Consider the following 230,686-nt stretch of genomic DNA (forward strand, 5'->3'; position numbering starts at 1 on the left):
CATGATCTTTATCTATTTCTCTTTGTTTTTTGCTTGCGGCTTCAGCGCTATATATATCATAACTATTAAAAAGGTTGCTTTTGCGATATTTCGCTCCTTCCATTAACACAGAGGTTAAAACTGTATCTATAATCTTTCCATTAATAACAAAGTTCATTCTTGGAAGATCGAAATACATTGTTTCACCAGAGTGTGCTGATTTATTGCTCTCGCCAGCCTTTAATTTACTAAAGCTAAATTCTTTAATTTTAACCTTCAACGTAACTATTGGATTTGCTTCTGTCATAGTCCGTACTTATTAAAGCCCCTAAACTTGATTATAACATAAGAACCATTAATAGATTATTAACAACACCTAAACGCAACAAAGGCCTTACACCATCTGTACAACAAATACGCAAAGACAATAGAACTTTATTATATTCTATCTATAATGATTCAAAATAGCAAGCCTCAAACTAGAAGCCTGCTACCACTTACTGGTTACTTTACATCAATCTTCTTGATGTGTTTCTCTGACTTAGGTATGGTTACATGTAATACTCCATCTGAAAAACTAGCAGATACTTTATCTCGCTCCACATTTACTGGAAGCTGAATAGACCTATAGAAAGAGCCATAGTACCTTTCTCGATGATAAAACTGCTTATCTTTTGACTCGTTATCACATGTCTTTTCACCCTTCACTATTAAGCTATCGCCAGATATACTAATATCTATGCTTTCTTTGGAAATACCTGGTAACTCTAATGAGAGGCAATAGCTTTCCTTTGTTTCATAAAAGTCACAAGCTGGTAATAGACTGTTGCTTCTTCTGGAAAGCTCTGGATTCCATCCTGTAAAGAAGCTATCAAATATGTCATCAACGGCCCTTTGTAACCCTCTTACACTAAAGTTATCACGGTTATTGTTTTTATTTGAATGAACTATATTACTCATGTTGTACCTCCTTTCACTAATATGTGCATTATGTAATCATTCCACTTGTTAGTTTCAATACCTTATACCAAATATCATAAATAAGTAGGCAAATAACTCACAGAACAAATAGTTTTGATCGAACTTTCCGTAATATTACGAATGAATGCACATATAGTATCCTCCAATAAACTAATACCAATTCCTAAAAATAAATAGACAAATAAAGAAAAATTTCTAAAATAGAACAATTTAAGAATTAGTGAGGAGTTATGGCAGGAAAAAGTAAAGCAATAGGAGAAGAATGATATAATAAGTGTAACCTGGAATTAAAGAAGCACGGAATAAGAGGAGAGATAGGAAGAAGATTACAGGCAATAATATCTGGAAAAGAATATGGAATAACAAAAGTTGCTCAAATATACCGAATTACTAGAACTACATTGATGAAGTGGATTACAAGATTTAAGGAAGGAGGAGTCGATGCGTTTAAAATACAACCAGGACGTGGAGTAAAGCCGAAGTTGAGCTACAAGCAGCAAGAAGAAATTAAAAATGTCATAGCAGAAGAAGGAGCCAACCTAACGGCTAAGAAATTAAAAATCATAATTGAGAAAATGTTTTCTATTGAGGTAAGTAAGTCTACAGCACATGGACTGATGCAAAAGTTAGGTTTTTCGTATATTACTCCAAGGCCTGTGCACAATAAACAGGATAAAAATAAACAAGAAAAGTTTAAAAAAAAATCTTAATGAAACTATTGTCACGTATCCCGAAAAAGAGCTATTTTTCTTCGATGAATCGCGGTTTGGCACACATTCAAAGATTGGACACGGGTGGTTTAAAAACTTACTATTACCCACAAATATAAATGTTTGTTGCATAGCTCTTAATGGCATAACTTTTGCTTGAAATAACTGTTTATATGGTGCAATTTACAGCTTTTAGTTGCTAAAATTATAACTCTTAGTTTAATAATTTTAATCTAATAAGCTTTCAGGTTAATAAAATTAAATTATTTGAGTAAATACAATACTATGTTTTTATTTGTGGGTAATAGTAAGGTTTAAAAAAGGCATTAGGACACAGGTTAAGGTGAAATTAGGTAGGCAAAACTTTTATCTCTATAGTGCAGTTAATCCTAGAAATGGAGAGACTTCTAGTTTATTCGCACCAAACGTCAATACTGATTGTATGAATATATTCCTTGAGCAGATGTCACAATATTTAGGAACAAGGGAGGCATTTCTTATTGTGGATTGTGCAGGATGGCATAGATCCAAAGGTTTAAAAATACCACAAAATATTACCTTAATCTACTTACCTCCATATTCACCAGAGTTAAATCCAGTAGAGCATTTATGGCAATATTTGAAAGACAATCTCATTAAAAATAGAATATATGACTCTGTTAGTTTATTGGAGGATACTATATGTGCATTCATTCGTAATATTACGGAAAGTTCGATCAAAACTATTTGTTCTGTGAGTTATTTGCCTACTTATTTATGATATTTGGTATTATACCTAAATTTTGGATTAGTGATAAAAAAGCTAGAGGAAGAATGGACTATGGATTTGTCGAATTGGACTTTGAATACTTGATATCTTCTTTCCAGATAGATTGAAAACGAAGTTGTATAAAAAATGCTGCTTTGAATGGTTATTTTTGAAATATTTGAGCCTGATTTTTAAATTCCCCTTTCATTTACTAACTGATTGCAATAAGCTTCTTTCATAAAGCTAGATGGAACATATGATTTTTCTATTGTACAATCTGACTGTTTCATAGTTTTAGCTAACTCTTCAGAAACGTCACTGTTTATTTCAAAATAACCATCTTCTATGCCTATAGAAACATTTTTTCCTCCTAAAAGACAGCTCCCCCCTAAACTTGATTTATCCTCCAACTTACTAAAACGTGCTATGCTTTCTTCGTTGGCGAGCTTTACTTCTATTTTATTATTATCTCTATCACTAGGAGATAAATAAACACTGACCTTCCCAAAGTAAGTAGTAAAAGACATTTCAATTCTACCCTCCGAAATGTCGGTGTAATTCCTAACTCCTTCTTCATTTTCAACTCTAACTATACTTTCTCCAACTTGAAGCATACCAATTTCCAGACCTAAATTTTTAGCTTTTTTATTGTTGAATATTCTTGCAACTTCGACAACACTATCTTTTGGATATTTTATACAAAAGTGTCCATTGTCCATCTCTAACTCAAAATCATGATCATCAGTTTTTACACTTACGTCTACGATACTTTTGTACACCAAGTCCTTAAGTTCTAAAAGTATTTTTTCTCGTTGATCTAGAGCGTATCTATCTGAGCAAATTATGTTCACGAAATCGCCATGTTCTTCATCGCTAAATCTATTTAAAGACGCACCTCTTGATACTATTTGCAATATCTTTTTCTCATCTAAAAATCCATAAATTCGGGTAGTATCGTAAGAAAAATATAGCTTTTGCAATGTATCAATTATGCGATCCACTAAAGATATATTAGCTTTATACGGAAGAGTGAACATTACTCTTTGTTTCAGCGCCTCGCTTACAATTTTATCAAGTCTTTTATTGCACTCTTCATAATCCTCTTCATTACCATAGTTACCCAAAGCATCCAATTCATCATGAATATTATCTATTTTTTGCCAAATACTTTCATATTTTTCTCTTTCTCTTTCTCTTAATTTTACTTTTGCTAAGGAAAAAGAATCTTTTTTACGTATTATGTTTGCATTGTAGACTAGTTGACCGTAGGTCCTACCAACAATTTCATCATAATCAAAGCAATAGCTAACATTATAGTCACTTTCACTAGTTGATTCCTGATCATTGCTACTTTCATCGTCATCTTTATTCCATACTTCAATATCGTAATCAGTGTTTTCAAGGTTTTTGTCTTCACTTGTTCGATAATCTTGATTGTTTTCTACTTTTTCGTACAGCCAGGTTGATTTTTGATCATCGCTACTTTCATCGTCATCTTCATTCCATACTCCAATGTCGTAGTTAGTATTTTTAGGTTTTTTATCTTCACCTGTTTGATAATCTTCTGCTTCTCTATATAGCCATATTGATTCCTGGTCATCATTATCATTGATACGCCTCATTTCCACTTTTGTTGTAGACTGAGGTCTTACTATTTCTTTTCTTACGTTTTCTTTGTTTAATTCATCTTCAAGAGACACTTCATTACTAATATAGAAGTTTTTCTGTTTTAAACTCTCATTTTCATTCTGCAATGAACTAAATTCTGCAAACAGTTCTTCACGCTCTGATAAATAAACATAGAGCTGGCCTATTACATCATTAAGTTCCTTATCTTTTTCTAATATCTGGTTTTCATAATTACTCTTCAAATCCTCTATACTGTCTACCAGCACTACACTTTCTTTTCTTAGTCTACTTGAGTTAGATTCAACCAAATTTAACCTTTGCTGTAACTCTTCATTTTTTTTGTCTATCATCTGTATTTCACTCTTCATATCTTCTAATTTGCTGTCCAAGTTCCCTATTATGTCATTTTTATTCTTCACGTCCAATAATACTTTTTCTATTTCTTGTTTTAGCTGTTCAATTTCTTGGCCATTTTTAGTTAATTCTCTTGTTTTTCTTTGTAATTGAGCTTCAAGCTCTTTAATTTTCTTTTCTAGGATCTGATTTTTCTTGCTGAGCTCACTCACTTCTTGATCATACTCTTCCGCTATACCTTTATAGCATTCCAAGAGCTTTTCATTTTTCTTGAGATCAAAGTTTTCTTGTTGCAGCCTTTCTATTTCACCATCTGAATTATCTATTACTTGGTTACCCTCACTACCAATCTCAAATATCTCTTCAGAAGCTTACTATTACCCACAAATAAAAACATAATATTGTATTTACTCAAATAATTTAATTTTATTAACCTGAAAGCTTATTAGATTAAAATTATTAAACTAAGAGTTATAATTTTAGCAACTAAAAGCTGTAAATTGCACCATATAAACAGTTATTTCAAGCAAAAGTTATGCCATTAAGAGCTATGCAACAAACATTTATATTTGTGGGTAATAGTAAGCTTCAGAAGTAATCGTAAAATCTTTAAATACGCAAGGCAAAGTAGTGTCTTCAAGGTTATTACTATCAAATGAGTTATATTGTACTACCTGCCTTGAACCTTACTATTACCCACAAATAAAAACATAGTATTGTATTTACTCAAATAATTTAATTTTATTAACCTGAAAGCTTATTAGATTAAAATTATTAAACTAAGAGTTATAATTTTAGCAACTAAAAGCTGTAAATTGCACCATATAAACAGTTATTTCAAGCAAAAGTTATGCCATTAAGAGCTATGCAACAAACATTTATATTTGTGGGTAATAGTAAGGCCTTGAACTAGGCATACTTATACCTTTCTATTAACAAAGGCACACAATGCATTATATTTACTATATACGCAACTGATTTAAACATAATTTATTTACTAATTCATATTGTGAATTTTTATAAAATAGGTTTATATGCAAAATATTATAATAACGTTAAAGCACGTAGCTAATACCATTATTAGTACAGTATAAAGGGCCTTTTTGCCTATAATTGAAGAGTTTAAGCAAATTCATAATATACCTCATTTATCTTCTAATAACGAAAATTTGTATCGAAACAGATAAGACCATAAGTATGAAATTCAAAGAGGAATGAATCAGTTAAATCAAGAATAGATGTTGTGTTATAGTAGTGATTATGCTAATTATTGGGTCGTTTGGTTAAAAGGTAATTGTGAAAAGGGGTAAGAATTTGACTGAAGATAAAAAATTAGCATCTGACATTCTAAAAGAGGTTGCAGGTACTGGTACTGCTGATAGTGATAAAGTGACATTGTTTGACATTAAAACAGCTTTACAAGAACGTGGTTTTGGTATTTTAATAATCATCTTCTCCTTGCCGCTATCGGTGCCTATACCGGTTCCACCTGGTTATACAACTATTCTTTCTATACCTTTAATCTTGTTTTCATTACAACTTCTGCTTGGGTTTCATTCTCCCTGGATGCCACGTTGGTTGGAAAGGAAATCCTTTAAACGTTCAACATTAGCCCTTGTGGTTAAAAAAACTTTACCTGCATTAAAAAAAATAGAAAAGTTCATGAAACCGAGAATGTCTTTTATCTTCTGTGGGCCAGGTGAAAAGATTTTGGCATTTATAATGCTGGTTTGCGTATTGGTGATAGCCAATCCGCTTCCGTTGACTCACTTCATTCCAGCAATCGGTACGACTCTTATTTCACTTGGTATTATGAATAAAGACGGGCTTGTCTCGATACTTGGAGTGTTGGTATCCTTGTGTGGAATATTATTTGCTCTTATTGTAATAGTAAAAGGTCCACAGCTTATAATTAGTGCGTTTTCTTTTCTCAAGAGTTTTGCATACGGTTAATCTTGAGCTATTAGCAAATTAGATATTCTATAGAAATACCATGGCAACCAGTGTGGAAGCAAATTCTTTTGTTTACTGTTTGTGTCTCAAAAGCATAAAAAAGTACGTACTGTTGTGAGAACAATTTAAACAAAAGCGGCGTTTTAAAAGTAAAAGCTTGGAATTTTTACAACAAAGTTAGGCAAAACAGTTCATATGTAGATTTAGCGAAAGTAAGCCAATATAGGTGATTTCAGCGTATAATAAAATCACCATATAAAAAAGTTCGTATGTATCGTTTGGAAGACCATGCCATCCCAAAGAAAAGTGTTCTCACGGCCCTTGGTTTTTAATGCTGGAAATGGTTATATCACTTAATTTCTTAGCAAAATACAATACTAAATTAATAGCAATTCATTTGAGAGTAAAAACTAAGGCGAATTTATAATATGTCCTATTTGTCTTTTCAGTAACGAAGGTTGGTATAATTTTTTTCTTTAATAAATAGAAAATCATGATATATTAAGCATTTTAGTGAGGCAAATAATGAATTACACTTTAACGCCATCGCTTGAGCATATAACTCTAGTTAAGATAGCTATCACATTGTGGAACCAGGACGACATTAGGGCCTTGACGGCAAGGTTCTATTTTCGATCGTTAATTCTCAGTGAAAGACGGAAAGAGTGGCAAGTAGTAGAAGATAAGGTAATAGAAAAAATACCAGAGCTCCTGTTACCAGAACCCCTAAAAAAGAAAGTATTGAACTTTATCAAACCAATAGGCCTGGAGATATTAAAGTGGAGGGAGTATCATGATCAAAACTCCTATCTTGGTATAGATCTGCCAAATGAGCTTTGTTGGACACCACAAGGGACAGTAGATAAAAAGGAAACAGCAGTGGTGTTAATTAAAGATGAGAATTTAGATATTACCAGACGCTATAGACTGGCATGTATTTACTGTTTAGAGGATGATATTCGGGAACTATGGAGCAAGATGCCTGAAAATCGCAGAAAGTCTTTTTATAGCGAAGAAGATCCAAGAAAAGTTAGGCAGCAGGAATTAGTGGTTCTTTGGACATATTATACAAAAGGAGAAGTGAATAAGCTGGATAATATGATTGAAAGAAGATGGCAAAGTAAGTGTTCTCCTTATCAATATGCATTTGAATATGCAGCAGTTGGTGGTAATAAAGCGGCAACTGAGTATTTTTTGCAAAAACTAACTTCCAAGGAAAAAGAAGAGTCGTTAGTAAGATCTGCAGGATATGTAGCAGATAGACGTTGTGACTCTGCTCGCAATCGTACTGACCTTCCTAAAGAACACTATGCTGATGTTTTATGTTTTTTACTCTCACAAATGAATGAAGAGCAACAAACAGAAGTATTTAAAAGCTACCCTTATGAAGTGTTAAAATGCTTGTTAGATTGGCCTTGGCAAAGTTTCTTTATGAAAACGGTGAGTCGTATGTGGGATTTTCTTTCTGGAAAGGATTGTAATTATTTTTTGAGGGAAATGGTCGATAAAGTGATAGAGGGCCACAAAGATTATGACTATCAAAAGCTTTTTGGGAAATTTTGGCAGCAAAGCCCAGATGCTCATAAAAGGTATGTTATAGATGAATGTTCTAGTGGGTCTCTATTGTCAAAGTTACTTAAGATTGAAGATAAAGAGAATGTTAAGCTAATTTTAAAAGATGCAACTCTTATTGAAAAAGAAAAAATCATTTTTTACCGTGAAGGTAAGGATATCTGTGAGAGTTTAATTTATAACAATAAATGGGATTTACTAAAATTCTTTATTCAGGAGTGTATATTGTCCAAAGAAGTAATAATTAAGTTTAAAGAAAAGTTCAAGGAACGTATCATATGCCGTCGCTCGGAAGAAAAGTTAGAGAAAGAAAAGGATATGTGGAATAAGGCTTTTCAGTTGCTGGATGACCTTATTCACAAAGGTAACAAAAAGAGAAGTATGGAAGAAAGTGATAGTAGTCCAGCTAAAAGGCTTCATAGTATAGAATTTAAAGAAGTAGCACGTAGTATGAAAAAATAGGTGGAAAAGTGCCAAAAGCAACAGCTAAAACAAAACACATTAAACATAAGCCTGAATTAATAGAATTGTTACTTACAGAACCAATTAACTTAGGTAACGATAAAGGTAATCCAATTCTTGCGGTGGATAAAGAAAAGCCCGTAGGGTTTGCTGAAAAGTTTAGTTTATTTCTTAGTGAGACTCCAGATATTGGCTCGACGTCTGATCCAGAGTTTTTTATTCATGGTATTTTAGGTTCAGTTTTAATACTTCCTGAAAGTGGGCTAGTAGAAAAGCTTGGTATCGATAAGGTATATGTTAAGCATACTGAGGTTGGTGTACAAGATAGTAGAAAAAAAGGTAAAGCTAATGTTGTAAAGCTATGTTTTTCTCTTAAAAAAGATGGAAAGAAGCAAGTAGCCCTTAGAGTTTTTACGAATGATGGAATTACAGGTGGTAGAAATCCAGAAGATAAGTATCGTTATAGTGACGATGAACTTAAGGAAATAGCGGGAAAATTGGGTATTTCTGATATAGATAACGTAGATGAACATGTGTTCCGTATTTGTACTGAAGGAGAACCAGGCAATAAATCATTCAGACTACATAAATGGCAGATAGGTAGAGTAAAAGAAAAATTTAAGATAGCAGCATCTTCTCAATCTCAGGTTAATAACGAATTTAAAGAGATTAGTGTAGCTCAGTCTATAAACTTAGAAGATTCATTTAAAGAGCTTTCTAATGGAGATATAAAGGAAGTAATAGGTAGTACGGAAAAAATTTTCAAAGAATTTGCTAGCGTATATCGAGATAATCAAGAAAAATTTTCGCTAAGCAATTCAGAAGCAGCGTATCATGGGTTTCACTATGGAGCTTTAGCATTAAACTTTAAATATCGCTATGATCTTAACTGTTACGCTGAACGTACCGCAGGTAATGGACGTGCAGATCTGATATTTATGTCACGTACGAGAAAAGGTACAAATGACAGGATGAACCCAAAACCTATTCCAGTAGTTGTTGAGTTTAAAGGAGAAGGTCATACTGCTGATGAAGCCATAGCACAGATCAAGAACAAAGGCTACCTATATAACCTAAGCGTTAGAACTAAAGCAGAAGAGGCGGTTATATTAGGGATGAGTTGTGCTGAAGTAAAGACAGAACAAGCTAAGATTTTTCAATCGCAAGGCTTCCTGCAGCGATTATTAGAAGAGATGAAAAGGTTCAATCAGAATCGTATAAGTGAAATTAAAAATGTTTTAAAGGGTGAATTGAAGAATTTATATCATTCAATTCAGAGCCATAATCGCCATTATTTGAGTAAATTAGTATTTGGGCAGGTTTTAGCTGTAGACGATGATGAATTAGATAAATATATTTTTACTTATACGAATCAAGATGAAAGTATAGGAAGAGAAGCTACCACACTTGTGCTATCAAACCAGGCCAAGAGTGAGGCAGTAATATTAAATATTATAGAACGTAGTGGTGAGCAGAGAGCACTTAGGGGGAAAAAGGAATCTGATAGTAAAAGGACTCCCCCAATTGATGGGCTGAGAATCAATTCTGCAGTTAAAATTGATGTAACAATAAACACGGGAGTACAGCATAAACCAGATGGATTTGAAGTAGAAGGGGAAGAAGATAAATCTTATTATCAGGGTATAAATATAGAAAAAGTCTCTGGTAGTTCTCAAGGTAAGTTTCAGGGTCAATTCGAAAAGATAGAGAATGTTAAGGTTGGTAATTTAGTTAAAGGTCTACGGAAAAGTATTGACATAGAAAGAACAAGTGGTGACAAAAAAAGAAGTGATAGGAAACTAGGAGAATCATTGTCTCCTTTAGCGGAAGTCTTGTTTCCTTTCAAGGGATTAATCAAAAAAGAAATAGACTTTCAAGCAATAATACAAGGCTTATTTATAAATGAAGAAACTGAAGATGGTAAAGAGATTAGAGTGTATATGGAATCTAATGCATCTCCACAAGGGAGGATAGACCTAGCGTTATCTTTTACACAACTATCAGAAAATGATGACTCTTTCATAGAAGATGATCCAATTATCATAGAGTTAAAACTTGCTAATAGTGATAACGATGCAAATAGTAAACTAAAGCAAGCAAAAGAACAGCTGAGTGAGAAATATAAAGTTCTCAGGTCCTTCACTGATAAAAAGACAGCTAAGCATGTAGCTATGGTTTTCAATATTAGAGCCAGAGACAAGAATAATGTAATCAAGGTAAGCGCGCAGGATGTTAAAGTTGACCATACTTCCAGTAGCTCTCCTGAAAAGAAAAGACCAGGATCTCCACTTGCTGGATGCCCCAAGAGAAGGAGAGTGAGAAATGTGGATGTATTATGCATAGACTCGAATGATGAAGAGAGCATTGAAGAGAAAGAGAGAAAAGAAGAGTTTATGAAAGAACTATTCAATACTGATAAGATGAGGGAAAGAGCAAAAAGCATTGAGTTTTATGATCAACTTTTTAAGGTATCTGATCAGATGTTCAAAGAAGGAACTATAGATCCAAGTATCAAAGAAGCTCTTATAGTAAAGCTCAAAAATATAGATCTAAATTCAATAGATCCAGAGATTAGAGATATTGTGAAGGAAATGAAGAACAATGTAGAAAATAAAGAAGAAATAGAAAATATCCTGAGAAGATATGGAGTAGCAGAAAAAATAGGAAAAGTAGCAGAAGGTGCAGGTTTTGCCTTTACAATGTTTTTAGTTGGTAAACATATAGTAAATGGAGACATAGAAGGATTAGGCTATGATGCATTAAATCTCTGGGTAATGCCAAAGATTGGCGAAAAAATCTCTGGAAAGATATTAGAGTTAGGAACAAAGCTTGATTCTCAGATGCTAAAGGGGTTTGCGCCAGTTATGGGACGTGCTATAGGTAATTTTGCAGCATTTTTAGGGTTAGCGGAGTCAATAAAGGCTCATCAGAGTGCAACAGATCCAGTAGATATAAAGATTGCTGACCTAAACATTGCAACTAATTCCATTTTTATAGCTGCAGATGTACCTGCGGTTGTTACTGAGACAATGTCAGCTATAGGTATGGAAGCTGGAATAATAGGAGAATTTGCTGGTCCAGTTGGTGCCGCTGTTTCAGTTGCTGTAATCATTATAGCACAGTTTGTAGAAGCAGGACTTGAAGTAGAAAAATTAACAGAACAAATGAATCTTACAGATCAGGAGAGACATGATCTTTATTGGGATTTCTTTCTTGGTAAAAAAGTACCAGATTATATAAAAGATGACATAGAAGCAGAAAGTATATATAAACAATATGTATCAAAGCTTATAAGCCAATATAAAAATAATTATGATAAAATAGTTATGTCATTGCCTTATATATTGGCTACAAAGGAGGAGCGTGGTGATGCGGAAATACAACTCTTCAGAGTTTACTGTCGTACTAACACAAAAATAGTTGATACTAAGTTTGGTTTTGGATTCAATACAAATGTTACACATCCATTTCATATCAGTGATATTAATTCTAGGGTGGTTCCTACAAACATTGAGAGTTATAGTGTCGTTTGCGGACCACGTGATAGTGATGTTAAAGTACAAGTTGATAATCCTTCATGTACTGACTGTGTTGTAAATGGAATTGGTTCAGGATGTGATAGTTTATATGATCATAGCAACGTATTATTGAATAGAACATTTGAAAAGTGGTTTTTACAAGAGTATCCTAGCGACTGTTATAATGCGGTTATATATAGAAATACAAATTCCCGTGGGTATGGGAGCATGTATCATATACTATCTCAAGATGCTAATATTAATGTTGTTTTTCAAGAAAAGGATATTTTAAATGGTGATCGAGATAGGAGAGATAAGATAGAAAATAGGTACTATTTTGAAAAGTCGCTGGATAGCTGTAAGGTACATAATCCAGGTAGAAATTTCTTTTACATAGCAGGAAAGTTTTCTTGTGATTTAGGGGCAGATGGGCAAAAGAACATAGTCATAACACAAGGTAATCTTACTACAGATTCAATAAACATACATTCTATTGTTGGCAGCAACAAAGCTAATCATATAAAAGTTTCTTATGCAGATTATACAGACGGTAAAGGTGGCAATGATGTAATAACAGCAAAGAACTTTACTACAATAAAGGGTTATTTTGGTGATTCTATTTATGGAAAGGGTTTAGTATTATTACCAATAAATCTTAGTGATATAGGTAATATCACTCATACTAATAATATAACAACCATCTATAATAAAAGTGGAGCTTTTATAAGTATAGATAAACAGATATTGGTAAAAACAGCAGATGGTTCGTTTGTAACTCCGACAAAAGTAGACAATAAAACTGGTGTAGTAACAAACTTACATGTAACAAAAAGCGTAGGTAATGACGTTGTGTTAGATGATGAATTGGATAATTTAAGAAAAATAGACAATTCAAACTTTAGTATTACAAAGCAATTATCAAGCGCCAATTATCATAGCACTATAGGTGGCTCTAGCAATCATATTTTTTATCCTGATAAAGAGCATCATAATTTTTACTGGGAAGCTCCAAGTAATATAAGTCATCTTTATCTCTTCGATAACAGAAACGCTAATATTACGATTGCTCAAGCAAATGGTATACTAGATTTTAGCCAATTAAATTGTACATTAAGCGATATACAATTTATAGGAAATGATAAAGGAGAAATAAAGGTTAACAAAAATGATTTACATGTAACTTTGCTACCAGATTATAAAGATGTTACAGTTACATTTGACGGAAAAGAATATTACAAATTTCAAAATGGGGAACTAGAGCGTGATTATTGTTCTCATAGCTTTAAAGTAGATGGAAGATTCAGTGTTAATGGTACTGACCTGTTAAATCATCATAATTGTTTCACGTTTGATTCAGATAAAGTGCTTTTTTTGAAGCTAAATAATGATTTGCTATTGTTATCAGATAGAGGGGCATTATCAATATCGAATTATTATTCTTTTGTTCATAAAAATTGGGATTTATCCATAAGGCTAAATAATAGAATTGTGGAACCAGGAGAATTTGGAGAAAGAGCTGATAAATTTAGTTCTTTCAGATATTATAAACCAGATGAGCAAGGGTTACAGATTTATCATAACCAACCTGTTAACAAAAATGATATTGGTTTAGTTGATTTAAAAGATAAGTCTATATTAAATTTCGATATGAAAGTTATGAATGATATCTTATTGCTATCACATAAAAATAACACTCTTGTAAAAGTAGAAAATTGGAATACTTATCAGCCAGCAAAAGAAATAATGTTTGCTTTTAATGATGCAGTGGTTTCTAACTCAAAATGTATAACTTCTATTTGTAATCCAGAAGATGTTATAGTGGAGTTTAATAAGGAAAAAGTAATTTTATTAAAAAAACTGGTGCTCAATGTTATAGCGAAAGATAATTTTAATAAAGCTAAACATTTAATTAAAAGTACTAATTTTGAAGGTGGGGATGAATTAAGGTATTTATACTTAACTATCATTGCTATTCAAATGTGTAGACTGCACTCAGTCATAACTCTTTTTAATAGAGGGTATTTTAGCATCAGAGATAAAGACATTCATGTTCTGCGCTGGGCTATTCAGGAGGGTAAATTAGACATAGCTAAGTTTCTTATTGATCAAGGCGCTGATATTGAGTCTCGAAACGCATACAATGAAAGACCCTTGCATCTTGCTGTTAAAGCAGGCAGTTTGGATATAATAAAGCTTCTTTTTAATAAAGGTGCTAATGTCAACGCTACAGATATGTATGGCCAAACGCCTTTAAGCTTGGCTATTCGAAGGAATTGTAGAGACATAGTAGAGTTTTTAAGACAAGCACAATTGGATTTAGATAGAGAATTGTCAAATGCGACACAAGATAGCTGTTCTGGTAAAATTAAAAGTCTTGTAAGTCGAGGTGCTAATATTAACATCAGAAATAATGATCGTAATACTCCTCTGCACCTAGCAGCTAAAAAGGGTTACTTGTGTATGGTAAAAGAGCTCATAGAGAACGGTGCTAGAGTTGATGTTAAGAACCGCTTTGATGAAACTCCTCTACACTGCGCTGCTGGAGAAGGTTTTTCAGATGTAGTAAAAGAGCTCATAAGGAGAGGGGCTAATATTGCTGCCCGAGATGGCAATTTTTATCGTACTCCTCTGCATTTGGCTGCTAAAGAAGGTCGCTTAGATGTAGTAGGGAAGCTCATAGAGAACAATGCTGATATTAATATTCGGAATGACTATGGTAGCACCCCTCTATATAAGGCTGCTGAGGAAGGCTACTTGAGTACAGTAAAAAAGTTCATGGAGAATGGAGCACACATTAGTATTAAGAATAGATATGGCAGAACACCACTAGATATTGCTAGAGATAAAGGACATGATAGTGTTGTGCAATATTTAGAAGGGATCGAAAGAGAAAGAGGAAAACCTGTACAACGTAAACGCCGTCATCATCATGGGGATCACGATCGTCATCATAGTCACTTATCACATAAACCTCTTGCTATAGATTTAAGTAATCAACCTGAGATAGTAGCTAGGCAAGATGTGTCAAAGAATTCATTGCAGGGTGATGATACAGGCTATAACAAGGAAAAAGCTACAAGTGTAGGGAATAAGCCATCTTCATGGATAAATGATTTATTTGGTTGGGTAAAGAGCTCTATAGGTGGGTTATTAGGTTCTAGAGCTGCTTTACCTGAGAAAACATTCACTCAAAGTTCAATCTCACAAATTAGTGCACCAATTGATGTAAATGGTACAATAATGTTACTTGATTTATTAATTAGAAAAGTTACAGGTCAAAAGTATATTTCTACAGTAGGTCAGTCTATATCCCCACTAGAGGCACAGGGATATACACTCAATATTACAAAGGAATTTGAGAAAGTAGTAGAGCAAGCTGGATTAAAAAGTGGTGTATCAATGCATCGATTGAATATTGATTTTGTGGAAATACAGAAAGAAGTTACAGGGAAAATCATGAGTGGTAAATTTGATGAGATCTCAGGAGTTTTAAGTTCGTATTTAGAGAAAGCATGTCCTGGTAGAGAAGCAGGATGTCCTGGTAAGTTAAGTTCGAAGAAGCTTGACAAGTTTATGGTAGAGTTTAATAGCAGGCTAAATGTTGTACTAAATCAATCAATACAGCAGATATTACACAATGGAGATGGTACATTAGAAGTTGATGGTGCAAAGCAAATGAGTTTAGAGCCTCAAAGTTATTTAAGTAATGCTTCAGTTCACAGCCATTCAAAAGTATCAACTTGTCTTTCTGAGATAGGAGTAACTAAGCTTGGAGGTAATATCAATAGGTAGGTTATAATATAAGAGGTGCAGCTATAAAATGCCAAGTAGTGGAAAATTTAAAGTGAAGGTAGCCAAAATAATTAGGGATACCAGACCAAGTTTGATGGTCCTAATACTAAAATGGATGAAGTAGACATTAAATGCTAAGTGGTTAATGTGTTTTCCATATTGAACTTATAGCACATAGCTTTGATATAGAAGTTTGGGTAACGTTATGATAGTAATTTATATAATTCTATGTGCAATCTTTATAGCTGTTTTAGACAGTTCATTAGACTCTTAATTATAGGATATGTTTAACTGAGGAAAGATTTTCATAAATGTTGAAGTGAATAAGTTGTAGTATTTATGTTTTTTCCCTGAGTTGTAAAATTTCAGAATGAGAGAGACCGGTAATTTGAGCTATAACATCTATAGGGACACTGGCCTTGAGTGAGTTTTTGGCTACTTCAATATCCCTTTCTTTGCGACCTTCCACTCTGCCTTTTTCATGGCCGATTTGGATGCCTTCTTGTCTACCTTTGTGAGTAGCATCATCGAGTTTTTGTTCCAAGATAGCAGCTTCTTTCTGTAAATCCATTACCCTTTCTTCATAAGCTAGGAGATCCTTCTCATTCCAATGAAACTTATCTAACTCATCATATGCTAATTTTATTATTGGTGATTTTTCTGCTATTCTTCTCAAATCTTCATCAGTTGTTTCTTCTGCATATTTAAAGAAAAATAGCCAACGGTCTATTACATTTTCTAGCTGCTCTTCCCTGCTTTTAGGAAACTTTGGCAGCTCAATGAAGATAAATTGAAAATCTTTTAAGTCATGCTCGTTAGTTTTTTCATCTCTTATGGTATGGCTAGATATATAATCAAGCTTATCAGGAAATAAATTACAATTAGAAATAGCAATAAAGAAAACCTTCTTTAAATCAATATACTTACCACCTTTATCAGCTTGCCTCGAGTAAGCCTTAGCAGCATAAAGTTGAGCGCGTTTTTCAAAGCCTCTATCACGAGCGAGTTGCATCTCAATCACGTATCTGGCCCCAGTGGAATCTCTGCACAGGACATCAACAATACTCTGCTTATCAGAGGCAATTTCATGATCCATAATGGTGCTAAGGAATTCGACATCTTGTATAGTATTTATTTCAGTAAATCCCAAAATATCATTCAAAAAATGGATAAGGATATTCTTATTTTTTTCAGTACCAAAAATTTTCTTAAAGGTCAGGTCCAGCTTTGGATCGAGAAACTTAGAAAGAGCCATGAGAAAGTAAGATAAAAAGCATTAATAATTATACACAATTGTGAAGAAATATTCAACTAAAATGCAAACATAGAAGTTTTTGTATATCTTTGTTTGGTAGTATTAACATGTATAATATTTATGGCAAACATCTCAATAAGGTATCAGATAGCACAAAAAGTAAGGAACTGGAGGTTAAAGCGAGGATATACTCAAAAAGATTTAGCGAAGAAAGTCAGTGTAACGTATCAAGTAGTACTACAATATGAAAAAGGAACACGTAAAATTTCGATTGAAAAGTTGTATGCTATAGCAGAGATATTGTCGATTGGTATTGTAGACCTAATTCCTGTATCAAATGAAAAAATCTGTCTTGAAGATGAGGGAGAAGAAATACTAAATCTAGTAAGAGAATATAAAAAGATTAATGATCAAGAGTTACGTAAGATATTTTGTTTACTAACCAAGTTTGTTCAAATTAGTGAGAAAAGTAGTAAAAAAGCAGAGAAAATAAAAATTGCAAAGGGTCTGGTTAAAGGAGGAGTTTCTGTTGATATTGTTGCAAAAACAATTGGTCTCTCTGCTGATGAATGTGTTGAAGAAAAAGGAGGTTCTATTTACTGCCAAATAGGAAAGAAGATAAAAGAATGGAAGAGAGTATACTCAAAAGGATTTGGCTGAGAAAATGGATACAACACGTGACGAAATAAGCAACTATGAGCAAGGACGTGTGGCCATTCCACTGGAAAAATTATATGCAATAGCAGAAACATTATCAATTAGCATTACAGATCTGCTCATAGAGGAAGATTGTAAGTTAAAAACATGATATAAATGAAGTAAGAGGGAAGATAACTCTACTCACTATAGGAATAGAGTTATCACGGGCGTGTGCGACCGAAAACCAATTGGTATTACAACCGTTTGTATCAAGGTACACTAGCCCTATCTCTCGATACGTTTGAATAGTTGTTTGGGAAATATATATACGCCCGTTTACAATCTTAAATTAACTAAAACTATCGAGGTTTATTATGGTTACATCTTATCAAAATTTTATTGGCATTGACATCGGAAAATTTAAAAATGTTGCTGCAGTTTACAACCAAAATAACATTATCAAGTTCGACAATAATGCTGATGGTTGGCAACTGTTGTTTAAAAAGTTTTCAGATATCTTACCTAATTCTTTGGTAACTTTAGAAAATACGGGCAAATATGAGCTTGGTTTATCACATTTTCTTGTTGGCAAGAATATTGCAGTACATCAAGCAAATACTCGAAAAGTAAAAAGTTTTATCTTGTCTCACGGAACTTTAGCAAAGTCTGATAAATCAGATGCGATGGCTCTTGCTCAATACGGATGTGAACGCCATAAAACTCTCTCTCTATTTGTACCTACTTCAAAAGAACAATCAACTCTAGCTGCACTGTGTCAACGTCGTGATGACATTACGCAAATGAGAACTCAGGAAAAGTGTAGACTGGAAGCTCCTGAAAATGACCATATAAAGGAAAGTTGCCAGAAGACCATTGAATTTTTCAATAATCAAATAAACGAACTCAATGACACTATACAAAAAATTATTGATGAAAGCCATGAGCTACAACAACGTCAAAAAATCCTTAAAACAGTTCCTGGAATAGGCAAAAAGTTATCACAAGATTTTTTGTGTTTAATGCCAGAGCTTGGCTACTTAAGTAGAAAAGAAGTAGCAAGTCTTGCCGGAGTAGCACCTCATCCTAAGGAAAGTGGTAAAGCTGTTGGTTACCGAAGGATTATGGGCGGTAGAAGTAATGTTCGTTCAAAGCTCTTCATATCAGCCATAGCTGTTACAAAGTCAAAATCTGTACTTGGTGCCTTTTATTCTAAGCTTGTTGAAAGTGGTAAGAAGAAGATGGTGGCTATAACAGCTCTTATGCGTAAAATTATAGTAATTGCTAATGCAAGACTTAAAGCAGCAATTACTTCACACAGTAGCAACTGACAATGAATATTGTGAATAAGTACGTCCACACAAACTTAAAGTACTTATTCACATATTCATTGGCTTAAGCAGGCAATAGCTGTTTGACATAAAATTCTATTCCTATGACGAATGGATTTTTATTACCTACATGATTGGATCAAGTTGCAAAATTACACAATAAAAAATTTTTTAAAAAACATAGTTGATGAGATAGTAGAAGATGAGCTACCTGATTTAATAAAAGAATACAAAAAAATTGGGAGTCAAGAATTACGCTATGCGCTAATAAAATCTCTGTTTGAAAGCATACAAATTTGCGAAGAGAAAGTGAAAAGAGCAGAAAAGATGAAAATTGCAAAAGATTTAGTGAAAGGAGTAATTCCAATCAACATTATTTTGCAAACTGTAGGAATCTCTTTAGACGAAATTCAACAAGTTTAAAATAAAAAAATCATCATATATTAATATATTCACTTCTTAATGAAAAAATAAGCAAAAAAGATTGAAAAATTGATTTGACTTCACTCGAAAGCTATGGCTTTATGCCAATGCTGATAAAAAGACAGCAGTAAATATCTAAAAAAAGTTTGTTGTTAGTGAAGGGTAAATTATATGAATAATAATAAGAATAAAGAAGAAATAGAATTCAGAATATTAGAAAGCAAAGGCAAAGCACTACTTGATCGTGAAATAATGGAAACATTTTTAAGTGCAGTACATGAAAGGCCGCAAGCTCAAGAAATTGCTAAAAATCTGGTGAATACTTATGCAGGAGTAGGAAGGATTTTAGGTAGAGAAATGGATGACCTGAAAGTTATAGAAGGAGTAACTGATTCTGCAGTAGCAATGATTATGTGTGTTAAGGAAACACTAGAAAGGGTACTGAGAGAAAAGCTCAAAAGTGAGCCAATAATGGACTTACAAGGGCTAGTAGAGTACTTAAACGTAAGTATAGGCCACTCAGAAAGGGAATGTGTAAAAATACTGTACTTGAATAAAAGGCGTCAACTAATTGGAGAAGAATCCTATATTGGTGAAATGGAAAAAGCACCAGTATACATAAAGGAAATTACAAGAAAAGCATTAATAAAGAATGCAACATTAGTAATAATGTCACACAACCACCCTGGGGGAAGTTTAGAACCTTCAGAAGAAGATCAAGAAGTAACAAAGAGCTTAGCAGCAGCATGTAGTACTGTAAGCGTTAGATTATTTGATCATATTATCATTACAAGTGGGGGTTATTTTAGCTTTAGAGAAAACGGATTGTTATAGCAGAAAGTATTTGCAAATCTACTCATATTAATTTATAATGAGTAATATAATGTATAATAACAAAGTTTATTGTACACTTAAAAAGTATTTTTAATATGAGGTTTATATGACTAGTAAAGATCAGAATAAAAAGACTAATGTTAATCACAAGAAAATATTTGGTGCTCTTGAAAGCGTTGATATAGAGCAGTCTAAATTTGTGAGTAAAATTAATAGCCAGAAGGAGATAAAACTGGAAGATACAATGCCTTTCCCTAGCAGAAACGTTCGCGAAAACAAAATCAACTATGGAAAAGGACTTGATTATATATGGCACAAAACCTGTAAGTGATCAAGAAGATAAAAATCTATTTGCCTCAGCTTTGCAAAAAATAAAGCCAAATACAGAGAAGCTGAGCTGGTTTAAGAGTTCTATAGTAGAGGCAAAAAACGTAAATGAATTGCACAAAGTTATAGACAAAGTACTAGCTTCTGGAGCAAGGCTAAATGCATGTAATGATGGAGAATGGAGCTTCGCGGAATATGTGATACTGGGCACACATTTTCATAAATTTGATAAGGCTGATCGTAAAAAGCTAATACGTAAATTAATGCTAAGTGGTGCAGAGTTTCATGATACTCTACTGCAGAATAAACTGATAGGTGAAATCTATAATGAGCTACAGCCAGAAGTTCAGCCACAGATAGATAAGCAACTAGAAGAGCTAGAGGAAGCTGGCGAAAATGCTGTGCAAGAAGGAGAATTAATAGATGTTGAGATAGATAATACAACATCGTATATAGAATTTTCTGGGAATAGTAAGGTAGAGGTAGCCAAAATACTGGAAGCAAACAGAAAGTTAGGAAGTAATATTTTAAAAATTGGCAATGATGCAGTTGAGGTTAGAAGCTTACTATTACCCACAAATAAAAACATAATATTGTATTTACTCAAATAATTTAATTTTATTAACCTGAAAGCTTATTAGATTAAAATTATTAAACTAAGAGTTATAATTTTAGCAACTAAAAGCTGTAAATTGCACCATATAAACAGTTATTTCAAGCAAAAGTTATGCCATTAAGAGCTATGCAACAAACATTTATATTTGTGGGTAATAGTAAGGGTTAGAAGGGAGCAAGGAGGTGCAAGAAATTACGTTGATGTATCAGATGGTAGCTCTGTTGTGTTAGAATTTCCTACAAGCATTGGTAAGCTAAATGTTATATTGTACCACGATGTAAAAAAATATGATCAAGTACAAGTCAGAGTAGAAAACAAGGAAATGTGGGCTGAATTACAACAAATAGGGGAAGAAATTGGAAAAAATTGCCTTTTCGGGGGAGTAAAACTTAAAGAAGCAGTAGAGAAAGGTAGTTTCACTAGATGTGGCATATGGAGTGAAAAGCAGAAGGAAGTAAGTGAAAAATTGTTTTCATGGGCAGACAAAGTACGTGAAAATAGTAAAGAAACTTGTAGGGCACTTTAATTCATCAATTTAAAGGTTCCAGAGTCTAGCTATTATATCTGGAGCCTTTGAGCTATAATAGAAAATATTATATGCAAGGTTCTTTTTGTGGAAAGAAGTTTAGACTATGAAGTAGGGCAAAAAGTAAAAAATTGGAGGTTAGAGCGAGGGTACACTCAGAAAGATTTAGCAGAGAAACTTGGTGTAAAGTACTGGGTAATACTTCAATATGAAAAAGGGAACCGTAGAATTTCAATCGAAAGGTTGTACGCTATAGCAGGTGCATTGTCAGTAAGTATTACCGATCTCATTACTGCATCAAAGGAGAAAATCGGCTTTAAAAATGAGGAAGGAGAAATATTAAATCTAGTAAGAGAATATAAAAAGATTAATGATCAGGAGTTACGTAAGATGTTTTGTTTATTAACTAAATTTGTCAAAGTTAGTGAAAAAAGTAGTAAAAAATCAGAAAAAATAAAAATTGCAAAGGGTTTGGTTAAAGCAGGAGTTTCTGTTGATATTGTTGCAAAAACAATTGGTCTGCCTGCTGATGAATGTATTGAAGAAAAAGTTGGTTCTATATACTGCCAAATAGGAAAAAAGATAAAAGAATGGAGGCTCGTGAGAGAGTATACTCAAAAGGATTTAGCAGAGAAAATGAATACAACACGTGACGAAATAAGCAACTATGAACAAGGAAGGACTGCTGTTCCACTTGATAAATTATATGAAATGGCAGAAGCGTTATCGATTAATATTACAGATCTACTAATAGAGAAAGATGAAGGTAGTACAGTGGAAAATGAGCTACCGAATTTGATTAAAGAATACAAAGAAATTGAGAGCCAAGAACTACGTCATGCACTAATAAAATCTTTGTTTGAAGGGATACGTATTTGTGAGGAGAAAGTGAGAGAGATAGAAAGGATTAAAGTTGCAAAGGATCTAGTAAAAGGGGGAATTTCTATTGATACTATTTTGCAAGCGGTAGGTTTATCTATTGATATGGTTTTAGATGGATAGCTCGTAAAAAAATTATAGCAATAAAGTTTTTTTCTTAAATGGAGGATAAATGTTTGTTTCTGCAAGCAATGTTAGTTACGGAATAGGGCAAAGAATAGAAAATTGTAGGTTAATGCGAGGGCATACTCAAATAGGATTAGCAAGTCAAATAGGTTTAACATACCAAGAAGTAAACAGCTATGAAGATGGGTATATTCCTATTCCAATTGAAGTACTATATATAATAGCAAGAGTATTATCAGTTGACGTTGTAGATTTATTACCTGAACCAGTAATAGTAAGGGAAGACAGCTATGAAGACGAGGAAATACTCTATCTAACGAAAATATACGAGAATCAAAAGTTAGGCAAAATAGTACCTTCATTAGTCAGGTTTGTTCATATTAGCGAAAAAATTAATCAAGAAGAGGCAAGGTTGGAAATAGCAAAAAATCTAGTGAAAGAAGGGGTTTCAGTTGACATAATTTCCCAAGCAACCGGCTTATCTATTTACGAGTATGATAATACAGAGAAAGAAGTCTGCACTGATTCTATATACTACAGAATAGGGCAAAGAATAAGAGAATGGAGATTGATAAAAAGGTATACTCAGAAAGATTTGGCGAATAAAGTTGATTTAACGCTCAAGGAAATACACGAGTATGAAATAGGATACACTGCCATATCATTTGACAAATTATATCAAATAGCAGAACAATTATCAGTGAATATTAAAGTTCTGCTACCTAAAACAAATGAAGATAGTGAACTACTCACTTTACTAAGAAAAACTGAAGAGCAGGAATTAGTGAATGGATTAGTAAAATTTTTATCTAGGAGTATGAAGGATAGTAAAGAAAAGGTTAAAAAAATAGAAAAAATCAAAGTTGCGAAAAATCTAGCAAAGGCAGGTGTTTCTACTGATGTTATTTTGCGAGCAAGTGGCCTAACTGCTGATGAGTGTGAAAATTGAATTGTGTTAAAGACGGTACTGAGAAATATTATATTAAGATATAAGTAAAGATAGTTATATATTTAACACTTCTATGCAGAATTTCTCTATCACTTTTTGATTGTCCCATACGCGTCAAGTTAAGAGATTGTGAGCAAATTTAGAGAGGTTAAAGTGGATACTCTAGCCCTTCTACGTTTGTCTTTTAATGAAAATCGCGACCAAGTTATAGTGAGTTTTTTAAGAAATGCTTTTAAACTATTAATTTTGGTTAATACTAAAAATAACTCTCTAACCCGCCTTTTTAGCTCAATAAATGCCTTTGTTAAGCTAAGTTCTGTATTCTTTTTCACTTCTGTGCAACCAACTATGCCGTGAAATATAAGAATTGCGCACAATTTAGCATATAGTTCACATAATACTCTGCATGGCTTTCCTTTTAGCTTATCAAGCCTGATATGGCTTTTATACAATTTAAATAATAACTCAATTTGCCACCTTACTCTGTAAATCGTTAATACTTGCTCAGCACTAATTTTATTTTCTGGAACATTAGTTATAAATATTGACCAGTTCAACAATTTTTGATTTCTTTTAGAGGATGTATATCCCTGCGATCTTGCTAATCTATTAGCTTTCCTTCTTCTGGCCATAGACTGTTCTTCAGTTAGTTTCTGACATATAATTCTTACTCTAATTTTTGCTTCTTTTCCTAACAATACCTCGTTTTCTAAAAATAACTTATCCTCTAAACATTCTAATAACTCCATTTTTTGATTTGTTTCTACATCATATATGTTGGTATCGGATTTATAACGACTTATGAAATAAGCTCCTATTTCATTGATTTGTTTAAAAGAATTTGGCACAAAATAACCGAGATCAGATATTAGCAAATCATTGCTTAATATATTACTTAAATGTTTCCTATATCCCTGGTCTGATCTTACCCCCTCCGTTAAATTAAGTTGGTCTATTATCTGATTCATGTAGTCGAAAACTAATTGTAACTTTATTCCAGACTTAGTATTGCTTTCATAGCCACTGTAGCTAGTACCATAACCTTTATACATCTCTTCCATACTGTTAGGTAGAGTAATATAGCTACTGTCCAATAATTTAACACTATTAAATTGCTGTAAGATTTTGCAATCAACTTGCAAGATATTTTTAAAGAGAATCACAGATTCATTATACATCCTTTTCATAAATTCCACTGCTTCTTCAGTAAATCTAAAATCCAAACCTTGTTTTGTTATATCTATCGAGTCCTCGTTTAGTAATTGACACATTGTTTCTACGCTACAATTATCAACTCCTATATTACCCAAGACCATGGCTTTTACGAATGATGAACCTTTTAGCTTTCTCTTTCTTTTTATAAACCTTGTTGTAATTGAGATTTTCTCTGCTTTTTCATTAAAAAATTCTTTGAGCTTTTTTGATAAGCAAGTTATTTTATTCATTGGTTCTCTCACTAAAAGTATATCTGGGAGAACTTATACCTTATTATTCTATCTCTTTCATACCTTTATTTCCTTAACTTGACGCGTATGATTTGGCGAAGAGCCTGTGAACTGGATTTTGTTGACAAATATAAATATTAATAATTTTGAAGAAGCAGTAGAAAAAATACAATGGTATTGCTTAAGATGGAGAATAGAGGTTTTTCATAAAATTTTGAAATCTGGTCTTAAAGTTGAAGAATGTAGGCTCCAAGCAGCAGATAGATTAATCCGCTTTCTTACAATAATGAGTATAATTGCATGGAGAATATTTTTTATCACACTAGTAGCTAGAACAAATCCAAATCTTTCTTGCACTTTCATACTGACTGACGACGAATGGAAGGTTTTATATACCAAAATGCTTAAGACAAAAAACTATCCTGAGACACCACCACCTATAAGAGAAATTGTGAGGTGGGTGGCCAAGTTAGGAGGGTTTTTAGCTCGCAAAAATGACTTAGAACCAGGCCCTATAGCTTTGTGGAAGGGATGGAAACGTCTCTTTGATTTAGCAGAAGGATGGAAACTTGCTCATGAATTTTATACTTGTGGGTAATAGTAAGGTTTTGAAGCTTACTATTACCCACAAATAAAAACATAATATTGTATTTACTCAAATAATTTAATTTTATTAACCTGAAAGCTTATTAGATTAAAATTATTAAACTAAGAGTTATAATTTTAGCAACTAAAAGCTGTAAATTGCACCATATAAACAGTTATTTCAAGCAAAAGTTATGCCATTAAGAGCTATGCAACAAACATTTATATTTGTGGGTAATAGTAAGGTGTTAGCGGGATCTAGAGATACCGCGAATGAATCGCGGTATGACGTAGGGCTGCACTAGCTATATCATGCATTTTATTAACCGACACTATAAACAATATCCTTACAATTATGAGATTGAACCACAACTTGCTCAAGCGTTAAGCTGCTGCGTTTAGCGTCTTTACTGTGATTTTCCCCAAGAACATTTGTTCTTTCTCGTTTTATTTCCTCAATGAATTTCCCATTAACATCTTTAGGATCAATCTCTTCTTCAGAATATATAAGGTTAGTGCAATTTGTTTTTCTATAATAATGCACGCCAAGACATATAATTGATAATGCAAGTATACCAGAACCTATAAGTAATGATAATCCTATGTTATTAGTCAAAGGGTTTTGGTAAAATTTTTGTACACCATTAACACCATGTGTTGCAAGTAGCCCTAGAGGAAACGCTATATTTGCAGCAACTACACCAGTAAATAATGCAGTAAATATTGGTCTGTCGTTAATTACTGATTTTATTTTATTAGTTCTAGTAATTACTTTTTCGTCAATGTTAGTGAAGCCTTGTTTAGCTTCCCAAGCATTAAGTACAAAATTTGAATGAGTGCCATTGCTATATTCCAGTCTTACAGATTTTATAGCTTTATCTTTTGGCTGGTGCTCCAACACCTCAGCTAAAATTTTATCCGCATCTTTTTTTTGAATGGAATGTTCTTCAGTATCTATAAATTGCCTTGTTGCAAAAAATATTGGACCAATTGCAAGCAATGCAGCAAGTGCGATAACTGGTATAGTGATATATTTTGGGCTGTTTGTAAAAAATGCAATAAATTTTGCTTTATCTTGTAAATATAATAAAGCTGCAGATATACTGAGTATAATAGCACTTGCACCAAAAATTATAAAACCCTTCTGCTGCATGGCATACTTTGCTCTTGGCAAGAATCTGTTTGTTTTTTTATTTTTTAAAATTGCATCGTCATTTATGTTAAATTTACTATTTGTAAGCAAAGACTTTTTAGAGCCATCTGCTGCGCTTGTGTATGATGGTAGTGAGCCAGTTGGAGGTATACTTGAGCTGTTAGTTCTTTGTAAATCTTCTAATATTTCACTATTCCAAGGTGGACTAAATACTGTCTCTTGAGAAGGTGATCTGCTTAGAGTTGAATTTTGTGGCACGTCAACATGAGTTTCTTCACCTTTTGTTTCTTCTAGGGAAGGAGGTGATACTTGAGTCTCAAGAGTTAACGGATCTCTTGAATTAGCATTGCTGTTTTTTTTCTCTTTAAATTCTTCCTCTAACAAAGCTTCTAAAGCTGTATTTTCATCATTTTTTTTCGGAGTACTTGTCCTAAGTGCTGGTATTGGTAAAATTCCTGGTGTTATCTCGCCATCTTCACTTATTGATGTGGAAGAAATTAATGTTACTGTTTGTTCTTCATTTACTGGTCCAGGCATATTCACTCCAAAATTAATTACTATGCTGCATTGATTACGCTATAGTTATTAAGATATAGTAAATACCAATTTACGGATAATTATTAGTATAGAAATTGTCTATCAAAGATTCTTTCATTCAGAGGGTAATCTTTGTCAAAAAGCAAAGTGATTGTGTTCTCATGGTCTTTTTGTATTTTTATCTGTGATATATCATGAAATTCTTTGTAATCTGATACTACAAGTGCTGGACGGTTTTTTGTGTCGTTAATGTCAATTTGTACGATTGTATCGTTTGATATTAACGCTCCATTCCAATGCCTTGGGTAATAGCTATTGATAGAGGTTAATGCAAGTAAATTTGAATTTAGCGGCAAGATTGGGCCACCGGCAGAGAAGTTATATGCAGTGCTACCTGTGGGAGTAGATAATATTACTCCGTCCCCTCTAAATTTTTCTACTTTTAGCTTATCATTAATAGTGATATTCATTTCTACTATTTGGTTTGCTTTTCTAAAAACATATACTTCGTTTACTGCTATGTAATGATATCTCTTGCCACTTGTGTCTGTTGCTTCCATTTTTAGCAAAGTTAACTGAGTTGAAGTTGCATGCTCTATATGATCAATTAAATCTTCACTGCAGCTAAAGCATTTATTCATCAAAAACCCAACATTGCCAGTGTTTATCCCATACACATGCATGTTTTTATTTTCTATGACGTAATTGTGCAAAGTGCGTAGCATAAAGCCATCACCGCCAACAACTATCAATAGATCGATTTCGGACTTATTTTCTTCTGTTATATTGATAAAATTAAGTTTCTTTAATAGTTTAGATACTTCCTGCGATTTTGGTGATGGAGAAGCAACATAGCCTATATTTTTGTATTTATGCATGCTTCAGTAAACTCTCTAAAACTTAAAGAGGAGGAGAATTAGAAAATGCTTCCATATTTATCGTTAAACTTAGCTAATTTGCTAGTTTTACTTGCTAACCCGCTTGTCAAACTTCCAGTCCATGCAGGGTGAGTAAGAGGATCTCTATCAAGTTTTACCCTATCTCCCTCCTTTCCATAAGTGGAACGAGTTTCAAACTCTTGACCGTCTGTCATAACTATAATAATTTTATGATAATTCATTGTTGTTTATAAACTTTTAGTCAGTTAACATTCTAGTGAACTTAATTCACTAAGTCAATCATTATTCTAAAATATTGACAAAAAATAAATAAAATCTTATACTTAATAAGGAATAAGTAATAATTATCATGATTTTCGCTTTCCCTGGTCAGGGCTCTCAGTTTGTAGGAATGGGAAAGAGCTTATATAGTGAGTTTTCCGTTGCAAGACAAGTATTTAATGAAGTAGATAGCATATTGGATAGAAAGCTGTCTCATTTAATCTTCAACGGTCCTATTGAAGAATTAACCATTACAGAAAACGCTCAGCCAGCTATAATGGCAGTATCAATTGCAATGCTACGTGTTATGGAGCATGTGTTTGGCAAATCTCTTTTCACTGATCACAATGTTAAATATGTTTGTGGGCATTCAGTTGGCGAATATACAGCGCTGTGTGCTGCAGGAGCGTTAACGCTTGAGTCTGCAATCAAGCTGCTGAAAGTTCGCAGCGAAGCAATGCATGAAGCTTCACTGAAATGTAAAGGCGGAATGGTTGCGTTGCTTGGAGCAGAGATAAATGAAGTGGAAGATATATTGAAATCAGTTCAAATTGACGGAATTTGTGAAATTGCAAACGATAACGGTGGCGGACAAGTGGTTATAAGTGGCACTAGAGAAGCTCTTGAAATGTTACCCGATTTATTCAAAAACTCGAGTGTGAGGAAACTAATTAAATTACAGGTTAGTGGGCCTTTTCATTCATCTCTTATGAAACCTGCTGATGAAAAAGTTTTGGAGTTTTTGAAGGGTATTAAAATAACCCGTCCTATAGTTCCTTTGATATCAAATGTTACAGCTAAAGAGGAGAGTGATCCCAAAGTTATAAAAACTTTACTCGCCAAGCAAGTTGTAAGCAGAGTGAAATGGAGAGAAATGGTTTTGTATATGTCAAGCCGTGGCATTAACAAATTTGTTGAAATTGGCCCTAATAAAGTTTTATCTAATTTGGTCAAAAGAATTGACCAATCTATCAGTACAAAAAATATAGATAGTATTGGTGATATTGACAGCTTCTTTAATGAATCATTAGTACTAACAGCGAAAAATTTAAAAGTTGGATTAAGTTAAAACACATCTATTTGATGTCATTCCGGTGCATAACGCTGCCTAGCTGGAATGACAGAGGGTAATGCAAGAAATCAACGAACTGCCTGTCATTTCGTTTGGTTTTTTAATTCCAAGTAGCTGTAAAATAGTAGGGGCAATGTCAGATAACCTTCCGTCTCTTAGTTTTAGATTATTGCAAGACACAATAAATGGCACTTTATTTAGAGTGTGTGCTGTATGAGGTGTATTATTTTCTTCATCGAACATACATTCCACATTACCATGGTCTGCAGTGACAATTAACGCGGTGTTGCTTGACTTTTTAACAGCACTCAGCACTTTTGCAAGACAATCATCTACAGCTAGCACAGCTTTCTCGGCTGCTTTTATATTACCTGTATGTCCTACCATATCAGGATTAGCGTAATTTACAACTATCAGTGCGAATTCTTGGGAGTGAATTTTTTCTACAAGCTTTTCTGTGAGCTCGAAGGCTGACATTTCGGGCTGCAAATCGTAAGTTTGAACTTTTGGTGAGGGAATGAGTATTCTTTCTTCACCAGAGAAAGGTTCTTCTTTTCCACAATTGAAAAAGAAAGTCACATGAGCGTATTTCTCGGTTTCGGCGATACGTAATTGTCGTAATTTATTGTCTTCTATTGTTTGTCCTAGAGTATCAGCGAAAGAAGTAGGAGGAAAAATATAAGGAATTTTGAGATCTTCTTTATACTTCATCATACTTAAAATTGAAGAGAATTTTGCTACCTTAGCGTAATCTGTTTTGCCAAGCAAAATACTTGCTAATTGTATCATTCGATCAGCACGAAAGTTAGCCAACAGCACTCCATCTTCTGGTTTTATACCTTGATAATCACCTATTACTGCGGGCCTGATAAACTCATCAGTTATGTTATTTTGATAGTTATTCTCAATCAACGATACTGCATTATCATGACAAGGTGCCTTTGCAAATGCGATAGCCTCATAAGCTTCGATTGTTCTCTTCCACCTGTTGTCACGGTCCATAGCATAGTAACGCCCAGAAACAGTAGCAATTCTTGTGTCATTTCCCTTTATACTCTTTGTAAATTCTTGAATGCATTTTTTTCCTGAATTTGGCAATGTGTCTCTGCCATCTAAAAATGCATGTATCACCACTTTTATTCCATGCTGTGATATTTTATTTGCTAAAGTTGAAATATGCTTTTGATGCGAATGAACACCGCCATCTGACACTAATCCCATTATATGGCATACTCCGTTCTTACTTTTTAGATTACTAATAAAACTTTGTAGATTTGCATTGTTTTCTATTGTTCCAATTTCTTGATTAATGCGCTGAAGGCTTTGCATTACTACTCTACCACTGCCAATATTCATGTGGCCAACTTCTGAATTACCTATTTGACCACCAGGTAACCCCACATCAGCTCCACAGGCGGATAAACTGCATTTTGGATAATTAGAGCTAATATATTGCCAACAGGGTGGATTTGCGTTGCTAATAGCATTGTATTTACTGCTTTCTACTCCATTTCCCCAGCCATCTAGTATACATAAAACGACTGATTTAATGTTCATACAAAATCAATACTAGAATTTCACAGAGAAGAGCTCCCCGAGCCGGATTCGAACCAGCGACCAATTGGTTAACAGCCAACTGCTCTACCACTGAGCTACCGAGGAATAAACTGGTTTCAATTTATCATATTGAGCGCTGATTGTAAATGGTTTTTGTATACAATTATGATCAAAACAATGTTAAATGCGCGAAAAAGTGTACATTGACATGAGATACAAGCCTAATGAAAAAAGCTACGAATGCCGGTGAAAAACATAGCAATTTTATTTTCATTTGCAGCTTTTATCACATCTTGATCTTTCAGCGAGCCACCGGGCTGAATTATAGCTGTAATTCCATGTTTTGCGCTTTCTACTATGCTATCTGGGAATGGAAAAAATGCATCTGAAGCAAGCACTGCACCTTTACATTTTTCACCTGCTTTTTTCACTGCAATGTTCACACTATCTATTCTGCTTGTTTGCCCTGCACCGATGCCAATAGCACAACCATCTTTTGCTATAACTATTGCGTTGGATTTCACATGCTTACATATTTTCCAGGCAAAAATAAGATCTTTTTTTTCTTTGTCTGTTGCAGTGCATTCTGTTACTTGTTCTGCTTTTATTGTGTGGTCATTATTTTCTTGCACCAAAAACCCACCAACAACATTTTTAGTTTGGTATTTCACATTTTGTTGAAAAGATTTATGAATAATCACTCTTAAATTTTTCTTTCTTTGTAAAATTTTTAGTGCCTCATTGTTTACCGATGGTGCTATCACTACTTCCAAAAATATCTCGTTTAATTTTTCTGCTAGCTTTAAATCTATCTCCCGGTTTAAGGCAACTATACCACCAAAACTGCTTACTTCATCGCACGATAGAGCTTTTTCATATGCCTCCAAAGCATTATTACCAATAGCAGCGCCACATGGGTTATTATGCTTGATTATCACTGCTGCAGGTTCTTCGAATTCAGAAGTTATGTTAAGTGCGGACTCTATATCTACTATATTATTATAACTCAACTCTTTTCCATGTATTTTTTCCAGCGGATATTTGGTGAATTGATTGCTATAAAATGCAGCTTTTTGATGAGGGTTTTCACCATACCTTAATTCTTGTGCTTTATGCCCATATAGTGCGAAAAACTCTGGTAACTCATTATTTTTACTCTGGGATAAAAACCAACTGTGAATATTAGAATCGTAGTGTGCAGTGAGAGCAAATGCTTTGGTTGCTAAGTGTTTTCTATATTCCAATGTTGTTTCATTGTTATTTTTTATCATCTCAGCTTTTAGTGCTTCGTAGTCTTGAATGCTAGAAATAACTGAAGTAAAACGAAAGTTTTTTGCTGCAGCTCTAATTAACGCCACTCCGCCGATATCAATTTGTTCTATAATTTGCTCTTCATTTGAGCCGCTACTTACTGTCTCCCAAAATGGGTATAGGTTAGTTATAAGCAGGTCTATTGGCTCAATACCTAGATCTTGCACTTCCTTTTTATGCTTTTCTCGATCATAAAGTATTCCTCCATGAATTTTAGGGTGTAAAGTTTTCACTCTACCACCCAGTATCTCTGGAAATTGTGTGTAATCTGAGACCTCTTGTGTTTTTATTCCTGCACTAGATAGCACTTTATAAGTATTGCCCGTTGAAAGAATTTCTATTTGTTGCTGCGTTAAAAACGATGCAAGATCAATTATATTCGTTTTATCGTATACTGATATTAAAGCTCTTTTTATTTTCATTTTTATATGGAAAGTTTTTTAAGATTATATCTAAGAAAAGGAAATTTAGCTATTACATTTCTACACTAATTTAAAGCAGTCTATTCTATAAATTTTTTTACCATGCTTGATTTCAAGCCACGAATAAAATCTTCAATACTGCAAGGATTTCTTCCTTCCATTTGTACAACTTTAGGAATTAAAGTGCCACCTTTTAAACTTATGTGCATATTATCGTTAACAATCTTACCTTGTTCTGAAGCGAGAGCTTCAAAGTCAGCATCAAGTATCCTGATACGTTTACTTTCTATCTTAATGAATGCTTTTGGGTAAAACGCTTTAACCTTTCTATAAGCAACTTCACAGGCATCACTTGCATAAATTTTATAGTCTTCCACTTTGTCAGCGTAACATGCATTGTTATCGTTCTGTTTTAAGGGAAGCTGTTTTTCAATTTCGTTTAGCACTTTCAGCAGTAAATCACTGCCTAGCTTAGATAATTTATCATGCAATGTCTTGTAATTATCGTTCTTTTCGATAAGAAATTTTTCCTGTTTTAAAATAGGGCCGGAATCTAATCCTTCATCCAATTGCATAATGCTAACCCCGGTTTCTTGATCTCCTGCTAAAATTGTGTGCTGTATCGGGGCTGCACCACGCCACCTTGGTAGTAATGAAGGATGAATATTAATACAACCATATTTTGGAATATTCAAAATTTCTCTTGGAAGTATCAACCCATACGCGGCTACAACTGCAACGTCTGGTTTGAAATTTCTAAATTTTTCTTGCTCTGCCGAAAACTTTAGAGAGATAGGAGTACATACCTCTATGTTACTTTCTTCAGCGATAACATGTACTGGAGATTTCGTTGGCTTCTGTCCACGCCCCGAAGGTTTTGGAGCCTTGGTGTATACTGCCACCACTTCGCTCTTTGATTTCAGTAACAAGCTCAGAGAATTAACAGCAAATCCTGGTGACCCCATGAAAATAATTCTCATGGTGTCTTTGCTTTAAGAATTCTCTGCTAATTTACCACTTACAGCTTCTACTAATTTGGCAAAATCATCCTTATAATTAACGGCCATCTCAGCAAGAATTTTTCTATTTAAATCAATGCCGGCAAGTGTAAGACCATGCATAAACCTACCATAAGTAAGCCCATGCTCTCTTGCTGCTGCATTAATACGTATTATCCATAAGCTACGGAAATCACGTTTACGGGTTCTTCTGTCTCTATAAGCATATTGCAGTGCTTTTTCAACTCTTTGTAATGCAATTCTATAACAACTTTTTGCGCGCCCTCTATAACCCTTTGCCAGTTTCAATATTTTTTTATGACGAGCGTGAGTAGTGACTCCACGTTTTACCCGAGCCATTTTATTTTACCCCCATTTTGTTAAATACCGTAAGGCATATGAAGCTTAACTATACGCGAGTCAGATTTACCAAGAATCGTTGTACCGCGCTGATTACGAATATTAGATTTACTTCTCTTTACCATGCCATGCCTTTTGCCTGACTGAGTAGAAATAACTTTACCCTTAGCTGTAAGGTGAAAGCGCTTTTTCACAGAAGATTTGGTTTTTAATTTTATTTTCTTCATATTCCAAATAAATTTACAAGCACTACTATTGAGTTCTTTAATAGTAATTAAGCATTAGTATAAATAATTTTATTAAAGAATCAAATTAAAATTGTATATTAAAGGAGTTTAAAAGTAATTACGCCCAATATGTGTGTTATACCTTCTTTATTCCCAAGTGGCAACAATACTTGCCTCATTTTAACACTTTCACTTTCTTCCTCTTCATTGATCGGGCATTTACTCTCTATTACAGTATCAAGTTTATCAATAACTGCATCTATTTTATATAGTCGCAAAAATGGTGCATCAATTGCATACTTATTATCAATGCGCGTCTTTTTCTCAAAACCATAGAATTCAACAGCCTTTTCTCCTGCATTTTCACAAATATAACCTTGATCCTTGACTTCAATGACAAAACAATGCTGCCATGATTCCATTATTTCTGCAGTGTCTATTTCATGCCTTTCTGGCCAATCTCTGTCTGATCCTTTTATGTCATTCCAGTGTTGAGTCACCACATTTGCTATTCTTTTTTCTTTGCCTACATAAATTTCCATTCCAATTTCCACATATAAAACACAGATATGAGGTAAATTTATCGTGAATATATTGATTTTTTCTTACCACAAGGTGCATGTCACTAGAAGTTCTGAGATCTAGAGAGTGGTATTGATTTTATTTCCATTACAACTTATTATTTATAGATAACCTCAATAAAAACGATGAAGCTAAACGAAATCAGAGAAAGATTTATAAAATTTTTTGTAAATAATGACCACGAGCAGGTTTCTTCTTCTCCTTTGATTCCAGAACATGACCCAACGCTCATGTTCACAAATGCTGGTATGGTGCAGTTTAAAAATATTTTTACTGGTGCTCAAAAAACTGAAATGAAACGTGCTGTCTCAAGTCAAAAGTGCCTAAGAGCAGGCGGTAAACACAATGATCTGGAAAATGTTGGCTATACAACTCGGCATCACACATTTTTTGAAATGCTCGGAAATTTTAGCTTCGGTGATTACTTTAAGGAAACTGCGATAGAATTTGCGTGGGAATTTATCACTAAAGAGTTATCTCTTGATAAAAACAGACTATCCATAACCGTCTACCATACTGATGATGAGGCGTACGAGATTTGGCGTAAGATAAGTGGCTTTTCAAGTGATAAAATCATAAGAATTACAACGGATGATAACTTTTGGAGTATGGGAAGCACTGGTCCGTGCGGTCCATGTTCTGAAATTTTTTATGACCATGGGAGTCCTAATTTACAAGAGGGCGATAGAATTGTTGAAATCTGGAATCTGGTATTCATGGAGTTTAACAAAGATGAAGAAGGTAATTTACACAAATTGCCAAAAAAATGCATCGATACTGGAATGGGCCTTGAAAGAATAGCGGCTGTTATGCAAAACGTCCATGATAACTATGATATTGATCTATTTTCTGCTCTGATAAGTAAATCACAAGAGTACTGTGGAAGAACGGAAAATAAAATAGCGCATAAGATCATAGCAGATCATCTTCGCGCGGCTGCATTTCTCATCGCAGAAGGAGTGCTTCCTGGAAATGAGGGCAGGAATTACGTATTACGCAGATTAATTAGGAGAGCCACACGTTATATTCACCTGCTTGGATATAATGATTCCCTACTCCATCGTATTTTTCCAGTGTTGATAGATAGCACGAGTTCGGCTTATATGGGAGCTGAATTAGTCAGAGCTAAAAGCTTAATAGAAACGACGTTAAAATCAGAGGAAGAAAACTTTAAAGACACTTTGATGAAAGGTATCAATCTCCTGGAGAAATTCACTACAGATTTAAAATCGGGCGATACTTTGCCTGGAGAATCAGCGTTTAAGCTATATGACACCTACGGATTTCCTTTGGATATTACACTTGATATTTTAAAAGAGAAAAAAATAAATTTTGACCAGAAGGGTTTTGATGATGCAATGGGAGAACAAAAAGAGAGAGCACGTGCTAAATGGGCTGGATCTGGTGAAAAATCTGTTGAGCAAGTATGGTTTGATTTGATCAATAAATTTGGCAAAACAAAATTTGTTGGTTATGAGTTCAATGAAGTAAGTGATGCGAAAATACTAGCTATAGTTTCCTCTAAAAATGAAGTAATTGATTCTGCAAAGGAGGGAGAAAAGATAACCATTATACTTGATAAAACACCTTTTTATGGCGAGTCAGGTGGACAAGTGGGAGATACTGGCAGTCTGATCAAATCTGATAGAAGTATTATTATAGTCGAGAATACCAATAAGGTTAATGACCTATATTTGCACAGATGCATAGTTAAGTTCGGTTCAATTTGTAAAGGTAACACAGTTGCAGCAAGCATTGACAAGGAAAGAAGGCAAACCTTAAGAAGAAATCATTCAGCTACACATCTTCTGCACTTTACACTCAGAAAAATTCTAGGTGATCATGTCACTCAAAAAGGTTCCCTAGTTGCACCAGATAGACTGAGATTCGACTTCAGCCATAACACTCAAATGACTCAAGATCAGTTGTTTTGGGTAGAGGATATGGTAAACTCTCTAATCAGAGAAAATCTTTCCGCATCTACAAAAATTCAAAGCATGAATCAGGCAATAGACGAAGGAGCTATGGCGTTATTCGGCGAAAAATATAGCGATCAAGTAAGAGTAGTGAAGATTGGAGATTCAAGGGAACTGTGTGGTGGCACGCACGTTGAACATACTGGAGAAATCGGTTTATTTAAGATAGTAACAGAGAGTTCTGTTGCTTTTGGAGTGAGGAGAATTGAAGCTTTAACTGGTCAGGAAGCAATCAATTATGTACGTGATAATGAAATTAACTTAAAAAAAGTTGCAGAATTCGTAAAAGCGCCAGTGAGTGAAATAACAAGCAGATTAAGTATTTTAAGTCAAGAACACAAAAAATCCGAAACCAAAATAAAAAACCTATATAAAAAGCTTGTGAGTGCAGAGAATATAAAAAGCACCGAAATAAATGGAATAAATTTTATAAGCCACACTTTCACTGATATTCCAGCAAATGTAATAAGAGAGTTTGTTTTGCAGCAACAAAAACCAAAAACGATAATAGCTTTCACGGCAACAGAAAAAGATAAAACAGTCTTGATTATTAAAGTAAGTAAAGACTTAATCAATAAGATTAGCGCAAAAGAACTAATATCCATAGCAGTTGAAAAGAACTGTGGTGGGAATGCTGAATTTGCACAAACAGGCTGTGATAGCAATAAAATAGATGATGCCATTACAGCCATTTATAGCAAAATAGCAGCTTCTAAGCACTCTACGTCATACCACCACGAACCGTCATACCGCCGCGGCGCTAACAAGCAGCGGGATACTTAACCATCGTCTACACCGTCATACCGCGATTCATTCGCGGTATCTCTTAGCCGCTAACAAGAGATCCCGCTAACAAGCAGCGGGATGACGAATTACTATGCCGCCGCGAACCGTCATACCGTTGCAAACCGTCATACCGCGATTCATTCGCGGTATCTCTTAGCGTAGATCCCGCTAACAGGTAGCGGGATGACGGTTGTCAGGCTAGCTGTCATCCAAGTAGCTCGACTACTTGGATCCAGGAAAAAGAATGGTGTCATGAAAGTAGCTGACACTGATTCCTTTATGATGGTGTCATCCCAGTGCCCAGACACTGGGATCCAGGAAACTTAATTGCAAGTAATGCATTGGATTTGGTGAGTATGGGTTTTGCGTTATAGAATGAAGCACTTTTGGTGAATTTATAAAGAAAGCTGGATCCCAGTGTCAAGCACTGGGATGACAAGGTATAAACCTTATCGTCATGCCGCCGCGAACCGTCATACCGCGATTCATTCGCGGTATCTCAGCCGCTAACAAGAGATCCCGCTAACACGTAGCGGGATGACGGTTGTCGTTCAGCCACAAACATTAAGAAATTTACCAAATGAAAAAAAAGGCAAAAGAAGCCCCGTGGTTATTATCCGCTTTAAAATATTGGCGTTTTTTATGTTTTAAACGCTTGACAAGCGAAATTCAGCTGCTTTTAATTGCAACTAACTTACGCTGCAAATGTTTAAGAAATTTACTAAGCAGAAAAAAAGACAAAGAATCCCCGAGTTAGCTAGTCTTTTACTATCTCTGTCGAGTATTGGCATTTTTTGATGTCTTGTAACGCTTTATAAGCGCGTTCAGCTTATTTAGATAAAAATCTAGATGTAGATGAAGTTTTGTAAAGACATACAGTATCTATATACTGCAAAAAATTGAACATAAGACGCCGATACATTAAGTAATCCTTACCTTTTAATCTGCAGATTGGCGAAAGCAAATACAATAGCTTCAGTTTCATGATAAGGGGGCTAGCGGAGTTTGTCAAGGAATTCTTATTAAAACTAAAGAGCTCAAATGAAAGGAGGTAAACTCTAAAGTATACATTTAGTAGCGCTTTCTATGAGAGAAATCGTATTACCTATTCCGTAAAGCTTTATGAAAGATCCCATTCTTGGACCGGTTTTTTGGCCAAGTAACGTTTCATATAATAGCTGAAACCAGTCACGTAAGTTGGTGTAATCATATTTTTTTCCAATAGAAAATACCTGAGATTGAATTTCTTCAGCAGTAGCAGTTGTAGATAGAGAATGTAAAGTGTCCTTCAAATCTAGTAACGCTGCTTTTTCTTTTTCATTTGGAGTTTTATATGATTTTGTTGGCTTGATAAAATCGTGATAATACTTTACTGCAAAGTCTGAAAGTCTATCAAGCATTTTATTATTTTCTGGTGTAACGTTTGGTGCATAAGAGGATATAAAACCCCATAGGATCTCTTTGTTTTCAGCATTACAAGCTGCTGCTAGGTTTAAAAGTAGTGAGAAATTTATGCCTGAAGTTTCTATACTGGGAACATTGCCCTGGTGAATGTGCCAAGCAGGATTATTTATATCCTTTTCTTTGTTCTCATGATAACGCTTTACAAATTCTAAATATTCATCAGTTGATTTTGGTATCACATCAAAATATAAACGTTTAGCTTTTTTAGGACTCTGAAAAATGTACAATGCTAAGCTCTCTGTTGGTGCGTAAGTTAGCCACTCTTCAATTGAAATGCCATTTCCTTTTGATTTTGATATTTTCTTTCCTTCTTTATCAAGAAAAAGCTCGTAGCAAAACAGAAGTGGTGGCTTTTCTCCAAGTATTTCACATATTTGACTTGAAAGCACAGCAGATGGAGTTAAATCTTTTCCGTGAGCTTCGTAATTTACTCCAAATGCGGCCCACCTCATTCCCCAATCAGGTTTCCATTGCAGTTTACATTTTCCTTTTGTCACTGGAACTTCTATTTTTTCCCCGTTTGGGTCTTCATATGTGATTGTTCCTTTCTCTGTATTTGTTTCAATTACTGGAACTTGTAAAACTTGAGAAGTTTTTGGGCATATTGGCAAGAATGGACTATAAGTCTGCTGCCTTTCTTCCCGAAATGATGGAAGCATTACGTCCATCACTTTATCATAATTTTTCAGCAGTAGTAAAAGTTTTTCATCGTAAACGCCAGATTTATAACACTCTGTTGCACTCCTGAACTCGTATTCAAATTCAAACAAATCAAGAAATTTACACAACAATGAATTCATGTGATGACCATAACTCTGATGAGTGCCAAATGGATCAGGTATCATAGTCAATGGTTTATTTAAGTGCTCTCTTAGCATCTCTTGATTTGGCACATTATCTGGTATTTTTCGCAAACCATCCATATCATCTGAAATTGCAATGATTTTGGTTTTTATACCAGGAGCTATTTTTTTTAATGCATTTACAACAACTGTAGTGCGGAAAACCTCTCCAAAGGTTCCTATGTGGGGTAAACCAGAGGGTCCATAACCAGTTTCAAATATTATTTCTTTTTTATTAGGAAACTCTTGCAATACTTTTTCTGCTTCTTGAAATGGCCAATTTGTCATTATCGAGATTAAATAATGTATCTTAACTTAAAGTGCTACTAGTTTCAATGGATTTTTAATATAATGATATAGTATTAGTGTTAGAGCTATTATTAGAAGGTTAAAGATATGTCCACAGGTAGTATACAAACAGATCAATTATTTAAAGGTCTTACAAGACCTGCAATGCTCTTTGGTGTGAGTTATATGTTTGCAATATTAAACGTCCTGATTTGCATGCTAATTTTCATTAATTCAAATGATTTAAGAGTGATTCTCTTAATGTTACCAGGTATACATGGACTTGGTTATATAGCTTCTGCAAAAGAACCGTTGTTTATTGAATTATTTATGGTAAAATTGGGAAAGTGCTCGAAATGTTTAAATCGTTTTTACCATGGAGCCAATTCTTATGATATTGCTTAACGTTGTGTGATGCTGAGGTTTAGGGCTATTCAATCAAAGAATAAATCTACTCTGAACAGGGAAGTTCACGCTGCTGAATTTATTCCTTATTCTTGCTATTGGAATAGCACAACCTTGATGACAAAAGAAAATTGGTTGGTTAAGGTTATAAAATTAAGTGGTTTTGCATTTGAAACTGCCGATGACGAGGATTTAGTCATACAGAACAACATCAGGAATCAGATGCTAAGAAGCATTTCATCTCCGGCATTTAGTTTGTATTTTCATACTATCAGACGTAAGAAAAATATTTTTTCTGATGAATTTGCAAGTCAAGGTTTGCCGAATTTTTTCGCTAATCACGTAAATCTAAAATGGAGAGAAAAACACGCAACAAGGCAATCATTTATTAATGACCTATACATTACGATTATCCGTAGAGCGGACACAAAAGGAGTAGAATTTTTGTCACATCTACTAAAAAAATTCGGACATGTAACTTCAAAACATGCTTGGGAAAGTGATATACGTGCCACGTATGAAGATTTAGAGGAAACGACAAATCGTGTAGTGACAAGCCTTAGAAATTATTCGCCTAAAATTCTTGGAGTAAAAGAAACTCCAGATGGTTTGTTCTGCGAAATAATGGAGTTTCTATCTAGAATCGTAAATTGTGGCTTCGTTACAAATACGCTTTTTCCGCTAAGAACTGAAATATCAAGATACTTACCAGTACATAGGTTATTCTTTGGCCGTAAGATGATACAGGTTGTGACTCATAATGAGAGTAAATATGCTGGAATAATTAGTATCAAAGAATATGGAAATCATACTTCTGCAGGAATGCTTGATTCGTTTTTACAACTTCCTTACGAGTTTATAATTACGCAATCTTTTCAATTTATAAACAGGCAAATGGCGATTGGAAAAATGCAGATACAGCAAAATCGAATGATACAGTCTGCAGATAAAGCTATTTCTCAAATAGCAGAAATTTCTCAAGCGCTTGATGACGCAATGAGTGGTAAGATTGCGTTTGGTCAACATCACCTGACTATTTTATGTATAGAAAAAAATCCTAAATCATTGGATAACGCTCTGTCGTTGGTAGAATCAGAGCTTTCTAATTGCGGTGTTTACCCTATACGTGAGAGAGTTAACCTTGAACCAGCATTTTGGGCGCAAATTCCTGGTAATTTCGATTATATAGTGAGAAAAGCTACAATAAGTAGTCTTAATTTGGCTGGATTTGCATCTCAACATAATTATCCTACTGGTAATAAATTCAATAACCACTGGGGAGATGCCGTTACAGTTTTTGACACGACATCTGGTACTCCATTTTTTTTCAACTTTCATATAAGGGATGTTGGACACACTATGATAATTGGCCCAACTGGTGCTGGTAAAACTGTTTTAATGAATTTCCTGTGTGCCCAAGCGATGAAGTTTTCTCCAAGGATATTCTTTTTTGATAAAGATCGCGGTGCAGAGATTTTCTTAAGAGCACTTAGTGGTATCTATACTGTAATAGAACCAAGAACTAAAACAAATTTTAATCCTTTACAACTTGATGATACCTCTGATAATAGAACATTTTTAATGGAGTGGATAAAGTCTTTAATTTCGGTATATAATGATAAATTTACTTCAGAAGATATTGCACGAATTAATGATGCAATTGAAGGAAATTTTAAATTAAGAAAAGAAGACAGATTCTTGAGAAACCTCGTACCGTTTTTAGGGCTTGCAGGTCCTGATACTCTAGCTGGGGCAATATCTATGTGGCATGATAATGGTTCTCATGCTGCAATATTTGACAATAAAGAAGATTTGCTAGATTTTTCACGAGCAAGAGTATTTGGTTTTGAGATGGCTAGCTTGCTCAAAGATCCTGTTGCTCTTGGACCGGTCTTGATTTATTTATTTCATAGGATTAGTATATCTCTTGATGGCACTCCATCTATTATCGTTCTTGATGAGGCATGGGCGTTAATAGATAATCCAGTTTTTGCACCCAAGATAAAAGACTGGTTGAAGGTACTGAGAAAACTAAATGCTTTTGTGATTTTTGCTACTCAGAGTGTTGAGGATGCAAGTAAAAGTACTATTAGCGATACGCTTGTACAACAAACAGCGACACAGATTTTTTTGCCAAATCTGAAAGCTACTAGTGTCTATCGGGATGTTTTTATGTTAACTGAACGTGAATATATATTAATTAAGCACACAGATCCGAGTACTAGATTCTTTTTGGTGAAACAAGGAGTCAATGCTGTAGTAGCTAGAATAGACTTAAAAGGCCTGGATGATATAATCAACGTATTATCCGGACGTGCAGAAAGTGTTCTATTGTTACACGATATATTAAATGAAGTTGGGGACAACCCAAAAGTATGGTTGCCTATATTTTATCAGAAGGTAAAAAATGTTTAAGACTAAGCTGTCATTGCTATTAATTGCGATATTTTTACTAAATATAGACTTTTTACTCTCATATCCAGTGCTTGCAGATGGAGTAAATGGTACTGACAAGACAGAATTTGTTAGCAGATTTAATTCCACTGGCAGTTTTAGTCGTGCCTCTAATCCTGATTGTGGAGCGTTTAAAACAGCTGCAGCACTTGCTGGAATAGCGATTGCTGTTGGCGCAATATTTACTGGCATTGTTTTGATCGTTTCTTCTGCTGGTTTGTTTACCGCTCTTGTTATTGTTGGAATGATAGCTGCAATTGTTGGAGTCTGGAAAGCGATAGGAGGGCTTGTTGTTTGTGAACATAGTTTTGTTAAACACCCAGTTGCACGTGATCATGATGGAAAATACAAAAATTTTAAATTAGAAGACACAGGTTATAGTGGCTGCACCAATGAAAATTACCAAACAGAAGAGGAATATTTTTCTTGTTTGCAAAATAAAGCTCGGGAAGACGTGAACAAAAAAGATTATGACGGGAAAAGAGCAGAAAAAGAAGCCTTAAATTCTAACGTTCAGGAGAGTACAGAGAGTTATTACTGGCCAAAAAATGGTGTGCAATACAGTGAATATATAGAAGTATGTCATCGAAACCCTTTAACTTTTGGTAATCTTTTTAATAAGGTAGACTTTAATTCCAGAGGAAAACCTGGATACATAGACTTTGATGTCAGGGAGAAAGACACTGGATACGTAGATGGGTCATGGTCCTCGAAGGTTGATGGTGGTCTGGAATGTAGAGTTCTCAAAGCAGGACAGAGCGAACCCATACATGGAGCTACATTCAAAGCAGTGAGAAAAACGGGCAGATTATGTGTGGAGTTAGCCAATGTTAGCATGCTTGGTATCGAAATGACTCCTTGGCCGCAAGGGGTTGATATGGGGTGCACGGAATTGCCACCTGACCCACTTGCTCCTATGTGTGAAAAATCTGTGATGATATTCAAAAATAAAGATGGTACAGGAGAGGAAAAAGTTCCTATTGGTAATAATGATGACTATAAAACTATTATCAGATCTAAAGAAAAAAGACTCAACGGACAAGGGGGGAAAATTTTTGTAGGTTATGATAATGCTGGCTGTTTTAGCTCGTATGTTTCTGAAGCTTGTTATAACCAGGCAGGGAGTAAATCATTAGCTCCTATTCCCGTAACTTCTATGATAGTGCAATGCATTAAGGAATCGTTAGATAATTTAGTTGCAGGTAAAGGTGCACCAAATGGTGAGAGTTTTATATCTGTAGCACAGAAAAGGCTGAAAAACACTGTAACTGCTGTTTTAGTTTTAGCTTTAATACTGTTCTCTATAAAAGCCATGTCTGGTGGAGTTCAGAGGCCTCAAGAAATGTATATGTTGATCATAAAATTCGCTTTAGTGATTTACTTCACAACAGGCAGTACCATGTCTCATTATTATGGAGAATTAACTCGTCTCTCAAATGGTTTGTCAGAGATAGTGCTAAAAGCATCATCTGAAAGTAAAGGCATATGTAATTATAAAGCAGGTACAGATTATGAATATACTCGTGCAGGAAAGAGGGTATCTTACAGTTATCTTGCACCTTGGGATAGGCTTGATTGTAGAATTTTATTTTATTTAGGTGCCCCTTTAGATGGAATTGGTGGCAAAATTGGTACTGGAGGTGTTGCAACGTTAGCAGTCTTGCTTGGTGCTGCTCCTGTCTTATTAGTTGCAGGTTCGGTAATCGGTATTATTTTTGCTGGTGGACAAATTTTAGTAGCTCTTGTCTGTATATTTATGGCCGTTCTGATGATGATGGTTATTTTGTGGCTGTGCTATGTATTTATTTTATCTCTAGTTGCTTTAAGTGTAATCATCATTTTATCACCTTTGTTCATTCCTATGGTTTTATTCCAACACACCAAAGGATATTTTGAAGGCTGGGTGAAAGAGTTGATTACCTATAGCTTATACCCGGTTATCCTTTTTGCGTTTTTGTCCTTTATGTTCATAGCATGTGATAAAATCTATTTTAAAAATTTAAATTTTGAACTGGACGAGTCATATAAAAATGAACAACCGGACAAGTCATATGAAAAGAAACAAGCAGAAATCTCATATAGTAAGAAAAAACAGTGGTTTAAATTGAAAGATGGGGAATGTGATAAAAATGAAACTACTCTTGCATGTATGATGCAAAATTATAGCTTTAAAAAGAGCAGCATACTTGGTCTATTCGACTTTACATACATGGAGTTTGGCAGCTCTCTCATCGGAGAATTATTAAAATTGTGTTTAGTATTATTCCTCTTTTACCACTTTTTAAACATTCTTCCTGGCATGGCTGCTGAACTTGCTGGTAACCATAGAGCAGCACTTGGCTCAGGTCAGACACCTGGACAAATGGTGGGCAAAGCTTTATCTGCTGCCAAAGCTGCTGCTGGGGGTGTTGCTGGAGTTGCTGGTGCTGCTGCTAAGAAGTTGAGTGGTGGAGACAAGAGTAAATCTCGAGGTTCTGGTTCTAGTAGCTCCGAGAGTGTTAACAAAAGCACTGAATGAGTTGGATTTATGCTAAAATTTTTGCTGATAATACCGTTTTTTTTTCTGTCAGGCTGCGGGGAACATCACTGTATTAAGCCAGAAAATTTATCAGGTTTGCGTGAAAAACTAGATATAGTGTCAACAGAGCAGAAATGGGTTGATTCTGGTGTTAATATCTCAGATAGAATAAGAGTAACAGAGATTGATATAGTGCCTAGTAAGGTTAATTTTTGTCCTAAGCAGTATGCAGATTTTGCAATTGGGCCTGGGAGAAATGACGTTGCATTACCATTTGCACTTAAAAAAGGCGATACGATAAGCTTTAGTGTGATTGGAAGTAAAGTGTGTAAAGATAAAGAGAGTGAGACAAAAATCAGGTATTTGAAAATCGACGAAAAGTGTAGCGAGCAAGAAACGGAACATTTTGCACATGTTTTAAATCAAGAGAAATGCCAAGGTGGCAAGGATGGGATATGTCCTAATAAATATATAATAGGCGATGCGCAATGGTTGAGTGGAAGAGAGTACTGGTTTTCGAAGTTAGATCAAGATGAAAGAAAAAAGGAAATTGAAAATATTATTAACTCTATAAAACAAGGAGAGAATATAGATTGCAGCAAGCTTTCAGAGAGCAGTGCAAGTAAGATAGATACGCACATTTTAAATTCACTCTGTAGACGTATATGTAAATTTTCTTCTGGTCGTAGAGGCGAGGATTGCGTTTATATTGAATATAATAATATAGAAATTGAGCTATTCAATGCTTTAAATTCTAGTGGTGAATCTGTTGTTGCTGAAATTATTAGTAACGTATTAAAGGGAAAACAGGTAAAAACTGACATTACATTTCTAAAAGTTGGTATGGATAATGAAACTCTTGAACACATTCCAGGTGGTGGTTTATGTACTAGTTGTGATCATAAGATGGAGAATGACCATCAAATACCAAGTTTAACTTTTAGTCTATGTAGCAGAAATGACAAGAGCTGCTACAATACAAATGACAAAGGCGGGTTCAACATAAGAGTAACGAAGAACCATAGTCTGGAAAATAGCTTGTATATAAGTGTTTCCGATAAATTCCCTGAGCATAAGCCTGGTGAAAATCAAGCGGATATATCTGTAGATATCAGCAAAGTTCATGACATGGAAAACTTGAAAGGAAAATTAAAAGACAAAACAGGCACCATATATTACGGAATAAGAGACCATGGCTGCGATTACAAAAATGAAGGTCAGTTTAGCATTAACCTAACAACTCAAGAGCCACCTACAAAAACTTTTAGTGCAATATATAATTTCTTTGATGAAAAAGTGAAAACTGCATTTTTCGGCTCTAATTATAAAGACCCTAACGCAATTCACTCTGATACTAGTCCTGTAAAGTCTCTTTACGAAAGTTTTATAAAATCAAGCAGAACAAATACCATTAGATCTACTATAATATCACTATTAGTACTATATATAATCTTATATACTCTTTATTACTTTTTTGGATTAACTCATATTTCTATATATGAGTTTTTAATTATATGCGTAAAGATAGGAATCATCGCCCAGCTATTGCAGGATAATAGCTGGGACTTTTTTTATAACAACGCATTCTCTATATTTATTAACACTCCAAAACAACTAATAGAAATAGCAAATTTTAGAGGCACTACTTCAAATGTTTTTGAGTTTCTTGATTTGCCGCTCAATAGGTTCTTGTCATCGCATTCAGTATTGTTAATAGTATCTCTTATATTTTCTGGCCCTTTGGGCATTGTATCTTTTTGCTTGGTGATTTGGGGTTTAATCACAGTGAGCTTATCTATTTTTAATGCCTTATTTTCTTTTATTACATCTATAGCAATAGTTGCGTTATTACTTTCTTTAGCACCTATTTTTATTATTTGTCTTTTATTTGCGTATACTAGGCAGATGTTTCAAAACTGGGTTAAAAATTTAGCAAGATTTGCAATTCATCCAGTGGTCCTTTTAATTTTTATATCACTGATAAGTCAGGTTATGGATTATATTGTGTATTCAGTATTTGATTTTGAGGTCTGCTCTACATGTATACTTAATATTAACCTAAAGATTTTTAACCCTTGTATTTTTTATGGTTATGCTTCCAAATATACACCTAATATTACCGCTATGATGGCTTTTGTTATTTTGGGACACGCTATGAAAGCTTTAGTTGAAGCTTCTTCGGCAATATCTGACTCGTTGTTTGGTGCTTATGTAGCAAGCGAACCTGGAAGACAGTATCAACAAAGCTTAATGGGAACAGTAGGGTTAGATGAACAAAGCGTTCAAAGAAGAGAAAGAGGAGATGCCTCTCAACAATCAGGTACGTCAAGACCTCAAATACCACAAGGGACTCAAAGGTCAACGCCTCAGATACCACAACCAGGAAGACAGCAATGATAAGTAAAAGATCACTATTATTGATACTGTGTCTTGCAATCACTGGTTGTAATATGGATTGTGTCGAGCCTGGGTTGCAGAGCAAAAACACCAGCGTTAATGTGGATGTTCCAGTTCGTAAAGCCGATAAAATTCATTGGGTTGATTCTGGTCAGGTAATTAGTCAGGGTGAGAAAATCAAATTCACCCTCGATGGATCAGTAAATTTTTGCCCTTTTAAAGAAGACAAAAATCCAAGGAAAGTACTTGTGCCAGCTAGCTTTTGTGCTGATGGCTCAGAACCAAATTATAGTAAGGCTGCGGATATTAATAGTGTACCTAACAATTATGGTGTTAATGAAAGTAAAAACGAACTATGTGGTGGCAAAGGATTTGGCAGCAATAGACGTTATGTGGACACTGGAATTAAAGTAAATCCTGGTGACAAGTTAAGCTTCAGCTTAGTTCCCAGAAAAATAACAATTGATTACGACAATCCAGAAGGGAAAGGCATCAATTTTGATGACAATTGTTATAAAGCTGTAGAAAATGATCGTAAGGAAACTGTATATAAGAAAGCTACAGTGAGTGAAGTACATCAGGGGGGAGAGTTTTTTTGTGATGGTAAAGATGGTACAAAAAATAAAATACAATTTTTACCTCTTGATAAAACAAAAGCAAAGGAAAGCAAAGTGCTAGTTGGCAATTGGTATACCCCATATGATAATAAGGTGCATTTTAATAAAGGTTATATTCAAGACAACGAACCATGGGTATATGGTTCACTACTTGATTTACGCCGCGCTAAAATAGGATTGAACGAGTTATGTGATGGAAAAAACTGTAGTCTTGATGAGAGAAAAAAGTACTCCTCCTATGAGCTTAACTGTTACCATCAAAATATATGCTATACTGAGAAGGGTATATGGAACTATGGTTTAGGTCAAGCAGGAGAACGGAACTGTGTCTCCTCTATAAGGTATAAGAAGTACGATAAAGGAAATAAATGTGATATGTATTCTTATCTAGAAAAAATGGAAGGGAATGTTAAAGTAGGTAGTTTTACTGGAGATGATAAATCTTGGGCTGAGGCTCTTGTTGCAAAAATTGGTGATCCTGATGATAAAAATACCGCTAAAGGTATTCAATGTCTTCCAAAGAAAGAGGGTGCAAAAGGGGATAATATGTGTTCGCAAATTGGCGATAACAATAAATTCGAGGATTTTTCTCTGGAATTGAACAATGATTATCCAGTAAATGACGAGGTAACGCCCGGTAGCAGTGTGATGCTTGCCATTGCAGATTATGGTCACTATGGAGCTAATAGAGGTGGGTACCATGTTAAAGTGACTAGATCGTGTGAATATATCAATGGCAAAAAACTGTATGTGTATTTGGGTGATAACCCGCCAGGGGATCCATCTGCTCCAAAGACTAATGATTTCAAAAAAGTAGAGAACTTAGATAAAACAAAGGATAAGGTATATTATATAATAGATGGAGGTCTTTTAACAGATGAATGCAAAGACAAAAAACCTATAACAGATGAATGCAAACCTAAGAAGATATATTTCGGCATCAATGTAAGCAACGTAGAGAAAGATGACATTACGGACAAAAATGGCAAATATTACGAAAACAATAAGTATAGTGTAACTTTATTTGTCAAAAGAAAAATTAATGATTTTATTTCATCGAATATAAACAAGATATTTGATTTTATGAAAAAAGAAGTAATTGGTGACAGCGTTAAAGATTCATACAAAGGATATATAAAAGGTCTTCTTCAGGGAGTAAGAGCTTTGCTTACTCTATACGTTATATTTACTGTCATTGGCTATATGCTTGGAACAATACAGCTAAGTAAATTTGATTTCATTGTAAGGATGTTCAAGATAGCATTTATAGCTTTTGCCTTTAGCGATAGAAGCTGGGAACTCTTTGGTACAACTTTATCCAGACTTTTTGTAGATGGTAGCATTTATTTAGTTGATAGTTTTTCTGGCTATGTAGGAGAAGGGGAGAGAAAATTTGCATTCTTAGACTTGACAGCAGGAGTATTATTCACAGCAGAAACTTGGTTAAAGTTTTTATCATTGATGCTCTCTGGTCCTTTTGGCTTTATTGCATTTTGGGTAATATTCTGCGCTACTTATGCGTTTTTAAAATGCATTATTAGCGCTACGTTTAAATATGTAATATCTACTGTTCTAGTGGCGTTTTTACTGTCATTAACACCTTTATTTATCGTATTTATTCTATTTCAAAAGACTAAACCCTTGTTTGATAATTGGATAAAAACGTTGGCTCATGTTTCATTAGAACCAGTCATTTTATTTTCATTTTTATCTCTTTTAAATCAGTTGATGTATTCAGTTTTATATAACCTCACAAATTTTTCTGCATGCTATCAATGTTTAATTAGCGTAAATTTCTTATCGTATGATCTGTGCTTGATGAAATCAATACTGCCTCTTGGATACAGTCCTGGCACTAGCGTTGATGTTGCACTCAGTACCGGAGAAAGGGCTGGTGGACACTTTGCAGCATTACCTATAGACCTAATCCAGGCGTTTATATACCTCATTATTGCCGGTGCAATGGAAGCTTTTGTTTCTATATCGGAAACTATGGTACAAACACTATTTAGCTCTGGTTATGGAGTTACTGGCGGTGTTGGTACAGTTGCTAAGAGCGCATCGCAAGCTATGCTGTCAACCGTTGGCCTTGATGATAAGACCCAAAGTATGATACAGAGTATCAAGCAGAAAATGAGTAAAGATCGGGGAAAAATTGAGGCTAAATTACCTAACACACCAAAGCAACCAGACAAAAAAGAAGATTCTAAAGGAAGTTCTGATAAAACAACGAGTGATAGACCTAAAACATTAAAACAATCAGATCAGCAAAAAAATTATGATGAAACAATAAGAAGTGATCCTAGTGCTAAAGCTAAAAACAAGGAAGAAAATGGAGAGGAGTAAGATATGAATGATGTTATGGAGTAACTAATTAAAAAGATATTTTAAGTAAAGTTTTAGAAATTTATTCTGTATTTGGAAAAAGTTTAGATATGCAATCACGTTTAGGCAAATGTTGGTTTAGGGTATTACTTCTTGCAGCTTATGTGCTGATCACAGGTTGTAGTAAGAACGATATGCCTTTTCCAAGGTGCATATCTGCTGACTATTTTGGTCCTGAACCTATTGCAGTAAGCGCTCATTTTTCAAGCGATCATGATGCTTTTATTCCAGAAGGTGAAGATGAAAGCGTTATTGATCCTGACACTGGTGAAATTAATTCTGGTTTTCACCATAACCAAGTGGTGAAGTGGAAAGATACTGGATTAGAAACCAATGGAGATAGCTTAATAGTGCGAGTAAATGGTGCATGGACATCTTGGAGTAATAATAACAAGAAGGAATCTAAAAAAGGCAGTTATACCTTACAAAGCTTGGAGCAGTTAAAATATGCAACTAAATTTGAAGGTAAACAAAGTGATAATAGTTTACCTAATTTTCACTTAGTTTGTAATGATTATAAACCTAGCATACAAAAATTTTCAAGTAAGTCTGATACAAGTTGCACTGTAAATTGCAAGTGCATTAATGAAGATGATAGCGCAAATACAGTATCACGTGGTGCTCCATGTTGGTTTACCAATGGTCATGGTGCTTATCTTTTGTTTCAAACGGGGAAAGATGATCCTAACGAAAATCTAAAGTTAATGCGCGATCCTCAATATCCTACTGTACATCTAGGTTACAACTCCGTGGCAGAAAATGGGAGCGGTCTTTTTACTTTAGACAGAGATAGCACTAAATTAAAAGACAGAAATTGTAACCCGGTGAAATTAAAAAAGGGATGGAAAATATATGTAAAAATATTAGATAGATATTACTTAGATAATGTAGGTGGCTACTCTTTTGAGTTCTTAAGTGGAGTGCAGCAGCCAAGTAGCTTTGGGTTTTTTGATTACATTTATAACTATCTAAAATGTGTATTATTGATTAACGAAAATTGCAAAGAACATTTTAATAGCAATGATCCTGCAGTTGCACAAGCTATGTTCGAAAATATAGCTGAAAAAAGTACGAGCTTTCACAATTTTGTTCTTTCCTTGCTTGTTCTATTTGTAATGATTTCATCGCTTCTTTATCTTTTTGGCATGATACGAGAAACTAAGCATGATATGCTCATCAGAATGATGAAAATCACTCTAGTAATAGTGCTTATATCTCCTGGAAGTTTTAGATTTTTCTATGATCATTTTCTTGTTTTATTCGTTAAAGGTCTTGAACAATTAATAAGTGTAATTACTAACTTTGCTCCCAACATGAACACCGGAAGTATTGCTCAAGGAGATGAAGCTAAGTTGTTTAGCTTCATGGAGGACATGTTCAATAAATTTTTTGCTTATTCTGTTTGGAAAAAGTTTGCAGCGTTTTTACATTACCAAATGTGGGCAAGCCTTCTTATGATACCGGCAATTTTCATAGGGATTGTGCTATACTTCTTGCTGTGCTTATATGCTTACATAATATTTCTCTCTGGTTTTATGGGTATAGCTTTTCTTATAGCCATTATGCCACTGTTTCTAATTTCTATTTTATTTTCACCGCTGAAAAGTCTATTTGAAGGTTGGATAAAATTCTGCATCAGCTTTTGTTTACAGTCGATTATGATATTTGCTCTCTTGTCATTACTGGCTTCCATTATAATGAATACCTTTTATAGGCAGTTAGGTTTTACTGTATGCTACGATAAATGGTTTGAGGTAAGGTTATGTGCTCCAAAATGGGTGTTTGGTGGTTTTTGTATCGTTGATAAGCAGTACTTTGGTTGGACCCCAGGGCAAATTTTTGTACCTTACACTCTTGGAGAAGCTTCTTCTCTTAACATAGATAAAAGTATAGAAGGTATAGAAAAGATAAGCAGAGAAGGTGGTACAATAAAATTTACTGGAGGCGCTGGATATATCCCGCTTCCACCGGATTACCCTAAAGATAAAAATGGTGAACATATAAAAGGGTTTCGTTATATAGATTATCCTTTCTTTAATCCAATGCCTGGAACTAAAGATAATCCAGCAGACCACTATATTGCAGAAAGTGATATGGTAGTTAGTAATGGCTGCAGTGCAAAAGATCTAGTACGCTTAACAAATAGTTTATCCCATGCATCAGAGAGGGCTGACATTATATTACTGATCAACAATATAGAGAAAAGGATAGGTGATGTTAGTGAAATAATAAAACGCTACTGTCAAGATATAAATAAATGCAATAGTTATAGGGAAATAATTAATGAAATAAGATCTTTAGTGCGGAGTGCGGTAGAAAAACAAGGTTGTAGAATACTGAAACTTCATGATTTATATAAGGATCCCAACAGTGAATACTGTCAGAAATGTAAAGATTGTGAGGATTGCAAAAATTATCAAGAAAATAGCGATTACCAAAGGGTGCAAGACATACAGAGAGGTTATTTAATCAATGCAGGGGAAATCTTTATACTATTCTTGCTTTCATTTTTAATGTTCTCCTTACGCACGTTCGTACAACAAATGGGCTCAAGTATCGCTGGTGGTGGATTCAGCGTTTACAATATATCTAGTATGTATCAGGCATCGCCTTTGACTGGCATAATGGAAGGATTCAAACAGCAGTGGCAAAATTTTGCTGGTAGAGGACTTGAGTCTTTAGGCAGTTGGGCTACTCATTTACCGGATAGATTAGCCGGAGGTGCAGCTAATCTGCTGGGGAGAGTACCAAGAGTTGGAGGAGTGCTGAAATACGCTATTGATGTGCCACGTAAATTTGTAGGTGCTACTATTGAAGCAACAAAATTTGCAACATCACCTAAAAATGACGTTGATAAACTTGAGGAAAAGATCTACAGGGCATTTGGAGTTGATAAAGAAGATATTGTGCATAGAAGAATTGATAGATATTTAGAATATTACAAAGGGTATGTAGGATCACATTTGGGCTATACAATAGAAGATGCTATGAAGTTTACTTGGGAGCATGGCCTTGATTCTATAGGAGTTAGCCGCCGTACAGGAGAAAAAGATGGTTATCCAAATAACTTACTTTTTAGAGCAAAATCGCATAGGCAAGATTTCTTGAATAAGCTTCATGATGACACCATAGGCCGTAAGAGAGAACCAGAAAAAGACAATCCTGATCAATCAAATAAGGTAGAACGAGAGTTAGGCACGGAACTAGTAAGAGATAACCATGATCAGCCACTAGAAGAAGGCGACCCTCTTCGACTACGAGGGGGAGGTCAGCCAGATAAGGTAGTACGAGAACTAAGCACAGAACAAGAAGACAAGCCTAATCAACTACAGCATGATCAGCCAACAGAAGAAGATAAGCCTGATCAATCAAATGAAGTGACACGAAATTTAGGCACGGAACCAAAAGGTTCAGATGAAATTGATGATTTTGGATCTGCTTTTGAAGGTATGGAAAAACGTGCTGAAAGAGAAGGCAGAAGAAATCAAGATAAAGTTTACAACCTCTCACCACTTTTTGAAATGAACACTCCAGAAGCTGTAGAAAAACGTGCTGAAAGAGCTAGAAGAAAAGAAGAAAGAGATCGAAAAGACGAAGTTTATAATCTTAAGCCTTTATTTAAAGAACCAAAAAATCCAGAAGAGTACGTTAAGGCACTTTTTGAAATGAATACCCAGGAAGCTATAAAAAAACGTGCTGAAAGAGAGGAAAAAAGAAATCGAGAAGACAGTAAAAGGAAATTACCGGAACCAATGAGGAAACCAGATGCAAAAGGAGATGAGAAGAGGATTGAAGATGAAGACTAATAAAAATTTCAAAGGCCTTGATTATTATAAATTGCAGCAAGACAAAGATGGCAACATAAAGTTAAATGACTACGACGACATTTTAAATGCGCGTAGGGCAAGGGTAGACTTGTTGCGGGATAACACATCACTTGACAAGGATGTCAATTTTGCTAAATTGAATAAAGCTTTGAGTGAGAAATTTGTAGATAATCATAGTTTATTGTCTGAATTTGATAAGGAAGACAAAGAGATTGTACAAGAAAGGATTAAGGTGTTTAGTATTTTAGAAAGTCTTGAAGACCTTAAAAGCGTGAAAAGTGAAGATCTGTTAGAGGTTAGCTTACTGCTGTCAGATCTTAGCTTCATAGAGAGAAATGTTGTACTAAATACCGATCAGAATTCTGATCTAGCAGGATTTAAAAACCTATTTATTGAAAAAAAAGCATCTGGTGAAGAGTATAGTGAAGAAGAATGTAGAGGCTTTCTTGATAATATAGATAAAATCAATACTATAATTAAGTTAGAGTTAGAAAGCAGAATTGAAGGGCTAAATCATGATAAAAAAAATGATCATGATGATTTACAAGATGAGATTGGTCAAGCAATTAATGCAGCAGGCAAATCAGAAAAAGATAACTGATGAGTCTTGTGTTTGTGTTTTTCTTACAAGCGACTCGATAGCTTCTCTCTATTAAACTGCTAAAGCCATATTGACATTAATCATATAGTATAAATAATTAATTATTTTGGAGCTTATTTAATATGCTACGCATCATTGCAGGCAAATATCGCGGAAGAAAAATAACTACAGGTAAGCATTTAGCTGCACGGCCAACTATGAGTATTGTCCGAGAAGCAATATTTAATATGCTTTCCTCAAGAAAACCTATTTATAACTTGAATGTACTTGATTTATTCTGTGGTAGTGGTTCTTTTTCATTTGAAGCGCTTTCTCGCGGCGCTAAACATGCATTTATGGTAGATTCAGATTATTACAATTTGCAATTGCCTAAAAAAACAGCAAAAGATTTTGGAATTACGGACAATGTTACGCTAATTTGCTGCAGTGCTAACTGCTTACCACAACCTATTTCAAAATGTGACATAGTTTTTATAGACCCACCTTACAATAGCAATCTAGTTGAATCAACGTTGAATGGACTAGCTCACTCAGGCTGGTTAAGTGATGATGCATTGATAATTCTAGAGATTAGGAAAAACGAAGATTTTGAGTGCAATAAAAACTTCAGTATAATCTTGGAACGCACCTACGGTATAGCGAGAATAATTTTTCTTTCTCTATTAACTTGAACTTGCATATACTTTTCATTGATGAGTTCCAGTTCTATTTTCGTCAAGTTTCCGGAGAAATTACTTATTCTGTACTGCCCTAGATCAAAATTTTTATTAAATTCAGAGTCTATTAAATATTCATGTGCTTCTTCAATAAATTTATTTTCTTTTTCTTCGTAACTGGTGTATTTTGTTGTACCATTATTATCCTCACGATAAACTAAATGTTCTTTATGATCAGCATGAATATTTTTATTTTCACAAACCTTTTCAGGATCGTGCTCAAGTACTTTTCTACCAACAATCAATAGCTTATAAGAAATTTCCTATGATTCCTTTTAAGCGAGTTTTGAATTTTTGAAATGTCATGACATTGTTGATACGGTTATCAAGAAACGATAAAGTATCCACAAAATCTTCTGAATAATCATTGATAAAAAAAAGTATCGTACTTAAGTACACTCCAGCTAATATTGCTCTTTTTGTATAGTAGTTAAAATCTGTTGATTGGTCATGAATGCCATACCAAATCGCACTAATAGTTCTGTATAAAAGTTTACTAGAAAAATATGTATTTTTTGGTGATACGGAGAATGATAAAACATTTTTTAAAAGTTCTCTATAATTCGGTAGCTTAGCATAGTTTGAAAGGTGTATTTGAATAGCTAACTTTACTCGCTCTCGCACTTTCATATCTTCTAAATTAGAATTTCTTAATTCAGCTTCCATTGAGCTATTTAAGTCCTCTGCTATGTGCTCCAAAGCGCTATATATTCCATTCTGAAATTTGCAAAAGCTATTAGCTAGATTAAGGTCAGTGCACACCTTTAATAGGGTTTCATCGCTTATCCCTTCAAATGGAATAACCCTAATTAGCTTATCTATTATTAACTTTTGTTCCACGCAACATCATACTAAACAGCATGTGTGATTGTACCTGAGATTTTCACACATTCTACAAAATGCTTCACCACGTTCCTCGAAATTTTTCCATTGATCAAAAGAAGCACACGCGGGAGAAAGTAATATTGTTACTTCTTCTGCGCTATTTAAGGCCTCTTCAAAAGCCAATCTGAATGCATCTTCTAGATTGCAACATTTAACATAATCTACTTTATTCTCCATAACATTTGCAAAAGCTTCGGTTGATTCTCCAATAAGAAAAGCTTTTCTAACCCTTGTAAAATGCTTGCTTAATGATTCTATTCCACCTTTTTTGCTTCTTCCACCAGCGATCCAATTTATGTTTTCATAAGATAAGATCGCCTTTTCGCTCGATTTTGCATTAGTTGCTTTGCTATCGTTCACGAAAAACACATTTCTTATTTTGCCAAGCAGTTCATTCCTATGCCTCAGTCCTGAAAAGGACTTGATTCCATTGATAATAGTGTTGCTATCTACTCCAAGTACCTTACATACGGCATATGTGGCTGCTATGTTTTCTGCGTTGGATATTAGGTTTATTTTCACGTCGCTTACTGATAAGCTATGATTCTCTAGTTTTAACGAGATCTTCTGGATCCCAGTACCCCTTTTGTCATCCAAGTAGCTGACACTGGGATCCAGATAATTTCGATCTATACCAGTAATCTGTTCACTATAATCAAGCAAATTGTTACCTGCCAATGATATTAGATCTCTTGCACCACCCTCTGTCATCTGAGTAGTTGGCAATGGTTTTTCTTTTCTGGATTCCAGCGTCACGCGCTGGAATGACATCGGGGAATATGTTACTGAGATTGGAATTTTGTCTCCAGTGAATTTGTTGAATATATCAGCAGTAATCTCATTGTCACATCCTATTACGGCAACCTCACTACCGTTTATCAGTTTTAATTTAGTTGCTATGTAGTTCTCCATACTTCCATGCCTATCTATGTGATCTGGTGTAATATTGAGCAGTGCTGAAATGTCCACGTTAATTTCATTCATCAACTCCAATTGAAAAGAGGAGAGTTCGATTACATAAATTTCTGCATCTCTTTCTAGATCCAAAACAGGAACGCCTAAATTTCCACCAATAGCTACTTTTTTCCCTGCAGATTTTAATATGTGCCCTATTAGTGATGTAGTGGTTGATTTACCATTTGTTCCTGTGACGCCTATTACCTTCTGGTTCGTAGTTTTAGCTTCAAGAAATAGCTCAATGTCTGATTTTATTTTGCAATCAAATCTCCTTGCAAGTTTTACTATCCAATGTGGCTCTGTTGGCACTCCAGGGCTTAAAACCAATGCACTGATCTCATGCCAATTGTATTCCTTGGGATGAATAAAATTACATTTTTTATACATCATTTTTGCATTTGCTATTTGCTCTTCATGATCATCCCATGCATATATTCTTGCACCACTCTTTGTTAGAGCGTTAATGGCGGATAAACCAGTTTTACCAAGACCAAAAACCGCGACGTTTTGATTTTTATATTTGTTTAGTTGCACTGCTAGATAACTTATGCGAACCATTTTATAAAGATATCGTACAAATTACAACAGACTTCTTTCGTAGGTTACAACTGTCATTCAATAGAAACAAAAAACTTCCTTGACAAACTCCGCCAGCCCCCTTATCATGAAACTGAAGCTATTTATTTATCTTCGCAATCTGTGCAGGTTAATGACAAAAAACTTAGGGTATTTGGCGTCTCATGTTTAATTTTTCGCACTACGTGCATCGCATGTCTTTAAAAATTTCTGGGTTTTTACCTATATAAGCCGAAACGCGCTTACAAAGCGTTTAAGACAGCAAAAAACGTCAAATTGACAAGGGAGAATTTGAATGCTAGCTACTACGGGGTTTCTTTGCCTTTTTTCCTGCTTAGTAAATTTCTTAAACACTTGCGGTGTAGGTTAGTTGCAAGTTAAAAGCAGCTAAATCGCTCTTAATCAAGCGTTTTAGAATAAAAAAACGCCGATATTTTAGTACATGGTAAATAGCCAACCACCACGGGGTTTCTTTTGCCTTTTTTTTCATTTGGTAAATTTCTTAATATTTATGGCTAAACGACAATCGTCATCCCGCTGCTTGTTAGCGGGATCTCTTGTTAGCGGCTGAGATACCGCGAATGAATCGCGGTATGACGGTTCGCGGCGGTATGACGGTTCGCGACGGCGTGACGATAAGCTCGTTATCCCGCTGCTTGTTAGCGGCTAAGAGATACCGCGGCAGTATGACGGTTAAGTGGGGTGTCATCCCAGTGTCAGCTACTCGGATGACAGGAGAAGGAGGCTACTTGCATGACACTATTCTTTTTTCTGGATCCAAGTAATCAGGGCACTGGGATGACAAGAAGAGGGCACTGCTGTCATAAAGGAACCAGTGTCAGCTACTCGGATGACAACAAAGAGCTACTTGGATAACAAGAAATATAGGCACTGGAATTGCAAAGAGTTTGCAAATATTAGTTATTACCTGTAGGATATAGAGAAATTAGTAAGGATTTTAATAGGAATAATATGCCATCTGTTACTTTTATTTTACCTGATGGGAGTAAGAAAAGCTATGAAGCTGCAGAGGGAGAAACTCTGCTCAATTTAGCCCACAGAAGTGATCCAGATCTGCTTGAAGGTGCATGTGAAGGTTCTCTTGCTTGCTCTACATGCCATGTAATTGTTGATCCAAAGTTTTATAATGCTGTAGAAATACATAACCCTATATCTGATGAGGAAAATGATATGTTAGACCTAGCTTTCGGCTTAACAGAGACGTCGAGGCTTGGATGCCAAATAAAAATCACAAAAGATATCGACGGCTTGTGTGTAACCATACCAAGGGGTACAAGAAACATATCATTAGATAAACAGGGGAATCATGCGTAAGATTTTTATCTATATTATCGTCTCTTTACTTTTGTTTATTCCTGTAGCGTATAGTGGTTTTTGGTATTTTTCTGCATATAAGGTAAAAAATCTTTTAGCTGAAACAATACTATACATTAACGACGAAAAATTTGATATTCCACATGATTTTAGTGGATTTCCTTCTAACCTAATTTTCCGTGTGACAAACCCAAAATTTTCCAATGAGCAATTAACCATCTCATCTGATGCTTTATTGATAAAAAATAGATTGTTTGATAAATCAGTATATATCTACATACCAAGCAATGAAGTCAATATTGCTGTTCATGGTGATGAGAAAAAGAATATAAAATGCCACACAAACGATAGCAGCCGCTTTGTTGTTAGACTAAACGATTTACCATCTTCATTGCGATTCAACAAAAATAGTACCGTGATAGACTATATAGATACACTTCGTTACGAAGATTATGGATTAAAATGTGATGTTTCAGAAAATCAGCAAAGTGTTATAACTGAAGTGAATGATAAAAGTAATTACATTCAATTTTACCTCGATAAAGAACTGAGTGGAAATGCTAAGCTAGGATTTGATTTGTATACTTATCGGTATAAAAATACTGCAAGTCCTGAAAGTTACCTTAGTATCGACACTAAATTTGATTATGAATTTGTAAACGACATCTCAGCTTCCAGAATTAATTTCAATATAGAGAAATTTTTGATTCAAAGTAATAATTTTTCTTTTGCTGCAGATGGTGGGGTAAACAATTACAACTTAGTTACATATTCATTTAAAGACAAAATCAACGTGGCTATATCAAATTATAAAGAATTAATCGCGTTTATGATTGGTGACTCAAAAACTTCAGATGCGTTCGAAAAATTAGTACCTTCCTTATCAGAAAAAACAACTGATAATGGCATTCAATTTTCAATAAAGTACGATGATGATGTAGGGTCAAGCTTTATTGGAAAGTTATCCATCACTGATTTTATGAACCAACTCAGTAAAATAATCCAATTAACCAAGAATGAGAATAGTAATTAGCTTACTTTTCATATTGATATTCCACTCAGGCGTAAACGCTTTTACTCTGGATAATAAACTCAGAGATAAAAGCATGGAAAAACGAGCAACCAGTTTATTTGAAATAATAAGGTGTCCAATATGTTCTGGCGAATCATTGTCTGAATCTGGATCTCAGATCGCGTATGATATGCGAGAAGCAATTCGTAAAAAAATCAATGATGGATACACAGATGAAGAGATAATCTCAGAGTTAAAAAATTCTTACGGCAATTCAATTATAATCGTACCACCTATAAAATCTAGCACTTACATTTTGTGGTTTATTCCACTTACAACTCTGCTTATTGGGTGTTTTTTAATACAAAGATACATCAATACAACCACTTAAACCTTTTATATATAGCTAAAGTGACTTAGGTTCTCTAATTGCACATAAGTCAACAATAATTTTCACACAAATCAAAACAGCATATCTTCTCCATAATCCTTGGTAATTTTACATAAGTTAAAAGTAGCATATGGTTCTCTCCGCGGTCTGAGATGACAATAAATTTGTCAAGCCGCATCATACTTGTTAGGCGGAAGTGGACGGCAACATGTTTACCACGAAGTCTAACTAAGTTCTTGCTTGTCCCTTCCATCGGCATTGCTATCTTTATTTTCAATAAAATTATTGTCCTATGCTCTTTTGATGTTTATTGATAATAAAATTCTGTTTTATCAACCAACATCCTATGCATAATTACAGCTAATTTTCTTGCTACTGCTACAATTGCTTTTTTCATTCCTTTTTTCTTCGCAACCCCAGTTTTTTAATTTAAATGTCCTCTTGGTAACTGTAAGCATTGTTTGTGCAGATTCATATAACATACTTCTACATTCCGCTGGTCCCATCTTTGATATGCTGCCATGCCGATCAACTTCTCCAGAAGAATATTGCCTTGGTGTCAACCCTATATACCCCAGTTGCGGATTAGCCAACGAAGTAAAGCTTAGAAATGCAGCGGCTGTATGGAATATGAAACAAGCGTAGAAAAAATGTGTACCAAAAAATTTATCGGTGATCTGTGGCGAGTATGCTCAATCTCAAATTTGTTTTTCAGAGAGCCAAAAACTGTCTCAATAATCGATCTTTTTCTTAACAAAATCTTCTCATTTAGCGCCATTAATGAGTTTTTCATACCCTTTTTTATACTGGTTACAAGCTTTAACCCTCTATCGAATAATTCGTGAAAAAGATCTTTTTTGATATATCCTTTATCTCCAAACAATAATCCAGTCAATTTCTTAGTTAAATTTGGCACAGGTATCAACGTTGCCTTTTATCACCGTAACCCCTTGAATTTCGCCAGTTTCATTGATTACTAGATGTACCGAAAAACCACCCATAAGTAGTCTTTCCAATCTTTGCCAACCCTTTGAAAACTTTGTTTCTCGAGGTCCTTTTTGGATGGCAAACAGCGATAGATGTTGCATCTATGTACGAAATCCCTGTCACTTTTGACTGTTCGCAAAACCATTGCATTAAGAGCGCTAAATACCATAAAACCCGCGATTTTAACCTGATAAACCTACTATAGGATGGCAATTTTGGAAACGCTGATTCGTATAATAATTTCAAATAATGCACATAGAAAATTTTAAAATTGTCGCACTTGATATAGCAATATTATGGTAAAAATCTCTGAATGCGTAATCTCTGGCGTCCTGGTTGGTTTTTTGCCACTTGGTAGAAGTTTTTCTGCAAAATTTTCATCGACTGTATTGCAAAAATCATCGACTATACAAAAGATTTCTGTTACTTTCTCTTTCATTGGTAACCTCCTATTTTAGGAATGAATATCAAATACCTTGGAGTTTACCCTATTTCCTTACCTTTTCTATTTTTTCTAATTTACAACTGGGGTTAGCAGTGCTGTGAGAATGGTTGAAAGCGCAAAAGAAAACCTCTCGGAAGTTAAAAATATACTGGTCGATGCAGGTTATACAGGAGAAAATTTTGCAACTCAAATAAAAACGATTATTGGAGCAACTGTAGAAGTAATAAAACGAAGTGAATTACATTCCTTTGCTGTATTGCCACAAAGATGGGTTGTGGAGCGATCTTTCGCTTGGTTAGAAAAATGCAGACGATTGTGGAAAAATTGCGAGCGAAAACTTAACACTAGCCTACAAATGGTCGTTCTTTCCTTCATTTCTCTTCTATTGAGAAGATTTTAAACAGGTTCTAAATCTTTATTTTAAAAATGTCATATTGACCACCGGTACCTGAAAATACTATTCCAATTGATCAGAGCTATCCATTTCCTTAATTTTTGTAACGTTGTCATAGGAGTACTATAACTTTAGTATCAACTATGTTTTATTGTTTTTGCATCTAAAAAAATTTAGCTTATTCAAGCAGCATTTTGCCTTTTTTTGGATGTAGGGATTTTTTAGGAATTGTCTTCTTGAATTCTATGGTATTTTGTTTAACATTGAAACAAGATTCCAGTGTCAGCTACTTGCATGACATTGTTGGTTAATGTTTTATGGCTTTACGATAGCTATACAACTTATCTTAAAAGCAATATAGTGTTTACTATACAATGAATCAAAGATAGTAAGTAAAGTCTATGGAATTTCAAATCGCTACACATTTTCAACCGGCTGGGGATCAACCACAGGCAATCGATAGCTTAATTGCAGGGCTAAATAGCAATAAAAGAGATCAGGTTTTGCTTGGAGTTACTGGTTCTGGGAAAACTTTTACTATGGCAAATGTTATTGCAAGGACAAACAGGCCTGCATTAATTATGGCACACAATAAAACTTTAGCAGCACAGCTTTATGAGGAAATGAAAGGATTGTTTCCCCATAATGCTGTTGAATACTTCATTTCTTATTATGATTATTATCAACCTGAAGCCTATTTACCACAAACTGATACTTATATCGAAAAAGATTCTGCAATTAACGAAAGAATTGAGATGCTGCGTTATTCCACCGTCTGCTCCCTTTTGGAGCGCAGGGATACGATCGTAGTTGCCAGTGTTTCCTGCATATACGGTCTTGGTTCGCCTGAGAGCTACCGCAGCATGATCATACCGCTTAGTGTTGGAAATAAAATTCGTATTAATGATTTCCTGAGCAACTTAACTGATCTTCAATACAAGCGCTCTGATGCCAGGTTTGAGAGAGGATATTTCAGAGTGCGCGGCGATATTATTGATATATTTCCTTCCCATTATGAAAATAAAGCTTGGCGTTTATCGTTATTTGGCGATGAAATAGAAGAAATTTCTGAAGTTGATGCTATAACGGGCAATGTTACCAAAGGCGTAAATAAAATCACCATTTTTCCAAATAGCTATTACATAACCCCGCGTGAGGCTTTGTTGCAGGCAATTGAACTAGTCAAAAAAGAGCTGCATGAACGCTTGGATTATTACTACTCGCAAAACAAGATTGTTGAAGCAAAGCGCCTCGAGCAACGCACTAATTTTGATATCGAAATGATGAGAACAACAGGAATATGTAAAGGTATTGAAAATTATTCGCGTTATCTCTATGGAATGGAAGCTGGGGATCCACCACCTACTTTGTTTGAATATTTACCCAAAGACGTAATTTTATTTGTTGATGAGAGTCATGTCACCGTTCCTCAGGTTGGTGCGATGTACAGTGGTAATGAGGCGCGTAAAAAGAAATTGATTGACTATGGCTTCAGGCTCCCTTCCGCTTTTGATAATCGTCCATTAAAATTTGAAGAGTGGGAGGGAGTTAGGCCGCAGACTGTTTACATTTCAGCCACTCCCGGAAAGTATGAGTTGGCAAAGACCAGTAATGTATTTATAGAGCAAGTTATCCGTCCAACAGGGCTTACGGACCCAATCTGCATTGTAAAACCAATAGAGAGTCAAATTGATGATGTAATTCATGAGGCACAAGTGACAATAGGGAAGGGATTTTGTGTTTTAATCACTACATTGACGAAAAAAATGGCTGAAAATTTAGCTGAATATATGAGTGAATTGAATATGAGAGTGAGTTATTTGCATTCTGATATTGCTGCGCTGGAGAGAATAGAAATTATATACAAATTGAGATCTAAAGAAATCGATGTTTTAGTAGGTGTTAACTTGCTGAGGGAAGGTCTTGATATTCCAGAGTGTGGGTTGGTTGCAATTTTGGATGCTGATAAAGAAGGATTTTTGCGATCGGAAACTTCATTAATTCAAACGATTGGTCGTGCTGCACGTAATGCTGAAGGTAGAGTAATTTTGTATGCAGATAAAATCACTGGTTCTTTAGATCGTGCATTGAGAGAGACCGAAAGAAGAAGAAAAAAACAAGAAGAACATAATATATTGCACAATATTATCCCGAAGACTATAATAAAACCTATATCAAACACCTTACAGGAGAGGGCAATAGCAGAACCGAAAGTAAATACTAATAAGGATGATTTGAGAAAGCAAATGATAGAGCATGCTAAAAATTTGGAGTTTGAAGAAGCAGCAAGAATAAAAAAATTATTGTAAGGTTAAGTAATATATGATGCTATGGGCATAGCATGAAAGTGTAAATAATTTTATTGATATCTTTATATTAATACTTTTTAAACATTTAGTACCATGCAATACTTACAATGGACAAGAAAAACCAACACCAGTGCTCTCAGGGTCAGCTAATAAAACACTTAGGTGGCTGAGAGCAGTGGATTAGGTACGACTGTTAACTTTTTTCTCCTGCAAGTATTGCTCGATCTTAGTAGCATCCATTTTAGTTCTAACAGTGGAAGTACTGGAGTTCGATGAGACTGACGACCTACCACTAGCTTCTAGTTCATCTTCATCACTTCCAGTATCACTAGTCGATTTTTGTGAAGACGATCCTGAATAACAACCACTATCTGCAAAACTTGTAGAAGCGTTACCACCAACTTTTTGTAAATCTGAGAGTAGTTGCTTCTCCTCTTTCTCAGGAGAAGAAAGGAGTAAGTCTAGCTTCTCTTTCCCACCAGGAGTATACAGCAAGTATTTTAACTGTGCATCCTCAAGAGAGTTGGAATCTAGTTTCTTCTGCAGCTTAGGACAAAGAAATGGGCGTAGTTCCTTCTTCTCGTCATTAGTAAGAGGTTTTTCTTGAGGAGAAGCCACTTTTGAGAGTGAAGAATTACGGTGAAGCCATTTTGCTAATTTGTCACGAAATGAACGGTGTGACATATTTTTAGGTTCTACACGAGAATAAATAAGTAAGGATATTATATTGCCTGCCTCAGGAGAGAAAGGTTTGGATATTCGCTCTCCCTCAGGAGACAAAAGTAAGGGTAGTTTCTCTTTCCCTTTAGGAGAAAGAACTAAAGGTATCAGCTTTTCCCCCTCAGGAGAAGGTGAAAACAGTAGCTCTTTTCCCTTAAGAGAAAAAAGTGAATGCAGTTGTTGTTTATTCTCAGAAGAAAAAAGCGAGCATAGTTGCTTACTCCTCTCAGTAGAAAAAAGAAAGTCTAGTAGGTTTTCCTGTTCACAAGGATCAGAAATCGAGGATAACTGCTTTCCCGCCTCAGAAGAAAGAAGTGAGGGTAGTTGCTTCTTCCCTTCAGAAGAAGAAAAATAATCTAGAAAACACAAAAAAGCTTTTACTGTTTCATTACTAGCACAAGTAGAAAAACCCGCAAGTGGCAGTGACTGTGGCCGCTTATTGTCTACGGGAGGATTTAGATCTTTCCTTGATTCAGATATCCCTGGAACAGTACTAGTAGTGATAGAAGAATTCGACTGTGGCCGCTCAAGCGACTCGAAACCACTATCTTTAGAAATTTTAGAATTACGGTCCCCGGGCACATTTGGCTTGCTTACGGCATCTTGTGGCAAGGGTTCTGGAATACCACCATTCGTTTTAGAACGTAATGCTCGTATTTTTGGTCTATTGAGAAATCCGCCATCATCTGGTTCAGTAACAGGAGAAGTCACTCCTGAGGGTGGATTACTTAAAGATGGTTTTTTACTTACAGAACCCTCAGGAGTACTTGCACTTGAATACACCGAATCACGTTCTTGCTTTTGTGGCTTCGCTTTAGAACACTCATCACTACTTTTTCGATCACTTTCATCAGTAACTTGCTGTTTTTCAGATTCCTCATTAGAAACCTCAAGATTTAAGAATGTTGAACTATCCCATGCTCTAAGAGAAGGAATCGATGATGATCCACAGGTCAAAGATAGCTGTAATTGACCACAAGTGGATTGACTTGGACCTATTTCTCCGGAAGATAGCTGTGATTGACCACAAGTGGATTGACTTGAATCTATTTCCTCCGGCACCAACTGAAACAGCCCCCTTTTTCCTCCCTCTCTTTCTGATCCTTGCCTGGGAGGCCTCTCTAACCCTTCATCACGACTTCGCTTGGGAAACTCCTGTGTCTGTGATGCTTCAGCTAATAGCGTTCGAGGAAGCTCAGGGTCAATGGCCAGTTCATGGTCTTTGTTGATTACAGAGTTTTTTATTATTTTGGTTATCACACAGTGAGAAATTTCTTTATTAGAAAAGTCTATACCGTATATTCCTCTACTACCAAATACTGGTAGGTGTTTTGGTGAAGTGTAACTTTCAATATTATTTAACACAACCATACCAAAGATACTATTAATAGTATCTACTTCTTCTTTGGTTAAAAATCTATAATAGTTATCATAACTTACAATAGGAACTAAAATTGAATCCTCATTATTTCCTGAATAAGAAGTATGAAAGACATAATAAAGAGGAGGGCATGCTTTACGAATGAAGCCAGTTATTAAATACTTAATCTTCTCAATAGCTGGATCATCTGAGCTAGAAGTTTGAAGATCACGTCCTATCAAACATGCTTGACTTTCTTCTATCTCATTAATGAACTTAGTTTTATCAAAGAGGCTTTTCTTTATATATACACAATTGTCCTTGACTTTCAAGAAATCATCAGTTCTTTTAGGACTATTTTTATAACCTTTTACTGTCGCTGAGAATGACTCTATAAAATACTCTTGTAACCTTTTATCATAGAAACGCATACAATATAGATAAGATTTCCTGTCAAAGCTTTCATCAGATGTATACTCTTCTACATGTTCTAAACCAAAATTTCTTCCCATAGCACCTGTGATGTCTCTCGCAAGCCCATTAGCTAGCAAACATTTTAGATTGAAAACTATACTTTGACCTATCGGCACTGAAAATCTATACTTTCCATTACTATCTACCAATTGGCTCCGATTGAAATTAAAAGGAAAAGATTTCATATCAAAAGATAAACTAGCAGTACTTTCATTTCCACAGAATGTTTCTACTATCCTTCCTTTCATATTGTCTAAATACTTCATGCATTGATCAGCATCCATACTTTTATCAAATGAGATAACAATATGATCCTTGTTACGTAAACCTCGATGTACATTTTGTACTTTTAGATTAGTATTAATAATATTGTTATAACAAACACTAATATTAAATGCCTTTACTAATGCTTGATTCATTTCACTCGCACTAAACATAATACCCTCCCTACTTTTAATATACCTTAAAATCTTGAACTGCCTTGACCACTACTTTTACTTTTATTGGATTCATCCCTTCTTTTCCTCTCTTCATCTTCACGCTTAAACCTTTCACCAAAATTCTCTAGCTTTTTCTGATCTAATTTAGTTATATCAACTCTCCCTCCTCCTGGTGCAGTATTATCAAATTGCCTTTTGCCTGAGCCATTATTACTATGCATATTAACCTCCAGTAAAAATATTATGTAACTAATATACTAAAAATAAAATTAAGTGCAAGCACTTTTTTATATTTTTTTTTAAAAAATTTTATTCACTCTTTTTCATAAAATTCAGTTTTCTAGATTCCAGCGTCACGCGCTGGAATGACACCTGTATTTCTCTTTGCCATCAATCCCTACTCTTTAATGTCATACCAGTACCTCTTTTTCTTGTCATCCCAGTGCCCAGACACTGGGATCCAGTCTTTTTTGTCATCTAAAGCTAACACTAGCTATCCCCTCGATGGTGCTTTTTCTGGTGCCTTTCCTATTGAATCCACATGATTATTAACTTTTACATCATCAATCAATCTTTTTGGTGGTTGAGCAGTACTAGCATTAGACTTTCCATTAGAAGCTTGTTCTTGCTGATTGTCAGATGGAATATTCCGTTGATTATTATTACTCAAATTTATCCTTCTTGACTGTGTACTATCGAGTTTAAACTTTCCACCTCTTTTTTGCTGATCTCTCTTCGGCGTCTGCCCTGTAGGTTCCGGTGGACACACCTCTTTCTTCGGTCCCTCCGGCTTCGCTTTTTTCTCTTCTTCCACTTTTGGTTTTGTTTCTTTTACCTCGCGGATCTCCTCCTTTATAACCTCTTTAGGTATTAGTTCTTTCATAGGTTTTGGTAAAAGATCAAGCTCTGGTTTGCTCAGAGGGACTGGCCTTACAAATCCGGGTGAAATTTCAAAAAGGAAAACTGGCACTTTAGGCTTTTCTCTTTCGTCTAACTTGATTTCTACGTTTTCGCAAACTTCTTTATTTTCTTCCTTTAATGATGTTTTTTCTGCTTTTTTATCTTCTTTTTCTGTAGATGCCTCTACCGCAGCCGCCAACTCAACTCCAAACATCTCTGCGAACATTGTAACAATCCATCCGACAACGGCCATTTGTAACCTGAGTTTCAGATCTTGCAATGCAGTTAATCTTTCTAACGCCCTTGCAAACTCTTCTTCTGATAACTCACCACTGCCTAATTTCTCCTGCAATTCTTTTATCTCTTTGTCCAACCTCTGATTGAAACTTAAATCGCGTGCAAAAATCTTCTTGATTAACTCCTTAAGCTTGTCACGCATAAATTTAATTATCGAAAGAAGCCAATTTTTTTCTTTCTTCTCCTTGAGCATTTGGTAGATTTTCGGATCATCTACATCTACTTCAAAAAGGGTAAAGAGAGATTCAAAGAAATTCCAGAAATCTCCGAGTACTCTTCCTTTTTCACCAGTGAAGTAATCCTCATCATCACCTTCTCCGATATGTAGCTCTGCTTGAGATGATATTTCATCGATACAACTAGAAGCCTGACGCTCACACTCGAGCCTCCTGAGCAAATCTTGTCTGGTGAGCTCCTCTATGGCTGCTTTTAGTTCATTTAGCTTCTGCTCTGCAGAGAAATCTTGCTCCCTGATTTTTCCTTGGAAGATCGAGCTACCGTTTCCGTTATTATCTGAAAAATTTTCCATTATTTTTGCCTCCTCAATAAAATTACTGCCTTTGTTGTTACCTGAAAAGCTTTCCACCATTTTTACTTCCTTCATAAAACTTAATAATTTAATTCTACAGTACTAAATATTTAAGAACTATTAATGTAAAGATGTCAATAAAATTATTTACATTTTTACATTATATATATATTATATCATGTGCTATTTAACCTTTCAATAATATTTTTTATTTTTACTGCTTCTTCAAACTCTAGCATGCACTTTTCTTAAATTATCCTTATCAATATTTGCTTTTGCCTCTATCCCACTTTTTCTTGTAAAGTATTTGATATAGATTTTATTATACTCTTTGGCATAACATTTGCAACATACTTTATCTATAAATGGAAATTATTATACTTGCAGCTAGACACAATTTGAAATAATTTACACTATAAAGTTAAGGAACGAGATCCCAGTGTCACGCACTGGGATGACAGCAGTCCTACGTCATACCGCGATTCATTCGCGGTATAGATTCCGCTAACAAGTAGCGGAATGACGAATTTTTGTTTTTCAAATTATCGTAAGTCACTTTAGCTATATCAGAGCAATAGAGGCAGTGCGTAGAGGAGCTCACCAGACAAGATTTGCTCAGGAGGCTCGAGTGTGAGCGTCAGGCTTCTAGTTGTATCGATGAAATATCATCTCAAGCAGAGCTACATATCGGAGAAGGTGATGATGAGGATTACTTCACTGGTGAAAAAGGAAGAGTACTCGGAGATTTCTGGAATTTCTTTGAATCTCTCTTTACCCTTTTTGAAGTAGATGTAGATGATCCGAAAATCTACCAAATGCTCAAGGAGAAGAAAGAAAAAAATTGGCTTCTTTCGATAATTAAATTTATGCGTGACAAGCTTAAGGAGTTAATCAAGAAGATTTTTGCACGCGATTTAAGTTTCAATCAGAGGTTGGACAAAGAGATAAAAGAATTGCAGGAGAAATTAGGCAGTGGTGAGTTATCAGAAGAAGAGTTTGCAAGGGCGTTAGAAAGATTAACTGCATTGCAAGATCTGAAACTCAGGTTACAAATGGCCGTTGTCGGATGGATTGTTACAATGTTCGCAGAGATGTTTGGAGTTGAGTTGGCGGCTGCGGTAGAGGCATCTACAGAAAAAGAAGATAAAAAAGCAGAAAAAACATCATTAAAGGAAGAAAATAAAGAAGTTTGCGAAAACGTAGAAATCAAGTTAGACGAAAGAGAAAAGCCTAAAGTGCCAGTTTTCCTTTTTGAAATTTCACCCGGATTTGTAAGGCCAGTCCCTCTGAGCAAACCAGAGCTTGATCTTTTACCAAAACCTATGAAAGAACTAATACCTAAAGAGGTTATAAAGGAGGAGATCCGCGAGGTAAAAGAAACAAAACCAAAAGTGGAAGAAGAGAAAAAAGCGAAGCCGGAGGGACCGAAGAAAGAGGTGTGTCCACCGGAACCTACAGGGCAGACGCCGAAGAGAGATCAGCAAAAAAGAGGTGGAAAGTTTAAACTCGATAGTACACAGTCAAGAAGGATAAATTTGAGTAATAATAATCAACGGAATATTCCATCTGACAATCAGCAAGAACAAGCTTCTAATGGAAAGTCTAATGCTAGTACTGCTCAACCACCAAAAAGATTGATTGATGATGTAAAAGTTAATAATCATGTGGATTCAATAGGAAAGGCACCAGAAAAAGCACCATCGAGGGGATAGCTAGTGTTAGCTTTAGATGACAAAAAAGACTGGATCCCAGTGTCTGGGCACTGGGATGACAAGAAAAAGAGGTACTGGTATGACATTAAAGAGTAGGGATTGATGGCAAAGAGAAATACAGGTGTCATTCCAGCGCGTGACGCTGGAATCTAGAAAACTGAATTTTATGAAAAAGAGTGAATAAAATTTTTTAAAAAAAAATATAAAAAAGTGCTTGCACTTAATTTTATTTTTAGTATATTAGTTACATAATATTTTTACTGGAGGTTAATATGCATAGTAATAATGGCTCAGGCAAAAGGCAATTTGATAATACTGCACCAGGAGGAGGGAGAGTTGATATAACTAAATTAGATCAGAAAAAGCTAGAGAATTTTGGTGAAAGGTTTAAGCGTGAAGATGAAGAGAGGAAAAGAAGGGATGAATCCAATAAAAGTAAAAGTAGTGGTCAAGGCAGTTCAAGATTTTAAGGTATATTAAAAGTAGGGAGGGTATTATGTTTAGTGCGAGTGAAATGAATCAAGCATTAGTAAAGGCATTTAATATTAGTGTTTGTTATAACAATATTATTAATACTAATCTAAAAGTACAAAATGTACATCGAGGTTTACGTAACAAGGATCATATTGTTATCTCATTTGATAAAAGTATGGATGCTGATCAATGCATGAAGTATTTAGACAATATGAAAGGAAGGATAGTAGAAACATTCTGTGGAAATGAAAGTACTGCTAGTTTATCTTTTGATATGAAATCTTTTCCTTTTAATTTCAATCGGAGCCAATTGGTAGATAGTAATGGAAAGTATAGATTTTCAGTGCCGATAGGTCAAAGTATAGTTTTCAATCTAAAATGTTTGCTAGCTAATGGGCTTGCGAGAGACATCACAGGTGCTATGGGAAGAAATTTTGGTTTAGAACATGTAGAAGAGTATACATCTGATGAAAGCTTTGACAGGAAATCTTATCTATATTGTATGCGTTTCTATGATAAAAGGTTACAAGAGTATTTTATAGAGTCATTCTCAGCGACAGTAAAAGGTTATAAAAATAGTCCTAAAAGAACTGATGATTTCTTGAAAGTCAAGGACAATTGTGTATATATAAAGAAAAGCCTCTTTGATAAAACTAAGTTCATTAATGAGATAGAAGAAAGTCAAGCATGTTTGATAGGACGTGATCTTCAAACTTCTAGCTCAGATGATCCAGCTATTGAGAAGATTAAGTATTTAATAACTGGCTTCATTCGTAAAGCATGCCCTCCTCTTTATTATGTCTTTCATACTTCTTATTCAGGAAATAATGAGGATTCAATTTTAGTTCCTATTGTAAGTTATGATAACTATTATAGATTTTTAACCAAAGAAGAAGTAGATACTATTAATAGTATCTTTGGTATGGTTGTGTTAAATAATATTGAAAGTTACACTTCACCAAAACACCTACCAGTATTTGGTAGTAGAGGAATATACGGTATAGACTTTTCTAATAAAGAAATTTCTCACTGTGTGATAACCAAAATAATAAAAAACTCTGTAATCAACAAAGACCATGAACTGGCCATTGACCCTGAGCTTCCTCGAACGCTATTAGCTGAAGCATCACAGACACAGGAGTTTCCCAAGCGAAGTCGTGATGAAGGGTTAGAGAGGCCTCCCAGGCAAGGATCAGAAAGAGAGGGAGGAAAAAGGGGGCTGTTTCAGTTGGTGCCGGAGGAAATAGATTCAAGTCAATCCACTTGTGGTCAATCACAGCTATCTTTGAGTAGATCATCATCGATTTCTTCTCCTAGAGCATGGAAGAATTCAATGTCCTTAAATTCTGGGGTTTCTAGTGATGAGTGTTCTGAAGCAAAGTCACAAGATAGTAAATCTCCGAAGAAACATGGGGGTGGTGTTCAAAAAATGAAAAAATGGCTCTCTTCAACTTTTAGTAAGCAATATGACGTAAACCTTAAGCGACATGATGAAGGGCGTGGTACAACGCGCAGTACTCCTGAAACTCCTGTAACTAAAAAATCATCTGTGTCTAGATTATTTTCTTCATTGTCAGATATAGTAAGAGCAGAAAATAATTCACCCTCAAAAGAGACTTCTCCTGTAAGTTCTCTAGATGGTGATCCAGGCCCGTCACAAGGCTTACTATTACCCACAAATATAAATGTTTGTTGCATAGCTCTTAATGGCATAACTTTTGCTTGAAATAACTGTTTATATGGTGCAATTTACAGCTTTTAGTTGCTAAAATTATAACTCTTAGTTTAATAATTTTAATCTAATAAGCTTTCAGGTTAATAAAATTAAATTATTTGAGTAAATACAATACTATGTTTTTATTTGTGGGTAATAGTAAGGTCACAAGGTACTATTTCGGGGAAAGGGGAGGTACTACCTGTAGAGTATAGATCTGATAACTCTAGTTCTAAAACAGCAGTTGATAGAGATAGTGGTTTTTGTTCTACGGGTTCTCCTGCTGCGCAACATAAGGGAAGTGTCCCTTCAAAGGAAAGTGTCCCTTCAGAGGTTAAAGAGTGTGAGGTAGAGCCTGTATCAGAGGCTTTGAGAAAATAAATTTAGGTTTTTAGATATCCACCCAAGTGTTTTATTAGGGTTGGAGCCAAAATCCCTGACCCTGAAAGCACTGGTGTTAGTTTTTCTCATCCATTGCAGATATTGCACCGTACTATCCACTTGATCATCGTGGCGAGTTTCTGGGAACATTAAAATTTCATATTCGAAATCGCTGAGCCATACCGCTTGCTGTGGCAGAAAAACCCTGCCAGACTCTATCACCGGAACAATTTGATAAAATCGAGTGAGTTTGTCATTGTGTGGAATTATTTCGATAATCGGTAGATCGCTATTTGCCTTTAGCTCTTGTGTTAATTGTTGACCACTCGTTTTTGCTTCGATCAAAATTGCGTGTGGCGTCCATCTTGCAGCTAGTGACAGAACTTGCTCTTTAAGCTTTGGGTACTCAAGCTTTGCTCGATATACATCAAGTAAATAGAATTTATTATCTATTTTTGCCCAGGTGGTGCAGACGTTAAAGTCGCTGGAATCGTTTGTTGAAACTGCAGTGTCCCAGCTTTGAGTTACATGTGAGAGATTATCAGGGAAATTTTTATAGCGCTTTAACCACTCTTGTTTTATTATACCACTTGAAAGCGGCAGGGGGTTTTGTTGATATTGAGCAGCAAAAGCGTAACTCCCGAGTTCAACTTTTATCATCTCAACTTCTTCTCTTCCTCCCTCCAGGGGATATAATAACTCATTCTCTTCTCTTGAATATAAACCTTTTTCTTGTGTCGTAATTGAGTCGATTATCTCCACTTTTTCAGAAATCATTGGCAAACAAATGTGATGCCATATGTTTTTTGGCTTAGATAAGAGGTGCCCAGTTAAGTCTTCCAGGTGGAGCCTATGCATCACAAGCACAATTACTCCTTTTTTTCTATCGTTGAGTCTCGTTACCAAAGTCTGATCGAACCAATTTGTGGCACGTTTTCTAAATGTTTCACTCAAAGCTTGAGCAGGGTTAAGCGGATCATCCACAATAATAAAGTCACCACCTTCACCGGTTAATGTTCCTCCAACTGATGTTGCGATTCTGTATCCTCTCTGCACTGTTTGGAATTTATATTTAGTGTTCTGGTCTTTGGATAGTTCTACCTCTGGAAATAGTTCTTTATACCAATCAGATTGCATTATGCACCTGGTATCGAGCGAATGTTTTTCACTAAGCAACTTAGAATAACTTGCAACTATTATTCTTGCAGTTGCCCAGTATCCATGCGGGCCACGCAACACTCATACATATGGACTTCATTGAACGCGGAGGCATATTGAATATTATGCGCCTTACTTCGCCAGCATTCGCTGCTTCCAGCCTGTCTGCTATGACTTTTATGTACTGATAATCATTATACTCACATCCCGGCACCACTGTTTGAAAGCACAGTTCAATGAATTTTAGAAAGTTCATGTTAGACCTCCTATAGTATCACCCAAGTAACCCCTATGGTGTTATCCAAGTGGCCGACACTGGTTCCTTTATGACGGCGTCATGCAAGTAGCTGACACTGGAATGACATCCTTTGATTTTTTATATGGTTATGCAAGAAATCTAGTGTAGATTTTTATTTATTTTATAAGATTGAAGTGTTACAGTAGCGAGCTTACAACACTACTGTTTTGTAAATTTAGTGAATAAAATTACTTCTTTAACTTTATTGAAGCGAAAAATTGATTTCCATTGCGGTAAATGAGCAACATTATTGAATCTTTACCGTTTTTCTTTACTGCTAAATCAACTTGTTTTTGAAAATCGTTAGTATTTTCTATATCAGTTCCATCCAATTGGATAATGATGTCCCCTTTTTTAATACCACGCAGCGTGGCATTACTGTTACTATCTACATTGGTAACTATCACACCTTTTGTAGGTACATTATTTTTACTTTCTTTTGATTCTTTTGGCAGATTTGAAACAGTTAAACCGGTTACATAATCAGATGTTGATTTATTTTCTTCTTGATTGTTATCTTGGCCATCATTTGTAGATTCTCCGATCACAACTTTAATATTAACCTCTTTGCTCTTTCTAAGTAACTTAACTTGCACTTTTTTCTCAGGTCCAGCTCTTGAAACCATTTGAGGTAATTGTGTCATTCTATCGATTTTTTTACCCTCAAATTCTAATAATATATCACCTACTTTAATCCCACCTTTTTCTGCAGGACTATCCTTTACTATACTTGCAACCAATGCGCCTTTTATATCTTTTAAACCCAAGGACTCAGCAAATTCTTTCGTTATAGGCTGAACTTGCACACCAAGCCAACCATGTTTTATTTTTTTGCCACTTTTTAATGTGTCAATAATTGACATAGCTAAATTAGATGGTATGGCAAAACCTATACCCACGTTGCCGCCAGACTCAGATGGAGAATAGATAGCAGTATTAATACCTATAACTTTTCCATTTAAATCAAATAACGGTCCTCCAGAGTTACCCCTATTAATTGCAGCATCAGTTTGAATAAATTCATTCATAGTGCCAATACTAATGTCCCTGGACCTTGCAGATATAATTCCTGTGCTTACAGAGCCACCCAAACCAAATGGGTTACCTATTGCCATAACCGTATCACCAACCCTTGCTTTATCAGAATCACCAAATGCAACAGAAGAAAGATCTTTATCAGAATTAATCTTAAGCACAGCAAGATCAGTTCTTGCATCATAGCCTAAAACTTCTGCTTTGAAATAAGTATTATCGTTCATAGTAACTGTGATATCTTTGGCGTTTTTAATAACGTGATAATTGGTTACTATAGTTCCACCTTTATCTATAATAAACCCAGAACCAAGCAACACCACCTCTTTGTTAACACTAGGGCCCCTATCCATAAAAAACTGATCAAAATGCTCAAAAAACTCTCTAAAATCATCAAAAAAATTATTTCCTGGCATAGATGGAACTCTAGTTCTGCTGTTATTTTCTTGTTTGATGATTTGTTCGCTTGAAATATTTACAACCGCAGGAATGAGTTCTTCCACTAAATCGGCAAGTCCTTGATTACAGTTGCATGCAGTAGTGCTAGCATCAACGACCTTTTTTGCATTCCAATCAAACATATTAGCATACGAAGAAAACGCAATTAGAAAATATGCAAATATAGATAAAATAAATGCCTTACTTTTCATAAATTATTTCCATCCTTTATTTAAAATATCTAAAAAGTTATTGTTTGGTGAAAGTACAAATTTAGTATTATTTTCGGCAAATGATTTACTGTAAGCGCTCATAGAGCGATAAAAGTTAAAGAACTCTTCATCAACCTTAAATGCCTCATTATAAATTCTAGTTGCTTCAGCATAACCACGGCCCCTTATTTCGTACGATTCTTTTACTGCACTGGAGATAATTTCCCTTTTTAATTTATCAGCTTTTGATCTAACTTCCTGCCCAGCTTGCTCTCCTTCTGCTCTAATTTCTTTTGCTTCTTTTTCCCTTTCAGTTTGCATACGGCGAAATATTGCAGAACTATTTTCTTCTGGTAAATCTGCTCTCTTAATTCTTACATCTATTATTTCTATGCCAAATTTTTCAGCTTCAGAATAAACTCCACGCTGAATCAATTGCATAACCTCTGATCTTTTTTCATTCAACAAACTAATCAACGAGAATCTGCCTATATTTTCTCTTATGTGTGCTTCTATAACCGGATATAATCTTCTAACCAGACCTGATTCATTCCTCACAGCCTGGTAAAAAGTAACAGGATTTGTTATTTTATATTTTGCATACGCATCTACTATAATACGTTTTTGATCCGCTGTTATCACTTCCCTTGGGATCTTATCAGGACTTAAATCTAAAACTCTTTTATCAAGAAACTCTACACTATTTATGAATGGTAACTTAAAATATAAGCCACTTTCCCTAACATCTCTTACAACTTTACCGAGTTGTATAACTATCGCTTGCTTTGTTTCTTGCACAACAAATATTGAATTAGATAAAGCAATCAATAAAACAACAAATACAGAAACAAAAACAATTTTAATATTACTACTCATGGTTATTTTCCTAAATTTGTAAGAGGTAAATAAGAAAACATACCTTTCAGATCATCAGTTACAACAACTTTGTCTACCTTACTGAAAATATTTTCCATAGTTTCAAGATAAATACGATTCTTAACGAGAGAAGGATTCTGTCTATATTCCTCATAAAGAGATAAAAAGCGATTTGCATTACCTTTTGCTTCATTTATTATTTCATTTTCATATGCTTGTGCATCTAATTTTATCTTTATCGCTTCACCCTTTGCTCGAGGTATAATATCATTATTATAAGCATATGCTTCGTTTATAGTACGCTCTTTGTCTGCACGAGCACTTTGTACATCTCTAAACGAACTGATTACTTTTTCTGGTGGATCAATTTTTTTCATTTGAACAGATAAAATCTCTATACCCATTTGGTATCCATCAAGAATCTGCTGCAATAGAATTCTAGTATCTCTAGAAATTTCTGGTCTGCCTTGACCAAGTGCAAAAGAGATCGTATTTTTACCTATTATTTCTCTCATGGCACTTTCAGCAGCATTTTTAACACTGAAACCGGGTTTGTAATCCCGCACTTTGAATAAATAGTCCTTAGCATCTCTAACGCGCCATTGAACCTCGAAGTTAACGTTGACTATATTTTCATCTCCAGTTAGCATCACGCCTTCACCGCGATCTGTATCTCGCCCATAAGAACTACTTACCCCAATTTCTTCACGATTTACTTCCTTAACGTTCACTTTAAAAACCTTGCCAATAGGGTAGGGGAAGTGATAACGCAAACCAGGTGTTTCTGTATTAGAATATTTACCAAAGGTAAGTTCTATACTTTCTTCACTAGGATGGACAATATAAAAGCCAGTGCAAGCATAGAACAGCAAAATAATGAAAATGATGAAATAAGGTTTTTTGCCCCTGTTTCTGGTTAATCCATTAAGAAAGAACCTTATATCAGATACAGCTTTACTTAAAATATCTTCATTATTAGGAGTTTTGTTCCCTACCGGTTTCTTTCCCAGATTCCAAGGATTATTATCATCAAACATAATGATTGATTCTATAATTAATACGCTAATATTACTTCTTTAATAAGAAAATGCAAACATAAATTGCTATTTTATTTACAAATTAATCATCAGAATGGAAAACATGATCGTACACTTCCTTTTCTCTATGTAATATGGTCGACTCTATGGAATTTTCTGGCTTTTTTTTGAATTCTTTGTTGTCACTCTTTAAGTGCACTACGTCTTTGTGAAAATGGGAATTATACCTAAATAGTAAAGCTATTATTATTAAAGTTATAACAGCCAAAAAGATGAGTGTTCTTTTTCTATACTTCATAAATGCTGCAGCTTCTTGACCTAATTTTCTATGTTACCACAAAACACGTCAAGCGAAATTATTTGAAGACAAATAAATACTGGCAATCAATTTAACACTAACTTAAGAATCAAGGAATACAATTATAATATATTTAATTAATAGTGAGGTTTAAAATGTTACATAATGAAAAAAATTCAAATTCTGTTGGAACTCAACAAAACCAACCAGAAGATAGTTTTGATTTGAATAAAACGATGCAAAATCTACCAAATTCAGATATTGCTAATGATCCCAAGAAGCTAAAAGAAAGAATTACTGACCTGTTAAAAGGGGATACAAAATTCTCTAAGATGAAACAAGGAGATAAGATTCTTGTAGTAAGTGCAGCAAGTGGATTATTTACGGCAGTACTACCACTTTTGGCAGTTGGTGCAACACTTGCTATACCAGGTGCTATAGTTGGTCTTGCTTTATATTTCGCTGTAAAAGTCGCTGTAAAAACAGTTCAATCTGGATATAAAGGGCTCAAGTGGTCAGCAGAAAAAACAGTTGATGGGGCGAAATATACTGCTGGGAAAGTTAAGGACGCATCAACATACGCTGCCGGAAAAGTTAGAGATGGTGCTGTGCATGTTAAAGATAAGGTGAAAGAAGGTTATGAACATTCAGTAGATTCACTGAAAAAAGGCGCTAGTTTTGTAGGCGAAGGAGTGGCAAATAAATTCCATAAGGCATCTGGTGAGACGGACTATTTAGATAAGGTAAAAAGGTTTACTCCAGATGCAATTAAGAAATCTGACGAAATAAGAAATGATATGAAAGCAATTTTTGCTGATAAAGGAAATAATTCTGGGTTAGTGAAAAATGTACTTTCTGGAATATCGTCAGAAATTGATTTAAAAATGGCAGAGAAGGCAAAATCAGGGGAGATTGAACATACTTCTGGATGGCAAGTACAGAAAGAATTCATTAATAATTTAAATGAAAAAAGCTTGCATAACTTGTTAACACAAAGGTCATTACCTAAAGGTAGTTATTTCATCGACAGTGTTTTCTCTGAACATTACGATGAAATTAAGAAGGTTATTAAAGAATGTAGAGAAAATCATTTGTACTCAAGCGTAAGCAATATGTTTGACAGAGCAGAGAAAAAAGCTAACAGGCCTTCTGTCAAAAGTTTAACTAGGTCTGTGTCATCATCATTCTCTTCACTGGGAAGAAAAGGCTCTGAACAATCTAACAGCTTGTCAAAAAGCAATTCACTAAATTCTATAGGAACTGAAAGTACTGCTACTGTCTCTGATTCAGATTCTCAGAACTTTGCAACAGTCCGTAGAAGCAATTCATCTAGTAGCTTAACTCCTAAGCTTACTCCAGTTGCTCCACCAGAACTACCTAGAAGCGCCTCATTGACTAACTTAAATGGACAAAGTTCTTTCAGTGAAGATGTTCTCAGTGATCCTATTGTGGAGCAAAACCTGGATAGTTTGAGTAACAGAACTCTCACTCACAGTAATTCTACTGATAGTGGAATGGGTTCTGGTTCTTCTACGCTAACAAGAAAACAAGTTCTTCCTTTAAAAGAAGAATTTGACAGAGAACTCGAAGAAAAGTTGGCAAAACGACGCGCATCTCTAGATCAACCTAGTGCAGAACCTGTCAACTCAAGAGCTACAGCAACTCCAGGAACAGTGTAATAAGTAAAACTTCTACCTTCTCCAAAAGGATGTTACTCAATGAGTAACGTCCTTTTTTTGTTTTTAAACTATAGAAAAATCCTAGATCCCAGCGGTATGCGTACAACCGTATGAACATTGTGATTTCTCTGCTAGGAAAGGTGTCATCCGAGTAGCTGACACTGGGATGGCTTTGTTGCATAGCAACTGAAAAAATCTGGTGGCTACTGACAAAATTCATTATAAAATAGCCATTTAACCTTGAAAGAAAAAATATGCCACAAAAAATGAGGGTCAGTAACCATAGCGAATATAACAAATTTCTAGAAAAAAGAGGAAATATTTTTCATTATATCAACGAAGCCATAGAAAAGTGGTACGAGAATGGTCCAAAAATACCAGGTGGCAACAATATTTATAGCGATAAAGTTGTAATTTTGGTGCACATAATAACTTGTTTATTTAGAATAGGCCTGAGGCAAACAGTTGGGTTTATAGCAGGATACCTTGAGCAAATTGGGAAAAATTTGCAAGTTATCAGCTATTCACAATCATCAAGAAGGTTTAAGAAACTCAATATTAAGAGCAATGATTGCAGAAAATAATATGGAAGATATCGAAATTGCTATAGACAGTACAGGAATTAGTATATACAACAACACTCCTGGTCATAGCAAAGAAAATAGCGAAGATAGAAAGTATCGCAGCTATGAACAGACAAGAAAATTGCATGTAATGTTGAATACAAACAGCAAAAAAGCCATAGCTGTAAAATACAGTAACGGCTGATCACTATGGAGCTTGTGATTTGCTAAAAGAAGTCGATTTTCAGTATGTCATAAAAGTACTATATGCAGATAGGGCATATGACAGAGAAAAGCTCTATAAGCTGTGTAATCAATATGGTATAAAAACGAAAATTCCTCCGAAAAACAACGCAGCAGAGCATCCAAAGTTAGACTATATGGCTGAGAGAAATGCTGCAATTAGACTAATAAAATCATGCAGCGAAGATGGAATGAAGAGGTGGAAAAGGCAAACAAACTACGGAAAAAGATCTTATATAGAAAGTTTTTTCTCGCGACTGAAACAAACATTCGGGTTTAGTTTTAGGAATAAATCTGAGACAAATAGAGAGAAGGAACTACTTGTTAAATGCTATTTGCTCAATAAGTTCACTGATATTGGTATGGCTAAATTTGAGATAGCTTCATAAATTTATTGTGCGTTACCTACTATCCGAAGAGCGATGCAACAAAGCCCACTGGGATCCAGGAAAGTTTGCTTGTTTACAAGCAAACTAGCATAGAAAGTGGTTACAACGTTTTCGATGAGATTATATGGAAAACTGGATTCCAGTGTCAAGCACTGGAATGACATCACAGGGGCACTGGGATGACACCTTTACGTTTGAGGCAAACTAGCTATAACACTTAACATACTACCTTTGCAAACAAATGTTCATACAGTACGCGCTGGCGTTATTTTCTCTTGATGAATAAATCTCGGTAGAGTATAGTAGCAATGCATTTATGTAGCTACTAATGAATAATTTAGTTTTGGTTTATACAACTTTTTCAAATTTTGAGGAGGCTAAAACTGTTTCTGAAGAATTGTTAAACGAGAAATTAATTGTATGTGTAAATATATTTCCCGAAGTGAATTCTCTGTATTTATGGGAAGGTAAAATTAGTAATAGTTGTGAAGTAGTGGCAATTATGAAGAGCAGGAATGATCAAGTTGATAAGATTGTAGAAAAAATCGAAGCAATGCATTCTTATGATCAGCCAGCTATTGCTGTGATGCCCATAGAAAAAGCAAATAAATCTTTTACTAATTGGGCTAATAGTGTTATTGATGTAAGTAGTATTGGGGTGTAGCCAAGTGGTAAGGCAGCGGTTTTTGATACCGCCACGCGAAGGTTCGAATCCTTCCACCCCAGCCATATTGAAGTGGGTGTGAAATGATATCACTTTTCTATAAATTAAGATTATTGAATTATATATTAGGTAGTCTAAAAGATATAATTGTGAAACTGTTTCTCTTCACAATGTATCTTTACACATTCAGCATTGTGCTCATGTTTCTCAGCAATGGTTTTTGGTATGCTGTAGAATTTTGCTCTTTCAAAAATGCGTTTTACCGTTTGTTTCAATATTGCAAGTGGTATTATGAAAATAGGGAAGATCTCGGTTACGGAATTTCTATTCGAATATTAGTGGCGTTTCTTACTCCGCATTTTCTCTATAAATTATTACTTGGCACAGGCTGGAAGTCCTTTTTAAAGGAAAAGATAATACAGATACTCAACACAAGAAGAAAAAAGGGTAGTGAGTTCAGTAACAGTAGCAAACCAAGTGGCAGTAGTTATAGTGATAAGAATAATTACAGCAATAACAGTGGTAACAATGAGCGTCAAGCTCAAGATGCAAAGCGAAAAGTAAACATGATAAAGCAGCTATTAATCAAAGATATAGAGGCAACTATAGATAGGAGATTGAATTATATTTTTTTCGGTAAAAGGAGTAAACCTCATTAAGTATATAAAAAGGCTTTATCTAGTAAGGCTTTTTAAGGTTGGCTGTATTTTATTTTTTACGTATACCGGATCACAATCAGCCAATATACATGTGTGCACAAAATCTTGACTAAAGTCTGACAACCAAGAAATTGCCTTACGTTTTTCTACCAAGCTTTCTGTTTTTTTACAGTTACTTGCTGCATCAATCATTGCCTGCGCTATTACTGATTTCCACAGCAAATAATACCTTTGTATATCATCTGACGTACTATTTGTTTCATAGTGGTTAAAAAATTCTTTAAAATTGAAGTTGTTTGACATAATGATACCTCTTTGGATTAAAATTTGAATGATTTGAGTTTATGTCGCCACAGCAGATTCCGCTAACAAGCAGCGGGATAACGAATTACTTAACCGTCATTACACCGTCATACCGCGATTCATTCGCGGTATCTCGCTAACAAGCAGCGGACCGTCATACCGCCGCGGCGCTAACAAGCAGCGGGATGACGGTTGTCAGGCCAGCGCCCCTATGATGTCATTCAAGTAGCTGACACTGCTTCCTTTATGACGGCAGTGCCCCTATGGTGTCATCCCAGTGTCCCTATGATGTCATCCCAGTGCCCAGACACTGGGATCCAGGAATTTTGATTGGACACTGGGTTGGTAAGCATAAAAGTGTTATGTAAAATACAACGTTCTTGATGGGATTATGTGAAATGCTGGATTCCAGACTGGAATGACATCACAGGAGCACTGACCTCTCTTGGGCTCTTTTAGCCATAAACATTAAGAAATTTACCAAATGAAAAAAAAGGCAAAAGAAGCCCCGTGGTTATTATCCGCTTTAAAATATTGGCGTTTTTTATGTTTTAAACGCTTGACAAGCGAAATTCAGCTGCTTTTAATTGCAACTAACTTACGCTGCAAATGTTTAAGAAATTTACTAAGCAGAAAAAAAGACAAAGAATCCCCGAGTTAGCTAGTCTTTTACTATCTCTGTCGAGTATTGGCATTTTTTGATGTCTTGTAACGCTTTATAAGCGCGTTCAGCTTACTTAGATAAAAATCTAGATGTAGATGAAGTTTTGTAAAGACATACAGTATCTATATACTGCAAAAAATTGAACATAAGACGCCGATACATTAAGTAATCCTTACCTTTTAATCTGCAGATTGGCGGAAGCAAATACAATAGCTTGAGTTTCATGATAAGGGGGCTGGCGAGGTTTGTCAAGGAAGTTTTTTCGTTTCTGCGGGCTACCTGGTTTTCCTACTGAAATTTTGAAAAATGTAATCTACTCCTATATTCAAATATATCAAGCAGTAATTCAAAATCAGCCATTGCGCCTTTTGCGTTATTATACGCGAGATTGAGCAGCTCTTTGTCCTGATATAAATCAGCAAATTTAAATTCCATACATCCTGATTGTTTTGTGCCTAAAATATCTCCACTGCCTCTTAGCATCATATCCCTTTCAGCAATGTAAAATCCATCTTGTGACTCACACATGATCTTTAACTTTGAAGATGAGCTTTTACTTAAATTATCGTATAATAATACACAAAAAGATGGCTTGTTTCCTCGCCCTACTCTGCCTCTTAACTGATGCAATTGTGATAACCCAAATTGCTCTGCATTTTCTATAATCATGATGGTTGCATTTGGCACATCTATACCAACTTCTATCACAGTGGTTGCAACAAGCAGAGAAAATTCATTCCTTTTGAAGGAAAACATAACTTGATCTTTCTGCTCCTGAGTCAATTTTCCGTGTATTATCCCGACTTTATCAAGAAATGTTTTTTGTAATTCCTGAAAACGCATCTCTGCTGCAGCAATATTGGTCTCTTCGTTTTCTTCTATATATGGACAAATCCAATATGCTTTTTCGCCCCTGTTTATAGCACCTTTTAGCTTTTCAATAACATCTGGCACCCTACTAATGTTCATAGTTACAGTTTTTATTGGCAATCTGGATTTTGGTTTTTCTTTCAAAATTGAACATTCAACGTCACCATACATAGCTTGCTGCAAAGTTCTTGGAATGGGAGTTGCAGTAACGAAAAGTATATCGGCATTTTCTCCTTTTCCTACCAAGCGATTTCTCTGCATCACTCCAAATCGCTGTTGCTCGTCTATGACTGCAAGCCCTAAATTTTTAAATGTAACGTTAGCTTGAAATAGTGCATGAGTGCCAATCACTATATTTAAAACACCACTTGCAAGTTCGTTCATGATAATCTTTCTTTCCTTGCGCGAAGTTTTACCAGTAAGCAGCGCAACTTTTATATCGGTACAGGATAAAACTTCCTCAATCCAATTATAATGTTGCTCCGCCAAGATAGTAGTCGGTGCCATTAGAGCTGCCTGCATGTTGTTTTCTACCACATTTATCATTGCAAAAAGTGCAACTACGGTTTTGCCACTACCAACATCACCTTGCAGCAAGCTTATCATGCGATACTTGGATTTTTGTCTCTCTGAGATCTCATCTATTGCACGAGTTTGATCATTTGTTAATTGAAACGACAATTCATTTAAAACTTGCTCTTTATATTTACTCAATATTATAAATTCTCTTCCCCTTTCTTTCACATGATTTTTTCTTGCAAGTTTCAGCGCTAGCTGATACGCAAACAATTCATCATAAGCAAGCCTTTTTCTACAAACCTCAGCTTCCACCAATGAGCTTGGTCTGTGCAACTTTATGATGCTTTCCCTCCAACTTAACCATTTTTTTTGCTTGATTAATGTATCATCTATCCACTCTGGTAAATCAGGCAATTCCTTTAGATTAGAGCTTATTATGTTCCCAATGCGCTTATTGGTAATGCCACGGCATAATTGGTAAACTGGCTCTATGCAAGCTATTTCTTTAAATTGGTTGATGTCAAGCGACACGTAATCTGGATGAGTAATTTGCCAATGTTCAGCAAATTTTTCGAGTTTGCCACTGATGATCACATTCGCTCCAATTGGAAATAGTTTATATAAATACTTAACTGAGTAATTAAAAAAGACTATGAATATATACTGACTCTCACTTTCAACGACTATTTTATATGGTCTACCTCTAAAAGTGGGCGACTGATGTTCATAAACTTTTGCAATGAAAGTTGTAAATTCTCCAACTCGGGCATCAGATAGTAACTTGCTTCTATCCACATAACTAAGTGGCTTATAAAACAGCAGATCCACCACCTTGTCCCCACCACAAAGTTTAGGTAATATTGCGGAATGAAACTTAGGTATATTCTCCAGCCTGCTATTTAGAAAAATCTGATTGCTCATTGAGATTCATACATGTGTAAAACTGTTATAGAGCCTTTTTAAAATCTTGTCACCTTATGGTCAGGTATGCACTATAGCTAGCACAGCTCTCTAACGTCATACCGCGATTCATTCGCGGTATCTCAGCCGCTAACACGTAACGGAATGACGAATTTGTTGTTTTTAAAATCGTCGGTAAGCCTAAGTTACCCCTAACTATATTTGCTATCATAGGGCTTATAGTAGGTATTTTATTAACTTATTAATCATTTTTATGTATTATTATACTATCAGCAGTCTATATCAAGGTATTCATAATGAGTAGCTCTATATCAGAAGAAAAGGAAAATCCAGTAGTTACATTAAGAACTCAAGCAGAAAAGTTTGGTTTTAGCAAGTTAAGAGCTGGTAAAGACAATGCTGAAGCGAATTCTGGTAATACAGCGTTCTTAGATTTTCAGAGAATGGATTTTGTTATTAACGGCAAAAGTATAAGTAGAGATTTGATTGCCGAGCTATACAAAGAACATGATAGTTTACTGCCAAAAAGTGAAGGTAAAAATGAAGACTACCGCCCATTTGCAAGAAAAGTTTTTAAGGAGATGTTCAAATACGCTAAGGCAGAAGTTCCAAGTGACTCTATCTTGGAAGAATTAGTTATCAATTGTAATCAAGCAGGATATGAAGCTGGTGTACATATAGAGTTTCAAGGTGCACTTAGCCAGCATTCATTCATAATAGAAAGCCCTGAAAAAGTAATAAGTATTGACTGTGTTAGCCAAAATAATGTGAGTGTTAAATCTGATATGACATTACCAATATTTTTCCAAAGGAGTGACGGTACATTCGGTGACAAGGTGTGTGATCTATCCAGCTCACTAGAATTCACGCTTAAGTCTCAAGATGATAAAAATGTAACATACACAAATGGTAACTTGTCACTTACTGTTCCTGAGAGACTGAAGGACTATAATATAGGTGATAAAAGCTTATTTGACATTATAAAAGAATACTTTCAGAAATTGTGCGAGAGGCTTGGATTTTTTAAAATAAAAATAGAGCATGGTTTAGGCGATCCACTAGAAGTAAGCGACCATCTGGAAAACATGGAACCCCCTATTCGTAGTAATGAGCACGGCCTGAATTAAAATATCTTGAGCTTGTTTGCACAATCAATCACTTCAGCATTTAGAAATTGTTTTTTAAACCAGGTATACTGACGTTTCGCGTAGTGTCTTGTGTTTGTTTGAGCAATTTGTATCGCTTCGTCTAAAGTAATCTCACCTTTCAAGTACTTTATAATTTCTGGCACTCCGTGTGCTTTCATAGCTGGCAAATGTGGGGCTAGGTTCATGCTAAGTAGCTTTTTTACTTCATCAATTGCTCCATTTTCAATCATTGTAATGAAACGAGAATTTATTTTTCGGTATACATCTTCACGTTTAGGCAGAATTGTATATATCTTAAAATTATTGAATAAAGGAGGCTGTCTATTCTCTTGCCATACAAAAATTGACTTGCCAGTTTCAGTGATAACTTCAAGTGCCCTTGAAAGGCGGTGCGAGTCATTCATGAACACTTTACCTTGAATCCTTGGATCTTTGCTTAGCGCTAATTTGTAAAACTCCTCTTTACTTAAATTTTTCCTTAATTCGCTTACATTTTTCCTCACTTCCTGACTTATTTGTGGCATTGATGATAAGCCTTTGATTAAACTGCTGATGTAAAGCCCGCTTCCTCCAGTGATGATAGGTATTTGAGCATTTTCTAATGCGTGATTAACTTCTTTTTCTAAATCTTCTAACCATAGACCCACGGAATAATTTTCTTTTGCTGAAACATAACCATATAGTTTATAAAATACTTCTTGCTTTGGTGGTTGAGCAGTAATTATGGGAATTTCTTCATATACCTGCTTTGAATCACAATTTATTATACTAATATTTCCATATTTTTCTATCAGGTTATCGCATAATTCTGATTTACCTGAGGCCGTAATTCCTGTAATAATTACTATATTATTTTTCATTTATATTAATTTAATTAACATATGATAAAGTGTAGTAAAAGTTTGGATTCTACAATCTAAAGTTTGGAGATTTTTATGGCAGAAAACAACGACAATAATTCATTTACTAAGCGTTTCACAAACAGGACTCCTGGCGGTACAGGGGAAGGTTTTTCCAGTAAGTATTCGTCTCAAAACACCAAAGAACGGGCATTAGGGGAAAAAGGAAAAATTTCTGAATTAGCAGGCAAAAAAACCGAATCCAAGGAAGCTTTTTCTGAAAGTGGCGGCATAAAAAGTAAAAGCAGAACTGTCAATGAAAGATCTTTTGCTGATGCAACAAAAAGAAGTAGGTCAGATCTTATATACTTAGTCCGTGGTAAAGATCGTGGAAAATCAGCGTGGCATTATGTATTAGTTGATAAAGAGAAAAGAGAAATGTTTCTAGCAAAAAGCAGAACTGGCTCTATAGATGTTGCAGACTATGGAGAGATTTTGTATTCAGGATGGGGAGAGGATCCACCACAGGCAATAGTTGATAAAGTCAATGAAGAGTTTGGGTTGTAGCAAGTCTGCATAACAAATGGTAAGCTGCGTTGTATTATATTCACAAAAACTAGCGTATCTGTTTAGAGGAGTGGCTAATGTGCAAATATTGAAGCAAAGTGCGTGACACACAGCTGTACGAACCATACGCGTCAAGTTAAGGAAATATCGTGAAATATAGCAACATTTGAGATGGGCATTTTATTTGTTACATTTATTTTTTTAGGGAGTTCTTATCTAGAAGAAGATAATTTTTTCAGAAGAATCTATAAATTAATAACTTTATTACTTAATATATAAAATAGTTTTTTCGTTTCCTTTCTTCCTTATACCACTTTTCCTTAACTTGACGCGTATGATGAATCCTACAGTCTGTACAACTATTGTTATTATTACCGCTATTGGGATTTTTTGCTTTTTCATGTGAAAATATTAACTTGTTATGGATAGTTTTGGAAATTTATATGCAGATTATAGAAAACTTACAGCTTTAGTGATTACTTTTTGTTGATTCGTATTGATCTTCTGCTTTAGCAAGTAGCTTTATGATTTCCTTGTAAGGTTTATCTTTATTGTGCCTTGACCTTAATACAGCTACATCTCTTGGATTTTTTCCATCTGTGTCTCTAATGGTAGGGTCTGCACCTTTGTCTAATAAAAATCTAATTATCTCCAATTTGCTTTCATATGTAGCTGCATGTAAAGGTGTCCATCTTTCATATTTTGTAGCATTTATATCAACTCCTTTTTCTACTAGGAATTTTACAACCTCTGCACATCCCTCTTCTGCAGCATAATGTAGTGCTGTTAATTTAGGGATCTGCACATTAATATCTAATAGATTTTCTACTAAGAATTTTACAGTCTCTAAGTTACAATTTTGAGAAGCAATGCGTAACATCGTTTTATAATTATCTGCAGCTCTTGCCTTCATGTAGGAATAGGTAGCAATAATACATACTATTACTGTTATAAGCCACCAAAAATGCAGCTTGTTTTTTGTATCTTGACCCAATTTATCCATATTCAACATCTTTTTAATATTAAATAGATCATTTACTCATTTTTTATTAACATTACTTACTCAAAGATGCTGACAACATAGTAAGGTAACCCGAGCTATTTAAAGTATGCTCCGCTCTGTTAACTATCCATTCACCATCTACCGCTTGATTAAAAGCTATAAGATTAAGTTTAGCTTCTGCAAATAACTCTGGATTACCAGGTATAGTGATATCCAATACTGCATTATTTCGCTTTAGTTGTTTTAACTTAGCATTTGCTGCACTTAGTGCTGATTCTGCATTTGAGTACATTTCTAGAATAATATAACTTGGCTCGCCGCTACCAACTGTTTCTTTAATAGTTTCACCCTTTTCATAGCTATGCCACTTTGCCACTACTGAATTATACTTATCACGTACGGTAAAATGCACTTTCCAGTTAATTGTATCTTGAGGTCTAATAGTCGTTGTTCCTAAAGCTTTTCCTGTGGCTGATTTTGCCATATTCTTTGAAATAAACAATATATACCCACCAGCTAATTTTGCCATTGCTTCACGCTCTGTTGCGATCTTTGTTAACAGACTTATATCACTTTCATCTGCCTGATTAATATGGGGTATCAATACATTCTTAAATTCCTCAGCAACTTTATGTCCATATCCATGTTTTTGAGCTATTTCTTTCACTAAGTTTTCTATGGTAATTTGATGCCATTCTTTTGATACTTTTGCCTTCAAAGATATTCTTAAATTTGTTGCATGAGCTTTTATTAGTAGAGTCTTAGGTGGACCCTGTATAGTCACTTCGTTGACTGTATATATACCCATTGGAAAGATTCCAATTTCCTTATAACCTAGTGCTATGTTCAATTCATTCGGAATATCTATGTCTTCATCCCTGTAATCAACACACACTTCAACTACATCATCTATTATTCCTGATTCATCTGTAAGGTGCAATGATATAACTCTATCTTTAATTGATTCACATTTATCTATTATAAAATCTGGCTGCATTTATTCCCAGACCTTTAATTTTGACTTTTGTACTATTTTCTTAATAGTAGGAAGCTTTATCTTTAATCCTGCGGGCAAAAAGCTTCCGTATTCTGCCAAACCCAAGTTCTCTGCTAGTACTAATTCCACTACTCCATCAGTAAATCCGTAATGTTTCCAGCAAATCAGATCTAACATCTCATTTTCTTTACTCACATAGTATATAGTCATCTATAGCTTTTTAAACTCAAACTAAATTCAATTTTTCTCGGTAGTCCATTAGGTAAAAAATACATCTGCTTTTCTTCTAACCTAGTAATTACGAATTGTCCTAAAATATTACCTAAACTATCTACTAAAATATGTGGTTTTTCAGTTTCTTTCACACTCTTTAATTGATTTAGCACGTTGAGATTATGCAGATAAATCATTCCTTCTAAATCTATATTTTCTACACCTTGACCGATATTTTGTAATAGTGGCATATTTTCAATACACTCAATCGTGCTCCAACGATTTTCTCTGCTATACTTTAAACTTGTGGGAGCAAACTTATACGGACCAAGAGATAGCATCAATAAAATGTCTCTACCGTATCAAATAAAACATCACGTGACTTTTCTCTTATCCTTTTTATTACTTCATCTGCAAGACTACGAACATCTTGGTTAGGTTCTGCTTTAATGCTGATAGTGTAATTATTAGTGATGTTCTGAGTTTTATTTTGTTCTTTATTTTCAAACTTACTCCTTGCAAATATCTTATCGCTCTCTGTAAACTTTTTCTCCTCAATAAGGCTTTTGACTCTGAAGCTATTTTTATTTCTCTTTGAAAATTCTTTAATTATACTGTTACCTAGCACAGGATTTCCACTGTTGAGAATATTACTTTTTAGGGGAGTGTGCACTGCTTTTACTTCAGTTTTTCTTTTTTCAAACTCTTTCAGTGGGCTATTTCCCAATACTTTTCCAAATATACTTTCACCTATCCATGAAAAAGCTTCTTCTATGGGTTTTATTATCGATTTCCAAAAGCTAGAGAAAAAGTCTTTTACCTTTTGCCAGTTAGTTATAACAAGTGCTGCGCCAGTGACAAGTCCAGTAATTAAAAGTCCTATAGGGTTACTCATTATAGCGAGTGTTACTGCTCTTAGTCCTGTTACTACTGCAGGAAAAACTGTAGCTGATAAAAATGAAAATACTCCAAGTAGGTTTGCTTTCAGACTAAAAATCGTACTTCCTAGCAATGTAAATCCGTATCCTAGTCCCACTGCTACAACTTTTAAACTTATCAAGGCTGCTACAGTACCCATGATTGCTTTGGTTAAAGTTGGATATTTTTCTGCAAATAACGCTATGCTTCTAGTTTTTTCTTGTAAAAATTCAGCTATAGATTTTAAAGTAGGCAGCATCACTGAACCCAGGTTCATACCAACTTCAGCTATTGCGTTGCGAAGAAGTCGTAATTTACTGGCTGTGGTGTCTACACGGTTTTGAAATTCTTTCTGCAACGAGCTCTTGTACTCTTCTGTGTCAGCTAGTAACCTTATAGCATCTTCGTATTTGTTAAAACTTCCAGCTAATAATGCAATATCATCTTGATATTCCTGACCGAAAAGTTTCATAAGGATTGTAGAACGTTCCTGGTTATCCATTTTCTTTAGAGCTTGAAAAAAGTAGAGTAATGCTTCTTCGCCGTTTTCGCTTATTCTTTGTACTATTTCTTCTGCAGTTATGCCCATTTGCTCTAATGCTGCTTTAAAATCCCCTCCTTGTTCTTCAGCAGTCTGAAGTTTACTAAGTAGAGCATTTATAGCAGTTGCAGCTTTTGCTGGTTGTTTACCTAAACTAACGAAGGCATTTACTAAACTACTTGTTTCCTTGATGTCAAGACCAAATTGTTTTGCAGTACCACCAACTATTGCTAGAGCTTCAACCATATCTTTTGCTTTGGCAGCAGTGTTATCTGATAAGTGATTGATTACATTACCAACGTATTCCATTTTACTAACATCAATTCCATAAACGTTAGAGAGTTTAGCTATAGAATCACCTGCTTGCTCTGCAGACATATCAAATGCTGTAGACATTTTTGCCACTGTTTCTGTAAACATAAAAAGATCTTCTTTCTTGATACCAAGTTGACCACCACTTGCAGCTATTTGTGCCAGTTCTGCGGCTGATAATGGTATAGTACGTGACATCTCTTTTAACTTCTTTGCAAATTTAGTTGCTTCATCCGTTCCTTTTTTAAAATCTACCACTTTTGTAACATCAGCCATAGCACTTTCAAAGTCAATTGCAACTTTAACTGGAGCTGCAAGCGTTAGCCCTAGCCCAATAGTCTCTATAATTTGTGACTTAAAATGTGCTTTGCTTGCTAAAAAACTTTGGTGACTACGTATTGCAGATCCAAGCTTACCATACTTACCTTTTAATACTTCAATAGAAGAGCCAAGTTTATGTTGGTCACTTACTAAGTACTTAATATTTCTTCCACTTTTTCTTACTTCTTCATTAAATGAATGCAAAGCATCTCTCTTTTTCAAATATGCTTCTTTTGCTTTTATTGCAGAGGTTTTGGCCTTGTCAAATTCTGCTTTTAAAGTTTTGCTCGGTTTCTCTATTGCCTTCATTTGTTTAGCTAAAGATTTTACTTGATCTTCAAAGCCTTTCCATGACCTCTTGCTAGTCAAAACATCATGACCTAACTGCTTAAACTTTGATACTGATTTTAAAGATGAGTCAAGCTTTCTTATATTCTCACCAAGATGAGTAAGTTGACTGCTACTTCCTTTTATTACAGTACTGAAACTGCCATCTAAAACTGCTCCGATTTTTATAGATAATGTTGACATTGTACCTTCCTCGCTGCTTTATGCCATAAGATAAATTCATTAATCTCCATATCAAGTATTTGTTCAACCCCGCCTCCTACAACAGAGCTGAACATTAATACTTCTAATCTCAAGTTTTTTGGATAATCGGTGAAAAAAAATCCTTTAATACCTCTTGAACTTTCACATAATCAGCAATATCTAACTCTTCAATCGCTTCTTTTGCAACTGATGTCAAATTGGCAGTCAAAGTTACTTCCTTACTCAGATCACTACCATTAAGGCGTTCTATTGCCAAATAGTCTCTAACTTTTGGACGTCTAACAGTAAGTTCTGAGACAGAAATACCATCAACTGTTATTGGGTTATTAAGTGTTATAGCTTGCATGTTCCTCCTTAAAAAGTTAATTAAATAAAAGTCTATATCGGCTTTTACATAACTAATTTCTTTGTATGGTGCTATAAATAGGATTAGCTTTGATAAGAATCTTTTCTGTGTTCAATTGAAGTAATAACTACTGTATGTTCTGGTACATCTATATAATAAAGTATACGATAGGTACTCACCCGTAGACTACGTTGTCCACTTAAGTTATGCTTTAATGGCTTTCCAAGTCCAATTGGATCAACTGTTAGACGCTCCATTATTGCCTTCTTAATCATTAACTTTACTTTTGCTGGAAGAGCCGGAATGTCTTTCTTTATAACAGATTCTGAATAGTCTATATTGTAAGGCTTAATCCCAGAAGGCATCTTGATGTTTAACCCTCTTTTCTTTATAGCGTTCGTCAGCAATCTTAGATAATTCCATATCTTCAATTTCTTCTTCCATTAATTCAGTTAATAACTTTAAAACGGACTTGTCTTGAGATTGTGCTACACTAACAAGTAAACCAGTTAGCTGCTCTATGGAATTTGTATGAGCTTTAGAATCCATATTAACTATATACCTACAACTTCTTATATTTTAACATTTTTATGTAATTTTGTCAACCATATTAGATCCCTAGAATCGTTTGTAGCAAGGCCATCTGATCAACACCATTTATCTTTCTAATCATATTTTCAGCATCGATCTCTATCAGCTCATTGCCACCTATCGTAAGTTTATAATAATGAGCAGCTACAGTACACTTTAGCGTTGCTTTTTCAGCAGGTTTCCAGCTACCAAAGTCAAATTCTTTGAATATTCCCCTGAGATTGATTACTACACCTTCAATATCGTTACTACCACTCCCTTGCATTCCACCACGGAGCGTCAAAGATACTGAGTTTCCATCTATCAAGCCAAAAAGTCTAAATAGTTCTGAATCATACTCAGCAAAAGTAAAGTCTGCTTCAAGCTTTTCCATGCCCATGTCAATATTTATTGGAATATCCATACCACCAGCTCTGTACTCTTCGGTTTTTATGGTAAGCTTCGGCAAGGTTATTTCATCTATTTTTCCTGCATAACCACGACCATCTACAAATACGTTAAAATTTCTCAGTATTTTCGGTAACACTTTGCTTTCTCCTAACTTATTACACTATTATTTACGAGATGAGATTTGAATGTTATTTGCTCAGCCGGATATGGTAGTGTAAATTCGAAATCAAAATATACTTTCCCGCTTGCAATATTTGTTGGTGTATTGAGCTCTGGAGTTGCATAACATTTTCCGCTAATAATCGCTCCTTGTACTTTTAAATTGGCCAAATAAGAATTCACCCCCTCAATCACATCATCTATATAAGTTTTGGTGATATTGCGATCAACTGCCCATAAATGAGCTCGAAGTAGACTATCATTGATTAAATCTGCAGTCCTTCTCACTGACAGAAAAGCCCATTTTGAGTCATTTGAACATGTTCTATTTCCCCAAAGCATATAGCCGTTTTGATGAATTATCGTTGTTACTTCATTTTCATTTAAGTGGTTTGCTCTGCAATTTGCATAACCTAAGCTAAAATCAATAGGCCTGCTTGTGCCAACAATACCATTTATCTCTTTATTTGAAGGTGAATGCCAGAAGCCTTGTTCGCTGTCTATTTTAGCTATTAAACCAGCTACAAATGGACTCGATGGCAAGATTTCTTCTTCAATAAATACCTTAACCCATGGATCAACTACGTAAATTCTTGAGCTGCCTACACTTTTTCTCCATTTTATTGCTTCTTCATCATTAGTATTTGGTCCATCTGCAACAATAATTGCTCTTAATTTTTCTGCTATGGAAATTAAAGCACTCACTACTGGATTTACTCCATCTATTTCAGGTAACTGATGAGTAAACTGAGGTGCAATTAATATTCTTGGAGCAATATGAACTATGCTTTCACTACTGAGGAATGCCTCTATCCCTTGATACTCTCCAGTCTCTTTATCAACACCGCCAATTATATTTTGGATAGTTTCACTTTCTTTGAGCTTTGAATCGCTGTTTTCACTTTCTTTAACTCGAATAACTACTACTGTTGCACCAATTTGGGAAAATATTCCATTTATTGCAGAAGGTAAACTGCCACTCTTTCCAAGCTTTGCTGCTTCTTTTAAGCTTCCTGCAATTAACACTGGTTTATTTAGCGGAAATTTTTGCTCATCAGCTTCAGGGGCAGTACCAATTACACCTATCACTGATGATTTAGCTGTGCGTACTGTTCTTGACCCTGAGGTTATCTCAATAACATTTACACCATGTAAAAATTCTTCAGCCATTTCTTTGTATTTTTTTCCTGAAATCATCGAGCAAAGTCTGTAGCTCATTTTCACTCTTGGCTTCTTCAATCTTTCTCTTGGCTAAATCTTCAAGCTCTTCACATTTCATTATTTCTTTTACTGCTTTTTTCACTTTTTCCTCAATTATTCTTGCCATTTCAATAACCGTAATACCACGTACTTTTGCTAAAGGTTCTATAATTTCTTTATCCTTTTTATCTATAGATTCTGGTGCTGCTAGAATGCTTTTTGCGGCTTTCGCTTGAATTTCATAAGATTTAGCTTTTTGGTGAGAATGACCTGCGTATTGGTGAGTATGATTATCATAATAAAAACGCATACTATCAAGTGCAGAAAGCTTCGCATTTTCAAGTAACTCCAACTCAATATCTTCTTGATTTCGCTGAGCAATTTCTCCTCCCTCTGTTAAACAATAACTTTTTTGCCAATCAAAATCTTTTGGCGCTTCATACCAATCATTTCCAGTTGGCTTGTTTTCAAGTGTTGTTGTTTCAATCTGCTTGTGGTTTTCAAAACGTATATAAATAGTCACAAATTCCTCCTCATTGCCATATTTGATCAGTTCGTTCTAATCCTGGACATTGCCAAGCTTTTAGCGTTCTCTCTACGTCCACTTCAAGCCCTGTAGTTAGAACATTGCTACGTATGTTATAAATCCCCCACTGAATAAATTGACCATAGTTGTGTACATAATTTGATGCAAGCATACCTTGACTAACTTGTGTTCTGGAATACAGATAAGATGATGTGTAAAGTAATATTGCAACTGTTTTTCCTGCTGGAATCTCCACATTACCAGATCCGGCTAACTTGCTATCAGAACTCGTGTATTGGTAAACATTTTTCCATACTATTTTTGAAATACTTGATTTATTAGAATTAGTGTTATCAGGAGTTCCCACAAATAATCCTGCTCCCCCATACTCCGTACTCGAATACGATGATCCAACAAATTCCATTGTCTTATTTATGTTCACATTGGTTATATTTTTTACAAATACTACTCCAAGTGCAGCATACGGGTAATAGTATATCTCATCATAACTACCAGAAAAACTTTTTGTGCATAACTCTCCGTAAATAAATGTTCCTTTACTTCCCTCTATAAAACTTAGTTGTCTTGGCCGATAAAAACTAACGTAATCTGTATCGTATGTATGGCTACCTGCTAGTAGTTGTAACATATAGTCAGTTTTTGTTATATCACTACTCCACTTTCCAAGCTCTGTCGTAAAAGTTCCGTGGCCAAAATAATTATTTTTTCTTCCAAGTACACCAAATAAGAAAGGTAATGACCCTGGTTCAACCATGTTGCGCTTTCTTATTTCATTTATAAGAGACACTTTTAACTGTTCATCCCGAGTTTTTACCTCATTAGAGATGTTTTCAATTCGAGTTTCTATTTCCCTAATAATTGATGAGCCACTTGGCACATCATTAACAGTACGGAAGTTATTCACTAAACCTTTAAGACCATCTTTATGACTGTTACTAATGCTATTTATTGCTGCAATATTGGCATTCTTTCTCGTATCAAGTAGCGATAAATTTGTTGTTCCTTTTTCATCAATTCTCTTTAATAACTGCTTCTCTGATTCAGAGATCACTGCTAAAGAACTAGCTTTTTTATTATCCAGATCAGTTAAGTGTTTTTTTGCACTATCAAGAAGTTCTTTTAGCTTACCATCTGTCATCTGTACAATTTCAGAAACTGCACTTTTGTCGATTATTGATTCCAATGCTTTAGCAAGATATGCTAATTGATCTGGTGTACTGTTTTCTGCTAAATCCTTAAGCCTCTTTTGTAGTGCATCAATTATTTCTTTTACTTTAGTCATTTGCGCAATATCAGAAATAGCTTTTTTATCTGCTATCAATTCCAGCGATTTTGCAAGATATGCCAGTTGATCAGGTGTGCTATTTGCTGCTAAATCCTTTATCCTTTGGTATATTGCTTCTTTCATTTCCAAAAATTTAAAAAAGTCTCAAAATTAAACCGCTCAAAATTACTCTTAAGTTGATTATGCTCATCTTCTCTTTCGGTAATATCTTCATCTATTTTCTTAATTGTGGTACGGATACGAACAACATCCTGCACAGCAATATTTTCTGGATGTGGTAGTGGATACCCTCTGCTTGTTTTATCATCTGACATTCTGCTAAGTGATAATGATTCGTAGATTTTTGACTTTAGGGCGATAAACAACCGTTCCACTCAAAGCTAATTTTACCCTTGTCTCATTACCATTAAAGTTTGTTAGCACATGAGTTCTCTCTACCCAGTTTTCCCCTATTGGTTTTCCTGATGTTAAATTTACTAATTGCCAATCCACGTTTTTTTGCACATACGCTTTAACATCTGCAGTGCCAGGTATCAGCGCATCATATGTTATGGTAATCTTAGTGTTAGCTCCTGCTGTAATGCTTCTAGTTACATAATCTGCACTCTTAGAAAGATTACCCATGACTAGCTGTAACCCAGGATATAGCACTGGACTTTTCTCTCGCCCTCCTTTTAGGCTTGCTTTTACCGTTAATTCCCCATTTATTCTTTCACGCAGTGCAAGCGGCAAATTATCAGACAAAAAGTTTTCTCTTCCCTCTTCATCTGTTAAGATAAATTCTACATTGGTATCAAATGCTACTTTTTCGACGTTTGTCAAAACAATTAAATCTGAAGTATTGGTTGCTGTAACTTTGCCAAGATCAATAACATGAGAATTTTCGCTAAATTTTGCAGCTAGTAGTCGAAACGTTAAATCTAAATTTTGATGTGGAGTCCAGGTACTTGCATTGCTAGATGAAAGTAATACTCCTACTTGATATGGCTGACTTGTTACCCAACGGCTATTTACTGCATCATATTTGCCAAGTTCTGCTATTTTGACTGCAGTACCCTGATCATCAGTAAGCAGTACTATTGCATACTCCTCTCCTGCATGGCAAAACACTGGTGGCCATTCTATACGTGTTGCTGTGCCATCTACTTTTATATCTTTCGGCTCAATATAACTTTCAGCAATGACAGTCTGCGAGGGCATTCCCACTGCTGTTTCTCTAATCTGCACAACAACACGTTTTTTGCTGCTATTTACGAACCATAGCTCCACGCCTCCTATGTGTCTGCTCTCATTTAGCGTAAATGTTTGGGCTAAAGGATCAACTCGTCTTGCTGCGATCACTCTTCTTCTTTCTTCTATGGTAATAGTTTTTTTACCAGTATAAGTTGCCTCTCCATAACTGCCTTTATCACCGAAGAACTGCACTAACTTAGTTCCAGCAGGAATGTTTCTTGGTACAGTAAATCTTCCTTTTATTTTTCCTCTGTTATCAGCAATAAATGTTGCGATCATGTTTTTCTTTCAAATATTTTCTATGCTTGAGGTTGAATGCTTATGCCATCAAATTTTACTTCCTTAAGCTTTTCACCAGTTGCAAAACCTTCAATCTCAAAATTTTGAGTTGCTTCTCGCATAAATTCAGTTTCGTATGAGGTACTTGACAGCAGCTCTGTTGTTTCTTTAACATTAAATACTCTGGTTACTGGACTTTTCCAATTCGTGGTAACCTCCGTCCAGTGATCTATATTTTTATTTAGAGTAATTTGTGCCGGTACTGGATCAAAAGCTTGATATGGATTGATCTTTTCTCCTTTAGTCTGTAAAAGCTGCTCCAGTACCGGTTCAAGTTCATATGGCAACAAATAAGTTTTTTCTCCTCCATCAATATCAGCAATCGTTACATCTATTGGTAAAATTAGTTCCTTATTTACTATTGCTGCAGACTGCAAAATTCCTTGATCGCGCATATCATCATCAAAGAATGAATCAACAAATACTCCTTTTTTGGTGGTAGGTTCTCTTGAATTTGCATCATTGCGTAGACGTTCCTCTGCAACCAGCGCATAAAGATCATTTATTCCTTTTTTCATTGCTTCAAGCTCATTCATCGGTACAGCATGAATAGCATTATTCACTATTTTTACCCCTTCGCCTTTTTTCCACGTCTGATGAATGTAGCAGAGCAAAAGTTGTCCACTAGGCGCTCTAGGCATTGATGGTCGCCAAGGGTGAGAAATTCCTTTTATTCTTCTTACCACTCCTTTGCTATCGATAGTAATTAAATCATAGCGGGGCATTTTCCAGGTGTAATCAATCAGAACCAAGCTGTTATCAACTGCTCCTTTTACTTTGCATCCCTGTTCACTTATATCTTCAGGGCTTACATGAGTACGACAGCGGTAGGTTATTTGATAACTACTTCCAGGAGCTGGTTCTTTACCTGGTAATGACCAATCAACGTTTCCTGCGTTTAATTTGTAATCTATACTATTTTCATAAATAACATTGCCTTGTTTAACTTGAATAATCTCAAGTACTGCAGAGTCAGGTATCGGATCAATAGCTCCAGAGTATGAACCATGAGTAACAGTAATGGTTTTCTGAACAGTTATATCTACTTTTTTAATTTCACTTATTGGAAAATCATTCACCTTCAGTTCCATTACTCTTTGGCTATTTGGCTGAAAAGTATGTGGTTCTGATTCAACTGATTTTATATCCGGATCTTCATCAAAAGAAACACGAATACTGTGAGGAAGTTCAATCTCATAGCCATCAACATGAGCTTTGCCCTCATTAATCACAAATATTTTTTTTCCTCCTTCTCCCTCTTCCTTTTGCAGGAACATTACTTCAAGACCATTTACGACGTAGGAACCATTTGCTTCTTTGTCATAACGAGCAAGAGCAGTAGTTACTATGTTTGCTTGTGGAGGTGGTGAATGTTCTATTAATACTCCATTTTCAATGTTATAGATTGGATAAAACTCTCCTTCAGAAAAACGTGGAGAAAGACCTTCTGCTTGATAACCCCAAATGGTGGAAACTTTAAGCCTTGCAGCTCCTACTTCCTGATAGTTTCTTGTACCAATAGCAGGATCACGAAGGTTTTCATCCTCAAGTTCTGTAATCGTAGATTCTACATAATAAACACCTATGCGAACTGTGGTACTCAGTGGAATAACAAATTCTTCTTTTTCAACTTTTCTAACTGCACCGCGCAGATAGATTTTTCCTCCCTCAAGTGTAGCTTTACCAGTTTTTGCATCTATAATACAATTGCTTCCCGTTATAACATCACCATCACGAAATATTGCATCACCTATGCCTTTAAGCTTAGAAAGAGCATACTCCTGAGTCTCATTTAATTCTGCAGACTGTAGACCTCTTCCTGCAAGGAACAAACTTTTTTCGTACTCTTTGTCAGGATTAAAGCGGTTATAATAGGCATTTAAAGTCATTTTATTATAATGCACCCATTTGTCTAGACCATTTTTTTCAAAGTGATCCGATTTTTAAAATGAATATGTTGATAAATACGTCGACACACATTTAAAGTATTTATCAATATATTCATTTACTGTTTATGATAATAAAGATCAGCAGGAACTTTATAATGTAGAGTCTGATGTCGCCTTCTATAGTTATACCAAGCAACAAAATCATTTATTATAAGATTTAAATCTCTGATACTATTTGGTCTATAATAATATATAGCTTCTTGCTTTAAAGTTCTCCATAAGCGCTCAACAAATATATTGTCGAAGCAACGTCCTTTATGGTCCATACTGATTTTAATATTAGCACGCTCTAATTCCATAATAAAGTTGTAGCTAGTAAACTGCACCCCCTGATCACTATTAAAAATCTCAGGTTTACCTTGTTTTAGAGCTTCTTTGAGAGTATAAAGGCAAAATCCAGCATCGAGATATGGTGATAATGAATGAGCAATAATATAGCGACTATACAAGTCCATTATTGCCACAAAATAGATAAACTTACCTTCTACCATAATATATGTTATATCAGTAGCCCATACCTGATTAACTCTACAAATAATCAAATCTTTGAGTAAATAAGGATATATTTTATGCTTTTTTTCTTTAATACTTGTATTACATCTTTTTCTACAATACAGCCCACTAATCTTCATTTTTTTCATAATTCTTAAGATTTTTTTGTGATTGACTACTACTCCACTCGCTATGATTTCAGCAGTAATTTTACGATATCCATAACGGCAATCAGAAGCCAAATATACTTCTTGAATCAAATTTGCTACTTCACTTTCGTTATTAATTATAGGCCTATAATATAGGCTAGATCTGCAAATCCCCAATAAATCAGCCTGTTTCCTAATTGACAGATCAGAATCTTTTTCTATAAACCTTACTCTATCTTTTTTGCTTATTTCAGTAATTTTTTTTTCAAATAGCTATTTTCCACTGTCAATTCTCCTATTACTTTATGTAAACTTTCTATTTCTTGCGCTAAGATTCTTTGTTTTCTCGCACTTTCACTTTCTTCAACAAATAGGTCTTTTAACCTTGCCAATACTCTATCACGCCAATCATATAGATTTGTTGATGGTATTTTATATTCACTACATATCTCAGCTGTGCTTTTTTGATTTTTTATTGCTTCCAAAGCTATCTTTGCTTTTAACTCTGGTTCATATTTTTTTGTTGCCATACTTTTACCCCTTTACCTTCCTACTCGGATCAACCATTTTTTTTTGGTCTAGTTTATGGGGTGCATTATAATGAACGAACCTCTGTACCATCATCTTTCTTGATTCCAACCATACTGATTACTTCGTCAACTATCCCAGGAATTTCACTTGCAGTTTTAGCTCCTTCACATTGAGGTAGCCAAGTTGAGCGATTGAAATCATCGAGGTATTGTCCAAGAGTTCCAACTGTAATGATGTCTTTATTTGGAATATGTTGAAACTGATTGAGCCAAGCCATCATCTCTTGAGCAAGTAACCCATAGGCAGCTCTCATATCCTGTTTTCCTGATCTTTCAGAAAAAGCTTCAGGTTGCATCCTTGCCCATAAAAGACATAAACGTGATGCAACAGTTATGCTATCAATAAAAATACATCGATATTTAGAAATCTCAGAAAGAAGATCTTTATATTTGCTACAGACATGCTCATAGTGTTTTTGACTATACGCCTGATCAGACCTTAATGCAGGATTAGGTTTACCAATAAGACAAGCAATGTCTCTGGCCTCATTCCAAGTGCGAATCTCAGTTGAATCTCCTTTCCAATCCTGAACAGCTAGAAGTCCTGCTTCAAAATCAAGACAAAGTGTTGTTGATTCATCGAGAGTTTTGAGTAAGCTAGTCTTGCCAATTCCGTAAGGTCCGAAGATTACCATTTTCACACCTGTTACTATTTTTGCTCTTTCTTTGTTGTTTATTATTTTCATGTTTTTCCCCCTTATAGTTAGAAATCTCGTTTTAGGTATGTTTTTAGGTGGGAAAACTCTTTGCGTAGTTTGTTGATTGTGTCGTAGAGAGTTGATTTTGGTATACTAGTCCTTCTGGAAATTTCACAAATGCTGTGATCTTCTGCCAATAGTTTACATATTTTTCTTAACTCTCTAGGTAACTTTGCAATTGCTTCATTTACGTCAATGCGTACTGCGGAGCTATATTCAAGACTTTCATCGCTCTCTTCGTATAAAGCTTCATCAATAAAATTAATGGTACGTTTTTTACATAGTTCTTTCTCTTTTAAATTAAGAGCACGGCATTTAACGTACTGTTTTATAAAATGTCCTTCAAGTTCATTATAACCCTCAAGGCCAGGCAAACAGTCAAGTAAAAGATCTTGCTCAACATCTTCAATGTCTTTATAAGCAAAAACTTTTCCTCTCTTCAGAAGCTTAGCATAGTGTCGTATGTGTTTAACAACTTTTGGGTTAATACCAATATAGGAATTTTTAGAATGCATATTTTCCCCCTCTAATTAAGAAATGATTAAAGTGTTAATTGTGATAAACCCAAGTATTTGGATTTTCTACAGGAATTACGCTGCCATAGTGTGGTGACTTGTAGTGTGTGGGTAGTAATCTGTGATAGACTGTAATCTTTTTGTTTTTCTCTGGATTAAATATTTTTTGCCCAAATTCCATACCTTCAACGCAAAGTACTCCGTATTTGTTTCTTGCAGCGTTTTTGCCTTCTTTGTTGAATTTAACGTAGCCTTTGGTAGCAAGAACATCGAGACGATCACGTATAGAATGTGTACTGCCAAGACCTTCTTTATTTTCAAATGCCTGACAAAACTGATTAATTGTATAAGCATGACCCTTACGTCCTTCTGCACATATTAAGTCCAAGATGATGTCATATCTACGAGAACGTTCGGCATCTAGTTTTTCACCATAGTCTTTATTTATTAACCTTTGTGACTCAGCGTCAACTTCGTACCAATGACCATTAATTTTATCAACAAATTTTGGCATAACAAAATTTCCATTACGTAACTCAAACATCAGTTGACGATAGCTGTTCTTCTCATCAGGCCTAAACATGATCATTCCAGTGGTATAGAATCCTCGTAAGCTGCTAGCGCCACTAAAACTTTGAAATGGATCTTCTTCTAATAGTTTCTTTTGCATTTTCTTTGTATGGTGCACAAGAATAACTCCAGCATCTGGATTGATTAGAGAACGCAGTTTTTCAACTCTCTCCTGGAGAAAGAAAATCATGGCATTATTATCATTTTCGTTACCGTATTCATCAGCATCAAAAACGTTACGCAATGGATCTACCGCTATGATATCAATGGTGTTTAGGTCAAAGTTTCTTTCTGCTTCAGTTACGATATCTTTAATGCCATTTTCATTTAAAAGCAGCTTAGTCTGTGGTGTAATAACTAAATTGTTTGCAGCAAGTTTAATAAGTTCTTCACTAAGTTTCATCTGTTGCAACCGTTCACGCATATAGTGGTAACCGATTTCAGTCTGAAGGTAGAAGATTCTTAAGGGCCTTTTTGGCACCATATCAAAAAATGGAGTTCCAGATGCCATATGAAAAAGCCAAGAAATAAGAAAGTCACTTTTTCCCACTTTAGGCGCGCCAGCAAAAACTAAAAGACCACTAGGAGTTAAAACTCTAGGAGCAATTATGTCTTCTGGCATTGGTGATTTGTCATTTAGGTACTGCAATACAGGAAATGAAGTAACGTTTTTTGTATATGGGAGAGAAACAGTTGAGGTTAAAAATCTTTTGACGTCTACTCCTTCTTTAATACAATCAGCAGCATCCCAAGCTTTTGGTTTATCTTGTGGAATTTTAAGAATAGAAAGCGATGCAACGCCTATATCTAAAAGCTTCTTTGCAACATTTTCAGCATATTTCTGACCTGAACTATCGTTGTCTGGCCATATGGTTATGTGTTTACCTTTTAGCGGAGCCCAATCTGTTTTATTTACAGGTGAATTTGCTCCAAACATCATTGTTGTGGCTGTTATGCCCTTACTGATTAAACTTTCAGCACATTTTTCACCTTCAACGAAAACAATTTTATCGGATTTAATTATACCTGGAACATTGTACAAAGGCCTTGGATCTGGAGCAGTACTACTTGAGTTTTTTACATCAAAACAGCTATATCGTTTTTTCCCTGAAGTGCTATCATAACGGTAAATTTTAGCTATTACTTGATTATTTTCATCATGATAGTCCCAACATGCTATTAAACGTTCTGAAAATTCTTCTTTATGGTTTGTTGAGTGACCAAGCCATTTTTCTATATCTTCTATGGTATCAAGAAACTTAGTCTGACTAGTAACATCCCACCAGAGATTAAGTATATCTCCGCCTTCACCAGTAGCAAAATCGTGCCATAATCCGGCTCTTTCTCCTCTTGTTTCTACTACTAAACTTTTCCCTTTATCTCCTCTAATATTACCAACATAGAACTTACTTCCGTGGAAAGTACCATTTGGTAATAAGTAGGATAAAGATGATTCTATTCTTGAGAGTAGTTCTGCTTTTACTTCTGCTGCTCTTTCAAATAAAGCTTGCTTGTCATGCATATTGTTTTCTCCTGTTAAAGTAAGCTATGTTTGTTGACAAAATGTCTTTTTTTCTGCTAATGATGATGTTCTTAAAGGCTGGTAATTTAAAATAAAGTCATAAATGGGTAGAGAGATGTCTCTGTACCTTTTACTATAGTAATACCGGATTTCTCATAGTTTTTTCCGGAAGAGTGGAGAAATTTTTTTCAAGCGTAAGTTGACACTGTCCATATTTACCCCAAATATTTACAATTCAGAAGACCAGGCTGCTAGGTCTTACTATAGTAAGTTCAACAAAATTACAAAAACTGGTCACTTTTTAGAAAATTTTGCACAACTCCGTTCTCTTATCTTTCATATGCCCCTGTAGTATATATATACGTTCAATTTCAAATTCGTCCGAAAAACTACAAAAATATATAGGCAACACTAAAAAAGTTCTCTTCTGTAGAGGTAAATGGTGATATTGAAAATTTAACTCTGCTCTCAACTTACACTCCTCAAAAAAATTACAAAATTTAATTTCATTTTAACTTTAAACAAAAAAGCCGCCTATAAGTTGCATCTGCATTATGTTGCAAAATATACTATACTTTGCTTATGAGAATAACCAAATAAGCCATCCTTTTTTCTCCTCCATAACAGATATATACTAGAAATGCAGTCCGAAATATGAATTGCTCTAAAATTTTTTTCATTACGATTTTTCTATTAAACTTTAATAGAGCTTAACACATTTACAATATACTCAGGGGAGAGATTTTCCGTCTATAAGAAGTAGCCACAAAATGCTATATTAGTAAAGTTATTCATAATAATTATTTGTGAATTAAGTGCTTTAGATTCGAGATTACATAGATTTTTGGCAGTTTAAGCCATTTTAGATTGAAAAATGAAATCTCCAAAAAGGAAAAAACCCGGCTATATTAAAGGGTTAAGAGTAATTTAAGTTTGAAATTCAAAAAAACTTCTTAATTGCTTTAAAAGCTAGGATTATAGAGGGTTTTTGAGTGTAGCCCAGTTTCAGGTAAAACCTTATATATTATATATATAATAAATAATAATATATAATAATAGAACATATAGGATATGTACCTTTCATAATACCTACCTAAATATTATTAACGCGCTTAAATGTTTAATTTGTTACTTTTTTAATAACAAGTTAAGCAAAAAAACATGAACTGTAATAAGTTTATTATAATATAAACCTTAAGAGAAGTTCCGCGGTGGCCATCTGCTCAACTGAAATGGTTTTCAAAAAGGCTAATATACCGTCCATTTAAATTTTTAACCGAAATATAAAAGTCATTTAAAAAATAAACTCAAGTGGCAATTAACCGGTTTTTTAAAGTCGCCTATAACCTACTCTAACTACTTATGCATACAGGTGGACCAGCTGCATTTCATGATATTAGTAGACATAAACCTAGTTATTGTAAGATAATTAAAGGCATCACTCAAAGGAAGATAAATGTGTGGCCTATTCTTCAAAGTAAGGTTTTAAGGAATAAGAAGCTGTTCTGAGTTTTGTGATTTCCAGTAAAATTGAAAAATTAGGAACAAAAACATACTATACTTAACTCACTGAATTTCTATGCTTTTAGCCACTTAGTGTATTACTTTTCCATTTTCAAAAGACTTAATGAATCAGATCGCCCTAAATAAAAATACAACACAGAGACAAAAATATGAAAAACCTGCTATTGCATTTTGGATAACCTAAAAAAAGATGAAAGATAAATGCTTACAAAAAACAAGATGGCTAATAATATCGTTTTAAAAAGATTCTACGACTCCAGGGTACAATTATACTACTAAGACCTAAGTTACTTATGTAAGGTAGCTTAAAACCCGATTATGAGGCACTTCTAAATTATCTTTTACCTTAAACTTTTACTTACTACAAAAAGCCTTGTTTCATTCTATCATGTTTTTTATTTGTTGTAAAATATTTTTTCAAAAAAGTGAACAGCTTTTGTAATTTAGGTAAATATATATAACAAGAGCTGGTTATTTTGGAGGTCTTATTGAAATATAACAACTTTTATCTAAAACTCTTAAGGAAATATTTTAAATAATCTCTATAAACAAATTGTAGGTAAGATAAAGAAAAAAGTTTGAAGTTGCTGCCATAAACATAAGCTACAAAACCCTCTCAATAGTTCAAGATGGAGACAAAGATCTAAATTTATTTACGTCTCCAATTTTATCGCGTACAATGGAGACAAAATTTCCACTATATTATTGGTAGATAGAGATATAGAGCTTTCTAAAGGGTGGGTCACCCCCCTTGAAATTAAAACAAAAGCAAGATGTCAAACACAGATAACTCAACTATAAGCTGGTCTTTGTTGTAGTTATTTTCTCACCTGCTTTAATTAATTCATCAAAATCGGATTCATACTCTGTATAGCCTTTCTTATAATAGTCCGAATGCGATAAGATATGTGTTAGAAGGCCAAATGTTGTTTTTTTACATTTTTAAGATAAGAAGTGGATAGCTGAACTTGTTTTTTATACAGCATTTCTTATATTGATCAAATCTTTCAATTGATTATTGCTAAATTCTGTAATCCAACTCTCGCCGCTACTTATAGTTAAGTTTGCTAACTCTTTCTTACTTTGAATCATCTCATCAATACGCTCTTCAAAAGTACCTGTTGAAAGTAGCCTGTACACCATAACATTACGTTCTTGCCCAATACGGTACGCTCTATCTGTTGCTTGTGCTTCCACCGCTGGATTCCACCATAAATCGTAATGTATTACATGGTTTGCTGCTGTTAAATTAAGCCCTGTTCCACCAGCTTTTAAAGATACTATGAGAATATTTGATTGAAATGAGCTTTCAAAATCATTAACCATTTTATCTCTTGCTTTACGGGATAGGCCTCCATGCAAAAATGGCACCATTGACTTAAATCTTTCTTCAAGCATTTTAGCCATAATTTCACCCATTTCTGTGTATTGGGTAAATATCAATGATTTTTCTGCAAATTCGCTAATTCCTACTAGTATCTCTTCTAGCATCTGCATCTTTCCTGACTGTTCAATACTTGCACGCTTTTTTCTTGCCAAAATGCGATGGATGGTTACAAACTTGCTTTAAAGCATTGATAAGCTTAAGAATTAGACCCTTACGTTCAATTCCTTCACTCCTTTCTATCTTTTTCATAGTTGTGTTAACTACTTCTTGATAAAGTGCTGTTTGCTCTGGAGTTAGAGAACAATAACGATTATTTTCAATTTTATCTGGTAGATCCTCTATAATGCTTTTATCACTTTTTACCCTACGTAGCATAAAGGGATGAGTAACTTTCATGAATCTCTCTAGACAAATTTTATCTCTCGCTTTTTCAATTGGTGTTGCAAAACGAGTTTTAAATTCCTTAGGAGTACCAAGGTAATATTTATTAGTAAAATCGAAAATACTCCAATATTCTAGTAGCCTATTTTCAACAGGTGTACCACTCATTGCTATTTTATTTTTTGCTGCAATAGCTTTTATAGCTTTACTCTGTTCACTATGGGGATTCTTTATATTTTGGGCTTCATCAATCACGAGCAAAAACCATCCTACTCTGTTAAGCTCTTTTTTATCACGACGTGCAAGACCATAGGATGTGAGAGCTACATCATAATCATTTGCCAATTCTCGATTTTGTCCATGATAGATGAAAAGCTTTAATTCTGATGCAAAACGCTCCATCTCTCGTTGCCAATTGCTTAATATGCTTGTTGGTGCTACTATCAAGACTTTATCTTCATCTAAAAATCCCACATTCTTACAGTATAAAATGGCTGCAATAACTTGTAGTGTTTTGCCAAGACCCATGTCATCAGCAATTATACTACCAAATCCCGTCTCTATGTTCTGCACAAGCCAACTAAATCCACGTTTTGATATGGACGTAACTGTGCTGTTAGGTTACTTGGTACATCAACAGGTACATAAGTGTTAAGCTTTTCAAATAGGCTTTTAATCTGCTGGTCAAGTCCTACCTTTGCTCCATCTAATTCACCTCCTAAAGCAGCTTGCATCAGCTCTGCTTGACTCAAGTGTTCAGGTAACTTATCAAATTTTTTCAGTAAAGCTTCTACCTCCTTATCATCCAAAAGCACATATTGGTCTATAATCTTTATAAGTCCACGAGAATCTTTCAGTAGCTTTTTAAATTCTGTAATGCTTATCTCTTTATCACCTATCGCTATTTTCCAATCAAACTTCAATAATTTTTCAAGCGTTAAGAAACTTTTCCGATCTTCTTCAATTTTGCCTTTAGCAGACAAATTAAGACTCAACTTTGGCTTTAAGATTTTTTCCAGTGATTTTGGTAAGATAACTATAACGCCAATTGCTCTTAACACCGGCAAGATATTTAAAAACAATGGTGCAAAATCATCTAAGCTAAACAGTAATCTACTATTGTCCTCAATCGATCTTTCTAGCTCAGGTATATATTCAGACAGCATTCCCATATCAGATAAAATGCTCAGTTTTGTGCTGCAGTTAGACAATGCTTTTCTCAGCTTTATTGTCGATTTTCCATCATCTAAAGATACCTGTATATCAAGCTCAAATCTTTCATAATAATCTTTTACCATTAAGTAAAGTTTGTATGGTTTATCTGTTAAATAAAGCCGTGATAACCAGAGATTAATTGATTGAGGTATTTCTCTGTTGCTAAACTCACTAAACTTGTATGCTGATCCAGTAAAAAATAATGCAAAGATGTGCTTGTCTCTATACTTGTCCATTGATGAAGGAAATGTATTCTTGTCTCTATACTTATCAAGTGCTGCAGGAAAATTATTTGCCATGTATTCCAAAAGGATTAAAGAAATTGCAATATTAACCTGTTCTTCAGGCTCTATAGAAGTTTTCCGATATTGAATTAGTAGAGGTGGACACATAGATGATATTTTTCTATGAATTTCTTTGACTGATTCATTAAACAACGCAGGGATCCACCTAATTATAAATTCTTCTCTTTTATTTTGTAGTATTTGTGGTACTAGTGCTGATTTTTCCATGAGCATACGTGCAAACTGTGAAATCATATGCATGAAGCGAAGCTCAAGATTAAGCTTATGAAGTAATGAAATAGGAATATCGTTTAAAAATTGTGCTATATTCCTCGAAACACTTTCGCTGAGTATAAATGAATTAGCTATACCATTGCTTACTTGAATAACTTGGTATTGGTCATTGATAAATAATTGAAATGTTTGCCAGTGTTCAATACTTCCCCATTTGCTAGTAAACAATTCTTCTTCCGATAGCTTTTTCTTGGAAGAGTAGAAAGAATAATCTGATTTCCCCGTAGGATATTTTTGCCAATGCTTGTAAGCTGTTCGCAGAATACTGTGAAAATTTTTTTCAAAAAAGAGTGGATTATTCGTCAAGATATTTTCGATACAGCTGGCAAGGTTAGGAATAGTCGATAGATCAATATCATTTAAGTTTACTTGTTCATATACTTTAACTTTAGAAGACGATTTAAATAGATCATTAATTTTTAGAATATTTTGAATGTTTTCTAATTTTCCATTTCCAAAATCATCAATCAGCGACAACAAGTCACAATTATGAATATTGAAAATTACGAAAGGGTTTTTATCAATTTCTGCAGCAATAAGATAAATTACAGCAGCAATATGTTTACAAGGCATAGCCCAATCAGGACAATTGCAACTTGCGTTCATTTCTTCCCAATTCGAAGGAAATAATTTAATACCTGAGTCGTTAAGCTTATCAAACAAAAGTGTTGGTAATTGTCTATTTATTAATTTAGGCAATATAGAGGGCGAATTTTCAATAATACAACGGATAGCTGATGAATTTAATTCATTGAGTGTTACTTTAACTTTATATGGATGAGGTCTTGAACCACTAACTTTGGCTGTAATTGTATTGCCGTTGATTTGAATACCAAAAGCTCGACCAGTATTAGCATAAGTTCTACCACGTGAAAGGCGGTTATCGTAATCAACTTCACTGAAAGATTGAAGCCATTTCTTACCCCACCATGTTCTCCCGTAAATAGACATTATATATATTTTAGCCTAAATAAACTCAAGTAATCTAACATAAATCACTACAAAATGCCAAGAAAACAACAGAAAAGGCAATATGAAAACCTTTTTTTCTACAGTCTCTTCATTTTTTGTGATTAAAAATTATTTTAACTTTTTTTTAGAAAATCTCGGAAAAAGTAGTAAGAAATCCGGTATATATATAATAAAGGGGCATTGTTTCAATGAGGTTAGTTTACCTCTACGCGCTTCAAACACAAAAGTTTCAAATAAATGTCAATCCTAACACTAGACCTCGGCAAACAAACAGGCTGGGCAATTCTAACAGATGGAGTAATTAAAAGTGGGAGCAAAAGTTTTCATGGTAGTCGTTTCAGTGGAGGTGTTCTTAAACTTTCGTAATTGGCTTAATTCTTTGAAACATGAGTTCACTGCAGTGTATTTTGAGGAAGTAAGAAGACATTTAGGAACTGATGCAGCGCATTGCTACGGTGGTTTTCTTGCCGTTCTATCTGCTTGGTGTGAAGAACATCATGTGCCATACCAAGGTGTTAATGTTAAAACTATCAAACGCTTTATAGCTGGTAATGGCAATGCAAGTAAAAGTGAAGTTATTGAAGCGATACGTGAAAAAGGTTTTTTGCCTCGAGATGATAATGAGGGGGATGCTTTGGTTCTACGTTATGAATTTAAGTAAAGATTTTAACATATCAAGAATGCCATAAAAATGGGTCCTTTCGGCCATATTGGCGGGTTTGGTGGGTCAGACCTCAGGCCTTTTCTAGTGTTAGACATATTTTGAATATTAACTTTTTAATTATTAAGATATGAATTTAGCAATCCACTACTATCCTGTTGAAAACCTTGTCGAATATAAGCGTAATCCTCGTAAAAATGATGACGTAGTAAATAGAATGTGTGCTTCTATTCGGGAATTCGGCTTTCGTATTCCAATAGTTGCAAAAAGCGATGGAACTGTGGTTGATGGTCATTTAAGACTTAAAGCAGCAAGAAAACTTGGTATGGAGAGCATTCCTGTTGTTTTAAGTGATAATCTAAATGAACCACAAACCAAAGCTTTTCGATTACTGGCAAATCAATCAGCTAATTGGGCAAAGTGGGATGATGAGCTTTTGAAAGTAGAAATTCAAGAGTTAGAAGATTTACAGTTTGATCTTAAAATGACTGGATTTGAATTAGAAAAAGTTCAACATTTCCTTGATGATTTAGATAGTGAAAAAGAAGATCTTTCTGACTTAGCTATTGATGACAAAAAAGTAACAAAACCAGGTGATTTATGGATTTTAGGTGATCATCGAATCTATTGTGGTGATAGCTCTGTAGTTGAATCATATAAAGCGCTATTAGATGATAAAATGGCAGATATTACCGTATGTGATCCTCCATATAACGTTGATTATGGTAGCAGCCAAGAGAGAGAAGACAAGAAGATATTAAACGATAATCAAGGTGAAAAGTACGAACTTTTTCTCTACGATATCTGTTCCAATATTTTAGCATATACGAAAGGTGCAATTTACATCTGCGTATCATCATCAGAGTTTTCAACGTTGCAAAAAGCATTTGAGGAGGCAGGAGGAAAATGGTCAACATTTATCATTTGGGCAAAGAGTCACTTTACGCTAGGAAGATCAGATTATCAAAGACAATACGAAGCAATGCTCTATGGATGGAAAAGCGGTAATAAACGTGAGTGGCATGGAGGAAGAAATCAAAGTGATCTGTGGTTTTATGATAAGCCAACACATAACTCATTACATCCAACAATGAAGCCAGTAGAGCTAATGGTGAGAGCAATAGTTAATAGCAGTAGACCTGGAGATATAGTATTTGATCCATTTAGTGGTTCTGGAAGTACACTGATTGCATGTGAGAGAACAGGAAGAATTTGTAGGACAATAGAGCTAGATTCAAAATTTGTAGATGTAACCATAAAACGTTGGCAAATATACACAGGTAGGGAGGCAATTCTTTCTGGTACTGGCAAAACCTTTTCAGAGATTCAAGAAGAAAATTCGTAGATAAAGAGACACAAAAGAGAGAAGAGAAAAAAAAGTGGAAAAGATAACACAAACAGAATGGGCAAGAGAGATAGGAGTATCAAAGCAATATGTCTGTTATTTGGTAAAAAAAGGAATAGTTGAGTTGGAGGATGGTTTGATCAATAGAGAACAGGCAAATGAAGCGGTGGCAGCAATAAGAGATCCAAGTCAGCCACTGAGGAGGAAAAATCCAGAAAACGAAAATACAAATAACCTTTCTACAATGTTGCTAAAAACGCGAATAAAAAATGAGATGGAGCGAGGAAGATTATTGGAGGCAAAAGCAAAAGCTGAGATAGGAGAACTTGTAGCAGTAGAGGAAGTAAAAACTGAAGCATTTAACGTAGCAAGGGTTGTCCGTAATAATTTGCTTAATATTCCAAATAGAGTTTCAGCGCTGCTTGCATCACTGAGTGACACTGAAAAGATTCATATGGCGCTAACTGAAGAGATTACAAACTCATTACAAGAATTATCTAATACTAAATTTCAAATATAAAAAAGATTTTGAATATAAAATGACTGATAACTTAAGTTTAGAGTTAATAAAGTGTCTCATCAATCAACCTGGATTAGATGTTAATGTTAGAGGATTAAATGGAAAGACACCACTACATTGCGCTATAGAGTTTGACGAGTTAAGCATGGTGGATTTATTACTCACGAAGAAGAACATTAATCCTTTTGTTGAGGACAATGAAGGCAAAACCTCCTTAGATTATGCCAAAGAAGGGAAAAAAGCAGAAATATTACAAGCGCTAATTAATAACAAATACGGATCAGAACAAGATAACTTACTTCATTTAGCTGCAATGATAGGTGAAGTTAATGCAGTTAGATATTTGATAAGAAAAGGTGTTGACGTTAATGTACGAAATGCTCTGCATCATACTCCATTACATCTAGCAGCAGGAATAGGACATGCAGAAGTTGTAAAGATTTTGATAAGAGAAGGAAATGCTGAAATTGAGGTTTTTGATGCACGAAATCAGACACCGATGCACTATGCAGTTAACAACAAAAAATTGGAGATAGTAAAGTTATTACTGGAGCTAGGAGCAGATGTAAATAGCGCCCGTGTAGGACAAAACTCGATGAAATTATCACCTATTCATATAGCTGTAAGTAATACTAATTACGATGAAAGAGACTTATGTCTTGATATTCTCAAATGCTTAATAAAGGAGCCTAATGCTCAAGTAAATTTGCAGGACTACGAAAATAAAACACCACTACATTATGCTGAAAGACTTAAAACAATAGAGGTTTTACTAACACGAGAAGATATAGATCCTCTGGTAAAAGACGATAGTGGCAAGACACCATTTGATTACGCTAAACCTGAGATAAAGAAGGCTTTGATGAGTAATAAATATGGTTCTGAAAAGAATAGTCTACTCCATTTAGCTGCACAAAGAGGAGAAATTGAGATTGTAGATGCAATTTTAAAAGAAGAAATCAATATTGATATTGTAAATAATAAAGGTCTATCACCAATTTATCTTGCTGCAGAAAAAAGGCATTTACATGTAGTAAAGTTATTGCTGACAAAAGGAGCAAATTATACACCTGTTCTGCACTTAGCAATCAAGTCAAATAATTTAGAATTGCTAAAAACTTTATTTAAAGAAAAGAGCATCAAATTACCAGACGAGATAGGCAAGTCTGTACCAGTTTATTATAGGTGTATAGAACATAGAGATGCAAAAGTAAGAAAATACAACAATGTGATCTGTGTTTTTACCTCAGTAGGTGCAGTAGCAATAGCGGTATGTATAGGGTTAACAGCAACAACAATAAGCAGTGCAATCATTTTTGCAACAATAACAGGGATATTTGCGCTTATTATAGCACTAATGATAAGTGAGATGAGCAAAAGATATATAGAAAACGAATTTCAGAAAAAGATGTTTATGGAATTGGAGGAGTGTGGAGGAATAAACTCTACTGTTAACAATATTGAGATAGAACCAATTACTAGTAGATGCAGACAATGATATACGCTAGAGTTTTTTCTGAAGGTTTAAGACCAGATCCAGAGCTTAAAGTATCAGAGTGGGCGAATGAGTATCGAGTTTTAGCCCCAACTGCAGCATCAGAGCCAGGTAAATGGAGAACAGAAAGAACTCCTTATTTAAAAGAAATCATGGATTCACTTTCTCCGTCCTCACCAGCAGAAAAAGTAGTATTCATGAAAGGAGCTCAGATTGGAGGAACAGAAGCAGGCAACAATTGGATTGGCTATATCATCGATCAAACACCAGGACCAATGCTAGTAGTACAGCCAACAGTTGAAATGGGAAAGCGTTGGTCAAAAGGAAGATTTGCGCCACTGATTGAAAGTACACCATGTTTAAAAAGTAAAGTAAAAGACCCAAGATCAAGAGATTCAGGCAATACTGTACAAAGTAAGGAGTTTCCAGGTGGAATTGTAGTAATAACCGGAGCAAACAGCAGTGTAGGACTTCGTTCTATGCCAGTAAAATATCTCTTTCTTGATGAGATAGATGCCTATCCAGGAGATTCAGGAGGAGAAGGAGATCCAGTACTGCTCAGCATAGCTCGTACCAATACATTTGCACGGCGAAAGATTTTTTTAGTATCAACACCAACGATTCATGGAATAAGCAGAATTGAGAAAGAATTTGAAGCAACAGATAAGAGATACTTTTTTGTACCATGTCCACATTGTAATTATTACCAAATATTAAAATGGCCACAAATTAAATGGGAAGATAAAAATCCAAATACAGCACACTATATGTGTATAGAATGTGGTAAAAAGATAGAAAATCATCAAAAGACAGAGATGCTTGAGCGTGGAGAATGGAGGCCTACTAATAGAGTAAAAGGTGAGAAAAAAGGATTTCATCTTTCAAGTCTTTATAGTCCAGTTGGCTGGTATAGTTGGCAACAAGCAGTAGAGGATTTTCTGCATGCAAAGGAAAGTGAACAATTACTGAAAGTTTGGATCAACACAACGCTTGGAGAAACCTGGGTAGATAAGGGAGAAGTACCAGACTGGAAGCAATTATTCAACAGAAGAGAATTTTTTCCCGTAGGCACAGTACCTAAGAGAGAAGTGGTACTTACTGCAGGTGTTGATGTTCAAAAAGATCGTTTAGAAGTAGAAGTTGTAGCATGGGGAAAAAGCCGTGAAAGTTGGTCAATAGACTACCGAGTATTTGAAGGAGATACAGGAGGAGGAGAAGTATGGGGAAAGCTTTCGGAGCTCCTCAATCATCATTTTATTGGTGAAAATGGTCTTGAATATATGATAAGTATGATGGCGGTTGATGCAGGGTATGCAACGCAGGAAGTGTATAATTGGGTAAGGAGTCATCAAGGCTCTGGAAGAGTAATGGCAGTAAAAGGTGTAAATAAAGCACTAGTGCCACTTAGCAGCCCAAGTAGAGTAGATATAACAGTTGGTGGTCAAAAGCTAAAGAGAGGAATAAAGCTATGGCCAGTAGGAGTATCGATATTAAAGTCAGAGCTTTTTCAATTACTTAATGTTTTAAAAGAAGGTGAAGAAGCTCCAGCAGGATATTGTCATTTTCCCGAATATGCACCTGAATATTTTAAGCAGCTAACGGCAGAGCAATTAGTCAGCAAGGTAGTAAAAGGATACACAAAACAGGAGTGGCAAAAGGTAAGAGAAAGAAATGAAGTATTAGACTGTAGGATTTATGCAAGAGCTGCATCTATTGCGCTTGGAATCGATCGTTGGCCAGAGAGTAAATGGAATAGTTTGAGTGGGAAAATGGAAAGTAAAAAACCTAAAAAAGTAAGACAGAGTAAGTGGTTGAAAAATGTATAACGAAGAGTATTTGTTTCAAGTTGAACAAGCAATAAAGAAGCTGCAAAGCGGAGAGCGAGTAGTATCAATTGCATATGGTGACCATGTTGTCAGATCATACGCGTCAAGTTAAGGAAATAAAGGTATGAAAGAGATAGAATAATAAGGTATAAGTTCTCCCAGATATACTTTTAGTGAGAGAACCAATGAATAAAATAACTTGCTTATCAAAAAAGCTCAAAGAATTTTTTAATGAAAAAGCAGAGAAAATCTCAATTACAACAAGGTTTATAAAAAGAAAGAGAAAGCTAAAAGGTTCATCATTCGTAAAAGCCATGGTCTTGGGTAATATAGGAGTTGATAATTGTAGCGTAGAAACAATGTGTCAATTACTAAACGAGGACTCGATAGATATAACAAAACAAGGTTTGGATTTTAGATTTACTGAAGAAGCAGTGGAATTTATGAAAAGGATGTATAATGAATCTGTGATTCTCTTTAAAAATATCTTGCAAGTTGATTGCAAAATCTTACAGCAATTTAATAGTGTTAAATTATTGGACAGTAGCTATATTACTCTACCTAACAGTATGGAAGAGATGTATAAAGGTTATGGTACTAGCTACAGTGGCTATGAAAGCAATACTAAGTCTGGAATAAAGTTACAATTAGTTTTCGACTACATGAATCAGATAATAGACCAACTTAATTTAACGGAGGGGGTAAGATCAGACCAGGGATATAGGAAACATTTAAGTAATATATTAAGCAATGATTTGCTAATATCTGATCTCGGTTATTTTGTGCCAAGTTCTTTTAAACAAATCAATGAAATAGGAGCTTATTTCATAAGTCGTTATAAATCCGATACCAACATATATGATGTAGAAACAAATCAAAAAATGGAGTTATTAGAATGTTTAGAGGATAAGTTATTTTTAGAAAACGAGGTATTGTTAGGAAAAGAAGCAAAAATTAGAGTAAGAATTATATGTCAGAAACTAACTGAAGAACAGTCTATGGCCAGAAGAAGGAAAGCTAATAGATTAGCAAGATCGCAGGGATATACATCCTCTAAAAGAAATCAAAAATTGTTGAACTGGTCAATATTTATAACTAATGTTCCAGAAAATAAAATTAGTGCTGAGCAAGTATTAACGATTTACAGAGTAAGGTGGCAAATTGAGTTATTATTTAAATTGTATAAAAGCCATATCAGGCTTGATAAGCTAAAAGGAAAGCCATGCAGAGTATTATGTGAACTATATGCTAAATTGTGCGCAATTCTTATATTTCACGGCATAGTTGGTTGCACAGAAGTGAAAAAGAATACAGAACTTAGCTTAACAAAGGCATTTATTGAGCTAAAAAGGCGGGTTAGAGAGTTATTTTTAGTATTAACCAAAATTAATAGTTTAAAAGCATTTCTTAAAAAACTCACTATAACTTGGTCGCGATTTTCATTAAAAGACAAACGTAGAAGGGCTAGAGTATCCACTTTAACCTCTCTAAATTTGCTCACAATCTCTTAACTTGACGCGTATGGTTGTCAGATATGCTGAAGTGCAAATAAACGATCTTTTAAACTTAAGACAAAGAATCAAGGCTGAGCTCAAGGTTGAAGGTCAAAAACCAAAAAGAAAGATTGTTATTTCAACGAATAAAGGAGTGGTATGAGAAGTTGCATGGTAGAAAATGGATACCCAGATTTTCTAGAGCACTTGAGGTATATGATAGCTACCGCTACACCAGGCATGCTTATAAATGCAGTAATAGATTTGTCGCACTGGAATCAGGAGATAGATTTTAGATTAACAAAAGAAGATGGCATAGTAGGCATAATTCACAAAGCCACCCAGGGGGTAAAGTACGTAGATCCTGAATATACAAAAAGGAAAAAAGCCGCTGAAAAAGAGGAATTGCTTTGGGGTGCATACCATTTTGGTGTCGGGGAAAAAAGCGGCAAAGACCAAGCTGAGCATTTTCTCGAAACAATTGGTGATAGTTCAGATATATTGTTAGCCCTTGACATTGAGGAAAACAAAGATGGAAAAAGCATAATGCCAAAACAAGCAGAGGACTTTGTAAATAGGGTCTATTTAGTAACCGGACGTTTGCCGTTAATTTATGGAAGCCCTAGTTTTCTCAAGGATTTTGCCACGCCAACTTTAACAGAATGTCCACTATGGTTAGCAAAATGGGGAACAAAACTGACATTACCAATAGGATGGAGGAACTGGACTCTATGGCAATATACCGACGGTCAAACAGGAGCAAAGCCGCATGAAGTAGAAGGAATCGGAAAATGTGACAGAAATAAATTTAACGGAACTTTGAAAGAATTAAGAGAATTTTGGTTATCAGGATGTTAAAAACCTTCAAACAATTATTTGGCAAGCCAAAAATCAAAAGTTCTGCATGGGATGCAGCAGGCTCAGGAAGAAGGGTAGTATATTGGCAACCTGATAAAAGCAGTATAAATAGCTTACTCTCTCAAAGCCTTGAGCACTTGCGTAGTCGATCACGTGATATGGTAAGAAAAAATCCATATGCAGCAAATATAATTGATACGATAGTAAGTAACTCTATTGGAACAGGAATAAAACCACAATCAAAAGCAAAAGATGGAGAATTTCGAAAGAAAGTTCAGGAATTATGGCTAAAATGGACAGACGAAGCAGATAGCTGTGGAATAAGTGATTTTTATGGTCTACAAGCTCTAGTATGCAGAAGTATGATAGAGGGTGGAGAATGTTTTGTACGTTTAAGAACGAGAAAGCTGGAAGATAGATTTTCTGTGCCATTACAACTGCAAGTACTTGAGTCTGAACATTTAGATAATAAAACAAATCAAACACTTACAAATGGCAATATTATTCGTAGTGGTATTGAATTTAACCGACTTGGACAAAGAGAAGCTTATTACCTATTTAGAGAGCATCCAGGTGAAGGTTCGTTTGGAGAATCAGTTAGAGTATCGGCAAATGATGTTTTACATATCTACAAACCTTTGAGGGCTGGTCAAATTAGAGGAGAACCCTTGCTTTCTAACGTACTTTTGAAGCTTTACGAACTTGATCAGTATGATGATGCAGAACTAGTACGAAAAAAGACTGCTGCAATGTTTGCTGGATTTATTACAAGACTTGATCCAGAAGCAAATATTTTAGGTGAAGGTGAGGCAAATGAGCATGGAGTAGCACTATCAGGCCTAGAACCTGGTACTATGCAACTACTTGATCCCGGTGAGGATATAAAATTTTCAGAGCCATCTGATGTTGGAGGAAGCTACGAAGCATTTATGAGACAGCAACTGAGAGCTATTGCAATAGGCACAGGAATAACATATGAGCAGCTAACAGGAGATTTAACAGGTGTTAATTATTCATCAATCAGAGCAGGACTGATAGAGTTTCGTCGTAGATGCGCTATGCTGCAACACAACATTATGGTATTTCAGTTTTGCAGACCAGTATGGAGTAGATGGCTAGAATTAGCAGTACTGTGTGGAGAACTCCGTATAGATGAAAAAGTGGCAAAAGCAGCGAAAGAAGAAGTAAAATGGATACCACAGGGATTTGATTGGGTGGATCCACTGAAAGACCAACAAGCACAACAGATGGCAGTAAGAAATGGCTTTAAGAGTCGCTCAGAAGTTGTTTCAGAATTGGGTTACGATATAGAAGAAATTGATCAAGAAATAGCAGAGGATCAAAGGCGAGCTGATTATCTCAACCTTTTCTTTGATTCTGATGTCAGGACACAAACAAAATAAATCTCGTTTACTTTATGGAAATTTTACAAACCAACTGGCTATGTAGGCCGATGATGATAGAGCAAAAAAGCTTTGATCTGTTGTCACTATATAACGGAAAACAACCTATCTTTAAAAATATAAAACATGCAGTAAATCAGAATATAGAAAAAACAGCAGTAATAGCAATACATGGAATTTTGACCAAAAAACCAGGAGCTTTTGATGATTTTCTAGGCATGACATCGTATGAGAAAATTCAAGAAGAAATAGAAGAAGCTTTAGAAAATAAGGAAGTAGAAACTATTATACTTGATATAGATAGTCCAGGAGGAGAAGTAAACGGTGTATTTGATTTAGCTGATTTTATTTACGAATCAAGAGCAAAAAAGAAAATATTAGCAATAGCAAATGATGATGCGTATTCTGCTGCATATGCTATAGCTTCTAGCGCTGAAAAGGTTTTTGTAAGTAGAACCTCTGGTGTTGGAAGCATTGGAGTAATAGCAAGTCATATTGACCAAAGCGGTTTTGATGAAAAGCAAGGGGTAAAATACACAACTATTTTCGCAGGCAAGAGAAAGAATGATTTAAACCCACATGAGCCGATAAGTTCAGAAAGTTTAAAAAGCTTAGAGGAGGAAGTAAATCGCTTATATGAAATGCTGACTGAACTTATAGCACGCAACAGAGGACTTTCTGTAGAAGTAATAAAAAATACTGAAGCGAGTCTTTATTTTGGCAATAATGCAATAGAAATAGGCCTTGCCGATGGAATAACAACATTTTGTGAATTTATTAATAAGGGAGAAAATACTATGAATAAACAAACTACAACTGACCTAGAAACTGATAATTTAACCAAGTATCGTACTGAAGTTGTTGAATTAATACGTTTATGTAACTTATCACGAATGCCAGAGAAAATAGGAGAATTTATTGAGCAAGGCGTAAGTATTGAGCAAGCCAGGGAAGTTTTAATGGAGTTACTTGCAGAGCAAACGAAGAAGACAGAAATACTAAGTGCAATACCACAGAATTCAGGAGAAGAGTTGATGATGCAGGTAGCGAAAAGTCGTGCGCAATCAAACATTTAAAGTATGTGTATAACCGCCGTGTATAACAACCACAAATATGGCGGTAAAAAAATAAAAAAAGGAGAAAAGGAAATATGACATGTATAACCGAACAAAATAATCTGGGTGACTTATTAAAGTATGAGGCATCAAGTCTATATTCAAGAGATCAGATAACAGTAGCCAAGGGGGAAAATCTGAAGCTAGGAACAGTTGTTAGTCGTGATAAAGACAACATGATTAGGATAATCAATCCAACTGCCACAGATGGGACACAAACGGCGATAGGAGTGATAGCAAGCGATGTAAACGCAAAGGAAAATAGTAAAGGAGTAATTGTTACTCGTGGTGCAATGCTAGCAGATCATGCAGTTGTGTGGCCAGCAAATATCACTGAAGAACAGAAAGCTGCAGCAATAAAGCAACTTGAAGGACGAGGGGTCATTATCCGCAAGGGAGCTTAAAAAAACTATTAAAAATACAAAAGGGGGAAAAGAAAGAATGCAAAATCCATTTACAAATACAGCATTTAGCATGACGGCACTAACAAATGCGATGAATATATTGCCGATAAATTATGGACGAGTTGAAAATTTAAATTTATTTCCAAGTAGGTCAGTAAGATTTAGACATATTACCATAGAAGAACATAACGGAGTTTTAAGTTTACTACCAACGCAAGTTCCAGGAGCACCAGCAACAGTAGGAAAAAGAGGAAAAAGAAAGGTAAGAACGTTTACGATTCCACATATTCCACATGATGATGTAGTGTTACCAGAGGAAGTACAGGGAATAAGGGCATTTGGATCAGAGAGTGAACTTAAAGCGCTGGCAGATGTAATAACTGACCATTTGCAGCTAATGAGAAATAAACATGCAATAACATTAGAGCATTTGCGAATGGGAGCGCTAAAGGGAATCATTCTTGATGCTGACGGGTCAGAATTATTAAATCTGTACAACGAATTTGAAATAACACCAAAAGTAGTAAATTTTGCCCTTGGAACAGCAACAACAGATGTCAAGCGTAAGTGTATGGAAGTACTCCGGCATATAGAAGATAATCTAAGTGGTGAATATATGACAGGAGTACATGCCTTGGTAAGCCCTGAATTTTTTGATGCATTAACTTCGCATAGTAAAGTGAAAGAAGCATATGAAAGATGGCAAGAAGGAGCAGCGCTAAGAAACGATATGAGATCAGGATTTACGTTCTGTGGCATAACATTTGAGGAGTATAGAGGGCAAGCAACTGACCCTGAAGGAACTGTGAGAAGATTTATTGAGAAAGATACAGGGCACTGTTTTCCACTAGGAACAGCGAGCACATTTACAACATATTTTGCACCAGCAGATTTTAATGAGACAGTAAATACTCTTGGACAGCCACTCTATGGAAAACAAGAACCAAGGAGATTTGATAGAGGAACTGATTTACATACGCAGTCAAACCCTCTGCCAATGTGTCACAGACCTGGGGTATTAATCAAAATTACTGCAAGTTAATGAGTATAGAGAGGTTGTTGGAGGATTGTTTTGAGCATCTAGGAGTGGAAGCCACATATTGTAATAAAAATAAGGAGGGTATTCATAAAATAAAAGTGCTAATGAAACGTCCTGAGACTACGTACTCTTTAGGTACAGATGGAGCATTAACTCAGCAAATTGCTTCTATAGAAATACGTGATCAGGACGTTACTTCCTTTAGCATAGGTGATTATATCAAGATTGAAAAAAGGTTCTACAAGATTTTTGAACCACCATTGAAAGATTCTTCAAGTAAAATATGGAAAATTCAAGCTGTAGGAGAAGGAAGTGTTTCATAATGTAAACCAGGTAATAAGTGATGTCAGAGGAAAAGAAGCTCAAATCAAATTAGTAGTAGCAAAAGCACTGAATAAAACAGCAATATGGTTAAAGGGACAAGCAGCTAAGGAAATCAGTGAGGAAAAGAAGATAAAATTAACGGTAATGAGAAAAAGGTTGCGAATCTTTAAAGCGAAAGCAGGTAGGTTAGAGGTTTTAATAAGAGCAAACTTGTATGATGTAAGGGCTTCATCTATTGGCAGTATGAGAGAAACAAAAAGAGGTACGAAAACAGGAAATCATGAGTTTATAGGAGCATTTACTGCAACAATGCCAAGAGGTTATAAAGGAGCTTTTAAACGTGAAGGAAGAGCAGCATTGCCAATAAAGGAAGTTAAATTGTCACTCGAACCTGAGGCTTCAAGGATAATAGGGAATCTTGTTAATTATGAGGTTGAGGAAGTGTTTGAAAAGTTCTTTGAACGTGATATTACAAGAAATATATGAATTTTAAAGATTTGCATAACGCAATCTGCACTACGCTGAAGAAAGAAATACCAGCAATTCAAACTTGTGAAATTTATCCATCGATAAGGAAAGAATTATTAGCGCCAGCGTTATTTGTAGAGCTTGTGAGTTTAGAATCGGGAAAAGATCCAGGAACAGAAGAATTAGCACTGAAAGCAAGATTTGAAGCACGAATTGTGATTGATAGCACAATAGAAAATGCAGCTATTATTGTCAGAACACTAGCTGCTGAGGTTGCGAGAGTAGTAAATAAAAATACTTGGAATGTGGAAAATGTTTCACCAGGAGAATTTATCTCTGCGGAAATTGACGGATTTAGGCCAGAATTAGATGCGTATCTTGTTTGGGTAGTTGATTGGGTTCATGAGATACATATTGGTAAATCAGTGTGGTCAGAAACTGGAATTAAGCCGCATATTATAGAGATAGGTAACGTACATGTTGGATCATAGTTTTGCAATTTCAGAGCTAAATAGAAAAGTAGCGAATATTATCCGTATTGGATTGGTGAAAGAAATAAATTATGAGAAAGCAAAAGTAAGAGTGAAAATAGGAGAATTTTTAACAGATTATTTACCGTGGATAACAAGTAAAGCAGGAAAAGATAGAGATTGGTGTCCGCCAGATATTGATGAGCAAGTAGTTATACTTTCCCCGCTGGGAGAATTATCTTTAGGAGTAGTACTTCCTGGAATATATCAACAAAAGTACTCTGCTCCAGAGAATAAAAAAGAAATAAATAGTGTGAAGTTTCAAGATGGAACAAAGTTGTCATACGATAAAGATAAACATCATTTAGAGATTGAAGTAGTAGATAAAATAACACTGAAAGCTGGAGAATCGAGTATAGAAATGACAAAAGAAAGAATAAAACTTAAGGGAAGGAGAATAGATCTAAACTAGCATATGGGTAAAGCAATCGTTTGTGTAGGGGATAATTGTACAGGAATACCGGTTCATGTTTGTATGAGTGGAAGTGAAGACGTATTTGTAAATAGTAGATCTGTGTGTCGTAGGGGTGATATCTTGACTATAGGGGAGACACTAACGCAAGGGTCAAACAGCGTATTTGTGAACGGTATGGGAGTAACAAGAACAGGAGACTTGGTATCGTGTAGTTTTAAAGTGATAGGTGTTAGCAAAAATGTATTTGCAGAATGAGAGGCATGAATGCTAGCACGGGAAAGGAATTGGAAGGAATAGAGCACTTAAAGCAATCTGTCGTAGATATTTTAACTACCCCTATTAATAGCAGAGTAATGAGGAGAGATTATGGGTCAAGATTATTTGAATTAGTAGATAAGCCAATAAATAGAGATTTAACTTTGGAAATCTATTCAGCAGTAGCAGAAGCTCTACAAAGGTGGGAGGAAAGATTTAAGCTAGAAAAAGTAAAAATGACAGAGGTGAAAGAAGGAAAAGTAACGCTTGATCTAGAAGGATTATACTTACCAAGCGGGAAAAACATTCATTTTGATGAAATTGTAGTTTAAAGATGAAGCAGCTAAATATTGTAGAAAAGCTGAGTTATGAAGAAATCTTTTCCAGAATGAAGGAGGAGTTAGTGTGTAGAGATGAAACCTTTTCAGCGTTAGTAGAATCCGATCCAGCAATAAAGATTCTGGAGGTAGCAGCATGGAGGGAATTGTTACTAAGACAAAGAATAAATGAATCAGTAAAGAGCAATTTACTAAAATTTGCAACGGGAGAAGATCTTGATAATTTAGCTGAGTTTTATGGAGTGGAGAGGCAGAAAGAAGAAGAGGACGAACGATTTAGAAAAAGAATAAAAGCAAAAATAAAAGGCTGGAGTACAGGAGGAAGTAAGGAGTATTATCGTTATCATGCACTGTCAGCAGATAGTAGAGTAAAAGATGCATTAGTAGAATCACCTATACCAGGGAAAGTACAAATTTCAATCTTATCAACACAATTATCCACAACTGGCATAGTGTCAGAAGAGCTACTAGAAATTGTAAAAAAGCAGGTTACTAGAGATGATATAAGGGTTTTAACCGATACAGTAACAGTAATTGGTTGCAATATTACGGAAATAGATATTCACAGCAGAATGAGCATAAGTCCTGTAATATCAGAGGAAGAAATCAAGAAGCAGTTTATTAAGAAGTTTGAATTAGCAAAAAGATTAGGGTGGAGTGTAACAAGATCATGGATAATAGCGAATCTATTTGTAGATGGTGTAGAAAATGTGGAATTGATCGAGCCAAGAGAGGATGTTGTGGTTCTGGGAAATGAATCTGCAAATTTGAAAAATTTAAAGATTGAGTTGAATTAATGTTATTACCCCCAAACGCAACAAAGCAAGAGCAAGCACTGGTTGATGCAACAGATTATAAGGTTGATCCGAGCTGTATCAGAGGATTTAAGTTTAGTCTTAAAGATGAAATACTGCCGTGGATAATAGAAGAATATGGTTTAGAAGAAATACTGCGCTGGGTAAAAGATAGAAGAAAAGCCGTAATAGAAGGAGTAAAATTTCAAAGACTGAGAGGAACTCCAGCATCACTAAAAATAGCACTAAAATGGGCAAATATAGAAGATATTACAATCATCGAAGAACCACCTGGTAAACACTTCTTTGAATTACAAATAGGAATAAAAGATGTTCCAAATGACTTTTTTGTAGATGCAGTAGTAGAACTTGCAAAACTATCATTACCAGCAAGATCAAGGCTAATGAGGATTTTTAATGACCACTACAACGTTGATAGGTTTATATTAGATGAAAGCTTTTTTGGAAGTTTGTTATCGGATTACTCAGGGATAAAAATTGAAAAAGATGGACCAGTATTATCGTTTGGAAGAATAAATTTTTTCAGGTTTAGTGGTACATCAATTAAGGTTATAGAGAGTTATCTACGCAACCATTATGAACAAGCATTTAGTAATGACATATATCGGTTAGATGTAGCAGTGCTTGGGGAAACAGAGCCTCACACAAAGGATTACAAAGGCATTTATGAAAGAAGTCATCAGTGGTATAACTTAAAAGCCCTGTATCCTCTAACTCAAAGCTTATTACCATCGATTAAATTTGCAAAAGCGCAAGTTATATTATCGGACAGTTGGAATTTGGGAGAAATAAATGCGTGCTTTCCGGTTGGTAGCATAGAAGAAAAAGGAAATAAATTTTTACTAGGGGATAGCAAATTATCTGAAGAACTGTGGAACTTAAAGTATAAGCCAATTTTAGAAAGGTTTAGCGTTACTCACCACTACAAGGTAGAAGATTTTACCAACCAGAAAGTTATAAGATTTGGTTTAGCAGAACATAATGTTCATTATGAAAGCGAATTAAATTCAGAGCAAAAAGACTCAATACACGAATTAGAAAATTACATTTTAGTATTTTACCCAGGAGTACTGAAGTGGCACGAACATCGACATTTGCACAGAAGTTGGAAAAATAGTCAAGCAATATGTGTAATAAGTTAAATACTTATATTTAGATCCTCATATATTATATTAATAATAGGTTAAAATATATGAAATAAAAAGAAAAGGACTTGCTTTCTCATGCTAAAAAGGACATGACTTGAATAGCAGCAGGTAAATATAAGAAATTTGTCTGGCGCTAGAAAAGCTAGTTTTGTGAGGTAAGTATGAAGTTTAGCAAAGAATCTTTTAGTAAGTTTTTTAAAGAAGTATCAAGTAACGATATTAATAAAAGAAATGAAGAAGGAGAGACGATATTGCACCAAGCAGTAGAAATCTCTGATTACAAAACAGTGAGATTATTAATAAAAAAAGGAGCAGAGGTAAATGCAAGAGATAAAAATGGTTATACACCTCTACACTGTGCAGTATTCGCAAAGAGTTTAGAAAATGTAAAAGTGCTGCTAAGGGAAGGAGCGGAAGTAAATGCCACTCAATATGTCAGTGGATGTACGCCACTGCACTCTGCGTGCAAAATAGGAGGAGTTGAAATAATAAAAGAGCTAGTAAAAGCGGGAGCTGAAGTTAATCAACTGAATAAATATGGTGCAACACCAATGTACTACATTTGGGAAAGTGAAAAGCATTGTCTATGTGATAGCAAAGAGAGTGAAAAGGCGAGCAAATTTCTGAGAGAAAAAGGTGGAGTAACAAAAAGTAGAGAACTGACGTGCTATGGAATAGAGAGGCTAGTGGGAGAAATAGCAGACATGTTGAATGGAAGCTACATGCCGGAGCTAAAAATAATAGAGATAGGAGAAATAAGGAAGAGAGACAAATCACTAATAAAGGAAGAATGTGAAAATTTAGCAAGCAAAATAATGAGCCAAGTAAGTGAAATGATAGATGAGGGGGTGAAAAGGAGGGCTTAAAGAAGGGGTTTAAATTCAGAGAAAAGGTGAGGTAGGTCATGAGTAAAAAAGGAAAAGAGGAGTCACTATTAGAGAACTCATTTAAAAATATTTATGCAAGAGACGAGAATGGAAGAACAGCTCTGCATTATGCGGTAGACGCAAAAACAGTGAAGTTATTAGTCGAAAAAGGAGCGAATGTGAATGCTAAAGATGTAGAAGGATACACAGCACTGCACCTAGCGGTAACGGAGAAACGTCTAGAAATCGTGAGGGAATTGATAAAATCAGGAGCAGACGTAAATGCTGAGGAATATGGAAATAAATGCATACCTCTACACCTTGCATGTATGGTGGAGAAAGTGGAAATAGTAAAAGAGTTAGTGGAAGCAGGAGCAGAAATAGAGCAAGAAGATAAGTTCGGAATGACAGCAATGGATTATGCGAAAACCAGTAAAGAAGTAACTGAAGTATTGAAGAAAGAAATAGACAGAATTGAAAAGTTATTTATGAAAGACTAAAAATATGGAGAAAGAAATAGAAAAGAAGGTAATGAATTTAGAGAGAAAACCTTTGGGTGAGCTGAGAAAAATATGGAAGAAGGTATATGGAGAAGAAGCGCCTAGATACTCAAAGAAATATCTGATACCGAGATTAGCTTATAGAATGCAGGAAAAAGCGTATGGAGAAATGTCAAGAAAGGGGACAAAAAGACTAGAGTATCTGGCAGATCGGCTAGAGAAGGGAAAAAGAATAAGTAGCGATAAATTACCAGTAGAGGGGACAGAATTAATATTAGAGAGAGGTGAAGAGACGCATGCGGTAATGGTAACAGATAAGGGTTTAATCTACCGAGAAGAATTTTTCACATCATTGTCAGCAGTAGCCGGAAAAATAATGGGAATGAGCTACAATGGGCCGCTTCTATTTGGAATGAGAGATAAGGAGAAAGAATGCTGAAAGAGGTAAGATGTGCGATATATACTAGGAAGTCAAATGAAGATGGTCTAGAACAAAAGTTTAATAGTCTTGATGCGCAGCGAGTAGCATGTGAGAAGTACATAAAGAGCAAAGAAGGCTGGGTAGCATTGGCAAAAAGGTACGATGATGGAGGTTTCTCAGGAAAGAATTTAGAAAGACCAGCAATAAAGGAATTATTTGAAGATGTTAAAGGAGGAGAAGTAGATTGTGTAGTAGTATATACGCTGGATAGGCTATCAAGGGAAACAAAAGATAGCATCGAAGTAACATCATTTTTTAGAAGACATAGAGTAAATTTTGTAGCAGTAACGCAGATATTTGACAATAATACCCCAATGGGAAAGTTTGTACAAACAGTATTGTCAGGAGCAGCACAACTAGAAAGAGAGATGATAGTAGAGAGAGTAAAAAATAAAATAGCAACATCAAAGGAGCAGGGATTGTGGATGGGGGGAACTTTGCCGTTTGGGTATGATGTAAAAGATAAAGAATTAATAATAAATGAAAAAGAAGCAAAGGTGGTAAGGTATATATTTGAGAGATATTTGAAGCTGAAGTCAATGGCAGAATTGGCAAGGGAGCTAAATAGTCAAGGTTACAGAACAAAATCAGATATCTTTAAAAAAGCGACGGTAAGGAGAATAATAACAAATCCAATATATATGGGAAAGATAAGACATTATGAGAAAGAGTATGAAGGAAAGCATGAAGCAATAATAGAAGAGGAAAAGTGGAAAAAAGCGCAGGAATTGATAAGGAATCAACCATATAGAAAAGCAAAATATGAGGAAGCGCTACTTAGGGGAATAATTAAGTGCAAGAGCTGTGATGTAAATATGACGCTAACGTATGCAAAAAAAGAGAATAAGAGATATCGATATTACGTATGCAACAATCATTTAAGAGGAAAAAATTGTGAATCAGTGAATCGAACAATAGTAGCAGGAGAAGTAGAAAAAGAAGTGATGAAAAAAGCTGAACAGCTATATGAAAAATGGGAAGAAAGGACCGAAGAAAAATGGAAAAATTTAAGTTTTGGAAAGCAAAAAGAAGTAGTGAAAAAGTTAATAAAAGGAGTAATGGTAAAAGAAGATGGAATAGAGGTGCATTCTGAGTCAGAGAAGATATTAATACCAATAAAAAAGAAAGGAAACAAATGCACAGTAGTAGAGCCAGAAGGTAAAACAAACAATGCACTACTGAAAGCAGTGGTAAGAGCCCATCTGTGGAAACGTCAACTAGAGGAAGGAAAATATGGAAGTGTGAAGGAGCTAAGTGCCAAAATTAATATAGGTACAAGACGAATACAGCAAATTTTAAGGTTAAATTATTTAGCACCAAAGATTAAAGAAGATGTAATAAATGGGAGACAGCCAAGGAATTTGAAGTTAGCTGACTTGAGGGAAATACCAATGCTGTGGAGTGAGCAGTTGGAGAAATTTTATGGATTAGGGACGTAATTACACCATTTATAAAAACAACAAAAGGAGAGAAACTATGAAAACACCAAAACTATTGAAAGGTGTTGCTGAGAAATAAGAAAGATAGCCAAATTGCTGCTACTGCAGTTGATATAGAGGAATCAAAGAACAAACTAATACTGAAAAAGTTACAGAAATCGACACTCAGTTGTGTAAAAATATCAACAAAAATAATGATGATCTTAATATGATTCAACCTACATGTGAAACCAGCAAAAAAAGCCCAGAACTTCTCAATAGAAACGCAAATGACAGCACCTCTTTAGCTGTATGTTTTGATAGCGATGCAACAGACAAAAAAAATCCATAAAAGACAAGCAATCTTAGCTGGTTTTGTTGGTACAGCGTTATTAGTGAGTAGTGTTGCGTTGTATAGCCCTTTTTAAAAATAACCCGAACAGATCATAATACTCTATTGGCCTATATATAGACATAAACACATATCTTATCTCATTCGGACTATTATAAGAAAGGGTATACTACAAAGTTAAAAAGAATAAGAAAAATTTGATAGAAAGTAGCACCTAAACTATATATCATAGTCAGGATATTGTGGAGGAGCTTCTCCTTGCTTTTTAGTGATTTTTGGATATCTTTTTCCAATTTCCGCTTCAATGACACCACAACATTCTACTAAGAAATCCCAATTATCACCATAGTCAAAAAGAAATAGCATTTTTTTGTTAAGTTGAAAAACTTTATATATGTAAGATTTTTTTACACTTTTTTCATTATCATTAACTGGATCACCAAAATCATAAAATAACGTATACGCCTCTGAGCTTTCGTGAATATCTTTAATGTTATCATAAAAACCAAACGCATGATCAAACTCAAAATCAAAAGCACCAACAATCTCTTTTGCAAAAGTATAGAGACTAGTTCTACCTTTCAATGCCATTTCACGATAGATCTTTTTATTTAGGGAGAGCTTAAATAGGTATACTTTTTCTTTATTATCCACTTAATTTACCTTTAACTTACATTAAATTAACCAATACCAAAAAATAACGCAAGTCAAATATAACCTTACTCACATATCTTACCCTGTTCGGATTATTACAAGAAATGTATACTTTAGAAAAAAGCTTAACTGAACTTTCTTACTGTGCTATGACACGTCTAGCTATTCATGCATAATTTACTTTAGTATCCATCTATACTCCTCACATGTTCACCTAGTATGTAATATTAGCAATTAAATAATAGTAAAATGAGTTTGCTGTTTGATTAAACTACTGGATAAAAATTGATTTCATCATTAGCTTGAAGGTCTATAGTCTATTGCTACTGTTTTTGCAACTTTATCATGAAAAAACTGCTTTCGTTTGTCAAATATTGCAGATACAAAAATTAGTATTATAGCTATAAAGGTTAAATCTGATAAAAGCTCATACCACCATTTAGAAGTATACTTATCAAAAAGCAATATATGCATAATGAATAAAGAACTCAATATGAAGCTAATAACTTCAAGAGAAACATACCTAATTGTTGCTTGCATTAGAGTAATATTGTTAAGTGTATTTGCATCTTTTATATGGATACAGCATAACAATTGCCCTAGAGTACCATTAAATCTTCTTGTTATGAATATTCCAAATATTATTGATAGCAAAAAAAATAAGCAAATGTATATGATTAATAGTTGAGATTTAGCAGGGTGAAAAATTATTTTTATAAAAGGAAAATAGACTAAAGAAATTCCCATGATAATAAGACGGTCAATAATATATGCTATAGCGCGCCTAGTTATCCCCACGCAGTTTACGTTTAAGTGGCATTTTTCAGATCTATAATCTATTACTACTGTTTTTGCAATTTTATCATAAAAAGTCTGCTTACGTTGATCAAATATTGCAAATATTAAAACTAAAATTGGTAGAATATAGAACCAGTGAGAAATATCGAGAGGTACAAATAAGAGCGCCTTGAGAGAGCTTCTCATCACTGCTTGCATTAAAGAAACGTTTTTAAGTGTATTTGCATCCTTTATGTATATACCAAATAGCAATTTTCCTGGGGTCCAACCAAGCCTTGTGATCATTAATGTTTCTAGTGCTATAAACAGAAATATTTCTAATACTTCTCCTTGAATTGAATTAGAGATTGTAGCGGTATCAGAAAAGATATAATTAAAAAATTCAGCAAAGAGTTTATCTGATAATATGAACAAAGTGAATAGATAAAAGGCTAGAAATATTATTGCATCGACTACAAATGCTGCAACGCGTTTAGTAATTCCCGCATAATTTACTTTAACATCCATTTTTATATCCAACACCCGTTATCTAATGTTATTATGTTAGTGCTTAAATAATAGTAAAATTGCTGCTGATTGAGAGCATGAGAAATATTTACATTCATGTAGAAAACATGGGTTCCTTTAGCATCACAAAAAATTTAATCATTTACTTTTTCCAAAATTGCAAAAAAGGTCGTATATTTGTGAGAACAAGCAGCGTAAAAATAAGGTTATAAAAATAGAAGATTTAAATTATTTCAATAAGCTTAGGCAAAACAGTTCGTATATAGATGTGGATGAAATGAGCTAGTATGGCTAGTTTTAGCGTATAATGAAATTATCATATAAAAAAGTTCGTATGGTACACGTGGTAGTCCAATCCATCCCAAAACAAACTCTTCTCACGACCCTTGGTTTTGAATGCTGGAAATGGTTGTGTTATTTGAGTTAGTGGTAATTAATGTTAAAGAGTGAAAATTAGTTTATTTGGAAATAAAAGGAAAATTCATTGCAATTCTATATTTAAAATAGAATAAAGCTCTTTTTGCATCATGTATTAATAAAAAAATATATTTTTTTGCGTATCCTTTCGTTTTAATTAATATGAAGTGATATGACACCTAATGTAGAGTTTAAAGATAATCACGGCACATCAATATCAAATTTGGAAAATGTTAAAGTTATAACCTTGAGTGATGAGAAAGGTAATAAGTATACTTTAGATGCAAGCAATGGTAGTCTGGAATTAAAATATAAACAAAATGGTCAAAATGAAATAAGCCATAAAGTAGAAGGTTTAGCGGCAGCTTTTAAAAGTCTACTTGATATGAAAAGTACTAACAATGATGAACATACAGTACTTGAAGAGAAGTTAGCAGAAAAGTCCATAGTGGAGGCGATATTTTATGCAAAAGATTTTGATAAGGGTGATAGAATCTCTAACTTGATACTAGATAGTACATTTCCTAGGCGAGATGTTCTGCCTGCTTACCTAAATAAAAAGGCTGATGTTGAAAATGTATATACTAAGGAAGAAGTAGATGAAGGATTAAATAAAAAGGTTGATGTTGAAAATGTATATACTAAGGAAGAAGTAGATGAAGGATTAAATAAAAAGGTTGATGTTGAAAATGTATATACTAAGGAAGAAGTAGATGAAGGATTAAATAAAAAGGTTGATGTTGAAAATGTATATACTAAGGAAGATACAGATAGAGGATTTATTTCTCGTGACAGTGACGGAATCAATAGATTAGCAAGTGAATTATTTTATAAACATGATCCCAATGCAACTTCAATTTTAGTTAATACATTAGGGAAGCTTCTTGATGAAAAATATGAAATATATGGTGATAATAAAACAGCAAAAGATTTTTTGGCAGAAAAGGGTAATTTTGCTAAAGCTGATGGCTCTAATATAAAAATTTTAGAATTCACGAAAAAAATACTTGATGCAACAGAGGATATAGGAGATGGGAAAAAGAAATCAATTTTAGTGGAGAAATTAGGCAGATTTCTTGATCAAACTGCTGATAACGAAAATGCTTATGATGGTAAGATAGCAAAAGCTTTTTTAGGAGACAAGGGGGTGCAGGGATCAAAAGGTGCAGATGGTCCTCAAGGTCCGGCAGGTAGAGATGGAAAAAGCCCATCAATTGAGGAAGTCGCTGTACAGCTACTTACTGATGAAAATAAAGATATATTGGGAAAAACAGTACTTGATATAACTGATAGCACTGGTCAAAATCTTGCTACTCATGTTGCTAATAAAATAAATCTTAATTCGCAGGATTTTATAAATAAAGCTGATCCAATAAAACTCGCTGAGTTGCTTTTTAATAAAAGTAACTTAGATCAACTTGCAGCCAAAAAGATTGCCGAAGATAAAGTTAGCTCGTATAAGATTTCTGAACTAGTATTTAACGATGCTAAGAATGCACTAGCAGAGAATTATCAGTGGGATCAAAAGAGCTTTATTGAAGATATAATAAAAAATGTCGGCACTTCTAGGTTAGCTGAGTTGTTATTTAATGCTGGCAGTGTATAGAAAGGTGAAGCAAAAAGAATTACTGAAGGGAAGGTTAGCCCTGAAAAATTAGCTGAATATTTGTTTAATGCAAGTGGCTTAGGCGATAATATAGATGAGTCGAAGACGTTAGTCAATAACGTAACTCAGCACCTTTTGAATACCAAGGTAGATGAAATAGGGAAAGCGGTTGTGAAGGATAATGAAAATAGAGAGATCTTAGCAGGTAGTCGTATTTTGCAGGAAGGAGTGGCAGAAAAATTAATTAGTAGCAACACAAATAAATTGGGACAAGCTATTCTGAATGTGAAAAACAAATTTGGTAATGACGCAAAACCTGTGCTGGAAACTCATCTTGCCAATAACAGCAGCTTTCAGGAAGCTGTGGCAGGAAATCAAGATTTAAGGACTGCAGTAACAGCTAATTTTGGGAGCAATAGAGATTTTTGCAATATTGTAACAAGAGATCTTAGTAGAGATGAAGAAAGTCTGTTAATTGATAGGCTGCCTTTTTATGAAATTCCAGATGATCCAAATGCTCCGCTTTCTTGGAATTAGTAATGTAATTTTTGCTAGACCAACCGATTCCAAGAAAAATTGTTCTCACGCTTGCTGGTTTTGGGTGCTGGAAATGGTTATATTGTTTAGGTTTTTAACAGTATATATTGCTAAATTAGTAGCAATATATTAAAGACTTTCATCAAAAATTATTCCATAAAAAATTTCTAAATAGGGGTTGATAAGTTTTAAAAATGGAGTATTGTACTGAGTAGGAAAATAGTTTTTTTTATATAGTTTATGAAAGATCAAACGAGCCTTACAACGGATTTTACGCATGCTATAGAAAATGACGACTTTAAACGGTTGGAGGAATATATTGATCAACATATTGATAAATATAATGTTAATCGTGAACTTTTAGATAAGTTGCCTTTGCTGTCCTGGGCTGCCTGTAAAAATAGTGTAAATGTAGCTCAACTTCTTCTTAGTATTGGTGCTGATATTGACATTAGATGTGACCAAAATTGGACACCTCTACACTATGCTGTTAGTGCAGGTCAATACGATATGGTTAGATTTCTTGTTGATCAAGGTGCCAGCATTTTAGCTAAGGATAATAATGTTAAGACACCTTTACGCATAGTAAATGAGCTTGGTAACACAGAAGTAGCAAACTTTTTGAGAGCAAAGCTAGATAAATATTTATTTTCTGCTATAGAAAGAAAAGATATTAGAAAGGTTAGTGATTTTCTTGATGGAGGTGCTAATATTGAGGCTAAAGGTATAAACAATCAAACGCCTTTGTGTGTAGCTTCTTGTAAGGGTAATTTGTATGTCCTTAAACTTCTTCTCAGTAGAAATGCTAAGGTTAACGTTCAAGATGATAGTAGAAAAACACCTTTACATTATGCTGCTAGGGAAGGTCATTCAGATGTAGCTGAACTTCTTCTTGGCCGTGGTACTATGATTGATGCTGAAGACTGTTTTGGTATGGCTCCTCTACACTATGCTGCTTACCACAATAGAAAAAATATGGTTAGCTTTCTTATAAAACAAGATGCCAAAATTGAGGCCGTGGATAAAGAAGCTAAAACACCTTTACATTATGCTGCTGGGAAAGGTCATTTAGATGTAGCTGAACTTCTTCTTGACCGTGGTGCTATAATTGATGCTGAAGACCGTTTTGGTATGACTCCTCTACACTATGCTGCTTGCTACAATAGAGAGGATGTGGTTAGCTTTCTTATAAGCCGAGATGCTAAAGTTGAGGCCATGGATGAAGAAGATAAAACACCTTTACATTATGCTGCTGGGGAAGGTCATTTAGATGCAGCTAAACTTCTTCTTGACCATGATTCTATAATTAATGCTAAAGACCGTTTGGGTATAGCTCCTCTACACTATGCTGCTTACTACAATAGAGAGGGTATGGTTAGCTTTCTTATAAGCCAAGGTGCTAAAGTTGAGGCCATGGATGAAAAAGCTAGAACACCTTTACATTATGCTGCTAGGGAAGGTCATTTAGATGTAGCTAAACTTCTTCTTGAATGTGATGCTATAATTGATGCTAAGGACTGTTATGATCGGGATCCTTTATATTATGCTGATTCGTATAAAAAATTAGATGTAGTTAGACTGCTTGAAGGTAGGAATGGTGTGAACACTTGTAACCCTCTTACTAATTTTTTAAGTGCATGTATCCATTCCCCTATTGCTCGTTACTTCGGAAGTGTTTGCGTAGAAGGAGCGCCAATTTTATACAGAAGGCAACGTGCCTCTGCAATTGATCACAATGCTTTGGAAGGTAGTTTACGACTCTTCAGTATCTGTAAAGGAGGAAGAGAAGGTATAGATAAAACACGTTTCAATAAAGAGATTAGTTATCTACATGAAAATGCTTATTTGTATGATGTTTTACTGTTACAAGATGAGGAAAATCAAAACACACTTTTGCATGTGGTTATTAAAGAAAATCAGGTTGATCTTGTAAAAGAACTTTTGTGTATTCTTAAGGAGCCATATCGTTCGAATAAGGTGTATGAGTGCAAGTATTTTGAAGGTAAGCAAGAAAATGAAAAGCCGCTTTCTAAAGTTATTAATTCTAAGGATAAAGACGGAAAAGATGCAATTACTCTGGCTATTGAAGGTAATGACCCAGAATGTATTTCGGCTCTTTTCAAGTATTTAACTTATGAAAATATTAACAGAAGGAAAGATGTTAAAAGCGATTACACACCTCTACATGAAGCTGTGCGTTCTAGAAGTAGTAACGCAATTAGTGCGCTTCTAAAATCAGAGCATGTAAACGTTGAGCTCATAGATGGAAGATCTTATAGAGCATGGAAATATGTTAATAATGAAGAAACAAAACAATTGTTTATTAGGTACTATAGTGATAAAATTGATGATTTGCGTAAAGAATTAGCACATTGCAATGAAAAATTAGCGCAAGTCGAGTATTTCCTGTGCAGAACAAAACTTGCTTTTGTATGCTCTGCAGCTTTTGGCTCTTGTCTTAATATGTATAAAAATTTTCATGATGCAAGAAGTGGAGATATGCCAGGTGTTACCATTCATCCTCTCTTGTTGTTATTTTCTAGTGCTACAGGTCTAATAGTGTTGTGTAATCATTTTATCGATTTAACACTTTCAAAGTATAAAGAAGAAAGTGTTAGCTTGCAAAAAAAATTGGACAGTTTTAGAGAAGCAAGAGATAAGTTGGAAAATAAATTACTTCATTTTCAAGAAGGTACATCTCAGGGTATTAGGACGAATTCAATTTCTACGCAACTATCTGATTATGATGACGTACCTGGAACATTAGAATCACCTACCTCTATAAAGAGCTTTGAAAGCTCAGCAAAGGTATCCGTTTATAACCTGCCTAAGGAATTTAAGTAGCCTAATTTAGTAAGTACATAGAAGTAATCATATTAAAGAAGATATTGGTTTTTGAAGTAAGAGGAGAAAGCTCACAATCTTTGCTCATGTGTCTAAATTGGAGAACCAAGAGAAAGTTTGTTCCACAATAGAGATGTTCAAAAAAGTGTGTCAAATCAAAAAGAAAGTAATAAATTGATATAAAAAGGTGAAATAGAAAACCACTTATTGGCTGAAAGTGAAGAAAATAATAGAAAAAATGGGAGAAATGCAAAGGCTTTACGTACAAGTGCAGATTCATTTGAACTTTTAACACCAAGAGATAGAGAAGGAACCCCAAATAGTCAAAAAAAGGCAAATAAATTTACATCCAGGGCTTGAAACGAAGATTTTAAGCACATTTGCAAGACCAATCGATTTCCAAAAAAATCTTCTCATGCTAGCTGGTTTTTATTGCTGAAAGTGGTTGTATTATTTAGGTTCTTAGTAATATTTAATATTAAATTAATAGTAATTCATTAAAAATTTTCATCAAAAATTATTTCAAAAAAATTTTAAATTAGGGGTTGACAAGTTTTAAAAGTGGAGTACTATTCCTGAAATACATTAGATTACTAATTTTTTATGGTATGTAAGTGTGTGATGGCTAAGGTAATTTTACTTTTGTGAGCGGGCTATGTTATGTGAGGGCATTCCAGAATTCTTGTTTGAGGGAAGATGGTCCTTTCTGTGTTGCTTGAGGAAAGAAAAAAGCTCAGGGTAAGAGTGGCTTGTTATAGTGTGATTGCTTAGTTAAGTTAGGTAAGTTTTTATAAATTTGGAGGGACAAATGACTTTAAACAATGATGATTTATTAGTTAGTGCTGCAGGAGCAGGACGCCTTAGTGACGTTAGAGAACTTCTTGAGAAAGGGGCTAATATTGAAGCTAGAGATAATGATGGTTACACATCTTTGCATAGGGCTGCTGAAGGAGGTCATTTAGAGATAATTAGATTTCTTATAGATAAGGGGGCTAACATTGGAGCTAAAAATAAGGATGGTGGAAAACCTTTAGATGTAGCAAATACCTCTCGTCAGTCAGAAGTAGTAAACTTTTTAGGACCAAAGCAAAGTGAGTATGATAGACTTTTATTTGCTGCTGTAGAAAGTGGGAATGTTAGTGAAGTTACAAATCTTCTCAATATTGGAGCTAGTATTGAAGTTAAAGGTGTAGAAAATGCGGAGTTTAGGTTAGCCCGTTATGTAAAAAGAATTATGGAGATGAGTAATTACCATAATGTTCATTCGGAAAAAAAATCTGAGCTTGAAAGGATAAAAGGAGAATTACCAGAGTCAGTAAAGAATGCAGTATTTTCATCGGAGGTATGTATTAAAAGTGTTTACTATAGTAATGAGTATTTATATCCTGCTAGTGATTATCTTAGCCATGATAGGGATAGAAGGAGAGTATTTACTTGGAGGCCAGGGGGCAAAGATAGTTCATGTCAATGGAAATTTGAACCTGAAGGTAACAACATATATATAAAAAGCACTTATTTTAATGAGTATTTATATCCTGCTAGTGATTATCTTAGCCATGATAGGGATAGAAGGAGAGTATTTACTTGGAGGCCAGGGGCAAAGATAGTCCATGTCAATGGAAAATTGAGGATTGTGGATCTACTCGCAAGAAGCGTGATGTACAATATAGTATTACAAAAGAAGCTAAGTGTGATCTATCTTATGATAATGCATCAGACAATTCATCGCAAAGTGACGAAATAGGCTATAACAAAATAGGAGCTACAAGCGGAGCAAGTAAGCCGTCTTCATGGATAGATGCTGTTAAAGGTGTTTTTCAGTTTATCTCTTCCCCTTTAAGGGCTGCGTTGCCTTCATTTTCAGAAAATAGCTCTAGCCGTTCTGGTACAGCAGGAAGTAGCTCCAATCATTCTGATACAGTAAGAAACCCAAATATCCAATATACTAGCCAATTTAGTCGTGAAGTTTGTGCGAGTAATAATGCTAGCTTGATGTTTTTCTTGTTACAAGCTTTTCTAGATAAAAAGTGTCCTCTTCCTAAGTTTTCTGATGTTAATCCTGTAAAGGCTCTTTTTTACACATCGGATATTATAAAGTCGTTCAAGGAAGTATTAGAGAAGCAAGCTGAATCGAAAGGTGGTATAAAAATGCACCGCTTAGATATTAATTTTGAGAAATTATTTGAGAAGATTAATGAAAAAATTAGGAGTGGTGAATTTAATGAAATTTCAGGGATTTTAAAATCATACGCAGAGGAAGCATTGCCTGGTAGAGAACCCGGAGATCCCGGTAGATTAAGTCCGAAAAAGTTTGATAAGTTTATGGCTGGATTTAATAGAAGAATAGACCCAGTAATAAATCAATTAATGCAACAAATGTTAAGCAGATTAGAAGTGAGTGACGTAAAAGAACAACAAATAAGCTTGGAGCCTAAAAGTTATCTAAATAATACTTCTGTTCAATGTCATTTAACTCAAGCTAGAGGTCAAGGTAAAGTATTAATTCCTTAATTTTTGAATTTCATCTATCGAAAGGCCGGTAATTTGAGCGATAACATCAATAGAGACACCGGCCTTAAGTGAGTTCTTTGCCACTTCGATTTTCTCTGCTTTTCTGCCTTTTTCATGTCCGATTTGGATGCCTTCTTCTTTACCTTCTTCTCTACCTTTTTCAGTAGCATCATCAAGTTTTTGAGCGAGGACAGCCTGTTCATCAAGAATACGTTTTATTTCCTGTTCATAGGCAATAAATTCTTTTTCTGACCAGTTGAATCTATTTAGCTCTTCATAGGCCTTTTTAATTATTACATCACTACCTATTATTTTTTCCAGCTCTTCTTCACTAGTCTCATCTGCATATCGAAAAAAATAAACCCATTTTTCAACTATATTTTCCAACTGATCTTCCTTATTCTTTGGAAATTTTGGCAACTCAATAAATATAAAATAGAAATCTTTTAGATCATGCTCATTAGTGTCTTCATCTCGAATAGTATGCTTTGATTTGTACTCAGATTTATTAGGAAACAGTACACAATCTGCTATAGCAATGAAGATAATTTCCTTAAGGTTATGATACTGGTCACCTTTATCAGCTTGCCTTGAGTAAGCTTTAGCAGCATAGTATTGGGCACGTTTTTCAAAGCCTTTAGTTTTAGCGACCTGCATTTCGCAAATGTATTGAGCACCTGTAGAATCTCTACAGAGAACATCAACAATACTTTGCTTTTTAGCGGCGATATCGGGGTCTTGAATAGTACTTAAAAACTCTATATCCTTTATTTCATTTTTACCAGTAAAGCCAAGAATATCATTGAGGAAGTGAATAAGAATATCTCTATTTTTTTCAGTACCGAAGATACGCTTAAACGATACATCATTTTTGGGATCAAGAAACTTAGAAAAAGTCATAAGAAAGAACCTTAAAAAGCATTAATAATTATACACAATTCTGAAGAAATGTTCAAGTTTTTTATTTTTTTAAGTTTTGAATGCGTTGATGAAAAAAATGTCTCCCATAGATGGCTTTAGAATGCTACTACGCACCTTAGACGTCCTTTTGTACATCTTTTATTAACCCTTCTATAAAGCGCCTTAAAAGGCTGGCAAATGGATGCTATGAGTTTGGAGCTGTAGGAGACATCAAAGATACCCTTTTTGGTGTATAAAAATACGAATCTACGACAACATCGTTTAAAGAAATTAGCAGCTATTAATATCTTCTACCTTTTCATAAAAAAATAAACAAAAAAAAATTGAAAATTTGATTTGACTTCACCCAAAAGCTATGGCTTTATGCCAATACTGCTAAGAAAATAACAGTAAACATTTAAAAATAATTTATTATTAGTGAAGGGTATATTATATGAACAATAAGAATAAAAGTAAAGATCGTAAAAAAGAAATAGAGTTCCGAATTGACCTTACCCAGAAAAAGTGGAGAGAAAGAAAAGAGTTTTTTTGGGTAAAATAAAATTTTGGAGGATTAGAAATGGTAAGAGAATATACAGCAGAATTCAAATTGGAAGCTGTTAAACTGGCAAATGAACAAAGAAAGGTAGGTCAACCAGTTGCAAAAGTAGCAAGAGATCTAGGAATAAGGGATAGTGTATTAGGAAAATGGATGAAGAAATATAACGAAAAAAAGTCAGCGGCAAATGCATTTCCAGATGTAGCACCTTATGACAAAGAGAGATTTGATTTACAGAAAGAGTTAGCAAAAGTAACAAGAGAAAGAGACATTTTAAAAAAAGCCCTGGCCAGTCAAAAAGAGTAAAATATTTTTTCATAAAAGAGCATAGTAAACACTATAAAGTGCAGGAATTATGTAGGGTTTTCTGCTAGTGGCTACTATAAGCTTACTATTACCCACAAATATAAATGTTTGTTGCATAGCTCTTAATGGCATAACTTTTGCTTGAAATAACTGTTTATATGGTGCAATTTACAGCTTTTAGTTGCTAAAATTATAACTCTTAGTTTAATAATTTTAATCTAATAAGCTTTCAGGTTAATAAAATTAAATTATTTGAGTAAATACAATACTATGTTTTTATTTGTGGGTAATAGTAAGTACTATAAGTGGACTACAAGGAAAATAAGCAGTAGAGAATCAGCAAATAAAGAGTTATTAGCAGATATTCAAAAAATATATCAAGCTTCTAAATGTAGATATGGAGCTCCTAAAATTCATGCTGAATTAAAGGCTTTGGGTAAAAGTTGCAACTTAAAAACAGTGCAAAGTATTATGCAGAAAAATGGTATTCAGGCTATATTGAGAAGAAAATTTAAAATTAAGAAACAACAAACGGACAGTAGCTCCCAATATATTAGACCAAAACTTTATTGTCGATCAACCAAATAAAGTATGGGATTACTTATATAAAAACCAAAGAAGGATGGCTATATTTGGCAACAATAATCGATCTATATTCACGCATGGTAGTTAATGAGCAGTTCAATAAATAAACAATTGGTTATGGACTCTTTATTAATGGCCGTTAACAAGCGTAAACCTGCCAAAAATCTACTATTACATAGTGATCAAGGTTCACAATATACTTCGCAAGGTTATCAATATCTCTTATCCATAAAAAACATAGATGAGTTATAAAGGTTGTTGTTACGACAATTCTGTTGTGGAAAGCTTCTTCAGTTCTCTAAAAAGGGAGTTACTAATAGACACCTCTCGGCACTCTAAACAGCATATCAAAACTGCTATATTTGAATATATAGAAATTTTTTATAACAAACAACGTCACTATTAACTATTGCATTCCAGAACAATTTGATGCATCATTCTTTTTGTAAAAAACATTCCAAACTTTCTCTCCACTTTTTCTGGGTAAGGTCATCATAGCATTAGTTAGATGCATTAGAATTGATCATGATGATGTACATATAATGTTTAGGTTTCAAGAACTTGCTCTGGAAATGCAAAAAAAAATGTTCAACATTATGTCGCGAGTCAAACTTAGGGTATTTGGCGTCTCATGTTTAATTTTTCGCACTACGTGCATCGCATGTCTTTAAAAATTTCTGGGTTTTTACCTATATAAGCCGAAACGCGCTTATAAAGCGTTACAAGACATCAAAAAATGCCAATACTCGACAGAGATAGTAAAAGACTAGCTAACTCGGGGATTCTTTGTCTTTTTTTCTGCTTAGTAAATTTCTTAAACATTTGCAGCGTAGGTTAGTTGCAATTAAAAGCAGCTGAATTTCGCTTGTCAAGCGTTTAAAACATAAAAAACGCCAATATTTTAAAGCGGATAATAACCCCAGGGCTTCTTTTGCCTTTTTTTTTATTTGGTAAATTTCTTAATGTTTATGGCTAAACGACAATCGTCATCCCGCTACGTGTTAGCGGGATCTATGCTTTGAGATACTGCGAATGAATCGCGGTATGATGGTTAAGTAAGGGATCTATGCTAAGAGATGCCAAAGACCTTCATGAAACTTTGCCCATTTGGCTTCTCTAAAGATTTCGTTTACAGAATCTAGTAACTCAGCTATGCAGAATAAAAAAAGTTTGTATGGTATACAAATAGTGTGTTTTTTTTATAATTATTTTCTATAATACATAAACCTTTGGTCCAAGCTGTAAATGCCACCATAGGCATTAAAAGTTAATTAACAAACTGCAATGTATAATGAAATAAAGAAACTTGTAAGACTTTGATCTTACAGATTATAAACTTGTCATAAGGTTTAATAGTGTCTGTTACTGCTTTTAGGTGTGAGGCTAGAGGGTTATTAGCAGTAACAGACACTATTAAACTTATTATAGAATTTACTTAAAGTAAATACTTAATTTAAAATATTATAATATTTTTACTTACAATAGATTTATGTAAATGCTTTTTTCCTCAATTAGTATTGTACTATTATACTTGTTGAATGCTAAAAAATTATTAACCATCACTAATCTCTATTTGCATAGTAAGTTTATATATACTATTATACAGTATATCACTTAGTTTTATAGCAAACAAACAAAAGATATGGTGAAGTTATTTGCACTATTGATAATATTTTACTCAAATATATCTGTTGCCTCTGCTCCTACTTCCTGGCAATTTGGATTTCCTGCTCCTGCAACTGAAGTAATGGAGGCTGTAGTTAGGTCACATTCGTTTGTGATGCTTGTGATGGTTACAATAATGCTTTTTGTGTGGGCGCTGCTTGCTTATATAGCGTTTCGCTTTCGTAAAAGCAAAGTAACAAACATAAGTAAAACTACCCATAGTGTTCCTTTAGAAATTATTTGGTTTGTTATACCAACTATCATTGTTGGAATATTAGCCTTTGAAAACGCTAAATTACTGAAGCTACAGGAAGAAATACCGAAAGCTGATATAACACTGAAAGTTATTGGCCATCAATGGTATTGGAGTTACCAATATCCAGAATATCAAGGTGTGTCATTTGATAGTTATATTAAGGGAAAAGAAGACTTTATCGAAGGAGATTTAAAGCTATTCTCTGTTGATAACAACATCGTTTTACCCATTAATACTAATGTTCGTTTACAAGTTACAGCAGGAGATGTGATACACAGCTGGGGAGTACCGGCTTTTGGTGTAAAAATTGATGCGATACCAGGTAGGCTGAATGAGGCGTGGTTTAATATCAAAAAGTCTGGTGTTTATTACGGGCAGTGCTATGAATTGTGTGGTCAAGGCCATGGATTTATGCCAATTGTTGTTGAAGCAGTAAGCAAAGAAGATTTTAATAAGTGGATTGAAAATAGAAAATTAGTGAGTTAAATTTGGAGTATAGATATGAGTGACGTACCAAGGGGCATAAAGCGTTGGTTGTTTTCCACTAATCATAAAGACATAGGGACACTGTACATTATTTTTTCCATATTAGCTGGAATTATTGGTGGATTATTATCGGTGATTATTCGCACTCAGCTAATGCACATTAATATACTTAACAATAACTATCAATTATATAACGTAATGGTTACAGGGCATGCGTTGATAATGGTGTTTTTTATGATAATGCCAGCCCTCATGGGAGGATTTGGTAACTGGTTTGTACCTCTCATGATTGGCGCACCAGATATGGCATTTCCTCGTATGAATAATTTAAGTTTTTGGTTATTAGTGTCATCTTTTATTTTGCTCATTCTCTCAGTGTTTATTGGTGAAGGTCCAGGTACAGGTTGGACTTTATATCCACCTTTATCACAGGTAATGTCCCATCCAAGTGCAGGAGTTGACATTGCTATACTTGCACTTCATGTTGCTGGTATGTCGTCAATTGTTGGGGCGATCAACTTTATAGTTACTATATTTAACATGCGTGCGAAAGGCATGTCGTTGACTAAGATGCCACTATTTGTTTGGTCTGTCTTGCTAACAGCATTTATGTTGATTGTTGCCTTACCGGTGCTTGCCGGTGCTATAACTATGCTTCTTACTGATCGCAATGTTGGTACTTCCTTTTTTGATCCTGCCGGTGGTGGTGACCCTGTGTTATTTCAACATTTATTTTGGTTTTTTGGTCATCCAGAAGTTTACGTAATTATTTTTCCTGCATTTGGCATCATAAGTCAGGTTGTATCAACTTTTTCTCACAGACCTGTATTTGGTTACATAGGGATGGTTTATGCAATGATAGGTATAGCAGTATTTGGCTTTATGGTTTGGGCTCATCATATGTTCACTGTTGGGCTTAGTGCTGACGCTGCTGCATTTTTTAGCACTACCACAATTTTTATCGGTGTTATAACTGGTGTAAAAGTCTTTAGCTGGATTGCAACTATGTGGGGCGGAGCAATTGAGTTTAAAACCCCTATGCTATTTGCACTAGGTTTTATTTTTATGTTTGTTGGCGGTGGCATAACGGGAATAATTCTTTCTCATGGTGGAATAGATAAGCTCCTGCACGACACCTATTATGTTGTTGCTCACTTCCATTATGTCATGTCACTTGCTGCATTATTTGGAGCTTTTGCTGGCTTTTATTATTGGATTGGTAAAATGTCGGGTAAACAATATAATGAGCGCTTAGGTCAAATCCACTTTTGGCTTACTTTTATTAGCACCAATATCACTTTTTTACCTCAACATTTCTTAGGATTAGCTGGTATGCCAAGGCGTATACCTGATTATCCTGATGCGTTTATCCCTTGGAATTATATATCCTCAATTGGTTCGTATATGTCCTTTGTTTCAGTTATGTTTTTTGTGTTTATAGTTATACATCTTTTTAAATGGGGCAAGAAAGCTGGAGATAATCCTTGGGGAGGTGACACCTTGGAATGGACGGTATCTTCACCACCGCCTTTTCATACTTTCGAAAAACCACCAGTGGTAAAATAGAATGTACACAAGTGTTTTGCTAAATGTTGAATCAACAATACTGGATTTTTGGCGTTTGCTGAAGCCAAGGATAATGTATCTTGTGGTATTTACTGCAGTTGCTGGTATGGTTACTGCACCAGGTAGTATGCACCCTTTTCTAGCACTAATATCTCTTATATGTGTTGCTCTTGGCTCAGGATCTGCAGGTGCTATAAATATGTGGTATGACAGAGACATAGATCTGCTCATGGAAAGGACAAAAAACCGCCCTATACCCTCAGGTAGAGTTTCTGCAGAAAGTGCGCTTGAATTTGGTATAACTCTTGGAATATTGTCAGTATTTATCATGGCAATAGCAGTAAACTATATTTCTGCTGCTTTGCTTGCTGTTAGCATATTATTTTACGTTTTCATATATACAATTTGGCTAAAAAGGCGTACTCCGCAGAATATCGTTATCGGTGGTGCAGCAGGTGCTTTCCCTCCAATGATTGGCTGGGCAGTTGTGACTAATTCTGTAAGTTGGGAAAGTTTCATTTTATTTTTAGTAATTTTTATGTGGACTCCACCACACTTTTGGGCCCTATCTTTAAATAAGTCTGAAGACTATGCAAAGGCATCAATTCCAATGTTCAATATTGTTTATGGTCCGGAAAAAACAAGAAAATATATATTAATTTATAGTGTTTTGCTGGTGCTAACTAGCTTGCTTCCGGCTCTATTTTTGAAAAAGGTTTTACTTTATCTAAGCATGGCAACCTTTGAAGGTTGCGTTTTTATTTGGTACGCTGTATCTGTTATGAAGTTCAAGAATCACAGCTCACAGAAAAAAATGTTTTCTTATTCAATTTCTTATCTATTTTCCCTATTCGCCAGTATTATTTTTTGTTCTATTGATTTATTTTAGTTATGAAAGAACGGCAGAAGCATAAAAACTATTTTTTACTTTTCCTTTTGGTAATGCTCGTTGTCACACTTTTTTTTGTTTCTATAATAAAATTTAAAGGTGCAGCTTAAACTACCTTTAGAAATTGTGCTTTCATAAAAGCAACTATATACTTTGTTAACCGATATAAACAAAGATGAGTAAAAAAGAAGTGACAATATATACGGATGGGGCGTGTTCTGGTAATCCTGGAGCGGGAGGATGGGCAGCTATCATATTATTTCAAGATTACAGAAAAGACATTTATGGTAGAGAAGAAAATACCACAAACAATAAAATGGAGTTAACAGCGGTGATCAATGGGCTGAAAGTATTGAAATTTTCTTGTAATATTAATTTATATACGGATAGTCTTTATGTTAAGCATGGCATAACAGAATGGATAAATAAGTGGAAAATGAATGGCTGGAAAACAAGTAATAAAAAATCAGTAAAAAATATGGAATTGTGGAAAGAGCTAGACAACGTTGCTTCACAACACGAAATTGATTGGAAGTGGGTTAAAGCACACAGTGGCGATAAGTATAATGAGGAGGCTGATAGTTTAGCAAGAAAAGCAATAATCGATGCTTAAAAAAATTACTATATTATTTTCCGTAGCTTTATTATTCATATTGTGCTTCTTTATTTTTTTTAAGCCTTTAGAAATCAATATTAATTATATTGATTTTTATGTTAAACATAAAATATCAAAAATATTTGTTGGCTCAAGCGTTAATATGGAGAATACCTCAGTTGTTTGGCAGAAAGATGGCAAAGATCCGTATTTAGTCATTACGGATTTGGCAATAGCAAACCCTAATTTTACTATAAAAGTTCCTGAGCTTTTTGTACATTTTAAGTTAACTTCCTTATTTAAAGCTAGCACAAATCTCTCTCAGGTTTCAGCTGATAATGTGCATGTATGTATCAAGAGAGAAGAAACTAATGTTAATCCGCAAAACTCATTAGACCTTTTGGATAATCATTATTTAAGTAGTAACCGCCTTCCTTCGGTGTCATTCCAGCGCGTGACGCTGGAATCTAGAAAAAAAGAAACAAGTAGTCAAGCTACTTGGATGACAAGGACGAGTGCTGGGATGACAGGAAAAAAAGATACTGGGATGACAGGGAAGAATTTCAAGATGACAGAAAGTAGTGCAAAAAATCTATTAAAAACAATAAGGGAATTTTTTTTTGACTTAAATGCGGATTCAAAAATTGAATTTACTAACATCGCTATTGATAAAAGCACAGAAGATGAATTTTTTATTGATAAATTATATATAGGGAAGGGGGAAGATTTTAATGTTTTAGATATTCATGTGAATACAAAAGATGGAAAGGGATTTTTGGATGATTTATCAATTACGATAAAAAATCGCAACAATTTGCTAAATGTGTACGGGACATTTTATGATCTAAAATTGGGACTATTGAGCAAGTTTTCTACATTAGTTAAAAGCTACAATTTGGACAAAAATATAGGATTCAAAGGAAGCTTCTCAGTGAAAATTAATAAAAAGGATGAAATTGTAGATGGAAATATATACGTATTAAATACAGAAAATTATTTGAACAAAAATTTGGCCTTAACTAATGTAAATATAAATTTAACATATAGTAGTGGAATTATTAGTGTAAAAAACTTCCATTTTAAGTTAAATGACACGTATCTCTCTTTAATAGGCAAAATGAACTTTGGTACAAGTCATGCTTTGCTTAGAATTAATATTAGTAAGTTTGCTGCAAAGGATTTATGTACTTATATACCAGATAGTGTAGTAAATAGTAAATTTAAAAGCTGGTATTGTGATAATATTGATGGGGATGTTTTAAATACCATTGTAAGTTTCAATGGCAAAATTAACAATTTGGTTGATGACGATCTGTCAGACATTGTAATTGTTGCTGATATAGAAAACGGTAGCGTAAAATTTGATGAAGATTTTGAGCAAGTAAAGGAATTAAAGGGTGATTTGATCATCAAGAATAACGATCTTGAAATTACTGTAAATAGCGCTAAGTTTCAGAATTTCACTGTTAATGGTGGTGATATTGAAATGAAATCTCTAAATAAGGAAGATTCAGTTCTAACCATTAATGGCAAAGCTGTAAGTGATGCGTATGGTTTATATGAGCCTATAAGATTTAAGCTGGATGATGTGGTGAAGGTTGAAAGGGATAAAGTAAGTGGAATGGCAAAATCCGTATTTAATTTTCGCATTTTTAATCTAAATGCTGATGACAAAAAAGTAGACTTCTCAGCAAATTTTCATTCTGAAATTGACAATTTGGCCGTCTATAATGCAAGTCTTGGTAAATATGATATTAAGCTTAGTTTTGGCAGTGACTTTATAGATTTAAATGGTAGTGGTATGGTGAATAACACACAGCTATTATTTGACCTGAAAAGTAGCAATAGGAATGAAAGTTTCGCCTGGAATTTGACCGGAGATTTACCCGCTCAAATATTTAATTTTGATAGTGGCTATGTCAGTGCAAATTTAGAGTCAGTGATAAATCAAGATAAGACGGGGTATGTTAATGGTGATATAGATTTATCAGAATTTGAATCACATTCAAGCTACTTAGGGTGGAAAAATCGCTTTGAAGATCACAATAAAATTTTGTTTTCTACAAGGTTAAAAGGAGCAGGTGAATTGTTAGTAGATAAATTAGACATTGTAGGAAATGACCTAGATATAAAATTCAGCGGAAGAGTAGAAAATGGAAATTTATATTTAAATTCTAGTAGCTTTAAATTGCCTGATAATGATTTTAGTATAGAAATTGAATCAGGTAAGGAGAAAAATGCCATAACTATTTATGGTGAGGAAATTAACTTAAGTGATATTTTAGGCTTGCTTGGCAAAAACAGTAATGGATTAAATAAAGATATAGAGATTAGTATGAATGTTGACAATGTAATTATGAAAGAAGGCATCGTTATCAAAAATGCTAAGCTGAATGTAACCTGTACTAAAGGTAATTGCAATGGAAGTCAATTTACAGGGCAGTTTCTGGAAGATAGCAGCAACATACTAGCAGAATACAGTGGAATAGGGCTCGAAATATATGCGGATAATTCAGGTATGCTTTTGCGTTCCTTAGGCATTAGTAAATCAATTAAAAACGGCAAATTGTCTTTTTATCTCTCTCCTCAGAGAGAAAGTGGAGAACATTATGGTACGTTATCCATTAGCAATTTCTACATCAAAGATGCTCCACTACTTACTACTTTATTGTCGATGTCTTCATTGCCTGGCATTGTAAATGCCATAAAAAATGAAGGTGTATACTTTTACAAATGTAATGCACCTTTTTCATACAAAGATGGCACTATTGAAATTGAAGAATCTTGGCTTGAAGGGGCGGAGTTAGGTATTAGCACTGGTGGTAAGCTCGATATTAGAAATTATAAATTCCAGGTTGCAGGACAAGTAATACCAGCATATTCAATTAATAAATCTTTGTTAAAAATTCCTATAATTGGAAAACTTCTTACTGGTGGGAAAAGTAGGGGAATCGTTTCAATAGACTATAAAGCAAGTGGTGATGACAAAAACAATAACGTATCTGTTGATCTTATCTCTTCGCTAACTCCAAACCTATTAAAGAGGTTATTGGGAGTGTTTGATCGCATTATGACAAAAACTAACGAAAGTGGCTTAAAAGGTGGTGTGAAAAAGAAATTTGGTTCGATATGACCAAAAGGGAAGTTATTTAACAAAATTATGGACAAAAATGCAAGAATTTCAGAATGATCTACCTGGTTTTTTATTTAGTTGTTTAAGTAATACCACTCCCTTTAACCTCTCTATATTTGCTGAACAACTAAAAAGGGTAGGGGGGTGGTTGTAAATTGTATCTGTTCAGCAGAGTGGCAAAATAAGGTAGACGAGAAAAGACAACTATAGGAACAAATGGGTGTCATGCCAGTGCGTGACACTGGTTTCCATCCAAAAGGGTGTCATTCCAGTGTCAGCTACTTTCATGACATCGTTTACTATGTGCCATATTGTAATGTTCGTACAGTTGTGGAATGAATCGCGGTATGACGTGTTGCTTGGGTCAGCTATAGTATAAATATACTAGGGGTTATAGTTTTCTTATGCTGCCTTTTTGTTATTAGACAACCACAATATAAAGGAGTGAAACGGATGCAAACAGTAGTGCATTTCTGCACCAAACGTATTACCTTTAACGAATAGTAAAATGTGAGATTTTTTGGAACTACCGTGGAGCAATTGCTCCACGGTTTCATTCTACTTAGAATCCACCCATGCCACTCATTTCTCCTGCACCCATAGGAGATGAAGCATTTTCTTTGCTTGGTACATCAACTATCATAGATTCAGTAGTTATCAGCACACTCGCAACAGATACCGCTGTTTCAAAAGCAATACGCACCACTTTTGCTGGATCAATCACACCAGCTGTAAATGCATTAGCGTAATTCATAGCCTCAACGTTGTATATAAGCTCTTTATCATTCTGCTTAATCAAATAGTCAATTATAACAGCAGATTCAAGACCAGCATTTTTAACTAACCTTCTAATTGGAGCACTGAGAACTTTCTTGATAATGTTTATGCCTATTTGCTCTTCGTCACTTGCACCTTTTAATTTGTCGAGAACAGATGAAGCATAAAGAAGCGCAACTCCACCACCTGGAACTATGCCTTCTTCAATTGCAGCTCTTGTTGCATGCAGCGCATCTTCGACTCTATCTCTACGTTCTTTAACTTCCACTTCAGTTGCTCCACCAACTTTGAGCACAGCAACGCCACCTGATAATTTCGCTAAACGTTCTCTTAGCTTTTCTTTATCATAATCAGAAGTTGAAGTTTCAATTTGAGATTTAATCTGCTCGATTCTAGCTTTCACACTGTCAGAATCGCTGTTTTCGCTGACAACTGTGGTATTATCTTTAGTAATTTTAACATTTTTAGCCGTACCAAGATCATCAAGCGTGAGATCTTCCATCTTGATTCCAAGTTCATCTTTTATGACGTACTTAGCACCAGTTAAAGTTGCTATGTCTTCGAGCATCTCCTTTCTTCTGTCACCAAAACCTGGAGCTTTTACTGCAGCAACTTTTAAACCACCACGCAATTTATTGATAACTAAAGTGCTTAATGCTTCACCTTCGATATCCTCTGCAATAATAACCAAAGGTTTACCAGATTTAACAATAGCTTCAAGAATAGGAAGTAAAGGTTGAATAATATTTAATTTTTTCTCTGTAATTAATAGATAAGGATTATCAAGCTCCACGATCATTTTTTCATTATTTGTAATAAAATACGGAGAAAGATAACCGCGATCAAATTGCATGCCAGTAGTCAGCTCAACTTCTAACTCTTTTGAACCTTTACTCTCTTCAACAGTTATTACACCCTCTTTTCCAACTTTTTTCACGGAATCAGCGATACTGTTACCTATATCCTTATCACCATTTGCAGAGATTATTGCAACTTGTGCCACTTCGTCTATTTTCTCTAGAGAAATTGTACGAGACATTGACGCAATTTCCTTTAATATTACATCTTTTGCCTTCTGTATTCCGTTTTTAATACCAACACGATCGTTTCCAGCAGCAATTGATTTTGAAGCTTCCATTATCATGTTGCTAGTTAGTATTGAGCACGTTGTTGTACCATCACCAACTTTATCGTTACATTGAGAACAACTTTGTGCAAAGATGCTTGCTATCGCAGCGTTTAATGGTTTTTCAGGCTTGATACCCTTCATCACCTTATAACCATCTTTTGTAATTTCTGGTGCTCCATAGGGCTTATTAATCCCTACTGTTTTTCCTCTAGGTCCTGCAGTTATTGCTACCGTTGAATCCACTATTGCTGCAACTTCACGAAAGGCTTCTTGCAACTGCTCACCTGATACTACTACATTAGTCATTTTTATCACCTCTTGTTAATAAAAAATTTAGAAAACTATAATAAAATCATTTACAATGCGCTATGTTGCGCTTTGTTTCAGTTTAGTAAAATAAAGACTGCTACTTAATGACAGCAAGTATATCGGACTCTTTCATCACGATAAGCTTCTCATTATTATGTTCTATTTCTGTACCAGCCCATTGGCGATAGAACACTTTATCACCAGCTTTCACAGTTAAAGTTACGCGTTCGCCACTTGAATTGCGTGAACCTTCACCAATTGCTATAACTTCACCTTTAGTAGGTTTCTTTTCAGCACTTGATGGAAGCACAATTCCACCTTGCTTTTCTTCGCTAATAGGCTTGATCAGCACGCTATCATCTAATACATTTAAACTTATACTTGACATTTGTTTTTCCTCATCAACAAATTAACTTATAAGTTTATATATATATACTCGTAAGTTAGATTTCAAGGGCTGGAGCTTGTAAAATATGCACGCCATTATAAAATATGCACGCCAAAAGCAGTTTCTAAAAGAGCCTAATGTTATATAATAAAATTTAGATTTATTTATAGAGATTTCATGAGTTATATACCATTTTTAAGTCGTGGTGTGATAGTGCTATATGGGCCTGACACTAGAGATTTTCTGCAGGGTATTATAACCAATGATATTAATAAGTTGGATAGCCAAAAAGCCATTTACTCTTTATTGCTTAGCCCTCAGGGAAAATATCTATATGATTTTTTTCTTATTGAATATGGTAAATACACCCTCTTGGAGTGCGAAAACATGCACTTGCAGCAAATAATCGAGAAACTGGATTTGCTTAAAACTTATTTGAAAGTGAAAATTAAAGACGTTAGCGCACTATATAAGGTTGGAGTTTTGTTTAATACTAAGTTGGCGGAGTGTAGTGGTAAGTCACAAGTTATTTTTCAAGATCCAAGGCACAAGCTGCTAGGAATGAGGATCATACATAAAGATGAAATAAAAGAGCCGGTTGGGGATTTTACTCAGTATGAAAAAGTTAGAATTCAAAATCTCGTTCCAGATGGAGCGAAAGATATGGTGCAGAATTCATCATTTCCACTGCAATTTTTAATCGATAAAGTAAACGGTATAAGCTTTAATAAGGGGTGTTATATAGGTCAGGAAGTCGTAAATCGAATGAGCAGACAAGAAATATTCAGAAGAAAACTTTACCTTGTTGAGGGAGATAACGCACTTCCAGATATTGGCACTAAAGTGACAAATGAAAATAATGAGGAAATAGGGGAACTGCGCTCTAGTGTAGACAACATTGGATTTGCATTGCTTAATACTGGAAAGAGCCATGCAAATTTATATGCAGATGGAGTTAGGTGCGTTAAGACGTTGAAGTCTTAAGGTAGCGCATATAGAAACGAAAAACTTGCTTGACACCCTTCGCCAGCGCCCTTATCATAACAGTGAAGCTATTTCATTTAACTTCGCAATCTGTGCAGATTAAAACGACAAGGACTCCTGATATAATGTTGAACATTTTTTTTCTGCATTTCCGGGAATGTTCAAAAAAGCATACGCGTCAAGTTAAGGAAATAAAGGTATGAAAGAGATAGAATAATAAGGTATAAGTTCTCCCAGATATACTTTTAGTGAGAGAACCAATGAATAAAATAACTTGCTTATCAAAAAAGCTCAAAGAATTTTTTAATGAAAAAGCAGAGAAAATCTCAATTACAACAAGGTTTATAAAAAGAAAGAGAAAGCTAAAAGGTTCATCATTCGTAAAAGCCATGGTCTTGGGTAATATAGGAGTTGATAATTGTAGCGTAGAAACAATGTGTCAATTACTAAACGAGGACTCGATAGATATAACAAAACAAGGTTTGGATTTTAGATTTACTGAAGAAGCAGTGGAATTTATGAAAAGGATGTATAATGAATCTGTGATTCTCTTTAAAAATATCTTGCAAGTTGATTGCAAAATCTTACAGCAATTTAATAGTGTTAAATTATTGGACAGTAGCTATATTACTCTACCTAACAGTATGGAAGAGATGTATAAAGGTTATGGTACTAGCTACAGTGGCTATGAAAGCAATACTAAGTCTGGAATAAAGTTACAATTAGTTTTCGACTACATGAATCAGATAATAGACCAACTTAATTTAACGGAGGGGGTAAGATCAGACCAGGGATATAGGAAACATTTAAGTAATATATTAAGCAATGATTTGCTAATATCTGATCTCGGTTATTTTGTGCCAAGTTCTTTTAAACAAATCAATGAAATAGGAGCTTATTTCATAAGTCGTTATAAATCCGATACCAACATATATGATGTAGAAACAAATCAAAAAATGGAGTTATTAGAATGTTTAGAGGATAAGTTATTTTTAGAAAACGAGGTATTGTTAGGAAAAGAAGCAAAAATTAGAGTAAGAATTATATGTCAGAAACTAACTGAAGAACAGTCTATGGCCAGAAGAAGGAAAGCTAATAGATTAGCAAGATCGCAGGGATATACATCCTCTAAAAGAAATCAAAAATTGTTGAACTGGTCAATATTTATAACTAATGTTTCAGAAAATAAAATTAGTGCTGAGCAAGTATTAACGATTTACAGAGTAAGGTGGCAAATTGAGTTATTATTTAAATTGTATAAAAGCCATATCAGGCTTGATAAGCTAAAAGGAAAGCCATGCAGAGTATTATGTGAACTATATGCTAAATTGTGCGCAATTCTTATATTTCACGGCATAGTTGGTTGCACAGAAGTGAAAAAGAATACAGAACTTAGCTTAACAAAGGCATTTATTGAGCTAAAAAGGCGGGTTAGAGAGTTATTTTTAGTATTAACCAAAATTAATAGTTTAAAAGCATTTCTTAAAAAACTCACTATAACTTGGTCGCGATTTTCATTAAAAGACAAACGTAGAAGGGCTAGAGTATCCACTTTAACCTCTCTAAATTTGCTCACAATCTCTTAACTTGACGCGTATGGTTCAAAAAAGTGTGTCAAACCGAAAAAAAAGTAATAAATTGATATAAAAAAATGGAGGTTTGACAATGAGTCAGAAAGTAGTAAACAGAACTACCGGTTTGGTAGATTACAAAGAACTGGAAGCAAATATACTGTCATCAATAAGGGAAGGCAGACCATTAACAGGAAGGGATGGAGCATTTACACCACTTATAAAAAAGCTGCTGGAGGCAAGTTTGGAAGGTGAAATAGAAAATCACTTATTAGCTGAAAGTGAAGAGAATAATATCTTGTCTACCTATTTTGCCACTCTGCTGAACAGATACACTCAACTAATGGTCAATACATCTTCTATTAAAAATTGTACAAATTCATTGCCATTCCAGTAATTCATAGAGATTTTACCCAAAATAGCTTTAACATTACCCTGCATGATAGCAGAGCCAAGATGAGTATTTGCAGAACGAAATGCAATAGCTCTTACCATAACATTATCATCAGCAATAAAACATTTTATATGGTCAACTCCTATAACTTCAGGCTTTCTTATCTTTGCTCCTTGGATAATAAACCTTGGTTCAGGATTTCCAACTCCAAATGGTCCCAAGCGTTGCAATTGATTCCATAAAGACAAATTTATTGCTTTAGCAGTTACTATACTATCAGCTTTTAAAGTTTTCTCATTTATAGAGTTTGAAAATCTTTCAGTAAAAAAATCATGCAAATCATTTATTTTGTCTTCTTTAATTGAAAATCCTGCCGCCATACTATGGCCACCACCTTCAATAATCAAATTTATAAACTTTGCGGAAAGGACTGCAGCACCGATATCAACTCCCAAAATTGATCTACAGCTTGCTTTTCCTATTCCATTATTTAAAGATATCACTACTGTTGGCAAGTGAAACTGCTCCTTTAGCCTTGATGCAATTATACCAATTATTCCCTGGTGCCAATTGCCACTTATCATTATAAAATTCGCACCTGATTGGGCAGACTTTTCCGCTTGTGCTGTAGCTTCCAAGAGAGCCTCATTTTCTAACACTTTTCTTGCATTATTCAAATCTATTAATTTTAGCGCGATTGAATGTGCCTCTTCATCATCATCGGTGGAAAGCAACCTTGCACCAAGCGATGCTTCTCCAATTCTTCCTCCAGCATTTATGCATGGCCCAATACTAAACCCTAATCGAGAAACACTTGGTTTTTCAAGGATTCCCAAAGCATCAAATAAAACACGCAAGCCAACGTTTTTTCTTGTTGACATAACTTTTAATCCTTGTGAGACAAGTGCTCTATTGAGGCCTGTGATCTGCATAACATCACAGACAGTTCCCAGGGTAACCAAATCCAACAGATCAAATAAATCTGGTTCTTTTTTGTTGGTAAAAAATCCTTGCTCACGTAGGCTTTTATTAAGAGCAACAATTAGCAGAAATGACACTCCAACTGCTGCTAGGTTATTATAAGGAGAGCTCTCATCAAGGCGGTTTGGATTCACAACTGCTACGGCGCTTGGTAATTTTTCCGTACCAAGGTGATGGTCAACAACTATAATATCAAGACCAAAAGCCTTTGCATCTTCTATTGGTTGATATGCAAGCGTACCACAATCAACGGAAATACATAAATCAATTCCATTCTTTTTAAGTTGTAATAAAGCATCTGTGTTTAATCCATAACCCTCATCAACACGATCTGGAATGTAGATTATAGAGTGTATATCGATTGCTCTCAGGTACCTGTTAATCAATGCTGACGACGTTGCACCATCAACATCATAGTCACCAAATATTGCAAGGTTTTCATCATTTTTTATTGCCCGTATTATACGAGAAACAGCTTTATCCATATCAAGAAGGTGAAAGGGATCTGGTAATAGCGATCTGATTAGTGGATATAAGAAGTCGCTTGCATTTTCTATGTTAACACCACGAGTAACCAATATTCTTGCTAATATTTCTGGTAACTCAAATCTCTGTGTAAGAGTTAAGATTTGCCTTTGATCTGCTTCTTGCAACTTCCACAATGCATTTGTTATGCTGCGCTTTTCAATTTCAAGTAGCATATTCTTTCTTTGTAAATAAAACTACTTTACCAGAATTTTTAAGCTTGTTCTATAATTGTATTAGACTTCTGCATAACCTAAACTAAGTAGAAAAAAGGTATCATCTAAGTAGCTGACACTGGTCTCCATCCAAGAGGGCAGTAGCCCCTTCGGTGTCATTCCAGCGCGTGACCAGGTCTTTTTAGCTATCATAGGATGACAGAAGCAGACACTCCACTTTGTCGTTCCGGTGCCTCCTTTTTTTGTCATTCCAGTGCCTTGACTATTTGGATCCAGGAAAAAGAATGGTGTCATCCCAGTGCCCCTATGATGTCATCCAAGTAGCCTCCCTCTCCTGTCATCCCAGTGCTCCTTTTTTTGTCATCCGAGCAGCTGACACTGGGATGGCTTTGTTGCATCACACTTTATGAGATGGTGATTTATGGTAAATTCATGTAACTATCTCAAATTTAGCCATACCAATATCAGTGAATTTATTAAGCAAATAGCATTTAGTTCTTTTTCTCGATTTATCTCAGATTTATTCCTAAAACTAAATCCGAATATTTGCTTTAATCTTGAGAAAAACCCTTCAATATAAGATCTTTTCCCATAATTTACTTCTTTTTTCCATTCTTTCATGCCATCTTCACCGTATAATTTTATTAACCTAATAGCAGCATTCCTGTTAGACATATAATCTATTTCTGGATGTTCTGCCGCATTGTTTATTGGTGGAATTTTTGTCTTTATATCATATTCGTTACACAACTTATAAAACTTGTGCCTATCACATGCTCTATCTGCATATAGTGCTTTTATGGCATGCTGAAAATCAACTTCTTTTAGCAAATCACAAGCTCCATAGTGATCAGCCGTTACTGTATTTTACAGCTATGGCTTTTTTGTTGTTTATATTCAACATTACGTGCAATTTTCTCGTTTGCTCATAGCCACGATATTTTCTGTCAGTGCTATTTTCCTTGCTGTGTGTTGTTGTATATACTAATTCCTGTACTGTCTATAGCAATTTCGATATCTTCCATATTATTTTCTGCAATCATTTATCTTAATATTAAGTTTCTTAAACCTTCTTGATGCTTGTGAATAGCTGATAACTGCCAAATCTCTTCCTATTTGTTACAAATACCCTTTTATAAACCCGACTGTTTGTCTTAAACCAATTCTAAAGAAACTGACGATTATATGCACCAAAATCACAACTTTATCACTATAAATATAGTTGCCGCCCTGCATTTTTGGACAATTCTCGTACCAATTTTCTATGGCGTCATTGATATAACAAAAAATGCTTCCTCTTTCTTGGAGAAATTTGTTATATTCATGGCAGTTACTGACTCTCATTTTTTGTGGCATATTTTTTCTTCAACAGTTAAATGGCTATTTATAATGAATTTTGTCAGTAACTGCCAGTTCTTTTCACTTGAGCGATGCAACAAAGCCCACTGGGATCCAGGAATTTTATTAAGTTGGTAAGCATAAAAGTGTTATGTAAAATACAACGTTCTTGATGGGATTGCGTGAAATGCTGGATCCCAGTGTCTGGGCACTGGGATGACAAAGGAGGACAGTGTCAGCTACTCGGATGACAAAAAAAGGAGCACTGGAATGACAGCAGTCCTACGTCATACCGCCGCGGTATCTCATCAGCTAACAAGCAGCGGGATGACGGTTGTCGTTTAGCTATAAACATTAAGAAATTTACTAAACAAAAAAAAAGGCAAAAGAAACCCTAGTCATTGTCTATTTTCAGTATTTGGCGTTTTTTAAGTCTTAAACGCTGCAATTTAGCTGCTTTTAAGTGCAACTAACTTTAGCTAAAATATTTAAGAAATTTACTAAGCAGAAAAAAAGGCAAAAGAAACCCCGTGGTAATTAGTGTTCACTCTCTAATCCTGCAAATTGGCGTACTATACTGTCTTAAACGACTTATAAGCGCGTTTCAGCTTTTATAGGTAAAAACCTAAAAATGTTGTGAAGACATAAGGTGCACATAGTGCAAAAAATTAAAAATAAGACGCCAACTACGTTGTTTTCTTGCTGTTTAATCTGCACAGATGAAGATAACTGAATACCTTCAGTATCATGATAAGGGCGCTGGCGGAGTTTGTCAAGGAAGTTTTTTCGTTTCTATGGGTCAGTTGGTACGCGCTTTGCCTTTTAACAGATGTAAAAGCACAATTATTACGAACAACATTCCACCAACAACTGATATAGCGCCACCTATAATGAAGCACGTGCGTGCTAACATTGACGAAATGCTTGGCAGATCTGCAACCTTCCTTAAAGCACCATATCCACCAAGCCACACAAGGCCAGTAATATGGAGAAAATGCCCTACACTGTAGGCATAAATCTGTAATCTTACCATGGAGTTTTTTACCTCTTTAAAGTTTAATTTGGGTAACAGCCAATAAATGAAATTCATAAAAGCTATAGTGATCCCAACTACAGAACCGTGATAATGAGCAGGAATCGTGACATTACCTTCAATAGTCAACACTCCGAGCACATCTCCATAAGTGAACAACAAAAATGAATGTAATAAATAGTTGCTTTTATCATTAATAAAAGTTCTGATGTTGTAGCACACTAATATTATCAAAAAGCACGGCAAAACTGCTCCAGCAATCCTCATATGCCAAGTAAAAAACTGTATTAACTTGGCACTATCAACTGGATAAACAAAATATACAAACGGTGCGCCTACAGCTAAAATCGTGTTTATAAATAGTGGTAAAATAGTAATTTTATTGCTTGAAGCTAGACTAATATCATTGGAACTTAGCATTATTAAATAGACTAAAAACATTCCTTGAGTAAAAGCAAACTGCAATAAATGTCCGCCTCCCCAAAAGAGATATTCGTAAAATAAATTATTATCTGAGTGATATAGACCTGGAGGCATATTATTATATGCTAAAACAAAGCAAAGAAATGACGATACAAGTATAATAACTAGCCCAATTTGCCCAACAGAGAGAAATGAAACCTCTTTTTTTGATGTGTATGCTAGCATTGTATTTACTAATATACTGGCAATAAACAAACTGAGTCCAAACAAAAATAATTTGTTTTGTAACACGGGAATATAATTACTTTTGATAACTTCAGTGTTTGGAACGAATGCGGATATAAACATGAGCAGCATCGAAAGGGTTGATAGAACCCATGAAAAGTTAAACCAACTATTGGTATTTTGTAGGTTTATGATAAAGAGCAGAGATATTATAGAGCACATCCACACTAAAATTGACAAGTTCACGTGTATTACCAGCGCATTATCAAAAATATATTGTGCAGAAGGAACAAGAGAGGAGATAAAAGGCAATCGTAGAAAAATAACAATTATTGACAGTAACCCAGAGCAAGCAAGAGCACATACTGCCAAGAACATCCATTTTCTACAGAGCGGAGCGTTGTCTTGTATATTAAGCACAATCTTTTTTCTCAATTTTGTTCAATACAATATATAACACTGCAATAATACCTAAAACATAGCAATAGTATACGTGTGGCATGACTGCCAAAGGTGAAACTCCAGCAATAGTGCTAGCCAAAAGCAATTGAGCGCCATACGGTATTAATCCTTGAAATACACAAGAAAATATGCCTAGCCATGCTGCACTATAGTGAGGCGGTATTTCATATTTCTTAGCAATATCTCTAGCAATTTCACCGCTAAAAATTATAGCGATGGTATTATTTGCAAGTAAAATATCAAATATGCTGACTATTTTTGCAATAAATAACTGTGCAGTTTTTTGTCCACCACGTTGTATCATAACCCAAGATGAAAGTTTATCTGCAAACTCCTTAGAATTTTTACCTACTAGTCCTGAAAGCCCGCCAACCATCAATGACAGTAGCATAATTTCATGCATACTCATAAACCCTTTGGTGATGTTTTGGCTTAAAAACAATAAACCATGATTGTTGTTATTTATAAATCCAATAATTCCAGCAAAAGTTATGCTTAAAACCAATGCCGTAAATACATTGATTCCAAAGTTTGCAAGCAATATAAGTATGATGTAAGGAGCCACAAGCAATAAAGAATACTCCTTAACTGAAATAGCAGCACTATTGCTTGAGCTATAAAATAATATAATTATTGTGAATATAGAAGCAATTAGTGCCACTTTTGCATTCAGTTTTAATTTTTTCTTTATATCAGCCTTTTGAGACATCACAGATGCAATTGTAGTATCAGAGATAATAGATAAATTGTCGCCAAACATTGCTCCTCCTACAACGGTTGCCACTCCTAAGGAAGGAGAAATCCCAGCTTGTGTCAGTTCAACTGCAATAGGAGCAATTGTTGCAATGGTGCCCATTGATGTACCAATAGCAGTGGAGATGAAAGCTGCTACAAAAAATAATCCTATGAGTAAAAATTGTGTTGGTATAAATGAAAGAGCCAAATTAACTGTGGCATCAGCACTACCGATTGCTTTAGTTACTTCACTGAATGCACCTGCAAGTAAAAAAATGATGCACATAGTGATAATATTACGATCTCTTACCCCATCTAGAAAGGCATACATTTTTTCTTCAGTATTGCCCTTGTATAAAACCCAACCCAGAGCTATGGCAGGAACAATGGCTACTAGTGGAGATAACTGATAAAAAGCATTTGACACGCCAAGAACAGTAAAATATATGCCGCTTCCTACAAAAAGAAATAGGAACAGTAAAATAGGCAAAAAATTTGTAAAATAAAACATACCTCAGCTCTGATAAACGCAAATCAACTATGATATAATTTATATTATTATAAACCACAGTTGGCACCTTGACCAATGTTTTTCTAGAAAGCAATCTACCAGAAAAGGTTTCCATGAAAAGGACTATTATAATATATCATCTACTTGAATTAAACTGGGAGATAGAATAAGTAAAAAATATGAATGACATAACAACAAAGCAAGTCATATCCTTATGGGACAGACAAGTTGGTGGGTTTTTGCCGGATAAAAAAGAAGTGGAGATTGTATAATACCTTCTTAATCTAATGCTTCAATGTTTCCGACATAGGAAAAGTATCATCTTTATTTTCTATAGAGGAAGGCACACTATTTTGATTATCATCACCATTAATTGGAGTAGTAGGGTGCATTAAAGCAACTTTCATAACTTCATCAATATTCTTAGCAAAAACTACGTTGATCCCTTCTTTGATGCTTGCCGGAATTTCTTGCATATCTTTCTCATTTTCACTTGGTATAATCACAGTTTTGATTGATCCTCTGAGCGCTGCAAGCAATTTTTCTCTCAAGCCCCCGATAGCTAAAACTCTACCACGCAATGTCACTTCGCCTGTCATAGCAACATTTTTGTTAACTGGTATATTTGTCATAAGAGAAACAATAGACGTACATACCGCGCCGCCAGCAGAAGGGCCATCTTTTGGTACAGCACCCTCAGGTACATGCAAATGTATATCATTATTTTGGAATTTTTCGGGCTTTATACCAAAAAACAAACAATTTGATCGAATATAACTATACGCAGCTTTTATAGATTCTTGCATAACCTCTCCAAGCTTTCCTGTGTATTTTATTTCTCCCTTGCCCGGAATTAGGACTGATTCTATCATCAAAATATCACCACCTGTTTCAGTATAGGCGAGCCCAGTTACTATTCCTACTAAACTCTCATTTTCCGCAATGCCAAAGGTATATTTACGTACCCCTAAATAATCTTGTAAATTGTCAACCCCTACGGATATTTTCTTATTTTTATCAGTCAATATTTCTTTAACTGCCTTTCTCATGAGCTTTGCAAGCTCCCTTTCCATACTCCGCACACCACTTTCACGTGTATATAAACGTATCAACTCGTATAACGCCTCATTAGTTATGTCCCATTCCTTCTGATACAAACCATGCTCCTTCTTTAACTTCGGAATAAGGTGGTGTGTAGCAATACTGATTTTTTCATCTTCAGTATACCCGGACAATTGTATAATTTCCATCCTATCACGCAAAGGATGTGGTAAATTTAAGCTGTTTGCCGTAGCTACAAACATTACACTTGAAAGATCAAACTCAACTTCCAAGTAATGATCCGTAAAGTGTTTATTGTGCTCAGTATCTAAAACCTCAAGTAATGCAGACGCAGGATCGCCACGCGAATCAGAACCCATCTTATCTATTTCATCAAGCAGAAAAAGCGGGTTGCATGAATTAGCTTTTTTCATGTGTTGAATGATTTTACCAGGCATTGAGCCAATATAAGTTTTCCTATGCCCTCGTATCTCGGACTCATCACGCACACCACCAAGAGCTATACGAACAAAATCTCTTCCTACTGCTCTTGCCATAGATTTAGCCAAAGAAGTTTTACCAACACCTGGCGGTCCAACTAAGCAAAGTATAGGACCTTTTATCTCTTTTACTCTTTTTAATACCGCTAAAAATTCTATTATTCTATCTTTTACTTTCTCTATGCCATAATGATTTTCATCTAAGATTTTCTTAGCTGCATTTAAGTTAATTTTTGCATCTTTGTACTTTCCCCATGGCAACTCAAGCAACCAATGCAAGTAACTAGATATAACTGTAGCTTCAGGAGAAATGGGATTCATTTTCTTGTATCTCTTCAAATCAGTTATAGCTTTCTCTCTTGCTTCCTGAGAAAGCTTTGTTTCATTTATCTTTTTTTCAAATTCATTGAGTATATTCCCTTCATCACCATTCTCAAATTCGCCTAATTCTTTCTGTATAGCTTTCAATTGCTCGTTAAGGTAGTAAACTTTCTGAGTGCTTTCAACTTGCGATTTAATTGTCTTATATAAACGGTTTTGTGCGTTCAAAATACTCATTTCTCTCTCAATAAAAGCAAAAGCTTTTTTTAAACGCTCTTCTGGGTCATAAGCCTCAAGTATGCTTTGTTTATCTGATACTTTTATATTTAAATGTGAAACTACCGTGTCTACAAGTTGATCAACTTCTTTGATTTGATCAATGGAGTTAATGGCAACCTCGGGCTGATTTTTCTTGTTTAGCTTACACCAGCTATCGAACGCGTCTACAACAGATCGCCTTAAAGCTTCTAAGTCAATATTGTCTTCATCTTCTTTATAATGACTGTCTAACTCTACCCTGGCTTGTAATAAAGTATGAGAGCTAATATATTCTACAACTCTTCCCCTTCTTATCCCCCGGATTATAACTTTTACTGCATTGTCAGGTAATTTTATTAACGGTTGTACAATGCTTGCTAACACACCTACTTCATAAAGATCTTCAGGCTCTGGATTATCAACAGAGCCATCTTTCTGTGCTACAAGAAAAATCTCATTTTGGTGATTACTACTACTTATTGCATACTCTAGTGCATTAACAGATTTTTCTCTGCCTATGAATAAAGGCACCATTATATTTGGAAAAATTACTACATCTCTTAAAGGTAATACTGGCAATGCAGTAAAACTAGAGCTTACAGCACGTTCAATGTTCATAATATATGCCTCAAATTAATCATTAACCGTTATAACATTGCCATTGTTATTATGATTAACCGTTGCTTTTCCTAATTCTACCATTTTCTTAGTGATTACTATAGTGCTACCTTCAAAGCCTCCGTTTCCAGATGTATACATAATGTCAAGCAAAAGTGACTCCAAGATAGCACGTAACATTCTTGCACCTGTTTTGTAGCTTATAGCCTTTTTAGCAATAGCTGATATTGCTTCATCTGAAAACTCAAGGTTTACTTTGCTAAACGCAAGCAATGCTTTGTACTGTTTTATTAGTGCATTCCTTGGCTCTGTCAACACATGTATTAAATCTTCATGATCCAGCTCATCTAAAACAGCAGTTATTGGAACCCGCCCTACAAATTCGGGTATTAAACCGAATTTGATTAAATCTTCAGGTTGAACATCATGTAAAGCATTCTTTTTCTTTTGCTCTTTAGACTGACTTATATCTGCTCCAAAGCCAACTGACGTTCCCTTTTTTCTCGCTTCAATAATTTTATCGAGGCCTTCAAAAGCTCCTCCACAAATAAACAGTATGTTACTAGTATCTACTTGTATAAACTCTTGTTGTGGGTGTTTTCGCCCTCCTTGTGGCGGAACATAAGCAACTGTACCCTCCATAATCTTAAGCAGAGCTTGCTGGACCCCTTCACCTGAAACGTCACGGGTTATTGAAGTGCTTTCAGATTTTCTTGTAATCTTGTCTATTTCATCTATAAACACTATACCACGCTGTGCTTTTACAACGTCATAATTTGCAGCTTGTAATAAACGCGACAACACGCTTTCTACATCATCACCCACATAACCTGCCTCAGTTAAAGTTGTCGCATCAGCCATAGCAAATGGCACATCTGAAACTTTAGCAAGTGTTTTGGCTAGCAAAGTCTTACCAGAACCAGTGGGACCAATAAGCATTATATTTGACTTCTCGATTTCAATATCACTTATAGCATGAAATTGTACCATGGATTGACAATGGTTATACATAGCTACAGATAAAACGTGTTGCGCGTGTTCTTGACCTACAACATGCTTGCTGAGAAAGTTTTTTATATCCTCAGGTTTCTTTAGTAATAGCTTCATATCAGATATACGATCTGAATTAAAAGATCTATCTTTCTTTTGACTTATTGCTTTATGGGATAATTCTATGCACTCATTACAAATAAACACCTTTAAACCATCCGAAGAGTTAGTAATCAATTTATCTACTTCATCTTGCGCCTTGTTGCAAAAAGAACAGTAGTGTAAATCATTATTGTTATCCATTAACCCACCTTTTGTTTAACTTTAATATTTTCAATTTCAATATCTGTACGCTCAGCTATCACCCTGTCAATTAAGCCAATTTTCCTTGCTTCTTCAGGATCCATGAATTTATCTCTTTCCATCATTCCTTCAATTTTCTTCAGTGAATTTCCAGTATGTTTTTCATAAATTTGATTTAGTTTTTTCTTAACCCGCAAAATTTCATTAGCATGTATTTCTATATCAGTTGCTTGACCATGATAACCACCAGATGGCTGATGTATCATAATTCTTGAATGAGGTAGAGAGTAGCGCTTACCTTTTGTACCAGCTGCAAGCAATAAAGAACCCATAGACGCAGCTTGACCTATACATAAAGTTGAAACGTCTGGGTTTATATACTGCATTGTATCGTAGATCGACAAACCAGCAGTTACAACACCACCTGGTGAGTTGATGTACATACAAATGTCTTTATCGGGATTTTCCGATTCTAAAAATAAAAGCTGTGCTACTATTACACTGGCCATATTGTCTTCAATAGGACCTGTTACAAAAATTATTCTTTCTTTCACTAGTCTTGAATATATGTCATAAGCGCGCTCACCGCGACTAGTTTGTTCAACTACAATTGGTATAAGAGTCATACCTTTTCCTATTAAATATTATCAAATAATTCCTTTAATTCTTTCACAGAAACAATCTGCTCTTCTTTACTAACTTTTTCTATTATATAATCTGTCACTTTATACTCAAGCGCTTGCCCTCTAACTAATTCTTGAAATTGTTTATTTGATTCAAAATGCTTAAGTACTCTATCAAATTGCACATCTTTACTGACATATTGATTTACAAGAACACTCAAAACATCATTTTGAGTTAATGATATTTTATGTTCTGCACTAAATTTCATAAATAACATAGCAAGCTTTACACGTTTTTCAGCTTCTTTACGAGAATCATTTTGAGCACCCAATTCTCCTTCCATTCTTTGTTGCTCCTGTTTTACTATGTCTGTGGGTAAATCAAAACTATAATTAGCATCCAAATAATCAAACAGCTCCTTTTTAATTAAGAGATTTCTCATTTCGGTGCACTGATCACCAATCATTTTTTTTGCATGATTTATTAGCAAAGAATAATCTTTAAACCCAATACTCTTAGCTATTTCATCATCATTTTCAAAATCTTTGGCAATTTGAATCTCATTAACTCGCACAGAAAAATCAGCTTCCTGTCCTGCAAGGGAAATGGCTTGGTAATTTTCAGGAAATTTCAACTTAAAGTTCTTTGTTTCTCCCTTTTTCATACCAGTTAATTGATCTTCAAAACCATTAATAAATGTGCCAGACCCTAAATTAACGGCAAAATCTTTGCTACTTCCACCTTGAAAGAGCTTATTCCTAATCCGCCCTTCAAAATCAATTATCAATTTATCCCCATCTTTCGCTTGATAAGAAGCATCATCAACAGAGGCAAAATTGGGGAACTTTGTTTTGATAGAATCAATAAATTCTTTTATATCTTCCTCTTCAATCTTTGCTTCAATTTTCTTTAAGTTTATTTTGTCAAGATCTATCATCGGTACTTCAGGCATCGACTCAAAAGATAGCTTGTATACAAAATTGCCCTCCTCATTTTCTTTGCCCAGATCTGGTAATGATATAACATCAACCTTAGGATAAATGTGAGACTTGACTTCAATTTTTTTCATCAAATCACTTGAGCAATAATCAATTGTATTATTTATCACATATTCCAAAGCCTCGTTTTTATAATTTGCAACAACAAGGTCATAGGGCATCTTTCCAGCCCTAAATCCAGGTGATTTTGCATTTTCTGCTATCTCTTGCAACCTGGAATTTACCTTTTGTTTTATATAATCACTACCAACTGTGATTTCATACTCATACTTTAGTTTATCTATACTAAGCTCTTTGTAGGTATATACGCTACTTACTTCGACTGTATTTTGAGGTATATTATTAGACATCATAATTCATTTATTAACATTTTAATTCATATCTTAATAGAGTCATTTTACCAGAATTTAAGTTAAACACAATCCTTAAGAACAGGTTTTTACACAAACAAAAGTGTATTTAGTGATTATAAATTTTCCCTTAAAACCTAAGTTACATGACTTTAAAGTGCGGATAGAGGGACTTGAACCCCCACGAGCAAGCTCACCAGGACCTAAACCTGGCACGTCTACCAATTCCGCCATATCCGCAAGAAATTTTCAGTACCCTATTATAGGTATTCCATTAAAAATATTCAAGGTTTAAAGTCTTACTTAATTTATGGTATTTACACAATCAAAAAAGCTTATTAACATTTCTTAATGAAAGCTCTAAACCCTGAAAATCAATAATGAGATTAATAACAAGCTTCTTACTCGCAATTTTTTTGATTACACAAAGTGGTTGCACAACCCTTATAATAGGTGGTGTGGTGGCTACAGCGACAGCAACAGCAATAACAATGCAGGACAAATCCTTGGGAAATATCATTGATGATACGACTATGGTCATCAGAATTAATAAGGGGCTCTTAAAACATGGGCTATTTTCATCCATAAAGGTTAAAGTAAGTGAAGGAAGAGTATTGCTCATTGGAAGTGTTGACACTCCTGAAAAACAACTTATAGCAGAAAAAATAGCTTGGCAGCAAAAAGAAATTAAAGAAGTGATAAATGAAATAAGAGTAATACCAATTCAAATGGCTTCCATGCTAGACACCACTGTAGATGGCATGATAACAGCGGAAATAAGAACAAGACTCCTGGGAAAAAGAAATATTAAGTCAATTAATTATAGCGTTAATACGGTTGATAGAGTTGTTTATTTGATGGGTATAGCCCAAAATAAAGCGGAATTAAAAGCTGTAATAGCAATTGCAAGAAAAGTAAAGGGAGTAAAACAAGTTGTAAGTTATGTACGATATAGGTACAGTAAGTTACGCCATTAGGCAAAAATCGCTTTCAAATTATAACATTTGTACAATTGTGACAATAGGTAGAGAACATAAATGAAAGTTGCCTTTCAGATGGATGAAAATATAAATTTTGAAACTGACACTACATTCGTGCTAATAAAGGAAGCACAAAGGAGGAAGCACGAAGTTTTTGTCTATGCTCCTAACAATTTAGCACTAAAGCTAAACCATCCAATTGCTCTGGCTCAGAAAGTCAGCGTTGATGATTTTAGTTTTATCTCTAAAGAGGATGTAGCAATCAACTTGAATGAAATGGACATCATATTTATCAGACAGGATCCACCCTTTGATATGCGTTATATTACAACAACATATATCTTAGAAAAAACCAGCGCATTGGTAATTAACAATCCAACAGAAATAAGAAATTGTCCTGAAAAATTGATAACTTCATTATTTCCAGAGCTAATTCCGCCAACTTTGATTACTGAAAATATATCAATGATTAGAGATTTCTACTACAACTATCAAGATATTATTCTGAAGCCATTGTATAGTTATGGAGGAAACGATGTGATAAGAATACAAGATGAGAATAGTATTCAAGTAGTAGTGGATCTCATGATAGCAAAATACGAATGCCCTGTGATTGCACAATCATTTTGTAAAAACATAGATAAAGATAAAAGAATATTGCTACTTTATGGCCAACCAATTGGTGTAATGAAACGAATTCCAAAAATCAGTGGAGAGATCAGAACAAACATGCGACTTGGAGCAAGTTTTGAGCCCGCTCAAATGAACGATAGAAACAATGAAATATGTAACAAAATTGGTCCTGAATTAAAGAAAAGAGGGCTAATATTTGTTGGTATTGATATTATAGATGACTTCCTGCTCGAAATTAACACAACTTCACCCACGGGAGTAGTTTATATCAATAAATTGTATAATATATCGCTAGAAAAGGATCTTTGGGACGTGTTTGAAGAAAAAGCAAGCAGCCATCAACTAAACCTGTGAACAATCACCTTAACAAACTCAGTAGTCCCATTCTTTATCCCTGTTTTTTCTGTACTATTGGTCATATCACGCAATTTTTGAGAATTATTTAATAGATCAAATAGTACCTCTGTTAGATTTTTTTTTGCTTCACTATTCTGCTTAACTATTATAGCTGCTCTCGAGTCTTCAATATATTTTGCGTTATAAAATTGGTGATTATCTTTTGAGTAAGGGTAAGGAATATATATAGCAGAACGCCTAGCAAGAGTGATCTCTGCTATTGAAGTTGCTCCTGCTCTGCTAATTACCAAGTGAGCATTGGCCAGTCTATTCTCCATATCATCAAAAAATTCACTCAATTCACAATCGATCTTTTCACTTTTGTATAGACTTTTGACCTTGTTTACATTTTTCTTCGTACATTGCTGCGTCACTCTAATTTTCTTTTTCATTTTAATAGGTAAATCACAAATTACGCTGCTTACTACATCATCAAAAAAATTTGCACCTTGGCTGCCTGCTATGACCAATATATTTAGGATTTTCTCAGTACTAGAATGGCTCTGTGCTTTTATATCAACAAAATTTCCTGTAAAAATACATTTATTGCCCTCTGCATATTTAGTCTCCGGAAAGCTGGTTGCAATTAATTTTGCACTCTTGAAAAAGAATCTATTTACTCTCCCTAAAACTGTGTTTTGTTCATGTAAAATTATAGGTATAGAAAGAACTCTTGCTGCAAGAAGAGTTGGAAAAGAAGCATAGCTACCAAAACCAATGACCGATTTTGGTTTTAATTTTCTTACTTGATACAGTGCTAACATAGAGCTGTATATCAAGAAAAGGAAAAACTTAAATTTGTTGCTGCTTGGTTTACATAATGGCAAGGTGTAGTTTCCCACGTCAGTATTTTTATTTGTTTTTTTATCAGTAAATACTATGCAACTATATCCTTGTGCCTTTAGTGCTCTTGCTAAAGTTATAGCTGGAAAAATGTGTCCGCCTGTGCCACCTGTTGCTAAAATAATATCCATCTGTAAATAATAAATCCTAGATTGTTAACTGTTATTTAACAATTTGCACGTAGAATTTTATTAAGCGTTATGATAGTTGAGTTAAAAATGCCTAAAAGTAATAGTAAAAAAGAACCTAATGAGAAAAATAAACCTCAAGAACAAAGAGAAGGCAGAAGCGGAGGTTTTTTAGAACTGCTAAAAAATATAATAAAAATTCTTTTCAATTCGGTCGTTGACCTACCTGAGCACGAGCAGCATAATAAAATGAAAAGCACTAATCTACAACAAGGTTTGGATACTAAAGGAAAAGGCCCAGAAGATCTTCATCCAAAGGCAAAGCTTGAAGTTAAAGAAGCAGCTAAGGGATTGAAAGAAGAGTTACAGAATTCTGATGCTGGTGGTAATCAATCTATTGAAACTAAAGTGCCTAATCAAACTACTACTCAAGACATTGACAACTCTAAAACGATGGAACGTTAGTTCAACTATTTAACATCTGCAGCAAGCACTGATTTATGTATCATCTCTGAAATGGTTGGATGAGGAAAAATCGTAGATTTTATGTCGAAGTCTGTTCCTTCTAGTTGCTTTGCAAGAGCAAAATTGCTAATTAACTCCGTTACTTCTGCACCTATCATGTGGCTACCCAGAATTTCTCCGGTTTTTTTATCTATAATCGTTTTCACTAACCCTTCAGTTTCACTGAGTGCAACAGACTTACCATTAAAGTTAGAGTGAAATTTTCCTATTTTTATATCATACCCACCTTTTATTGCCTGTTCCTCAGTAAGGCCGATGCTCGCTATTTGTGGATGAGAATAAGTGCAATTTGGTATGCATTCTTTTTTTAACGCATGAGCATTTTTACCAGCAATCTTTTCAATGCAGATCACGGCTTCATGGCTCGCTTTATGTGCTAAACATGGTGGGCCAGCTACATCACCTATTGCATACACATTTGATTCACTAGTTTCATACCATTCATTCGTTTCAATAAAGCCAGAAGGGCTTAATTTAATTTTTGTATTTTCTAAACCTATATTTTCAATATTTGCTTGAATTCCAACCGCAACAATCACCCTCTCAAATTCTTTGCTCTCACCACTACTTAGTAGCACTTGAGCAGAGTCTTTACTTTTAGTAAGAGCTTTTACGCTACTGCTTGTATATATTTCTATCCCCTGTTTTGTGAATATTTCTTGTGCTAAATCTGAAATGTCCTTATCCTCCAGCGGCAAAATAGTGCTCTTTATCTCTATGATTGTTACATCAACACCCAAAGTACTATAAAAACTTGCAAATTCTATTCCAATTGCACCAGACCCTATAATTAGTAGCGATTTTGGTAATCTCTCTGGAGTCATAGCGTGCTGCGCATTCCATATTAAATCTCCATCTGCCTCTATTCCAGGCAGATTCCGTGCCCTCACGCCTGTTGCTAAAATGATATGCTTGGAAACAATTTCTTGTTCTTCCTTATCGCTAACGACTTTTATAGTACCATTGCCTGCAAGTTTACCAAAACCTTGATGAACTTTGATATTATTTTTTTTCATCAAATATGCAACACCGCTTGACAATTTATCAACAACGTTTCTTGAGTATTTCACTATTGATTGTATATCAAAATTCGCTCCCTTTACTTCTATACCAAACTCTTTTGATCTTTTTATTAGCCTATAAACCTCAGATGCTCTAAGCAGTGATTTTGTTGGTATACATCCCCAATTTAAGCATATACCGCCTAAATTTTTTTCTTTTTCCACAATTGCAGTTTTAAACCCAAGCTGTGCCGCCCTAATTGCCGCTATATAACCACCAGGACCGCTACCTATAACCGTAATATCATACTCATTCATCAGTTTTCTTCGTATTCAAAAAGATTATATATAACAGATGGAACCCATACAATCAATGGTCTGTCATCTACCGTCTTAAGAGTCAAGATAAAAGTTGTTATTTTTTATCATGGCATTTAAACAAACGATAATTTTTCTCATGACAGCAACTAATGCAACCTTAGCAGCTTTGCCAGAATCAACCAAACGCTGATAAAACGCTTTCATTTTTCTGTTGTGGCGCATAGCAACAAGAGCTGACATGTATAGTGCTTTCCTTGCATAAAACCTGCCTCCTTTGATTTGAGCTTTGCCAACTTTTCTTCCACTTTCACTAGTTTTAGGTGCAACTCCAACTAAGCATGCAATTTCTCTATTCTCTAATCTACCAAGCTCAGGCACCTCTGTCAGTAGAACGCTCGCCGTCTTTGATCCAATACCTTTATAGCTGATTAAAAGCTCATTTTTTCCTTTCAATTCAGCTATTGCGTCTTCTATGTCTTGCCTAATTTCTTTCAATTGTTTTTCAGCAAACCCTATCTGTCTTTCTATGTATTCTCTAGCTTTTCCCGTCGCACTTTGCAGGCGACACTTGTTTGCATGAATTGCATCATTTAAATTACGCTCAACTGCCCCCAGCTCCTTTAATTCCTCTTGCTTTTGTGAAATTATACATCCTTTTACTTCACCGTCTTTACTGACAAATTCAGCGTATTTTTCCAGTAATTTAGCATCTAACTTGTCAGTTTTTGCAAAATGATTGCAAGCTTTGGCAAATGCATATACCCGATTCGGGTGAGCTTTATGGACAGTTATCTTGCAACAATTTTATAATGAGCTTTTCATAGCCACCAGCTTACACATAACTTGATGGGTAAATCGACTATATTTGTTTCTATAAACTTAGATATAGCATCACTCACGTTTGCTATGCGCTTATGCTTGCCATTAATTGAGATGTCCAATGCTTCCTTGGAAACATCTACTCCCATGAAAATTATTCTAGCCATTTTTGTACCTATAAATATAATCAAACAATAATGCAAAATGCTGTATACAGGATTGTAATTCGATCTTTTAGATCCACCTACCGTTCGTACTACATTTTGCTTTAAGCCTTACTATTACCCACAAATAAAAACATAGTATTGTATTTACTCAAATAATTTAATTTTATTAACCTGAAAGCTTATTAGATTAAAATTATTAAACTAAGAGTTATAATTTTAGCAACTAAAAGCTGTAAATTGCACCATATAAACAGTTATTTCAAGCAAAAGTTATGCCATTAAGAGCTATGCAACAAACATTTATATTTGTGGGTAATAGTAAGATCTAAATCCGATAGAGCATTGTTGGCACACCATCAAAAGTCGCCTCAGACCTCTAATGCATCAATGTACAAACTTACACCTTTTAGTTGGTAATACCATTTTAGACGTTTATCATTCGTTTTAGAAAATACTATAGTAGCGGAATGACGAATTTTTGTTTTTCAAATTGTCAGTAAATCTAAGTCAGTTTAGCTATATAAAACATAGTATAAAAAGAGCTATTTTAGCAAAATTTTAAACAAATAAAGTTAATTACTTCACAATTGATACCTTACGAGAAAAGCACATTTGATACAGATTTAAAATACAAGTTAACGAATTATTATGATTTTTACCAAGATAATAATATAGTAAGGTTTGGTAGTGAGGTATCAAAATGGAAAAATACACCAACGCATGGTTTAATAAGAAAGATAATCATGATTGTGCAAATGATGGCACTTGCGGGCAATCTATAAAGGATTTTAGGATTGGTAATTCTGATATTTCTTTTTTTGATAGTAACAAAAACTTAATTGCCAAAGTACCTAAACTACCAAAGTATTCTAGGGATAAATATGGGCATCAATTGTATAAGGAAGCTGAGTCAAAGCAGTTCAATTATTTTTCCACAAATATACATGATGTTTTGTCTAACAGCTTTACCGTTAAATACGGGTATATAAATTGTACTATAAAATACGACAACTTATCTGAGCAGGAACAAAACCAAATAGAAACAGACATTAAAACTGCCTATGAAGCATTTAAAGAAAAGTTTTGCTTGAAAAATAGTAATGCAAGTTACAATATAACGGTTCACATTTTTAATAATAGAAGCGATTATACAAAGTATAACAATCTTCTCGGCATAGATGAAGATGGTGGTCCAGGATATATTACACGAGGAGTAACAGATTGTCAGAATATTCTGACATATAAGCAAAGTGCCATGGATTTTGTTCTAGGTCATGAGCTAGGCCACATATTTCAATTGCGTTTTTCACCATCGGCAACAGTCCAAACTTTGAATATTCTGGATACTGAACTCATAGCGAATGTCATTGGACGAGAGGTAGAAGAAAAAAATTATAAAGCTATTTGCAAGCAGATGGGTGTAGATGAATATGAAGGCCATGGATGGATGTTTAAATTTAAATATAAAGGTACACTTTATAAATATCACAAGAACCTTTCAGAAGAAGAAAAATTTAAAGCTATACAAAATGTCAAGAATATTCGTGAACTAGTAGATGAATATGAAGATCATGGATGGATGTTTAAATTTAAATATAAAGATACAACTGGTAGTATATACCTCAAGGACCTTTCAGAAGATGAAAAATTTCAAATTATACAACGTGTCAAGAATTCTGGACTAGATGAATATGAAGACCATGGATGGATATTTAGTTTTAAATACAAAGGCACCACTTATAACGTAAGATACAAGGACTTTTCAGAAGATGAAAAATTTAAAGCTATACAAAATGTCAAGAATATTCATGAACTAGTAGATGAATATAAAGACCATGGATGGATATTTAGTTTTAAATACAAAGGCACCACTTATAACGTAAGATGCAAGTACTTTTCAGAAGAAGAAAAATTTCAATTTATCAAAGACATTAAGAACTCTCATGAATCGCTCGTTAGTGAATGTGATGGATTGGGGAATGAGAATACAGTTTTATCGATTCACGTTGATGAAAATAAGGAGATAAGTCGAATGTATTTTCGAAACTCCGACAAAAATATATTCAAACAGCTAGATAAGACACTTATAAGCAGAAGTAAGTCTGAAGAAGAGGTAAATGAAAACCGCACGAATCCAGAGCCAGAAGAAGAACAAAAAGGTGATGACTACACAGAGGTTACAGGAATGTTGCAATTTAAGTACAAAGGGACCAATTATGCTATACAACACAGAGGTTACCTTTTAGTAGAAGAAGAAAAACTTCGATTGATTCAAGATATAAAGAACTCTCATGAATCGCTCGTTAGTGAACGTTATAGATTAAATGAAGGGTCATTAAGTCAGAATGCAACTGTAGTAATTTTTGTTGATGAAAACAAGGACATAGAGAAAATGTATTTTCATAATCCAGACAAGAATATGTCCAAATGGTTAGATAAGACACTCATAAGCAGAAGTAAGCCTGAACAAGATGTGGATGACACAGCAGGAAAAGAGCCTGAACCAGAATCAGCCGAAGAGGATACTCAGCAACCCAGTAATTTCTTATCCAATATTTTTTCAGCAATTAAATCCATTATTGATTCTATCTCATCACTCTTTTCATGGTTATTTGGGTCGAAAGAGAAAGAGTCTAATCAACAATCTGATGATAATCCTTCTTTGTTTAAGCTCGATGCTAATGAGTTAGATCACGAAGTTAAGCCTGATGCCAATGAGTTAGGTCACGATGTTAGAGGTCACTTATCAGACAATTATAACCATTACAACTCATCTGATGGGCTAATGTAATATAGCTAATTTACAGTATCTGTTCAGATGCATGGCTAATGTACAAATATTGAAACAAAAATTCCAGTGCCCCTGTGATGTCATTCCAGTGCTTGACACTGGAATCCAGCATTTCCATAATCATCAAAACATTGTATTTTAACAAAAAACAGCTATTTTTATGCTTGCCAACTTAATAAAATTCCTGGATCCCAGTGGGCTTTGTTGCATCGCTCAAGTGAAAAGAACTGGCAGTTACTGACAAAATTCATTATAAATAGCCATTTAACTGTTGAAGAAAAAATATGCCACAAAAAATGAGAGTCAGTAACTGCCATGAATATAACAAATTTCTCCAAGAAAGAGGAAGCATTTTTTGTTATATCAATGACGCCATAGAAAATTGGTACGAGAATTGTCCAAAAATGCAGGGCGGCAACTATATTTATAGTGATAAAGTTGTGATTTTGGTGCATATAATCGTCAGTTTCTTTAGAATTGGTTTAAGACAAACAGTCGGGTTTATAAAAGGGTATTTGTAACAAATAGGAAGAGATTTGGCAGTTATCAGCTATTCACAAGCATCAAGAAGGTTTAAGAAACTTAATATTAAGATAAATGATTGCAGAAAATAATATGGAAGATATCGAAATTGCTATAGACAGTACAGGAATTAGTATATACAACAACACACAGCAAGGAAAATAGCACTGACAGAAAATATCGTGGCTATGAGCAAACGAGAAAATTGCACGTAATGTTGAATATAAACAACAAAAAAGCCATAGCTGTAAAATACAGTAACGGCTGATCACTATGGAGCTTGTGATTTGCTAAAAGAAGTTGATTTTCAGCATGCCATAAAAGCACTATATGCAGATAGAGCATGTGATAGGCACAAGTTTTATAAGTTGTGTAACGAATATGATATAAAGACAAAAATTCCACCAATAAACAATGCGGCAGAACATCCAGAAATAGATTATATGTCTAACAGGAATGCTGCTATTAGGTTAATAAAATTATACGGTGAAGATGGCATGAAAGAATGGAAAAAAGAAGTAAATTATGGGAAAAGATCTTATATTGAAGGGTTTTTCTCAAGATTAAAGCAAATATTCGGATTTAGTTTTAGGAATAAATCTGAGATAAATCGAGAAAAAGAACTAAATGCTATTTGCTTAATAAATTCACTGATATTGGTATGGCTAAATTTGAGATAGTTACATGAATTTACCATAAATCACCATCTCATAAAGTGTGATGCAACAAAGCCATCCCAGTGTCAAGCACTGGGATGACACCCTCCTTATGGGCCAAAATCACAATGTTCGTACAGTTGTGGATTCATTCGCGGTATCTCGGCATAGATTCCGCTAACAAGTAGCGGAATGACGAATTTGTCGTTTTTCAGATTGTCGTAAGTCAGTTTAGCTATAGCATAATGCTATATTAATAAATAATCTATATAATACTATTAAATATAATAATTAAAATCTAAATTACTTTCTCTATAAAAGGAGAAATTTACCTTAATGAAAATACATATATATTTAATATTGTTTTTATTTTTTTCTTGCACTCAACTATATGCTGACGAGGAAATTGCAAAATTTGATTTACTTATTGGCGAGATAAATGAAGCAAGCTTCACTCTTAAAGGTGCAATAAAGGTTACAGTAGAACCAGGCTGGCACATATATTATAAAGATCCTGGAGATTTTGGCCTTCCCACGTCTATTAGTTACAAAGGTAATGCATCAGATATAAATATTCACTGGCCTATTCCAAAGGAACATAAAGATAAAGTAGGGAGAGAGACGTTTGTAAGTAACGTATATGAGGGTATGGTATTATTTCCCTTTAAGATGAATATATTTTTAAATCAAGGGTATATTGACCTTAACTTCCATATAAATTATGCGATATGTAAAGATAGGTGCATCCCTAAAAATGTTGAGATAAAAATCAGGCAACCATTAAAGGATTTTATAGATTCTGATATCAATAAACTTATAAATGAGTGGTATGAAAAATAGAGTTCTCATGGGGTAGGTGTCATTCCAGCGCGTGACACTGGAATGGCTTTGTTGCATCGCTACTTATGAAAGGCTAACTATAATTAGGATTATAAGCAACTTATTGAAAATCTTGTTTTTTTGCAATCAATCTGATCAAATTTAAGAATAGTAATTTGTTATTTATATTAATAAATTTAATTCTATTGAAAATAGCTAAAGCATTGAAATTCTTGAATTTTAGCCGGATTAGTGAGTGGTAGTGAAATTTCTTTTACTCAAATTTAGGTATTCACTGACCGTTCTTGTTATAAATACCAGAATAATAAGCTACTGATATTCTCCACCTTTTTTATCTTTAATCCATCATAGCTAGCGATGCAACAAAGCCCACTGGAATCTCATTTACTTTTTTGTTCACTATGTGAGGAACTTGGGCCTACAAGTATATAAACATAATGGTTTCGCATAAAAAATTTAGATCCCAGTGTCACGCACTAACTGTACGAACATTGAGATATAAGAGTAATTTGTACCAAGAAAAAAGATGTCATCCCAGTGTCCAGACACTGGGATGGCTTTGTTGCATCGCTAGCTATGATGGATTAAAGATAAAAAAGATAGGGAATATCAGTAGCTTATTATTCTGGTATTTATAACAAGAACGGTCAATGAATACCTAAATTTGAGTAAAAGAAATTTCACTACCATTTACCAATCCGGCTAAAATTCAAGAATTTCAATGCTTTAGCTATTTTCAATAGAATTAAATTTATTAATATAAATAACAAATTACTATTCTTAAATTTGATCAGATTGATTGCAAAAAAACAAGATTTTCAATAGGTTGCTTATAATCCTAACTATAGTTAGCCTTTCATAAGTAGCGATGCAACAAAGCCCACTGGGATCCAGATTGGACACTAAGTTGGTGAGTATAAAAGTAGCTAACCTTATGTTAAAACACAATATTTTTGGTGAGGGGTTGCATTAAAAGCTGGATTCCAGTGTCAAGCACTGGAATGACATCGTCTTAACATTGTACCATATTACAATGTTCGTACAGTTATGTGTCACGCTACTTGGATGACAAGAAAAGGTTTCTAGAATGACGGAAACGAAGTCATACATAGAAAATAGGTTAGGTATTTTCAATTTTTGTTGTATACTCAAATAAAAATCTCACTTTTACAGATGGATACAGTAAAGTTTGTTTTATTACTGCCAACAATATTACTCATGCTAGTTGCTGGTGTTTACCTATCGATTAAACTAAAATGGCTACAGGTATTTAGATTACCATACGCCCTTTCACTCCTTGGAGCTAAAAAAGGAGAAAATAAATTTTCTTCTATAGCCGCTCTGTTTACAATTTTAGGGGGAAATTTAGGAGTAGGAAATATTTCAGGAACTGCTGTTGCTCTAAAAACCGGAGGACCGGGCTCTATTTTGTGGATGGCGATAATTATTGTTATCACTTCTGTGATAAAATATGTCACTTGTTATCTAAGTATAAAAACCAGAAAGGAAAAGAACGGACGGTTTATAGGTGGCCCTGTAGCCTACATGGCTGATGCATTTAACTCTAGAAAAGCTACAATTGTGTTTCTAGTTGTTATGATAATGGTTTCAATAACAGTTGGTAACCTTGTTCAGGTAAATTCTCTATCAATACCACTTAACATGATAGATGTGCCTGTAGTCATTGGTGGCATTGTAATGGCCATAATATTTTTTGTTGTTGCAGCTCTCAGCTTAAAAAAAATTAAAATTTTTATATCGGCTATGATACCGATAATGACGGTAAGTTACCTCACACTTTGCGGTATCATATTATTTAAATTTAGTGAAAATATTCTTCCTTCTCTAAAACTAATAACAAGCAGTTTTTTTACAACTAGTAGCTTTAACTCTGGTTTATCTCTAGGTTTGATTTTAGAAATGTTGACTATTATTCAAGTTGGAACTTTGCGAGGTATTTTTGCAACAGATATAGGGCTTGGCCTCGAAGGAATCGTACATTCTTCAATTGTTCCTAAGAAAAATAATAATAAATTTATTATTGAACAGAGCCTAATCACAATAATATCGCCTTTTATAGTTGCATTCATAGTGTTTATTACAACAATGGTACTGCTTGTCACAGATTCTTGGGTCACTGATTTAGAGAGTACTAACATGTGCATATTTGCTTTTAGAAAAGCTATGAATTGGCCCTATATTGACTATTTAATTATGGCCATAATGTTTTGTTTTGCCTTTACTACTATTTTTACTTGGTTTTTTTGCTCAAAACAGACAATACGCTATGTGTCTATGGATAATAAATACACTAAAATCTGGATTGTAATTTTTACCATGATCATTCCGCTTGGTGCGATAGGTAAAGTCCAGTTGCTATGGGATGTTGCTGATATCTCGATTGCTGCTTTGTTGTTTATCAACATACTCGCTATACTCAAGCTAACCTCTCAAGATCCAGAAGTGTTTACTATGAGTAGCAGATATTTGAAGTTGCAAAAACAGAGCTATAGCTAAAGCAATTTAGGCTATGCAGCTGTTGTGATATAAGAGTGATTTCCGCCAAGAAGGATGTCATCCCAGTGCCCAGACACTGGGATCCAGGAATCTTGATTGGCACTAAGTTAGTGAGCATAAAAGTAGCTAATCTTATGTTAAAACACAACATTTTTGATGGGGTTCGTGAAAGGCTGGATTCCAGACTGGAATGACAACTTAAATCGTTTGATGTTACCATAAAATAGCTTGTGTCATCACATTAGTAACACAACCTTCCTTAATAAAAATTCAACCAATGCTTGTGATAATTATATTAGCTAGTATTAGCTAGAACTAAAGGCAGAGGGTTATTAGTGAGGGATATATGGGCACTAACGATACACAACAAGAACACATTTATAATGAGCGCATTCAAGAAATTTTTCCTTTATTTGATAAAATAAAAAAGGAAGACGACCCAATTTATAATGCTAGAGTTGATTTTAACACAGTAAAGTTTTTAACAAAACACGCCAACTGGAATTGGGACGAAGAAGAAAACAAAGATAAAGCATATGGAGTTATTCTTCAGAAATGCGACAAGACAAAGAAAGCTGGACAAGAGCTTGAAAGTGAAGTTAAAGAAAGGTTGAAAGAGTATGTTGATGATGTTGCAGGAGTTTCAATATACGGTAATCACGCAAGTATTACGCTGGGAGATGACAAAAAAGAGTTTAAAATCAGCGAATTTTTAAATAGTGATTTTTGTGAGAAGAATGAAATCTCGGGATTTTCAACATTGCATAGTGATGGAAAGAGCGGAATGCATGGTTTTGTTGCCGAGGAAGAAGGGAAAAAAATAAGACATTATGTCGTAACTGATGGTTCATATGAAATGACTTTAAAGTGGTATGCGGAGGGGAAGGAATGTAAGATCAAAATTAAGATTGATGCTAACGGTGTAGACCTTGTTAAAGGTGATGATTTTTCTCTAGAACGGTTAGAAGTAAACAGAGATGTAAAAATAGGTGGTTTATTCTTGCATGAAATACAATTCAGGGAGAAAGGACAAGGAAAAGTGAATGAGATGCAACATAGTAAAGACAGTAACGAGCTATCATCTGAAACTACGACAAGAATTGATGTTAATAGAGATGTTAGTGTTCAAGCTACTGATATAACTCGAAAAAAAGAAGATCACCATTCACATTTTGGACCACAATCTAACAGCAGAAGGCACTCTTACGATAGCGGAATTGGAAAAGATTTTGACGATAAAATTAATTCTCAGGAGGCTAAAGAAAAGCGTGAGCTTAGACAAGCAGCACGAGAAGCAAATTCGGGAGGTCAAGTTTATAACCTACAATCGCTTTTTGAGGAGAATCCTCAGAACAAAAAAACTCCTCCGCCACTTCCACCTAGAACTAGTTCACTACCACCTAAAAAAGGTGTTTTCGATGAGCAAGGGGGAGCCAAATCTGGAAGCCAAAAACCAGATGACTTGCGCGAAAATGAGCAAACACCTAATAATCAGCAAAAAGGTGCAACTTCTGATTCTTCAGATAGTTCTACTTTCACCAAGTCTGTAAGCCACAATCAAGATAATAGGCAAGAAGATGAACGGTATGACAATCCTACATTTGGACATGCTGTACCTGGAAGCCAAAAACCAGATAGAAGTGAGCAAACACCTAATGATCAGCAACAACCTAAAACCCAGCAACAAGAAGGAAATAGCAAAGGCGATCTGTTACAAGACATCAGAAATTTCAAGAAAAACAACTTACGGCACATTGATGTTGATGATAGAAAAGCATCAATTGCAGGAAGTAGAAAAAATAACCCATCACCGTTAGAGACATTAAAGGACATAATTCCTTATTCATCTTCTCCAGATAACAGTGATAACCAAGATGCTAGTGATGCTAAGTGGAAAGAAAGTGAACAGCCGCTCTCTGCTACAGCACTCAATAATAAAAGTGACTCGGGCTATTCATCTCCAACTCATGACAATAATGAACAATCTCAAGTAAATCCTGAACAGTTAAAGAAGAGCTTAGAGAACATTGAACAAAGTGATCAAACTCCACCTGAAAATCTTCTTAAAGAAATCAGAGATAGATCACAGCAGGATAATAGAGGATTAAGGCAAGTTGATCCTACTGATAAACTGTCACAAGATAAAGAAGATGGATTGCAAAAAGACGATTTAGCAGATGTAAAAATAGTGGAAGGTCTAACTATTAGTGTCTCTGCTTCAACACCAAATAGTATAAGTGATTCAGGCTATATATCTCCAACTAATAGTGATAGTAAATCTCAAACAGATTTAAAACAGGTAGGAAGGAAATTAGAAGAACATATTAGACAAAGTAATCTAACTCTATTTGAAGAACTTAAAAATACATTAGGTCAAGAAAATCTCGGGTTAAAACCAGCTGATCAGAGTCAGATTAGCGAAGAAACTAAAAAACGCTTGAGAGAAGTTGGGTTGCTAAAAGACAGCTCAACAGACATAAAAGCAAACGATTCGGGCTATTCATCTCCAACTCATGACAATAATGAACAATCTCAAGTAAATCCTGAACAGTTAAAGAAGAGCTTAGAAAACATTGAACCAAAAGAAATCGGAGATACGAGTGAGTTAAAAGGAGCATTGGGAAACCCGGATAAAGGGTTAAGAGAACCGGCACAACAGGCTACTAAAGAAAATATTCCTAAAGATTCATTCTCAGAAAACATTTTAGAAAAGATAGGAGAAGGTAAACAATATGACCCTATACGTAAGTGGTTAGAAAAAACAGTGGCAGAACGAGAAAATAATGACACTAATCCAACTGTAGATAAAAATAGCGAACTATATAAATTACTAGAGAAAGATGAAGCACAACTGAAAGCTGGAGTAATAGAAGAAGAAAGAGGAGATACTTTAACAGAACACACTGATGGTTATGATCGCAATAGAATTGCATTAGCTAACAGAAATAAAAGACCACTAGATTGGGCTAAACAGGTTGCTGAGTCACAACAAAAAAAAGATACTAATAAAGGTATTTCAATATAAATTGAAGTTAAAATAATTGCTTAGCAAACAATAGGTTTCATGTAATGGTAACCCTATAACGGAAGAGTAGGAGCCGCGTAAGAACAATACGAACACTCCAGCTAGGCCTTGTATATTGCATCCCCCCGCCCTATTTTTCCACTCTTCTGATGCTAAATAATACTTAATTTCTTGTTCACTGAGACGTTTAAATTTCACTATTGTAACCACAGTCCTGATATGTTGTTTAGATTGATCGGGAGTTAATAGACATACACTGGTGTATACTCTATGCCTTCTTCCTGATAACAAGCGGATACATTTTTCTGCTTGCTCAACGTTTTCAGCTTTGAGCAATATCCTTCTACCACAAGCAACAACTGTATCAACACCAAGCACAAAATAATTTGGATTTAAACTTTGTATTTTCTCAGCTTTACTTTTTGCCATACGGATTGAGTAATCCTTCGGAAGTTCCTTTTTTAAAGGGGCTTCATCTATATCTGCTGGCAAAATTAAACCTGGCTCAATGTTTATTTGTTTTAGTAAAGCTATACGCCTTTTCGATGATGAAGCAAGAATAAGATTATTTAGAGATCGTTCTGTCACTTGTACCTTTAAGCCTTCTAATGATCCTACCCTTTCTCGCATTCCTATCGTAAATGCTCATCTCAACTAACACCCTATCCCCTATAATGATGCGTATTTTACTTCTTCTCACTTTCCCTGATACATGACAGATAATCTCATGTTCATTGTCCAGTTTCACTCTAAATTCTGCTGCAGGTAGTAAAGCAGTTACTGCCCCTTCCACTTCAAAAATTGTTTTCGATTTCTCGTCTTTTATCATATGTTATATTATAATTTAATAATCTTTTTTAGTCTACTATAGATTTTAAATTATTATCAACACAAAAGACCTTTTGCGCCCCACTTAAGTTGCAACTTAACCCCAACCATCTTCACAATGATACCCTACCTACGTTTCTACTCTCTGCCACCTTCTCAATAGAACTTATAGGACTTATGTTGAAAGATAAATCATTATCACAATTTTCTTCATCGCTATCAAGTCCACTATCAACGCTTAAAGATCTGAGTAATGTTGTCTTCTCTCTCAGTGGAACATAAGACTCATTATCAACGCTTGAAGATTTGGATAACCTTTTCTTCTGTCGTGGAGCATTACCAGACTCATTAGAAATTTCTCCCGTTAATTGATTGTTGAAGCTCCTTTGTTCATCAGCACGAATTTTTTCTTCCAGTCCATCAAGCATTCCTACCAATTCATCACCCCATTCATTTTCTTCTTCTAATAATTGTTTACACTTTTCTTTCTCACGCTCTAGCTCGTTTCTTAACTCTTCGACTTTATCTTCATCTTTAGTGAGTTCAAGTGTAAGCACCTTATCTCCTGGAAATTCCTCGTACTCGTTTTCTAGTTCTTCAATGTTGAGTTTTAGTCTCTCTTCTCCAAGTGTATCTTGTAAATCGCTATCCTGCCTATCTGATTCTTTAATCTTTTGCTCAATTTCTACTTGTACCTTATATTCCTGATCTAATTCTCTTAGCTGATCTTTCAAGCGCTCTTTCTGCTGGCGTCGTTCAACCATTATCTGTTCCGCATCTTCTCGTGCTTGATTTAGCTCTTTTTCCAAATTCTTCTTTCCTGCATTAACAATTTTCAGCTCTTCCTTTAGCTTTCTTTTTTCTTCATATACACCTTTAAGTTCTTGTGCTTTCCCTTGTAGCTCTTTTAACACACCTGCTAATTCTTCATTTTTTTGTGCCAGTTCAGTTTGCAATTCCGTGTTTTTTTGCTCCTCTTTTTCAAACCTGTCTTGTAAATTGCTATTCTGCTTCTCTAACTTTACAATTGTTTGATTAGCTTCTGCTTGGGTTGTTTCTAGTTTCTCCTGTAGTCGCTGATTTTCTTGTATTAATTCATGGTGCTTTTTATTTATCACTTGCAACCCTGCTTCTATTTCTTGCTTCAATTCAACAGCTTCTTTTTTCAAATTTGACATTTCTTGCTTCAATTCAACGTTTTTTTCGGACAGCATCTGATTATTTAAAATCAATTCATCCATTTGTTGTGAAGCAAATTCTGTCTGAGTTCCAGTGTGCTGTAAATTGACTTCCGTTTTAGTTTCGATTTGTTGTGAAGCAACTTCTGTTTGAGTTTCAGTGTGTTGTAAATTGACTTCCGTTTGAGTTGATGCATTGCTATTAATAGAAGGAGGAAGGCTATTGTCAGCATCAACTTTAGGGTCTAATTCTCCCTCTGGTTCCTCGCGATAGGCCGCTATAGACTCATTTTGAAAATTATTATTAGCAGTAGGTACAACATCAGCAGCCTTACCTTTTTCTAGTACAGCATCATATAAGGAGAGACCTTGAATATATAATTCATCGTTTTGCTTTATTAATTCTAAGATCTCATCCGATAGCACAAAATCTTCATCATTAAATTTTAGTACTTCAGTTATGCCATCGCTACTCACATTCATAATCATGGTACACATTTCGGATCCATCCTTTACAGGCCAAGTGCTTTTCATTTCATAATATGCGCCCTCTTTAAATTCATAATATCTTTCCTTACCTTTCCGATGAGCGTGTATTTCATGTTTTTTATTGCAATAGATATTCAGCTCTTTAATATCTTTCTCTTGCTGTAAAATGTCACTAATCCTGGTTTGCTCACTTCTATTGTAATTAATAAGATTGATATTCAAAACTCTATGAGTGTTATCAGTTTCTGTGTAATAAGCTCGAAACTCTACGCCTTTCTCTCCAAGATATTTACTTGCAGCTTCTTTTCCCTGCTCTGCCAACTTTATGCATTTATCTATATCTTCCTTAAAGCTCTTATTAGCAGACTCTGTTACTGCTTTATCTATGTACGTTTTTTTAAAATCTCCATCATTTATTAGGTCATAAAAACTCCACTTATCCCCAAAAGCCCTCTGCACGTAAGTGAAATTCTTTTTTTCCTTTAGTTTTCCTAAGAACCACACCTTTTCTTTCAGATTTTTCAGTTGAAAGCTTACCCTTGCCTTTACACTAGAGTTTTTGGCAGGAATACTAACTTCTTCTAATTCTTTAAGTAATTTGTTATTTTTTATAATTGAGGAGCAAAACTTTACAATAGCAGAATTTGCAAACGAAGGATCTTTTTTTATATCTTCATCAATAATTTCTTTAAAACGTGCAAATTGAGGTAGAACATAAAAATTGATTATTTCTTTTTCTGATCTTGTTTTATTAGCATAAGAGATATCACCTAATTGTGAATATAACTCTTTTAATGTATAGTAGATAAGCGTAGAGTAATAAACCTCCCTATTCAGTGAAGTTGGTCCAATACACTTTTCAAGTTGATCACCTGTTTTTCCTGCCTCTGCTGTTTTTTCTTCTTTAGCCAAACTTCCAATCATAATACACCTCCTTAACTATATTTATATTATACCAATTAACATATATTAAAAGAAATCAAACTGTATAACCTCGCCCTACACTAACTTTTATGATTACTTAATTGTGTGAAAATAACTGCAAGTGTTAAACTTGAGCTTTTATTTTTCATTATACATTTCTTACTACATGTTTATACTGCTGTCTTGCATAATAGACTATTCGAAGTTACACAAGTATTTTTTTTATTAGATAAGAGTTAGTAAGAGCCTGTTCATAATTTTTTCAGAAGTAAGGCAGTGAAAGCCAGAACTACCATTTGTAGGCTAGTATTGAGTTTTCGCTCACAATTTTTCCACAATCTTCTACATTTTTCTAACCAAGCAAAAGATCGCTCCACAACCCATCTTTTGGGCAATACAACAAAGGAACGTAATTCATTTCTTTTGATCACTTCAACGGTTGCACCAATAATCGTTTTTATTTGAGTTACAAAATTCTCTCCAGTATAGCCTGCATCAACCAGTACATTTTTAACTTCCGAGAGGTTTTCTTTTGCATTTTCGACCATTCTCACAGCACTGCTACGGTCAGTTATCTCTGCTGTTGTTGTATAAATTGCATGCTTGCGTATCTACTGCAATACGGCCCTGAAATCTTCTTGCCTGCATCATAGCTTCAGCAGTATCTGCATTTTTTATACTCTGTGCATCAATTATGCAGAAGCTTTTCCGACCATTGTTTTGTCGCAATTATTTTTTTTTAATACCAGCTCCAGAACACTTTCTTTATTTACATCTGGTTTTTCACTCCACTTCTTAAAATAGTCGTAACAATTGCGCCATTTTGGGAACTCTTTTGATACCATTCTCCACTAGCAACCACTTTTTAACACGTATAACACTCCACAAAATATATCATGTAAATCAAGTGTTCTTGGTTTTGTCTTCTTTCTGCAAGATTCCAGATCTGCTACAATAATCTCAAACTTTTCTCGACTTATGTCACTTGGTTATAAACTTCGCATATCCTACTTTATATACTTTATCCTCTCACTTTATCTCTTTTTTGAGATTACGTACAGGCTCTAAGATACAAAGACGTTTTCAGAAATCTTTAAGCTTAATAACATCCTCTCTCTTTGGACTAGTTGAGATTAGATGAATTGGTACACCTATTAATTTTTCTAACCCTTCTATATATTTTATTAAATTGATAGGCAATGTTTCAATCGACCTTTTACCTTGAGTGTTTTCTTTCCAGCCAGGAAACTCTTCATATATTGGCTCTAATTCCCCTTGTATTGAATGCGATGCGGGTAAATAATCATATATTTTTCCGCTATACTTGTAACCAGTGCATATTTTAATTGTATCAAAAGAATTAAGCACATCTAATTTGGTTAATACAATGCTTGAAACTCCAGAGAGTTGTACGGCCTGGCGCACTAAAACTGCATCGAACCATCCGCAACGCCTTCTTCTATTGCTCACTGTTCCAAGTTCCTTACCTATAGTAAACAAGCTATCTCCTACTTCATTTTTCTGCTCAGTAGGAAATGGGCCATTGCCCACTCTTGTTGTATAAGCTTTTACCACACCAATAATGTAAGCATTGGAGGATAACCCTGAGCCTGTTATTGCTTGCGATGCTACAGTATTACTTGAAGTAACAAAAGGGTAAGTTCCGTGGTCGATATCTAAAAATGCGCCTTGGGCACCTTCAAATATTATTTTCTTACCTTCTTTCATCAAGTCATTTAATATCTTCCACACAGGTTTTTTATATGAAAGAATTTTTTCTGAAATCTCTTGAATTTCCTTTAATATTTCTTCTTTTTTAACCACCTGGTAGTTAAGGCCTTTCCTGATAGCATTGTGGTAATTCAAAAGAGTATCCACTCTTTTATTGAGCTCATCTGCGTTTTCTAAGTCACAAAGGCGTATAGCTCTCCTTCCAACTTTATCTTCATAACATGGCCCTATCCCTTTGTTTGTTGTACCAATTTTGTGATTTCCATTTAAATCTTCAAATAGCTTTTCCTTGTCCTTATGTATGCTAAGTATTAATGGACAGCTCTCGGATACCATCAAGTTGTTATAGTTTACGTCTACTCCTTTAACTTTCAATGACTCTATTTCTGAGATTAGAGCGTGTGGATCAAGAGCAACGCCATTTCCTATGATAGATATTTTGCCTGGCCTCAAAACAGCAGAGGGCAGTAAATTTAATTTATAAACCTCATCATCTACTACTATAGTGTGCCCTGCATTATTTCCTCCCTGAAATCTCACAACTACATCTGCATTCTCAGAAAGATAATCTACTATTTTACCCTTGCCTTCGTCACCCCATTGCAGACCAACAATTACAATGTTATTCATCATTATTTTCTAGATTAATACATAAATATTAATGCAGTACGCTACAAATGGAAAGAGAAATCTACGCCTTTCCTACACCCCTTAAATAAAGAAATATACTGTCGATTTTCTTAATATATTACAAAATTATTCATCATTATATGATATAACTTACAGCATATTTACAGTAAGGTGTTATTTATGAAAGAGACAAAAGGAAAAAATAATAAGAGTCCAGTAGTTAGATTAAAGGCCACAGCTAAAGAGTTCAATTTTAGTAAATTAAGAGCAGATCAAGATAATAAATTAGCGAATTCCGGTGAAACAATGTTCTTAGATTTTCAAAGGATGAATTTTATTATTAACGGAAAAGAAATAGATAAAAATCTTATTATTGCATTTAAGGAAGGAGCTAAGCACCGCAAAAGCGAACTTTTTAATAGTGATGATATATATAATGACGAAATATTTAACAAAAAAGGAACAAGAGAAATAGATACGGATCATGGCAAAGCTTTTGTTGCTTCAGTACTCGAAGATATTGAGAAAGAGCTTGTAAGTAATGCATTGGGTGAGCTATGGAAAAATCACTGTGAAAATTCCAAAACTGCTAATCATCAAAAAACCGATTCATATAAGAAAGAATTTGAAGAATTTTACAATGCTGGCCAAAGGTATATCCATCTATTACCAACAGAGAAAGATGAAAACAAGGATTACCGTTCCTTTGCAAAAGAAGTTTTCAAAAAAATGTTCAGATACGCTGGGGCAGAAGTTCCAAGTGATGCTATTTTAGAAGAGCTAGTTACCAATTGTAATCAAGCAGGGTATGAGGCTGCTCCATTTATACAAACCCAACTTGCACTTGGACAGTCGTTCATAGTAGAAAATCCTAAAAAAGTAATAAACATTGATTGTGCTAACCAAAATAATGTGAGAATTAGATCTGATATGAGGCTACCAATACTCTCTGTTAAAAATCAAGTTATGCATGGCGATAAGATATGTAATCTGTCTAGTTCATTGGAATTTACAATTGAATCTCACAATGGTGAAGACTTTGTAACATACAGAGATGGTAAATTGTCACTTACTATTCCTAAAGAGTTAAAAAATTATAAAGATAATGGCAAGAGCTTGTTTGACATTATTAAAGAATATTTTCAGAAATTCTGTGCAAAATTAGGATTTAAACCTGAGACAAAAATACAAATAGAGCATGGCTTCGGTGCTCAAAGTAACTATTTAGATGGTACAATATCAACCACAGGATCAGATGCAAATGAAGAATTTATCAATCTTTTAAGCGAAAATCTCAGAGAGAGGTTATTGGGGTCAGGAGTTGCTCTAGAAGATGAAGATGTTGATGATGTTGTTGAAGTCAGAGTATCTACCGTTATAGATCTATTGAGTGATTATGCTAAATTGGAAGATAATAAAGAACACAGAGAGTTATTAATAAGTAAAGTAGCAGATAATTTAGGACTTTCCACTCAAGATAAAACAGCACCAGAAGTATTGATGGAATTAGGCTCTTTACCTTCTTTGACAAAAGGTCAGGTTAATCATAATCAAGTGCAGTCTGTTGTAAATACTTTTATTAAGTTAATTATTGAAGGGAAAAGCGAAGTATACAAAAAAGGAGGTGCGATTAATGCAATTGATGCAATTCATAAGGAGATAGATAAGGCAATTGTTGAGCAAGAAAAAAAAGCAACCAACAAACAAGATATAGAAAATGATAAATGGACAGATAGAATCAAAAAACAGAATTATTCTGCGGAATCACATGAACATTTACCTTAAAGATATTAGTAGGCTCTTTAAATATTTTAGAGTTCATGGTTACAACGGTTGCTATTTTACAGTGCATCTCACAACACTTTCTTCAAAAATATACATGTTAACATACCCTGGACGTACAAGATCACACTTATACCCAAGCTTTTCATAAAATACTTTCGCTTTTTGAAAATTCATGGTTGCAACGGTTGCTATTTTACAGTGCATCTCACGACCATAATCATGAACTTCTTCCATTAGCTGCTTTCCCATACCTTTTCTTCTATAATCAGAGTGCACCCAAAGCAAGTCAGTGTAAATTGAACCATAGATAACAAAACCGCTACAACCTACAATAATTTGTTCAGTATCATCGCGAATAAAAAAAGCAAATGGGTTACACGTACCTTTATCAACGGTTTCTTCATTAATCTTTTTGAGTAGGAATTCAATGTCTTTGCTACTTGGTGATGTGGTGTGTTCTATTTTCATCTCTCGGCCTAATACCGCATACTGATTTCTCTCTTTATCTTATATAAATTAATTAAGTAAAGTGAATACAGTATCCACACTACTAAAAAAAATGTGGCACAAAACATAAACATTGCAACCAGTGGCAACAGCAGGGAACTTTCTATTGCTATTCCACCTTTTCTCAAAATGCTTGCTGGCTGATGGAGAGTGGACGATAAATTCACGGAAAATTTTACTATAGGAATATTTATAGCACTAAAGATGGCAAATACTGCTGCTGATTTTTCTGCCCTCGCTTCATTATCAAAAGCGCTCCACAATGAAAGGTAGCCAACATATAGGAAAAATAAAATCAGCATTGAAGTAAGCCTTGCATCCCATACCCACCAAGTGCCCCAGGTTCCTTTTCCCCAGATGCTGCCTGTGATTAAGCATATTGCCGAAAAGACTGTCCCTGCAGGAGCAGCAGCATGTGCCAAGACACTAGCAATGCTATTGTTCCATACCAATGAAATGAAACCAAGTGATGCAATTAATCCATATATTCCAAGAGCAAGCCATGCAGAAGGCACATGAATGTACATGATTCGTACAATTTCTCCTTGTTTATAATCTTCTGGAGAGAAGAATAACGCCAAAGACATTCCAATTAAAAAACATGCGAAACAAATAACCCCAAGCCAAGGTAGAGCTTTCTTAGAAAAATAAGAGAAATTTGTAGGCTTTAATAAAAACATTCGTTTTGAGAATAATTGTGTTAAGAATTTACCAATTAGTTTGAGTTTTATCAACAGGATAGTTTTTCTATATTTACGTAGGTCAACAAATTAGCATAATTTCAGTAGCAGATTGCTAGCTATTATTTTTAGTATATGACCCTTAAAAAGCTTAATCTACACTTAGTATCAGATTCAAGTGGTGAAACTGTTATATCAGTTGCAAAATCAGCTCTGAAACACTTTCGTTCTGTAGAAACGATCGAATATGTTTGGTCTTTTGTAAAAGGAGAAGAGCAGATTGACAAAATTCTGGAGGAAATTAATAGGAAAAGTGATGAGCATAATTTTGTTATATGCACTATTACTGATGATGAGCTAAGAAAATATCTAAAAGATAACTGTATAAAGTTGAAAATTCCCTATAGAGCAATATTATCACATATTATTAGAGAAATTTCGTCTTATCTTGAAATTGAAAAAGACGAAAAGCTTGACTTGCATACTGAGATAAATAACGAATATTTTCATCGCATTGAGGCAATAAACTACACTATTAATCATGATGATGGACAAAATATTCAAGATATTGATAAAGCAGATATAATTTTGGTTGGAGTTTCACGTACATCAAAATCTCCCACCAGTACGTATTTAGCTTACCGAGGCTATAAGGTTGCAAATATTCCTTTTGTTAGTGGGGTACCCTTTTATGTCGACTTGGCAAAATTAAAAAATAAACTAACGATAGGGGTAACAATAGACGTAAGTAGGCTAATAGAAATACGCAAAAATAGACTTACTTCAATTAACAACGAAGATAATAATATATATGCTAACCCTGAGAAAGTAGAAAAGGAAATTAAAGAAGCAGAGGAGCTCTTTAAACAGAATAACTGGCCAATTATCGATGTCACGCAAAAGTCGATCGAAGAAGTATCAGCAACAATTATACAATATTTTAATAAAATGTTATCAATTGACTAACTCTTGATAAGTGATTATAATGTAAAGTAATTTAATTCTTACTATAGATATGAAAGTCAAAGGGTCGCTAAAATCTCATCGTAACAGAGATAAAAATTGTAAAGTTGTGAAAAGGGGTGGTAAGATTTACATTATAAATAAGGTAAAGCCAAGGTGTAAAGCGCGTCAAGGTTCTTAGCTTTTTGTTCACCTTTTCATGTTATATATTTTTTATATGTGAAAGTACGGTGCTTATATCTAAAAAGAAGCAAAAGTTACTGTGTTTAAGCGCAGCCTTACTCATTTCTTCCCTTACATTATATTTCAGCATTAGCACAATTACAGGTAAACGTGGCTTATTGACGTTAATCGATTTAAAAAAAGAAATCGAGTACAATAAACTTTTGCTAAAGGATGTCTCTTCTGAAAAGGAAAAGTTGGACAACAAAGTATTTGGCTTATATGAAAAAAGCTTAGATTTAGATCTGCTTGATGAGCAAGCAAAAAATGCTTTAGGTTATGTGAACCCTAATGAACTTATGGTTGTTCTTGACGTGGAATAGCAGTAGTGACCTTACCCAGAAAAAGTGGAGAGAAAGAAAAGAGTTTTTTTGGGTAAAATAAAATTTTGGAGGATTAGAAATGGTAAGAGAATATACGGCAGAATTCAAATTGGAAGCTGTTAAGCTGGCAAATGAACAAAGAAAGGTAGGTCAACCAGTTGCAAAAGTAGCAAGAGATCTAGGAATAAGGGATAGTGTATTAGGAAAATGGATGAAGAAATATAACGAAAAAAAGTCAGCGGCAAATGCATTTCCAGATGTAGCACCTTATGACAAAGAGAGGTTTGATTTACAAAGCAAGAGTAACAAGGGAAAGAGACATTTAAAAAAAAGCCCTGGCCAGTCAAAAAGAGTAAAATATTTTTTTATATAGTAACTGCTATAAAGTACAGGAATTATGTAGGATTTTCTGCTAGTGGCTACTATAAGTGGACCACAAGAAAAATAAGCAGTAGAGAATCAGCAAATAAAGAGCTACTCGAAGCTATTCAAAAAATATATCAAGTTTCTAAATGTAGATATGGAGCTCCTAAAATTCATGCTGAATTGAAGGCTTTGGGTAAAAGTTGCAATTTGAAAACGGTGCAAAGTATTATGCAGAAAAATGACATCAGGGCTATACTGAGAAGAAAGTTTAAAATTAAAAAACAACAAACAGATAATAGAGCTGTAGCTCCCAATATATTAGATCAAAACTTTATTGTTGATCAACCAAATAAAGTATGGGATTACTTACATCAAAACCAAGGAGGGATGGCTATATTTGGCAGCAATAATTCTCACGTATGGTAGTTAATCTTACTATTACCCACAAATAAAAACATAGTATTGTATTTACTCAAATAATTTAATTTTATTAACCTGAAAGCTTATTAGATTAAAATTATTAAACTAAGAGTTATAATTTTAGCAACTAAAAGCTGTAAATTGCACCATATAAACAGTTATTTCAAGCAAAAGTTATGCCATTAAGAGCTATGCAACAAACATTTATATTTGTGGGTAATAGTAAGGTAGTTAATGAGTAGTGCAATAAATAAACAATTGGTTATGAACTCTTTATTAATGGCCATTAATAGGCGTAAACCTGTTAAAAATCTACTGCTGCACAGTGACCAAGGTTCACAATATACTGCGCAAGGGTATCAATATCTCTTAGCTGTAAAGAATATAGATGAGTAATAAAGGCTGTTGTTACGACAATTCTGTTGTGGAAAGCTTCTTCAGTTCTCTAAAAAGGGAGTTACCAATAGACACCTCTCGGCACTCTAAACAGCATATCAAAACTGCTATATTTGAATATATAGAAATTTTTTATAACAAACAACGTTACTATTAACTATTGCATTCCTGAGCACTTTGATTCATCATTCTCTTTGTGAAAAACATTCCAAACTTTCTCTCCACTTTTTCTGGGTAAGGTCAAAGGATCTTATGTCTTAAACCTTATCACCAGGCTTAACAAATAGGTGGCCCAATACTATTAACTTTATGGGTTTACCTTCGTTATTTGCTACTATCCAAACCCCATCGCTCTCATGATCAACAATTTCTATTGGTGCAAATACTACATAATTATTATCATCAACAATCTTTATTCCAAGAGCACCTTCGTCACTTAAGCTCAGGGCTGAAGAAGAAACTTTATATGCAAATCTTTCGCCTGAAGGTAGCCTTACGTTGGCAGTTAGTCCCTGCAAGGATATCATTTTATTATTAGTTACCTTTACTTCTACCCTATAAGACCCAGTTTTAGGCTCAGCAATTTTACTAATAAAACTTACTTCACCTGCCAATTCTTTTCCGTCCAGCAAATTAATTTGAGCTGTGCTGCCTAGCTCTATTTTATTTACTTCATTTTCCGAAACGTATAACACTACAAGAATTTGATCGAAATTAACCACGTCAGCTATTTTTTGCCCAGCATTAACAAAATCCCCTTCGTTTGCATTGATTTTATCAATATAACCATCTATAGGAGATGTGACTGCAGTATTTTCTAAATCCAATTCTAGCCTTTTTAGGTCAGCTTTTGCACTTTGTAACGCAGTAAAAGCTGCTTCTACTTGTATTTGTGCCCCATAGCCTTTTTTATTCAGTTTGTGAGAGGAATCATACTCAATTTCACGCTGCTTTAATAAAGCTTTGGCTTTCTGAGCTTGCTCAATCCTGTCATAATCTTCTATCTTTAACACTACATCATCTCTTTTTACCTTTTCACCATCAGGTAAATAAATAGCAATAATCTTACCACTTATTTTTGAGACAAGGCTAGCTCTATGTAAGGGATTTACTGTACCAGAAAAATTTAAATATATAGTGCGGTTTTGCGGCGCACGTTCTTGAGTTTTTACTGAAAAGCTACTAGTTGCATTATCGCTATGAACCGCCTGATCTTTTTTTAAAAATGCACTGCTGATAAAAAACAGTAGAATAAAAGCAATACTGGAAATGATGATTACTTTATTTCTCATCTTTAAACAATAGAATTTGTTGACCAATCTTGTTAGAAACAACTGCATAAATTTTCGAATCAGAAATGTAAGTATAATACATGTACCATTGTCACTCCATAAATAGTTTTATATGAGAACAAACACAAGATTTTCCTATAATAAGTAAGTTTTTTATTGCTAAAATGCAATTTTTAATCGAATAAAATTGCAAACAAAGTTGTGCATAAGACTGGATTTAAAAAAATCTCGAAAAACATACTAAAACTTTTAAATAATAACTTTATATCTAGTGGCTTTGCCTTCTCCAAGACGCTGTAAGTATTTCATCCCTAGCAGTTTCTTTGTAATTGCCTCTACTGTTCTTGGAGGAAATCCTAGAGCTTCTATAGCATCTTTTCTACTAAATTCTTTATCTGCAAGGCTAAGTGCCCACTCCCAGAAGAATAATTGTTTTCTTGATAATAAATATTCAGTATTCTCCCTCTCAAGAATATAATGCGCCTCATTTGCTTGCGTTTTGAGCACATTAAGAAAAAATATTAACCATGGGGAAATATCTTCTTTGCCACTTTTCCAGCTACTTTGTGTTTTATTAAGCGCTAAATAGTAATCAAGTTTGTTAGTTTCAATTATCTTTTCATGTGATACAATAGATACAAAATCATAACCCTGCTGCAACAGCATTAAATTAGTTATCAATCTACTAGTTCTGCCATTTCCATCTTGAAAAGGGTGTATTGCCAAATACTCAAAAACAAAGTTAGCAACAATAATAAGAGGATGCTTAAATTTATTATTTAAGGACCAGTGATACCAATCAATAAGCTCTTGTACTTCCTTTCTAACAAGGTAAGGTGGTGTGGGATCAAAAATTATACCAACAACTTTTCCATTCTGATCTTTTGCCTCAACTCTATTAGAACTTGCTTTGTATTTTCCTCTATGATACAAATCTTTTTCACTATAAAGTAGCATCTGGTTGTTAATGTGCAATATTGATGACTCACTAATTGGAATATCCGTATAATCATGAAATATTAGTTTAAGCATTTCTAAGTAGCCAGCAATTTCTTGCTCATCTCTATTTTTAAATTTTTTGACACGTAGGTTTTTATATAGATCCTCAACTTCTTTATCGGTTAGACGATTTCCTTCAATACGGTTAGAAGCGCCAGAAGATGTAACAATAACTGAATGAGTTAATCTTTCAATTGTTTGTGGTAGTAGTTTTTTCGTTATCTGCCAGCTATTTTTAACACTATCAACTGCAGTAATTAACTCGTACACTTGCTCAATTACAGGCCCTTCTAGGTTGAGACGCGTACTAAGACGAAAATTCTTCCAGTTCATATTCTTCTCACATGCATATTATGTGAGATAATGTGAGATAATGTGATAAAAGTCAATAGTAAACTTTATATGCACAGCAGAGCTAACTACAAAAATTATACATTTTCAAGTGATCCTAACCATATCAAAAACTACAGGGCAAAGCTGTTAGAGGAAGGCTTAATTAGTTAAAAATTTCAATCTTATGTAAAATATTGTCTTATTTTGTAATTTTCTTGTTGACTAACGAGACGATATCTACTTTTCAATAAACTCCATTTGCATTTCTTGTATACTGCTTTCTATTTGCTTTATTTGTTCTATCAACCTTTTCTCTAAGTCAAGATTACCGCTCAGCCTCGCTTCGGTTCTTTCTTTTCGTAATGCATTTAACTCTTTTAGTAACACTATATTATTCCACACAATTTCTGCAGATTTTCTCTCGTTCAGTTGGCTATTTAGTACACTAGTTTTTTCAAATACATACTTTATAACGTTAAACTGTTTCAATTCTTGTAACAAAGCCTCTTTATCGAGTTTGCTTTTGTTACTTATTACATCAATTATACGCTGTTGTAATCTTTTCATCTCATTAGTAAATTCAAAATGAGAAAATTGCTCAAAAAATATAGGACGGTTCAAGATTTCAGGAAATTCTACGGCTATACGCAAAATTACGGCCTGATTTTGCTCTGCTTCAATTAGCTCTGGAGATTTGTTATGAAGATACTCACCTTTTGTTGCTCTAGTTTTACTATTAAAAATCTGTTTTTTGAAGCTACTTCTTAGTTCACTAGCCTTATTGTAAAAATAATCTCTGTAATACCTTCTAATACTGCTGTTGCTAATAGTATTTACATATTCCATGAACTTGTGCTCAAGAATTGAATATTTTTCCGGAGCAAGTTTTTCATAATTTTGCAAATTGCTATCGATTATGTGATGCCATAAATATTCAGAATGAAGTTTTGTTGAGTGATCAAGCGCAATCAATACGTCTTCTTTCTTGTATTCCAGTTCGTTACATATATCGTATGGATCTTTATTACTCGGCAAAGTCACAAATTTTAACGTGTATCCAGGCTCTAATATTGGCAGAGCAAGTTCTGCAACTCGAGTAGCAGCATGACGTCCAGCACTATCGCCATCCATACAGATGGAGATTTCTTTAGCAAATCTCCATAGATTTTTTATCTGCTCTGCAGAAATTGCGGTACCAAGCGGAGCAACTGCATTACTAATTCCTGCTTGATGTAGCGCTATAGCGTCCATATATCCTTCAACAACGAGTATGTGCTGTTTTTTACGTATTTCGCTTAAAGCAAAGTTTAATCCGTATAAATTCTCCCTCTTCTTGAAGAGCTGACTCTCTGGACTGTTTAAATATTTCGGCTGTTGCTCAGAACTTAGCGCACGTCCGCCAAAACCAATAACTCTCCCTGCAATGCTCTGTATAGGAAATATCAGCCGGTCATAAAAATAATCATGAAAATTTTTGTTTACTAATCCAATATCAATTAAAATTTTGTCTTCAATACCTGAAGAGTTTAAATACTCTTTCAAACCAGAGCTTGGTGCATAACCTATCTTAAATTTATCTATGATTTTAGGTGAAATCTTACGCTGCTTTAAATAATCTACAACACTTTGATTTTTTTGTGCAAACCAATTTGCAGCTAAATCAAGCGCTAAAAATAGTTTATTGTCCTCTTTTGTAATACTAAGACTTTTGGGCAGTTCAACACCTGTAACCGATGCTAATCTTTCCAATGCTTCTTTAAAGCTTAATCCTTCAGTTTGTGAAATAAATTCAAATACGTCACCATTAGCTAAGCAACCAAAACAGTAATACAATCCTTTAGTATTACTTACCGAAAAAGATGGGGTTTTTTCGTTATGAAATGGACAGAGCCCAACAAAACTATCTCCTCTTTTTATTAATCTGACTTTTTTACCTACTAGGTCGGATAATAATAATTTTGATTTTATAATATCTATATGATCCATCTTGTTAAATTAGTAGTAGGATAAAAATTATATAGAATTTATACACATCTGACTCGAAATTTATTTCTATAACTAAAGCAATTTAGATTTACCGACAATGTAGCTATACAAATTCAAGAGCAATCCTGTCATCCAGGTAGCCCACAGAAACAAAAAACTTCCTTGACAAACCTCGCCAGCGCCCTTATCATGAAACTGAAGCTATTTATTTATCTTCTCTGTACAGATTAAATGACAAAAAAACTCAACGTATCTGGCGTCTCATGTTTAATTTTTTGCACTATGTGCACCTTATGTCTTTATCAAATTTCCGGGTTTTGACCTACACAAGCTGAAATACGCTTATAAAGCATTTAAAACATTAAAAAACGCCAACTTAAAAAATGGATAGTGAATAACTAGCTACCCTAGGGTTTCTTTTGCCTTTTTTTCTGTTTAGTAAATTTCTTAACGTTTATAATTTAGATTAGTTGCGGCTTAAAAGCAGCTAAATCGCGGTTATTAAGTGTTTAGAATAAAAAAACGCCATACTTGAAAGTATAATGTAAGTAATTAGCCAACCACGGGGCTTCTTTTGCCTTTTTTTTCGTTTGGTAAATTTCTTAATATTTATACAGAAGGTGTCATTCCAGTGCTTGACACTGGAATGGCTTTGTTGCATCGCTCTTCGGATAGTAGGTAACGCACAATAAATTTATGAAGCTATCTCAAATTTAGCCATACCAATATCAGTGAACTTATTGAGCAAATAGCATTTAACAAGTAGTTCCTTCTCTCTATTTGTCTCAGATTTATTCCTAAAACTAAACCCGAATGTTTGTTTCAGTCGCGAGAAAAAACTTTCTATATAAGATCTTTTTCCGTAGTTTGTTTGCCTTTTCCACCTCTTCATTCCATCTTCGCTGCATGATTTTATTAGTCTAATTGCAGCATTTCTCTCAGCCATATAGTCTAACTTTGGATGCTCTGCTGCGTTGTTTTTCGGAGGAATTTTCGTTTTTATACCATATTGATTACACAGCTTATAGAGCTTTTCTCTGTCATATGCCCTATCTGCATATAGTACTTTTATGACATACTGAAAATCGACTTCTTTTAGCAAATCACAAGCTCCATAGTGATCAGCCGTTACTGTATTTTACAGCTATGGCTTTTTTGCTGTTTGTATTCAACATTACATGCAATTTTCTTGTCTGTTCATAGCTGCGATACTTTCTATCTTCGCTATTTTCTTTGCTATGACCAGGAGTGTTGTTGTATATACTAATTCCTGTACTGTCTATAGCAATTTCGATATCTTCCATATTATTTTCTGCAATCATTGATCTTAATATTGAGTTTCTTAAACCTTCTTGATGATTGTGAATAGCTGATAACTTGCAAATTTTTCCCAATTTGCTCAAGGTATCCTGCTATAAACCCAACTGTTTGCCTCAGGCCTATTCTAAATAAACAAGTTATTATGTGCACCAAAATTACAACTTTATCGCTATAAATATTGTTGCCACCTGGTATTTTTGGACCATTCTCGTACCACTTTTCTATGGCTTCGTTGATATAATGAAAAATATTTCCTCTTTTTTCTAGAAATTTGTTATATTCGCTATGGTTACTGACCCTCATTTTTTGTGGCATATTTTTTCTTTCAAGGTTAAATGGCTATTTTATAATGAATTTTGTCAGTAGCCACCAGATTTTTTCAGTTGCTATGCAACAAAGCCATCCCAGTGTCAAGCACTGGGATGACACCATTTGTTGTAAACTCACTTTTACTCTATGGTTATACTACCTTGCTGCTATCCTGAACGGATACAGTGGGCTTATTAAATTATAGAATTACTTTAGCTATAGAATAAAATCTAGTGTTACTTCACGCCAAATGTGGTGGTGCTGAGTAGGCAAGCCGGTCAATGGGCTACATTTATATACTGCACGCATTGCATTATCTGCTATCGACCTGAAAAGTGGATTATTTCGATAGGAATCACTGTCTGCTACATCCGCCATAATTATCTCGCCTTGACTGGATAACAATAAGTTAATTTTTATATTAAAATTTTCTTTGTAAGCTATGCTTTCAGGAATGCTCCAGCATTTTGTGAGCTTTTCTCTTATAGAGTTAATAATTTCTGTTACAACTAATTCATCCTTTTTGCTCTCAACGCTTTTTTCGTTTCCTATTTCATTCTTTGCCTCTCTGACATCCCTTCTTAGTTTCTTCTCTACACTTTTTTTTCTTTTTGGAACAGGAATGAATTCTTTACCCTCGTTAATAATGACTTCTTCTTGCATTTCGATAATTTGCCTCGGTTGTGCTACAACAGTGTGCTCAACTATTTCTTTTTTCCTTTGTGGTATAGGAACAGCTAACGTATCATTCGTTTGGGCTTTTGTTGAAGATAACGAAAAAAGCAAAAAACAACATAAAGACAAAAAAAGAATATAATTAGAATAGAAAAAACGCATATGTTAAGCAGCTTGTTTTACTGGTTTAAAGCTAATATTGCACGTAAAGTCAATATATTTTAGTTGATGGACAAGTTTGAAGTAAATAAGGAATCCCTTCAAAGTTGCAGGCAAGCGAAAGATTGTCTTCTCGACAGACAAAGGAATTGTATAATGGATTAAAAGGAATCCTATGACAAGAATTATAGCAAAAGAATATACAGAATTTTTAGAGCAGTTGAAAGATCGTATTGCAACAAGCCGTTATAAGGCAGCGCTTGCAGTAAATAGTAAGCTTATCTTGCTCTACCATTATATTGGAACAGAAATCTTAAAACGGCAAAGAGAACACGGCTGGGGAGCTAAGGTAATTGATCAATTAAGTAAGGATTTGAGAAGTACATTTCCAGAAATGAAAGGCTTTAGCATGAGAAATCTGAAGTATATGCGTAAGTTTGCCGAAGAATATCCTGATGTTGAATTTGTGCAGGAGCCTCTTGCACAATTAACTTGGTATCACAATATCACTCTTTTGGAAAAAATAGAAAGTCATGAAATAAGATTATTTTATGTAAAAAAAGCTATTGAACATGGCTGGTCACGTAACATTATGGTGATGCAGATAGAACTTGGACTACATAAACGTCAAGGAAAAGCAATAACTAATTTTAAAGAAAAATTACCATCTCCACAATCCGATCTAGCACATTACACATTAAAAGATCCGTATATTTTTGATTTTTTAAGTATAGGTAAGGATGCTCATGAAAGAGAAGTAGAAAAAGGACTCGTAGGGCATATGGAAAAATTTCTGTTAGAACTCGGTGAAGGATTTGCATTTGTTGGTAGACAATTTCATTTAGATGTTGGTAATAAAGACTTTTATATTGATTTATTATTCTATCATTTAAAGTTACGTTGCTTCGTAGTGATTGAACTAAAAGATAAGGATTTTAAGCCGGAATATGCTGGTAAAATGAATTTTTATCTTTCTGCAGTTGATGATTTACTGAAGCACTCGACAGATCAACCTTCTATAGGGTTAATCTTATGTAAATCTAAAGACGATGTACTTGCTCAATATACACTTCGAGACATGAACAAGCCAATAGGGCTAGCAGAATATCGAATAACTGAAAATCTACCAGAGAACATAAAAACAGCTTTACCGACGATAGAAGAATTAGAAGCTGAATTATCCAAAATTTCAGACGAGGAAAAGTAATGTTACTAAAATCATTCAAACAATTATTTAGCAAACCAAAAGCTCAGTATGAAATGCATCAGGATCAGGAAGAAGAGTGGCAGCCAATAACTTACTCTCTCATAGCCTTGAAACTTTGGAAGCAAACAGTAACGGAGTAAGTGATTTTTATGGATTACACGCTCTAGGTGCACTATCCTATATATCATACGGTCAATACACTCTAAATGAGATGGAAAGATGAAGGCATCATTATAGCTGCTAAAAAATACGGCGATAAAAACTTAATTCTTTCTCTGTTTACAAAAAATCATGGAAAGCGCAGGGGATTAACTAAGCTAACAAACAATAGCAATTATAAGTTTCAGATAAGTAATCTATTACATGCAGAATGGAGTGCTAAGTTACCTGAAAATCTAGGTTTTTTTAAGTGCGAATTAATCGAATCTCCATTCCATCATTTCTTTCAAGATAGGTTAAAAAGCATTACTATTGTTTCTTTCTCCTCTATTTTAGAAAAAGTGCTTCCAGAAAGTGAACCCTGTGCCATGCTGTATGACAATTTTCGATATTTCATCGATGTAATTAAACACAACAATCAGTCTTGGCAAAGCCATTATCTTAACTTAGAGCTTCTGCTTCTTACGCAATTGGGATTCAAGTTAGACTTATCCAAATGCGCTGTAACAGGTGTTAAGGAAAATCTGCAATTTATTTCTCCAAAAACTGGTAGAGCAGTGTCAAAAAAAGTAGGAGATTATTATGCAGATAAACTCCTACCTTTTCCACAAATGTTGCATGATGTATACAATAATACCCTACAAAACAGCTACTCATTCCAAGAATTTCAGTTAGGACTGAAAGTCACAGGATATTTTTTAAATAAGTATCTATTTTTGCAGTTAAACGTGAAATTTCCAGAGCTGAGAAACCTCATGTTGTCGCTTTAATCTTAGTTATCATTTTTTTGAAATCATTTCAGAAATCTATAGCTAACCCAAGCAACACGTCATACCGCGATTCATTCCATAGCTGTACAAACATTCATTTTTGAAGGTAAATTGCACAGCAAATGGTGTCATTCCAGTGCTTGACACTGGAATCCAGAAATTTTGCTTATAACTGAGCTGATGAGCTAAAGGTAGTTGTCTTACGCTAAAACAAACGTTTTTAATTAAGTTGCATAGAAGCTGGATCCCAGTGTCTGGGCACTGGGATGACATCCCACTGGTGGGAATTGCTCCCAAACTACAACGTTCGTACAGTTGTGCGCGGTATCTCAGCATAGATTCCGCTAACGAGTAGCGGAATGACGGTTGTCGGTAAACTTAAGCCACTTTAGCTATAGCCAGTAACCACTCTATTTCTACCACTGTTTTTTGCTTTATATAAATATTTGTCGGCACGTACTATAAATTTTTTAATATCATCAAAGTCAGATCCTTGCATTTCTGCAATTCCAATGCTCACAGTTACATTATGGGTTGTATTTTTATCCGCAAGTACAAAAGGTTCTTTAGCAATAATTTTTCGTATTCTCTCCGCAATAGTATACGCATCTGATACATTGGTATCTGGCATTACAACAACAAACTCCTCACCACCAAACCTAGCTAGTAAATCTGTCACTCTGATATTTTCAGAAATTCTTTTCTGTATTTGCTTTAAAAGTTCATCTCCAGCACTATGCCCAAAACTGTCATTCACTATCTTAAAATAGTCTATATCAAGTATCATAAGAGACAACCTTCTATCCTTTTCCACAGAGTCCTTAACAATGTTTCTTAAGTGTGCATCAAAATATCTTCTATTATAACAGTTAGTTAATGGGTCCTTTATAGACATTTCCGCATTATTAAATAAATTCATTCTCAAGGCATCTTGATATCTTTTGCGTTTTACTTGCGAATTAACCCTTGCTATTAGCTCACCCTCATCCAAAGGTACTGTTAAATAATCATTAGCACCTACATCAAGTGCTTTTACTAAATTGTTTTTATCATAATCCTCAGAAAGAATCAGAATTGGTGTATAACGTGTTTCCACCTTACTACGAAACTCAGAACACAAACGCAAGCCGTCAGTTTTTGAAAATTGCATATCAGAAATGATCAGGTCGTAACCATTCTCAATACCAACCTTCAATGCTTCCATTGGATCACTCAGTATTTTAATTGACCTAAAGCGTTGCTTTAATATATTATATATCTGCTCTGCTTGATGAACATCCTCATCTATAACAAGTATGTTAGCATCAAAAATCTGATTGGAATAATCCATAATACTGTTTCCTGCGACTCCACCAATCTCAGCGTTAGTTTCTCCTCTCAAACGCAATTCATCGATAATCATCTTTAAGCGTGTGAGAGACTTAATTCGTGCAGATAAAGCAGTTTCGTTTATTGGTTTAGTCAGAAAATCATCCGCGCCAGCATTAATACCTTGCACTCTATCATGAGTATCATGCAGCGCAGTTACCATAATTATTGGAATATGGGTTGTCAAGGGATCACTCTTTAGCTCCTTACAAACTTCAAAGCCATTCATCTTTGGCATCATGATATCAAGTAATATAATATCAGGCTGCTGCTTTGCTACTAAATCTATAGCTTCTTCACCATCATGAGCTACGATAACCGTATAGTACTCTGCTTTTAGTCGAGCTTCTAAAAGCTTGACATTAGATAGTACATCATCTACTACCAGAATCTTCGCTGTCATTATCTTTAGATGTATTATCTATATCGTAAGTAGGATAAAGCTTACCATTTTTACCAACTATGTAATTTACTTTCTCAGTATTACACTCTTTATATAAGTCTTCAATTCCGGCATCCTTCAATAACCTTCTGGCTTTTAACCTTACAATTGTAAAATACCTATATATAGTCTTAATAAAATCAATAAATACAGGTACCTTATTTTTATCAAGAACAATTATGCTCACTAAAGCTACAACTAAAATTTCTGAAAGACCTATATTGAACATTTTCCTATGAAGCAAGTACTTTAATCCTTCTGATTATAAATATTAATTTGCTTAAATCAAGTTTAGAAGCAACCATCTCATCTAAAAAACTATTATAACGTTCTATGTAGTCCTTATCATCACAAGCCCAGGTTTGAACCTTATCTTCGGGGTTATCAGTAGCTTTTATGACTTTAACAGCTAGCTTGTGATGGTAATTGCTTAAATCGTCCAATAAATCATTAACTAAGCTGCGATCCCAATAAGAAGAGCGGCTTTTCATCTTGATGGCAATTGTTCTAATCAGATCGAATCTTAACAGCGACTTTAACTCAAAGTATATTTTACCAGCATCAAGAATGGACAAAGATGTCTGTTCAGCAACAGATATAATGTCCAGTGCATAAGCAAGAACGCATAGATCAGCAACTTTTTTTGCTAGATCTTTATTTATATTAAGTTCTACTAAAGAAGTTGATCCATGGCTATAGATCTTTAATAGGTGTTCATCTAAAACATCAGTTAAGTTCTGGCCTAAAGTTTCAATTGCATCTTTAAATTTTGTAACATCATCCAATTCTACAAAGCTAAGCTTGCCAAGATTTTTCACTAGCCAAAATGATACTCTGCCAATAAATTTCTGCACGTTCCTCACTATTTGTAAGTATGAGTTAACATCAATTTTTCCATCCAATTCATCAATTTTCTGCCACAGGCTGTTTAAATCATACAGGTGGTTAACAACAATATATATGTTAACCGCTTCTTGTATCTTAATTCCAGTGTTCTCAGCCAAATTATTGATGAATATACAGCCCATTCTATTCACTACATCATTTGCAATGCAAGTAGAGATAATTTCTCTACGAAGTTGGTGTTTTAATATGAAATCCTTAAACTTTGTTACCATCTTTTTAGGAAAATAACCTAGCAAGTAGTCATGAGATATAAGATCTTTTTCAGACAGATCGGAATGTATAATTTCATTTTTTATTGCTGTTCTAGCATAAGACATTAGAACAGAGAGCTGAGGAGAACTGAAACCTTCTGCACCAGTTAACATCCTTGCTATCTCTTCTTCAGTTGGAAGAAATTCTACGCTTCGGTTTAACAGCCCAGATTTTTCTAAACTGAGCAGTAACCTGTGGTGCTGCTCCAATCTCTCTTTAGCTTGCAAACACTCAAGAAGTAATGCTTTTGTTTCAATTTTGTTGTGGTTCTCAAGCACTTTGGATGCAACTTCATCCACCATACTCGCCAGTATTTCATTCCTTTTTTCTAAAGAAATACCCCCTGCTTTCATAGCTGAAACAAATGCAATCTTAATGTTAACTTCAAGGTCCGAACATATCACTCCGGCTGAATTATCAACAAAGTCTGCATTGATATATCCACCTTTTTCAGCATATTCTATTCTTCCAAACTGTGTACAACCAAGATTTCCACCCTCTATAAACATAGAAGCTCTAATATCTTTACCATTCACTCTTAACTCATCGTTTGCTTTGTCACCGACCATGCTATGATTTTCACTCTTTGCCTTAACAAACGTGCCGATTCCTCCATTCCATATGAAGTCCACTTTTGCTTTCAATAGATATCTAATCAAATCACTTGGAGGTAGCATATCTTCTGTTATATCAAAGCACTTTTTTATTTCTTGAGAAATGTTTACTTGCTTACTGCTACGCTCAAATACTCCTCCACCCTTAGAAATCAAATCTTTATTATAATCCATCCAAGTTGAAAATGGTAACTCAAAGAGACGTTTACGCTCTGTGAAACTCTTTTTTGCATCAGGGTTTGGGTCAACAAAAATATGCATATGGTTAAATGCGCCGATTAAATGTATATTTTTTGAAAGCAGCATACCATTTCCAAATAAGTCGCCAGCCATATCCCCAATTCCAATAACAGTTGCATCCTGGTAAATATCCTTATTCATTTTCCAAAAATGCCTCTGTGCTGCAATCCATGCACCTTTGGCTGTAATACCCATTTTTTTGTGATCATAACCTGCTGATCCACCAGATGCAAATGCATCGCCAAGCCAAAAATTGTATTCAGAGGCTATCTGGTTGGCATAATCAGAAAATGAAGCAGTGCCTTTATCTGCTGCAACTACCAAGTATGGATCGTCTTCATCATACCTAATCACATTCTCTGGTGGAATTATTTCACCATCAACCACGTTATCAGTAATATCAAGCATTCCTCTAATAAAACTCTTATAGCACTCAACACTTTTCTCTCTTAAAGTATCTTTGTCTTTATAAACTTGCTTAATTACAAACCCACCCTTTGCGCCAACAGGGACAATAACCGCATTTTTTGTCATCTGAGCTTTCATGAGCCCCAAAACTTCAGTGCGAAAATCTTCCGTCCTATCCGACCACCTTAAGCCACCACGGGCTAATTTCCCTCCTCTTAGATGTATTCCCTCAAAAAGGTTTGAATAAATATATAATTCACGATACGGACGAGGATCAGGCAAACCATTCACTTTACTTGAGTCAAATTTTATGGATAAGTAGGGTTTATTATCTTGATAATAACTGGTCCTTAAAATAGCCATTATCAAGTTAAATATCGAGCGCAAAACGTAATCATGTGAAACATTGCTGATCTCTTTTAGAAGTTCCTCAATTTTTTCTCTGACAATGTCTGTAGTTTCTGCTCTATCAATGTCTATGTTAGGATCAAATCTTGCATGAAATAGTTGTATCAAATACTTTACTACTTTTGGATACTCTGAGACTACCTTTTGGATATATTCTGGGTTGTAGTTAAATGACGTCTGCTTTAGATAGGCACTTAGCGCTCTAATCAGAAGCACTTCCTTCCACTTGAGCCCAGCAATAATGATCAAACTATTGAAATAGTCATTTTTAATTTCCTTGCTAAACACTTTCGCAAGTGTTATTTCAAATTGCTCTTTTAGAGTAATGTTGTCTATTAATTCATCGACTCTTGACAACACAAAATGGTGTATCCATATTCCACCGTTAATTTCTATGTAATAGCCATTATGAGATAGAATTTTAGCTCCCAAATTCTTAGTGATCCTTAATATCTTCGATAATTCAAGGCCTCCATTGTTTGGAGTATAAACCTTTAATTGATAATTAAGATTATCACGAGTAAGTCTTAAATCGACCTCGCTAACTCCTTTCTTCCTCACTATCTCCAATTTTTTCATATCGTAATATGCGTCATGAGGTTCGAAACTCTCTTGATAGCTTATTGGAAATGCCTTGCAATAACGGATGAATATATCCTCAACAGTGCTAAAAGTATTGTATAAATTGTCTATAAAACGATCTTCCCACTTTTCTGTAATGTTTCTTAATTTGTTTTCGATACGCAAAACTTCATCATCAAGAACGCTAGCATTTTTGGTCTTTAGCACTACATGCAATTTCATCAAATCATATTCATTGATAATGTGATTGTTATAAATATCTGAACTTCCTGCACTTGTCTCATCCTTCAATATGTCACGTATCTTGAACATTAGCCTAGCGCTAGCATAACGCATCGGTATCAGCACTATGCAACTAATAAAATCCCCGACTCTTCTTAAAAATAATCTGACCCTTGGCCTAATCGCAAGAGACATGATCGAAATGCAAATTTTAAATAATTCGTCTTCATTTGATTGGAATAATTCATCACAAGAGAACACTTGCAAAATAGAAATCAAAGCTTTATTGTTGTGGCCCCCGGTTACAAATCCTGCATTTTTTTCTATAACTTTAACTTTATCTTTTATTATTGGAATAGTTCGAATATCTTGGACCTCCGCTACAGAAGTAAATAGCCCGAAAAAACGCCGTTCCTTTACTACATTACCCTGGTCATCAAATTCTTTTACTCCTATACAATTCATGTATGTACGCCGATGGACTATTGAGATTAGATCTGATCTCAATATGTATAGGGAATCAAGGTTTGCAGAAGGAATCAACGTACTTTGACCTACTCTCATCAGGCCAAGGTCCTTTTTGCCATCACAGACGAGTTTTTCATCTTTACCAGCAATATATTCTTGATAACCTAGAAATACAAAATTATTATTCTTTAACCAAACTAGAAAATCTTTTTGCTCTTGATTTCGGTCTGGTGTCATTCCAGTGCGTGACACTGGAATCCACGTGTCCTTTTCCTGGATCCCAGCTGGGATGACAGAAAGACTTGCCTCATCAAGTTTCTTGAGCATTAAGTGCCAATCTTTCACAACGCAATTAACCGCTTTCAGCGTTTTCTGTAGAGATTCTTTTAATGTATCAACAAAGCTGTCACTTATACCTTTGATAATTACATATATGACTGACTCTTTGACTCCATTGCTTTCTTCCAAAGAGTAAATCTCGTCTATTAGGCCATCTTTTCTTTTAATGTTAATTATGCTGTTGCTGTAATAGCATATGGTTAAATCGTGCGATTTAATAGTTGCAATAACAGAATCAACCAAAAATGGCATATCATCGTTTGTTATCTTAATCGTGGTAAAATCGCCTTCTATTCCTGGTATATCATCTATATTGCTTACTACTAACTTACTTTCATCTTTCTCTTTTTGAGAAACAAAATTGTAAGCATCGTTTACAATATATAGCAAAAACTTATCATTGGCTTTTAGGTCGCTTTTATAAACAAAACTATAAAAATACTTAATGAATTTTTTAATTTTTTCTTTATCTTGCTGATTTTCTTGATCAGCTAGCTTAAATAAAGACTCAGTGTCAACATTATGATCTATACACATTTTTTTTAACAAAAATACACAGTCAACTTAAACCTTTTTAACTAAGATTTCATTATCAAGAGCGTACACTATTAGCTCATCATTTTCTACTACTTCCCCTGATAAAACTAATTTAGCTAAATTATTTTGAATACACTCTTGTATAACCCTTTTTAAGGGCCTTGCTCCATATTCAGGGTCATAGCCAGTTTGTGCTATTAGTTCTTTAGCTTCCTGCGACAAACTTATACTCAGTTTACGCTTAGCAAGTGTTTTTTGTAAATAAGAAAATTGAACATCTATAATTTTATAGATGTCATCTCTGGTTAAACTGTGAAATATAATAATTTCATCCAGCCTGTTTAAAAATTCTGGACGAAATGTTGATTTAACTATTTGCATCACTTCATTTCTTACAGAATCAACATTCCCTTTTAGCATTATCTCAGCGCCAAGGTTAGAAGTTAAAATCAGTATGGTGTTGCGAAAATCAATTAATTTACCATGACTATCAGTGAGTCTCCCCTCATCCAAGATCTGTAGCAATAGATTAAATATATCTGGATTTGCTTTCTCGATTTCATCAAACAGAATAACCTGATATGGCCTTCTTCTTACCGCTTCAGTTAATCTGCCACCTTGTTCATAGCCAACATACCCTGGAGGCGCGCCAATTAGCTTTGAAACAGAATGTTTTTCCATATATTCTGACATATCAAAACGCAGAAGCGCTGATTGATCGTCAAACAGAAATTCAGCTAAGGCTTTCGCAAGTTCGGTTTTACCAACCCCGGTTGAGCCTAAGAATAAGAATGAACCAAAAGGTCGATTAGTATCTTGCACCCCAGAGCGGGAGCGCCTAACTGCATTACTTATCGCTTCTATTGCATCTTTTTGCCCTATTACTCTTCTTCCTATTTCATTCTCCATGTTAAGGAGTTTTTCCTTTTCACTATGCATCATATTATCAACTGGAATTCCTGTCCACTTTGAAACAATGTTTGCAATATCATCTCCAGTCACTTCTTTCTTTAAGAAACTATCAGTAACCTTTTCCTGATTTTTTAATTCATTCTCAAGCTGAGGGATCACACCATACATCAGCTCTCCTGCTTTTCCTAAATTTCCACTCCGCTGAGCCAATTCCAGCTCTTTTCTAGCGTTATCTAATTTTTCGGCTGTTTCTTGTATTCTAGCTATTTTATTCTTTTCCATCTGCCATTTGCTGTTCAAGTCAGCAAATTTACTGTTTAGATTTTCGATCTCTTCATTTATCTTTTTTAAACGCTGTTTAGAATTTTCATCACTTTCTTTTTTTAAAGCCTCTGCTTCAATCTTTAGCTGTATAACCTTTCTCTCAAGTTCATCAATAACTTCAGGCTTGCTATCCATTTCAATTCTCACCCTACTTGCTGCTTCATCAATCAAATCAATTGCTTTATCAGGTAAAAACCTATCTGTTATATATCTATTGGACAACGTTGCAGCAGCAATTATTGCACCGTCTGTAATTCTTATACCATGATGCACCTCATATCTTTCCTTCAAACCCCTGAGTATTGAAATGGTATCAGTTTCAGTTGGTTGAGAAATAAACACGGGCTGGAAACGCCTTGCAAGTGCAGGATCTTTTTCTATATGCTGACGATATTCATCTAAAGTTGTGGCTCCTATACAGCGAATTTCTCCACGCGCAAGAGCAGGCTTTAGCAGATTCGAGGCATCCATTGCACCACTTGTTGCTCCTGCTTCAACTAAAGTATGAAGCTCATCTATAAACAAGATAACTTTTCCCTCCGCTCTCGAAAGCTCATTAATAACTGCTTTTAACCTTTCTTCAAATTCTCCTCTAAACTTAGTGCCAGCAATTAGTGCTCCAAGATCCAAAGCTAAGACCTTTGCATCATGCAAACCAAGTGGTACATCGTTTGCAACAATTCTATTTGCAAGCCCCTCAACTATTGCAGTTTTTCCAACACCAGGTTCACCGATCAGCACTGGATTATTTTTTGTCCGCCTCAGTGATACCTGCATAGTTCTTCTGATCTCTTCATCACGACCAATTACAGGATCAAGCTTTCCTTGCATAGCAAGCTCTGTAACATCTTTTGTATATTTCTTTGCCGCATTTAATTTTTCCTCACTGTTTGGCGAGTCCGCACTGCTGCCCTTTCTCATTTCTGCAACAACTGAGTTCAGTTTTTGTGGAGTCACACCATTCTCTGCCAGAATTTTGCCTACAGTATCATCTTTTTGTGCAGTGAGGCCCTGCAGTAAACGCTCGACAGCAACAAATGAATCTTTATTTCTCTTTGCAATACCAATTGAATCTTCAAAAACTTTTGCTATTTCTCTTGAAAGTTGAAGGCCACCACTTCCTGGACCTTCAATTACTGGCAACTTTTTTATTGCACTATCCACAGCATCGGAAATACTCTGCACATTTCCACCACAAGCGTTTATCAAATCCTGAACTAAACCTGATTCATCTTCAAGCATCACTTTTAGTAAATGCTCAGGCATAAAAATCTGATGCCCAGCTCCCAACGCTTTCATCTGAGCACTTTGAATTAGACTTTTTGCTTTTTCGGTAAATTTATTTAAGTCCATAACACCAGTTAAATTCGTATTTGCTGATGTATATAACAACTGATTTCATAAATTTAAACCTAAAGTTGCTTATTGTTAAGTATGAAATTTAAAACTTTCTTAAAAAAGGAACTATCATAGTAACCATACAAATATCTTGTATCTCAAGACCTTTGGTTTTTGTTGCTGAAAATGGTTGTATTATTTAAGTTATTAACAATATACAATACTAAGTTAATGTAATTTATTTGGAGATGACAGGAAAATTTATTGTAACTTTATATTTTAAATAGAATAAAGTTCTTTTGTTAGTATTGTCCTTTTTGTAAAAAATATTCCTAATTTCTTCATCATTTCTGTGGGTAAGGTAATCTGCTTCTCTACCTCAAGTGGTTAACAAAGTTTCTTGTCACGAGGGACCAAATGGAAATCTGCTCGTTTTCACGCGAATTAATGTTACAAATTCTATACATTTCGTTACAAAATGGCATTCGCTTTCTCCATTATCCTTTACCTGCATTTTCATCAGCGTTCCTTGCGGTTTGCTTGCCATATAGGCGGAAATACAGGCTTACCCTGTTCCTTCTGTCATACAACAGTGGGTTAGGTGACTTCTCTATACCGGTGATTTGCGTACATCCAGAAATGAAAAATGTCACATTACCTTTTGGTCGGAGCTTATCAGCATCTTTAGCTCTTTAATCGTTACGATACTTATGAAGCTTCACTTACGTTCACCATACCACTAAGCCTAGCTCTCCAACCACATGATGCTTGTAGTTTATGCTCCTTTCACGATTGAGCATCTTCTTTTTCAAGAGGAGGTTCATTGTCCGCATCGCTTGGCACCAACCGGTTACCCGATTCGCACTGATGCGTAGACTCAGATGGCAAAACATCTGGTTTAATAAGTTTTAGAACTCTTTTAGTTTCTTTCTGAAGGAATTCCTCTCCTTTTAAACAATATGACCGAAGACTTTCAGGTCGCACCATTTCAATAATTAGCTGGGTTCCAGCAGAATCAGTACAGAAAACATCAACAATACTTTGTTTTTTAGAGGCAATCTCAGCATCCATGATAGTGCTGAGAAATTCTATTTCTTCTATTTCATCTTTGCCAGCGAAGCCCAATATATCATTGAGAAAGTGAATGAGAATATCTTTATTTTTCTCAGTGCCAAATATTCTCTTGAACGCGAAATTGTTTTTTGGATCGAGAAATTTCGAAAAGGCCATAATTAAATACAATTAGGAGACGAATAATTATACACTATTTTTCGCAAATGTTCAACCTCTGATTACTCCTTATTCTTTGCCCTTCCTGCACGCTTACGTTCATTTGGATCAAGGAATTTCTTGCGTAAACGTATAGATTTTGGAGTTACTTCCACCAATTCATCATCATCTATATACGCTATCATATCCTCCAGTGTCATTATCTTTGGTGGAGTGAGCTTTATAGCTTCATCACTACCTGAAGCTCTTACGTTTGTTAATTGCTTACCCTTTAACACATTTATCTCCAAATCATTGTCACGGCTATGCTGGCCGACAACCATGCCACAATATACCTTATCCTGTGGCTTAATAAACATAATTCCCCTGTCTTGCAAATTGAAAATTGCATATGCCACAGCCTCACCCTTATCTGTAGAAATTAAAACTCCATTGCGCCTTCCAGAAATTGGACCTCTATGTGGAGCATAACTGTGAAATAAACGGTTAATTATGCCTGTGCCACGAGAATCAGTTAAAAACTCTCCTTGATAACCGATTAATCCTCTTGATGGCACTAAAAACGTTAATCTTGTCCTGCCATTACCAGAAGGTCTCATGTCAGTTACTTCACCTTTACGGAAGCTGAGTTTTTCCATGATGATTCCACTATATTCATCATCTACATCAATTACTACTTCCTCTATAGGTTCAAGTTTTTTACCGCCTTCTTCTTTAAATAACACGCGAGGGCGTGATACCGAAAGCTCAAAACCTTCTCTCCTCATATTTTCAATTAACACTCCAAGCTGTAACTCACCACGCCCACCTACTTCAAATGTTTCACCGCTTGGTGCCAAAGTCACAGTAATTGCAACATTTGTTTCTGCTTCCGCATATAAACGATCCTTTATAGCAGTTGAAGTAAGCTTTGTACCTTCTTGCCCAGCAAAAGGTGAATCATTAACGCTCAGAGTAATCGCCATTGTTGGCGGATCAACTGGAGTTGAGCTTACTGCAGTTGTAACTTCTGGTGCTGCTATAGTATCTGAAACCGAAGCTTCCTCAAGTCCTGCAATTGCAATTATGTCTCCCGCCACAGCTTGTTCTACTGGAATGCGTTTCAAGCCAGAAAATGAGAGCAACTTAGTTAATCTTCCTCGTTCAATTACTTTGCCATCGAGGTCAAGCACCTTAAGATCTGAATTGACTTTTGCAATGCCCTGATAAACCTTTCCTGTCAATATTCTGCCAAGAAACTTATCAGACTCAAGTAGAGTGACCAACATAGCAAAAGGTGCATTTTGATTATAAACAGGAGGTTTTATATAATCTATAACCGTTGAAAATAATGGGCTTAAATCTTTTCTTTCATCAGAAAGCTCCTTAGCACACCAGCCATTTCTACCTGAAGCATACAACACTGGAAAATCTAGTTGCTCGTTGGTTGCATCAAGGTTAAAAAATAACTCATATATTTCATTTAATACTTCATCAATTCTGCTGTCTGGTCGGTCGACCTTATTGATTATCACAATTGGCTTCAAATTTGCTTTTAGTGCTTTTGAGAGCACAAATTTTGTTTGTGGCATGGGACCTTCTGCAGCGTCAACCAGCAGCAACACACCATCTGCCATGCACAATACCCTTTCCACTTCCCCACCAAAGTCCGCGTGCCCTGGCGTGTCAATAATATTGATCTTTTCATCGCCCCACATTATTGATGTACATTTTGCAAGTATTGTAATTCCGCGTTCACGCTCTTGATCACCACTATCCATCACTCGTTCTTGAACTTCTTGATTCTCGCGGAATGTGCCACTTTGTTTTAACATGTTATCAAGTAAAGTAGTTTTACCGTGGTCAACGTGTGCGATTATTGCTATATTTCGGATCGATTTAAATTCGTTCATTTTCTATCATTTCAAAATTAATTTAGTAATAAGTATACATAAAATACACTTGGAGTAAATAACTAAAGCTGTGTATAAATGCTGTGTTTCCAAGATATTATAGGATTACTTTGTTAAATATTCCCTACTCCCAGGTTTTGTTATGGGTAGTTGTTTTAATTCACTTGGAAGTTCTTCCTCGCTGTAGTTTTTGATGTTCAGTTCAATCAAAGATATGACAGGAAAAGGCAGTTTCGTTTCACTATTTCTCTTTATCAAAGAAGCTTCAGCAACAACTTTACCTCCTTCCCCTTCTGCACATTCCACTGCTTCAAGTGAAGATTTACCTGTGGTTATTACATCTTCAATGAGCAATATTTTCTCACCCTTTTTGATCTTAAATCCACGGCGTAATTCAAACTTACCATTAACGCGCTCGCAAAACATTGTCTTTATTCCAAGCTGCCTGCCAATCTCATAACCCACAATTATTCCACCAATTGCAGGAGATAATATTAAATCTATGGAGCTATTTAATTCTTTTTTTATTTTATCTGCTAATAATGCGCAAACTTTCATGGCTCTGCTTGGATTTTCAAAAATCTTCGCACACTGTATGTATGTGTCACTATGCAGCCCGGATGATAAAACAAAATGCCCATGCAAAATTGCTTCTGCTTCTTTAAATTCTTTTATTATTAGGTTATTTTCGTCTAATATCATTTTTTAAGTTTCACTATTACATTCTTTATTAATTATCTGAGTGATACAAACATCAGACCACACATTTATTGCAGTTTCAAACATATCGATGATTGTATAAATAGGCAAAATCAGTCCCATAATATGCAGAGGAACATTCATCGACATGAGATAACTGGTTGCCATAAAATAGCACCCCATCGGCACTCCAGCGTTACCAATTGCAGCCCCTGTAGCTAAAAAAATCCATATCAACATTTCGCTTAAGGAAAATACGTATCCGTTCATTTCTGCAACAAACATTACAGTGATTAGTATAAATGCAGCACATGCATTCATGTTAATTGTTGTGCATATTGGTAAAATAAAAGACGATAATTTCTTTGGCACCTTTAGCTTGTTCTGCACACATTCTATAGTTGTTGGCAATGTTGCACTGGATGATTTAGAAAAAAACGCAAGTGTGAGTGCTGGCATAACCCCTTTCAGCGTTTGAATTGGTGATATGCCTTTATACCACATAAATAGCGGTAAAATCAGAAATGCCTGCACAAAATTTGCAGACATTATGCAAACAAAATACCATAAAAGATTGTAGAACTCACTACCGCCTTTTAATTCATGCAAAAAACATGTGATAAAGGACCACACAGCAAGCGGAATGAATTTTAGTAACCCCTGAGCAATTTTAAGTAGCGTATCAAAAAGTGCAGAGAATATTTGATGTAATATATCCTGCTTTTCTTTTGAAAGTGAAACAATAGCTCCACCCATCAAAAAAGCGATTAATATGCTACCAATCATATTATTTTCAAGAAAAACTTGCACAAAATTAGAAGGAATGAGTGATTTTAAATATGAAAAATAACTGTGGTTATTGCTGTTAATACTCCCTATTGTATTACTTATGAAATTTTTTCTTGCTGGATCTATTAACAAATAAAACGATAATGCAACAAACGCAGCTATAATAGTTGTAAGCAGAGTATAAAATAGTGTTTTCTTAACTAAGACTTTGATTTCAATTGAGTCTTTGAGCCCGGAAATTGTGGAAACTATGGATAAAAAAACCAGAGGTAAGCTTATTAATTTGAGCAAGCTGATAAAGATATCACTAAATAGCTTTGCTATTTCAAATATGATTTCATTGTTTAGGTAGTAAGCAACTATTGCAAGCAGTATAGAAAAAAGTATTGCAAACTTGTGCATTGAAAATAAAACTTCAAAGTAACATTATACAATAATTTTGCTGTTTTGGAATCAGATTGATAGACAAAATAACTTTACAGATTAGGGAAAGATAAGAGGATGTGTTTATTCGGAGACAGTGTAAGATTTCTTAATTTAAATTTAGGTGCACTTAGCCCATTCTGGTGATAACAAATTGGAATAGATAAGATATGATAACTAACTCTTCTGCGAGTATATAGTTTTGCCGGACACAACAGTACGTACTACGTGTCCTTTTACTTTGCGACCATCGAAAGGAGAATTCTTTGATTTACTAGCAAAGTTGTCAGTTTTAATTTCCCATTCATGATTGAGGTCAACTAAAATTAAGTCTGCAGCAAGGTTTTTTTGTATACGACCACGTGGTATGTGTATTATATCTGCAGGCTTATATGTCAATTTTGCGAGCACATCAAGTAGACCCATTTGCCCACTGTGATAGAGTTCAAGTGAAAGGGGCAGCATTGTTTCAAGACCAACAATACCAAATGCAGCATTTTCAAGTGGCAGATCTTTAGAACTACGATCATGCGGAGCATGATCGGTTGCAATGCAATCAATCACACCTGTCTTTAAACCTTCAACCATAGCTAAACGATCTTCTTCAGTGCGAAGTGGCGGGTTCATTTTTGCAATTGCCCCATGTTGTTTTACTATATCTTCAGTCAAAGTGAAGTGATGAGGGGTTACTTCGCACGTAACATTTAATCCCAAATCTTTTGCACGTTTAATAGCATCAAGTGAATCTTTTGAAGAGACATGTAGAATATGGTAGTGCACATTCTCCATATCTTTCATGAGCAGTATATCGCGACTTACCATAACCGATTCTGACGCACTTAAGATCCCCTTTACTCCCAATTCTTCAGAAATTTTACCTTCGTTGATTGCACCACCTGCTGATAAATTTAAATCTTCTGCATGTTGAGCAATAGGAACATTCAGCATACTTGAATAAAGCAGCGCCTGTCTCATAATCATTGGGTTCATAACTGGCATGCCATCATCGGTGAACCCAACCGCACCTGCTTCCTTTAAAAGTGCCATTTCAGTCAGGTGTTCTTCCGAAGTGGTGATTTTAGCGTAAAATTCAACGTTTACATGTGAAGTTTCAAGTGCTCTATATTTCAAATATTTAGCCAAAATAACGCTATCAATTGCTGGAACAGTGTTTGGCTGACAAACTACAGTTGTAACTCCCCCCGCAGCTGCAGATTTGCTGCCTGTATATATAGTTTCTTTATGTTCCTGGCCTGGTTCACGAAAATGTACGTGAATGTCAATAAGGCCTGGCATTAGAACAAGCCCTTTACAGTCTATTGTTTCATCAACTCCACTTGTTGAAAATAATGATTCGCCAAAATCAACAATTTTATCCCCTTCAGTCAATAGCGAACCTTTTATATCAAGTTTAGTTTCTGGGTCGATAATACGAGCATTAGTATACGCAATTTTATAGCCTTCCTTTTGCCCTGTTTGCAACAAATTCCAAGTTTGAGTCATTATATTTGAGTATCAATTATGCAATAAATCTAAAGTTTTTTTAATAAAACACAACCAAATTAAAACACAGACTAAGAGCTGTCTTGAATTAAAATTATCCCAAAAATCCCGCCCTTATAACCTAATTAGCTTAGTTTTAACGTTAATGTGTGAAACTCTTAGCTCTGTTGGAGGATTTTCCAGTTGAATATCTGGCTCATTCTGCATGTTCGATAAACAAATTAAAGCTGAATCAAAATCTTCATCGAACTGTTTTGCTTCATGTATACCATCGATTATTTCCTCTAATTCTTCATCCATTTCTTGCGGCGCACTTTTTAATATCGCTTTTATTTGGTTTAAGTTTTGACGAATTTTCTCCTGATATCCAACAATTCTCTCTTGATATATATCAATCATTTTTTGACATGCGTTGCCTCTAAATGGATGTTCTTTTTTCTCTTTTATGTAAGAACTTTGAAAGTCTTTACAGTTAAGGATTGCTTCTCTATGTTTTTTTATGTCATTAATCGCGCTGACTATCGACTTATCTATTTTCTTCGAATTTTCTTCCCGTTCTTCTCTTTTAATTATACTTTTGGATTCATTTTTTATCTGGTTCATTTTGTCATACAGGTTTCTACATTCTTTGTAAGATGCCATTGGTTGTAATATTCCTTCTTCTACACCTTTATTGTAAAAATTCTTCAACTCATCACTTGATAGTATTGTTATAGCATCTTCCCTTTTACCTTGTGATTTAGGATACTTTTTATTCAATGAACTAACATGATTTAACAAGAAATCTTTAACTAGCCCTTCTTTTTTTACTTCGGATAATCTTTCTAGTGTTTCTATATATTTCAGAGTTTCCGCAAAGAGCTGTCCACCAGAGGGAGCAAATCCTTGAAGTGATTTACTCTGTGCTTTACAAAAATCGGTTTGTAAAAAATCTTCAGCTTGTTTTTTTATTACTGAAAGTTCATTAAAGGCTTTTTCTGGATTGATTTTTCTCAAAATACTAATAGCTTTTCTAATCGCTTTTTCTCTCTTTTTATTATCTTGTTTTTCATTTAATATGAGATTTCAGTTTTGGTAAAAGCATCACCGCGATCACTCTTTGCAATGTTACAAACGATGCTTTTTACAACTTTTTCGGTTGCTGCATAATCTATTTCTTTTGCAAAGCAGTCAACAAATGATTGCCAAACTTTTTTATTAACAAGCTTACTTGTCTTATTTTCAAAATCTTCTATATCTTTGAATCCTAAAATAGTATAGAGATTTTTTTCGATTATTGGTTCGGCATGTTGTTTTGCCACTTTACCTTTTATATTGAATGGAAATTTACTAATCTTAGTTGTACCCACAATGTTACCTCAATATTAACGCTATCTATAAAAGTATAAAGATTTAATATTTAATTTTTAATTAATACTAGCACAGCTAACTACGGGAGCATTATGCTAGCATCAATTAACACTTTAACTTCTAACTTGTCATCAGTAATATTGTTTATATAAAAACTATAATTTTTTATGCCTGAACTTGGGAATATATTGCTATTGCTAGCCTGCTTATTGTCTTTGACATATTTGTTTTTACCGCTTAGTTCTTGTCGGTTTATTACCACTGCCATATTTTTTTGTGTATCAGTGTCAATGGCTATTTTGATCTACTGCCACATTACAAATGATTTTTCACTTGAAAACGTATACTACCACTCACACACAACAAAACCTTTGATCTACAAGATTTGTGGTGTTTGGGGAAACAAAGAAGGGTCCATGTTGCTTTGGACCTTAGTGCTTGTCATGTATTTATTACTAATGGATATTTATATACCTTCTGTCATCCCAGTTTCCCCCTCTGTCATCCCAGTCTCTTCTTCTGTCATCCCAGTGCCCAGACACTGGGATCCAGACAATTTAATTGCAAATGAGTACATCAAATGGCAGTGTAATAAAAACTGGATTCCAGTGTCAAGCACTGGAATGACACCAGAACGAACTAATGGTAGTAAATTAAAAAAAATATCTCTTATCACTCATGGGCTGATTTGCTTTTGTTTTTTGCTGTTCACTTTAATTGAATCCAGCCCCTTCACTAAAATGCCAGGCATTGAAACAGATGGATTGGGTTTTAATCCGATATTGCAGGATATAGGCCTTGCTATTCATCCACCGATATTATATTTGGGGTACCTTGGATTTAGCGTTCCTTTTTCGCTCTCTATAGCTGGATTAATTTTAAATACTGAAGGAAATGTTTGGGCTAAAATTGTCAGGTCTTGGGTACTTATTTCTTGGTCGCTGCTCACTTTGGGCATCAGCTTAGGTAGCTGGTGGGCATATCGCGAACTTGGGTGGGGTGGATTTTGGTTTTGGGATCCAGTGGAAAACGTTTCTTTGATGCCGTGGCTAATTGCAGTAGCGCTGACACATTTGTTGCTCGTGGTGCGAAATTTCAATGTTTTAAGGAACTTTGCTATTTTACTTACGCTTACAACTTTTATATTGAGTGTGACTGGAACATTTCTAGTCCGCTCAGGAATACTTACCTCAGTGCACACGTTTGCAGATGATCCAAGATATGGACTATATATATTAGCTCTACTTGGTGTAATTACAGTCAGTAGCTTAGTAATATTTGTAGTATTTACGAGAAAAAATCACACGTCTGCGATGTCATTCCAATGCTTGACACTGGAATCTGAAAAGAAACCTGCTACTCAAGTGACAGAGGGTAGAAGATTCTTTTCACGCCTTACGATGATGCTGATGAACAATTTATTATTCATCACTGCCTTTTTCATTGTGTTCGTTGGCACTTTATACCCTACAGTGCTCGAATATTTAACCGGTGAATTAATTTCAGTTGGAGCACCATACTATAATTCCTTATTTAACCCTATTGCACTGGCTATTCTAGCCCTCACGATAATTGGGCAATACTGCAGTTGGCAGGGAAATAGTCTATTGCCAATATTCCGTGAATATAGATTTTCATTTTGTAGTGCTGCAGCTATTTTGCCGTTTATTTTTCACATGGAGCTAATAATTGTGCTATCAATTACTATCTCCATAGCATTATTAATCTTTGTTTTAGAAGCATACAGTAAAAGAATTTGTTTATTTAAGGTAGCATTTGGTGAATCAATTTTATTAGCAAGAAAAGTTTCTAAATCCTACTATGCAATGATGGCAGCTCATGCTGGAGTGGCAATTCTAGTGCTTGGTATAGCATATTCGGTTGGTTGGCAGGAGAAAAAAGAAAATTACTTAAAAATAGGGGATAGCATAACAGTCAATAAATTTAAAGTTACTTTACGAAATATTGAGCTAATAAAAGAAAAAAATTTCCATGCAGTGAGGGGTACAATGGATATCAGGAATTTGCTGAATAATAAGATATTAGGTGAGATGACCCCTGAATATAGATTTTACCTTGTGGAAGGTCAGAAAAATGTTGAAAGCAGTATCTACCACAATTTATTTTCTGATATTTATGTTGTAATTGGAGAGATTGATAAGAGTAAGAGCAAAATCGCAGCCAAAGTGCACTATAAACCTGGAATGTCTATAATCTGGCTTGGATCCTTTCTTATCGCTTTTGGTTCGCTCTTTGCTGCTTTTCCTTTTAGTAAACGGGCGAAGGTTGTCTAGCTGTCGTGGATTTATTAACAACGCTCCTAGGTCCAGAGTGCAATATATGAGAAATTACCGGGCTATAGATACTGATTTGCAAAGGTTAGAACCAAAGAAAGTTATATTTTTTTATTGACAGACCTATATATTACGATATTCACTAAGGGATTAGTGAGTAATGGTTATACAATATGAATGGTGGGGTATCAGACAAGGAAAAAGCTATACGCACTGCTTTCGATTTTAAGGAGCCTTACAGCGATTGGCATCAAATTTTTAAACGTCCTAATCAACAGTATAACCCTTCCAACTATGATTCGTCGAGCGAAATAAATGAACACGATATAGAAACTCAAAAGATTGAAGAAGGTGATGGCCATGATTCAGGTATTAGTTCCGATGATGAGGATGACCGGGCAACTTATACAGCAGTACAATTAACTAATGATTCTCTTGATAGCCAAAGATATACAGGAATATGCATTCCAACACCAACTGATGGTTGGGCAGGTGAAAATAATCATCAGACTGGTTTATCAGGTGATTTGCCAGACGTGAGTAATAATCCACAAATTTTTGAAAGTACTGATTCAGTAGAGCATAATTCTACCTGCAATGATCATGTAATTTGTGATTCAGGTCACAATTCTGACGATGAGGATCAGATTCCAGAGGACTTTCCTTCAAGGAAACGAGTACGATCGATTGAAATTGATCAGTTTGAACCGTTGTACAAGAAGAGGAAAATAGAAGCACAAAATAATCAAAAATATACAGAAAATGTATGTAATCCAACAAATGGTGGTTTGTTAGGTGAAAGTGATAATCAACAGATTTCTGAAGATACAGAAATAACTTCTGATTGTAATCCAGATGATTCAGATCCAAAAGGGAATGAGGGCTATGGTTCAGATGGTTCTTGTGAAAGTAAAGAAAATTTGACAAAGGGCGCTGGTGGTAGTAATCAGACTTTTGAAGGTGAACAGAAAAGCTCAGAATTTCCGAAAGTTAACAATTGGTCAGATAGTGATGGGAACTCAGAAGACAGTTCGGACTGTGGTGATGATCATACGCGTCAAGTTAAGAGATTGTGAGCAAATTTAGAGAGGTTAAAGTGGATACTCTAGCCCTTCTACGTTTGTCTTTTAATGAAAATCGCGACCAAGTTATAGTGAGTTTTTTAAGAAATGCTTTTAAACTATTAATTTTGGTTAATACTAAAAATAACTCTCTAACCCGCCTTTTTAGCTCAATAAATGCCTTTGTTAAGCTAAGTTCTGTATTCTTTTTCACTTCTGTGCAACCAACTATGCCGTGAAATATAAGAATTGCGCACAATTTAGCATATAGTTCACATAATACTCTGCATGGCTTTCCTTTTAGCTTATCAAGCCTGATATGGCTTTTATACAATTTAAATAATAACTCAATTTGCCACCTTACTCTGTAAATCGTTAATACTTGCTCAGCACTAATTTTATTTTCTGGAACATTAGTTATAAATATTGACCAGTTCAACAATTTTTGATTTCTTTTAGAGGATGTATATCCCTGCGATCTTGCTAATCTATTAGCTTTCCTTCTTCTGGCCATAGACTGTTCTTCAGTTAGTTTCTGACATATAATTCTTACTCTAATTTTTGCTTCTTTTCCTAACAATACCTCGTTTTCTAAAAATAACTTATCCTCTAAACATTCTAATAACTCCATTTTTTGATTTGTTTCTACATCATATATGTTGGTATCGGATTTATAACGACTTATGAAATAAGCTCCTATTTCATTGATTTGTTTAAAAGAACTTGGCACAAAATAACCGAGATCAGATATTAGCAAATCATTGCTTAATATATTACTTAAATGTTTCCTATATCCCTGGTCTGATCTTACCCCCTCCGTTAAATTAAGTTGGTCTATTATCTGATTCATGTAGTCGAAAACTAATTGTAACTTTATTCCAGACTTAGTATTGCTTTCATAGCCACTGTAGCTAGTACCATAACCTTTATACATCTCTTCCATACTGTTAGGTAGAGTAATATAGCTACTGTCCAATAAT

At 34.7% G+C, this 230,686-nt stretch carries 183 protein-coding genes, 3 tRNA genes and 22 pseudogenes (1 of these 208 cut by a window edge); 109 read left to right on the forward strand and 99 right to left on the reverse strand.

The window, feature by feature from the left end; genetic code table 11:
* Both OM961_RS00005 and OM961_RS00010 read right to left on the reverse strand, forming a co-directional pair.
* A pseudogene (locus OM961_RS00005) lies at positions 1-286 on the reverse strand (hypothetical protein); the annotation flags it as partial.
* A gap of 197 nt (positions 287-483) precedes the next feature.
* Positions 484-939 carry an Hsp20/alpha crystallin family protein gene (locus tag OM961_RS00010; protein WP_141456730.1) on the reverse strand — a complete coding sequence of 152 codons (456 nt, stop codon included), beginning with the start codon at positions 937-939 and terminating at the stop codon, positions 484-486.
* A 335-nt stretch (positions 940-1,274) separates the two neighbouring features.
* Between OM961_RS00010 and OM961_RS00015 the strand changes: the two genes are divergently transcribed.
* On the forward strand, positions 1,275-1,670 hold the full coding sequence (locus OM961_RS00015) for a helix-turn-helix domain-containing protein (RefSeq protein WP_405196806.1): 396 nt from the start codon (positions 1,275-1,277) through the stop codon (positions 1,668-1,670).
* A 313-nt stretch (positions 1,671-1,983) separates the two neighbouring features.
* Positions 1,984-2,430, forward strand: a pseudogene (locus tag OM961_RS00020) (IS630 family transposase); the annotation flags it as partial.
* 179 nt (positions 2,431-2,609) lie between these two features.
* On the opposite strand, the gene OM961_RS00025 reads toward OM961_RS00020, so the two are convergent.
* Positions 2,610-4,655, reverse strand: coding sequence for a hypothetical protein (locus OM961_RS00025; protein ID WP_264339067.1), 2,046 nt, complete (start codon positions 4,653-4,655; stop codon positions 2,610-2,612).
* 1,042 nt (positions 4,656-5,697) lie between these two features.
* Here OM961_RS00025 and OM961_RS00030 point away from each other — a divergent pair.
* The 3 genes from OM961_RS00030 (at position 5,698) to OM961_RS00040 (ending at position 15,698) form a co-directional block, all read left to right on the forward strand.
* Positions 5,698-6,354 carry an exopolysaccharide biosynthesis protein gene (locus OM961_RS00030; protein WP_264339068.1) on the forward strand — a complete coding sequence of 219 codons (657 nt, stop codon included), beginning with the start codon at positions 5,698-5,700 and terminating at the stop codon, positions 6,352-6,354.
* Between the two features lie 525 nt (positions 6,355-6,879).
* Positions 6,880-8,388: a hypothetical protein gene (locus tag OM961_RS00035; RefSeq protein ID WP_264339069.1), complete on the forward strand. Its 1,509-nt coding sequence runs from the start codon at positions 6,880-6,882 to the stop codon at positions 8,386-8,388.
* A gap of 8 nt (positions 8,389-8,396) precedes the next feature.
* The gene (locus OM961_RS00040) at positions 8,397-15,698 is read left to right on the forward strand and encodes an ankyrin repeat domain-containing protein (RefSeq protein ID WP_264339070.1); all 7,302 of its coding nucleotides are present in this window, start codon (positions 8,397-8,399) and stop codon (positions 15,696-15,698) included.
* 337 nt (positions 15,699-16,035) lie between these two features.
* On the opposite strand, the gene OM961_RS00045 is transcribed toward OM961_RS00040, so the two are convergent.
* Positions 16,036-16,953 carry an Rpn family recombination-promoting nuclease/putative transposase gene (locus OM961_RS00045; RefSeq protein WP_264339071.1) on the reverse strand — a complete coding sequence of 306 codons (918 nt, stop codon included), beginning with the start codon at positions 16,951-16,953 and terminating at the stop codon, positions 16,036-16,038.
* 120 nt (positions 16,954-17,073) lie between these two features.
* Here OM961_RS00045 and wmk (OM961_RS00050) point away from each other — a divergent pair.
* From wmk (OM961_RS00050) to wmk (OM961_RS00085), 8 genes and pseudogenes are all read left to right on the forward strand, one after another.
* A pseudogene (gene wmk / locus OM961_RS00050) lies at positions 17,074-17,755 on the forward strand (WO male-killing family protein Wmk); the annotation flags it as partial.
* Between the two features lie 211 nt (positions 17,756-17,966).
* Positions 17,967-18,920 (forward strand): IS110 family RNA-guided transposase, encoded by a 954-nt coding sequence (locus OM961_RS00055; RefSeq protein ID WP_264339072.1) that lies wholly within the window; start codon positions 17,967-17,969, stop codon positions 18,918-18,920.
* 195 nt (positions 18,921-19,115) lie between these two features.
* A pseudogene (locus OM961_RS00060) lies at positions 19,116-19,343 on the forward strand (WO male-killing family protein Wmk); the annotation flags it as partial.
* Positions 19,344-19,514: 171 nt separating this feature from the next.
* The gene (locus tag OM961_RS00065; protein WP_230609182.1) at positions 19,515-20,177 is read left to right on the forward strand and encodes a JAB domain-containing protein; all 663 of its coding nucleotides are present in this window, start codon (positions 19,515-19,517) and stop codon (positions 20,175-20,177) included.
* A gap of 106 nt (positions 20,178-20,283) precedes the next feature.
* Positions 20,284-21,067 (forward strand): annotated as a pseudogene (locus OM961_RS00070) (hypothetical protein); the annotation flags it as partial.
* A gap of 198 nt (positions 21,068-21,265) precedes the next feature.
* Positions 21,266-21,646: a hypothetical protein gene (locus OM961_RS00075; RefSeq protein ID WP_405196803.1), complete on the forward strand. Its 381-nt coding sequence runs from the start codon at positions 21,266-21,268 to the stop codon at positions 21,644-21,646.
* An 87-nt stretch (positions 21,647-21,733) separates the two neighbouring features.
* Complete coding sequence (gene wmk / locus OM961_RS00080; protein ID WP_264339073.1) at positions 21,734-22,648, forward strand: WO male-killing family protein Wmk; 915 nt, start codon at positions 21,734-21,736, stop codon at positions 22,646-22,648.
* 49 nt (positions 22,649-22,697) lie between these two features.
* Positions 22,698-23,600: a WO male-killing family protein Wmk gene (wmk, locus tag OM961_RS00085; protein WP_264339074.1), complete on the forward strand. Its 903-nt coding sequence runs from the start codon at positions 22,698-22,700 to the stop codon at positions 23,598-23,600.
* A gap of 119 nt (positions 23,601-23,719) precedes the next feature.
* Here wmk (OM961_RS00085) and OM961_RS00090 read toward each other — a convergent pair whose 3' ends face one another.
* Complete coding sequence (locus tag OM961_RS00090; RefSeq protein WP_264339075.1) at positions 23,720-25,045, reverse strand: IS4 family transposase; 1,326 nt, start codon at positions 25,043-25,045, stop codon at positions 23,720-23,722.
* 94 nt (positions 25,046-25,139) lie between these two features.
* On the opposite strand from OM961_RS00090, the pseudogene OM961_RS00095 reads away from it, so the two are divergent.
* Positions 25,140-25,643: pseudogene (locus tag OM961_RS00095) on the forward strand (IS4 family transposase); the annotation flags it as partial.
* Between the two features lie 309 nt (positions 25,644-25,952).
* Here the strand turns inward: OM961_RS00095 and OM961_RS00100 are convergent.
* The 3 genes from OM961_RS00100 to rpmE all read right to left on the reverse strand — a co-directional run bounded on the left by OM961_RS00100 (position 25,953) and on the right by rpmE (position 28,440).
* The gene (locus tag OM961_RS00100; protein ID WP_264339076.1) at positions 25,953-27,320 is read right to left on the reverse strand and encodes a hypothetical protein; all 1,368 of its coding nucleotides are present in this window, start codon (positions 27,318-27,320) and stop codon (positions 25,953-25,955) included.
* Between the two features lie 83 nt (positions 27,321-27,403).
* Positions 27,404-28,198, reverse strand: coding sequence for an NAD kinase (locus OM961_RS00105; RefSeq protein WP_006280584.1), 795 nt, complete (start codon positions 28,196-28,198; stop codon positions 27,404-27,406).
* Between the two features lie 38 nt (positions 28,199-28,236).
* Positions 28,237-28,440 (reverse strand): 50S ribosomal protein L31, encoded by a 204-nt coding sequence (gene rpmE / locus OM961_RS00110; protein WP_007548602.1) that lies wholly within the window; start codon positions 28,438-28,440, stop codon positions 28,237-28,239.
* A gap of 128 nt (positions 28,441-28,568) precedes the next feature.
* Between rpmE and fabD the strand changes: the two genes are divergently transcribed.
* Positions 28,569-29,549, forward strand: a complete 981-nt coding sequence (fabD, locus tag OM961_RS00115) for an ACP S-malonyltransferase (RefSeq protein ID WP_155969147.1) — start codon at positions 28,569-28,571, stop codon at positions 29,547-29,549.
* A gap of 39 nt (positions 29,550-29,588) precedes the next feature.
* On the opposite strand, the gene gpmI is transcribed toward fabD, so the two are convergent.
* The 7 genes from gpmI to OM961_RS00150 form a co-directional block, all read right to left on the reverse strand.
* The gene (gene gpmI / locus OM961_RS00120; protein ID WP_264339077.1) at positions 29,589-31,109 is read right to left on the reverse strand and encodes a 2,3-bisphosphoglycerate-independent phosphoglycerate mutase; all 1,521 of its coding nucleotides are present in this window, start codon (positions 31,107-31,109) and stop codon (positions 29,589-29,591) included.
* 33 nt (positions 31,110-31,142) lie between these two features.
* A tRNA-Asn gene (locus OM961_RS00125) sits at positions 31,143-31,214 on the reverse strand.
* Positions 31,215-31,330: 116 nt separating this feature from the next.
* Positions 31,331-32,842 carry a bifunctional phosphoribosylaminoimidazolecarboxamide formyltransferase/IMP cyclohydrolase gene (gene purH, locus OM961_RS00130; protein ID WP_264339078.1) on the reverse strand — a complete coding sequence of 504 codons (1,512 nt, stop codon included), beginning with the start codon at positions 32,840-32,842 and terminating at the stop codon, positions 31,331-31,333.
* 80 nt (positions 32,843-32,922) lie between these two features.
* Entirely contained in the window at positions 32,923-33,822 is a 900-nt protein-coding gene (fmt, locus tag OM961_RS00135; protein WP_182309908.1) for a methionyl-tRNA formyltransferase, read from the reverse strand.
* Positions 33,823-33,834: 12 nt separating this feature from the next.
* Positions 33,835-34,200 carry a 50S ribosomal protein L20 gene (gene rplT, locus OM961_RS00140; RefSeq protein WP_064125369.1) on the reverse strand — a complete coding sequence of 122 codons (366 nt, stop codon included), beginning with the start codon at positions 34,198-34,200 and terminating at the stop codon, positions 33,835-33,837.
* A 20-nt stretch (positions 34,201-34,220) separates the two neighbouring features.
* On the reverse strand, positions 34,221-34,427 hold the full coding sequence (rpmI, locus tag OM961_RS00145; RefSeq protein ID WP_007548610.1) for a 50S ribosomal protein L35: 207 nt from the start codon (positions 34,425-34,427) through the stop codon (positions 34,221-34,223).
* A gap of 98 nt (positions 34,428-34,525) precedes the next feature.
* Positions 34,526-34,969 carry a PAS domain-containing protein gene (locus tag OM961_RS00150; RefSeq protein ID WP_010962890.1) on the reverse strand — a complete coding sequence of 148 codons (444 nt, stop codon included), beginning with the start codon at positions 34,967-34,969 and terminating at the stop codon, positions 34,526-34,528.
* A gap of 165 nt (positions 34,970-35,134) precedes the next feature.
* On the opposite strand from OM961_RS00150, the gene alaS reads away from it, so the two are divergent.
* Complete coding sequence (gene alaS / locus OM961_RS00155) at positions 35,135-37,768, forward strand: alanine--tRNA ligase (protein WP_264339079.1); 2,634 nt, start codon at positions 35,135-35,137, stop codon at positions 37,766-37,768.
* Positions 37,769-37,954: 186 nt separating this feature from the next.
* Positions 37,955-38,098, forward strand: a complete 144-nt coding sequence (locus OM961_RS00160; protein ID WP_153801319.1) for a hypothetical protein — start codon at positions 37,955-37,957, stop codon at positions 38,096-38,098.
* 731 nt (positions 38,099-38,829) lie between these two features.
* On the opposite strand, the gene OM961_RS00170 is transcribed toward OM961_RS00160, so the two are convergent.
* The gene (locus OM961_RS00170) at positions 38,830-40,365 is read right to left on the reverse strand and encodes a lysine--tRNA ligase (RefSeq protein ID WP_264339080.1); all 1,536 of its coding nucleotides are present in this window, start codon (positions 40,363-40,365) and stop codon (positions 38,830-38,832) included.
* A gap of 108 nt (positions 40,366-40,473) precedes the next feature.
* Here OM961_RS00170 and OM961_RS00175 point away from each other — a divergent pair, with 108 nt between their 5' ends.
* The 8 genes from OM961_RS00175 (at position 40,474) to rsmD (ending at position 56,240) form a co-directional block, all read left to right on the forward strand.
* A complete protein-coding gene (locus tag OM961_RS00175; RefSeq protein WP_007548615.1) occupies positions 40,474-40,770 on the forward strand; it encodes a type IV secretion system protein VirB3 in 297 nt (98 codons plus the stop codon).
* A gap of 9 nt (positions 40,771-40,779) precedes the next feature.
* Positions 40,780-43,185 carry a VirB4 family type IV secretion/conjugal transfer ATPase gene (locus OM961_RS00180; protein ID WP_264339568.1) on the forward strand — a complete coding sequence of 802 codons (2,406 nt, stop codon included), beginning with the start codon at positions 40,780-40,782 and terminating at the stop codon, positions 43,183-43,185.
* Positions 43,178-45,742 (forward strand): TrbL/VirB6 family protein, encoded by a 2,565-nt coding sequence (locus OM961_RS00185; RefSeq protein WP_264339081.1) that lies wholly within the window; start codon positions 43,178-43,180, stop codon positions 45,740-45,742. The genes OM961_RS00180 and OM961_RS00185 overlap by 8 nt, the downstream gene beginning before the upstream one ends.
* Positions 45,743-45,751: 9 nt before the next feature.
* Positions 45,752-48,139: a TrbL/VirB6 family protein gene (locus tag OM961_RS00190; protein WP_012673285.1), complete on the forward strand. Its 2,388-nt coding sequence runs from the start codon at positions 45,752-45,754 to the stop codon at positions 48,137-48,139.
* Entirely contained in the window at positions 48,136-51,102 is a 2,967-nt protein-coding gene (locus tag OM961_RS00195; protein WP_264339082.1) for a TrbL/VirB6 family protein, read from the forward strand. The genes OM961_RS00190 and OM961_RS00195 overlap by 4 nt, the downstream gene beginning before the upstream one ends.
* Before the next feature lie 89 nt (positions 51,103-51,191).
* Entirely contained in the window at positions 51,192-54,947 is a 3,756-nt protein-coding gene (locus tag OM961_RS00200; RefSeq protein ID WP_264339083.1) for a TrbL/VirB6 family protein, read from the forward strand.
* The gene (locus OM961_RS00205) at positions 54,937-55,569 is read left to right on the forward strand and encodes a WD_0853 family protein (protein ID WP_264339569.1); all 633 of its coding nucleotides are present in this window, start codon (positions 54,937-54,939) and stop codon (positions 55,567-55,569) included. The genes OM961_RS00200 and OM961_RS00205 overlap by 11 nt, the downstream gene beginning before the upstream one ends.
* Positions 55,570-55,691: 122 nt before the next feature.
* Positions 55,692-56,240, forward strand: coding sequence for a 16S rRNA (guanine(966)-N(2))-methyltransferase RsmD (gene rsmD / locus OM961_RS00210; RefSeq protein WP_006280837.1), 549 nt, complete (start codon positions 55,692-55,694; stop codon positions 56,238-56,240).
* Here the strand turns inward: rsmD and OM961_RS00215 are convergent.
* From OM961_RS00215 to OM961_RS00225, 3 genes and pseudogenes are all read right to left on the reverse strand, one after another.
* Positions 56,198-56,512, reverse strand: a pseudogene (locus tag OM961_RS00215) (hypothetical protein); the annotation flags it as partial. The gene rsmD and the pseudogene OM961_RS00215 sit on opposite strands and share 43 nt — an antisense overlap.
* Before the next feature lie 22 nt (positions 56,513-56,534).
* Positions 56,535-57,125: a COQ9 family protein gene (locus OM961_RS00220; RefSeq protein ID WP_010082414.1), complete on the reverse strand. Its 591-nt coding sequence runs from the start codon at positions 57,123-57,125 to the stop codon at positions 56,535-56,537.
* Between the two features lie 6 nt (positions 57,126-57,131).
* Entirely contained in the window at positions 57,132-58,685 is a 1,554-nt protein-coding gene (locus tag OM961_RS00225) for a Mur ligase family protein (protein WP_264339084.1), read from the reverse strand.
* Between the two features lie 771 nt (positions 58,686-59,456).
* On the opposite strand from OM961_RS00225, the gene OM961_RS00230 reads away from it, so the two are divergent.
* The 4 genes from OM961_RS00230 (at position 59,457) to OM961_RS00245 (ending at position 61,441) form a co-directional block, all read left to right on the forward strand.
* Complete coding sequence (locus OM961_RS00230) at positions 59,457-59,579, forward strand: hypothetical protein (RefSeq protein WP_264339085.1); 123 nt, start codon at positions 59,457-59,459, stop codon at positions 59,577-59,579.
* A gap of 96 nt (positions 59,580-59,675) precedes the next feature.
* Positions 59,676-60,038, forward strand: a complete 363-nt coding sequence (locus OM961_RS00235) for a ferredoxin family 2Fe-2S iron-sulfur cluster binding protein (RefSeq protein ID WP_077188202.1) — start codon at positions 59,676-59,678, stop codon at positions 60,036-60,038.
* A complete protein-coding gene (locus OM961_RS00240) occupies positions 60,031-61,071 on the forward strand; it encodes a hypothetical protein (protein ID WP_264339086.1) in 1,041 nt (346 codons plus the stop codon). Before OM961_RS00235 ends, OM961_RS00240 begins: the two co-directional genes overlap by 8 nt.
* A complete protein-coding gene (locus OM961_RS00245; protein ID WP_182309927.1) occupies positions 61,055-61,441 on the forward strand; it encodes a cytochrome c-type biogenesis protein in 387 nt (128 codons plus the stop codon). The genes OM961_RS00240 and OM961_RS00245 overlap by 17 nt, the downstream gene beginning before the upstream one ends.
* 344 nt (positions 61,442-61,785) lie before the next feature.
* Here the strand turns inward: OM961_RS00245 and OM961_RS00250 are convergent, their stop codons facing one another.
* A complete protein-coding gene (locus tag OM961_RS00250) occupies positions 61,786-62,034 on the reverse strand; it encodes a transposase (RefSeq protein ID WP_264339087.1) in 249 nt (82 codons plus the stop codon).
* Positions 62,027-62,867: pseudogene (locus tag OM961_RS00255) on the reverse strand (IS982 family transposase). Before OM961_RS00255 ends, OM961_RS00250 begins: the two are co-directional and overlap by 8 nt.
* Before the next feature lie 85 nt (positions 62,868-62,952).
* On the opposite strand from OM961_RS00255, the pseudogene OM961_RS00260 reads away from it, so the two are divergent.
* Positions 62,953-63,273 (forward strand): annotated as a pseudogene (locus tag OM961_RS00260) (transposase); the annotation flags it as partial.
* A 395-nt stretch (positions 63,274-63,668) separates the two neighbouring features.
* The gene (gene uvrB, locus OM961_RS00265) at positions 63,669-65,576 is read left to right on the forward strand and encodes an excinuclease ABC subunit UvrB (protein WP_264339088.1); all 1,908 of its coding nucleotides are present in this window, start codon (positions 63,669-63,671) and stop codon (positions 65,574-65,576) included.
* Between the two features lie 180 nt (positions 65,577-65,756).
* Here uvrB and OM961_RS00270 read toward each other — a convergent pair whose 3' ends face one another.
* The 3 genes from OM961_RS00270 to OM961_RS00280 all read right to left on the reverse strand — a co-directional run bounded on the left by OM961_RS00270 (position 65,757) and on the right by OM961_RS00280 (position 70,356).
* A complete protein-coding gene (locus tag OM961_RS00270; protein WP_264339089.1) occupies positions 65,757-68,567 on the reverse strand; it encodes a hypothetical protein in 2,811 nt (936 codons plus the stop codon).
* A 26-nt stretch (positions 68,568-68,593) separates the two neighbouring features.
* On the reverse strand, positions 68,594-68,791 hold the full coding sequence (locus tag OM961_RS00275) for a hypothetical protein (RefSeq protein ID WP_264339090.1): 198 nt from the start codon (positions 68,789-68,791) through the stop codon (positions 68,594-68,596).
* A gap of 272 nt (positions 68,792-69,063) precedes the next feature.
* Complete coding sequence (locus OM961_RS00280; protein ID WP_264339570.1) at positions 69,064-70,356, reverse strand: hypothetical protein; 1,293 nt, start codon at positions 70,354-70,356, stop codon at positions 69,064-69,066.
* Positions 70,357-70,907: 551 nt separating this feature from the next.
* Here OM961_RS00280 and OM961_RS00285 point away from each other — a divergent pair.
* From OM961_RS00285 to OM961_RS00300, 4 genes are all read left to right on the forward strand, one after another.
* Entirely contained in the window at positions 70,908-72,008 is a 1,101-nt protein-coding gene (locus tag OM961_RS00285; protein ID WP_264339091.1) for a nitrogenase component 1 family protein, read from the forward strand.
* A 272-nt stretch (positions 72,009-72,280) separates the two neighbouring features.
* The gene (locus tag OM961_RS00290; RefSeq protein WP_264339090.1) at positions 72,281-72,478 is read left to right on the forward strand and encodes a hypothetical protein; all 198 of its coding nucleotides are present in this window, start codon (positions 72,281-72,283) and stop codon (positions 72,476-72,478) included.
* A gap of 26 nt (positions 72,479-72,504) precedes the next feature.
* The gene (locus OM961_RS00295) at positions 72,505-74,208 is read left to right on the forward strand and encodes a hypothetical protein (RefSeq protein WP_264339092.1); all 1,704 of its coding nucleotides are present in this window, start codon (positions 72,505-72,507) and stop codon (positions 74,206-74,208) included.
* Positions 74,209-74,343: 135 nt separating this feature from the next.
* The gene (locus tag OM961_RS00300) at positions 74,344-74,577 is read left to right on the forward strand and encodes a hypothetical protein (protein WP_264339093.1); all 234 of its coding nucleotides are present in this window, start codon (positions 74,344-74,346) and stop codon (positions 74,575-74,577) included.
* On the opposite strand, the pseudogene terL reads toward OM961_RS00300, so the two are convergent.
* The 5 genes and pseudogenes from terL to OM961_RS00325 form a co-directional block, all read right to left on the reverse strand.
* Positions 74,557-75,991, reverse strand: a pseudogene (terL, locus tag OM961_RS00305) (phage terminase large subunit). The gene OM961_RS00300 and the pseudogene terL overlap by 21 nt on opposite strands.
* Positions 75,992-76,221: 230 nt before the next feature.
* Positions 76,222-77,715, reverse strand: a complete 1,494-nt coding sequence (locus OM961_RS00310) for a DegQ family serine endoprotease (protein ID WP_264339094.1) — start codon at positions 77,713-77,715, stop codon at positions 76,222-76,224.
* Between the two features lie 3 nt (positions 77,716-77,718).
* Positions 77,719-78,591 (reverse strand): protease modulator HflC, encoded by an 873-nt coding sequence (gene hflC, locus OM961_RS00315; protein ID WP_155969359.1) that lies wholly within the window; start codon positions 78,589-78,591, stop codon positions 77,719-77,721.
* A 2-nt stretch (positions 78,592-78,593) separates the two neighbouring features.
* Positions 78,594-79,628 carry an FtsH protease activity modulator HflK gene (gene hflK, locus OM961_RS00320; RefSeq protein WP_010962866.1) on the reverse strand — a complete coding sequence of 345 codons (1,035 nt, stop codon included), beginning with the start codon at positions 79,626-79,628 and terminating at the stop codon, positions 78,594-78,596.
* Between the two features lie 82 nt (positions 79,629-79,710).
* Positions 79,711-79,926 carry a hypothetical protein gene (locus OM961_RS00325; protein ID WP_264339095.1) on the reverse strand — a complete coding sequence of 72 codons (216 nt, stop codon included), beginning with the start codon at positions 79,924-79,926 and terminating at the stop codon, positions 79,711-79,713.
* Between the two features lie 155 nt (positions 79,927-80,081).
* Here OM961_RS00325 and walE1 point away from each other — a divergent pair, with 155 nt between their 5' ends.
* On the forward strand, positions 80,082-81,605 hold the full coding sequence (walE1, locus tag OM961_RS00330; RefSeq protein WP_264339096.1) for an actin bundler: 1,524 nt from the start codon (positions 80,082-80,084) through the stop codon (positions 81,603-81,605).
* A gap of 81 nt (positions 81,606-81,686) precedes the next feature.
* Here walE1 and OM961_RS00335 read toward each other — a convergent pair whose 3' ends face one another.
* Complete coding sequence (locus OM961_RS00335; RefSeq protein WP_264339097.1) at positions 81,687-81,818, reverse strand: hypothetical protein; 132 nt, start codon at positions 81,816-81,818, stop codon at positions 81,687-81,689.
* Positions 81,819-81,859: 41 nt separating this feature from the next.
* Between OM961_RS00335 and OM961_RS07475 the strand changes: the two are divergent.
* From OM961_RS07475 to OM961_RS00370, 5 genes and pseudogenes are all read left to right on the forward strand, one after another.
* Positions 81,860-82,800 (forward strand): annotated as a pseudogene (locus tag OM961_RS07475) (IS5 family transposase).
* A gap of 5 nt (positions 82,801-82,805) precedes the next feature.
* On the forward strand, positions 82,806-82,961 hold the full coding sequence (locus OM961_RS00355) for a hypothetical protein (protein ID WP_182309572.1): 156 nt from the start codon (positions 82,806-82,808) through the stop codon (positions 82,959-82,961).
* Between the two features lie 167 nt (positions 82,962-83,128).
* Entirely contained in the window at positions 83,129-83,464 is a 336-nt protein-coding gene (cutA, locus tag OM961_RS00360) for a divalent-cation tolerance protein CutA (RefSeq protein ID WP_006279213.1), read from the forward strand.
* Positions 83,455-83,529: transfer RNA gene (locus OM961_RS00365), tRNA-Gln, on the forward strand. The genes cutA and OM961_RS00365 overlap by 10 nt, the downstream gene beginning before the upstream one ends.
* A 135-nt stretch (positions 83,530-83,664) precedes the next feature.
* Positions 83,665-84,123: a hypothetical protein gene (locus OM961_RS00370; RefSeq protein ID WP_022626355.1), complete on the forward strand. Its 459-nt coding sequence runs from the start codon at positions 83,665-83,667 to the stop codon at positions 84,121-84,123.
* A 15-nt stretch (positions 84,124-84,138) separates the two neighbouring features.
* Here the strand turns inward: OM961_RS00370 and OM961_RS00375 are convergent, their stop codons facing one another.
* Positions 84,139-84,426, reverse strand: coding sequence for a hypothetical protein (locus tag OM961_RS00375; RefSeq protein WP_010962862.1), 288 nt, complete (start codon positions 84,424-84,426; stop codon positions 84,139-84,141).
* A gap of 192 nt (positions 84,427-84,618) precedes the next feature.
* Here OM961_RS00375 and OM961_RS00380 point away from each other — a divergent pair, with 192 nt between their 5' ends.
* A complete protein-coding gene (locus OM961_RS00380; RefSeq protein ID WP_264339100.1) occupies positions 84,619-84,756 on the forward strand; it encodes a hypothetical protein in 138 nt (45 codons plus the stop codon).
* Positions 84,757-85,378: 622 nt separating this feature from the next.
* Here the strand turns inward: OM961_RS00380 and recG are convergent.
* Positions 85,379-87,400 carry an ATP-dependent DNA helicase RecG gene (gene recG / locus OM961_RS00385; protein WP_264339101.1) on the reverse strand — a complete coding sequence of 674 codons (2,022 nt, stop codon included), beginning with the start codon at positions 87,398-87,400 and terminating at the stop codon, positions 85,379-85,381.
* 296 nt (positions 87,401-87,696) lie between these two features.
* Between recG and OM961_RS00390 the strand changes: the two genes are divergently transcribed.
* Positions 87,697-88,527, forward strand: coding sequence for a hypothetical protein (locus tag OM961_RS00390; protein WP_264339102.1), 831 nt, complete (start codon positions 87,697-87,699; stop codon positions 88,525-88,527).
* On the opposite strand, the gene miaA is transcribed toward OM961_RS00390, so the two are convergent.
* Entirely contained in the window at positions 88,524-89,408 is an 885-nt protein-coding gene (miaA, locus tag OM961_RS00395) for a tRNA (adenosine(37)-N6)-dimethylallyltransferase MiaA (protein ID WP_065094524.1), read from the reverse strand. The two genes, OM961_RS00390 and miaA, sit on opposite strands and share 4 nt — an antisense overlap.
* Before the next feature lie 75 nt (positions 89,409-89,483).
* Here miaA and OM961_RS00400 point away from each other — a divergent pair, with 75 nt between their 5' ends.
* The gene (locus tag OM961_RS00400; RefSeq protein ID WP_182309938.1) at positions 89,484-89,954 is read left to right on the forward strand and encodes a hypothetical protein; all 471 of its coding nucleotides are present in this window, start codon (positions 89,484-89,486) and stop codon (positions 89,952-89,954) included.
* 469 nt (positions 89,955-90,423) lie between these two features.
* On the opposite strand, the gene OM961_RS00405 is transcribed toward OM961_RS00400, so the two are convergent.
* From OM961_RS00405 to OM961_RS00510, 22 genes are all read right to left on the reverse strand, one after another.
* On the reverse strand, positions 90,424-90,957 hold the full coding sequence (locus tag OM961_RS00405; protein WP_065094613.1) for an ankyrin repeat domain-containing protein: 534 nt from the start codon (positions 90,955-90,957) through the stop codon (positions 90,424-90,426).
* Between the two features lie 52 nt (positions 90,958-91,009).
* The gene (locus OM961_RS00410; RefSeq protein ID WP_264339103.1) at positions 91,010-91,954 is read right to left on the reverse strand and encodes a contractile injection system protein, VgrG/Pvc8 family; all 945 of its coding nucleotides are present in this window, start codon (positions 91,952-91,954) and stop codon (positions 91,010-91,012) included.
* On the reverse strand, positions 91,955-92,164 hold the full coding sequence (locus OM961_RS00415) for a tail protein X (protein ID WP_010081876.1): 210 nt from the start codon (positions 92,162-92,164) through the stop codon (positions 91,955-91,957). It lies immediately after the preceding gene.
* Complete coding sequence (locus OM961_RS00420) at positions 92,161-92,508, reverse strand: phage tail protein (protein ID WP_022626303.1); 348 nt, start codon at positions 92,506-92,508, stop codon at positions 92,161-92,163. Before OM961_RS00420 ends, OM961_RS00415 begins: the two co-directional genes overlap by 4 nt.
* Positions 92,508-94,790: a phage tail tape measure protein gene (locus tag OM961_RS00425; RefSeq protein WP_264339104.1), complete on the reverse strand. Its 2,283-nt coding sequence runs from the start codon at positions 94,788-94,790 to the stop codon at positions 92,508-92,510. Before OM961_RS00425 ends, OM961_RS00420 begins: the two co-directional genes overlap by 1 nt.
* Positions 94,791-94,899: 109 nt before the next feature.
* Positions 94,900-95,157, reverse strand: coding sequence for a phage tail assembly protein (locus OM961_RS00430; RefSeq protein ID WP_007303022.1), 258 nt, complete (start codon positions 95,155-95,157; stop codon positions 94,900-94,902).
* 83 nt (positions 95,158-95,240) lie between these two features.
* Complete coding sequence (locus OM961_RS00435) at positions 95,241-95,522, reverse strand: type II toxin-antitoxin system RelE family toxin (protein WP_010082215.1); 282 nt, start codon at positions 95,520-95,522, stop codon at positions 95,241-95,243.
* Complete coding sequence (locus OM961_RS00440; RefSeq protein WP_007303020.1) at positions 95,506-95,706, reverse strand: hypothetical protein; 201 nt, start codon at positions 95,704-95,706, stop codon at positions 95,506-95,508. The genes OM961_RS00435 and OM961_RS00440 overlap by 17 nt, the downstream gene beginning before the upstream one ends.
* Positions 95,707-95,767: 61 nt before the next feature.
* The gene (locus tag OM961_RS00445) at positions 95,768-96,274 is read right to left on the reverse strand and encodes a phage major tail tube protein (protein WP_264339105.1); all 507 of its coding nucleotides are present in this window, start codon (positions 96,272-96,274) and stop codon (positions 95,768-95,770) included.
* Positions 96,275-96,285: 11 nt separating this feature from the next.
* Positions 96,286-97,467 (reverse strand): phage tail sheath subtilisin-like domain-containing protein, encoded by a 1,182-nt coding sequence (locus OM961_RS00450; protein ID WP_264339571.1) that lies wholly within the window; start codon positions 97,465-97,467, stop codon positions 96,286-96,288.
* A complete protein-coding gene (locus OM961_RS00455; RefSeq protein WP_264339106.1) occupies positions 97,460-98,020 on the reverse strand; it encodes a hypothetical protein in 561 nt (186 codons plus the stop codon). The genes OM961_RS00450 and OM961_RS00455 overlap by 8 nt, the downstream gene beginning before the upstream one ends.
* A 10-nt stretch (positions 98,021-98,030) precedes the next feature.
* Complete coding sequence (locus tag OM961_RS00460) at positions 98,031-99,452, reverse strand: hypothetical protein (protein WP_264339107.1); 1,422 nt, start codon at positions 99,450-99,452, stop codon at positions 98,031-98,033.
* The gene (locus OM961_RS00465; protein ID WP_141457048.1) at positions 99,449-99,643 is read right to left on the reverse strand and encodes a hypothetical protein; all 195 of its coding nucleotides are present in this window, start codon (positions 99,641-99,643) and stop codon (positions 99,449-99,451) included. The genes OM961_RS00460 and OM961_RS00465 overlap by 4 nt, the downstream gene beginning before the upstream one ends.
* A 4-nt stretch (positions 99,644-99,647) precedes the next feature.
* Positions 99,648-100,841 carry a hypothetical protein gene (locus OM961_RS00470; protein ID WP_182365006.1) on the reverse strand — a complete coding sequence of 398 codons (1,194 nt, stop codon included), beginning with the start codon at positions 100,839-100,841 and terminating at the stop codon, positions 99,648-99,650.
* Positions 100,842-100,861: 20 nt separating this feature from the next.
* Positions 100,862-102,790 carry a DUF4815 domain-containing protein gene (locus OM961_RS00475; protein ID WP_264339108.1) on the reverse strand — a complete coding sequence of 643 codons (1,929 nt, stop codon included), beginning with the start codon at positions 102,788-102,790 and terminating at the stop codon, positions 100,862-100,864.
* 116 nt (positions 102,791-102,906) lie between these two features.
* Positions 102,907-104,021 (reverse strand): IS3-like element ISWpi17 family transposase gene (locus tag OM961_RS00480; RefSeq protein ID WP_214303219.1). Its coding sequence is split into 2 segments (ribosomal slippage): positions 102,907-103,748 and positions 103,748-104,021, totalling 1,116 coding nucleotides; the frame shifts between segments, so codons are not numbered across the junction.
* A 65-nt stretch (positions 104,022-104,086) separates the two neighbouring features.
* On the reverse strand, positions 104,087-104,767 hold the full coding sequence (locus OM961_RS00485) for an ATP-binding protein (RefSeq protein WP_264339109.1): 681 nt from the start codon (positions 104,765-104,767) through the stop codon (positions 104,087-104,089).
* A gap of 17 nt (positions 104,768-104,784) precedes the next feature.
* Positions 104,785-105,294 (reverse strand): sigma-70 RNA polymerase sigma factor region 4 domain-containing protein, encoded by a 510-nt coding sequence (locus OM961_RS00490; protein WP_264339110.1) that lies wholly within the window; start codon positions 105,292-105,294, stop codon positions 104,785-104,787.
* Between the two features lie 34 nt (positions 105,295-105,328).
* Positions 105,329-107,386, reverse strand: coding sequence for an AAA family ATPase (locus OM961_RS00495; RefSeq protein ID WP_264339111.1), 2,058 nt, complete (start codon positions 107,384-107,386; stop codon positions 105,329-105,331).
* A gap of 2,499 nt (positions 107,387-109,885) precedes the next feature.
* On the reverse strand, positions 109,886-110,401 hold the full coding sequence (locus tag OM961_RS00500) for a DEAD/DEAH box helicase (RefSeq protein ID WP_264339112.1): 516 nt from the start codon (positions 110,399-110,401) through the stop codon (positions 109,886-109,888).
* 19 nt (positions 110,402-110,420) lie between these two features.
* Positions 110,421-111,251: a DEAD/DEAH box helicase gene (locus tag OM961_RS00505; protein ID WP_264339113.1), complete on the reverse strand. Its 831-nt coding sequence runs from the start codon at positions 111,249-111,251 to the stop codon at positions 110,421-110,423.
* Positions 111,239-113,422, reverse strand: a complete 2,184-nt coding sequence (locus OM961_RS00510; protein ID WP_264339114.1) for an SNF2 helicase-associated domain-containing protein — start codon at positions 113,420-113,422, stop codon at positions 111,239-111,241. The genes OM961_RS00505 and OM961_RS00510 overlap by 13 nt, the downstream gene beginning before the upstream one ends.
* Before the next feature lie 258 nt (positions 113,423-113,680).
* On the opposite strand from OM961_RS00510, the pseudogene OM961_RS00515 reads away from it, so the two are divergent.
* The 25 genes and pseudogenes from OM961_RS00515 to OM961_RS00635 all read left to right on the forward strand — a co-directional run bounded on the left by OM961_RS00515 (position 113,681) and on the right by OM961_RS00635 (position 133,393).
* Positions 113,681-114,132 (forward strand): annotated as a pseudogene (locus OM961_RS00515) (crossover junction endodeoxyribonuclease RuvC).
* Between the two features lie 102 nt (positions 114,133-114,234).
* Positions 114,235-115,449, forward strand: coding sequence for a DNA modification methylase (locus tag OM961_RS00520; RefSeq protein ID WP_264339115.1), 1,215 nt, complete (start codon positions 114,235-114,237; stop codon positions 115,447-115,449).
* A gap of 34 nt (positions 115,450-115,483) precedes the next feature.
* Positions 115,484-115,969, forward strand: a complete 486-nt coding sequence (locus tag OM961_RS00525) for a hypothetical protein (RefSeq protein ID WP_264339116.1) — start codon at positions 115,484-115,486, stop codon at positions 115,967-115,969.
* Between the two features lie 19 nt (positions 115,970-115,988).
* Entirely contained in the window at positions 115,989-117,467 is a 1,479-nt protein-coding gene (locus tag OM961_RS00530) for an ankyrin repeat domain-containing protein (RefSeq protein ID WP_264339117.1), read from the forward strand.
* Positions 117,464-119,290, forward strand: coding sequence for a phage terminase large subunit family protein (locus OM961_RS00535; protein ID WP_264339572.1), 1,827 nt, complete (start codon positions 117,464-117,466; stop codon positions 119,288-119,290). Before OM961_RS00530 ends, OM961_RS00535 begins: the two co-directional genes overlap by 4 nt.
* Before the next feature lie 185 nt (positions 119,291-119,475).
* On the forward strand, positions 119,476-120,801 hold the full coding sequence (locus OM961_RS00540; RefSeq protein ID WP_264339118.1) for an IS4 family transposase: 1,326 nt from the start codon (positions 119,476-119,478) through the stop codon (positions 120,799-120,801).
* A 10-nt stretch (positions 120,802-120,811) separates the two neighbouring features.
* Positions 120,812-120,946, forward strand: a complete 135-nt coding sequence (locus OM961_RS00545) for a hypothetical protein (protein WP_264339605.1) — start codon at positions 120,812-120,814, stop codon at positions 120,944-120,946.
* Positions 120,943-121,641, forward strand: a complete 699-nt coding sequence (locus tag OM961_RS00550) for a glycoside hydrolase family 25 protein (protein WP_264339119.1) — start codon at positions 120,943-120,945, stop codon at positions 121,639-121,641. Before OM961_RS00545 ends, OM961_RS00550 begins: the two co-directional genes overlap by 4 nt.
* Positions 121,635-123,044, forward strand: coding sequence for a phage portal protein (locus OM961_RS00555; protein WP_264339120.1), 1,410 nt, complete (start codon positions 121,635-121,637; stop codon positions 123,042-123,044). The genes OM961_RS00550 and OM961_RS00555 overlap by 7 nt, the downstream gene beginning before the upstream one ends.
* Before the next feature lie 14 nt (positions 123,045-123,058).
* Positions 123,059-124,120, forward strand: a complete 1,062-nt coding sequence (locus tag OM961_RS00560; protein ID WP_264339121.1) for a S49 family peptidase — start codon at positions 123,059-123,061, stop codon at positions 124,118-124,120.
* A gap of 74 nt (positions 124,121-124,194) precedes the next feature.
* Entirely contained in the window at positions 124,195-124,563 is a 369-nt protein-coding gene (locus tag OM961_RS00565; RefSeq protein ID WP_264339122.1) for a head decoration protein, read from the forward strand.
* A 37-nt stretch (positions 124,564-124,600) separates the two neighbouring features.
* Positions 124,601-125,605 (forward strand): major capsid protein, encoded by a 1,005-nt coding sequence (locus OM961_RS00570; protein ID WP_264339573.1) that lies wholly within the window; start codon positions 124,601-124,603, stop codon positions 125,603-125,605.
* Positions 125,605-125,925 (forward strand): head-tail joining protein, encoded by a 321-nt coding sequence (locus OM961_RS00575; protein ID WP_264336602.1) that lies wholly within the window; start codon positions 125,605-125,607, stop codon positions 125,923-125,925. Before OM961_RS00570 ends, OM961_RS00575 begins: the two co-directional genes overlap by 1 nt.
* Positions 125,915-126,412 (forward strand): phage tail protein, encoded by a 498-nt coding sequence (locus OM961_RS00580; RefSeq protein ID WP_264339123.1) that lies wholly within the window; start codon positions 125,915-125,917, stop codon positions 126,410-126,412. Before OM961_RS00575 ends, OM961_RS00580 begins: the two co-directional genes overlap by 11 nt.
* Positions 126,409-126,885, forward strand: coding sequence for a hypothetical protein (locus OM961_RS00585; protein WP_264339124.1), 477 nt, complete (start codon positions 126,409-126,411; stop codon positions 126,883-126,885). The genes OM961_RS00580 and OM961_RS00585 overlap by 4 nt, the downstream gene beginning before the upstream one ends.
* A complete protein-coding gene (locus OM961_RS00590; protein ID WP_264339125.1) occupies positions 126,872-127,336 on the forward strand; it encodes a phage baseplate assembly protein V in 465 nt (154 codons plus the stop codon). Before OM961_RS00585 ends, OM961_RS00590 begins: the two co-directional genes overlap by 14 nt.
* A gap of 3 nt (positions 127,337-127,339) precedes the next feature.
* Positions 127,340-127,594 (forward strand): PAAR domain-containing protein, encoded by a 255-nt coding sequence (locus OM961_RS00595; RefSeq protein WP_015587734.1) that lies wholly within the window; start codon positions 127,340-127,342, stop codon positions 127,592-127,594.
* Positions 127,591-127,926 (forward strand): GPW/gp25 family protein, encoded by a 336-nt coding sequence (locus OM961_RS00600; protein ID WP_264339126.1) that lies wholly within the window; start codon positions 127,591-127,593, stop codon positions 127,924-127,926. The genes OM961_RS00595 and OM961_RS00600 overlap by 4 nt, the downstream gene beginning before the upstream one ends.
* Positions 127,927-127,928: 2 nt before the next feature.
* The gene (locus OM961_RS00605) at positions 127,929-128,729 is read left to right on the forward strand and encodes a baseplate assembly protein (RefSeq protein ID WP_264339127.1); all 801 of its coding nucleotides are present in this window, start codon (positions 127,929-127,931) and stop codon (positions 128,727-128,729) included.
* Positions 128,729-129,889: a phage tail protein gene (locus tag OM961_RS00610; RefSeq protein WP_264339128.1), complete on the forward strand. Its 1,161-nt coding sequence runs from the start codon at positions 128,729-128,731 to the stop codon at positions 129,887-129,889. The genes OM961_RS00605 and OM961_RS00610 overlap by 1 nt, the downstream gene beginning before the upstream one ends.
* A gap of 167 nt (positions 129,890-130,056) precedes the next feature.
* A complete protein-coding gene (locus OM961_RS00615) occupies positions 130,057-130,761 on the forward strand; it encodes an ankyrin repeat domain-containing protein (protein ID WP_264339129.1) in 705 nt (234 codons plus the stop codon).
* Positions 130,762-130,799: 38 nt separating this feature from the next.
* Complete coding sequence (locus tag OM961_RS00620; protein ID WP_264339130.1) at positions 130,800-131,261, forward strand: ankyrin repeat domain-containing protein; 462 nt, start codon at positions 130,800-130,802, stop codon at positions 131,259-131,261.
* Between the two features lie 4 nt (positions 131,262-131,265).
* On the forward strand, positions 131,266-131,700 hold the full coding sequence (locus OM961_RS00625) for a DUF2924 domain-containing protein (protein ID WP_264339131.1): 435 nt from the start codon (positions 131,266-131,268) through the stop codon (positions 131,698-131,700).
* A complete protein-coding gene (locus OM961_RS00630; RefSeq protein WP_264339132.1) occupies positions 131,694-133,181 on the forward strand; it encodes a recombinase family protein in 1,488 nt (495 codons plus the stop codon). Before OM961_RS00625 ends, OM961_RS00630 begins: the two co-directional genes overlap by 7 nt.
* A gap of 62 nt (positions 133,182-133,243) precedes the next feature.
* The gene (locus tag OM961_RS00635; protein ID WP_264339133.1) at positions 133,244-133,393 is read left to right on the forward strand and encodes a hypothetical protein; all 150 of its coding nucleotides are present in this window, start codon (positions 133,244-133,246) and stop codon (positions 133,391-133,393) included.
* Positions 133,394-133,731: 338 nt separating this feature from the next.
* On the opposite strand, the gene OM961_RS00640 is transcribed toward OM961_RS00635, so the two are convergent.
* Together OM961_RS00640 and OM961_RS00645 are read right to left on the reverse strand one after the other, a co-directional pair.
* The gene (locus tag OM961_RS00640; RefSeq protein WP_264339134.1) at positions 133,732-134,166 is read right to left on the reverse strand and encodes a plasmid pRiA4b ORF-3 family protein; all 435 of its coding nucleotides are present in this window, start codon (positions 134,164-134,166) and stop codon (positions 133,732-133,734) included.
* A gap of 297 nt (positions 134,167-134,463) precedes the next feature.
* Positions 134,464-135,471: an RDD family protein gene (locus OM961_RS00645; RefSeq protein WP_264339135.1), complete on the reverse strand. Its 1,008-nt coding sequence runs from the start codon at positions 135,469-135,471 to the stop codon at positions 134,464-134,466.
* 589 nt (positions 135,472-136,060) lie between these two features.
* Here OM961_RS00645 and OM961_RS00650 point away from each other — a divergent pair.
* The 6 genes and pseudogenes from OM961_RS00650 (at position 136,061) to OM961_RS00675 (ending at position 143,386) form a co-directional block, all read left to right on the forward strand.
* Positions 136,061-137,494 carry a hypothetical protein gene (locus OM961_RS00650; protein ID WP_264339136.1) on the forward strand — a complete coding sequence of 478 codons (1,434 nt, stop codon included), beginning with the start codon at positions 136,061-136,063 and terminating at the stop codon, positions 137,492-137,494.
* A gap of 60 nt (positions 137,495-137,554) precedes the next feature.
* Positions 137,555-138,031, forward strand: coding sequence for a hypothetical protein (locus OM961_RS00655; RefSeq protein WP_264339137.1), 477 nt, complete (start codon positions 137,555-137,557; stop codon positions 138,029-138,031).
* 240 nt (positions 138,032-138,271) lie between these two features.
* Positions 138,272-140,875 (forward strand): ankyrin repeat domain-containing protein, encoded by a 2,604-nt coding sequence (locus tag OM961_RS00660; RefSeq protein WP_264339138.1) that lies wholly within the window; start codon positions 138,272-138,274, stop codon positions 140,873-140,875.
* A gap of 183 nt (positions 140,876-141,058) precedes the next feature.
* Positions 141,059-141,278, forward strand: a pseudogene (locus tag OM961_RS00665) (transposase); the annotation flags it as partial.
* A gap of 405 nt (positions 141,279-141,683) precedes the next feature.
* Positions 141,684-142,619 carry an ankyrin repeat domain-containing protein gene (locus tag OM961_RS00670; protein ID WP_264339139.1) on the forward strand — a complete coding sequence of 312 codons (936 nt, stop codon included), beginning with the start codon at positions 141,684-141,686 and terminating at the stop codon, positions 142,617-142,619.
* 104 nt (positions 142,620-142,723) lie between these two features.
* On the forward strand, positions 142,724-143,386 hold the full coding sequence (locus tag OM961_RS00675; protein ID WP_264339140.1) for a hypothetical protein: 663 nt from the start codon (positions 142,724-142,726) through the stop codon (positions 143,384-143,386).
* Here the strand turns inward: OM961_RS00675 and OM961_RS00680 are convergent.
* Positions 143,375-144,286 (reverse strand): Rpn family recombination-promoting nuclease/putative transposase, encoded by a 912-nt coding sequence (locus OM961_RS00680; protein WP_015589128.1) that lies wholly within the window; start codon positions 144,284-144,286, stop codon positions 143,375-143,377. The two genes, OM961_RS00675 and OM961_RS00680, sit on opposite strands and share 12 nt — an antisense overlap.
* 580 nt (positions 144,287-144,866) lie before the next feature.
* Here OM961_RS00680 and OM961_RS00685 point away from each other — a divergent pair.
* From OM961_RS00685 to OM961_RS00725, 8 genes and pseudogenes are all read left to right on the forward strand, one after another.
* Positions 144,867-145,151, forward strand: a complete 285-nt coding sequence (locus OM961_RS00685; RefSeq protein WP_041573518.1) for a transposase — start codon at positions 144,867-144,869, stop codon at positions 145,149-145,151.
* Between the two features lie 249 nt (positions 145,152-145,400).
* Positions 145,401-146,185: pseudogene (locus OM961_RS07480) on the forward strand (IS3 family transposase); the annotation flags it as partial.
* Positions 146,186-147,378: 1,193 nt separating this feature from the next.
* Complete coding sequence (gene coxB / locus OM961_RS00700; RefSeq protein ID WP_012673173.1) at positions 147,379-148,143, forward strand: cytochrome c oxidase subunit II; 765 nt, start codon at positions 147,379-147,381, stop codon at positions 148,141-148,143.
* Between the two features lie 15 nt (positions 148,144-148,158).
* Positions 148,159-149,709, forward strand: coding sequence for a cytochrome c oxidase subunit I (gene ctaD / locus OM961_RS00705; protein WP_264339143.1), 1,551 nt, complete (start codon positions 148,159-148,161; stop codon positions 149,707-149,709).
* A gap of 1 nt (position 149,710) precedes the next feature.
* Positions 149,711-150,598, forward strand: coding sequence for a heme o synthase (locus tag OM961_RS00710; protein WP_264339144.1), 888 nt, complete (start codon positions 149,711-149,713; stop codon positions 150,596-150,598).
* A gap of 175 nt (positions 150,599-150,773) precedes the next feature.
* Entirely contained in the window at positions 150,774-151,211 is a 438-nt protein-coding gene (rnhA, locus tag OM961_RS00715; protein WP_151807582.1) for a ribonuclease HI, read from the forward strand.
* Positions 151,204-154,326: a DUF3971 domain-containing protein gene (locus OM961_RS00720; protein WP_264339145.1), complete on the forward strand. Its 3,123-nt coding sequence runs from the start codon at positions 151,204-151,206 to the stop codon at positions 154,324-154,326. Before rnhA ends, OM961_RS00720 begins: the two co-directional genes overlap by 8 nt.
* A 216-nt stretch (positions 154,327-154,542) precedes the next feature.
* Positions 154,543-154,665 carry a hypothetical protein gene (locus tag OM961_RS00725; RefSeq protein WP_255703183.1) on the forward strand — a complete coding sequence of 41 codons (123 nt, stop codon included), beginning with the start codon at positions 154,543-154,545 and terminating at the stop codon, positions 154,663-154,665.
* 223 nt (positions 154,666-154,888) lie between these two features.
* Here OM961_RS00725 and groL read toward each other — a convergent pair whose 3' ends face one another.
* Positions 154,889-156,538 (reverse strand): chaperonin GroEL, encoded by a 1,650-nt coding sequence (gene groL, locus OM961_RS00730; protein ID WP_010962503.1) that lies wholly within the window; start codon positions 156,536-156,538, stop codon positions 154,889-154,891.
* Between the two features lie 100 nt (positions 156,539-156,638).
* Complete coding sequence (locus OM961_RS00735; protein WP_173862895.1) at positions 156,639-156,920, reverse strand: co-chaperone GroES; 282 nt, start codon at positions 156,918-156,920, stop codon at positions 156,639-156,641.
* A 186-nt stretch (positions 156,921-157,106) separates the two neighbouring features.
* Here OM961_RS00735 and ygfZ point away from each other — a divergent pair, with 186 nt between their 5' ends.
* The 3 genes and pseudogenes from ygfZ to OM961_RS00750 form a co-directional block, all read left to right on the forward strand.
* Positions 157,107-157,913, forward strand: a complete 807-nt coding sequence (gene ygfZ / locus OM961_RS00740) for a CAF17-like 4Fe-4S cluster assembly/insertion protein YgfZ (protein WP_155968877.1) — start codon at positions 157,107-157,109, stop codon at positions 157,911-157,913.
* Positions 157,914-158,173: 260 nt separating this feature from the next.
* Complete coding sequence (locus OM961_RS00745) at positions 158,174-159,499, forward strand: IS4 family transposase (protein WP_264339146.1); 1,326 nt, start codon at positions 158,174-158,176, stop codon at positions 159,497-159,499.
* A gap of 79 nt (positions 159,500-159,578) precedes the next feature.
* Positions 159,579-159,779 (forward strand): annotated as a pseudogene (locus OM961_RS00750) (IS256 family transposase); the annotation flags it as partial.
* Between the two features lie 41 nt (positions 159,780-159,820).
* Here OM961_RS00750 and recJ read toward each other — a convergent pair.
* The 3 genes and pseudogenes from recJ to OM961_RS07485 form a co-directional block, all read right to left on the reverse strand.
* The gene (gene recJ / locus OM961_RS00755) at positions 159,821-161,560 is read right to left on the reverse strand and encodes a single-stranded-DNA-specific exonuclease RecJ (protein ID WP_264339147.1); all 1,740 of its coding nucleotides are present in this window, start codon (positions 161,558-161,560) and stop codon (positions 159,821-159,823) included.
* 60 nt (positions 161,561-161,620) lie between these two features.
* The gene (locus tag OM961_RS00760; protein WP_010962507.1) at positions 161,621-161,854 is read right to left on the reverse strand and encodes a hypothetical protein; all 234 of its coding nucleotides are present in this window, start codon (positions 161,852-161,854) and stop codon (positions 161,621-161,623) included.
* 136 nt (positions 161,855-161,990) lie between these two features.
* A pseudogene (locus OM961_RS07485) lies at positions 161,991-162,916 on the reverse strand (IS5 family transposase).
* 198 nt (positions 162,917-163,114) lie between these two features.
* Between OM961_RS07485 and OM961_RS00775 the strand changes: the two are divergent.
* Positions 163,115-163,243 carry a hypothetical protein gene (locus OM961_RS00775; protein ID WP_264339150.1) on the forward strand — a complete coding sequence of 43 codons (129 nt, stop codon included), beginning with the start codon at positions 163,115-163,117 and terminating at the stop codon, positions 163,241-163,243.
* A 454-nt stretch (positions 163,244-163,697) separates the two neighbouring features.
* Here the strand turns inward: OM961_RS00775 and OM961_RS00780 are convergent, their stop codons facing one another.
* From OM961_RS00780 to OM961_RS00810, 7 genes are all read right to left on the reverse strand, one after another.
* Positions 163,698-164,957 (reverse strand): cbb3-type cytochrome c oxidase subunit I, encoded by a 1,260-nt coding sequence (locus tag OM961_RS00780; RefSeq protein WP_264339574.1) that lies wholly within the window; start codon positions 164,955-164,957, stop codon positions 163,698-163,700.
* 34 nt (positions 164,958-164,991) lie between these two features.
* Complete coding sequence (locus OM961_RS00785) at positions 164,992-166,287, reverse strand: Na+/H+ antiporter NhaC family protein (RefSeq protein ID WP_264339151.1); 1,296 nt, start codon at positions 166,285-166,287, stop codon at positions 164,992-164,994.
* A gap of 284 nt (positions 166,288-166,571) precedes the next feature.
* Positions 166,572-169,025 carry an endopeptidase La gene (gene lon, locus OM961_RS00790; protein ID WP_264339152.1) on the reverse strand — a complete coding sequence of 818 codons (2,454 nt, stop codon included), beginning with the start codon at positions 169,023-169,025 and terminating at the stop codon, positions 166,572-166,574.
* 15 nt (positions 169,026-169,040) lie between these two features.
* Positions 169,041-170,318 carry an ATP-dependent Clp protease ATP-binding subunit ClpX gene (gene clpX, locus OM961_RS00795; protein ID WP_006279985.1) on the reverse strand — a complete coding sequence of 426 codons (1,278 nt, stop codon included), beginning with the start codon at positions 170,316-170,318 and terminating at the stop codon, positions 169,041-169,043.
* Positions 170,318-170,944 carry an ATP-dependent Clp endopeptidase proteolytic subunit ClpP gene (clpP, locus tag OM961_RS00800; protein ID WP_006280254.1) on the reverse strand — a complete coding sequence of 209 codons (627 nt, stop codon included), beginning with the start codon at positions 170,942-170,944 and terminating at the stop codon, positions 170,318-170,320. Before clpP ends, clpX begins: the two co-directional genes overlap by 1 nt.
* 11 nt (positions 170,945-170,955) lie before the next feature.
* Positions 170,956-172,290 (reverse strand): trigger factor, encoded by a 1,335-nt coding sequence (gene tig / locus OM961_RS00805; protein ID WP_264339575.1) that lies wholly within the window; start codon positions 172,288-172,290, stop codon positions 170,956-170,958.
* A gap of 158 nt (positions 172,291-172,448) precedes the next feature.
* Positions 172,449-172,530: transfer RNA gene (locus OM961_RS00810), tRNA-Leu, on the reverse strand.
* Between the two features lie 140 nt (positions 172,531-172,670).
* On the opposite strand from OM961_RS00810, the gene OM961_RS00815 reads away from it, so the two are divergent.
* Both OM961_RS00815 and gshB read left to right on the forward strand, forming a co-directional pair.
* Positions 172,671-173,267, forward strand: a complete 597-nt coding sequence (locus OM961_RS00815) for a BON domain-containing protein (protein WP_264339153.1) — start codon at positions 172,671-172,673, stop codon at positions 173,265-173,267.
* A gap of 60 nt (positions 173,268-173,327) precedes the next feature.
* On the forward strand, positions 173,328-174,257 hold the full coding sequence (gene gshB, locus OM961_RS00820; RefSeq protein ID WP_007549071.1) for a glutathione synthase: 930 nt from the start codon (positions 173,328-173,330) through the stop codon (positions 174,255-174,257).
* Here gshB and murG read toward each other — a convergent pair.
* Positions 174,242-175,273, reverse strand: coding sequence for an undecaprenyldiphospho-muramoylpentapeptide beta-N-acetylglucosaminyltransferase (murG, locus tag OM961_RS00825; protein ID WP_155968867.1), 1,032 nt, complete (start codon positions 175,271-175,273; stop codon positions 174,242-174,244). The two genes, gshB and murG, sit on opposite strands and share 16 nt — an antisense overlap.
* A 69-nt stretch (positions 175,274-175,342) precedes the next feature.
* On the opposite strand from murG, the gene OM961_RS00830 reads away from it, so the two are divergent.
* Entirely contained in the window at positions 175,343-175,735 is a 393-nt protein-coding gene (locus OM961_RS00830; protein ID WP_006279962.1) for a hypothetical protein, read from the forward strand.
* A gap of 5 nt (positions 175,736-175,740) precedes the next feature.
* On the opposite strand, the gene lpdA is transcribed toward OM961_RS00830, so the two are convergent.
* Positions 175,741-177,114, reverse strand: coding sequence for a dihydrolipoyl dehydrogenase (gene lpdA / locus OM961_RS00835; protein ID WP_264339154.1), 1,374 nt, complete (start codon positions 177,112-177,114; stop codon positions 175,741-175,743).
* A 75-nt stretch (positions 177,115-177,189) separates the two neighbouring features.
* A pseudogene (locus tag OM961_RS07490) lies at positions 177,190-178,103 on the reverse strand (IS110 family transposase).
* Between the two features lie 700 nt (positions 178,104-178,803).
* Between OM961_RS07490 and OM961_RS00850 the strand changes: the two are divergent.
* The gene (locus OM961_RS00850) at positions 178,804-180,894 is read left to right on the forward strand and encodes a hypothetical protein (RefSeq protein WP_264339155.1); all 2,091 of its coding nucleotides are present in this window, start codon (positions 178,804-178,806) and stop codon (positions 180,892-180,894) included.
* A gap of 10 nt (positions 180,895-180,904) precedes the next feature.
* Here the strand turns inward: OM961_RS00850 and OM961_RS00855 are convergent, their stop codons facing one another.
* The gene (locus OM961_RS00855; RefSeq protein WP_264339156.1) at positions 180,905-181,039 is read right to left on the reverse strand and encodes a hypothetical protein; all 135 of its coding nucleotides are present in this window, start codon (positions 181,037-181,039) and stop codon (positions 180,905-180,907) included.
* A 139-nt stretch (positions 181,040-181,178) separates the two neighbouring features.
* Here OM961_RS00855 and OM961_RS07495 point away from each other — a divergent pair.
* From OM961_RS07495 to OM961_RS00885, 5 genes and pseudogenes are all read left to right on the forward strand, one after another.
* Positions 181,179-182,104, forward strand: a pseudogene (locus OM961_RS07495) (IS5 family transposase).
* A 304-nt stretch (positions 182,105-182,408) separates the two neighbouring features.
* Positions 182,409-182,912 (forward strand): protein-disulfide reductase DsbD domain-containing protein, encoded by a 504-nt coding sequence (locus OM961_RS00870; RefSeq protein ID WP_155968372.1) that lies wholly within the window; start codon positions 182,409-182,411, stop codon positions 182,910-182,912.
* A gap of 1,173 nt (positions 182,913-184,085) precedes the next feature.
* Positions 184,086-185,429, forward strand: a complete 1,344-nt coding sequence (locus OM961_RS00875) for an alanine:cation symporter family protein (protein WP_264339157.1) — start codon at positions 184,086-184,088, stop codon at positions 185,427-185,429.
* A 35-nt stretch (positions 185,430-185,464) separates the two neighbouring features.
* Positions 185,465-185,623 (forward strand): hypothetical protein, encoded by a 159-nt coding sequence (locus tag OM961_RS00880; RefSeq protein ID WP_153296804.1) that lies wholly within the window; start codon positions 185,465-185,467, stop codon positions 185,621-185,623.
* A 152-nt stretch (positions 185,624-185,775) separates the two neighbouring features.
* Positions 185,776-188,454: a hypothetical protein gene (locus OM961_RS00885; protein ID WP_264339158.1), complete on the forward strand. Its 2,679-nt coding sequence runs from the start codon at positions 185,776-185,778 to the stop codon at positions 188,452-188,454.
* Here OM961_RS00885 and OM961_RS00890 read toward each other — a convergent pair.
* From OM961_RS00890 to OM961_RS00910, 5 genes and pseudogenes are all read right to left on the reverse strand, one after another.
* Positions 188,446-189,042 (reverse strand): Maf family nucleotide pyrophosphatase, encoded by a 597-nt coding sequence (locus OM961_RS00890; RefSeq protein ID WP_010082554.1) that lies wholly within the window; start codon positions 189,040-189,042, stop codon positions 188,446-188,448. The two genes, OM961_RS00885 and OM961_RS00890, sit on opposite strands and share 9 nt — an antisense overlap.
* Complete coding sequence (gene infA / locus OM961_RS00895) at positions 189,020-189,283, reverse strand: translation initiation factor IF-1 (RefSeq protein ID WP_007550159.1); 264 nt, start codon at positions 189,281-189,283, stop codon at positions 189,020-189,022. The genes OM961_RS00890 and infA overlap by 23 nt, the downstream gene beginning before the upstream one ends.
* Before the next feature lie 112 nt (positions 189,284-189,395).
* Positions 189,396-191,873 (reverse strand): coiled-coil domain-containing protein, encoded by a 2,478-nt coding sequence (locus OM961_RS00900; protein WP_264339159.1) that lies wholly within the window; start codon positions 191,871-191,873, stop codon positions 189,396-189,398.
* A gap of 251 nt (positions 191,874-192,124) precedes the next feature.
* Positions 192,125-192,853 (reverse strand): annotated as a pseudogene (locus tag OM961_RS00905) (IS5 family transposase).
* A 103-nt stretch (positions 192,854-192,956) separates the two neighbouring features.
* Positions 192,957-194,234 (reverse strand): adenylosuccinate synthase, encoded by a 1,278-nt coding sequence (locus OM961_RS00910; protein ID WP_264339160.1) that lies wholly within the window; start codon positions 194,232-194,234, stop codon positions 192,957-192,959.
* Positions 194,235-194,414: 180 nt separating this feature from the next.
* Here OM961_RS00910 and OM961_RS00915 point away from each other — a divergent pair, with 180 nt between their 5' ends.
* Positions 194,415-196,019, forward strand: a complete 1,605-nt coding sequence (locus tag OM961_RS00915; RefSeq protein ID WP_174515883.1) for a hypothetical protein — start codon at positions 194,415-194,417, stop codon at positions 196,017-196,019.
* A 51-nt stretch (positions 196,020-196,070) separates the two neighbouring features.
* Here OM961_RS00915 and OM961_RS00920 read toward each other — a convergent pair whose 3' ends face one another.
* Both OM961_RS00920 and ccmC read right to left on the reverse strand, forming a co-directional pair.
* A complete protein-coding gene (locus OM961_RS00920; RefSeq protein WP_083250453.1) occupies positions 196,071-196,487 on the reverse strand; it encodes a GNAT family N-acetyltransferase in 417 nt (138 codons plus the stop codon).
* An 8-nt stretch (positions 196,488-196,495) separates the two neighbouring features.
* Positions 196,496-197,206: a heme ABC transporter permease CcmC gene (gene ccmC / locus OM961_RS00925; protein ID WP_264339161.1), complete on the reverse strand. Its 711-nt coding sequence runs from the start codon at positions 197,204-197,206 to the stop codon at positions 196,496-196,498.
* A 135-nt stretch (positions 197,207-197,341) separates the two neighbouring features.
* Between ccmC and OM961_RS00930 the strand changes: the two genes are divergently transcribed.
* The 6 genes and pseudogenes from OM961_RS00930 to OM961_RS00960 all read left to right on the forward strand — a co-directional run bounded on the left by OM961_RS00930 (position 197,342) and on the right by OM961_RS00960 (position 200,053).
* Positions 197,342-198,172: a pyruvate, water dikinase regulatory protein gene (locus OM961_RS00930; protein WP_264339162.1), complete on the forward strand. Its 831-nt coding sequence runs from the start codon at positions 197,342-197,344 to the stop codon at positions 198,170-198,172.
* A 49-nt stretch (positions 198,173-198,221) separates the two neighbouring features.
* Positions 198,222-198,350 (forward strand): type B 50S ribosomal protein L36, encoded by a 129-nt coding sequence (gene ykgO, locus OM961_RS00935; RefSeq protein ID WP_006279631.1) that lies wholly within the window; start codon positions 198,222-198,224, stop codon positions 198,348-198,350.
* 49 nt (positions 198,351-198,399) lie between these two features.
* On the forward strand, positions 198,400-198,714 hold the full coding sequence (locus tag OM961_RS00940; RefSeq protein ID WP_010962526.1) for an FtsB family cell division protein: 315 nt from the start codon (positions 198,400-198,402) through the stop codon (positions 198,712-198,714).
* Positions 198,715-198,793: 79 nt separating this feature from the next.
* Positions 198,794-199,501: pseudogene (locus OM961_RS07500) on the forward strand (IS3 family transposase); the annotation flags it as partial.
* A 233-nt stretch (positions 199,502-199,734) separates the two neighbouring features.
* Positions 199,735-199,896: a DDE-type integrase/transposase/recombinase gene (locus OM961_RS00955; protein ID WP_010082071.1), complete on the forward strand. Its 162-nt coding sequence runs from the start codon at positions 199,735-199,737 to the stop codon at positions 199,894-199,896.
* Positions 199,889-200,053 carry an IS3 family transposase gene (locus OM961_RS00960; RefSeq protein WP_264339163.1) on the forward strand — a complete coding sequence of 55 codons (165 nt, stop codon included), beginning with the start codon at positions 199,889-199,891 and terminating at the stop codon, positions 200,051-200,053. Before OM961_RS00955 ends, OM961_RS00960 begins: the two co-directional genes overlap by 8 nt.
* A gap of 100 nt (positions 200,054-200,153) precedes the next feature.
* Here the strand turns inward: OM961_RS00960 and OM961_RS00965 are convergent, their stop codons facing one another.
* The 4 genes and pseudogenes from OM961_RS00965 to OM961_RS07505 all read right to left on the reverse strand — a co-directional run bounded on the left by OM961_RS00965 (position 200,154) and on the right by OM961_RS07505 (position 206,141).
* Positions 200,154-201,236, reverse strand: a complete 1,083-nt coding sequence (locus OM961_RS00965; RefSeq protein ID WP_264339164.1) for an efflux RND transporter periplasmic adaptor subunit — start codon at positions 201,234-201,236, stop codon at positions 200,154-200,156.
* A 201-nt stretch (positions 201,237-201,437) separates the two neighbouring features.
* Complete coding sequence (locus OM961_RS00970; protein ID WP_213863077.1) at positions 201,438-202,520, reverse strand: Fic family protein; 1,083 nt, start codon at positions 202,518-202,520, stop codon at positions 201,438-201,440.
* Between the two features lie 237 nt (positions 202,521-202,757).
* Positions 202,758-204,506 (reverse strand): DNA primase, encoded by a 1,749-nt coding sequence (gene dnaG / locus OM961_RS00975; protein ID WP_264339165.1) that lies wholly within the window; start codon positions 204,504-204,506, stop codon positions 202,758-202,760.
* A gap of 694 nt (positions 204,507-205,200) precedes the next feature.
* Positions 205,201-206,141: pseudogene (locus tag OM961_RS07505) on the reverse strand (IS5 family transposase).
* 41 nt (positions 206,142-206,182) lie between these two features.
* Here OM961_RS07505 and OM961_RS00995 point away from each other — a divergent pair.
* A complete protein-coding gene (locus OM961_RS00995) occupies positions 206,183-206,311 on the forward strand; it encodes a hypothetical protein (RefSeq protein ID WP_264339166.1) in 129 nt (42 codons plus the stop codon).
* A 40-nt stretch (positions 206,312-206,351) separates the two neighbouring features.
* Here the strand turns inward: OM961_RS00995 and OM961_RS01000 are convergent, their stop codons facing one another.
* Complete coding sequence (locus tag OM961_RS01000; protein ID WP_264339167.1) at positions 206,352-206,972, reverse strand: hypothetical protein; 621 nt, start codon at positions 206,970-206,972, stop codon at positions 206,352-206,354.
* A 172-nt stretch (positions 206,973-207,144) separates the two neighbouring features.
* Here OM961_RS01000 and OM961_RS01005 point away from each other — a divergent pair, with 172 nt between their 5' ends.
* The 3 genes from OM961_RS01005 (at position 207,145) to recO (ending at position 209,105) form a co-directional block, all read left to right on the forward strand.
* Positions 207,145-208,176 carry a PDDEXK nuclease domain-containing protein gene (locus tag OM961_RS01005; RefSeq protein WP_264339168.1) on the forward strand — a complete coding sequence of 344 codons (1,032 nt, stop codon included), beginning with the start codon at positions 207,145-207,147 and terminating at the stop codon, positions 208,174-208,176.
* Positions 208,176-208,316: a hypothetical protein gene (locus OM961_RS01010; RefSeq protein ID WP_264339169.1), complete on the forward strand. Its 141-nt coding sequence runs from the start codon at positions 208,176-208,178 to the stop codon at positions 208,314-208,316. Before OM961_RS01005 ends, OM961_RS01010 begins: the two co-directional genes overlap by 1 nt.
* 66 nt (positions 208,317-208,382) lie before the next feature.
* Positions 208,383-209,105, forward strand: coding sequence for a DNA repair protein RecO (gene recO / locus OM961_RS01015; protein WP_065094880.1), 723 nt, complete (start codon positions 208,383-208,385; stop codon positions 209,103-209,105).
* Positions 209,106-209,147: 42 nt separating this feature from the next.
* Here the strand turns inward: recO and OM961_RS01020 are convergent, their stop codons facing one another.
* The 12 genes and pseudogenes from OM961_RS01020 to OM961_RS01075 all read right to left on the reverse strand — a co-directional run bounded on the left by OM961_RS01020 (position 209,148) and on the right by OM961_RS01075 (position 226,350).
* A complete protein-coding gene (locus OM961_RS01020; RefSeq protein WP_264339170.1) occupies positions 209,148-209,441 on the reverse strand; it encodes a hypothetical protein in 294 nt (97 codons plus the stop codon).
* A gap of 52 nt (positions 209,442-209,493) precedes the next feature.
* Positions 209,494-210,876 (reverse strand): PleD family two-component system response regulator, encoded by a 1,383-nt coding sequence (locus OM961_RS01025; protein WP_264339171.1) that lies wholly within the window; start codon positions 210,874-210,876, stop codon positions 209,494-209,496.
* Complete coding sequence (tatB, locus tag OM961_RS01030) at positions 210,848-211,144, reverse strand: Sec-independent protein translocase subunit TatB (RefSeq protein WP_010082258.1); 297 nt, start codon at positions 211,142-211,144, stop codon at positions 210,848-210,850. Before tatB ends, OM961_RS01025 begins: the two co-directional genes overlap by 29 nt.
* Positions 211,145-211,148: 4 nt before the next feature.
* Entirely contained in the window at positions 211,149-215,891 is a 4,743-nt protein-coding gene (locus OM961_RS01035) for an NAD-glutamate dehydrogenase (RefSeq protein WP_264339576.1), read from the reverse strand.
* A 27-nt stretch (positions 215,892-215,918) separates the two neighbouring features.
* A complete protein-coding gene (clpB, locus tag OM961_RS01040) occupies positions 215,919-218,480 on the reverse strand; it encodes an ATP-dependent chaperone ClpB (RefSeq protein ID WP_264339172.1) in 2,562 nt (853 codons plus the stop codon).
* Positions 218,481-219,449: 969 nt separating this feature from the next.
* Positions 219,450-219,695, reverse strand: a pseudogene (locus OM961_RS07325) (PD-(D/E)XK nuclease family transposase); the annotation flags it as partial.
* A 62-nt stretch (positions 219,696-219,757) separates the two neighbouring features.
* Entirely contained in the window at positions 219,758-221,587 is a 1,830-nt protein-coding gene (typA, locus tag OM961_RS01050; RefSeq protein ID WP_264339173.1) for a translational GTPase TypA, read from the reverse strand.
* A 105-nt stretch (positions 221,588-221,692) separates the two neighbouring features.
* Complete coding sequence (pyrE, locus tag OM961_RS01055) at positions 221,693-222,289, reverse strand: orotate phosphoribosyltransferase (protein ID WP_006279657.1); 597 nt, start codon at positions 222,287-222,289, stop codon at positions 221,693-221,695.
* 3 nt (positions 222,290-222,292) lie between these two features.
* Entirely contained in the window at positions 222,293-223,477 is a 1,185-nt protein-coding gene (locus tag OM961_RS01060) for a dicarboxylate/amino acid:cation symporter (RefSeq protein WP_155968759.1), read from the reverse strand.
* A gap of 198 nt (positions 223,478-223,675) precedes the next feature.
* A complete protein-coding gene (locus OM961_RS01065) occupies positions 223,676-225,001 on the reverse strand; it encodes a dihydroorotase (RefSeq protein WP_264339174.1) in 1,326 nt (441 codons plus the stop codon).
* 114 nt (positions 225,002-225,115) lie between these two features.
* Positions 225,116-225,997, reverse strand: a complete 882-nt coding sequence (locus OM961_RS01070) for a hypothetical protein (protein ID WP_264339175.1) — start codon at positions 225,995-225,997, stop codon at positions 225,116-225,118.
* Positions 225,998-226,053: 56 nt separating this feature from the next.
* Entirely contained in the window at positions 226,054-226,350 is a 297-nt protein-coding gene (locus OM961_RS01075; RefSeq protein WP_264339176.1) for a hypothetical protein, read from the reverse strand.
* A 168-nt stretch (positions 226,351-226,518) separates the two neighbouring features.
* Here OM961_RS01075 and OM961_RS01080 point away from each other — a divergent pair, with 168 nt between their 5' ends.
* Both OM961_RS01080 and OM961_RS01085 read left to right on the forward strand, forming a co-directional pair.
* Positions 226,519-228,645, forward strand: a complete 2,127-nt coding sequence (locus OM961_RS01080) for a heme lyase CcmF/NrfE family subunit (RefSeq protein ID WP_264339177.1) — start codon at positions 226,519-226,521, stop codon at positions 228,643-228,645.
* Between the two features lie 173 nt (positions 228,646-228,818).
* Positions 228,819-229,721: a hypothetical protein gene (locus OM961_RS01085; protein WP_264339178.1), complete on the forward strand. Its 903-nt coding sequence runs from the start codon at positions 228,819-228,821 to the stop codon at positions 229,719-229,721.
* Here the strand turns inward: OM961_RS01085 and OM961_RS01090 are convergent.
* Positions 229,708-230,686 carry the 3' portion of an IS4 family transposase gene (locus tag OM961_RS01090; RefSeq protein WP_264339118.1) on the reverse strand. The gene runs 347 nt beyond the window's last position, so the window shows 979 of its 1,326 coding nt (coding positions 348-1,326); the start codon falls outside the window, past its right edge; it ends in the stop codon at positions 229,708-229,710. The two genes, OM961_RS01085 and OM961_RS01090, sit on opposite strands and share 14 nt — an antisense overlap.

The sequence above is a fragment of the Wolbachia endosymbiont (group A) of Cydia splendana genome (assembly GCF_947179475.1).
Taxonomy (GTDB): Bacteria; Pseudomonadota; Alphaproteobacteria; order Rickettsiales; family Anaplasmataceae; genus Wolbachia; species Wolbachia pipientis.

Bases quoted from the DNA above. Each gene is read 5' to 3' on its own strand.
- OM961_RS00010 (WP_141456730.1), bottom strand. From the start codon at position 939: ATGAGTAATATAGTTCATTCAAATAAAAACAATAACCGTGATAACTTT.
- OM961_RS00035 (WP_264339069.1), top strand. From the start codon at position 6,880: ATGAATTACACTTTAACGCCATCGCTTGAGCATATAACTCTAGTTAAG.
- OM961_RS00045 (WP_264339071.1), bottom strand. From the start codon at position 16,953: ATGGCTCTTTCTAAGTTTCTCGATCCAAAGCTGGACCTGACCTTTAAG.
- OM961_RS00055 (WP_264339072.1), top strand. From the start codon at position 17,967: ATGGTTACATCTTATCAAAATTTTATTGGCATTGACATCGGAAAATTT.
- OM961_RS00065 (WP_230609182.1), top strand. From the start codon at position 19,515: ATGAATAATAATAAGAATAAAGAAGAAATAGAATTCAGAATATTAGAA.
- wmk (WP_264339074.1), top strand. From the start codon at position 22,698: ATGTTTGTTTCTGCAAGCAATGTTAGTTACGGAATAGGGCAAAGAATA.
- OM961_RS00090 (WP_264339075.1), bottom strand. From the start codon at position 25,045: ATGAATAAAATAACTTGCTTATCAAAAAAGCTCAAAGAATTTTTTAAT.
- OM961_RS00100 (WP_264339076.1), bottom strand. From the start codon at position 27,320: ATGCCTGGACCAGTAAATGAAGAACAAACAGTAACATTAATTTCTTCC.
- OM961_RS00105 (WP_006280584.1), bottom strand. From the start codon at position 28,198: ATGCATAAATACAAAAATATAGGCTATGTTGCTTCTCCATCACCAAAA.
- rpmE (WP_007548602.1), bottom strand. From the start codon at position 28,440: ATGAATTATCATAAAATTATTATAGTTATGACAGACGGTCAAGAGTTT.
- fabD (WP_155969147.1), top strand. From the start codon at position 28,569: ATGATTTTCGCTTTCCCTGGTCAGGGCTCTCAGTTTGTAGGAATGGGA.
- gpmI (WP_264339077.1), bottom strand. From the start codon at position 31,109: ATGAACATTAAATCAGTCGTTTTATGTATACTAGATGGCTGGGGAAAT.
- purH (WP_264339078.1), bottom strand. From the start codon at position 32,842: ATGAAAATAAAAAGAGCTTTAATATCAGTATACGATAAAACGAATATA.
- fmt (WP_182309908.1), bottom strand. From the start codon at position 33,822: ATGAGAATTATTTTCATGGGGTCACCAGGATTTGCTGTTAATTCTCTG.
- rplT (WP_064125369.1), bottom strand. From the start codon at position 34,200: ATGGCTCGGGTAAAACGTGGAGTCACTACTCACGCTCGTCATAAAAAA.
- rpmI (WP_007548610.1), bottom strand. From the start codon at position 34,427: ATGAAGAAAATAAAATTAAAAACCAAATCTTCTGTGAAAAAGCGCTTT.
- OM961_RS00150 (WP_010962890.1), bottom strand. From the start codon at position 34,969: ATGGAAATTTATGTAGGCAAAGAAAAAAGAATAGCAAATGTGGTGACT.
- alaS (WP_264339079.1), top strand. From the start codon at position 35,135: ATGAAGCTAAACGAAATCAGAGAAAGATTTATAAAATTTTTTGTAAAT.
- OM961_RS00160 (WP_153801319.1), top strand. From the start codon at position 37,955: ATGACGGTTGTCAGGCTAGCTGTCATCCAAGTAGCTCGACTACTTGGA.
- OM961_RS00170 (WP_264339080.1), bottom strand. From the start codon at position 40,365: ATGACAAATTGGCCATTTCAAGAAGCAGAAAAAGTATTGCAAGAGTTT.
- OM961_RS00175 (WP_007548615.1), top strand. From the start codon at position 40,474: ATGTCCACAGGTAGTATACAAACAGATCAATTATTTAAAGGTCTTACA.
- OM961_RS00180 (WP_264339568.1), top strand. From the start codon at position 40,780: ATGCTGAGGTTTAGGGCTATTCAATCAAAGAATAAATCTACTCTGAAC.
- OM961_RS00185 (WP_264339081.1), top strand. From the start codon at position 43,178: ATGTTTAAGACTAAGCTGTCATTGCTATTAATTGCGATATTTTTACTA.
- OM961_RS00190 (WP_012673285.1), top strand. From the start codon at position 45,752: ATGCTAAAATTTTTGCTGATAATACCGTTTTTTTTTCTGTCAGGCTGC.
- OM961_RS00195 (WP_264339082.1), top strand. From the start codon at position 48,136: ATGATAAGTAAAAGATCACTATTATTGATACTGTGTCTTGCAATCACT.
- OM961_RS00200 (WP_264339083.1), top strand. From the start codon at position 51,192: ATGCAATCACGTTTAGGCAAATGTTGGTTTAGGGTATTACTTCTTGCA.
- OM961_RS00205 (WP_264339569.1), top strand. From the start codon at position 54,937: ATGAAGACTAATAAAAATTTCAAAGGCCTTGATTATTATAAATTGCAG.
- rsmD (WP_006280837.1), top strand. From the start codon at position 55,692: ATGCTACGCATCATTGCAGGCAAATATCGCGGAAGAAAAATAACTACA.
- OM961_RS00225 (WP_264339084.1), bottom strand. From the start codon at position 58,685: ATGGTTCGCATAAGTTATCTAGCAGTGCAACTAAACAAATATAAAAAT.
- OM961_RS00230 (WP_264339085.1), top strand. From the start codon at position 59,457: ATGACACTATTCTTTTTTCTGGATCCAAGTAATCAGGGCACTGGGATG.
- OM961_RS00235 (WP_077188202.1), top strand. From the start codon at position 59,676: ATGCCATCTGTTACTTTTATTTTACCTGATGGGAGTAAGAAAAGCTAT.
- OM961_RS00240 (WP_264339086.1), top strand. From the start codon at position 60,031: ATGCGTAAGATTTTTATCTATATTATCGTCTCTTTACTTTTGTTTATT.
- OM961_RS00245 (WP_182309927.1), top strand. From the start codon at position 61,055: ATGAGAATAGTAATTAGCTTACTTTTCATATTGATATTCCACTCAGGC.
- uvrB (WP_264339088.1), top strand. From the start codon at position 63,669: ATGGAATTTCAAATCGCTACACATTTTCAACCGGCTGGGGATCAACCA.
- OM961_RS00270 (WP_264339089.1), bottom strand. From the start codon at position 68,567: ATGTTTAGTGCGAGTGAAATGAATCAAGCATTAGTAAAGGCATTTAAT.
- OM961_RS00275 (WP_264339090.1), bottom strand. From the start codon at position 68,791: ATGCATAGTAATAATGGCTCAGGCAAAAGGCAATTTGATAATACTGCA.
- OM961_RS00280 (WP_264339570.1), bottom strand. From the start codon at position 70,356: ATGGTGGAAAGCTTTTCAGGTAACAACAAAGGCAGTAATTTTATTGAG.
- OM961_RS00290 (WP_264339090.1), top strand. From the start codon at position 72,281: ATGCATAGTAATAATGGCTCAGGCAAAAGGCAATTTGATAATACTGCA.
- OM961_RS00295 (WP_264339092.1), top strand. From the start codon at position 72,505: ATGTTTAGTGCGAGTGAAATGAATCAAGCATTAGTAAAGGCATTTAAT.
- OM961_RS00310 (WP_264339094.1), bottom strand. From the start codon at position 77,715: ATGAAAAGTAAGGCATTTATTTTATCTATATTTGCATATTTTCTAATT.
- hflC (WP_155969359.1), bottom strand. From the start codon at position 78,591: ATGAGTAGTAATATTAAAATTGTTTTTGTTTCTGTATTTGTTGTTTTA.
- hflK (WP_010962866.1), bottom strand. From the start codon at position 79,628: ATGTTTGATGATAATAATCCTTGGAATCTGGGAAAGAAACCGGTAGGG.
- OM961_RS00325 (WP_264339095.1), bottom strand. From the start codon at position 79,926: ATGAAGTATAGAAAAAGAACACTCATCTTTTTGGCTGTTATAACTTTA.
- walE1 (WP_264339096.1), top strand. From the start codon at position 80,082: ATGTTACATAATGAAAAAAATTCAAATTCTGTTGGAACTCAACAAAAC.
- cutA (WP_006279213.1), top strand. From the start codon at position 83,129: ATGAATAATTTAGTTTTGGTTTATACAACTTTTTCAAATTTTGAGGAG.
- OM961_RS00370 (WP_022626355.1), top strand. From the start codon at position 83,665: ATGTTTCTCAGCAATGGTTTTTGGTATGCTGTAGAATTTTGCTCTTTC.
- OM961_RS00375 (WP_010962862.1), bottom strand. From the start codon at position 84,426: ATGTCAAACAACTTCAATTTTAAAGAATTTTTTAACCACTATGAAACA.
- recG (WP_264339101.1), bottom strand. From the start codon at position 87,400: ATGAGCAATCAGATTTTTCTAAATAGCAGGCTGGAGAATATACCTAAG.
- OM961_RS00390 (WP_264339102.1), top strand. From the start codon at position 87,697: ATGAGTAGCTCTATATCAGAAGAAAAGGAAAATCCAGTAGTTACATTA.
- miaA (WP_065094524.1), bottom strand. From the start codon at position 89,408: ATGAAAAATAATATAGTAATTATTACAGGAATTACGGCCTCAGGTAAA.
- OM961_RS00400 (WP_182309938.1), top strand. From the start codon at position 89,484: ATGGCAGAAAACAACGACAATAATTCATTTACTAAGCGTTTCACAAAC.
- OM961_RS00405 (WP_065094613.1), bottom strand. From the start codon at position 90,957: ATGGATAAATTGGGTCAAGATACAAAAAACAAGCTGCATTTTTGGTGG.
- OM961_RS00410 (WP_264339103.1), bottom strand. From the start codon at position 91,954: ATGCAGCCAGATTTTATAATAGATAAATGTGAATCAATTAAAGATAGA.
- OM961_RS00415 (WP_010081876.1), bottom strand. From the start codon at position 92,164: ATGACTATATACTATGTGAGTAAAGAAAATGAGATGTTAGATCTGATT.
- OM961_RS00420 (WP_022626303.1), bottom strand. From the start codon at position 92,508: ATGCTATCTCTTGGTCCGTATAAGTTTGCTCCCACAAGTTTAAAGTAT.
- OM961_RS00425 (WP_264339104.1), bottom strand. From the start codon at position 94,790: ATGTCAACATTATCTATAAAAATCGGAGCAGTTTTAGATGGCAGTTTC.
- OM961_RS00430 (WP_007303022.1), bottom strand. From the start codon at position 95,157: ATGCAAGCTATAACACTTAATAACCCAATAACAGTTGATGGTATTTCT.
- OM961_RS00435 (WP_010082215.1), bottom strand. From the start codon at position 95,522: ATGCCTTCTGGGATTAAGCCTTACAATATAGACTATTCAGAATCTGTT.
- OM961_RS00440 (WP_007303020.1), bottom strand. From the start codon at position 95,706: ATGGATTCTAAAGCTCATACAAATTCCATAGAGCAGCTAACTGGTTTA.
- OM961_RS00450 (WP_264339571.1), bottom strand. From the start codon at position 97,467: ATGGCTGAAGAATTTTTACATGGTGTAAATGTTATTGAGATAACCTCA.
- OM961_RS00460 (WP_264339107.1), bottom strand. From the start codon at position 99,452: ATGAAAGAAGCAATATACCAAAGGATAAAGGATTTAGCAGCAAATAGC.
- OM961_RS00465 (WP_141457048.1), bottom strand. From the start codon at position 99,643: ATGTCAGATGATAAAACAAGCAGAGGGTATCCACTACCACATCCAGAA.
- OM961_RS00470 (WP_182365006.1), bottom strand. From the start codon at position 100,841: ATGATCGCAACATTTATTGCTGATAACAGAGGAAAAATAAAAGGAAGA.
- OM961_RS00475 (WP_264339108.1), bottom strand. From the start codon at position 102,790: ATGACTTTAAATGCCTATTATAACCGCTTTAATCCTGACAAAGAGTAC.
- OM961_RS00485 (WP_264339109.1), bottom strand. From the start codon at position 104,767: ATGAAAATAATAAACAACAAAGAAAGAGCAAAAATAGTAACAGGTGTG.
- OM961_RS00490 (WP_264339110.1), bottom strand. From the start codon at position 105,294: ATGCATTCTAAAAATTCCTATATTGGTATTAACCCAAAAGTTGTTAAA.
- OM961_RS00495 (WP_264339111.1), bottom strand. From the start codon at position 107,386: ATGCATGACAAGCAAGCTTTATTTGAAAGAGCAGCAGAAGTAAAAGCA.
- OM961_RS00500 (WP_264339112.1), bottom strand. From the start codon at position 110,401: ATGCTAGAAGAGATACTAGTAGGAATTAGCGAATTTGCAGAAAAATCA.
- OM961_RS00510 (WP_264339114.1), bottom strand. From the start codon at position 113,422: ATGTCTATTTACGGGAGAACATGGTGGGGTAAGAAATGGCTTCAATCT.
- OM961_RS00520 (WP_264339115.1), top strand. From the start codon at position 114,235: ATGAATTTAGCAATCCACTACTATCCTGTTGAAAACCTTGTCGAATAT.
- OM961_RS00530 (WP_264339117.1), top strand. From the start codon at position 115,989: ATGACTGATAACTTAAGTTTAGAGTTAATAAAGTGTCTCATCAATCAA.
- OM961_RS00535 (WP_264339572.1), top strand. From the start codon at position 117,464: ATGATATACGCTAGAGTTTTTTCTGAAGGTTTAAGACCAGATCCAGAG.
- OM961_RS00540 (WP_264339118.1), top strand. From the start codon at position 119,476: ATGAATAAAATAACTTGCTTATCAAAAAAGCTCAAAGAATTTTTTAAT.
- OM961_RS00545 (WP_264339605.1), top strand. From the start codon at position 120,812: ATGGTTGTCAGATATGCTGAAGTGCAAATAAACGATCTTTTAAACTTA.
- OM961_RS00550 (WP_264339119.1), top strand. From the start codon at position 120,943: ATGAGAAGTTGCATGGTAGAAAATGGATACCCAGATTTTCTAGAGCAC.
- OM961_RS00555 (WP_264339120.1), top strand. From the start codon at position 121,635: ATGTTAAAAACCTTCAAACAATTATTTGGCAAGCCAAAAATCAAAAGT.
- OM961_RS00560 (WP_264339121.1), top strand. From the start codon at position 123,059: ATGGAAATTTTACAAACCAACTGGCTATGTAGGCCGATGATGATAGAG.
- OM961_RS00565 (WP_264339122.1), top strand. From the start codon at position 124,195: ATGACATGTATAACCGAACAAAATAATCTGGGTGACTTATTAAAGTAT.
- OM961_RS00570 (WP_264339573.1), top strand. From the start codon at position 124,601: ATGCAAAATCCATTTACAAATACAGCATTTAGCATGACGGCACTAACA.
- OM961_RS00575 (WP_264336602.1), top strand. From the start codon at position 125,605: ATGAGTATAGAGAGGTTGTTGGAGGATTGTTTTGAGCATCTAGGAGTG.
- OM961_RS00585 (WP_264339124.1), top strand. From the start codon at position 126,409: ATGAATTTTAAAGATTTGCATAACGCAATCTGCACTACGCTGAAGAAA.
- OM961_RS00590 (WP_264339125.1), top strand. From the start codon at position 126,872: ATGTTGGATCATAGTTTTGCAATTTCAGAGCTAAATAGAAAAGTAGCG.
- OM961_RS00595 (WP_015587734.1), top strand. From the start codon at position 127,340: ATGGGTAAAGCAATCGTTTGTGTAGGGGATAATTGTACAGGAATACCG.
- OM961_RS00600 (WP_264339126.1), top strand. From the start codon at position 127,591: ATGAGAGGCATGAATGCTAGCACGGGAAAGGAATTGGAAGGAATAGAG.
- OM961_RS00605 (WP_264339127.1), top strand. From the start codon at position 127,929: ATGAAGCAGCTAAATATTGTAGAAAAGCTGAGTTATGAAGAAATCTTT.
- OM961_RS00610 (WP_264339128.1), top strand. From the start codon at position 128,729: ATGTTATTACCCCCAAACGCAACAAAGCAAGAGCAAGCACTGGTTGAT.
- OM961_RS00615 (WP_264339129.1), top strand. From the start codon at position 130,057: ATGAAGTTTAGCAAAGAATCTTTTAGTAAGTTTTTTAAAGAAGTATCA.
- OM961_RS00620 (WP_264339130.1), top strand. From the start codon at position 130,800: ATGAGTAAAAAAGGAAAAGAGGAGTCACTATTAGAGAACTCATTTAAA.
- OM961_RS00625 (WP_264339131.1), top strand. From the start codon at position 131,266: ATGGAGAAAGAAATAGAAAAGAAGGTAATGAATTTAGAGAGAAAACCT.
- OM961_RS00630 (WP_264339132.1), top strand. From the start codon at position 131,694: ATGCTGAAAGAGGTAAGATGTGCGATATATACTAGGAAGTCAAATGAA.
- OM961_RS00645 (WP_264339135.1), bottom strand. From the start codon at position 135,471: ATGGATGTTAAAGTAAATTATGCGGGAATTACTAAACGCGTTGCAGCA.
- OM961_RS00650 (WP_264339136.1), top strand. From the start codon at position 136,061: ATGACACCTAATGTAGAGTTTAAAGATAATCACGGCACATCAATATCA.
- OM961_RS00660 (WP_264339138.1), top strand. From the start codon at position 138,272: ATGAAAGATCAAACGAGCCTTACAACGGATTTTACGCATGCTATAGAA.
- OM961_RS00670 (WP_264339139.1), top strand. From the start codon at position 141,684: ATGACTTTAAACAATGATGATTTATTAGTTAGTGCTGCAGGAGCAGGA.
- OM961_RS00680 (WP_015589128.1), bottom strand. From the start codon at position 144,286: ATGACTTTTTCTAAGTTTCTTGATCCCAAAAATGATGTATCGTTTAAG.
- OM961_RS00685 (WP_041573518.1), top strand. From the start codon at position 144,867: ATGGTAAGAGAATATACAGCAGAATTCAAATTGGAAGCTGTTAAACTG.
- coxB (WP_012673173.1), top strand. From the start codon at position 147,379: ATGGTGAAGTTATTTGCACTATTGATAATATTTTACTCAAATATATCT.
- ctaD (WP_264339143.1), top strand. From the start codon at position 148,159: ATGAGTGACGTACCAAGGGGCATAAAGCGTTGGTTGTTTTCCACTAAT.
- OM961_RS00710 (WP_264339144.1), top strand. From the start codon at position 149,711: ATGTACACAAGTGTTTTGCTAAATGTTGAATCAACAATACTGGATTTT.
- rnhA (WP_151807582.1), top strand. From the start codon at position 150,774: ATGAGTAAAAAAGAAGTGACAATATATACGGATGGGGCGTGTTCTGGT.
- OM961_RS00720 (WP_264339145.1), top strand. From the start codon at position 151,204: ATGCTTAAAAAAATTACTATATTATTTTCCGTAGCTTTATTATTCATA.
- OM961_RS00725 (WP_255703183.1), top strand. From the start codon at position 154,543: ATGGGTGTCATGCCAGTGCGTGACACTGGTTTCCATCCAAAAGGGTGT.
- groL (WP_010962503.1), bottom strand. From the start codon at position 156,538: ATGACTAATGTAGTAGTATCAGGTGAGCAGTTGCAAGAAGCCTTTCGT.
- ygfZ (WP_155968877.1), top strand. From the start codon at position 157,107: ATGAGTTATATACCATTTTTAAGTCGTGGTGTGATAGTGCTATATGGG.
- OM961_RS00745 (WP_264339146.1), top strand. From the start codon at position 158,174: ATGAATAAAATAACTTGCTTATCAAAAAAGCTCAAAGAATTTTTTAAT.
- recJ (WP_264339147.1), bottom strand. From the start codon at position 161,560: ATGCTACTTGAAATTGAAAAGCGCAGCATAACAAATGCATTGTGGAAG.
- OM961_RS00760 (WP_010962507.1), bottom strand. From the start codon at position 161,854: ATGACACCATTCTTTTTCCTGGATCCAAATAGTCAAGGCACTGGAATG.
- OM961_RS00775 (WP_264339150.1), top strand. From the start codon at position 163,115: ATGACAAAGGAGGACAGTGTCAGCTACTCGGATGACAAAAAAAGGAGC.
- OM961_RS00780 (WP_264339574.1), bottom strand. From the start codon at position 164,957: ATGTTCTTGGCAGTATGTGCTCTTGCTTGCTCTGGGTTACTGTCAATA.
- OM961_RS00785 (WP_264339151.1), bottom strand. From the start codon at position 166,287: ATGTTTTATTTTACAAATTTTTTGCCTATTTTACTGTTCCTATTTCTT.
- lon (WP_264339152.1), bottom strand. From the start codon at position 169,025: ATGAACATTGAACGTGCTGTAAGCTCTAGTTTTACTGCATTGCCAGTA.
- clpX (WP_006279985.1), bottom strand. From the start codon at position 170,318: ATGGATAACAATAATGATTTACACTACTGTTCTTTTTGCAACAAGGCG.
- clpP (WP_006280254.1), bottom strand. From the start codon at position 170,944: ATGACTCTTATACCAATTGTAGTTGAACAAACTAGTCGCGGTGAGCGC.
- tig (WP_264339575.1), bottom strand. From the start codon at position 172,290: ATGTCTAATAATATACCTCAAAATACAGTCGAAGTAAGTAGCGTATAT.
- OM961_RS00815 (WP_264339153.1), top strand. From the start codon at position 172,671: ATGAGATTAATAACAAGCTTCTTACTCGCAATTTTTTTGATTACACAA.
- gshB (WP_007549071.1), top strand. From the start codon at position 173,328: ATGAAAGTTGCCTTTCAGATGGATGAAAATATAAATTTTGAAACTGAC.
- murG (WP_155968867.1), bottom strand. From the start codon at position 175,273: ATGGATATTATTTTAGCAACAGGTGGCACAGGCGGACACATTTTTCCA.
- OM961_RS00830 (WP_006279962.1), top strand. From the start codon at position 175,343: ATGATAGTTGAGTTAAAAATGCCTAAAAGTAATAGTAAAAAAGAACCT.
- lpdA (WP_264339154.1), bottom strand. From the start codon at position 177,114: ATGAATGAGTATGATATTACGGTTATAGGTAGCGGTCCTGGTGGTTAT.
- OM961_RS00850 (WP_264339155.1), top strand. From the start codon at position 178,804: ATGGAAAAATACACCAACGCATGGTTTAATAAGAAAGATAATCATGAT.
- OM961_RS00870 (WP_155968372.1), top strand. From the start codon at position 182,409: ATGAAAATACATATATATTTAATATTGTTTTTATTTTTTTCTTGCACT.
- OM961_RS00875 (WP_264339157.1), top strand. From the start codon at position 184,086: ATGGATACAGTAAAGTTTGTTTTATTACTGCCAACAATATTACTCATG.
- OM961_RS00885 (WP_264339158.1), top strand. From the start codon at position 185,776: ATGGGCACTAACGATACACAACAAGAACACATTTATAATGAGCGCATT.
- infA (WP_007550159.1), bottom strand. From the start codon at position 189,283: ATGATAAAAGACGAGAAATCGAAAACAATTTTTGAAGTGGAAGGGGCA.
- OM961_RS00900 (WP_264339159.1), bottom strand. From the start codon at position 191,873: ATGATTGGAAGTTTGGCTAAAGAAGAAAAAACAGCAGAGGCAGGAAAA.
- OM961_RS00910 (WP_264339160.1), bottom strand. From the start codon at position 194,234: ATGAATAACATTGTAATTGTTGGTCTGCAATGGGGTGACGAAGGCAAG.
- OM961_RS00915 (WP_174515883.1), top strand. From the start codon at position 194,415: ATGAAAGAGACAAAAGGAAAAAATAATAAGAGTCCAGTAGTTAGATTA.
- OM961_RS00920 (WP_083250453.1), bottom strand. From the start codon at position 196,487: ATGAAAATAGAACACACCACATCACCAAGTAGCAAAGACATTGAATTC.
- ccmC (WP_264339161.1), bottom strand. From the start codon at position 197,206: ATGTTTTTATTAAAGCCTACAAATTTCTCTTATTTTTCTAAGAAAGCT.
- OM961_RS00930 (WP_264339162.1), top strand. From the start codon at position 197,342: ATGACCCTTAAAAAGCTTAATCTACACTTAGTATCAGATTCAAGTGGT.
- ykgO (WP_006279631.1), top strand. From the start codon at position 198,222: ATGAAAGTCAAAGGGTCGCTAAAATCTCATCGTAACAGAGATAAAAAT.
- OM961_RS00955 (WP_010082071.1), top strand. From the start codon at position 199,735: ATGAGTAGTGCAATAAATAAACAATTGGTTATGAACTCTTTATTAATG.
- OM961_RS00960 (WP_264339163.1), top strand. From the start codon at position 199,889: ATGAGTAATAAAGGCTGTTGTTACGACAATTCTGTTGTGGAAAGCTTC.
- OM961_RS00965 (WP_264339164.1), bottom strand. From the start codon at position 201,236: ATGCAGTTGTTTCTAACAAGATTGGTCAACAAATTCTATTGTTTAAAG.
- OM961_RS00970 (WP_213863077.1), bottom strand. From the start codon at position 202,520: ATGAACTGGAAGAATTTTCGTCTTAGTACGCGTCTCAACCTAGAAGGG.
- dnaG (WP_264339165.1), bottom strand. From the start codon at position 204,506: ATGGATCATATAGATATTATAAAATCAAAATTATTATTATCCGACCTA.
- OM961_RS01000 (WP_264339167.1), bottom strand. From the start codon at position 206,972: ATGCGTTTTTTCTATTCTAATTATATTCTTTTTTTGTCTTTATGTTGT.
- OM961_RS01005 (WP_264339168.1), top strand. From the start codon at position 207,145: ATGACAAGAATTATAGCAAAAGAATATACAGAATTTTTAGAGCAGTTG.
- OM961_RS01010 (WP_264339169.1), top strand. From the start codon at position 208,176: ATGTTACTAAAATCATTCAAACAATTATTTAGCAAACCAAAAGCTCAG.
- recO (WP_065094880.1), top strand. From the start codon at position 208,383: ATGAGATGGAAAGATGAAGGCATCATTATAGCTGCTAAAAAATACGGC.
- OM961_RS01020 (WP_264339170.1), bottom strand. From the start codon at position 209,441: ATGCTGAGATACCGCGCACAACTGTACGAACGTTGTAGTTTGGGAGCA.
- OM961_RS01025 (WP_264339171.1), bottom strand. From the start codon at position 210,876: ATGACAGCGAAGATTCTGGTAGTAGATGATGTACTATCTAATGTCAAG.
- tatB (WP_010082258.1), bottom strand. From the start codon at position 211,144: ATGTTCAATATAGGTCTTTCAGAAATTTTAGTTGTAGCTTTAGTGAGC.
- OM961_RS01035 (WP_264339576.1), bottom strand. From the start codon at position 215,891: ATGTGTATAGATCATAATGTTGACACTGAGTCTTTATTTAAGCTAGCT.
- clpB (WP_264339172.1), bottom strand. From the start codon at position 218,480: ATGGACTTAAATAAATTTACCGAAAAAGCAAAAAGTCTAATTCAAAGT.
- typA (WP_264339173.1), bottom strand. From the start codon at position 221,587: ATGAACGAATTTAAATCGATCCGAAATATAGCAATAATCGCACACGTT.
- pyrE (WP_006279657.1), bottom strand. From the start codon at position 222,289: ATGATATTAGACGAAAATAACCTAATAATAAAAGAATTTAAAGAAGCA.
- OM961_RS01060 (WP_155968759.1), bottom strand. From the start codon at position 223,477: ATGCACAAGTTTGCAATACTTTTTTCTATACTGCTTGCAATAGTTGCT.
- OM961_RS01065 (WP_264339174.1), bottom strand. From the start codon at position 225,001: ATGACTCAAACTTGGAATTTGTTGCAAACAGGGCAAAAGGAAGGCTAT.
- OM961_RS01080 (WP_264339177.1), top strand. From the start codon at position 226,519: ATGCCTGAACTTGGGAATATATTGCTATTGCTAGCCTGCTTATTGTCT.
- OM961_RS01085 (WP_264339178.1), top strand. From the start codon at position 228,819: ATGAATGGTGGGGTATCAGACAAGGAAAAAGCTATACGCACTGCTTTC.